Source organism: Novosphingobium sp. 9 (assembly GCF_025340265.1).
GTDB lineage: Bacteria > Pseudomonadota > Alphaproteobacteria > Sphingomonadales > Sphingomonadaceae > Novosphingobium.
Genome location: NZ_CP022708.1, coordinates 1,140,172 through 1,370,857, shown reverse-complemented (window position 1 = coordinate 1,370,857; position 230,686 = coordinate 1,140,172). Strand labels below are relative to the sequence as shown.

At 64.3% G+C, this 230,686-nt stretch carries 189 protein-coding genes and 16 pseudogenes (2 of these 205 running past the window's edge); 102 read left to right on the top strand and 103 right to left on the bottom strand.

Annotated elements, in window-relative coordinates; all coding sequences use genetic code 11:
* The 3 genes in view from CI805_RS20785 to CI805_RS20775 are tightly spaced (at most 46 nt apart) and all read left to right on the top strand, a layout consistent with a single transcriptional unit that may run on beyond the window.
* Positions 1-114 carry the 3' end of a response regulator gene (locus tag CI805_RS20785; protein WP_260928775.1) on the top strand. It extends 675 nt beyond the left edge of the window, so the window shows 114 of its 789 coding nt (coding positions 676-789); its start codon lies off the left edge, out of view; its stop codon occupies positions 112-114.
* Positions 115-160: 46 nt separating this feature from the next.
* Positions 161-595 (top strand): hypothetical protein, encoded by a 435-nt coding sequence (locus CI805_RS20780; protein ID WP_260928773.1) that lies wholly within the window; start codon positions 161-163, stop codon positions 593-595.
* Positions 526-1,470 (top strand): ATP-binding protein, encoded by a 945-nt coding sequence (locus CI805_RS20775; protein ID WP_260928770.1) that lies wholly within the window; start codon positions 526-528, stop codon positions 1,468-1,470. The genes CI805_RS20780 and CI805_RS20775 overlap by 70 nt, the downstream gene beginning before the upstream one ends.
* A gap of 8 nt (positions 1,471-1,478) precedes the next feature.
* Here the strand turns inward: CI805_RS20775 and CI805_RS20770 are convergent, their stop codons facing one another.
* Positions 1,479-2,387 (bottom strand): DMT family transporter, encoded by a 909-nt coding sequence (locus CI805_RS20770; RefSeq protein WP_409934986.1) that lies wholly within the window; start codon positions 2,385-2,387, stop codon positions 1,479-1,481.
* Between the two features lie 185 nt (positions 2,388-2,572).
* Here CI805_RS20770 and CI805_RS20765 point away from each other — a divergent pair, with 185 nt between their 5' ends.
* Positions 2,573-3,079 (top strand): Lrp/AsnC family transcriptional regulator, encoded by a 507-nt coding sequence (locus CI805_RS20765; RefSeq protein WP_260928768.1) that lies wholly within the window; start codon positions 2,573-2,575, stop codon positions 3,077-3,079.
* A 204-nt stretch (positions 3,080-3,283) separates the two neighbouring features.
* Here CI805_RS20765 and CI805_RS20760 read toward each other — a convergent pair whose 3' ends face one another.
* Both CI805_RS20760 and manD read right to left on the bottom strand, forming a co-directional pair.
* The gene (locus CI805_RS20760) at positions 3,284-4,048 is read right to left on the bottom strand and encodes a FadR/GntR family transcriptional regulator (RefSeq protein ID WP_260928766.1); all 765 of its coding nucleotides are present in this window, start codon (positions 4,046-4,048) and stop codon (positions 3,284-3,286) included.
* A gap of 85 nt (positions 4,049-4,133) precedes the next feature.
* Positions 4,134-5,342: a D-mannonate dehydratase ManD gene (gene manD / locus CI805_RS20755; RefSeq protein WP_260928764.1), complete on the bottom strand. Its 1,209-nt coding sequence runs from the start codon at positions 5,340-5,342 to the stop codon at positions 4,134-4,136.
* 461 nt (positions 5,343-5,803) lie between these two features.
* Here manD and CI805_RS20750 point away from each other — a divergent pair.
* Positions 5,804-7,026 (top strand): annotated as a pseudogene (locus CI805_RS20750) (MFS transporter).
* A 2-nt stretch (positions 7,027-7,028) separates the two neighbouring features.
* On the opposite strand, the gene CI805_RS20745 reads toward CI805_RS20750, so the two are convergent.
* Positions 7,029-8,081, bottom strand: coding sequence for a DMT family transporter (locus CI805_RS20745; protein WP_260928763.1), 1,053 nt, complete (start codon positions 8,079-8,081; stop codon positions 7,029-7,031).
* On the opposite strand from CI805_RS20745, the gene CI805_RS20740 reads away from it, so the two are divergent.
* The gene (locus CI805_RS20740) at positions 8,074-9,465 is read left to right on the top strand and encodes a PLP-dependent aminotransferase family protein (protein WP_260928762.1); all 1,392 of its coding nucleotides are present in this window, start codon (positions 8,074-8,076) and stop codon (positions 9,463-9,465) included. The two genes, CI805_RS20745 and CI805_RS20740, sit on opposite strands and share 8 nt — an antisense overlap.
* A gap of 554 nt (positions 9,466-10,019) precedes the next feature.
* Here CI805_RS20740 and CI805_RS20735 read toward each other — a convergent pair.
* A pseudogene (locus tag CI805_RS20735) lies at positions 10,020-10,657 on the bottom strand (glutathione S-transferase).
* A 2-nt stretch (positions 10,658-10,659) separates the two neighbouring features.
* Positions 10,660-11,253 carry a hypothetical protein gene (locus CI805_RS20730; RefSeq protein WP_260928761.1) on the bottom strand — a complete coding sequence of 198 codons (594 nt, stop codon included), beginning with the start codon at positions 11,251-11,253 and terminating at the stop codon, positions 10,660-10,662.
* 340 nt (positions 11,254-11,593) lie between these two features.
* Here CI805_RS20730 and CI805_RS20725 point away from each other — a divergent pair, with 340 nt between their 5' ends.
* From CI805_RS20725 to CI805_RS20715, 3 genes are all read left to right on the top strand, one after another.
* Positions 11,594-12,271 carry a hypothetical protein gene (locus CI805_RS20725; RefSeq protein ID WP_260928759.1) on the top strand — a complete coding sequence of 226 codons (678 nt, stop codon included), beginning with the start codon at positions 11,594-11,596 and terminating at the stop codon, positions 12,269-12,271.
* 2 nt (positions 12,272-12,273) lie between these two features.
* Entirely contained in the window at positions 12,274-12,642 is a 369-nt protein-coding gene (locus CI805_RS20720) for a hypothetical protein (protein WP_260928758.1), read from the top strand.
* A gap of 119 nt (positions 12,643-12,761) precedes the next feature.
* Positions 12,762-14,444 (top strand): ShlB/FhaC/HecB family hemolysin secretion/activation protein, encoded by a 1,683-nt coding sequence (locus tag CI805_RS20715; protein WP_260928756.1) that lies wholly within the window; start codon positions 12,762-12,764, stop codon positions 14,442-14,444.
* Here CI805_RS20715 and CI805_RS20710 read toward each other — a convergent pair.
* From CI805_RS20710 to CI805_RS20675, 8 genes are all read right to left on the bottom strand, one after another.
* Positions 14,416-15,069: a hypothetical protein gene (locus tag CI805_RS20710; protein ID WP_260928754.1), complete on the bottom strand. Its 654-nt coding sequence runs from the start codon at positions 15,067-15,069 to the stop codon at positions 14,416-14,418. The genes CI805_RS20715 and CI805_RS20710 overlap by 29 nt on opposite strands.
* 9 nt (positions 15,070-15,078) lie before the next feature.
* Positions 15,079-15,462 (bottom strand): reverse transcriptase-like protein, encoded by a 384-nt coding sequence (locus tag CI805_RS20705; RefSeq protein ID WP_260928753.1) that lies wholly within the window; start codon positions 15,460-15,462, stop codon positions 15,079-15,081.
* 84 nt (positions 15,463-15,546) lie between these two features.
* Positions 15,547-16,617, bottom strand: coding sequence for a TonB-dependent receptor domain-containing protein (locus tag CI805_RS20700; RefSeq protein WP_260928752.1), 1,071 nt, complete (start codon positions 16,615-16,617; stop codon positions 15,547-15,549).
* Positions 16,593-18,089: a TonB-dependent receptor plug domain-containing protein gene (locus tag CI805_RS20695; RefSeq protein WP_260928750.1), complete on the bottom strand. Its 1,497-nt coding sequence runs from the start codon at positions 18,087-18,089 to the stop codon at positions 16,593-16,595. The genes CI805_RS20700 and CI805_RS20695 overlap by 25 nt, the downstream gene beginning before the upstream one ends.
* 118 nt (positions 18,090-18,207) lie before the next feature.
* A complete protein-coding gene (locus CI805_RS20690) occupies positions 18,208-19,812 on the bottom strand; it encodes a tetratricopeptide repeat-containing sulfotransferase family protein (RefSeq protein WP_260928747.1) in 1,605 nt (534 codons plus the stop codon).
* 22 nt (positions 19,813-19,834) lie between these two features.
* Positions 19,835-21,241 carry a M20/M25/M40 family metallo-hydrolase gene (locus CI805_RS20685; RefSeq protein WP_260928745.1) on the bottom strand — a complete coding sequence of 469 codons (1,407 nt, stop codon included), beginning with the start codon at positions 21,239-21,241 and terminating at the stop codon, positions 19,835-19,837.
* A gap of 140 nt (positions 21,242-21,381) precedes the next feature.
* Positions 21,382-22,179 carry a DeoR/GlpR family DNA-binding transcription regulator gene (locus CI805_RS20680; RefSeq protein ID WP_260928742.1) on the bottom strand — a complete coding sequence of 266 codons (798 nt, stop codon included), beginning with the start codon at positions 22,177-22,179 and terminating at the stop codon, positions 21,382-21,384.
* A gap of 70 nt (positions 22,180-22,249) precedes the next feature.
* The gene (locus tag CI805_RS20675; RefSeq protein WP_260928740.1) at positions 22,250-23,803 is read right to left on the bottom strand and encodes a glycerol-3-phosphate dehydrogenase; all 1,554 of its coding nucleotides are present in this window, start codon (positions 23,801-23,803) and stop codon (positions 22,250-22,252) included.
* 210 nt (positions 23,804-24,013) lie between these two features.
* Between CI805_RS20675 and CI805_RS20670 the strand changes: the two genes are divergently transcribed.
* The gene (locus CI805_RS20670) at positions 24,014-24,841 is read left to right on the top strand and encodes an MIP/aquaporin family protein (RefSeq protein WP_260928738.1); all 828 of its coding nucleotides are present in this window, start codon (positions 24,014-24,016) and stop codon (positions 24,839-24,841) included.
* Between the two features lie 49 nt (positions 24,842-24,890).
* Positions 24,891-26,387, top strand: coding sequence for a glycerol kinase GlpK (gene glpK, locus CI805_RS20665; RefSeq protein ID WP_260928736.1), 1,497 nt, complete (start codon positions 24,891-24,893; stop codon positions 26,385-26,387).
* A 30-nt stretch (positions 26,388-26,417) separates the two neighbouring features.
* Here glpK and CI805_RS20660 read toward each other — a convergent pair whose 3' ends face one another.
* From CI805_RS20660 to CI805_RS20650, 3 genes are all read right to left on the bottom strand, one after another.
* Entirely contained in the window at positions 26,418-27,581 is a 1,164-nt protein-coding gene (locus CI805_RS20660; RefSeq protein WP_260928733.1) for a sensor domain-containing diguanylate cyclase, read from the bottom strand.
* 275 nt (positions 27,582-27,856) lie between these two features.
* Complete coding sequence (gene greB / locus CI805_RS20655; RefSeq protein WP_260928732.1) at positions 27,857-28,360, bottom strand: transcription elongation factor GreB; 504 nt, start codon at positions 28,358-28,360, stop codon at positions 27,857-27,859.
* Between the two features lie 86 nt (positions 28,361-28,446).
* Positions 28,447-30,702, bottom strand: a complete 2,256-nt coding sequence (locus CI805_RS20650) for a lytic transglycosylase domain-containing protein (RefSeq protein WP_313958577.1) — start codon at positions 30,700-30,702, stop codon at positions 28,447-28,449.
* Positions 30,703-30,857: 155 nt separating this feature from the next.
* On the opposite strand from CI805_RS20650, the gene dapA reads away from it, so the two are divergent.
* Positions 30,858-31,739 (top strand): 4-hydroxy-tetrahydrodipicolinate synthase, encoded by an 882-nt coding sequence (dapA, locus tag CI805_RS20645; RefSeq protein ID WP_260928730.1) that lies wholly within the window; start codon positions 30,858-30,860, stop codon positions 31,737-31,739.
* 59 nt (positions 31,740-31,798) lie between these two features.
* Here dapA and CI805_RS20640 read toward each other — a convergent pair whose 3' ends face one another.
* On the bottom strand, positions 31,799-33,745 hold the full coding sequence (locus CI805_RS20640) for an alpha/beta hydrolase family protein (RefSeq protein WP_260928729.1): 1,947 nt from the start codon (positions 33,743-33,745) through the stop codon (positions 31,799-31,801).
* Between the two features lie 199 nt (positions 33,746-33,944).
* Here CI805_RS20640 and smpB point away from each other — a divergent pair, with 199 nt between their 5' ends.
* The 4 genes and pseudogenes from smpB (at position 33,945) to recA (ending at position 38,672) form a co-directional block, all read left to right on the top strand.
* Positions 33,945-34,427 (top strand): SsrA-binding protein SmpB, encoded by a 483-nt coding sequence (smpB, locus tag CI805_RS20635; protein WP_260928728.1) that lies wholly within the window; start codon positions 33,945-33,947, stop codon positions 34,425-34,427.
* Positions 34,424-34,990: a DUF2062 domain-containing protein gene (locus CI805_RS20630; protein WP_260928724.1), complete on the top strand. Its 567-nt coding sequence runs from the start codon at positions 34,424-34,426 to the stop codon at positions 34,988-34,990. Before smpB ends, CI805_RS20630 begins: the two co-directional genes overlap by 4 nt.
* Positions 34,991-35,004: 14 nt before the next feature.
* Positions 35,005-37,491 (top strand): response regulator, encoded by a 2,487-nt coding sequence (locus CI805_RS20625; RefSeq protein WP_409934969.1) that lies wholly within the window; start codon positions 35,005-35,007, stop codon positions 37,489-37,491.
* Positions 37,492-37,602: 111 nt separating this feature from the next.
* Positions 37,603-38,672: pseudogene (recA, locus tag CI805_RS20620) on the top strand (recombinase RecA).
* A 235-nt stretch (positions 38,673-38,907) separates the two neighbouring features.
* Here recA and CI805_RS20615 read toward each other — a convergent pair.
* From CI805_RS20615 to CI805_RS20600, 4 genes are all read right to left on the bottom strand, one after another.
* Positions 38,908-40,215 carry a family 43 glycosylhydrolase gene (locus CI805_RS20615; RefSeq protein ID WP_260928723.1) on the bottom strand — a complete coding sequence of 436 codons (1,308 nt, stop codon included), beginning with the start codon at positions 40,213-40,215 and terminating at the stop codon, positions 38,908-38,910.
* Positions 40,170-41,216 (bottom strand): hypothetical protein, encoded by a 1,047-nt coding sequence (locus tag CI805_RS20610; RefSeq protein ID WP_260928722.1) that lies wholly within the window; start codon positions 41,214-41,216, stop codon positions 40,170-40,172. The genes CI805_RS20615 and CI805_RS20610 overlap by 46 nt, the downstream gene beginning before the upstream one ends.
* 86 nt (positions 41,217-41,302) lie before the next feature.
* On the bottom strand, positions 41,303-43,021 hold the full coding sequence (locus CI805_RS20605; RefSeq protein WP_260928721.1) for a glycoside hydrolase family 43 protein: 1,719 nt from the start codon (positions 43,019-43,021) through the stop codon (positions 41,303-41,305).
* Positions 43,022-43,051: 30 nt separating this feature from the next.
* Positions 43,052-43,264 carry a hypothetical protein gene (locus CI805_RS20600; protein WP_260928719.1) on the bottom strand — a complete coding sequence of 71 codons (213 nt, stop codon included), beginning with the start codon at positions 43,262-43,264 and terminating at the stop codon, positions 43,052-43,054.
* A 330-nt stretch (positions 43,265-43,594) separates the two neighbouring features.
* On the opposite strand from CI805_RS20600, the gene CI805_RS20595 reads away from it, so the two are divergent.
* Entirely contained in the window at positions 43,595-44,266 is a 672-nt protein-coding gene (locus tag CI805_RS20595; RefSeq protein WP_260928717.1) for a hypothetical protein, read from the top strand.
* 461 nt (positions 44,267-44,727) lie between these two features.
* On the opposite strand, the gene CI805_RS20590 is transcribed toward CI805_RS20595, so the two are convergent.
* The 5 genes and pseudogenes from CI805_RS20590 to CI805_RS20570 all read right to left on the bottom strand — a co-directional run bounded on the left by CI805_RS20590 (position 44,728) and on the right by CI805_RS20570 (position 55,166).
* Positions 44,728-44,895 (bottom strand): hypothetical protein, encoded by a 168-nt coding sequence (locus CI805_RS20590; protein WP_260928716.1) that lies wholly within the window; start codon positions 44,893-44,895, stop codon positions 44,728-44,730.
* 151 nt (positions 44,896-45,046) lie between these two features.
* Positions 45,047-46,479, bottom strand: a pseudogene (locus CI805_RS20585) (glutamate synthase subunit beta).
* A 19-nt stretch (positions 46,480-46,498) separates the two neighbouring features.
* Positions 46,499-51,136 (bottom strand): glutamate synthase large subunit, encoded by a 4,638-nt coding sequence (gene gltB, locus CI805_RS20580; protein ID WP_260928713.1) that lies wholly within the window; start codon positions 51,134-51,136, stop codon positions 46,499-46,501.
* A 259-nt stretch (positions 51,137-51,395) separates the two neighbouring features.
* Complete coding sequence (locus tag CI805_RS20575) at positions 51,396-53,855, bottom strand: hypothetical protein (RefSeq protein WP_260928711.1); 2,460 nt, start codon at positions 53,853-53,855, stop codon at positions 51,396-51,398.
* A gap of 42 nt (positions 53,856-53,897) precedes the next feature.
* The gene (locus tag CI805_RS20570; protein ID WP_260928709.1) at positions 53,898-55,166 is read right to left on the bottom strand and encodes a TIGR04063 family PEP-CTERM/XrtA system glycosyltransferase; all 1,269 of its coding nucleotides are present in this window, start codon (positions 55,164-55,166) and stop codon (positions 53,898-53,900) included.
* A 64-nt stretch (positions 55,167-55,230) separates the two neighbouring features.
* Between CI805_RS20570 and CI805_RS20565 the strand changes: the two genes are divergently transcribed.
* The 4 genes from CI805_RS20565 to CI805_RS20550 all read left to right on the top strand — a co-directional run bounded on the left by CI805_RS20565 (position 55,231) and on the right by CI805_RS20550 (position 58,513).
* Positions 55,231-55,449 (top strand): hypothetical protein, encoded by a 219-nt coding sequence (locus tag CI805_RS20565; protein WP_260928707.1) that lies wholly within the window; start codon positions 55,231-55,233, stop codon positions 55,447-55,449.
* Positions 55,442-56,842 (top strand): putative O-glycosylation ligase, exosortase A system-associated, encoded by a 1,401-nt coding sequence (locus CI805_RS20560; protein ID WP_260928704.1) that lies wholly within the window; start codon positions 55,442-55,444, stop codon positions 56,840-56,842. Before CI805_RS20565 ends, CI805_RS20560 begins: the two co-directional genes overlap by 8 nt.
* Before the next feature lie 145 nt (positions 56,843-56,987).
* Positions 56,988-57,683, top strand: a complete 696-nt coding sequence (gene ctrA / locus CI805_RS20555; protein WP_260928702.1) for a response regulator transcription factor CtrA — start codon at positions 56,988-56,990, stop codon at positions 57,681-57,683.
* A 107-nt stretch (positions 57,684-57,790) separates the two neighbouring features.
* Positions 57,791-58,513: a tRNA (guanine(46)-N(7))-methyltransferase TrmB gene (locus tag CI805_RS20550; RefSeq protein ID WP_260928701.1), complete on the top strand. Its 723-nt coding sequence runs from the start codon at positions 57,791-57,793 to the stop codon at positions 58,511-58,513.
* A gap of 3 nt (positions 58,514-58,516) precedes the next feature.
* On the opposite strand, the gene CI805_RS20545 is transcribed toward CI805_RS20550, so the two are convergent.
* From CI805_RS20545 to CI805_RS20530, 4 genes are all read right to left on the bottom strand, one after another.
* The gene (locus CI805_RS20545; RefSeq protein WP_260928700.1) at positions 58,517-59,410 is read right to left on the bottom strand and encodes a hypothetical protein; all 894 of its coding nucleotides are present in this window, start codon (positions 59,408-59,410) and stop codon (positions 58,517-58,519) included.
* Positions 59,411-59,469: 59 nt separating this feature from the next.
* Complete coding sequence (locus CI805_RS20540) at positions 59,470-59,811, bottom strand: hypothetical protein (RefSeq protein WP_260928699.1); 342 nt, start codon at positions 59,809-59,811, stop codon at positions 59,470-59,472.
* 179 nt (positions 59,812-59,990) lie between these two features.
* Positions 59,991-60,155 (bottom strand): hypothetical protein, encoded by a 165-nt coding sequence (locus CI805_RS20535; RefSeq protein WP_260928698.1) that lies wholly within the window; start codon positions 60,153-60,155, stop codon positions 59,991-59,993.
* Between the two features lie 183 nt (positions 60,156-60,338).
* Positions 60,339-62,654 carry an NADP-dependent malic enzyme gene (locus CI805_RS20530; RefSeq protein WP_409934985.1) on the bottom strand — a complete coding sequence of 772 codons (2,316 nt, stop codon included), beginning with the start codon at positions 62,652-62,654 and terminating at the stop codon, positions 60,339-60,341.
* Positions 62,655-62,760: 106 nt separating this feature from the next.
* Here CI805_RS20530 and mutS point away from each other — a divergent pair, with 106 nt between their 5' ends.
* Together mutS and CI805_RS20520 are read left to right on the top strand one after the other, a co-directional pair.
* Positions 62,761-65,355: a DNA mismatch repair protein MutS gene (mutS, locus tag CI805_RS20525; protein WP_260929752.1), complete on the top strand. Its 2,595-nt coding sequence runs from the start codon at positions 62,761-62,763 to the stop codon at positions 65,353-65,355.
* 23 nt (positions 65,356-65,378) lie between these two features.
* Positions 65,379-65,663, top strand: coding sequence for a hypothetical protein (locus tag CI805_RS20520; protein WP_260928696.1), 285 nt, complete (start codon positions 65,379-65,381; stop codon positions 65,661-65,663).
* Between the two features lie 72 nt (positions 65,664-65,735).
* On the opposite strand, the gene CI805_RS20515 is transcribed toward CI805_RS20520, so the two are convergent.
* The 6 genes from CI805_RS20515 to CI805_RS20490 form a co-directional block, all read right to left on the bottom strand.
* A complete protein-coding gene (locus CI805_RS20515) occupies positions 65,736-66,065 on the bottom strand; it encodes a hypothetical protein (RefSeq protein ID WP_260928695.1) in 330 nt (109 codons plus the stop codon).
* A 55-nt stretch (positions 66,066-66,120) separates the two neighbouring features.
* Positions 66,121-66,990, bottom strand: a complete 870-nt coding sequence (locus tag CI805_RS20510) for a 3-hydroxyacyl-CoA dehydrogenase family protein (protein WP_260928690.1) — start codon at positions 66,988-66,990, stop codon at positions 66,121-66,123.
* Between the two features lie 546 nt (positions 66,991-67,536).
* Positions 67,537-68,124, bottom strand: a complete 588-nt coding sequence (locus CI805_RS20505) for a cob(I)yrinic acid a,c-diamide adenosyltransferase (RefSeq protein WP_260928688.1) — start codon at positions 68,122-68,124, stop codon at positions 67,537-67,539.
* Between the two features lie 34 nt (positions 68,125-68,158).
* Positions 68,159-68,392 carry a twin transmembrane helix small protein gene (locus CI805_RS20500; RefSeq protein ID WP_260928687.1) on the bottom strand — a complete coding sequence of 78 codons (234 nt, stop codon included), beginning with the start codon at positions 68,390-68,392 and terminating at the stop codon, positions 68,159-68,161.
* Positions 68,393-68,489: 97 nt separating this feature from the next.
* Positions 68,490-68,798 (bottom strand): hypothetical protein, encoded by a 309-nt coding sequence (locus CI805_RS20495; protein WP_260928685.1) that lies wholly within the window; start codon positions 68,796-68,798, stop codon positions 68,490-68,492.
* Between the two features lie 76 nt (positions 68,799-68,874).
* Positions 68,875-70,413, bottom strand: a complete 1,539-nt coding sequence (locus CI805_RS20490) for an MFS transporter (protein ID WP_260928683.1) — start codon at positions 70,411-70,413, stop codon at positions 68,875-68,877.
* Between the two features lie 324 nt (positions 70,414-70,737).
* On the opposite strand from CI805_RS20490, the gene alaS reads away from it, so the two are divergent.
* The 4 genes from alaS (at position 70,738) to CI805_RS20470 (ending at position 75,277) form a co-directional block, all read left to right on the top strand.
* Entirely contained in the window at positions 70,738-73,386 is a 2,649-nt protein-coding gene (gene alaS, locus CI805_RS20485; protein WP_260928678.1) for an alanine--tRNA ligase, read from the top strand.
* Positions 73,387-73,548: 162 nt separating this feature from the next.
* Complete coding sequence (locus CI805_RS20480) at positions 73,549-74,031, top strand: hypothetical protein (protein WP_260928677.1); 483 nt, start codon at positions 73,549-73,551, stop codon at positions 74,029-74,031.
* Positions 74,032-74,038: 7 nt separating this feature from the next.
* Positions 74,039-74,980, top strand: coding sequence for a glutaminase (locus CI805_RS20475; RefSeq protein ID WP_260928676.1), 942 nt, complete (start codon positions 74,039-74,041; stop codon positions 74,978-74,980).
* A gap of 81 nt (positions 74,981-75,061) precedes the next feature.
* Complete coding sequence (locus CI805_RS20470) at positions 75,062-75,277, top strand: hypothetical protein (RefSeq protein WP_260928675.1); 216 nt, start codon at positions 75,062-75,064, stop codon at positions 75,275-75,277.
* On the opposite strand, the gene CI805_RS20465 is transcribed toward CI805_RS20470, so the two are convergent.
* A complete protein-coding gene (locus CI805_RS20465; RefSeq protein WP_260928674.1) occupies positions 75,268-77,052 on the bottom strand; it encodes a cation:proton antiporter in 1,785 nt (594 codons plus the stop codon). The genes CI805_RS20470 and CI805_RS20465 overlap by 10 nt on opposite strands.
* Positions 77,053-77,229: 177 nt before the next feature.
* Between CI805_RS20465 and CI805_RS20460 the strand changes: the two genes are divergently transcribed.
* From CI805_RS20460 to recN, 3 genes and pseudogenes are all read left to right on the top strand, one after another.
* The gene (locus CI805_RS20460; RefSeq protein WP_260928664.1) at positions 77,230-78,030 is read left to right on the top strand and encodes an outer membrane protein assembly factor BamD; all 801 of its coding nucleotides are present in this window, start codon (positions 77,230-77,232) and stop codon (positions 78,028-78,030) included.
* Positions 78,031-78,127: 97 nt separating this feature from the next.
* Positions 78,128-78,597 (top strand): annotated as a pseudogene (locus tag CI805_RS20455) (RrF2 family transcriptional regulator).
* Positions 78,598-78,658: 61 nt separating this feature from the next.
* A complete protein-coding gene (gene recN / locus CI805_RS20450) occupies positions 78,659-80,323 on the top strand; it encodes a DNA repair protein RecN (protein WP_260928662.1) in 1,665 nt (554 codons plus the stop codon).
* Positions 80,324-80,525: 202 nt separating this feature from the next.
* Here the strand turns inward: recN and CI805_RS20445 are convergent, their stop codons facing one another.
* The gene (locus CI805_RS20445) at positions 80,526-83,387 is read right to left on the bottom strand and encodes a valine--tRNA ligase (protein WP_260928660.1); all 2,862 of its coding nucleotides are present in this window, start codon (positions 83,385-83,387) and stop codon (positions 80,526-80,528) included.
* 150 nt (positions 83,388-83,537) lie between these two features.
* On the opposite strand from CI805_RS20445, the gene CI805_RS20440 reads away from it, so the two are divergent.
* From CI805_RS20440 to CI805_RS20420, 5 genes are all read left to right on the top strand, one after another.
* Complete coding sequence (locus tag CI805_RS20440; protein ID WP_260928656.1) at positions 83,538-84,656, top strand: ABC transporter permease; 1,119 nt, start codon at positions 83,538-83,540, stop codon at positions 84,654-84,656.
* Positions 84,653-85,552 carry an ABC transporter ATP-binding protein gene (locus CI805_RS20435; RefSeq protein ID WP_260928654.1) on the top strand — a complete coding sequence of 300 codons (900 nt, stop codon included), beginning with the start codon at positions 84,653-84,655 and terminating at the stop codon, positions 85,550-85,552. The genes CI805_RS20440 and CI805_RS20435 overlap by 4 nt, the downstream gene beginning before the upstream one ends.
* A gap of 9 nt (positions 85,553-85,561) precedes the next feature.
* On the top strand, positions 85,562-86,500 hold the full coding sequence (locus CI805_RS20430; protein ID WP_260928652.1) for an MlaD family protein: 939 nt from the start codon (positions 85,562-85,564) through the stop codon (positions 86,498-86,500).
* A gap of 11 nt (positions 86,501-86,511) precedes the next feature.
* The gene (locus CI805_RS20425; protein ID WP_260928650.1) at positions 86,512-87,135 is read left to right on the top strand and encodes an ABC-type transport auxiliary lipoprotein family protein; all 624 of its coding nucleotides are present in this window, start codon (positions 86,512-86,514) and stop codon (positions 87,133-87,135) included.
* 160 nt (positions 87,136-87,295) lie between these two features.
* Positions 87,296-87,844: an outer membrane protein gene (locus CI805_RS20420; RefSeq protein WP_260928647.1), complete on the top strand. Its 549-nt coding sequence runs from the start codon at positions 87,296-87,298 to the stop codon at positions 87,842-87,844.
* Positions 87,845-87,888: 44 nt separating this feature from the next.
* Here the strand turns inward: CI805_RS20420 and CI805_RS20415 are convergent, their stop codons facing one another.
* From CI805_RS20415 to CI805_RS20395, 5 genes are read right to left on the bottom strand one after another with little or no spacing between them, the layout of a single operon-like run.
* Positions 87,889-88,584 (bottom strand): ATP12 family chaperone protein, encoded by a 696-nt coding sequence (locus CI805_RS20415; RefSeq protein WP_260928646.1) that lies wholly within the window; start codon positions 88,582-88,584, stop codon positions 87,889-87,891.
* Complete coding sequence (locus tag CI805_RS20410; protein WP_260928645.1) at positions 88,581-88,805, bottom strand: hypothetical protein; 225 nt, start codon at positions 88,803-88,805, stop codon at positions 88,581-88,583. Before CI805_RS20410 ends, CI805_RS20415 begins: the two co-directional genes overlap by 4 nt.
* Positions 88,802-89,452 carry an HAD-IA family hydrolase gene (locus tag CI805_RS20405; protein ID WP_260928644.1) on the bottom strand — a complete coding sequence of 217 codons (651 nt, stop codon included), beginning with the start codon at positions 89,450-89,452 and terminating at the stop codon, positions 88,802-88,804. The genes CI805_RS20410 and CI805_RS20405 overlap by 4 nt, the downstream gene beginning before the upstream one ends.
* Before the next feature lies 1 nt (position 89,453).
* Positions 89,454-90,788 carry an RluA family pseudouridine synthase gene (locus CI805_RS20400; RefSeq protein WP_260928643.1) on the bottom strand — a complete coding sequence of 445 codons (1,335 nt, stop codon included), beginning with the start codon at positions 90,786-90,788 and terminating at the stop codon, positions 89,454-89,456.
* Positions 90,788-91,192: a fluoride efflux transporter FluC gene (locus CI805_RS20395; protein WP_260928642.1), complete on the bottom strand. Its 405-nt coding sequence runs from the start codon at positions 91,190-91,192 to the stop codon at positions 90,788-90,790. Before CI805_RS20395 ends, CI805_RS20400 begins: the two co-directional genes overlap by 1 nt.
* A 305-nt stretch (positions 91,193-91,497) precedes the next feature.
* On the opposite strand from CI805_RS20395, the gene rpsU reads away from it, so the two are divergent.
* The 6 genes from rpsU (at position 91,498) to gatB (ending at position 96,689) form a co-directional block, all read left to right on the top strand.
* The gene (gene rpsU / locus CI805_RS20390; protein WP_054440590.1) at positions 91,498-91,704 is read left to right on the top strand and encodes a 30S ribosomal protein S21; all 207 of its coding nucleotides are present in this window, start codon (positions 91,498-91,500) and stop codon (positions 91,702-91,704) included.
* A gap of 226 nt (positions 91,705-91,930) precedes the next feature.
* Positions 91,931-92,488, top strand: a complete 558-nt coding sequence (locus CI805_RS20385; protein WP_260928637.1) for an FKBP-type peptidyl-prolyl cis-trans isomerase — start codon at positions 91,931-91,933, stop codon at positions 92,486-92,488.
* Between the two features lie 17 nt (positions 92,489-92,505).
* Positions 92,506-93,126: an FKBP-type peptidyl-prolyl cis-trans isomerase gene (locus CI805_RS20380; RefSeq protein ID WP_260928636.1), complete on the top strand. Its 621-nt coding sequence runs from the start codon at positions 92,506-92,508 to the stop codon at positions 93,124-93,126.
* Between the two features lie 150 nt (positions 93,127-93,276).
* Complete coding sequence (gene gatC, locus CI805_RS20375; RefSeq protein WP_260928633.1) at positions 93,277-93,579, top strand: Asp-tRNA(Asn)/Glu-tRNA(Gln) amidotransferase subunit GatC; 303 nt, start codon at positions 93,277-93,279, stop codon at positions 93,577-93,579.
* A 124-nt stretch (positions 93,580-93,703) separates the two neighbouring features.
* Positions 93,704-95,191 carry an Asp-tRNA(Asn)/Glu-tRNA(Gln) amidotransferase subunit GatA gene (gene gatA / locus CI805_RS20370; RefSeq protein WP_260928632.1) on the top strand — a complete coding sequence of 496 codons (1,488 nt, stop codon included), beginning with the start codon at positions 93,704-93,706 and terminating at the stop codon, positions 95,189-95,191.
* A 1-nt stretch (position 95,192) separates the two neighbouring features.
* Entirely contained in the window at positions 95,193-96,689 is a 1,497-nt protein-coding gene (gene gatB / locus CI805_RS20365; protein WP_260928631.1) for an Asp-tRNA(Asn)/Glu-tRNA(Gln) amidotransferase subunit GatB, read from the top strand.
* Between the two features lie 90 nt (positions 96,690-96,779).
* Here gatB and CI805_RS20360 read toward each other — a convergent pair whose 3' ends face one another.
* Both CI805_RS20360 and CI805_RS20355 read right to left on the bottom strand, forming a co-directional pair.
* On the bottom strand, positions 96,780-97,082 hold the full coding sequence (locus CI805_RS20360; RefSeq protein WP_260928630.1) for a hypothetical protein: 303 nt from the start codon (positions 97,080-97,082) through the stop codon (positions 96,780-96,782).
* Positions 97,082-100,024 (bottom strand): M16 family metallopeptidase, encoded by a 2,943-nt coding sequence (locus tag CI805_RS20355; protein ID WP_260928628.1) that lies wholly within the window; start codon positions 100,022-100,024, stop codon positions 97,082-97,084. Before CI805_RS20355 ends, CI805_RS20360 begins: the two co-directional genes overlap by 1 nt.
* Positions 100,025-100,217: 193 nt before the next feature.
* Here CI805_RS20355 and clpB point away from each other — a divergent pair, with 193 nt between their 5' ends.
* The gene (gene clpB, locus CI805_RS20350; protein WP_260928627.1) at positions 100,218-102,797 is read left to right on the top strand and encodes an ATP-dependent chaperone ClpB; all 2,580 of its coding nucleotides are present in this window, start codon (positions 100,218-100,220) and stop codon (positions 102,795-102,797) included.
* 125 nt (positions 102,798-102,922) lie between these two features.
* On the opposite strand, the gene CI805_RS20345 is transcribed toward clpB, so the two are convergent.
* From CI805_RS20345 to CI805_RS20335, 3 genes are all read right to left on the bottom strand, one after another.
* Entirely contained in the window at positions 102,923-105,997 is a 3,075-nt protein-coding gene (locus tag CI805_RS20345; protein ID WP_260928626.1) for a TonB-dependent receptor domain-containing protein, read from the bottom strand.
* A gap of 486 nt (positions 105,998-106,483) precedes the next feature.
* Positions 106,484-109,546, bottom strand: coding sequence for a TonB-dependent receptor domain-containing protein (locus CI805_RS20340; protein ID WP_260928625.1), 3,063 nt, complete (start codon positions 109,544-109,546; stop codon positions 106,484-106,486).
* A 337-nt stretch (positions 109,547-109,883) separates the two neighbouring features.
* Complete coding sequence (locus tag CI805_RS20335; protein WP_260928624.1) at positions 109,884-112,919, bottom strand: TonB-dependent receptor plug domain-containing protein; 3,036 nt, start codon at positions 112,917-112,919, stop codon at positions 109,884-109,886.
* Positions 112,920-113,342: 423 nt separating this feature from the next.
* On the opposite strand from CI805_RS20335, the pseudogene CI805_RS20330 reads away from it, so the two are divergent.
* The 5 genes and pseudogenes from CI805_RS20330 to CI805_RS20310 all read left to right on the top strand — a co-directional run bounded on the left by CI805_RS20330 (position 113,343) and on the right by CI805_RS20310 (position 116,923).
* A pseudogene (locus CI805_RS20330) lies at positions 113,343-114,127 on the top strand (SDR family oxidoreductase).
* A 7-nt stretch (positions 114,128-114,134) separates the two neighbouring features.
* Entirely contained in the window at positions 114,135-114,761 is a 627-nt protein-coding gene (locus CI805_RS20325) for a TetR family transcriptional regulator (protein WP_260928622.1), read from the top strand.
* Between the two features lie 25 nt (positions 114,762-114,786).
* Entirely contained in the window at positions 114,787-115,641 is an 855-nt protein-coding gene (locus tag CI805_RS20320; RefSeq protein ID WP_260928621.1) for an S-methyl-5'-thioadenosine phosphorylase, read from the top strand.
* A gap of 27 nt (positions 115,642-115,668) precedes the next feature.
* Positions 115,669-115,938 (top strand): hypothetical protein, encoded by a 270-nt coding sequence (locus CI805_RS20315; protein WP_260928620.1) that lies wholly within the window; start codon positions 115,669-115,671, stop codon positions 115,936-115,938.
* A 31-nt stretch (positions 115,939-115,969) separates the two neighbouring features.
* Entirely contained in the window at positions 115,970-116,923 is a 954-nt protein-coding gene (locus tag CI805_RS20310) for an AraC family transcriptional regulator (protein ID WP_260928619.1), read from the top strand.
* Positions 116,924-116,934: 11 nt separating this feature from the next.
* Here the strand turns inward: CI805_RS20310 and CI805_RS20305 are convergent, their stop codons facing one another.
* The 7 genes from CI805_RS20305 to CI805_RS20275 form a co-directional block, all read right to left on the bottom strand.
* Positions 116,935-117,945 carry a type II secretion system F family protein gene (locus CI805_RS20305; protein ID WP_260928618.1) on the bottom strand — a complete coding sequence of 337 codons (1,011 nt, stop codon included), beginning with the start codon at positions 117,943-117,945 and terminating at the stop codon, positions 116,935-116,937.
* A gap of 28 nt (positions 117,946-117,973) precedes the next feature.
* Complete coding sequence (locus CI805_RS20300; protein WP_260928617.1) at positions 117,974-118,948, bottom strand: type II secretion system F family protein; 975 nt, start codon at positions 118,946-118,948, stop codon at positions 117,974-117,976.
* A 94-nt stretch (positions 118,949-119,042) separates the two neighbouring features.
* Positions 119,043-120,323: a CpaE family protein gene (locus CI805_RS20295; protein WP_260928616.1), complete on the bottom strand. Its 1,281-nt coding sequence runs from the start codon at positions 120,321-120,323 to the stop codon at positions 119,043-119,045.
* A 1-nt stretch (position 120,324) separates the two neighbouring features.
* Positions 120,325-121,026 (bottom strand): CpaD family pilus assembly protein, encoded by a 702-nt coding sequence (locus tag CI805_RS20290; protein WP_260928615.1) that lies wholly within the window; start codon positions 121,024-121,026, stop codon positions 120,325-120,327.
* Positions 121,027-121,040: 14 nt separating this feature from the next.
* The gene (locus CI805_RS20285; RefSeq protein WP_260929751.1) at positions 121,041-122,591 is read right to left on the bottom strand and encodes a type II and III secretion system protein family protein; all 1,551 of its coding nucleotides are present in this window, start codon (positions 122,589-122,591) and stop codon (positions 121,041-121,043) included.
* A gap of 91 nt (positions 122,592-122,682) precedes the next feature.
* A complete protein-coding gene (cpaB, locus tag CI805_RS20280) occupies positions 122,683-123,696 on the bottom strand; it encodes a Flp pilus assembly protein CpaB (RefSeq protein ID WP_260928613.1) in 1,014 nt (337 codons plus the stop codon).
* Positions 123,697-123,766: 70 nt separating this feature from the next.
* Positions 123,767-124,489, bottom strand: a complete 723-nt coding sequence (locus tag CI805_RS20275) for a prepilin peptidase (RefSeq protein WP_260928612.1) — start codon at positions 124,487-124,489, stop codon at positions 123,767-123,769.
* A 38-nt stretch (positions 124,490-124,527) separates the two neighbouring features.
* Here CI805_RS20275 and CI805_RS21025 point away from each other — a divergent pair, with 38 nt between their 5' ends.
* Genes CI805_RS21025 through CI805_RS20265 form a run of 3 tightly spaced genes read left to right on the top strand, consistent with a single transcriptional unit; the run spans position 124,528 to position 126,676 of the window.
* A complete protein-coding gene (locus CI805_RS21025; protein WP_313958575.1) occupies positions 124,528-124,896 on the top strand; it encodes a hypothetical protein in 369 nt (122 codons plus the stop codon).
* A complete protein-coding gene (locus CI805_RS20270) occupies positions 124,830-125,579 on the top strand; it encodes an alpha/beta hydrolase (protein ID WP_313958574.1) in 750 nt (249 codons plus the stop codon). Before CI805_RS21025 ends, CI805_RS20270 begins: the two co-directional genes overlap by 67 nt.
* A gap of 11 nt (positions 125,580-125,590) precedes the next feature.
* A complete protein-coding gene (locus tag CI805_RS20265) occupies positions 125,591-126,676 on the top strand; it encodes an NAD(P)/FAD-dependent oxidoreductase (protein WP_260928611.1) in 1,086 nt (361 codons plus the stop codon).
* Positions 126,677-127,008: 332 nt separating this feature from the next.
* Here the strand turns inward: CI805_RS20265 and CI805_RS20255 are convergent.
* From CI805_RS20255 to CI805_RS20230, 5 genes and pseudogenes are all read right to left on the bottom strand, one after another.
* Positions 127,009-127,509: pseudogene (locus CI805_RS20255) on the bottom strand (S41 family peptidase); the annotation flags it as partial.
* 35 nt (positions 127,510-127,544) lie between these two features.
* Positions 127,545-127,766: a hypothetical protein gene (locus CI805_RS20250; RefSeq protein ID WP_260929768.1), complete on the bottom strand. Its 222-nt coding sequence runs from the start codon at positions 127,764-127,766 to the stop codon at positions 127,545-127,547.
* Positions 127,767-127,803: 37 nt separating this feature from the next.
* Positions 127,804-127,881 (bottom strand): annotated as a pseudogene (locus CI805_RS20245) (hypothetical protein); the annotation flags it as partial.
* Positions 127,882-127,889: 8 nt separating this feature from the next.
* Positions 127,890-128,966: a trifunctional transcriptional activator/DNA repair protein Ada/methylated-DNA--[protein]-cysteine S-methyltransferase gene (locus tag CI805_RS21020; RefSeq protein WP_313958573.1), complete on the bottom strand. Its 1,077-nt coding sequence runs from the start codon at positions 128,964-128,966 to the stop codon at positions 127,890-127,892.
* Positions 128,967-129,363: 397 nt separating this feature from the next.
* Positions 129,364-130,272 (bottom strand): LysR family transcriptional regulator, encoded by a 909-nt coding sequence (locus tag CI805_RS20230; RefSeq protein ID WP_260928610.1) that lies wholly within the window; start codon positions 130,270-130,272, stop codon positions 129,364-129,366.
* A 92-nt stretch (positions 130,273-130,364) separates the two neighbouring features.
* On the opposite strand from CI805_RS20230, the gene CI805_RS20225 reads away from it, so the two are divergent.
* Together CI805_RS20225 and CI805_RS20220 are read left to right on the top strand one after the other, a co-directional pair.
* Positions 130,365-131,789 (top strand): aldehyde dehydrogenase family protein, encoded by a 1,425-nt coding sequence (locus CI805_RS20225; protein WP_260928609.1) that lies wholly within the window; start codon positions 130,365-130,367, stop codon positions 131,787-131,789.
* A gap of 29 nt (positions 131,790-131,818) precedes the next feature.
* Positions 131,819-132,715, top strand: a complete 897-nt coding sequence (locus CI805_RS20220; protein ID WP_260928608.1) for an SDR family NAD(P)-dependent oxidoreductase — start codon at positions 131,819-131,821, stop codon at positions 132,713-132,715.
* Here the strand turns inward: CI805_RS20220 and CI805_RS20215 are convergent.
* Genes CI805_RS20215 through CI805_RS20205 form a run of 3 tightly spaced genes read right to left on the bottom strand, consistent with a single transcriptional unit; the run spans position 132,681 to position 135,483 of the window.
* Entirely contained in the window at positions 132,681-134,846 is a 2,166-nt protein-coding gene (locus CI805_RS20215; protein WP_260928607.1) for an ATP-binding protein, read from the bottom strand. The two genes, CI805_RS20220 and CI805_RS20215, sit on opposite strands and share 35 nt — an antisense overlap.
* Positions 134,843-135,001, bottom strand: a complete 159-nt coding sequence (locus tag CI805_RS20210) for a hypothetical protein (RefSeq protein ID WP_260928606.1) — start codon at positions 134,999-135,001, stop codon at positions 134,843-134,845. Before CI805_RS20210 ends, CI805_RS20215 begins: the two co-directional genes overlap by 4 nt.
* Positions 134,938-135,483 carry a transcriptional regulator gene (locus CI805_RS20205; RefSeq protein ID WP_260928604.1) on the bottom strand — a complete coding sequence of 182 codons (546 nt, stop codon included), beginning with the start codon at positions 135,481-135,483 and terminating at the stop codon, positions 134,938-134,940. Before CI805_RS20205 ends, CI805_RS20210 begins: the two co-directional genes overlap by 64 nt.
* Positions 135,484-135,682: 199 nt before the next feature.
* On the opposite strand from CI805_RS20205, the gene CI805_RS20200 reads away from it, so the two are divergent.
* The 4 genes from CI805_RS20200 to CI805_RS20185 are packed head-to-tail and all read left to right on the top strand — an operon-like array spanning position 135,683 to position 138,145.
* Positions 135,683-136,954, top strand: a complete 1,272-nt coding sequence (locus tag CI805_RS20200) for an epoxide hydrolase family protein (RefSeq protein WP_260928601.1) — start codon at positions 135,683-135,685, stop codon at positions 136,952-136,954.
* Positions 136,955-136,979: 25 nt separating this feature from the next.
* Positions 136,980-137,393 carry an organic hydroperoxide resistance protein gene (locus CI805_RS20195; protein WP_260928600.1) on the top strand — a complete coding sequence of 138 codons (414 nt, stop codon included), beginning with the start codon at positions 136,980-136,982 and terminating at the stop codon, positions 137,391-137,393.
* Between the two features lie 21 nt (positions 137,394-137,414).
* Positions 137,415-137,972: an alpha/beta fold hydrolase gene (locus CI805_RS20190; RefSeq protein WP_260928589.1), complete on the top strand. Its 558-nt coding sequence runs from the start codon at positions 137,415-137,417 to the stop codon at positions 137,970-137,972.
* Positions 137,972-138,145 (top strand): hypothetical protein, encoded by a 174-nt coding sequence (locus CI805_RS20185; protein WP_260928588.1) that lies wholly within the window; start codon positions 137,972-137,974, stop codon positions 138,143-138,145. The genes CI805_RS20190 and CI805_RS20185 overlap by 1 nt, the downstream gene beginning before the upstream one ends.
* A gap of 184 nt (positions 138,146-138,329) precedes the next feature.
* Here CI805_RS20185 and CI805_RS20180 read toward each other — a convergent pair whose 3' ends face one another.
* The 4 genes from CI805_RS20180 to CI805_RS20165 form a co-directional block, all read right to left on the bottom strand.
* Positions 138,330-138,854: a cytochrome P460 family protein gene (locus tag CI805_RS20180; protein WP_260928586.1), complete on the bottom strand. Its 525-nt coding sequence runs from the start codon at positions 138,852-138,854 to the stop codon at positions 138,330-138,332.
* Positions 138,851-139,900, bottom strand: coding sequence for an alpha/beta fold hydrolase (locus tag CI805_RS20175; protein WP_260928584.1), 1,050 nt, complete (start codon positions 139,898-139,900; stop codon positions 138,851-138,853). Before CI805_RS20175 ends, CI805_RS20180 begins: the two co-directional genes overlap by 4 nt.
* A gap of 75 nt (positions 139,901-139,975) precedes the next feature.
* Positions 139,976-140,884 carry an alpha/beta hydrolase gene (locus CI805_RS20170; RefSeq protein ID WP_260928583.1) on the bottom strand — a complete coding sequence of 303 codons (909 nt, stop codon included), beginning with the start codon at positions 140,882-140,884 and terminating at the stop codon, positions 139,976-139,978.
* A gap of 89 nt (positions 140,885-140,973) precedes the next feature.
* On the bottom strand, positions 140,974-142,455 hold the full coding sequence (locus CI805_RS20165) for an ABC-F family ATP-binding cassette domain-containing protein (RefSeq protein WP_313958571.1): 1,482 nt from the start codon (positions 142,453-142,455) through the stop codon (positions 140,974-140,976).
* Positions 142,456-142,646: 191 nt separating this feature from the next.
* Here CI805_RS20165 and CI805_RS20160 point away from each other — a divergent pair, with 191 nt between their 5' ends.
* A complete protein-coding gene (locus tag CI805_RS20160) occupies positions 142,647-143,315 on the top strand; it encodes a TetR/AcrR family transcriptional regulator (protein WP_260928574.1) in 669 nt (222 codons plus the stop codon).
* 425 nt (positions 143,316-143,740) lie between these two features.
* Here the strand turns inward: CI805_RS20160 and CI805_RS20155 are convergent, their stop codons facing one another.
* The 3 genes from CI805_RS20155 to CI805_RS20145 all read right to left on the bottom strand — a co-directional run bounded on the left by CI805_RS20155 (position 143,741) and on the right by CI805_RS20145 (position 149,407).
* Positions 143,741-145,363, bottom strand: coding sequence for an amidohydrolase (locus tag CI805_RS20155; RefSeq protein WP_409934984.1), 1,623 nt, complete (start codon positions 145,361-145,363; stop codon positions 143,741-143,743).
* Positions 145,364-145,538: 175 nt separating this feature from the next.
* Positions 145,539-148,475, bottom strand: coding sequence for a TonB-dependent receptor plug domain-containing protein (locus CI805_RS20150; protein ID WP_260928572.1), 2,937 nt, complete (start codon positions 148,473-148,475; stop codon positions 145,539-145,541).
* Positions 148,476-148,885: 410 nt separating this feature from the next.
* Positions 148,886-149,407: an Lrp/AsnC family transcriptional regulator gene (locus CI805_RS20145; RefSeq protein ID WP_260928571.1), complete on the bottom strand. Its 522-nt coding sequence runs from the start codon at positions 149,405-149,407 to the stop codon at positions 148,886-148,888.
* A 177-nt stretch (positions 149,408-149,584) separates the two neighbouring features.
* Between CI805_RS20145 and CI805_RS20140 the strand changes: the two are divergent.
* Positions 149,585-152,001, top strand: a pseudogene (locus tag CI805_RS20140) (zinc-dependent metalloprotease).
* Between the two features lie 300 nt (positions 152,002-152,301).
* Here CI805_RS20140 and CI805_RS20130 read toward each other — a convergent pair.
* Positions 152,302-153,639 carry an MFS transporter gene (locus CI805_RS20130; protein WP_260928570.1) on the bottom strand — a complete coding sequence of 446 codons (1,338 nt, stop codon included), beginning with the start codon at positions 153,637-153,639 and terminating at the stop codon, positions 152,302-152,304.
* A 218-nt stretch (positions 153,640-153,857) separates the two neighbouring features.
* Positions 153,858-155,081: a cobalamin-independent methionine synthase II family protein gene (locus CI805_RS20125; protein WP_260928569.1), complete on the bottom strand. Its 1,224-nt coding sequence runs from the start codon at positions 155,079-155,081 to the stop codon at positions 153,858-153,860.
* Positions 155,082-155,385: 304 nt separating this feature from the next.
* Here CI805_RS20125 and CI805_RS20120 point away from each other — a divergent pair, with 304 nt between their 5' ends.
* From CI805_RS20120 to CI805_RS20110, 3 genes are read left to right on the top strand one after another with little or no spacing between them, the layout of a single operon-like run.
* A complete protein-coding gene (locus tag CI805_RS20120; protein WP_260928568.1) occupies positions 155,386-156,849 on the top strand; it encodes a hypothetical protein in 1,464 nt (487 codons plus the stop codon).
* The gene (locus CI805_RS20115; RefSeq protein ID WP_260928566.1) at positions 156,846-157,496 is read left to right on the top strand and encodes a hypothetical protein; all 651 of its coding nucleotides are present in this window, start codon (positions 156,846-156,848) and stop codon (positions 157,494-157,496) included. Before CI805_RS20120 ends, CI805_RS20115 begins: the two co-directional genes overlap by 4 nt.
* Before the next feature lie 32 nt (positions 157,497-157,528).
* Complete coding sequence (locus CI805_RS20110) at positions 157,529-157,798, top strand: hypothetical protein (protein WP_260928564.1); 270 nt, start codon at positions 157,529-157,531, stop codon at positions 157,796-157,798.
* A gap of 30 nt (positions 157,799-157,828) precedes the next feature.
* Here CI805_RS20110 and CI805_RS20105 read toward each other — a convergent pair whose 3' ends face one another.
* Both CI805_RS20105 and CI805_RS20095 read right to left on the bottom strand, forming a co-directional pair.
* Positions 157,829-159,367, bottom strand: a complete 1,539-nt coding sequence (locus tag CI805_RS20105; RefSeq protein ID WP_260928562.1) for a hypothetical protein — start codon at positions 159,365-159,367, stop codon at positions 157,829-157,831.
* 56 nt (positions 159,368-159,423) lie between these two features.
* A pseudogene (locus tag CI805_RS20095) lies at positions 159,424-160,433 on the bottom strand (isopenicillin N synthase family dioxygenase).
* Positions 160,434-160,783: 350 nt separating this feature from the next.
* Between CI805_RS20095 and CI805_RS20090 the strand changes: the two are divergent.
* Genes CI805_RS20090 through maiA form a run of 4 tightly spaced genes read left to right on the top strand, consistent with a single transcriptional unit; the run spans position 160,784 to position 163,162 of the window.
* Positions 160,784-161,884, top strand: coding sequence for a cupin domain-containing protein (locus CI805_RS20090; RefSeq protein ID WP_260928556.1), 1,101 nt, complete (start codon positions 160,784-160,786; stop codon positions 161,882-161,884).
* A 7-nt stretch (positions 161,885-161,891) separates the two neighbouring features.
* A complete protein-coding gene (locus tag CI805_RS21015; RefSeq protein ID WP_313958569.1) occupies positions 161,892-162,245 on the top strand; it encodes a fumarylacetoacetate hydrolase family protein in 354 nt (117 codons plus the stop codon).
* A gap of 40 nt (positions 162,246-162,285) precedes the next feature.
* Positions 162,286-162,519 (top strand): fumarylacetoacetate hydrolase family protein, encoded by a 234-nt coding sequence (locus CI805_RS21010; RefSeq protein ID WP_313958608.1) that lies wholly within the window; start codon positions 162,286-162,288, stop codon positions 162,517-162,519.
* Positions 162,520-162,526: 7 nt separating this feature from the next.
* Positions 162,527-163,162: a maleylacetoacetate isomerase gene (gene maiA / locus CI805_RS20080; protein ID WP_260928554.1), complete on the top strand. Its 636-nt coding sequence runs from the start codon at positions 162,527-162,529 to the stop codon at positions 163,160-163,162.
* A gap of 419 nt (positions 163,163-163,581) precedes the next feature.
* Here maiA and CI805_RS20075 read toward each other — a convergent pair whose 3' ends face one another.
* Positions 163,582-164,886 carry an MFS transporter gene (locus tag CI805_RS20075; protein WP_260928550.1) on the bottom strand — a complete coding sequence of 435 codons (1,305 nt, stop codon included), beginning with the start codon at positions 164,884-164,886 and terminating at the stop codon, positions 163,582-163,584.
* A gap of 244 nt (positions 164,887-165,130) precedes the next feature.
* Here CI805_RS20075 and CI805_RS20070 point away from each other — a divergent pair, with 244 nt between their 5' ends.
* Positions 165,131-165,925, top strand: coding sequence for an IclR family transcriptional regulator (locus tag CI805_RS20070; protein WP_260928547.1), 795 nt, complete (start codon positions 165,131-165,133; stop codon positions 165,923-165,925).
* A gap of 422 nt (positions 165,926-166,347) precedes the next feature.
* On the opposite strand, the gene CI805_RS20065 is transcribed toward CI805_RS20070, so the two are convergent.
* The 8 genes and pseudogenes from CI805_RS20065 to CI805_RS20030 form a co-directional block, all read right to left on the bottom strand.
* On the bottom strand, positions 166,348-166,659 hold the full coding sequence (locus tag CI805_RS20065; protein ID WP_260928545.1) for a hypothetical protein: 312 nt from the start codon (positions 166,657-166,659) through the stop codon (positions 166,348-166,350).
* A 1-nt stretch (position 166,660) separates the two neighbouring features.
* A pseudogene (locus CI805_RS20060) lies at positions 166,661-167,490 on the bottom strand (23S rRNA (adenine(2030)-N(6))-methyltransferase RlmJ).
* A 729-nt stretch (positions 167,491-168,219) separates the two neighbouring features.
* A complete protein-coding gene (locus CI805_RS20055; protein WP_260928544.1) occupies positions 168,220-169,572 on the bottom strand; it encodes an MFS transporter in 1,353 nt (450 codons plus the stop codon).
* A 30-nt stretch (positions 169,573-169,602) separates the two neighbouring features.
* Positions 169,603-170,640 (bottom strand): Gfo/Idh/MocA family protein, encoded by a 1,038-nt coding sequence (locus CI805_RS20050; protein WP_260928542.1) that lies wholly within the window; start codon positions 170,638-170,640, stop codon positions 169,603-169,605.
* A 25-nt stretch (positions 170,641-170,665) separates the two neighbouring features.
* Positions 170,666-171,436, bottom strand: coding sequence for an SDR family NAD(P)-dependent oxidoreductase (locus CI805_RS20045; protein ID WP_260928540.1), 771 nt, complete (start codon positions 171,434-171,436; stop codon positions 170,666-170,668).
* Positions 171,437-171,446: 10 nt separating this feature from the next.
* Entirely contained in the window at positions 171,447-171,617 is a 171-nt protein-coding gene (locus tag CI805_RS20040) for a hypothetical protein (protein WP_260928534.1), read from the bottom strand.
* Positions 171,618-171,766: 149 nt separating this feature from the next.
* Entirely contained in the window at positions 171,767-172,255 is a 489-nt protein-coding gene (locus tag CI805_RS20035; protein WP_260928532.1) for an alpha/beta hydrolase, read from the bottom strand.
* A gap of 72 nt (positions 172,256-172,327) precedes the next feature.
* On the bottom strand, positions 172,328-174,514 hold the full coding sequence (locus tag CI805_RS20030) for a TonB-dependent receptor (RefSeq protein WP_260928530.1): 2,187 nt from the start codon (positions 174,512-174,514) through the stop codon (positions 172,328-172,330).
* Positions 174,515-174,878: 364 nt separating this feature from the next.
* On the opposite strand from CI805_RS20030, the gene CI805_RS20025 reads away from it, so the two are divergent.
* The 5 genes and pseudogenes from CI805_RS20025 (at position 174,879) to CI805_RS20000 (ending at position 178,419) form a co-directional block, all read left to right on the top strand.
* Positions 174,879-175,196: a hypothetical protein gene (locus CI805_RS20025; protein ID WP_260928528.1), complete on the top strand. Its 318-nt coding sequence runs from the start codon at positions 174,879-174,881 to the stop codon at positions 175,194-175,196.
* Between the two features lie 2 nt (positions 175,197-175,198).
* Positions 175,199-176,350 (top strand): class I SAM-dependent methyltransferase, encoded by a 1,152-nt coding sequence (locus CI805_RS20020; protein WP_260928527.1) that lies wholly within the window; start codon positions 175,199-175,201, stop codon positions 176,348-176,350.
* A 213-nt stretch (positions 176,351-176,563) separates the two neighbouring features.
* Positions 176,564-177,519: pseudogene (locus CI805_RS21250) on the top strand (hydroxymethylglutaryl-CoA lyase).
* Between the two features lie 100 nt (positions 177,520-177,619).
* Positions 177,620-178,219 (top strand): IclR family transcriptional regulator, encoded by a 600-nt coding sequence (locus tag CI805_RS20005; RefSeq protein WP_260928521.1) that lies wholly within the window; start codon positions 177,620-177,622, stop codon positions 178,217-178,219.
* Positions 178,201-178,419, top strand: coding sequence for a hypothetical protein (locus CI805_RS20000; protein WP_260928519.1), 219 nt, complete (start codon positions 178,201-178,203; stop codon positions 178,417-178,419). Before CI805_RS20005 ends, CI805_RS20000 begins: the two co-directional genes overlap by 19 nt.
* Before the next feature lie 84 nt (positions 178,420-178,503).
* On the opposite strand, the gene CI805_RS19995 is transcribed toward CI805_RS20000, so the two are convergent.
* From CI805_RS19995 to CI805_RS19985, 3 genes are read right to left on the bottom strand one after another with little or no spacing between them, the layout of a single operon-like run.
* A complete protein-coding gene (locus CI805_RS19995; RefSeq protein ID WP_260928517.1) occupies positions 178,504-179,427 on the bottom strand; it encodes a polysaccharide deacetylase family protein in 924 nt (307 codons plus the stop codon).
* Positions 179,424-180,335, bottom strand: a complete 912-nt coding sequence (locus CI805_RS19990; protein ID WP_260928515.1) for a polysaccharide deacetylase family protein — start codon at positions 180,333-180,335, stop codon at positions 179,424-179,426. Before CI805_RS19990 ends, CI805_RS19995 begins: the two co-directional genes overlap by 4 nt.
* Entirely contained in the window at positions 180,335-180,997 is a 663-nt protein-coding gene (locus CI805_RS19985) for an isochorismatase family protein (RefSeq protein ID WP_260929745.1), read from the bottom strand. Before CI805_RS19985 ends, CI805_RS19990 begins: the two co-directional genes overlap by 1 nt.
* A gap of 214 nt (positions 180,998-181,211) precedes the next feature.
* Between CI805_RS19985 and CI805_RS19980 the strand changes: the two are divergent.
* From CI805_RS19980 to CI805_RS19960, 5 genes and pseudogenes are all read left to right on the top strand, one after another.
* A pseudogene (locus CI805_RS19980) lies at positions 181,212-182,425 on the top strand (CaiB/BaiF CoA transferase family protein).
* Positions 182,422-183,839 (top strand): annotated as a pseudogene (locus CI805_RS19975) (3-isopropylmalate dehydratase large subunit). Before CI805_RS19980 ends, CI805_RS19975 begins: the two co-directional pseudogenes overlap by 4 nt.
* Positions 183,836-184,444 carry a 3-isopropylmalate dehydratase small subunit gene (gene leuD, locus CI805_RS19970; RefSeq protein ID WP_260928513.1) on the top strand — a complete coding sequence of 203 codons (609 nt, stop codon included), beginning with the start codon at positions 183,836-183,838 and terminating at the stop codon, positions 184,442-184,444. Before CI805_RS19975 ends, leuD begins: the two are co-directional and overlap by 4 nt.
* Positions 184,445-184,518: 74 nt before the next feature.
* On the top strand, positions 184,519-185,370 hold the full coding sequence (locus CI805_RS19965) for a GntR family transcriptional regulator (RefSeq protein ID WP_260928511.1): 852 nt from the start codon (positions 184,519-184,521) through the stop codon (positions 185,368-185,370).
* Between the two features lie 233 nt (positions 185,371-185,603).
* Positions 185,604-186,431, top strand: a complete 828-nt coding sequence (locus CI805_RS19960; RefSeq protein ID WP_260928510.1) for an alpha/beta fold hydrolase — start codon at positions 185,604-185,606, stop codon at positions 186,429-186,431.
* Positions 186,432-186,492: 61 nt separating this feature from the next.
* Here the strand turns inward: CI805_RS19960 and CI805_RS19955 are convergent, their stop codons facing one another.
* Complete coding sequence (locus CI805_RS19955) at positions 186,493-187,845, bottom strand: LLM class flavin-dependent oxidoreductase (RefSeq protein WP_260928502.1); 1,353 nt, start codon at positions 187,843-187,845, stop codon at positions 186,493-186,495.
* A gap of 229 nt (positions 187,846-188,074) precedes the next feature.
* Between CI805_RS19955 and CI805_RS19950 the strand changes: the two genes are divergently transcribed.
* The 7 genes from CI805_RS19950 to CI805_RS19920 all read left to right on the top strand — a co-directional run bounded on the left by CI805_RS19950 (position 188,075) and on the right by CI805_RS19920 (position 196,864).
* Positions 188,075-188,581 (top strand): MFS transporter, encoded by a 507-nt coding sequence (locus CI805_RS19950; protein WP_260928500.1) that lies wholly within the window; start codon positions 188,075-188,077, stop codon positions 188,579-188,581.
* A gap of 5 nt (positions 188,582-188,586) precedes the next feature.
* The gene (locus CI805_RS19945; RefSeq protein ID WP_260929743.1) at positions 188,587-189,360 is read left to right on the top strand and encodes an MFS transporter; all 774 of its coding nucleotides are present in this window, start codon (positions 188,587-188,589) and stop codon (positions 189,358-189,360) included.
* A 184-nt stretch (positions 189,361-189,544) separates the two neighbouring features.
* Positions 189,545-190,234, top strand: a complete 690-nt coding sequence (locus CI805_RS19940; protein ID WP_260928498.1) for an alpha/beta fold hydrolase — start codon at positions 189,545-189,547, stop codon at positions 190,232-190,234.
* A 368-nt stretch (positions 190,235-190,602) separates the two neighbouring features.
* A complete protein-coding gene (locus CI805_RS19935; RefSeq protein ID WP_260928496.1) occupies positions 190,603-192,930 on the top strand; it encodes a TonB-dependent receptor in 2,328 nt (775 codons plus the stop codon).
* 136 nt (positions 192,931-193,066) lie between these two features.
* The gene (locus CI805_RS19930; protein ID WP_260928494.1) at positions 193,067-194,437 is read left to right on the top strand and encodes an LLM class flavin-dependent oxidoreductase; all 1,371 of its coding nucleotides are present in this window, start codon (positions 193,067-193,069) and stop codon (positions 194,435-194,437) included.
* A gap of 24 nt (positions 194,438-194,461) precedes the next feature.
* Positions 194,462-195,556 carry a DUF3089 domain-containing protein gene (locus CI805_RS19925; protein ID WP_260928493.1) on the top strand — a complete coding sequence of 365 codons (1,095 nt, stop codon included), beginning with the start codon at positions 194,462-194,464 and terminating at the stop codon, positions 195,554-195,556.
* A 75-nt stretch (positions 195,557-195,631) separates the two neighbouring features.
* Entirely contained in the window at positions 195,632-196,864 is a 1,233-nt protein-coding gene (locus CI805_RS19920; RefSeq protein ID WP_260928492.1) for a M24 family metallopeptidase, read from the top strand.
* A 33-nt stretch (positions 196,865-196,897) separates the two neighbouring features.
* Here CI805_RS19920 and CI805_RS19915 read toward each other — a convergent pair whose 3' ends face one another.
* Together CI805_RS19915 and leuC are read right to left on the bottom strand one after the other, a co-directional pair.
* Complete coding sequence (locus CI805_RS19915) at positions 196,898-197,482, bottom strand: 3-isopropylmalate dehydratase small subunit (RefSeq protein WP_260928490.1); 585 nt, start codon at positions 197,480-197,482, stop codon at positions 196,898-196,900.
* Positions 197,479-198,873, bottom strand: coding sequence for a 3-isopropylmalate dehydratase large subunit (leuC, locus tag CI805_RS19910; protein ID WP_260928488.1), 1,395 nt, complete (start codon positions 198,871-198,873; stop codon positions 197,479-197,481). The genes CI805_RS19915 and leuC overlap by 4 nt, the downstream gene beginning before the upstream one ends.
* A gap of 269 nt (positions 198,874-199,142) precedes the next feature.
* Here leuC and CI805_RS19905 point away from each other — a divergent pair, with 269 nt between their 5' ends.
* Positions 199,143-200,711: an FAD-binding oxidoreductase gene (locus CI805_RS19905; protein WP_260928486.1), complete on the top strand. Its 1,569-nt coding sequence runs from the start codon at positions 199,143-199,145 to the stop codon at positions 200,709-200,711.
* Between the two features lie 78 nt (positions 200,712-200,789).
* Here the strand turns inward: CI805_RS19905 and CI805_RS19900 are convergent, their stop codons facing one another.
* Genes CI805_RS19900 through CI805_RS19885 form a run of 4 tightly spaced genes read right to left on the bottom strand, consistent with a single transcriptional unit; the run spans position 200,790 to position 202,935 of the window.
* Entirely contained in the window at positions 200,790-201,299 is a 510-nt protein-coding gene (locus CI805_RS19900) for a VOC family protein (RefSeq protein ID WP_260928484.1), read from the bottom strand.
* Between the two features lie 33 nt (positions 201,300-201,332).
* A complete protein-coding gene (locus tag CI805_RS19895; RefSeq protein ID WP_260928482.1) occupies positions 201,333-202,100 on the bottom strand; it encodes an SDR family NAD(P)-dependent oxidoreductase in 768 nt (255 codons plus the stop codon).
* On the bottom strand, positions 202,097-202,570 hold the full coding sequence (locus CI805_RS19890) for an alpha/beta fold hydrolase (protein ID WP_260928480.1): 474 nt from the start codon (positions 202,568-202,570) through the stop codon (positions 202,097-202,099). Before CI805_RS19890 ends, CI805_RS19895 begins: the two co-directional genes overlap by 4 nt.
* Positions 202,555-202,935, bottom strand: coding sequence for an alpha/beta fold hydrolase (locus tag CI805_RS19885; RefSeq protein ID WP_260928478.1), 381 nt, complete (start codon positions 202,933-202,935; stop codon positions 202,555-202,557). Before CI805_RS19885 ends, CI805_RS19890 begins: the two co-directional genes overlap by 16 nt.
* Positions 202,936-203,106: 171 nt before the next feature.
* On the opposite strand from CI805_RS19885, the gene CI805_RS19880 reads away from it, so the two are divergent.
* From CI805_RS19880 to CI805_RS19870, 3 genes are all read left to right on the top strand, one after another.
* The gene (locus CI805_RS19880) at positions 203,107-203,841 is read left to right on the top strand and encodes an SDR family NAD(P)-dependent oxidoreductase (protein WP_260928475.1); all 735 of its coding nucleotides are present in this window, start codon (positions 203,107-203,109) and stop codon (positions 203,839-203,841) included.
* The gene (locus tag CI805_RS19875) at positions 203,838-204,584 is read left to right on the top strand and encodes a hypothetical protein (protein WP_260928473.1); all 747 of its coding nucleotides are present in this window, start codon (positions 203,838-203,840) and stop codon (positions 204,582-204,584) included. The genes CI805_RS19880 and CI805_RS19875 overlap by 4 nt, the downstream gene beginning before the upstream one ends.
* 144 nt (positions 204,585-204,728) lie before the next feature.
* Positions 204,729-206,120 carry an MFS transporter gene (locus CI805_RS19870; RefSeq protein WP_260928471.1) on the top strand — a complete coding sequence of 464 codons (1,392 nt, stop codon included), beginning with the start codon at positions 204,729-204,731 and terminating at the stop codon, positions 206,118-206,120.
* A gap of 91 nt (positions 206,121-206,211) precedes the next feature.
* On the opposite strand, the gene CI805_RS19865 is transcribed toward CI805_RS19870, so the two are convergent.
* From CI805_RS19865 to CI805_RS20995, 4 genes and pseudogenes are all read right to left on the bottom strand, one after another.
* Complete coding sequence (locus CI805_RS19865; protein ID WP_260928470.1) at positions 206,212-206,568, bottom strand: hypothetical protein; 357 nt, start codon at positions 206,566-206,568, stop codon at positions 206,212-206,214.
* Between the two features lie 49 nt (positions 206,569-206,617).
* Entirely contained in the window at positions 206,618-207,850 is a 1,233-nt protein-coding gene (locus tag CI805_RS19860; RefSeq protein ID WP_260928469.1) for a class I SAM-dependent methyltransferase, read from the bottom strand.
* A 148-nt stretch (positions 207,851-207,998) separates the two neighbouring features.
* A pseudogene (locus CI805_RS21000) lies at positions 207,999-208,319 on the bottom strand (isochorismatase family protein); the annotation flags it as partial.
* Positions 208,265-208,654 (bottom strand): hypothetical protein, encoded by a 390-nt coding sequence (locus CI805_RS20995; RefSeq protein WP_313958565.1) that lies wholly within the window; start codon positions 208,652-208,654, stop codon positions 208,265-208,267. The pseudogene CI805_RS21000 and the gene CI805_RS20995, both read right to left, overlap by 55 nt.
* 109 nt (positions 208,655-208,763) lie before the next feature.
* Between CI805_RS20995 and CI805_RS19850 the strand changes: the two genes are divergently transcribed.
* Genes CI805_RS19850 through CI805_RS19840 form a run of 3 tightly spaced genes read left to right on the top strand, consistent with a single transcriptional unit; the run spans position 208,764 to position 212,451 of the window.
* Positions 208,764-209,783, top strand: a complete 1,020-nt coding sequence (locus tag CI805_RS19850) for a polysaccharide deacetylase family protein (RefSeq protein ID WP_260928468.1) — start codon at positions 208,764-208,766, stop codon at positions 209,781-209,783.
* Between the two features lie 2 nt (positions 209,784-209,785).
* Positions 209,786-210,952 carry an FAD-dependent oxidoreductase gene (locus CI805_RS19845; protein ID WP_260928467.1) on the top strand — a complete coding sequence of 389 codons (1,167 nt, stop codon included), beginning with the start codon at positions 209,786-209,788 and terminating at the stop codon, positions 210,950-210,952.
* On the top strand, positions 210,949-212,451 hold the full coding sequence (locus CI805_RS19840) for an aldehyde dehydrogenase family protein (RefSeq protein ID WP_260928466.1): 1,503 nt from the start codon (positions 210,949-210,951) through the stop codon (positions 212,449-212,451). Before CI805_RS19845 ends, CI805_RS19840 begins: the two co-directional genes overlap by 4 nt.
* A gap of 66 nt (positions 212,452-212,517) precedes the next feature.
* On the opposite strand, the gene CI805_RS19835 is transcribed toward CI805_RS19840, so the two are convergent.
* The 4 genes and pseudogenes from CI805_RS19835 to CI805_RS19820 form a co-directional block, all read right to left on the bottom strand.
* Positions 212,518-213,309 (bottom strand): helix-turn-helix domain-containing protein, encoded by a 792-nt coding sequence (locus CI805_RS19835; RefSeq protein WP_260928465.1) that lies wholly within the window; start codon positions 213,307-213,309, stop codon positions 212,518-212,520.
* A 101-nt stretch (positions 213,310-213,410) separates the two neighbouring features.
* The gene (locus tag CI805_RS19830) at positions 213,411-214,130 is read right to left on the bottom strand and encodes a zinc-binding dehydrogenase (RefSeq protein ID WP_260929741.1); all 720 of its coding nucleotides are present in this window, start codon (positions 214,128-214,130) and stop codon (positions 213,411-213,413) included.
* 74 nt (positions 214,131-214,204) lie between these two features.
* A pseudogene (locus CI805_RS19825) lies at positions 214,205-214,555 on the bottom strand (alcohol dehydrogenase catalytic domain-containing protein); the annotation flags it as partial.
* Between the two features lie 14 nt (positions 214,556-214,569).
* Positions 214,570-215,442 (bottom strand): oxaloacetate decarboxylase, encoded by an 873-nt coding sequence (locus tag CI805_RS19820; protein ID WP_260928464.1) that lies wholly within the window; start codon positions 215,440-215,442, stop codon positions 214,570-214,572.
* A gap of 276 nt (positions 215,443-215,718) precedes the next feature.
* Here CI805_RS19820 and CI805_RS19815 point away from each other — a divergent pair, with 276 nt between their 5' ends.
* The 4 genes from CI805_RS19815 (at position 215,719) to rutA (ending at position 220,582) form a co-directional block, all read left to right on the top strand.
* On the top strand, positions 215,719-217,242 hold the full coding sequence (locus tag CI805_RS19815; RefSeq protein ID WP_260928463.1) for an aldehyde dehydrogenase family protein: 1,524 nt from the start codon (positions 215,719-215,721) through the stop codon (positions 217,240-217,242).
* A 200-nt stretch (positions 217,243-217,442) separates the two neighbouring features.
* The gene (locus CI805_RS19810) at positions 217,443-218,651 is read left to right on the top strand and encodes an FAD-dependent oxidoreductase (protein WP_260928462.1); all 1,209 of its coding nucleotides are present in this window, start codon (positions 217,443-217,445) and stop codon (positions 218,649-218,651) included.
* A gap of 79 nt (positions 218,652-218,730) precedes the next feature.
* On the top strand, positions 218,731-219,474 hold the full coding sequence (locus CI805_RS19805) for an arylmalonate decarboxylase (RefSeq protein ID WP_260928461.1): 744 nt from the start codon (positions 218,731-218,733) through the stop codon (positions 219,472-219,474).
* Between the two features lie 25 nt (positions 219,475-219,499).
* Positions 219,500-220,582, top strand: coding sequence for a pyrimidine utilization protein A (rutA, locus tag CI805_RS19800; protein ID WP_260928459.1), 1,083 nt, complete (start codon positions 219,500-219,502; stop codon positions 220,580-220,582).
* A 1,657-nt stretch (positions 220,583-222,239) separates the two neighbouring features.
* On the opposite strand, the gene CI805_RS19795 is transcribed toward rutA, so the two are convergent.
* Positions 222,240-223,568, bottom strand: coding sequence for a carbohydrate porin (locus tag CI805_RS19795; RefSeq protein ID WP_260928458.1), 1,329 nt, complete (start codon positions 223,566-223,568; stop codon positions 222,240-222,242).
* A 165-nt stretch (positions 223,569-223,733) separates the two neighbouring features.
* Here CI805_RS19795 and CI805_RS19790 point away from each other — a divergent pair, with 165 nt between their 5' ends.
* The 8 genes from CI805_RS19790 to CI805_RS19755 form a co-directional block, all read left to right on the top strand.
* Positions 223,734-224,654: a LysR family transcriptional regulator gene (locus tag CI805_RS19790; RefSeq protein ID WP_260928456.1), complete on the top strand. Its 921-nt coding sequence runs from the start codon at positions 223,734-223,736 to the stop codon at positions 224,652-224,654.
* 192 nt (positions 224,655-224,846) lie between these two features.
* Entirely contained in the window at positions 224,847-225,431 is a 585-nt protein-coding gene (locus CI805_RS19785; RefSeq protein WP_260929740.1) for a sorbitol dehydrogenase family protein, read from the top strand.
* Between the two features lie 2 nt (positions 225,432-225,433).
* A complete protein-coding gene (locus CI805_RS19780) occupies positions 225,434-227,023 on the top strand; it encodes a GMC family oxidoreductase (protein ID WP_260928454.1) in 1,590 nt (529 codons plus the stop codon).
* Positions 227,024-227,027: 4 nt separating this feature from the next.
* Positions 227,028-228,458, top strand: a complete 1,431-nt coding sequence (locus CI805_RS19775; RefSeq protein WP_260928452.1) for a cytochrome c — start codon at positions 227,028-227,030, stop codon at positions 228,456-228,458.
* A 235-nt stretch (positions 228,459-228,693) separates the two neighbouring features.
* Complete coding sequence (ccmC, locus tag CI805_RS19770) at positions 228,694-229,431, top strand: heme ABC transporter permease CcmC (RefSeq protein WP_260928363.1); 738 nt, start codon at positions 228,694-228,696, stop codon at positions 229,429-229,431.
* On the top strand, positions 229,431-229,574 hold the full coding sequence (gene ccmD / locus CI805_RS19765; RefSeq protein WP_260928362.1) for a heme exporter protein CcmD: 144 nt from the start codon (positions 229,431-229,433) through the stop codon (positions 229,572-229,574). The genes ccmC and ccmD overlap by 1 nt, the downstream gene beginning before the upstream one ends.
* Positions 229,574-230,038 carry a cytochrome c maturation protein CcmE gene (gene ccmE, locus CI805_RS19760; RefSeq protein ID WP_260928451.1) on the top strand — a complete coding sequence of 155 codons (465 nt, stop codon included), beginning with the start codon at positions 229,574-229,576 and terminating at the stop codon, positions 230,036-230,038. Before ccmD ends, ccmE begins: the two co-directional genes overlap by 1 nt.
* A protein-coding gene (locus CI805_RS19755) for a heme lyase CcmF/NrfE family subunit (protein WP_260928450.1) crosses the window boundary here: on the top strand, positions 230,035-230,686 show its 5' end (the start). Its footprint extends 1,307 nt past the window's final position; the window shows 652 of its 1,959 coding nt (coding positions 1-652); it begins with the start codon at positions 230,035-230,037; its stop codon lies off the right edge, out of view. The genes ccmE and CI805_RS19755 overlap by 4 nt, the downstream gene beginning before the upstream one ends.

Genomic DNA, 230,686 nt, shown 5'->3' with positions numbered 1-230,686 from the left:
GTGCAGATCGGCCGCCTGCGCCGCAAGCTGGGCGAAGACCCGCGCGAGCCGCTAATGATCCGCACCGTGCGCGGCGACGGTTATCTCTTCGCGCCGCAGGTCCGCCGGTGCTGAAAAGCAGCCTGTTTGGGGGCTGCGGCTGCGCATCGGCGCGATCGTCGTGCTTCATGCGCTGCTGCTCGGCGCGCTGACGGTGGCGGTGGTCGAGACCGGCCAGCGGCAGGACGATGCGCTCTATCTGGTGCCCACCGTCGAGCGGGTGAGCGCCATCGTCCATGCGCTGGAGACCGTGCCGCCGCCTGCGCGGGGCGAAGTGGTGGCCGCGCTCAACAACGACCGGCAGGACGTTCGCCTGATCGCCGCGCTGCCGCCGCCCGCTGCCAGTCTCCAGCCGAGCCCCCGCAAGTGCGCGGTTATGCGCAAGCGCTGGCGGGGCGCGCGTTCCGCTTTCGCGCGCAGGGGCGGATCGCCTATGGCTGGCTGGACACGCAGAACGGCTTTTCGACCGCGCCGATCCATGTCGCCGTGGCACTGCATGGCGGCGGTGCGGTGGAGATCCAGCGTACCACAGTCAAGCGGATGGCGGCGTTCGTGAACCATTTCCCGATGCTGGTGCTGGGGTTGCTGGTGCTCGACGTGCTGGTGATTTTCGCACTGGCCGCGCAGACGACAGTGCCGGTCGAGCGGCTGGTGCGCGCGGTCCGTGCCGACGATGCGCAAGGCCTGCTGGTGCGCGGTGCCGACGAGTTGCGCGAACTGGGCCGCGCCTTCCACGAGATGCGCGCGCGGCTGCACCGGCTGCTGGAGGAGCGCACACGGATGATCGCGGCGGTCGCCCACGATTACCGCACCTACCTGACCCGGCTGGAACTGCGCAGCGACTTCATCGAGGACGAATACCAGCGCGAGGCCACCCGTGCCGACCTCGCCGAAATGCGCCTGCTGCTCGACGATACGCTGACCTTCGCGCAGCAGGGGGCGGGCGAGGGCGGCGCGGTGCCTGACGATGGCGCCGCGCGTGTCGATCTGGTGCGCGAGTTGGAAACCGTCGTTCGCCTGCGCCGCGAGAGCGGCGAGGCGGTGACGCTCGCCCGACTGCCGCGCCGCGCGCAGGCCCGCGCGACGCCGGTGGCCCTGCACCGCATGCTCGCCAATGTGCTCGACAACGCCATGCGCTATGGCGGCGGCCAGGCGCATGTCGCGCTCATGCAGGCGGCGGGTGAGGACGGGCAGGAGGGCTGGGCCGTGATGGTCGACGATCGCGGCCCCGGCGTACCCGAGGCGCAGCTTGGCAGCCTTACCGAGCCGTATCTGCGCCTCGAAACCTCGCGGGCACGCTCGACCGGCGGGGTCGGGCTCGGCCTTTCGATCGTCGAGGCACTGGCGCATCGTTTCGGCGGCATCCTCACGCTGGTCAATCGCCCCGAAGGCGGCTTGCGGGCCACGCTCTGGCTGCGCCGGGCGGGCTAGGCGGGCACTTACTCCACGGCCGCGAGCACTTTTGCGGCGCGCTGATGAGTGGAGATGCAGCTCGTCACGCTCAGCACCACCAGCGCGAAGGCGCCTGCTTCCAGCAGCGTGGGCAGGCGGTGCTCCCACGCGAAGCCATAAAGCAGCGCGAACAGCGTCTCGAACAGGATCATCTGGCCGACCATGGTCAGCGGCAGCAGGCGGCTCATCCGGTTCCACAGCCCGTTGCCGACGATCGAGGCGAATATCGCCACCGCCAGCGAGACGCCGGTAAACTGAAGCCATGCCGTACCGGAGTGGCGCAGTGGCTCGAACAGCACGGTGACGGGGATCAGCAGCAGCGCCTGCGCGCCGGTCATGATCCCGGTCAGCAGGCTCCAGTCGTGGGCGGAGACATGCTCCAGCCGGGCAAGGCAGCGGCTGTTGCAGACCGCATAAGTCGTCCACGAGACCAGCGCGCCGATGGCGCAGGCGAGGCCGGTGATCTGTGTCGCGGTCGAACCGGAGGCGGGGGCGGATAGCGCCTGCCAGCCGATGCATAGCGCGCCGCCCATGCACAGCACCAGCGAGGGCGCGAGCTTGCGCAGCGGCACCGCGCCCTGATCGCGACTGCCGATGATGGTGACGGCGACGGGCAGGAAGCCGATCACCAGCGAGGTCATGGCAATGCCGCCCAGCTGGATCGCGCTGGAGAGCAGGACATAGTAGATCGTGTTGCCGGTCAGCGCGAGCCAGACCAGCGCCCGCCATTCCGACCGGTCGAGCACGCGCAGCAGCCGTCCCCAGCGCGGGGAGAGCAAGGCAGCGGCAAGGAGGCCGTACGCAAGATAGCGCCCGATCGCCAGTTGCAGCGGGGTGAACGCGCGCACCAGCTCCGGCGCCAGAAAGACGAGGCCCCACAGCGCCCCGGCGCCCATACCGCAGGCGATGCCCAAGCCGGTCCTGCTTGTCGTCTGGCTTGTAGAGGCGCCGCCCGAGCGGGCGCTTTTGGCAAAGGTCTGCGTCACATCGGGCTCCATGGCGGCGTCTGGTGAAGAACTACCCTGCCTCGGACGGGTTTTGCGCTCTTGATTATGCCCTTCGATGCAACAAAAACCCGTTCATGACCGCCAGGACGACGAAAAGCCCCGAATCTGCCCGATCGCGCCGCGAACTCGATTCGTTCGACCGCGCGATCCTGCGCATCGTCCAGCGCGACAGCCATATGCCCCAGCGCCGGATCGCCGAGGCGGTGAACCTCTCGACGGCGGCGGTGCAGCGGCGGATCGCGGCGATGGAAGCGGCAGGGATCATCGAGCGCAATGTCGCCATCCTCGATACCCGCGCGCTGGGGATGACGATAACCTCGATCGTCGAGGTCGATCTGGTGGACGAGCGCCCGCGCACGGTCGATGGCGCCAAGGCGCTGTTCCTCGCCGCGCCCGAAGTGCAGCAGTGCTATTACGTGACCGGCGGCATCAGTTTCATGCTGGTGATCGTGACGCAGGACATGGTCGCCTACGAAGCGATCACCCGGCGCCTGTTTGCCGATAACGAGGCAGTCGCCGCCTTCCGCAGCTTCATCGCGCTCGATCGGGTGAAGGCGGGCGCGGAGATCGTGGTGCCGTAAAAGTTCGTTTGAAAATTCGCGCAATGCGAATTTTGCGGCACCGGCCCGCGCCCCCACCCTACCACCCGCAGGATACTATCGTTGGGTGGCAGGCCCCCTCAGCGAATATGTCCCCCGGACATATTCGTGGTCATCGGGACGGGCGCGGGCCGGTGCCGCATCAAAATGCCCCGCAGGCATTTTGAAATCAGTCTCCAAGACGCCTTAGCGCGCCATGGCCTCGCGTGCGGGGGAGCCGCCGAGGCGGCGGCGCTTCTCGGTGATTTCCTGCTTCGCCTTCTCGATCAGTTCGAGTTCGGTGACGACCAGCAGGTCTTCGGAAACGCGCGTGAGGTGGGCGCGCATCGCGCTGCGTGCGGCGTCGGCATCGCGGGCCAGCAGGGCGTCGTAGATCTGGCGATGCTCGTCCGGGCGGGGATTGACGCCCTCGCGCCGTGCCTGTGCGAACATGTGGCTGCACAGCGGCGACTGTTCGCGCAAGTCCCACAAGTGCTCGATCGACTGCGCGACCAGCGAATTGCGCGTGCCCTCGGCAATCGCGAGGTGAAAGGCGCGATCGGCAGCGAGTTCCTCGGCGGAGGCCGGGTCGAAACGATCCATCTCCCCCAGAATCCGGCCAAGCTGGGCCAGTTCCTCCTCGGTCATCACCGAAGCGGCGAGCGCGGCGGCCTCGCCTTCGTACATGATCCGCGCCTCGATCAGCTCGAACGCGCCGACGTTGAGTTCGGTCGGCTGCGGGCTGGCGGGCAGCACTTCGCTGACATAGACGCCCGAGCCGTGGCGCACTTCGACCAGCTCGCGGATTTCCAGCGCGATCACCGCCTCGCGCACGGTGGGACGGCTGACCTCGAACTGCTCTGCAAGGTCGCGCTCGGCCGGAAGGCGCATGCCCGGCTGATAGCGGCCATCGCGGATGAACTGCTCAAGCTGCTGGGCGACGCGCTGGTAAAGTTTGATACGTTCCGACATGAGGGTCACGATCCCACAAAGCGGGCGGTAAGACAATCCTGCTGACCAATTTGACCTGCCGATCAGTCGATCCCGGCGCGCGGGCTTACCAGTTCCACATCGTGCCGTCCTCCAGCCGGGCGACGGGGAGGTAGGCGGGCTTGTAAGGGTACTTCGCGGCAAGCTTCTCGTCGATGTCGACGCCGTGGCCGGGAGTCTCGCCGCAGATCAGGTGGCCGTCCTCGAAGCGATAGTCGTGCGGGAAGACGGCGTCGGTTTCCTCGGAGTGGCGCATGTATTCCTGAATGCCGAAATTGGGCACCCAGGTGTCGAAGTGCAGCGCGCAGCCCATCGTCACGGGCGAAAGGTCGGTCGCGCCGTGACAGCCGGTGCGCACCTGATAGAGCGCGGCAAGGTCGGCGATGCGGCGCAGGTGCGTCAGGCCGCCGGCACCGACCACGGTGGTGCGGATATAGTCGATCAACTGGTTCTGGATCAGGTCCTTGGCATCCCAGATCGTGCTGAAGATCTCGCCTACCGCCAGCGGCGTGACGGTGTGCTGGCGCACGAGCCGGAAGGCCTCCTGATTTTCGGCCGGGGTGCAGTCTTCCAGCCAGAACAACTGGTAGGGCTCCAGCATCTTGCCCAGATTTGCGGCCTCCTGCGGAGTGTAGCGATGGTGGCCGTCGTGCAGCAGATGGTGATCGAAGCCATAGGTGTTGCGCAGCGTCTCAAACAGCTTGGGCACATAGTTCAGCGCCTTGCGCGTATCCCATCCGGTGACGGAGGGCAGTGCGGCGTCGGCCGGTTCGTAATAGAGCTTGCCGCGTCCCACGCCATAGGCGTCCTTGATGCCCGGCACCCCGGTCTGCGCGCGGATCGCCTTGTAACCCATGTCGATGTAGTGGCCCACGGCATCGACCGTTTCGGCGATGTCGGCACCGTTGGCGTGGCCGTAGACCATCACCCGCTCGCGGCTCTTGCCGCCGAGCAGATCGTAGAGCGGCATGCCCGCCATCTTGGCCTTGATGTCCCACAGCGCCATGTCGACGGCGGCGATCGCCCGCATCGTTACCGGGCCGCGCCGCCAGTAGGCGCCGCGATAGAGATATTGCCAGATATCCTCGATCCGGCGCGGGTCCATGCCCAGGATACAGGGGGTCACGTGATCTTCGAGATAGGCGACGGCGGCCTTCTCACGCCCATTGATCGTGGCATCGCCGATCCCGTGCACGCCCTGATCGGTCTCGATCCGCAGCGTCACGAAATTGCGGCCCGGACAAGTGACGATGACGCGGGCGCCGGTGATTTTCACGAAGTGTCTCCTCAGGGGGCGGCGCATGTCGAGCCGTCATGGTGTTTTGGCTGGTATATTGGTCAGGCCAGATATTTGCAATATGCCAGATGAATTACCTGAACGCGTCTTGGGCCTCGGAGCTGGCACGATCGGCAGTCTGCGGCATTGCGCGTGGCTCATCCACCGGATCTGCAAGCGTTTTTCGATGGCTTTGCAATGCATTGCAGCGATGCGCTGCGGTTCTGTCGCGAAGATGTCTCCATCTTGCGCATTGACAGATTGATTTTGGTAAGGCCATTTTTAGCACGCCGAACAAGATGGTCGCCCGCGCAAGGTGGCCCCGAAACGGGAGTTGGCCTGTGCAACCTGAATCCGTCGCCGGAGATGCGGCTTCCTCCTGCCCTGCGACTGCGACTGAGGTTGCGATTGCGGCGGCGCCTTCGCGTCCGACGGCAGGCCGTCGCCGCCCGATCCGGCACTTGCGCTGGTGGATCATCGGGCTGGTCACGCTGGGCACGGTGCTCAACTATCTGGCGCGCTCGACGCTGTCGGTGGCGGCGCCCACGCTGCGGGCCGAACTGCACATGTCGACGGCGCAGTACAGCTATGTCGTGATGGTGTTCCAGCTTGCCTATACGGTGATGCAGACGGTGGCGGGCAGCGTGCTCGATCTGCTGGGACGCGGCTGGGGTTCTTCCTGTTCGCGGTCGGCTGGGCGCTGGCCAACATGGGCCATGGCCTGGCCGTGAACTGGCAGGGCCTTGCGCTGTTTCGCGGACTGCTCGGCGCGAGCGAGGCGGCGGCGATCCCGGCGGGGGCCAAGACCGTCTCCGAGTGGTTCCCCGCCGCCGAGCGCCCGCTGGCGACCAGCGCTTTCCAGATGGGCACCAGCCTTGGCGCGGTTGCCGCGCCGCCGCTGGCGATCTTCTGCATCCTGACCTGGGGCTGGCAGTCGGCGTTTCTCGTCACCGGCGCGCTCAGCCTGCTGTGGGCGGGGCTGTGGTGGTGGGGTTACGAGACGCCCGCACGCCACGCGCGGCTGGGCGAGCAGGAGCGCGCTGCCATCGCGGCAGGGCGGGGTGAGGATGCGCCGGGCGAGCGTCCGGCCACGCGGATGGCGGTGCTGCGCAGCCGGGCATTCTGGGCCATCGCGATCCCCCGCTTCTTTGCCGAGCCTGCATGGCAGACCTTCAACTTCTTCATCCCGCTCTATCTCGTGGCGGTGTGGCACCTCGATTTGCAGAGCATCGCGCTGTGGGCGTGGATGCCGTTCCTGGCCGCCGATCTCGGTTCGCTGGCGGCGGGGCTGCTGCCGCTGGTGCTGATGCGCCGCGGCGCTGACGTGCTGACCTCGCGCAAGCTCACGATGTCGATCGGGGCGCTGTGCATGATCGGCCCTGCGTGCCTTGGTCTTGCCACGTCGCCGGGGATGGCGGTGGCGTTGTTCTGCGTCGGCGGCTTTGCGCACCAGATGCTGAACGGCGCGCTGCTGACCCTGTGCGCCGATGCCTTCGAGAGCCGGACGGTCGGCACCGCCAGCGGCATGGCGGGCACCTGCGCATGGATCGGCGGCATGCTGTTCACGCTGCTGATCGGCCAGAGCGCGGACCTGTTCGGCTATTCCCCGCTGTTCGCGGCGCTGGGTGCGCTCGATCTGGCGGGGATGGCGGTGCTCTGGTCGCTGCTGAGGAAGCGGAGTTGAGGTCAGGCGAAGCGCTTGGCGCCCGCCACGCTGCCGACGACCAGTGCCATCACCCCCAGCATCGCCGGGCCGACCTGCTCGTGCAGCAACAGCGCGGCAAGACCCAGGCCCATGAACGGCTGGAGCAGCTGCAACTGGCTGACGCTGGCAATGCCGCCAAGGCTCAGTCCGCGATACCAGAAGATGAAGCCGATCAGCATCGAGAATACCGAGACATAACCAAGGCCGATCCAGCTTTGCAGCGGTACGGGGCCAAGTCCCTGCGCGGGCCAGAACGCGATCACGCCTGCCAGCGCCAGTGGAATGCACATCACCAGCGCCCAGCTGATGACCTGCCAGCCGCCGAGCGACCGGGTGACGATCGCGCCTTCGGCATAGCCGAGGCCGCACACGATAATGGACAGGATCATCAGCGCATCGCCGAGCAGCGAGGATTCGGCGTTCTTCGTCAGCGCGAAACCGGCCACTGCCGCCGCGCCCGTCAGCGCGAACAGCCAGAACGCGGGGGAGGGGCGCTCGCCCGCGCGGATCACCCCGAAGGTCGCGGTGCTGAGCGGCAGAAGGCCCATGAACACGAGCGATCGCGCGGCGGACATGTGCTGGAGCGCAAGTGCCGAGATCAGTGGAAAGCCGATCACGCAGCACAGCGCCACCACCGCCAGCTGGCGCCACTGGCGCGCGTCGGGCGCGGGCTGGCGAAACCGCGCGAGCATCAGCGCGGCGAGCGCTCCCGCGATCAGCGCGCGAAGGCTTGTCAGCAGCAAGGGCGTGAAGCCCAGCACCGCCACGCGCGTTCCCGGCATCGAGCCGCTGAAGATCACCACCGCCAGCAGCCCGTTGAGCAGGCCCTGACGGGATGATGTCCGGGGGATGTCGCCAGCGGGGCTGTTGCCCGATGGCCTGTTGCCCGATGAACTGGTGTCTGTGCGGTATTCTGCATGGCTCGCGTCCTCTTCAACGGGGCGCTTTTCCTGCTTTGCAGCTTTGCAGGCCAGACACAGTGCGATACAGATATCATGTTCTGTACTGGTGCAGGAAGGGATACAGATGGCCATGCAAGACCGCACGCAGACGGGCCGGGTGATGGCGGGCATCCGCTCGCGGATCGCCACGCGGCTGCTGTGCGCGGGCGATCGCCTGCCTTCGGTCCGGCGCAGCGCGGAGAGCTTCGGCGTCTCTCCGGCGACGGTGGTGGAGGCCTACGACCGGCTTGTTGCCGAAGGGCTGATCGAGGCGGTGCCGCGTTCGGGCTTTTTCGTCAGCCACCTTGCCACCGCGCCGCAGAGCCCGTCCGCCCAGACGGCGGGGCGCGACCATGCCATCGATCCGTTCTGGGTTTCGCGCCAGTCGCTCGACAGTCCGGCCGCCAGCGACCGTCCCGGTTGTGGCTGGCTGCCGGCAGACTGGCTGCCGCACGGGGCGCTCCAGAAGGCTTTGCGCGAAGTGAGCCGACAGCCCGGTGCGCTGGCCGCCTATGGCACCACGGCGGGCGATCCGGTGCTGCGTCGCCAGATCGCGCTGCGGTTCGCAGGCGAGGGGCTGGTCTGCGATCCGGGGCAGATCCTGCTGACCGGATCAGGCAGCCACGCCATCGACCTGATATGCCGCCTGCTGCTGCGCCCCGGCGATGCGGTGCTGCTCGACGATCCGTGCTACTTCAATTTTCAGGCGCTTCTCGCGGTCCACAAGGTTCGCACGGTCAGCGTACCGTTCGGCGCGACCGGCCCCGATCCAGAGGTGTTCGAGGAGATCGTCGCGCGCGAGCGGCCGCGCCTCTACATCACCAATTCCAGCCTGCACAATCCGACCGGCGGCACGCTCAGTCTTGTCACCGCGCACCGTCTTCCGGCGATTGCGGCGGCGCACGGCATGGTTATCGTCGAGGACGACATCTACGCCGATTTCGCCCCCGGCGCGCCGACGATGGCCGCGCTTGACGGGCTTTCGGGCGTGATCCGCATCGGCAGTTTTTCCAAGACGCTCTCGGCGGCGCTGCGCTGCGGCTATATCGCCGCGCGGCCCGAATGGATCGCGGCGCTGACCGACCTCCAGCTGGCGACCAGCTTCGGCGGGCCGGATGCGCTGGCATCGGGCGTCGTCAGCCATGTGCTGGCCAGCGGCAGCTATCGGCGGCACATGGAGGACCTGCGCCGCAGGCTTGGCCCCGCGCGACGGCAGATGGCGGCGAGGCTGGCGCAGATCGGCATTGCGTCGCAGGGCGATCCGGGTGGCGGCTATGCCCTGTGGTGTCGTCTGCCGACCGGCACCGACGGTGCCGCGCTCGCCCGCGCCTGCCTCGCGCACGATGTGATCCTGGCACCGGGCAACGTGTTCAGCCCCAGCCAGAGCGCCGGCGGCTTTGCGCGCTTCAATGTCGCCCAGACCAGCGATCACGCGCTGGGTGTGATCGCGACGGCTTTGTCCGAGGTGTGCGGCTAGGGGTGAGCTAAGGCAGTGTAGATGTGCAAACGCCCCCTATCGGACATCTTTCCAGATTGCAGGGTCTCTCCACAGCTGTCATTCCAACGATACAGTATGTGACTCAAGAGGCTGCAGTGCATTCCAGTTGGATGAACAGACTTAAGTTGGGAGGGCTAGCCTGCGTTTATGCAGGAGGGGTCTTTCTTCTAGACGAACTAGGTGTCCATGACCTTGCAAGCCCATGGCTCTGCTTTGCTCTCGTCCCTCTCATTGCGATCTACATCGGCGAACGTGCCGGTTGGATTTCCGTGTTTAGAGGAATGTCATTCCCCTCTTTGTTGCTTTGGTCCTCGGCGAACCTTGTAGTCTGGCTTTTGAACACTCGATCAAACGTGCCTTCATGGATCGGGTATCTTATAATGGGCTTGTTCCTCGTCGCCCTAGCTTTTGCTCTACTACGAACATGGACCTATCGGGATGGTCCGCGCCACGTCAGTTAACGTCCATCCGGCCTCTGAAAGTGGTCGTTCCGGAATCCACCCATCTCGCTCACCCAGCGGACGCCACCTTGTCTACGCCGCCTGAGGGCCCGCAAAGATCACAGCTTCGTCGCCCGGCGCCCATGCCGGTACGCGCAGCATGACGGTGGCGAACAGAGGCGCGGCGAGGGCGTCGTTCAGCCAGCGCTGGACTTGCGTAAGGGCTTGCGCGGCAAACCATGCGGTGTCGACGGCGGCGAACTGGCGCACGAAGGGCATCAGCGCGGCATCGGTGAACCCGCGCGTTCCGCCGTCGAGGAAGGGTGCGGTGCCGAGCCGGGCTTCCAGATCGGACAGGAAGGCCAGCCCCCAGCGCGATGCGTCGCGGCATCGGCATCGTGCCGCTCGGGGTACTTGTAGCGGTCGAGGTCGTGCTTGAAGGCGCCGTCGTTGCGGGCGATCAGCGCCTCGTCCCGGCGTTCCAGCCAGCGCTCGGGATCGTGGGCTTCGAGCGCGTGATGCATGATGTCGAGGCTCTGTTCGAGCACCGCGCCACCGGGCAAGATCATGACCGGCACAGTGCCCTTGGGAGAGGCCGCCAGCATCGCCTCGGGCTTGGCCGATAGCTTGATCTCGCGCAGTTCGCAGGCGAAGCCGGAAACCGCCAGCGCCAGCCGCGCCCGCATTGCGTAAGGGCACCGGCGGAAGCTGTAGAGCACCGGCAGCGTCATGCTCAGCCTTCCTTCGCCGCCGTCATCAGGCGGAAGGCGGTGCCCATCAGCCCGGTGACTTCCGCCTCGCTCAGCACGTATTGCGGCTCCCACGAGAGGCCGGAGCGCTTCGCGCCGCGCCAGCGGTCGGCATAGAGGCCCTTGCCCTGACCGAACGCCAGATGGACATGGCGGGCAAGCTCGGGCGGACATTCGGGCGAGGCGGCCAGACGGAACAGGGCGATGTCGATGACATGGCCGCCCGCCATGACCCACAGATGCCCTGCAAAGTCGGGTTCGTCCTGCGAAAAGACAGCGGGGCCGTCGAACGTCTGGCGATCGCCGATCACCGGCACGCCATCGAGGCTGAGCGTGCCTGCGACCAGTTGCACCGGCGCGCCCAGCTGGCGTTCCAGCTGCACGGCGAGCGCGGCGCTCAGCGCGGCTTCGTGACCATGGCTGCCGGGAAAGACCTTGAGCAGCGCGGTCGCAGTACTGGCGATCGTGGCCTGATCGGCCTCGCTCCAGCGCCAGCCCTTGAACGCTTTCGCCGCTGCCCAGCCATGGCTTGCCGCGACGCGCTGGCTGAGCTGGAGGAGGTCTTTGGCTGGCTGCATGGAAGGCTCGATCTTGGAAACGGGTTGCGCGCCTCTAGCCGACGCAGCGCGTCGCGCCAAGCGAAGGCGGGGCACGATGAGTCGGGCGCGCCGATCCCGGCCCGGCACCGCGGCAATCTGCGTAAAATCGGGAACACTCCGAAATGGAGCGTTCAAAAGTGCATGTTGCGGCCTGTCGCAGAGGATTGCAGCGCGATGCCCAGAGCGCTGGAGCCACGCAAAACCCTCATTTGCGCCCCTTTGCAGGCTTAATCGCGCTCCAATGCTGTTTCCCTAGTGTGTGCTGTGGACATTCCGTCACGGGGGTGGGGCCAGTGGTTCAGTTGAGAGGACAAAAGCGATGATGACGCCAAGAATTGCACCCCGTGCCGTCCTGCTTCTCGGCGCGGCCTGCCTTATGCTGTCGGCCTGCGAATCCTCGGGAAGTTACCGTGTCGCAAGCGTCGGTTCTACCGGCGCGACCGGCTCGAACGGCTCAGATGGGTCTAACGGTTCCAACGGATCGGATGGATCTAACGGCTCGAATGGGTCCGACGGCTCGAACGGCTCCAACGGATCTAACGGCTCCAATGGATCGAACGGGACTGGCCTTGCCTTGACCAACGTGATCGCGACCGGCGGTCTGGTCGGCTCTGGCGGTGTCGCCGGTACGGGGCTGCTCGCGAACACCGGCGATCCCAGCAACATCAATCCGGTGATTTCCACGGTCGAGGTGAAAACCGGCCAACTGGTCAACGTGGTTGCCGATCAGGGCCTGAAGCTGGCCGAAGTCGTCGATGCCGCAGATCCCACCGGCAGCAATCTGGTCGGCACGGTGATCGGGGTGGTCAAGCAGACCGGCGTGGCGCTGGTGCAGACCGGGCAAGGCCAGCAATATCTGGTCGACGGGCTGACCGCCGCACCGGGGCAGCTTGTCAACGTGACGATCGGCCAGACTGCGGCGATCGGCTCCGCCAACGTTACCCCGCGATCCAGGCCAGCCTGCTTTCGCCCACGCAGGCGAACGGTTCGCTGCTGACGGTGGGCGTTGCCAGCAACGGCAGCCTGCTCACCATCGCGCCGGGCACCAACCTGCAATCGGGCACGCTGCTGGGCAGTGCGTCGGGCACGACCAACCCGGTCGGCGGTGTGCTGACGGCGGTGACGGGCGTAACCTCCACGCTCACCTCCGGCCTGTCGGGAACCAGCGCGACAGCGGGCGGCAGCGCCTCTGCGGGCGGCACTTCGGCCACCGGATCGCTGACGGGTACGCTCAGTGGCGTGACCGGCGGCCTGACCGCAACCAGCGGCACCACGACAGGGACCGGAACCGGCCTCGTCGGCACGACACTCAATACCGTCGGCACGGCTGTCGGCAACACCTTGGGGGCGCTCAGCGGCAGCCATTGAGGCCTGCTGCCTGACGTTTCCTGCTGCGACCGGTCCTTTCACGGGCCCTTCACCCCCCATCCCGCCCGCGCCAGGGCCGGTCGCACATTCTCTTTCCCGAACAACGGGATACCCCTGATATGCTCTATCCTTACCGGCACCGCGCCGCGCTCTGCGTGGCAGGCGGCCTGCTCCTGACCGCGCCGCATTCCGCCACCGCTGCGGCAGCCCTCCAGCCCGGCGGGGCGATGACCCAGCCCGGACCGCTCGCCCCGACCGGTCGCGATCGTATCGACGTTCCGCAGACGCCGCTGCCCGATGCGACGCCGAAGCCGACCGAGCATGTGGAATCCGGTGGCCGCCCGGACGTGACGATCCGCGAGATCCGCTTCATCGGCCCCGGCGTGCCGCGCAGCGTGGCGAACACGGCGCAGGGCTTCGTTGGCCGCCCGGCCTCTACCGCGACGCTCAAGGACCTCGCGGCGGCGATGAGCAAGGCCTATGCGAAATCGAGCGTTGCGCTGTTCACGCTGGCCATTCCGCAGCAGGACTTTGCAGGCGGCGTGGTGAAGATCGCCATCGCCGAGGGGCATATTTCCGGGGTCACGATCCGGGGCAAGATGCGCGGTGGGAAGGTCGGCGGTCGGCCTACTGACCTCGTCAAGCGCATCGTCGAGCCCTTGCCGCACGCCCGTCCGCTGACGCGCGCGCGCTTCGAGCGGTCGATGGGGCTGGTGCAGGACATTCCGGGCCTGAAGGCCAACTCGTCGCTGACGCGCGCGAGCGATCCGGGCGGGGTGATGCTGGATCTCGATCTGATCCCGGCCCGCCCCACGCTCGGCTTCGGGTTTTCCAGCCGCACCGCGACATATGTGAAGGACGGCGTGTTCACCGGCACCGGGCGGGCCTACAGCGTGCTGACGCCGGGCGATGCGCTGACGGTGAATGCCACGGCCTCGGCCGATTTCAGGCAGTTGCGCTATGGCACGGCGGCCTACTCCGCACCGATCGGGGCCGACGGGCTGACCGCCAGCGTGACCTATGCCCATCTCGACACCAAACCCAAGGGCACCGACATCACCGGCAACGCCGATGCGGCGGGCGTGCAACTGAGCTATCCCCTGATCCGCTCCGCGCGGCGCAACCTGACACTGGCGGGCGGTGTCGACTTCCTCGATTCCAACAATGCCAGCTTCGGCTCGACCATCGCGGCGGAACGCACGTTCGCGGCCAAGGCCTCGGCGCTGTGGCGGATGAACGAGACGCACTCGGTGCTCGCGATACAGGCCGCGATCACGCAAGGGTTCGATCCCGGCTCTGCCCATGTCGACCCGCTCGTCGGCACCGATCATTTCCGGTACTACGACGTGGCCGGAGAGGCTGTGCGCGTGGTCGGCAAGGCAGTGGTCGTGCGGGTTTCGGGCAAGGCGCGCTGGACCGGCGATCCGCTGCCCGCCGCGCAGCGCTTCACGCTGGGCGGAGACACGTTCGGGCGCGCTTTCGACGATGGCCTGCTGAACGGCGATCGCGGTTATGCAGGGTCCGGCGAACTGGCGTGGCTGCCCTTGCAGAAAAGCTCCAAGGCCTTCGGCGCGAGCGAGCTTTATGCCTTCATCGACTATGGCAGCACCACGTATCTGGAGCGCTACCCCTACCTCAGGACGCGGCTGACGCTGGGCAGCTGGGGCGGCGGCGTGCGCGTGGACTGGAACCGCCGCGCGAAGCTGGGCCTCGAACTCGCCAAGCCGTGGAACCTGCCGGTGGCAGGCTTCGACAACGACTGGCGCGTGCTGGTCAGCTGGAACCTGTCGATGAAGCAGTGAGGAGACCTGCGCGCGTGGCGAAAGGGCGCGCTTCCAGCAGGCGGATCAGGTGAAAGCCGGGATAGTCGGCCCAAAGGCAGTGTTTGCGCCCCTGATTCCCGGCAGCATGGCGGTAGTATACGTTCCAGTAGCTGGCGATCCTCCGTTTGATCGTGGCCCAGAACGTTTCGTTCTCGGCGATGCAGGCACGCAACATCTGTTCGAGTTCCGGCGACATGGCGTTCAATATGTCTTCCAGTATCTCGACGATATATTCCCCCATCAGCAGGAGGAGGAACGGCGCTGCCCAGGGTTGAGGAGCCGCGAGAAGATCGCGTGTCGCGCGCTGGCGCTCGAACCCATCGTTGCTGCGCGTTTGCAAGGCGCGCAGAAGAAGCCAAGCCTCGTCGTTTGTGGAGCCGTTTGTGGATAGCGGACCGTCGTCAGCCCTGATGAAATGCAGGCGTGCTGGAATCGCGATCGTTTCCGTCCCGCAACGAAGCGAAATGAACTCCGTCCATTGGCGAGGTGCGAAGAGCTCTGCCGCTACGGCACCGGCTTCCTGAGCCGGAATTTCATAGGTGGCCGGGAATGCTGCGACAAGCATCGCGGCATTAACAGTCGTTCGCATTTCCTGCTCATGCATTCTGATTTCCTAACGCGGATGCCGTTTGGCCAGCGCGATGCCGGCGAGATTCTGCTCGCGCTTGATCCAGCCGATGCGGGCTGGTGGGCTCTCGGCGGCGAGCGCCAGCAGCCGGGCGGCATGCGGGTTCGTCGCGATGCCGGTGGTGAGTGCAAGGTTCGCCTTGTCGATGATCTCGCGGGCGTCACCGATGAGTTCCACGTCGGTCAGGCCAAGTTTCTGCGAGAGTTCGAGCGCATGGAGGAGCGCGCGCCACTCGGCATCGCTGTTGTCGACACGCGTGGGGTCATCGAACAGATGGACCTCGCCGCGCACCACCACGGCGGCTTCGCTCGGTCCGGGGTTGGGGCGCGCGCCGCCGTCGAAGAACACCTTTACCCTGCGCCGCGTCATCGTTCACGCCCCTGCCGTCTCGCATCAATCCCTAGAAGATGCGCGAGACGGAAGGAAGCCGGGGTCAGCGATCAGATACGGCGATCAGAACTTCGCGCCAGCCCGGATGCCGATCATGCGCGGCGTGGTGGGCACGATATAGGTGCGCTGGGTGCAGACGCCGCAGGCGATGTACTTCGACAGGTCGCCGCGCACGTCGAACAGGTTGGAGACGAAGAATTCCAGCGAATAGCTCGACCACTCCGATCCCACCGCCAGATTGACGAGGCCATAGGCCTTGAGCTTGCCCTCTGCCTCGGCATAGGCGACGCGCAGGTCCGGCGTGGCCGAGGTCTGGAACATGCCGTTGAGCTGGCCGTAGACCTTCGCCGCGCCCATCGGCACGGTATAGCGCGCGGTTGCGCTGGTCTTGAACTTCGGGGTGATCGGCAGGCGCGTGCCCGCAGGCGCGTCGATCGAGTTGCCATCGCCTGCGCAGGTGAAGGTGGCGTCGAAGGTCGAGCACAGGTTCTGGCGCGTCTTGGCATCGGTATAGGCGGCCGACCAGTTGACCGTCAGCGGCCCGTTGCCCGCCGCCACGTCCAGTTCGGCGCCCCGGATGCGCGCGTTGGGGCCGTTGGTGATGATCGTGAAGCTGTTGGGGCCAAGGTAGCTGAACTGGAAATGCTCCCAGTTCTGCTGATAGATCGCGCCATTCAGGCGAACGAGGCCGTTCAGCAGCGTGGTCTTGAAGCCCAGTTCGTAGTTCACGAGATAATCGGGCTTGTACGATCCGAAGTCTCCGCGCCGGTTGATGCCGCCGGGCCGGTAGCCTTTCGACCATGTGGCGTAGAGCATCACGTCGCGGCTGGGTTTCCATTGCGCGTTGAAGCGGTAGGTCACGCCGTTGCCCTTGGCGGTGACGGGCTTCACCGTGCCATTGTCGTAGACGCCGAGGTTGGTGCAGGGGCTGCCCGAGACGACGCCCGGCAGCAGCGTGGTCGATCCGCTGCCGGCGGCGAGGTTGTCGTAGAGGCGACCGCCATCGTCGGTAAAGCACTGTACCGCGCCGGTTTTCGAGGAGCCCGCGCCGTTGTAGGGCGAGGCGGTATAGTCGTCGCCCGGATTGCGGCCGAAGCCGTAGAAGCCGATCAGCGAGTTGTCATAGCGGAACACGCGTCCCCCGCCGTCAGCGTGACCGTGGGCGTCACGTCGTAGCTGACTTCACCGAACGCGGCATAGTCACGGTCGACGCGCTTCTGCTGGGTCAGCCACAAGGTGCCCGGCCAGCCGTTGACCGAAAGATCGGGCGCGAGGCCTTCGATCTGGTAGTCCTGATGGATGAAGTTCGACTGGCGCTGGTAGAACAGCCCGCCGACGAAGCGCAGCGGTGCGTCCGCGGGCGAGGCGATGCGCAGTTCCTGGCTCAGCTTGCGGAAGTGGTCGGTGCCGACCACCTTCTGGCGCGGGTCGATCGTGTTCCCGGCGGCATCCTGATAATAGAAGTAGTTCGCGAGCCCGCCGACCGACTGGTACAGCGAATCGTAGGCCTCGGCATAATCGGTATAGTCGCTGACCTGCAGGTCGCGGCGGTCGAGATAGGCGCCCGAATAGGTCAGATCCCACGAGCCGATCTTGCCTTCCACGGTCAGCGCGGCCTGCGTGAAGTGATCGTTGCGATATTCGTCGAAGAAGCGCTGCGTCTCCAGCGGGCCGACCGAAGGATCGTAACCGTAGGAGCCGTGGCTCTTGGTCATCTGGTACATCACCGTGGGCGTCACGGTCCAGTTCTCGTCCAGATCGATCTTCAGCGCAGCGCGGCCGCCGTAGATCTCTGTATCGTTGTAGTTCTTCTTGATGAACTGGTCGTTGTTGACGCTGATCCCGTCCTTCAGGCAGCCATCGACATTGCCGTCGGCATCGGTGGTGGCGGTGCCACAGAAGGTGCGCGTGCCCGCCACGTTGTTGATGTATCCGGCGTCGCGCTGATACCAGCCGACCACGCGGAGCGCCACGTTGGAGGTGAGCGGGGCATTGATCATGCCCTCCAGCTTGCCGCCCACGCCGCCATGATCGACAGAGTTCACCTCGCCATCGACGCGGCCATAGAAGCCCTTGAAATCGGGCTTGTTGGTGATGATGCGGATGGTGCCCGCTTCCGACGAGGCGCCGTAGAGCGTGCCTTGCGGGCCGGACAGGCTCTCGATCCGGGCGACGTCGTAGATGTGGACGTCCAGATTGCCGCCGATAGTCGTGACCGGTTGCTCGTCGAGATAGACGCCCACCGATGGCAGCGAGCCCGAGTGGTTGCCGTCCCCGCCCGAGGCAACGCCGCGCATGTAGACGACATTGGTGCCCGGCGTCCCGCCCAGCGACTGGAACGTCACCGAGGGCAATTGTTGGACGTAGCTGTTGAAATTCGAGACGTTGAGCTCGTCCAGCTTCTGCGTGGAGAGTGCCTGGATCGAGATCGGCACGTTCTGCAGGTTTTCGCTGCGCTTCTGCGCGGTGACGATGATGACGGTATTGCTGGCGTCGGAATTGGTGGGGGAGTTGGCGGCCGCGCTTGCCGGCGCCTGCTGGGCGAACGCGGCGGGCGCGGTCAGCGCCGAGCTGGCAAGGATGACGAACTTGACTGCACGCGACACCGAAACCCGCATCAAAGCCCCCTGAAATGCTGTGGGGCGAAGGTCTCTCGCACCGCAACAATCGTCAATCGGGGCTGCTAATTATGCGTTATAATCGGCAATCAAAGTGACATAATTATCACGTTTGTGGTGCATCTGGGTAATATTCCAAAACATCACCAAGGGCGCTCCGCAAGGGTTCTAGGTGCTGTGCGAAGGTCTGCCAACCTTGTGTTCCCTCACGATAAATCGGGCGGCGAACCTGCTCGGAACTGGCGGTTCTGACGGCTCTTTGCGTCTCGTGGAAGGCGAGGCACGCGGGCTCGAACGGCAGGCCGCAGAAGGCGAGCAGGGCGCGCACTTCGGCTTCGGTATCGTCCACCATGCGCTCGTAGATGACGCGGTGCACCATCTGGGGCGCCACGCGATCGAGATGGGCCATCAGCCGCACATAGTCGGCGTAGTATTTTCCCATGTCGGCAAGGTCATAGCTGAAGCCCTGACCGCGCGCGAAATGCTGCTTGAAGTTGGAGAAGCCGCAGCTCATCGGGTGGCGGCGTGCGTCGATGATCTTCGCGTTCGGCAGGATCAGCCGGATGAACGGCGCGTGGACCCAGTTATTGGGCATCTTGTCGACGAACAGCGGCCGGTCGGTGTGGCGCTGCACCCCGGCACGGGCGAGATAGTCCGCACCTAGAGCGCGTCGTGTCTCGGGCGAAAGATCGGCGAGACCTGCGGGATAGTCGGGCACCTGTCGGGCCAGCATGGCGATGTCCGCCAGTTCGCTAGTGCCCTCCACCTGCGAATGGCTGGCGAGGATCTGCTCCACCAGCGTCGATCCTGCACGCGGCATGCCCAGCACGAAGATCGGATCGGGCGCCGGGCATCCGGCCTCGCTGGCCTGCGCCAGCAGCTCCGGCGTGGCCAGCGGGATGGTGCGGTCGACCTGTGCCGTCGTCTCCTCGGCCTTGTAGGGAATACGCTTTCTTCGCAGCGCATTGGCCGCAGCATAATGCGCGAAAGCCGCGTCCGCTTGCCCGCGTTCCTCCAGCGCCTTGCCGAGCGCGAAATCGAGGTGCCAGCGGTCCTCCGCCGTCAGGTCGTGCTGCGCAAGGGCGCTACGCAGCGCGGCCAGATCGTCCTCGTCGAAGCGCACGGTCTTCAGGTTGGCAAGGCTCCACCACGCCTCGCCCAATGCCGGGTGCAGCGCGATGGCGCGGCGGTAGGCGGCAACGCCTTCGTCCTGCCGCCCGACCGTCTTGAGCATATGGCCGTAGCTCATCCACACGCGCGGCTGATCGGGAATTTCGCGCAGCACCCGCTCGTAAAGCGCGAGCGCGTCCTCGAAGGCCCCAAGGCGCCCGAACGCGGCGGCTTGCAGGTTGGCGTGGCCGACTTCGCCGGGCTCTTCCAGATTGACGCGCGCCAGTTCCTCCAACGCCTCGCTCGCGCGGTTGGTGCGATAGAGCACCAGCGCCAGATTGGCGCGCGCAGGCGTGAAGCCGGGCGCGATCTCCAACGCGCGGCGCAGCAGGTTCTCCGCATCGGTATAGCGCCCGATGCGGCCCGCGAGTTCGGCCATCAGCCGGATCGCGCGTACGTCGAAGGGATCGTCCTTCAGCAGTGCGCGCAGCAGCGGCTCGGCGCGGGGCAGGTCGTTCGCATGCATGGCCGCCCCCGCCGCAAGCAGGCGCGGATCGTAGCGATGGGGCGCGAGTGCCGGTGCGGGCGAGGATACGGTCATGCGATGCGAACGATGTTACGGCTTACTTCGACAGCTCGGGGATCAGCGTCAGGAAATAGGTGACGCCCGGCGTGATATCGACCAGCGGCAGGCGCTCGTTCAGCCCGTGCGAGAAATCGTCCGAGGCCTTGATGAAGAACGGACTGGCGCCGTAGCTGTCTACGCCAAGCGCGCGGAACCACATCGAATCCGAGGCGCCCGAGGCCTGCACCGGGAAGATCGCCACGTTCGGCCAGGCCTTGGCCATCGCCTTGTCGACTGCCGCGGTGAAGTCCTTGCGCATCGGCGAGGCGGGCGAGGCGACCGAGAAATCGCCGGTCGCGTCCGTCACCTTGATCGCCGGATCGGCGACGACCTTCTGCAACTCGGCCATGATCTCCTCGCGCGTATGGCCGGGGAAGATGCGGCAGTTGATATTGGCAGTGACGCTCTGCGGCAGGGCGTTCAGCGCGTGCCCGCCGTTGACCATGGTGGCAACGCAGGTGGTCGAGACCTTGCCGACGTTTTCCGGCTCGGCGCGCAGCACGGCGAGCGCGGCCTCGTCGTTCGGATTGGCGGCGATCGCCTTCATTGCGGCGGCGGTCTTCGCATCGGGCTCAAACTTGGCGGCATTCTCGAAATAGGCCTTGGTGATCGCGTTCTGCTCGGGCGCGAAGCGATAGGCGCCGATCCGTTCGAGCGCCTGTGCCATTTCGACGATGGCATTCACCGGGCGCGGCATCGAGCTGTGGCCGCCGGGGTTGGTGACGGTCAGCGTGTAGTCGTTATAGGTCTTCTCGGCGCCGTCCCAGTTCCAGAACAGCGGCTTTCCGGTCTTCTCGTCGAGCATGCCGCCGCCGCCGTCGATATTGATGACGAGGTTCGCGTTCGACAGCTTCTTGGCAATGATTGCGCTGGTCTTCATGCTGGTTTCCTCGTCGCCCGAGAATTCCAGAATGATCGTGCGCCTGGGCTTGTAGCCCGACTTGCGCAGGTCGATGAGTGCTGCGGCGGTGACGGCGGCGCTGGTCTTCATGTCGCTCGCGCCGCGCCCGAACAGGTAGCCGTTCTCGACGACCGGGGTGAACGGATCGCGCTCCCAGTCCTTGGGGTTCGCGGCCACCACATCGAGGTGCCCTGAGATGACCAGCGGCTTGAGCGACGGGTCCGAGCCCTTCCACGTCGCAATCATGTAGGCGGTATCGTCCACCGGCACGACCTCGATGTCGGAGGCGGCCCAGCCGCCCGCGATCAGCGCGTCGCGAAACAGGTTGTCGGCATCGATGGTCTTGTTGTCGGGGCCTTCGACCGAGCGGATGGCGATGGCCTTCTTCGCCAGATCGAGCGCCTGCGCATCGGCTGCCGCATGCGAAGAGGCCGCCTGCGCGCCGCCGGCAAGCGTGGTCGAGGCGATGAGCGTGGCAGCGAGCAAGGACAGGCGGGAAAGCATCGGCGAGTGTCTCCGGAAGAAGGAACGGCTGCGAGGCTACCGCGTTCGCGCGCGTTGGCAATCGGAAAGCATTGCATCTGCGTTACCGCAATGCAGCACCGCGCCTTTGCGGCAACAGATGCGCGCCCGATTGCCGGACCTCAGCCCTGCTCGGTCTCGATCAGGTTGACGCCGTGGCGTTCGCAGGCGGCGCGCAAGGTCGGATCTTCGATATGGTCGGTCACGAAGAAGTCGATCGCTTCCATGCCGCATACGCGCACGGGGGCGGAGCGGCCGACCTTGGTGCTGTCCGCCACCAGGATCACCTTGCGGGCATTGCGGATGATGGTCTGCGAGACTTCCACCTCGTCGATCGCGAAGTCCAGCAGGCTGCCGTCGGTGTCGAGCGCGGAAATGCCGATCAGGGCATAGTCCACGCGGAAGTTCTCGATAAAGCGCATCGCCAGCGCGCCCACCACCGCGCGGTCGCCGGTGCGCACCTTGCCGCCGACGCTGACCAGTTCCATCGCCTTGTGCCCCGAAAGCGTGTCCACCACGTTCAGGTTGTTGGAGATCACCATCAGGTTGCGGTGATGCGCGAAGTTCGCGGCGACCGCCTCGGTGGTGGTGCCGATGTTGACGAACAGCGAAGCGCCATCGGGGATCAGCGCGGCGGCGGCGGCGCCGATCCGCGCCTTGGCGTCCGACGCCACGGCCTGTCGCGCGCCATAGGCAAGGTTGTCGACGCCCGAGGTCACCAGCGCGCCGCCATGCACGCGCGAGAGCAGCGCCTGCTTGGCGAGGACGTTCAGATCCTTGCGGATGGTCTGCGGGGTGACGGCGAGGCGCTCGGCCAGATCCTCGACCATGACGCTGCCTGCACTGCGCGCGATCTCCAGGATGCGCGCGCGCCGGGCCGCGACGATATCGCCGTCCGGCTGTTCGGTTGCTGTCGTCATTCCCGCTCCCCTGATCCCGCGCATCGTCCTGCTCCTAGAACCAGTGTGCGCGGGGGGAAGGGGGATCGGGTCAGTTGCTGCGGCCCGCAAGGTAGGCGTCGATGGCGTCCTGCGTACCTGCGGGAACGTGCAGGCCCAGCTTCGAGCGGCGATAGAGAATGTCCTCACCGCTGCGCGCCCATTCGGCACGGACCAGATAATCGACCTCTGTGGCATGAAGCCCGCCGCCGAAGTGGTGGCCGAGATCCTCGGGCGTTTTGGCATCGCCAAGGATCTCCATCGCGCAGGTGCCATAGGCGCGGGCGAGGCGGCGCAGCAGCTTTTCCGGAAAGCCCGGATAGCGCACGGAAAGGTCAGCGACGAAGCGCTTGAAGTCCTTGCCCGGCAGATCACCGCCGGGCAGCACTGCGCCTGCGGTCCAGGCCGTATCGGCCTTGGGGAAGACTTCCGCGACATGCTGCATCGCGTGCTCGGCCAGCTTGCGATAGGTGGTGATCTTGCCGCCGAAGATGCTGAGCAGCGGGGCCTTTCCGTCCTCCGCCTTCTCGAAATCGAGCACGTAGTCGCGCGTCACGGCAGAGGCATTGGCGGCGTGATCGTCATAGAGCGGGCGGATACCGGCATAGCTCCACACGATATCGGCTGGCGTCACCTGCTTATCGAAATAGCGGTTCGCGGTTTCGCACAAGTAATCGATCTCGTGCTGGCTGATCTCGGCCTTGCCGGGCTCCTCGGTCCACGGCTCATCGGTGGTGCCGACCAGCGTGAACTCGCCTTCGTAGGGGATCGCGAAGACGATGCGGCGGTCCGGGTTCTGCAGCATGAAGGCGTGATCGCCTTCGTAGAGTTTGGGCAGGATCATGTGGCTGCCCTTGACCAGCCGCACGCCGCGATCGTTCTTGGCGCGCCCGATCCGGCCGAGCACCTTGTCGACCCACGGCCCTGCCGCGTTGATCATCATCTTTGCGCGGACCTTGCGGGTCTCGCCCGCTTTCGTTTCCAGTGTCGCCAGCCATTCGCCGTTCTCGCTGACGGCATCGGTCATGCGCGTGCGCGTCTCGATCCGGGCACCGCGCGCGGCGGCGTCCATGGCGTTGAGCGCAACGAGGCGGCTGTCTTCCACCCAGCCGTCCGAATAGACGAAGGCTTTACCCTTGTGTGCGCCCTTGCGCGCGCCCTTCTGGGGCTTGAGGCCTGCACCGCGCGGGCTGCGGTCGAGATCGATCGTCTCGGTGCCGGGCAGTTCCTTGCGACCGCCGAGGTGATCATAAAGGAACAGGCCAAGCCGCACGATCCATGCCGGGCGCGGCGAAAGCGACTGCGGCAACACGAAGCGCAGCGGCCACATGATGTGCGGCGCCATGCCCAGCAGCCGTTCGCGCTCGATCAGCGCCTCGCGCACCAGCCGGAACTCGTAGTATTCCAGATAGCGCAGGCCGCCGTGGATCAGCTTGGTCGAGGACGACGAGGTGTAGCTGGCCAGATCGTCCTGCTCCACCAGCAGCACCGAAAGGCCGCGCCCGGTGGCGTCGCGCGCAATCCCTGCACCATTCACGCCGCCACCGACGATCAGCAGGTCGTAGGTCTGTTCGGCCTGTGAAGAGCTGGGAACTGGCGGCTGCATTCGATCTTCTCCCATGGTGCGACCGTCCGGGCGCGTCATCGCTGTCAGGTTTCGACTCTGATGGAACTCGAAGGCTCCACTTTCGTTTCAGAAAATATGCTCGCCAAAACGAAAATGCAAACGAAAGAGTTGACGCAAATTCGAAAGCGTGTGCAGATGGCATCCGCGTGAAACGAAAAACGACGTCGAATCGTTGAGAGAGGACCGAAAGTGAACAAGCACCGCGCGCTGATCGGCGAGCTGATATCCGAAGCTCTGGCCGTCGCGATCATCATCCTGATCGGCGACAGCGCCGCTGCCATGATCACGCTCTACGATCCCAGCCCTTACGCGCAGGCCTATTGGGGCGTGTGCATCGCCTGGGGCCTTGGCGTGACCATGGCGATCTACGTCACGGGTTCGGTTTCGGGCACGCATGCCAACCCCGCCGTTACGCTGGCGTTGGCGCTCTATCGCGGGTTTCCCAAGAGCAAGGTGCTGCCCTACTGGATCGCGCAGGTCGTGGGCGGCTTTATCGGCGCCGCGCTGGTGCTCCAGCTCTATCATCCGGTAATCGACGCCTACAACGCGCTGCACCACGTCACCCGCGAAGCAGGCGGCGCAGCGGGCGTGTTCTTCACGCATCCGGGCGAACATGTCTCGGTCATGCACGCGTTCTGGGACGAGGTGATCCTCACCGGCATGCTGTTGCTCGGCATTTTCGCGATCACCGATGAATTCAACGAAGTCGCCCCGAAGGCCAATTCCAGCGCGCTGATGGTCGGCCTGCTTGTGGCCGCGATCGGAGCCTCGGCAGGCTATCTCGAAGCCTGGGCACTGAACCCCGCGCGCGACTTCGGCCCGCGCCTGCTGGCGTTCGTGGCCGGGTGGGACCAGTCCGCGTTCCCCAGCCCCGGCGCTTACTGGTGGGTGCCGATTGCCGCGCCGCTGCTCGGCGGCGTGCTCGGCGCGGGGCTGTACCAGATTGCCGTAAAGCCCTACCTGCCCTCGGGTCGCAACCGCAAGGCAGCGGATCAGGACGCCGAAATCGGCGCCTGATCCGAAAATACTCGAACGAACGAAACGAAATCCCCTCGGAGAGTCTCTCATGTCCCAGCCCCAGCATATCCTCGCCATCGATCAGGGCACGACCTCGACGCGGGCCATCGTGTTCGACAGCGCCGCGCACCCGGTCGCGACGGCGCAGTGCGAGTTCGAGCAGCACTATCCCGACCTCGGCTGGGTGGAGCATGAGCCCGAGGATATCTGGCGCGATACCGTGAAGGTGGCGAAGGACGCCATCGAGCAGAGCGGCGTCGGCGTTGCGGGCATTGCCGGGATCGGCATCACCAACCAGCGCGAAACGGTGGTCGTCTGGGATCGTCAGACCGGCAAGGCGATCCACCGCGCCATCGTCTGGCAGGACCGTCGCACCGCCAAGGTCTGCGCGGAGTTGAAGGCGCAGGATGGCGTCGAGAGCGAAGTGCGCCAGCGCACCGGCCTGCTGGTCGATCCCTATTTCTCGGGCACCAAGCTCGCCTGGATTCTCGATAACGTGGACGGCGCACGGGCACGGGCGGAGAAGGGCGAGCTGGCCTTTGGCACCATCGACAGCTTCCTGATCTGGCGCCTGACGGGCGGCAAGGTCCACGCGACGGACGTCACCAACGCCGGGCGCACGATGCTCTACAACATCCGCGAGCAGCGCTGGGACGAGGAAATGTGCCGTCTGCTGCGTGTGCCGATGCAGATGCTGCCCGAAGTGCATGACAACTCGCATCGCTTCGGCGTGACCGACAAGGCACTGTTGGGCGCCGAAATTCCCATCGCGGGCGTCGCGGGCGATCAGCAGGCCGCACTGTTCGGGCAGGCCTGTTTCGAGTCGGGCATGGCCAAGTCCACCTACGGCACCGGCTGCTTCATGCTGCTCAACACCGGCTCCGAAGCGCTGGATTCGCACAATCGCCTGCTGACGACGCCCGCCTATCGCCTGAATGGCGAGATGACCTATGCGCTCGAAGGCTCGATCTTCGTGGCGGGCGCGGCGGTGAAGTGGCTGCGCGACGGCATCGGGGTGATCACCCATGCCCGCGAAACCAACGACATGGCAACGCAAGTCCCCTCCAGCCACGGCGTCTACATGGTCCCGGCCTTCGTCGGCCTCGGCGCGCCGCACTGGGACCCGGACGCGCGCGGCGCGATCTTCGGGCTGACGCTGGGCGCAGGCGCGGCGCACCTGGCCCGTGCGGCGCTGGAAGCGGTTGCCTACCAGACGATGGACCTTGCCAAGGCGATGGTCTCGGACGGCGGCGAGGCACCGGCCAAGCTGCGCGTCGATGGCGGCATGGCGGCGAACGACTGGCTCTGCCAGTTCCTGGCGGACATGCTGGAGGCTCCCGTCGAGCGCCCTGTCCATCTCGAAACGACGGCGCTGGGCGCGGCCTTCCACGCAGGCCTTGCCACGGGCGTGTGGCCCGATCTCAAGGCACTGTCGGAAACCTGGACGCAGGGCCAGTTGTTCGAACCGAAAATGGGCAAGTCCGAACGCGACACGCTGATCGCCGGCTGGCACGACGCGGTGCGTCGTACGCTCAGCCATCCCTGACGACCACGTCTGACGACGGCGGCTGCGGCGTCAGGCTGCGCCGCTGCCGTCTGCTGTGTACAGGGCCGCACTGTGGGGTATCGGCGCCTCTCCTGCCAGACACACCCGGTTGCGACCGAAGCGCTTGGCCCGATAGAGGGCCGAGTCTGCCTGACGCCAGGCGATGTCGAGCGGTTCGGCTCCCGCGTAGGCGGCAAGCCCGAAGCTGGCGGTGACGCGTTGATCGCCGGGCAGTTCGGAATGGTTGCTCTGCGCAAAGTCCATGCGCAGGCGGTCGCAGATCGCCCTGGCTTCGGCGAGCGGGACGCCCGGAAGCAGTAGGGCAAACTCTTCGCCGCCGATGCGCGCTGCGGGCATCGTGCCGGCTGCCAGCAAGGTGGCAAAGCTGCGGATCACGCCATCACCGGCAAGATGGCCGAAGCGGTCGTTCACCGCCTTGAAGCGGTCGATGTCGCAGATCACGATGCAGCCTGCGGTGCCGCGCCTTGCGGCGGCGAGGCGCTCGAAGGTCTCGCGGTTGTAGAGCCCGGTCAGGCCGTCGCGCTCGGCCCGGCGGCGATATTCGCTCAACTGGCCGCCGATGATGCGGGCGAGCAGCAGGAACACGCAGGGTGGGGTGAGCGTGCCGACGAGCAGCATCAGCATCCGTTCGACTTTCGCGCTCTTGACCGCGAAATAGTCTGCTCCGTGCGGAAAGATGAAGGGAAACAGCACGATGCGCGTTATGAAGATCGCCGCCAGCGAGGCGACGATGACGGACAGGATCGCGTCGCTCAGGTGCCTGTCGGGCCGTCGCCAGAGCCGCGCTCCGGCATCGAACAGCGCCAGCGCGCAGCCGACCTGAAACGGGATCGCCTGCACCACGAAGGGGACAGCGCTGCCCTGAAGCGCCAGCGTCATGGCGGTGAGCCCGGCCACCACCCCTGCCAGCTTCCGGTCCCAGTCCGCGCCGCCGGTCGCGAGGCGTACGGCCTGCGCGAAACACAGGTAGGCGGCGGGAAGGGCGCAGATCCCGCCGATCTGTTCGAACCCGGTGCCATGGGAAAATACCAGAGTGCAGGTCTCCAGCGCGGCGCAGAGCAGGGCGCCTGCCAGCCATGCGATTGCGCGCTGGCCCCGGATCGAGAGGAACACGCACAGGCAAAGCAACGAAAGCGACGCGAACAGTCCTGCATAAAGCAGTCCCAGATTCACCGTTGTCGCCATGCTGCCTGCGTCACCCCACTGTGTCCCTGGGGTTGACCGACATTCAGCCCTGACGGCCTGCAAATGGCGATTTTCCAAGCTTCCGGTGCTCACGTACAGGAAGTACGCTGCGCTCCGGGTCTCGGAAAATCACCCTTTTCGGCTCGTCATCTTCTGAATGTCGATCAACCCCTTAACGCAATGCCTCTAAGGGATTATGGTTAACAAGTCTCTAGGCAAGGGGCTGATTTTTGCGATTTTTTACTTAACGACTGGATGGGGAATTAGGCCGGGAGGGGCGGGTAAGCGATTGTGATCACTTCCCATTCCTTCTCGCCGGAAGGCAGTCGCACGATCCGCAGGTCGCCCACGGACGCGCCGCGCAGGGCGCGGGTGATCGGTGCGCTCCAGCCGATCCGCCCGGCAGAGGCGTCCTGCTCGTCATCGCCGACGATGGTCAGGGTCATGCGCTCGTCGTCCTCGTCGGCCAATTCCACGGTGGCGCCGAAGAATACCTTGCCGCGCTCGGTCTGGTGCGACGGATCGACCACGCGCAGCGCCTTCATGCGGCGCGCGAGGTGGGCAAGCTCGCGGTCGATCTCGCGCATGCGCTTGCGGCCATAGAGGTAGTCGCCGTTTTCCGACCGGTCGCCGTTGCCCGCCGCCCACGAGACGATCTCGACGATGGCGGGGCGCTCGGTGCCCAGCAGGTGGTCGTAGCGCGCGCGCAGCGCGGCCATGCCGGCAGGGGTGATCGGCGGTCCGGCGGGTTTGGAAGGCAGGCTCATGCGGCGGCGCTCATGGCAGGAAAGCGGTGGCAGGGGAAGCCGATGGGCGTGCTTCCCCTGTCCGTATCCCGCTTGTCCGGGCCTTCTTACCCCGGCGAGCGCTTGCCGATGGCGTGGCTGAGCGGGTTGCTGCCGCGATACTCGGCGCGATCGGGGTAGATGTTGTCGTAGTCGATCGCGTTTTCCATCACCCGCTGGACGTAGTTGCGGGTTTCCGAGATCGGAATCTTCTCGATCCAGTCGATCCAGTCGACCGACCCGGTGCGCGGATCGCCGTTCGCGCGCAGCCACTTGTTCACATTGCCAGCGCCCGCATTGTAGGCGGCGACGGCAAGCGGAGTGGAGCCGCCGAAATAGTCCATCAGGCGCCCGAAATAGGCATCGCCCAGTTGGATGTTGTACTGCGCATCGGAGACCAGACGGCCCTGATCGTAGCTGAGGCCGAGCTTGCCCGCCTGCTCGCGCGCAGTGGTGGGCATCAGCTGCATCAGCCCGCGCGCGCCCGCATGGCTGAGCGCGTTCTGCGCGAACTGGCTCTCCTGCCGGATCAGCGCATGGTCCATCGTCCAGTTGGCGCCCTGCGGCACCGGGATCTGCGGATAGGCGATCCGCCCGAAGCTGCCGAGCCCTTCGGTATGCGCCGACTGGCCCATGATTACCGCAAGGTCGCGCCGTCCGGTCTGGCGGGCAAGGTCGGCAACCAGCGAGTAGTCATCCTCGTCCTGCGCCTGGTTCGAGATCTCGCGGAAGAACCGCACCGTCGTCTGCCAGTCGCCATCGCGGGCGACGTCGCGCACGGCGGCGGTGATCGGCTTGGCATAGAACGCGCGGCGCTCGGCATCGCTGGGGCTGGCGTGCGAGACGGTGGCGAGATTGGGCATCGAGCGCCCCATCCGTTCGAGCGAAAGCTGGCCGTAGAAGTATTCGGGATAGCGCGCGGCCATCTCGAAATAGCGCATTGCGCCGGAGCTGTCGCCACCCTGCGCGGCGGCGCGTCCGGCCCAGTAGAACCCCTTGGAGCGCGTGCCCGGTGTTTGTGCCGCGGCGCCATAGCGATAGAACAGCGGCGCGGCCCGGCGCGGATCATTGAGGTTCCACAGCGCCTTGGTGCCGCCCAGCCACATCAGCGAGGTGTAGTCGTCACGCACCTTGAACGATTGCCGGGAAACATCGGTGCCGGGCGCGAAGCCGTCGTCGATCGAGGCGGCGATGCGCACCGCGCTCGAATCGTCGGCGCCCTTGGCGGCGATCAGCAGCTCGTGGACCCACTGGTCCGGCTCGGCGACCGGCGCGGAGAGCTGCGGGCGGTTGGCGAGCAGCGAAATCTCGCCCGCGATATTGCCCTGCTTGCGCGCCTGCACGGCGCGGGCATAGACATAGCCGCCGTCGCGCATCGGATCGCCGCCCAGTTGCAGGCCCAGCGTGCCGGGCGAGGAGCCCTGCACGATCGACAGCCGCTCCATGAACAGGTTGCGCTTGGCGGGCGAGGTATAGGCGATCTCGCGCGAGGCCTGATCGGTCTGCCCCTGCCACAGCAGCTGGTTCATACGCTCGTCATGATCGGCCTGCGTCAGCGCCGATCCCCAGCGCTGGAGGATCATCGCCTCGTCGGCAGGCAGCAGCGAGCCCTGCCGCCATGCATCGACGGCCTTCTGGCGCGCGTCCGAGCGGTTCATCAGCGTCAGCGCCACGGCATAGCGCCCGGCGGCCTTGCTGGTGAGCGGCGGGAAACGGTCGAACAGGCTGACCAGCGACTGCGCGCTGGGCTGTTCGGTGTTCAGCGCGTTCTCGGCATAGGTCCGCAGCCGTTCCTCGAAGGGATAGCCGGGATAGCTGATGAGGAACCCGGCATAGGCGGCAAAGCCCATGTTCGGGCTGGAGGTCAGCTGGCGCCAGCGGTCGACCGACTGGTGCGCGGACAGATCATGGTCCTGCGCCGCCTGCGCACGCGCCGCATCCCAGTCCGAGGCCGCCATCACCGGTGCGCCGCCGCTGGTCGGGGCAGGATAGCTGCTGGCGGGGTAGGCGCTGGGCGCGGGCTGGTAGGTTTGTGCCGGATAGGTGGAGGAGGGATAGGTCGTCGGCGCCGGATAGGTCGATGCCGGATAGGTCGCGGTTTGCCCTTCGACCACCGGCTGCGAGACGATCGGCGTGCCGTTCGCGGTGCGCTGTGTCGTCTGGCTGGGATAGGCGCCCGGCAGCAGGCTGGTCGGCTGCCCGGTCGCACTGCCCGACGGGTAGGCACTCTGGGCCTGCGCCGAAGTCGCGACCAGCGCAGCGCACGATCCTGCCGCCATCAGCGCGGAAAACATTGCGATTCTTGCCGAAGAAATGCCCGTCATCTGCTTCCTCGTCCCTTTTGTGATGCGCAGCACGCTGGACATTTTGGGAAAAGGCTCCTTATCAGGCGCTGAACCGTGGTCCGGCGCGGGGGCTCCTTGCCCCTTGTTGGTGTCACGTCGAATTGAACATCTGAACGTCAGCAGAGGTAAAGTCCATGTTCTCGGGCTCCATTCCCGCACTTGTCACGCCGTTTCGCGACGGAGCGTTCGATGAGCAGGCCTTCCGGCGGCTGGTCGACTGGCAGATCGAATCGGGATCGTCGGCGTTGGTGCCCTGCGGCACGACCGGCGAAAGCTCCACCCTGTCGAACGCCGAACACCACCGCGTGATCGAGGTCTGCATCGAGCAGGCTGCGGGCCGTGTGCCGGTGATCGCGGGCTGCGGCAGCAACGACACGATGAATGCCGTGCTGCACATGACGTTCTCGAAGAAATGCGGCGCGGCCGCCGCGCTGGTCGTCGCGCCCTATTACAACAAGCCGAGCCAGGAAGGCCTGCTGGCGCACTTCTCCTATCTTGCCGAAGCGGTCGATCTGCCGCTGATCCTCTACAACGTGCCGGGACGCACGGTGTCCGATCTCAAGCCCGAGACGGTGTGCGAGCTGGCACGCCGCTTCCCCGACAAGATCCTTGCGATCAAGGACGCCAGCGGCGACCTGTCGCGCGTGACCGACCATCGCATGGGCATTTCCAAGCAGTTCACCCAGCTGTGCGGCGACGACGAGCTGGCGCTGCCGTTCAACGCGGCGGGGGGCGTTGGCTGCATCTCGGTGACGGCGAACGTGGCGCCTGCGCTGTGCGCGCAGTTCCAGGCGGCCTGCGCGGCGAACGATCTGGAAGAGGCGCGTCGCCTCAACGACCTGCTCTATCCGCTGCACTACGCGATGTTCGAGGACAGCTCGCCGGGGCCGTGCAAGTATGCACTCTCGAAGGTGTTCGAGGGTATCCAGAACGAGCTGCGCCTGCCGCTGGTGCCCTGCAACCAGACCGCCCGCGATGCCGTGGACAAGGCGTTGGTCCACGCCGGGTTGCTGTAAGTCCAGCCGATCCCTGCCCCTGGCCAGGCATCGTGCTGTAGCCAGGGGGATTCTCGCGTTCAATTCGCGGGGTTGTACTTTTCGACGAAAGCGGTCGCCGCCGTCAGCATCTGCAACCGCGTGTCGCTGTTGGAAAGCCAGTGGTCTTCGTGGTTGAGAACCACCATTTCATAGGGCTTGCCCGCATGGCTCAATGCGTTGGCCATCACTTCCGATTGCTGGAAAGGGACAACCGTATCGTCCTTGCCATGAACGAGCAGGATCGGCGCATCGGCCTTTGCGACCTGCTGACGCGGCGAATTGGCGTCATACGTCGAAGGATCGCCCAGGAACTTGCGCATCGAGCGCCATGACATCGGCGCATCGGCACTGGCGTAGACTTCCGAGCGATACATCATCGACAGATCGGAGACGGGAGCGACGGCTACTGCACATCTGTATAGGCCCTGTTGCAGCGTGACGCCGGCCAGCGCGGCATAACCGCCGTAGCTGCCGCCCATGATACATGCGCGCTTGGGATCGACGATACCGCGCCTGGCTAGCTCTGCCAGACCGTCCGAGATGTCGGTCTGCATCTTGCGTCCCCATTCGTTGTAGGCGGCATTGCGGAAGGCATCGCCGCGTCCGGTCGACCCGCGGAAATTGGGCTGGAAGACGGCATAGCCTCGCGATGCGAAAGCCTGGGCCCACCAGTCGAACTGAGCCTCGTCGGCGGCATGTGGCCCGCCGTGCGGGAACAGGATGACCGGCAGGTTCTTCGCTTCACGGCCCGGCGGCAGGGTCAGAATGCCATCCATCGCCAGACCGTCTGCGGCCTTGTATTCAACGACGGAAACAGCACCCACCTGTTCGGGAGCGATGGCCGGGCGTTCACTGCTGATCGGGCTGGCCTTTAGGTTGTGCACATCGACGAGATAGTAGGTTCCCGCATCGCCGGTTCCGCTGGTTTCGACAATCGCGTGCTGGAAGTCGGGGGTATAATCAATCAGCTCCAGATGGGACTTGTTGAAAGCCTGGTAGATCTTGCTCATGGCTGCCTGCTGGGCAGGATCGAAAAACACAGGCTGCGGTTTGTCGCCTTGTCTGAGATAGCCGAGCAGGCGCGAACTGGCGCTGTCGATATACACCTGGCCGATGGCTTCATCGGGAAGCAGCTCTTTCGGAGCGGCGCCACCGGTCAAGGACGTTTCCATCAAGTGCGTTTCGCCGTCCTCGTCCCGGATCCAGTAGATCAGCGTCGTGCCGTCCCGGCCAAGGCTCAGCAGCGATACATCGCCGGTGCTGGAAGTGCCTTGCGCCAGCAATTGCCCTTTCGGATTGGCGATTTTCCACGAACCGCTGTTCTGGTAGAGGGTCAGTTCGGCGGTCACTTTGCCCGCGCTGTCCAGCACCCAGTCATGAGAGGTATTGCCTACCGCAGCAGAGGCGATGAGCCGCGCCTTGTTGGTGGCAAGGTCGAGCTCGGCCAGTGCCGGGCTGGTGTTCAGATCCCCCTGGTTGCCGCGATCGTGGGTCGACATGGCGCCGAGATAGGCCTTCCAGCGTCCATCGATCTGGCGCAGGCCGTAAGTGCCCATCGTCAGTTTCTGGAAATCGCGGCTGCCGTTGAAAGTGACATCCGGCTTGCCACCGTTCAGCGGTACGATAAGCGCAGCACCGATTTCCGCCTTGGGTGTCGTGAAACCTTCGAGCCGGGCCGTCGTGCTGTAGTGTACCAGCACGATCTCGTCCCCTGCAAACTCCAGCCCGCGCACTTTCAGATCGCCCAGGTTCTGCGAGAGGATCGGCTTGAGCTGCATGTCCAGCACCATCAGCACGCTGACATTGCCCTGACGGATGATCCCGGCCATGGCCTTCGCAGAATGAGAGATCGCGACCTCGTAAAGAGCCGGAAGATTCCCGTAGGCGGCCAGTGGTGGCGGTGCTGGCGGCGCTGCGTGACCGATCGTTGCCATGGCAAGCCCGGTCATCGCCGCCAAAAGCGAGACCTTTCGCGTGAATGTCAATGTCGTATTCCCCGTACTTTCAATCGACTGCCCCCAGTCGAGCGGGACATTGAAACACTGTGGGAGCTGGGTTGCAACTTACAGATTGGCAACAATACAAGCTGCAGTCCGTAACGACGCCTTATCGCAGATGGAGCAGCGAAACTCGCGATTCACGCCATTTCCTTTTTGGCGGTCAACGCCTACATGGGCCATAATCATGGCAAGACCGCAGCACTCCACGTTCGACAAGAAGAAAACCGTCGCCGAAAACCGCAGGGCGCGTTTCGAGTATCACATCGAGGATGTGTTCGAGGCGGGCATCGCGCTGACCGGAACGGAAGTGAAGTCGCTGCGCTTCGGCGAAGGCTCGATTGCCGAGGCCTATGCCGAGATTCGCGGCGGCGAGGCGTGGCTGGTCAATGCCAACGTGCCCGAATTCAGCCACGGCAACCGCTTCAACCATGTTCCCAAGCGCCCGCGCAAGCTGCTGCTGCACGAGCGCGAGATCGACAAGCTGCACGGCGCGGTCGAGCGCAAGGGCATGACGCTGGTGCCGCTTTCGGTCTATTTCAACTCGCGCGGGCGGGCCAAGGTCGAACTGGCGCTGGCCAAGGGCAAGAACGCTGCCGACAAGCGCAATACCATCAAGGAACGTGACTGGAAGCGCGAGCAGGGCCGCCTGATGCGCGACCACGGATGAGCACGCTGTCGCAGCGCCTGATGGCATGGGCGCACCGCCAGATGCCGACGCACGAGCAGCTTGCCGCCAATCGCTTCACGGCGCCGCTGGCCCGTCGCCCGGCGCTGTTCCGCTTCACCCGCCGCTCGGTCCCGCGCGGTGTGGCGGTGGGCATGTTCGTGGGCATCTTCGCGCTGATCCCCGGCGTGCAGATCGTCGGTTCGGCGCTGATGTGCGTGCCGTTCCGCGCCAATATCCCGATCGCGGCAGCGGTGACGTTCATCTCCAATCCGCTGACGACGCTGCTGATCATCCTCCCGGTTGCCGTTGCCATCGGCAACGCCTTCGGCTTCCATGCCGATGTCGATACCGTGCGGATGATGGTGAAAGAGGGCGCGGGCGTGGACGTGTGGTGGCGCTGGCTGTGGTCCGACACCGCGCCGGCCATCGTGCTGGGGCTGCTGATCGAATCGCTGGTGGCGACCTTCGTGAGCTACTTTGCCGCCGCTGTCGGCTGGCGCCTGTGGATCGCCCACAAGCTCCGCCACCGCGCCGCGCTCCACGCGCAGCGGGACGCCGCTTGATACCGGGCCTGAATTTGGGCCAGACTTCCGGCGAGCCCGACGACCGCATCGGATCGCCCGTGCTCACCTTCTCCGACTTGCGGGTGGTCGCCCCGGCGCTGCTGCTGGGCGTGGTGCTCGTCTGGCTGATCAGCCGCGACATGCTGCTTTCGGGTGTGTTCCTTGCCGCCGTGCTGGTTCTGGGCGGCGCAGCCTTCGCGCTCGCCCGCAGGCGTCCTGCCGAAGTGGCCAGCGAATTTGCCGAGCCCGACTGGTCGGTGACGGTCGCTGCGGTCGAGCGGCCTGACGAAGGCGTCGCCATCACTGACCGCGCCGGGCGGCTGACTTGCGCCAACGCCACGTTCGGGGCGTGGTTCGGCACATACGCCGCGCCGCCACGCCTGCCGGTGGACGGCGCCTCTGCCGAGCGTCTTGCCGAAGCGGCGCGCGCCGCCTGGCGCGATGGCAGCGGGCTGGCCGATGTTGAAAGCCACGATGCCGCCTCGGGCCTCGTCCGGCGCTGGCGCATGGAAGCCACGCGCTGTGGCCGGGGTGAGGATTTCCTCGTCTGGCGCGCGACCCGGCAGGGGATCGACGATCCGGTCGGCGCGCTTGTCCGCGCGCTCGACGGCAAGCTGGGCCGCGCGCTTGCCCGCGCCGGGATCGCCGCAGCGCTGGTCGATCCCGACGGCTCGCTGCGCGCCGCCAGCGCCGGTTTCGCGCAGTGCGCGGTGGGCGATGGCGCGGCAGACCTCACCGGCACCGATTTCGTCGGCTATCTCCGGCAGGACGAGGGCGATCGCGTCTACTGGGCGCAAGTGCCCGAAGGCAACGCGCCGACCCGCCCCGGCGCGCTGACGATCTATCACGTTCCCGTCGCCGATCCCGATCTGCCGGTCGAGCCCGACCCGGACACCACGCCCTCGCTGATGCTGGTCGTCGAGGCGGGCAGCGGCATCGGCGCGGGCGAGGGCAGCACTACCGCCGCGCCGCATCTCGAAGCGATGCTCGGCCAGCTTCCGCTCGGTCTCGCCATGGCCGACCGCGACGGGCGCGTGCTGTTCGCCAACCCCGCCTTCATGCGCGCGGCGGGGCGCGAGGGGCTGGAGCCGCCGACCTATCCCACCGATCTGGTGGTGCGCGACGACAAGCGCGCGCTGTCCGAGGCGATCCGCCGCTTCGCGCAAGGCCCTGCCGCTGCCGGAGACCTGGCCGTGCGCCTGCTCGCCCAGCCCGAGGACCCGGTTTCGCTCAGCCTTGCCGGGGTGCGCGGGCTTGGCGAGGCGGCGGTGCTGCTCGGCCTTACCGATTCCACCGAAGAGGCCCGCCTCAAGCGGCAGGTCGCGCAGGCCACCAAGATGCAGGCGGTCGGCCAGCTGGCAGGCGGCGTCGCGCACGATTTCAACAATGTGCTCACCGCGATTCTGGGCACCTGCGACCTCATGCTGATGCGCCATACGCCCGGCGATTCGGACTATGACGACATCCAGCAGATCCGCGCGAACTCGAACCGCGCGGCCTCGCTGACCCGCCAGCTGCTCGCCTTCTCGCGCCAGCAGACGTTGCGCCCCGAAGTGCTGCAGGTGCCTGATGTGGTGGCCGACGTCTCGCAGATGCTGCGCCGCCTGATCGGCGAGAAGATCCAGCTGGTCGTCACGCACGATCGCGATCTGGGGCCGGTCCGCGCCGATCCGACGCAGCTGGAGCAGGTCATCGTCAACCTCGCCGTCAACGCGCGCGACGCGATGCTCAGTTCAGGCCGCAAGGGCGAGGCGGGTGGTACGCTGACGCTCGCGACCAAGCGCATCAGCACCACCGACGTGCGCGCGATGCGCAGCGAGATCATTCCGGCGGGTGATTATACCGCGCTGATCGTGTCGGACACCGGAACCGGAATCGCGCCCGAGCATCTCGCCAAGATCTTCGAGCCGTTCTTCACCACCAAGGAGCAGGGCAAGGGCACCGGCCTTGGCCTTTCGACGGTCTACGGCATCGTCAAGCAGTCGGGCGGGTTCATTTTCGCCGATTCGGTGGTGGGGAAAGGGACGAGTTTCAGCGTCTATCTTCCCGTCCACCACGCCGCGCCGGGCGAGGCCGTCACTGCCGTTCCCACCCGCGCCGAGCCCGCGCCCGTGCAGTGGGCAGGCGGCGGCTCGATCCTGCTGGTCGAGGACGAGGACCCGGTGCGCATCGTCGCCGAACGCGCGCTGACCCGGCAGGGCTACACCGTCAAGAGCGCGCGCGACGGCGAGGAAGGGCTGGAGATCGTGCGGGCGGGCGAGAGGTTCGATATCGTCGTTACCGATGTCGTCATGCCGACGATGGATGGTCCGGCGATGGCGCGCGAGATCCGCAAGATCGCCCCCCGGCTGCCGGTCCTGTTCATGTCGGGCTATGCCGAGGAGCAGCTGCGGCGCGAGATCAGCATCGCCGATGCCTGGTTCATGCCCAAGCCGTTCTCGGTGCAGCAGCTCTCCGAAAAAGTGGGGGAAGTTCTGAGTACCACGGCGAAGCGGCGTTAAAAAACGGAAATTCGCCGCTGTTCACCCCTTGTTCCGTTAGAACAAACGCGATACATGAGCTTTCGCGACATTGACCTTTCCGGTCAGGCCGGTAGCAAAGGGGTAAGTGACATGGCTGCTCAGCTCAAGCTGATCCAGGAAGGCAAGGAAAAGGACAACATGGACCGTCAGAAGGCCCTAGAGGCCGCGCTGGCCCAGATCGACAAGGCGTTCGGCAAGGGTTCCGCGATGAAGCTCGGCTCGAAGGAGACGATGCAGGTGGAGGCGATCTCCACCGGCTCGCTCGGGCTCGACATCGCGCTGGGCATCGGTGGTCTGCCGCGTGGCCGCGTGATCGAGGTCTATGGCCCCGAAAGCTCGGGCAAGACCACGCTGGCGCTGCACGTCATCGCCGAAGCGCAGAAGATGGGCGGCACCGCGGCCTTCGTCGACGCCGAACACGCGCTTGATCCGGTCTACGCCAAGAAGCTGGGTGTTGATATCGACGAACTGATCGTCTCGCAGCCAGATACCGGCGAACAGGCGCTGGAAATCACCGATACGCTGGTCCGCTCGAACGCGATCGACGTGCTGGTGGTGGACTCGGTTGCCGCGCTCGTCCCCGCGCCGAAATCGAGGGCGAGATGGGTGACAGCCACGTTGGCCTGCAGGCCCGTCTGATGAGCCAGTCGTTGCGCAAGCTGACCGGTTCGATCAGCCGTTCGCGCTGCATGGTGATCTTCATCAACCAGCTGCGCATGAAGATCGGCGTGATGTACGGCAACCCGGAGACGACGACGGGCGGCAACGCGCTCAAGTTCTACGCCTCGGTCCGCCTCGACATCCGCCGCACCGGCCAGATCAAGGACCGGGACGATATCGTTGGCAACGCCACCCGCGTGAAAGTGGTCAAGAACAAGGTCGCCCCGCCGTTCAAGCAGGTCGAGTTCGACATCATGTATGGTGAGGGTATCTCGAAGATCGGCGAGATCCTCGACCTTGGCGTGAAGGCCGGCATCGTCGAAAAGTCGGGTTCGTGGTTCAGCTACGATTCGATCCGCATCGGTCAGGGCCGCGAGAACGCGAAGACCTACCTGAAGGAAAATTCCGAGATTTGCGATCGCATCGAAAAGGCGATCCGCACGAAGACCGAAGGTCTTGCCGAAGAGATGATGGTCGGCCCCTCGGCGGAAGACGAATAAGGCCTCTCAACCGGCAGGTCGCAGGATAAACAACAAAGGCCGGCGGATCCGTTCCGTCGGCCTTTGTCTTGCAGGTAGTGCACCTGATCGGTCTTGCATGACCGCTGTTTATGACGCGCCTGCCCTGTGCACTTTTGCCGGCAGGCACGGCTTGTGCATCAAGACCGCGGCTTGATCGTAACGCGCATCGTTACGGTGCGATTGGCGGGTGCGACCTCCTCATCGGAACTCATGTCTAGGATCGGGCGCTGATCGGCAACCCAATGGACGCGTCGAACTCGGGCATCGCGTCCGTCCCCCCCACGCCATTGCCCCAGGTATGGTAGATGTAGAGCGTGTTGCCGTCTTCGTCGGTGGTGAAGGCGCCGTGGCCGGGCCCCTGCTGATAATGCTGATAGTCCGTGATACCTGCCGGCATCGGCGCGCTCTTCTGAAGCGGGGCACCCCACTTGTGCCAGTTGTCGATATTCGTCAGGTCGGCATCCGCGTTGGCCCATTGCCCGCTGACGACATATGTCGGACTCACGCTCGAACTTGAATAGATGATCGTTACACGGCCATCATGAACCAGCGCAAACCCGCCTTCTGCGAGGTTTTCCTCGACCGAGAGATCGGGGGCGATGATCGGGGCGGGAGGCGATGTCAGCCGGGTCGGCTGGGCCGGATCCACTTTGGCGATCCATGTCAGGGGATCGCCCATCGGTGTGGCGCCCGGAAGATAGCGTTGCGACCAGATATAGTATCCCTGCCCGCGCACTTCGAAATAGGACATGTCGAGGCTGATGTTGTGCGCGAAGCCCTCGCGCCCCAGCGGGTTGCCGTCGGCCTTGAGCACGGCCGCCGGTTTCGACCAGTCCGCCGGGTTTGCCGGATCGCCGCCTTCGCGCAGTTGCATGATGTGCGATTCGACGGTGGACCAGAGTCCACCTTCGTTCTTCTGGTTGTCGTCAGGATTGAAGCAGGGCGCGAAAAGAAGGGAGAGCCGACCGCCGATTTCGTGCAGTTCGGGAGCCCAGTAACACCCCGCGATCACTTTGCCTTCAACGGTTCGATCATGGCGCGTGCGGCGATTGAGCAAGTCGACCTCGCGGGCAAGGCCGCCATTGGCGTCGGCGAGTTCGCTGATGCTGTCGGCGACGCGGATCGCCAGATGGGGCGAGGCCACGTTATGATTGCCTGTGTCATCGGTGGCGACGAACAGGTATTTGGTGGTGCCGGCATGATCGTAGCGGTAGATCACCGGATCGGCGCGGTTGTAGGCGAAAATCTCCGGATAGGCGCGTTGCCGAACCTGTCCCCTGATCGTGAAAGTCCCGGTCCGCGCTGCCGCGAGGCGGCGGAGATCGGCCTTGTTCCAGTCGATGGCGCGCGTTGCAGTGGAGCCATCCGAATAGAGCAGATGGACGCGGGCGGTGCCCAAGGCGGCGACGTCTCCTGCCACGATGGTTCGCGGATCGACCCAGGATTTCGTGTTCACGATGCGGCCGAAGCGGTTGGTCAGCGCCTTGGCGACGCTACCGCTGATCGCCAGGCTGCTGGCCACCCCGGCATCGGCAATGCCCCCAGACCCGTATCGCCTGACCTTGTGTCGACACTTGCGAGCGGTCCCTCATGAGTTGCGCTGAGATTTCCCCGCACGGCAATCTGCGAACGCATCCCGTGGGCGAAAGGGAAGTACGGCGTTGGGACCATCTCCGTTCGGGCCAGATCCTCCACTGTCGCCCAGTGTGGGGCGCCGGACTGGTCCTTCCAGGATACCACGTAGTGCCCGGCGGATGAATCCCATACGGCTTGCGGATACCGAACCTCGCCAGCGGCATCCAGATGGAGCAGACCCAGTTCGGTGAAGTTCGCATGGTGGTGCGGATCCGCCTTGTAGATCAGGGCGCTGGACGATTGCGATGGCACGGGCGTACCTGCCATGGTCACGCGGGTGGCGATGATGCCCAGACTGCCGTCGGCAAAATAGAACAGCGCTGGGTTGGCGATACCGCGCTGGTCGACGCGGTCGATGCCGACATAGTCACCGCTGGCGAACAGTACGCCGTAGTTGCCATTGAGCGGTTGTGGTTTCTTTCCCGGAATGCCGAGTGCCAGATGCACGCTGCGTGCGATCAGCGGCTGGTTGGCCTGTTGCGCCCCCGTCGGGATACGGGCGTAGGCGATCAGCCGATGCGCGTCGTTGCCAAGCAGCAGCACCTTGAAGCGCTTGGTGATCGCTTCGCCGGTTGGCAAGGTCATGGTGCCGGTGAGTTGTACGGCCTTTGCCTTGCTGCTGGCGTTCTGCAGCACGGAGGTTCGCAGGCGCTGGCCGTCCAGCATCCAGGAAACGGAATAACCCGGCGGTGTGGGGAGACGCGTACCCGGCATGACGACCGGCGGCACGATCCATGTCTCGCTGGCCAGCCGGGCGGGGGCAAGACGGAGTGTGGTCGCGGTTGGGGTCGTGGAAGGCGCATGCTCGGCATGAGCGGGCGTTGCCGGCAGCGACGATCCCAGACAGGCCAGTGCAAGGGCGGCTATGGTACTGCGGGTATCGGACATTTTTCGGAACTTTCGATCGTGGCGGCGACACGTGGGCCAGGCAGCCGGAAGGGGGGCTTGCCGATCTGGAAGCGTCCCAAGAAACATCATTGCGGCGCCCGAATGGCGATCGTCGCCGTGGCCGGTGTCGCAGCCGAGTTCGCAAGCTGCCCCTCGATCCGGATCGGGCTACGGGCACGGGCAAGCTGCGACGCATTGGGCAGATGCCAGCGGACGGCGACCTGTTCGCTGTGTCCGTCCTTGAACTGTGCGGTGACGGTTTGCAGCAACGGGGGAATATGCGAGGCAGACGGGGCCGACAGGGCGACCGGCGTGACCGAAGTGACGAGGAGCGCCGGATTCCACTGTGCAGCAAGGCGGTCGCGTTCGGCGGCGGTGATCGACATCACGGTGCCGTGGCGCGGCGAAGGCGGCAGGTGGAACGTCTGCGGGTAGGTCCAGTGCACGTCTCCTGCCAGCGAGCTTGTCGCCAGCGGGATGTATCCGATGCCGCCATAGTTATCGACCCACAGGAAGTATCTGAAACCACTGGTGTCGCCAGGATTGGCGGGAAAGGCACTTGGGCCTTCCACTTCCGGTGTTCCGGCATGGCGACCGATACACCGGCTCACCATCGACCAGGCGCCCGATGCCATCGAGGCGCGAAGCGAAGTGGAGCGCTGGCCGATGATGTCCGCCGATGGACACCCCTGAGCCTGCGTCGCTTTCGTGAAGCGGTAGAAGGCGTTGTCGACCCGCATGACCGTGGTGTCGATCATGCCGCGATCCTTGACCAGTTCCGGCAGGTCTGCCGCCTTGAACCAGGGCCGGGGCGGCGTGAAGCTGCGAAAATCGCGCGTGATCGAGGTCAGGATCTGCGGGCCGTTTCCGTCCGGGCGGGTGTGGGCGGCATCGGCGAACAGCGTGGATGTCCAGTACACGACATAGGCCCCGATTGTCGGGTCGTAAGAGGCTTCCGGAGCCCAGGTCATGCCGGCAGTGGGCTGCGAAACCTTTACGTGGCGCTGTTTGCCCCAGTGGACCAGATCGGTCGATTCCCAGATTTCCAGATAGTGACTTCCCTGATCGGTTGCGTGTGTCCACCCGGTGCGGGCCGCCGACAGATCGGTGGCCAGCAGGAAGAAGCGGTCTCCTTCGACCGAACGCATGATGAAGGGGTCGCGCAGGCCTCGCGTGCCCTTGGACGATGTAAGGACCGGCTGCCCATCGTTGAGAAGCTTCCATTCGAGGGCGTTGTTGCCATCGGATGTGGCGAAGCGCAGCTTCTCGCCGTCCTCGCTGTTGCCGGTGAAATAGACGAACATGTAGGCGTTCATCGCGGACAGCGTGGCGCGGTGAAGCACGCTCAGTTTCAGGGGAACGCGGATCGGCTTGCTGCCCGGCACCGTTATCGTCGCGGTGAGGGTGACGGCGCGATCGCGCGAACCCCGCGTGACGACGCCTTTCCGGACGACGTCGGCGCCGTTCCTGCGGTCGGTATCGCTGAGGATCGCCGGGGCGGAGGATCGCCATGTGATCCGTGCCGCTCCGGCGCCTTCAACGTCTGCGAGCGAGGGGATTGCGGCCCCCGTATCGTAGAGCGTGATACTGCCGCGGATCGGCGCCGACAGCGCAGGATCGTTGCGGATCGCATCGGCAACCCGGAGGGCGAGAGCCGCTGTCGCTGTCGGTTGTCTCTCGGCTGGCGAAGATGGGGCAGAAGCGGCCTTGGCATGGATCGGTGCCATGAGAGTACCGAACATGGTCAGTGCCAGAAGGCCTGCACGCGGATGGACAGAGGCATGGCTCTTTTCGGGGATGCTCATCGGGATGGGGCAAGGCTTCATGGATTATTGTCAGGCAAAAGGAATGGGGACGGCGCTCGCTTGCAGCCCTGAAAAATCGCTGTGAAAGGAGGTGAAAAGCGATGTGTGGCCCAGCGTGATTGTCTGGTGTTCAAGGTATACTCTCCCGGCGGCAGCACCATATTCTGTTGCGCCTTTCTTGTCGGAGTACATCGTGAGCAGAAAAATCGCAATGTCGCGTATTTTATGGCAATAAAATTTCAACGTAAGGGGCGATGTGCTGCCGCCGCTGTGCGCAATCGCATGCGATGGAGCGTGCTACCCGACCGTTTGTTCAGGTCTCGCAGGAGATGGTCTCCCGATCTGCTGGTCGAGATAAAATGTCAGACTTATCGTGATGTCGCAAAGGTGTCCTGAACGTGCAGGACTTGCCGCCTCCATCAGGATTAACGTGTGCTTAGGCTTGATGGTATAAGGCCGCTTGTGGGTGCTTCTTCATGGAGCAAGGCGGGAATGGCGACACAGGCGACAACGGCTGGGCGATGGAACTGGCGTGCGCTTTTGCGTGGGCGCTGGATTCGTTTTCATACGGCCATGGCGATTATCATCGCCGGTGGCATGGTGCTCGGCTTCGGGTATGAATTTCCGGCCTATGTGATCCACCCCAAGGTGCATCGCCCGGTACTGCTGGCAGTGCACTCGGCGGTGTTTGTCAGCTGGTTCGTGGTCTATTGCGCGCAGGTGCTGCTGATTCAGGTCCGCAAGCGACGTCTGCATATGACGCTGGGCTGGCTGGGCGCGGCACTGGCCTTGGTGATGCCGCCGCTGGGCGTGGCGACCGCGCTGGTCATGCGCCGGTTCGACATTCTGGCGTTTCATTCGACACAGGTGGCCAACGACCTGGCCTTTGTGGCGACGCCGCTGGCAGACATGGTGATCTTCACGCCTTGCGCCTGGCTTGGCATCGCGCTGCGCAAGCGGCCCGACTATCACCGCCGCCTGATGTATCTCGCCACCGCCGCCATCGCCGAGGCAGGCTTCGGCCGCATTCCGATCCCCGGCGCGGGAACCTACTTCTACCTCTCCAACCTGCCGCTCTATGCCGCCGGGATGATCCACGACAAGGTGACGACGGGTCGCGTACATGCAGTCTACCGCTGGGGCGTACCGCTGATCGTCGGCGTGGAGTTCACCTCGATGGTGCTGTGGTTCGCCAAACCTGTGTGGTGGGTCGACCTCGCACGGCACATGACGGGCCTGAGTTGAAGCTCTGCGTCGAGATTTAAGGTCTGTTATGGGTGGTGAGCGGACGATCCGCTTTCTGGTCAGGCTGGATAAAAATGCTGCGGTAGCGAACGGGAAAATCACCCATTATCTGATCCGCCATGGCAAGCGAATATGTTTTCGATGGCGCACGCACGCCCTCGCTAGAAAGCTTCTTCAAGCAATTTAGCGATGTAGGGTTCTTGGAGGCGTGATGGAGCCAGAATCTTGACGCATTCAACGCGTTCTTAGGGGGCTTCGGAACGCCGTCGAAGGGTTCGTTTTTCGATGGCATAATTCAGAACTCGCGAGTGCATCGCTGGGATATCCTGAAACTGTCAGGCAGTTAGAATTGCGGCTTGAGCGGTGCTCATCCTTCCAATCGTGATGCCGTGCAACGTGATTTGTCCGATGCTCGCCGAGGCGCTGGTCTGACCGTGTTTGACTGGCTAGTCGAGATCATCTCAATTCACGGCACCAGTGGAGAAGAGGCAGAAGATCGCGTGATCTTTGTTGTCGATTAATTCGACCGATGCGCCAATTTTATAGCAGCTTTCGGGCTGCGCTCTCCATTGATCGAAAGTCCGCATTTGTTCATGCGGGCTAATCGGATCAGGCGTGGTCTCATCCATTCATCCGTTCGTGTCGAGCGCAGTTGAGGCACGGTAGCGCGGGATGTCTCGACTTTGCTCGACATGAGCGGATCGGGAAATCGGTAGACTACGACGAAAAAAGGGCGCCGCGATGACGGCGCCCTTTTCGTGTCGGCTAAGCTGACAGGGATCAGCGCGGCAGTTCGCTCGCGCCGACCAGCGCCTCGTCGACCGCGCGGGCGCACTGGCGGCCTTCGCGGATCGCCCAGACCACCAGCGACTGGCCGCGGCGCATGTCGCCGCAGGACCAGATCTTGTCGTCGCTGGTGCGATAGTCGTTGGTGTCGGCCTTGACGTTGCCGCGCGCATCGAGCGCGACGCCCGACTGGTCGATCATGCCGGCCTTGCGCGGGCCGACGAAGCCCATGGCGAGGAAGATGAGGTCGGCCTTGAGCGTGAACTCGCTGCCCTCGACCTCGACCATCTTGCCGTCCTTCCACTCGACGCGAACGCATTCGAGGCCGGTGACGTCGTTGTCGCCCAGAACGCGCTTGGTCAGCACGGCCCAGTCGCGCTCGGCACCTTCCTCGTGGCTGGACGAGGTGCGCAGCTTGAGCGGCCAGAACGGCCAGCTCATCGCCTTGTTCTCGTGCAGCGGCGGCTTGGGCATGATTTCCAGCTGCGTCACCGAAGCGGCGCCCTGACGGTTCGAGGTGCCCACGCAGTCCGAACCGGTGTCACCGCCGCCGATGACGATGACGTGCTTGCCGGTGGCGGTCAGCGACCCGCGCGGTGCGGCGCGCACTTCGTCGTCGCCCGCGTTGCGCTTGTTCTGCTGGGTCAGGAACTCCATCGCGAAGCGCACGCCGGGCAGCTCGAAGCCGGGGATGTTGAGCGGGCGCGGGTCTTCCGCACCGCCCGAGAACACCACCGCGTCGAAGTTCTCCTTCAGCGAGGCCACAGACACCGAGACGCCGACTTCGACCGAGGTGCGGAACTCCACGCCTTCGGCCATCATCTGCACCATGCGGCGGTTGATGAGGTGCTTCTCCATCTTGAAGTCGGGGATGCCGTAGCGCATCAGCCCGCCGACGCGATCGTTCTTCTCGAACACCGTCACCGAGTGACCGGCGCGCGCCAGTTGCTGCGCGCAGGCGAGGCCTGCCGGGCCGGAGCCGACTACGGCCACCGACTTGCCGGTCTTCTTGGTGGCGGGACGCGGGTGATCCAGCCTTCCTGCCAGCCCTTGTCGACGATGGCGCATTCCACCGACTTGATGGTCACGGGCTGGTCGATGATGTTCAGCGTGCAGGCTGCCTCGCACGGGGCGGGGCAGATGCGGCCGGTGAACTCGGGGAAGTTGTTGGTCGAGTGGAGGACTTCCAGCGCGCTGCGGAAGTCGTCCTCGTAGACCAGGTGGTTCCAGTCTGGGATGATGTTGTTCACGGGGCAGCCCGTGTGGCAGTGCGGCACGCCGCAGTTCATGCAGCGCGAGGCCTGCGCCTTGAGCGTCTCCGCGGGAAGCGGAACGACGAACTCCTTGTAGTTCTTGAGACGACCCTCGACCGGACCGTACGTGCGGTCCTGGCGGTCGAGTTCGAGGAAGCCGGTTTCCTTGCCCATAGTCTTGTCTTCCTAAATCTTATTCTGCTGCGACCGAGGCGGCTTCGAGGCGTTCGGCCTCCTGCTGGCGCAGGGCCTTCGCATAGTCACGCGGCATGACCTTGATGAACTTGCCCAGAGCATTGCCCCAGTCGTCGAGGAGCGCGCGGGCGCGCTTCGAGCCGGAATGCAGGTGGTGGCGTTCGAGCAGGATCTTGAGGCGTTCGGCGTCGTGGCGCAGCATGTCGCCCATGCCGAGGTCGGTGACGCCGTTGGTGCGCTGCTGCGGACGACCGGCACCCTCGTCCTCGTCGGCTTCTGCCGAAATCGGCAGCAGATCGACCATCGAGGTGTTGCACAGCTTCGCGAACAGGCCGTCCTCGTCATAGACGTAGGCGACGCCGCCCGACATGCCGGCCGCGAAGTTGCGCCCGGTGCGGCCAAGCACCACCACGGTGCCGCCGGTCATGTATTCGCAGCCGTGATCGCCGCAGCCTTCGACCACCGCGATGGCGCCCGAGTTACGGACCGCGAAACGCTCGCCGCCCACGCCGTTGAAGAACGCCTCGCCGCTGACCGCGCCGTAGAGCACGGTGTTGCCGACGATGATGTTCTCGGTCGGCTCACGATCGACGTGGCCGGGCTGGCGCACGATCACGCGGCCGCCCGACAGGCCCTTGCCGACATAGTCGTTGGCATCGCCGGTCAGGTCGAGGGTGACGCCGTGGGCCAGCCAGGCGCCGAAGCTCTGGCCGGCAACGCCCGTCAGCTTCACGCTGATGGTGTTGTCAGGCAGACCCGCGTGGCCATAGCGCTTGGCGACTTCGCCCGAGAGCATCGCGCCGACCGTGCGGTTGACGTTGATGATCGGACGCTCGATGCGCACCGCCTCGCGGCTTTCCAGCGCGGCGGCAGAGGCCGCGATCAGGTCGTTGTCGAGCGCGAGTTCGAGGCCGTGGTCCTGCGTCTCGCTCCAGTTGAGCGAGGGGCCGTCACCCAGCGGGGCCTGATAGAGCACCTTGGAGAGATCGACGCCCTTGGCCTTCCAGTGCGAGATCGCCTTCTTCATGTTCAGACGATCGACGCGGCCGACCATCTCGGCGACGGTGCGGAAGCCCAGCTCGGCCATGATCGCGCGCAGTTCTTCGGCGACGAAGAAGAAGTAGTTCACCACATGCTCGGGCTGGCCGGTGAAGCGCGAACGCAGCACCGGGTCCTGCGTGGCTACGCCGACCGGGCAGGTGTTGAGGTGGCACTTGCGCATCATGATGCAGCCCGCCGCGATCAGCGGGGCAGTGGCGAAACCGAACTCGTCGGCGCCGAGCAGCGCGGCGATCGCCACGTCACGTCCGGTACGCAGGCCGCCGTCGGCCTGCACCGCCACGCGGCTGCGCAGGTTGTTGAGCAGCAGCGTCTGCTGGGTTTCGGCGAGGCCGATCTCCCAAGGGCTGCCTGCGTGCGTCAGCGAGGTCAGCGGCGAAGCGCCGGTGCCGCCCTCGTAGCCCGAGACGGTGATGTGGTCGGCGCGCGCCTTCGAGACACCCGCCGCGACCGTGCCGACGCCTACTTCGGACACCAGCTTGACCGAGACGCGCGACGTCGGGTTCACGTTCTTGAGATCGTGAATGAGCTGCGCGAGATCCTCGATCGAGTAGATGTCGTGGTGCGGCGGCGGCGAGATCAGGCCGACGCCCGGCGTCGAGTGACGGGTCTTGCCGATGGTCTTGTCGACCTTGTCACCCGGCAGCTGGCCGCCTTCGCCGGGCTTTGCGCCCTGCGCCATCTTGATCTGGATGTCGTCGGCATTGACGAGGTACTCGGTGGTCACGCCGAAGCGGCCCGAGGCGACCTGCTTGATCGACGAGCGCATCGAATCGCCGTTTTCCAGCGGCAGGAAGCGAACCGGGTCCTCACCGCCTTCACCGGTGTTCGACTTGCCGCCGATGCGGTTCATCGCCAGTGCCAGCGTGGTGTGCGCCTCCCACGAGATCGAGCCGTAGCTCATCGCGCCGGTGGCGAAGCGCTTGACGATATCGGCTGCCGTCTCGACCTCGTCGAGCGGCACCGACTGGCCCGGCACGAAGTCCATCAGACCACGGATCGTGAGCATCCGCTCCGACTGGTCGTTGATGGTCTGCGCGAACTCGCGGTACTTTTCGGGCACGTTGCCGCGCACGGCGTGCTGGAGCAGGCCGATGTTGGTGCTGGTCCAGGCGTGTTCCTCGCCACGCACGCGCGCGCCGTAGATGCCGCCGACGTCGAGCATGTTGGCGTAGATCGGGTTGTCGCTGTACGCCGCCGTGTGGCGGCGCACGGTCTCTTCCGCGATCTCGGCCAGACCCGCACCCTCGATCGAGGTGGCGGTGCCGCTGAAGTAGGCGTTCACGAAGGCCGTCGACAGGCCCACAGCGTCGAAGATCTGCGCGCCGCAGTACGACTGGTAGGTCGAGATGCCCATCTTGGACATGACCTTACGGATGCCCTTGCCGATGGCGTAGATGTAGTTCTTCGCCGCCTGCTCCGCCGAGACAGGCAGGTTCTTGCGCACCCGGATCGCCTCGATCGTCTCGAAGGCGAGGTAGGGGTTGATCGCCTCGGCGCCGAAGCCCGCCAGCGCGCAGAAGTGGTGCACTTCGCGGGCCTCGCCGGTCTCGACCACAAGGCCGGTCTGCATGCGCAGGCCCTGACGGACGAGGTGCTGGTGGACGGCAGCGGTCGCCAGCAGCGCGGGCATGGCGATGCGGTCGGGGCCGACGGCGCGGTCGGACAGGATCAGGATGTTCTTGTCCGCCAGCACCGCTTCGGTCGCGGCCCAGCACATTTCCTTGATCGCCATTTCGAGGCCCTCGGCCCCGGTCGCGGCGTCCCAGGTCATGTCGATCGTGCCGGTGCGGAAGGCACCGTCGAGCGCGGCCTCGACCGAACGGATCTTGGCAAGGCCGGTGTCCGTCAGGATCGGCTGCGCCACTTCGAGGCGCTTGTGCGTGCCTGCGTCATGGCCGAGCAGGTTCGGGCGCGGGCCGATCATCGAGACCAGGCTCATCACCAGTTCCTCGCGGATCGGGTCGATCGGCGGGTTCGTGACCTGCGCGAAGTTCTGCTTGAAGTAGTCATAGAGCAGGCGCGACTTGTTCGACAGCACCGGGATCGGCGTGTCGGTGCCCATCGAGCCGAGCGGATCGTCGGCATTGACGGCCATCGGCTCCAGGAAGCGCTGGGTGTCTTCCTGCGTATATCCGAACGCCTGCTGGCGATCGAGCAGTGTGCCGGTGGGGTTGGGCAGTTCGGCCAGTTCCGGCTCGATCACGTCGAGGTCGGCCAGCTTGTACTGCGCTTGCTGCAGCCACTTCTCGTACGGCTCTTCCTTGGCCAGCTTGGCCTTGATCTCGCCGTCCTCGATGATGCGACCTTCCTCGAAGTCGATCAGCAGCATCTTGCCGGGCTGGAGGCGCCACTTGCGCACGATGTTGTCTTCCTTGATCGGCAGAACGCCGCTTTCGGAAGCCATCACGCAGATGTCGTCGTCGGTCACCAGGAAGCGCGCGGGGCGCAGGCCGTTGCGGTCCAGCGTGGCGCCGATCTGGCGGCCATCGGTGAAGGCGACGGCGGCGGGGCCGTCCCACGGCTCCATCAGCGCGGCATGATATTCATAGAACGCGCGGCGCTCGGCATCCATCAGCGGATCGCCGGCCCAGGCCTCGGGGATCAGCATCATCATCGCGTGGACGAGGCTGTAGCCACCGGCCAGCAGCAGTTCGAGCGCGTTGTCGAGGCAGGCGGTGTCCGACTGGCCGTGCGGGATGATCGGCCACATCTTGTCGAGATCGGCGCCGAGCAGCTCGCTTTCCATGGTGCGGCGGCGCGCGTTCATCCAGTTCACGTTGCCGCGAACCGTGTTGATCTCGCCGTTGTGCGCCATGAAGCGGTACGGGTGCGCCAGCTTCCAGCTGGGGAAGGTATTGGTCGAGAAGCGCTGGTGCACGAGGCCGAGCGCAGAGACGCACGCGGGATCGCGCAGATCGTCGTAGAACGAGCCGACCTGCGTCGCCAGCAGCAGGCCTTTGTAGACCACGGTGCGGCTGGAGAAGCTGGGCATGTACAGCTCGGTCAGGCCGGGCAAGTCATGCTTGACCGAAAGCGCTTCGAGCGGGTTCTGGGTCTGCTTGCGGATCGCCAGGATCTTGCGCTCGAACGCGTCCTGATCGGCGCAGTTGTCGCCGCGACCGACGAAGCACTGGCGGATGACCGGCATCGATTCGAGCACGGTCTTGCCAAGGCCGTCCAGCGTCAGCGGCACGTCGCGCCAGCCGAGCAGGATCTGCCCTTCCTTCTTCACGAACTTCTCGAAGGCCGAGACCACGAAATCGCGCGCGGCCTCGTCCTGCGGCAGGAAGCACATGGCAACGCCATAGTGGCCCGGCTGCGGCAGTTCGATGCCCGCGCCCTGCGCCCAGGTGCGATAGAGCTGGTCGGGAATCTGGATCAGGATGCCTGCGCCGTCACCCAGCAGCGGGTCGGCGCCCACCGCACCGCGGTGGTCGATGTTTTTCAGAATCTCCAGGGCCTGACTAATGATCGCGTGGCTTTTCTGGCCCTTGATATGGGCGACGAAGCCCACACCGCAGGCATCGTGTTCATTGCGCGCATCGTAAAGGCCTTGGGGTTCAGGAAATCCCATCGATAGTATCCGTCCTGTCAAGTTTTGTCGGGGGACCACCGCTCATCGCATCGATATGCACGAATCGTGCATCTGCGATCTGCGAAGAGGTGGGTCCTGCGGCCCCCATGACGACAGACGGGCGAATTTGCAACTAGGAAGGCAAATGTCGCGTCAGAAAATTTGCTATTCGGACTTCAAGAAGTCATTTTGTTGCGAGTGATGCGCGTTTAAGGGCCGCCGTCATTGTCTGTCGGTGACAGGCGGCCAAGCGGGGGCATCAGGCCGTGCCGCTCATCCGCTGGAGCGTGGCGAGCGCGGCGCGCAGGGCGCGTTCGGTCTCTTCCGGGTCGGCATGGCCACCGGCGCCGAGCGTGCGCGGGGCATCGAACGGGCGGGAGGCCGATGGCGAAGGTTCCACGGGAGCCTCGGTCGGTTCCATGGCCTGTGGCGTGCCATACGGCGCCTCGAAGGGAGCCTGAACGGCCTGCGCTTCGTGGCCGGGGAAGACGACGGCAGGCAGCGGCTCGGCGAGATCCGCCGGAGCATCGGCCTCGCTGTCCTCGATCCGCACGAAGGCGCGAGGGGCACGGGCAGGGCGCGAGAGGTTGAGCAGCGAGGAATAGCCGTCTTCGAGAGCACGGTCCTCGGCGTCCTCTGCCTCCGGTTCGGCGGCATGAAGCGAATGCGGAGCACCGAACGGTGCGGGAATGGCATTTTCGTCGATGCTTGCGCCGACGGTATCGCCAACAATGGAGGTGGCCTCGCCCCAGTTCGACGGCACCGCATGGAGCGGCGGGAAGCTGGCGAGCGACGCGGTTTCGTCGTCTTGCCCCGTCTCCTCGATAGGCGCGAGCGTGACCGGTCGCAGCGCGGTGGGGATGCGAGTGATCGGCATCGGTGCGTCACCGGCAAAGATCGGTGCCTGTGCGTCGCTGTCCTGAAAATCCGTGGGAGGCGTGTCCGTTTCCGTGACTTCGGCGGCGTGCCAGGCGGGCGCGATCGCTTCGGCGGGCGCCTCTTCCTCGACATGCCATGCCGACGTGCTCGACGGATAGCTGACGAAGCCGGGACGCGTGAAGTCGCTGGCGGGGGCCGGTTCCGTGCGCTGCACGCTGACATGGAACTCGGTCTCGGGCGGCGTCGGCTCACCCTGCGGAAGGGGGGCTGCGACGGGCGGCGGGGAAAACGCGGTCACGATCTGCATCACCGGCTGCGGTGCGGGCTGCGCCGCTGCAAGCCGGGCGGCAGCGGCGGCATCCGCCGCGCGGGTCTGCGCTTCGGCCTGCGCCTTGCGCTGCTCATCCATCGCCATGGCGAGGCGTTCGAGCAGTTCCACCGGCGAAAGGTCATCGAGATCGCTGGCGGCGATGCGCGCGGCTGCGCTGCCTGCTGCAGTGGGGCTCGCAAAAGCAGGGGCAGGCACGATATCGGCGGCAAACGGATCGACAGGCGCGCCATCATGGCGCTCCGACAGGTTGGCCTCTGCGTGCGCACTCTCCTCCACGCGGCTTTCGTCTGCTGGTTCCTCGGTTGCCAGTTCTTCGGTCGGCAGCGTGAACGGGGGAACGACGAAGCGGTCGGCATCCTCGTCTGCGCCGGGCAGCAGCGAGAAGCCGGTTTCCGGTTCGGACGGCAGGGCAACGCTTTCCATCGCGGGGGGAGCCCCGGCGGTGACGAAGCTGGCGAACAGGCGGTTGGTCTCGCGATGTTCGGTCATCTCGGGTGCTGTCGGCGCGTGGTTGACCGTCGCCTGTTCCGGTGTGGGTTCTGCTTCGACTTCGGGTTCGGCGTGCGAGAAATCGGCATGCAGGGGTGCGCCGGGGGCCTCGAACGCTTCGATCGGCGTTGCCGTGGCGCTGGCGGTGAAGATCTGGAACGGATTGGCGCCGGAAGTATCGACGCGATGTTCGCCCAGCATGTCATCGTCGAAAGCCGCATCCTCGCGGCCGATGGTGATCGGCGTGGGCAGGTCTTCGGGATGGTGGGCATCGAAAGCGGTCAGCGCATGGGCCTCGCTCTGGAAGTCGTCGTTGACGATGATGTGATCGTCATGGACCGAGACGAAGTGGGATTCGGCTTCGATCTCTTCCATATGCGGCGCAGTTTCTTCAAGCGCTTCGAACGGCGCGGATTCAACCGCGCTGTCGGTTTCATGCTGGAAGAAAGGCGTGGCAGGTACGTCCTCGTCCTGCATCGACTCTGACACAGGTTCGATATCGCTCAGCGCAAGGGCGCGGCGGCGGCGCTGGACCGGCATGTCTAGCGGCGGCGCGAAGGCGGGGCGGCTGATCTCATCGGCAGCGGCTTCCGAGAAATCCCCCTCGATCGCGGGCTCGTCGAAGAACGATTCGGGCAGAACCTCGTTGGCGGCGGCAGTCGCCTGCCCGCGACGGGACAAGGGACGGCGGCCCGGCGTGGCAACGACCGGTGGCACGATCCGACGTGCCAGCACGAACCCGATCAGGCCGCCGAGGCAGGTCAGCCCCAAGGCCACCAGAATGCGGGCAGTGGCGCCGAGCGGCGGTGCAGCCTTCGGGATCACCGTGTCGAGATGGGTCGCCGAGACTGCATGCTCCACCATCGTGACCGGCAGCACCAGACTGCCCATCCCGAAGGCGGCTGCACACCACAGGGCGACGATCGCCGGAAACAGCGGGTGCCGGGTGATGGGCTGGCCGTTGGGCTGGCTCGTGCCCGAGGAATTGCGCCCCGAGGAATTGCCTGTGGAATCCGCCACGATGATGTTTCCCGTCCAGTGGTCGCGAATCGGATGCACCCGTCAGACGGTCACATTCGGCTCTGCATGAGCATCGCTTGTAAGAATGTTTTGGTAAACTGTTTGATAACGCCGAACGTTGCGCGCCCAGTCGTGCGCTTCGGCAACATGCCGGTGCCCGGCGGCGCGCAAGGCGGGCCAGCGGTCGCGCTGTTCGAGCAGGTCAGCTAACGTGGCTGCCGTGGCCGCAGGATCGTCGGCGGCGAACAGCGCGCCGGTCACGCCGTCGGTCACGAGTTCGCGATGGCCGCCGACATTGCTGGCCGCGACGATCTTGTCCTGCGCCATGGCTTCCAGTGGCTTGAGCGGGGTGACGAGATCGGTCAGGCGGCTGCGTTTGCGCGGATAGGCCATCACGTCGCACAGCGCATAATAGCGCTCCACCTCGTGATGCGGCACCCGGCCGATGAAGCGGATCGCATGGGCCGCGCTGGAGGCTTCGGCCTGCGCGCGCAAGGCTTCGGCACGCGGGCCGCCGCCGACCATCAGCAGCCGCGCATCGGGCTGGCGGGCGAGCAATGCGGGCATCGCCGCGATCAGGTCGTCGAGGCCCTCGTAATCGTAGAAGCTGCCGATAAAGCCGATCACCGGACAAGGCGTGCCGTCCGCCTTCACGAAGCCGAGGTCACGCGCCAACACCTCGTCGCGAGGTGCCGGTTCGCCGAACAGCGAGAGGTCGACGCCGTTGGGCGAGATGCTGATTCGCGCCGGATCGTTGCCACGCGCGATCAGATCGTCGCGCAGCCCCGCGCAGATGGTGACGACGGCATCGGCCTGCCGCACGACGCGATCCTCCAGCCAGCGGGTGAGGCGGTACTTGAGCGAGCCTTCGCGGCCCGTGCCGTTGCCGACGGCGGCATCTTCCCAGAAGGCGCGGATCTCGTAGACCAGCGGGATGCTGTGGCGGCGGGCCACCTTCAGGGCGGCGTGGCCGCACAGCGCAGGCGAGTGGGCGTGAAGGATATCGGGCTTCCACTGGGCCACTGCCGCCTCGATGCCTTGCGCGAACAGGGCGATCTCGCGCCATTCGCGAAGGCCGGGCGGTCCGGACACGGTGCCGGGCGTGCGATGGAAGATCAGCCCTTCCTGAAGCTCGCCATCGGCTTCGTTGTTCACCTTGAAGTCCGCGCCCGAGGCGCTCTGGCGCGGCCCGGTGACGCCGCGCACCTCGTAGCCCAGGCCCTGCTGCGCTTTCAGGATCGAGCGGGTGCGAAAGGTGTAGCCGCTGTGGATCGGCAGCGAGTGGTCGAGGACGTGCAGGATGCGGGTCATGAGGACACACCTATCGCAGAACGCTTAACGCCCGATCAACCCATGGCTATTAGGAGAAACAGCCATGGTCGATCTCCTCGCACTTTCCCTCAGCCACGCGCTGCTGGCCTTTGCCGTGTGGCAACTGCTGCGCCGGGGCGATCTCGATGTGGAATCGACCGATCGCACGGAGCGCGATGATGTGGAGGCCGGAACGCCGGTTTCAGGCCGTCAGCCCGTGCGTCGCGGCGTGGTCTGGCCCGGTGCTCAGGGCGAGAGCGGAGCTGCCGAACAGGATGCTTAACCTCGCGCTCACCGGGTTTCTCGCCTGCTTCCTGATCGTCGGCTTCCAGCGCCCGTTCCTGTGGGTGCTGTGCTATCTCTATGTCGATATCGTCCAGCCGCAACTGCTGACCTGGGGATTCCTCAGCCATATCCCGATCTCGCTGCTGACGTTCGTCGCGGCGTTCGGCGGCTGGCTGGCGTTCGACGACAAGCGCGATTCGCGCTTTACCTTCCGGCAGGGGCTAATGGTGCTGCTGCTGGCCTATTGCGCGGTCAGCACGCTGCGGGCGGACTATCCGGCAGAAGCGCTGGAGAAGTGGGCCTGGGTGTGGAAGGCGCTGGTCTTCGCGATCTTCCTGCCGCTGACGCTGCGCACGCGGCTGCGAATCGAGGCTGCGGCCCTGACGATGGTGCTGGCGGCCAGCGCGCTGATCGTCGACGGCGGCCTCAAGACCGTGGGCGGCGGCGGCGGCTATGGCGAACTGCATATCTTCATCGAGAGCAACACCGGCCTGTTCGAGGGCTCGATCCTCTCGTGCGTGGCGGTGGCGATCATTCCGCTGGTGATCTGGCTGGCGAAGCACGGCACGATCATGCCGAAGACCCCGCTGGTCTGGGTCTATGTGGCGGGGCTGATCTTTGCCTGTGCGCTGATCCCGGTGGGCACGCAGGCGCGCACCGGCCTTGTCTGTCTGGGCATCCTGTGCGTCTTCTATCTGCGCACGGCCAAGCATCGCGTGGTGATCGGCGCCGGCATGGCGCTGGCCTGCATGATCGCGGTGCCGTTCCTGCCGCAATCCTATCTCGCCCGCATGAACACGATCGAGGACCATCAGGCTGACCAGTCCGCCAGTACGCGCCTTGGTGTGTGGAAGTGGACCTGGGGCTATGTGAAGCAGCACCCGATGGGCGGCGGTTTCGAGGTCTACCTGTCCAGCAAGGTATCCTACGACACCGTCGTTGCCGATACGTCTGCGGGCATGACCACGATGGTCTATACCCCGGTGGTCGAGCAGGGCCGCGCGTTCCATTCCAGCTACTTCGAGATGCTGGGCGAACAGGGCTTCCCCGGTTTCGCGCTGTGGATACTCCTTCAGCTGTCGGGCATCGTTCAGATGGAGATGATTCGCCGCCGCTGGACGAAGCATGGCGGCCCGGACGACTCGTGGGTGGCGCCGCTGGCGGTGTCGCTCCAGCTGGCGCATGTGGTCTATATGATCGGTTCGCTCTTCGTGGGAATCGCGTTCCAGCCCTTTATCCTGATGCTGATCGGCATCCAGTGCGGTTTGTGGAGCTATCTCAAGCGGATCGGCCTTCCCGCCCGGCAAATCCACGCGAATCGCGGGAATCCGGGGCTTGCAAGCCGCCCGGCGGCTCTCGCATCGATGAAAGTCGCACGGGAAACCCCCTAAAGGTTAACGCCGGGAGGCGTTCGGCTCCTCGCGTTTACGGCAAATTAACCTTTATCGTTCATTCCTCCTATGGTTAATACTTGGCACGAAGCGATGTGCGCCATCGGCGCCGTGCGGCCAAAGGGCGAAGAAGGGGACGACCCAAATGCGAGTGCTGTTGATCGAGGACGAACCGACCACCGCACGGGCGATCGAGCTCATGCTGACGGCGGAAGGATTCAATGTCTATTCGACGGATCTGGGCGAGGAAGGCCTCGATCTGGGTAAGCTGTATGATTACGACATCATTCTGCTCGACCTGAACCTGCCCGACATGCATGGTTACGACGTGCTCAAGAAATTGCGCGTCGCCAAGGTGCAGACCCCGGTGCTGATCCTTAGCGGCATTTCGGAAATGGACAGCAAGGTGCGCTCGTTCGGCTTCGGTGCCGACGATTACGTGACCAAGCCGTTCCACCGCGAGGAACTGATCGCCCGCATCCACGCCGTCGTGCGCCGCTCGAAGGGGCATTCGCAGTCGGTCATCCGTACCGGCAAGCTGATCGTCAACCTCGACGCCAAGACGGTCGAGGTCGATACCGCCCGCGTGCACCTGACCGGCAAGGAATACGCGATGCTGGAGCTGCTCTCGCTGCGCAAGGGCACCACGCTGACCAAGGAAATGTTCCTCAACCACCTCTATGGCGGCATGGACGAGCCTGAACTCAAGATCATCGACGTGTTCATCTGCAAGCTGCGCAAAAAGCTGGCGCATGCCTGTGGCGGATCGAACTATATCGAGACCGTATGGGGCCGCGGTTATGTGCTGCGTGACCCTGAGGAAGTGGTCGAAGCAGCCTGATCTGCGCGCTCTCTGTCCGAAAACGAAACGCGGCTCGCCTTGCAGGCGGGCCGTTTTCGTATCTGGAAGATTGACCGCGCGGCGGCTTGCTGTCAGGGGCGCGCGCCATGACGGCACATAAATCCGGCGATCCCACGACTCTCAACCGCCTCTACGGCCGCTCCAAGGGCAAGCCCTTGCGCGCGGGCCAGCAGGGGCTGGTCGACAATCTCCTGCCGCAGATCGCGGTTCCGCTCGAAGGCGAGGTGACGTCGGCGGGGTTGTTCGGCGACGATCGCCCGCTCCATTTCGAGATCGGCTTCGGCGGCGGCGAGCACATGGCCTACCGCGCCGACATGCTGCCCGATCACGGCTTCATCGGTGCCGAGCCCTTCGTCAACGGCGTGGCGCAGGCGCTGCTGCATGTCTCCGGAGATAACGGCGAGCACGCGCCGATTCCCAACGTGCGCATCCATCACGGCGATGCGCTGGAAGTGCTGGCGCGCATTCCCGACGGCTCGCTCTCGTTCGTGTACCTGCTGCACCCCGACCCCTGGCCCAAGGCCCGCCACGCCAAGCGCCGGATGATGAACGACGGCCCGGTCGACATGATCGCGGCCAAGCTCAAGCCCGGCGGCGAATTCCGCTTCGGCACCGATCACGCGATCTACGTGCGCCACGCGCTGATGGTGATGCAGCGCCACACCCACCAGTTCGACTGGCTCTGCGAGAAGCCCGGCGATTTCCAGGTCCGTCCCGGCGGCTGGCCGGAAACGCGCTACGAGCACAAGGCCCGCACCGTCTACGGGCACGAGGTCTGGTACTTCCGCTATCGCCGCAAGGCGGACTGAGGCTCAGTCGGTCTTGGCGCGGTCGCTCTTGCGGGCGTCGCGCTCTATCGAGGTGGCGATCTGGTTGGTCTTGCTGGCGGCCTTGAGGTCGGCAGCGCCGCTGTAGAAGGCTTTCAGATAGCTGCGGTCGAACGCGGTCATCGCGCCGGGCGGCGTTGCGCCCGGCTGGAACAGCGTCAGGATCGTGCCGTCCTGCGCGGATATCGGCGGTCTGGCCCCGCCCAGCACGCGCATCGCGGCATAGTCGGCGATCTGGTCGGTGCCCAGCCCCACCAGCGCCTCGCGGTCGATCAGGATCACGGCGTACTGCACCTCGCGCTTGGTTTCGGCCCGCAGGCGCGAATTGGTCTGGATCGAGAGCATCGCCGGACCGGTGGCGGAGCCGGGCTGAAGCGGCTTGCCATCGCTGCTGCGCACCTGCGTGATCCACCAGGTATGAACCGGGCCGGGCTCGCGGATGATCGCGCGGATGTCTTCAGGCTTGAGATTGCCGAACAGGCGATTGTCATGAAGGCGCAGGCCCTGCAGATCAATCGCCCCGTGATCGACGAACAGCACGGCAACGTTCGGCTGGCAGTCCTTCCCCGCCAGCGCGATCCCGGCGTCCCCGGCATCGTCGACCATGCGGTTGGCGATGGTGACGAGCATGTCCTGCGGGAGCCCTGCCGAGAGGAAGCACACCGGATCGGCAAAGCGCGCCAGCGGGTCGCGGTAGTCTGCCTTGGCCGTCACCGCATGCGACAGGCTGACGATCCGGTCACGATCGGGATAGGCGCCGCCGGTCACGACGATATCGCTGTCAGATATGGCCGGGGGCGCTGCGGCGTGGGCCATTGCCGAACAAAAGCCGGTGGCGAGCAGGACCATGCGCGAAAGCCGAAATCTGATGCTGGACATGTCGGTTCCCCTTTCGGCGACACGCGATGACGGGCGTGTCAGGCAGGTGTTTGACGCTATCAAGGCGCGCCGTTGGTGGAGGTGGCCGGGCAACTGCCATCGCGTACGGCAGTGATCGTCCAGTCGGTCAGATCGGGGCGGGCGGGAGGGGTCTGCTTTCCGAATTCCTCCAGCAGAAGCGGCGGGGGAACCTTCTCCAGCTTGCTTTCGAAACGCAGCGCCAGCCGCTCCGTCGTATATTCGCCAGTTACCGTCAGCGTGATCTTGGAGGGCACCATCCGGGGTTTGTCCGGAATGCTGGCGTTCTTCGTCCCGAGTTCGAGCGGGGCAACCGGATCTTCCGGTACGCTGCCGCCTTCGCAGATCTGCGTGCCCCGCAGCTTTTCGTCTGCCAGCTCCATTTTCATCCTGCCGCACGATGTCGTGCCGGCGACTTTCGTCTGGCCCTGGCCGACGAGAACCCGGACGAGCGCTGCGACATCGGTGTCGTGCAGGCAGAAGCGATAGATGCGATCCTTTCCGGAAGTACCCGAGGCGCTCCCGGTGATATCGTCGCCAAAATGATGCGCGCGCGACAGCGTCAGGGTCCATTCGCCCCTTCCAGCGGTGCCGTGGGGCGTGCTCCCTGGACGACGATATCAGGCCCCTGATGTGAATCCGTAGTGGCCGAGGGGCGCGTATCCTGCGCGAGGACAGGGCTGGCGGCGAGCAGGGCGAGCAGCGAAACAGGATGGTACAGACGCATGAAGACTGTCCCCGATAAAATCCCGCCCGCCCGGATATTGCTGCATGCGCACGCGATTGTCGAGTGCGCTGAGCGTGAACAGATTGTCACCGTCGGCGAGCCAGTTTCTTGCCCGCAAACGAAAAAAGGCCCGCGCGTCGCACGGGCCTTTCGTCTTGTATCAAGCAAGCTGAGTTCCGACGATCAGCCCAGCACGCCTGCCGCAGCCAGCACCGCGCTGGTCAGCACGTCGGGCACGGCGGCGGTCATCGGCAGCACCTGTACCGGCTTTTCCATGCCGATCAGCATCGGGCCGATGGTGGTGGTCCCGCCGATCTCGCGCAGCAGCTTGGCCGAGATGTTGGCCGATTGCAGCCCCGGCATGATCAGCACGTTGGCCGGGCCGCTCAGGCGGCAGAACGGGTACTGCGCCATGACCTTGGGGTTGAGCGCGGCATCGGGGGCCATCTCGCCTTCGTACTCGAAGCCGACATCGCCCATCCCGTCGAGCAGGTGGACGGCATCGCGCGTGGCATCGAGCCACTTGCCCGAAGGGTTGCCGAAGGTCGCATAGCTCAGGAACGCGACGCGCGGCTCATGGCCCAGACGGCGGGCGACAGCGGCGGTCTCCTGTGCGATGACCACCAGTTCCTCGGCGCTCGGGCGCTCGTTGATGGTGGTGTCGGCCATGAAGACCGTGTGGTTCTTGCCCACCATCATGTGGATGCCGAACGGCAGCTTGCCGCTCGCCGGATCGAGCACGCGGCGGATTTCCTTCATCGACTGCGCGAAGGGCCGGGTCACGCCCGTCACCATCGCATCGCCGACGCCGAGCTTGAGCAGGCCCGAGGCAAAGACGTTGCGATCGGTGTTGACCATGCGCACCACGTCGCGCTGCAGGAAGCCCCGGCGCTCCAGACGCTTGTAGAGCATTTCCACCATCGGGCCGACATGCGGCGAGACGGCGGAATTCTCGATCTGGTAGCTTTCCGGGTCGTGGACGCCCAGGTTCGCCATCGTCTCGTGGATCGCCTGGGTACGGCCGACGAGAACCGGCTCGCCATAGCCGAACTCGCGATACTGGATCGCGGCGCGCAGCACGACCTCGTCCTCCGCCTCGGCGAAGATCATCCGCTGCGGGTTGGCCTTCACTTCGGCATAGACCTTGGTCAGCGCCGAGGTGGTCGGGTTGAGGCGGGCCTTCAACTGGTGGCGATAGGCGTCGAAATCCTCGATCGGGCGCTGGGCGACGCCCGAATCCATCGCCGCCTTGGCAACGGCGGAAGAGACGACTTCCATCAGACGCGGATCGAACGGCGCGGGGATGATGTACTCACGTCCGAAGGTCTGCGTGGCGCCATAGGCCGCCGCGACTTCCTCGGGCACCTGCTCGCGCGCCAGTTCGGCGATGGCCTGTGCGGCGGCGATCTTCATCTCTTCGGTGATCGCGGTGGCCGATACGTCGAGCGCGCCGCGGAAGATGAAGGGGAAGCCGAGCACGTTGTTGACCTGGTTCGGATAGTCCGAGCGGCCGGTAGCGATGATCGCGTCCGGGCGCACGGCCTTGGCCTCGTCCGGGGTGATTTCCGGATCGGGGTTGGCCATCGCGAAGATGATCGGTTCGGGCGCCATGGCCTTGACCATCTCGGGCGTCAGCGCGCCCTTGGCTGAGAGGCCGAGGAACACGTCTGCGCCCACCAGCGCTTCGGTGAGCGTGCGCTTGTCGGTGGTGACAGCATGGGCCGACTTGAACTGGTCCACGCGCTCGCGACCGGGATAGATCACGCCGCGCGTATCGCACACCAGCACGTTTTCGTGGCGCACGCCCAGCGACTTGATCAGCGCTGTGCAGGCCAGTGCCGAGGCACCGGCGCCGTTCACCACCACCTTGATCTCGTCCAGCTTGCGCCCGGTCAGGTGGCAGGCGTTGATGAGGCCGGCGGCGGCGATGATCGCGGTGCCGTGCTGGTCGTCATGCATCACCGGGATGTTCATGCGCTCGCGCAGGGCCTGCTCGATGATGAAGCACTCGGGCGCCTTGATATCCTCAAGGTTGATGCCGCCGAAGCTCGGCTCCATCATCGCGATCGCCTCGATCAGCGCGTCGGTATCTTCGCTGGCCAGTTCGATATCGATCGAGTCCACGTCGGCGAAGCGCTTGAACAGCACGGACTTGCCTTCCATCACCGGCTTGGAGGCCAGCGCACCCAGGTTCCCCATGCCCAGGATCGCGGTGCCGTTCGAGATCACCGCGACGAGGTTGCCCTTGGCGGTATAGTCGTAGGCGGCCTGCGGATCGTCGGCGATGGCCTGCACCGGCACCGCGACGCCAGGCGAGTAGGCGAGGCTGAGATCGCGCTGCGTCGCCATCGGCTTGGAGGCGATGATCTCGATCTTACCGGGGCGGCCCGTGTTGTGATAGAAAAGCGCCTCGCGCTCGGTGAACTGGATCTTGGGTTTATCGGACAAGCGTAATCTCCCGGCTGTCGCGGCTCGGCCTAACCAATATGGCCGTCGCATGGTAGGGGAAAGCGTGCGGCCTTGCGCTTTTCCTGTGGCCGGTACGCCGCTATCGCCTTGCCCCATGGCTTCCGCGACTGCTTCCGGTTCTTCCGCGCCCACGCCGATGATGGCGCAGTACCTCACTTTGCGCGAGGAGGCGGGCGACTGCCTGCTGTTCTATCGCATGGGCGATTTCTTCGAGCTGTTCTTCGAGGACGCGAAGACCGCGAGCAGCATTCTCGATATCGCGCTGACCACGCGCGGCGAGCATCTGGGCCAGCCGATCCCGATGTGCGGCGTGCCGGTGCATTCGTCCGAGGCGTATCTCGCACGGCTGATCAAGGCAGGCTGTCGCGTTGCCATCGCCGAGCAGACCGAGACGCCTGCCGAGGCCAAGGAGCGCGCGCGCCGGGAAGGCCGGGCCTCCAAATCCCTTGTCGCGCGTGGCATCGTGCGCTTCGTGACGGCAGGCACGCTGACCGAGGAAGCGCTGCTGGAGCCGCGCCGCGCCAACGTGCTCGCCGCCGCCTGCGACCTTCGCGGCACGATCGGGCTGGCCGCCTGCGACATTTCCACCGGGCGCATGGTGCTGGAGGAATGCCCGGCGGACGGCCTTCCCGCCGCGCTCGCCCGGCTTGGCGCCAGCGAGCTGGTGGTGCCCGATGGCTGGGAATTGGCGCCTGAAGGCGCGATCGGGCGTTCGGGGCACGAGTTCTCGTCCGAAGGCGGCGAGGCACGGCTGAAGGGTATCCATGCCGTTTCCACGCTCGACGGCTTTGGCGCGTTCACCCTCGCGATGCTGGCGGCGGCCTCGGGCCTGATCGCCTATCTCGACCATGTGGGCCGGGGCGCGCTGCCGCTGCTGCTTCCGCCCGAGGCGCGCGCGGGCAATGCCGCGCTGGCGATGGACGAGGCGACGCGGGCCAGTCTCGAAATCCTCGAATCCAGTCAGGGCACCCGCAAGGGCAGCCTGATCGACGCGGTGGATCGCTGCGTGACCGGGGCCGGGGCGCGCCAGCTGGCCGAAGACCTCTCCGCCCCGCTGACCGACCGTATGGCGATTGCCGAGCGGCTCGAACTGGTCGGCTGGCTTCACGAGGATGCGCTGCTGCGCGAGGATCTGCGCGCGGCGCTGCGCCAGTTGCCGGACATCGGCCGCGCGCTGGGGCGCGTCGTCGCCGGACGCGGCAGTCCGCGCGACCTCGGCCAGATCCGCGACGGTCTGGCAGGGGCGCGTACCCTGTCCGAGCGGTTCACCGCGCGCGAGGTGCCGGGTCTGCTGGCGGGCCTGCTGCCGCTGCTCTCGGGTCATGCGGCGCTGGTCGACCATTTCGCGCAGGCGCTGGTCGCCACGCCGCCGACCGAGCGCGGGCAGGGCGGCTACATTGCGTCGGGCTACGATGCCGCGCTCGACGAACTGCGCGTGACCTCGGGCAATGCCCGCCGCGCGATTGCTGCGCTGGAGGCGAAGTACCGCGAGGAAACCGGTGTTTCCGCGCTCAAGATCAAGCACAACAACGTGCTCGGCTATTTCATCGAGGTGCCCCAGCGCCATGCCGACCGGCTGCTGGAGCCCGAGAGCGGCTTCACCCATCGCCAGACGATGGCAGGCGCGATGCGCTTCAATGCGCTGGCGCTGCACGAGGAGGCGAGCCGGATCACCGAGGCGGGCGCCCACGCCCTCGCTGCCGAGGAGGCGCATTTCGAGGGGCTGGTGGCCGAGGCTGTCGCTGCCCGTCGCAAGATCGCTGCGACCGCTGCGGCGCTGGCCCGGATCGACGTTTCCGCCGGACAGGCCGAGCGTGCGGCGGAAGGCGGCTGGAGCCGTCCCGAAGTGGTCGAGGGCCTCTCACTCGATATCGAGCAGGGTCGCCACCCGGTGGTCGAGGCAGCGCTGGCGACGCGCGGCGAGCGCTTTGTCGCCAACGATTGCCAGCTGGCCAGCCATGACCGGCTGTGGCTGATCGGCGGCCCGAACATGGGCGGTAAGTCCACGTTCCTGCGGCAGAATGCGCTGATCGTGCTGCTCGCCCAAGCGGGTGGTTTCGTGCCCGCCAAGGCGGCGCGGATCGGCATGGTCGATCGCCTGTTCAGCCGCGTCGGCGCGTCTGACAACCTTGCGCGCGGACGTTCGACCTTCATGGTCGAGATGGTGGAAACCGCTGCAATTCTCAGTCAGGCGACCGAGCGCAGCTTCGTGATTCTCGACGAAGTGGGGCGCGGCACCTCGACCTACGACGGCCTTGCACTCGCCTGGGCGGTGGCCGAGGCGGTGCATGAAACCAACCGCTGCCGCTGCCTGTTCGCCACGCACTACCACGAGCTTTCGCGCTTGGCCGAGACCTGCGAGGCGCTGTCGCTCCATCACGTTCGCGCGCGCGAGTGGAAGGGCGATCTGGTGCTGCTGCACGAACTGGCGACCGGGCCTGCCGATCGCAGCTATGGTCTGGCCGTGGCGCGGCTGGCGGGGGTTTCGCCCAAGGTCATCAGCCGCGCGAAGTCGGTGCTCGACAAGCTGGAGAAGGGCCGCGCGGAGACCGGAGGGTTGGCCGCAGGCCTCGGAGAACTGCCGCTTTTCGCTGCCGTCGAGGCGGATGCGGAAGCGCCGAAGGACACCCTTCGCGACACCTTGCGCACGATGGATATCGACGCGATGAGCCCGCGCGATGCGCTGGAAGTGCTCTACGATCTCCAGCGTGAGGCGGGTACGGATAATTAAGGATTGAGGCGTAGCAGGAGGCCATGTTCGGCCCGAAGATCAGAACCGTCTTTCGCAGCCGCTGGAACGCGCTGTTCTGGTCGGCCAGCGTGCTGCTGACCGCTTATTGTTCGATTCCCTCGCCTGACCAGACTTCTGATTCGTCGGCGAAATCCACTGCGGCGGACGCCCGGAAGGTCGCCGCAGCAGTGCAGGGCACGACCTTCGATGCCGGGCCGGATTCGGATGCGAAATCAGGTTCCGACAACACCAATCCCTGGGCCATCAGCACCGACAAGCCCCCACCGGTAAAGGTTCAGGGCGAGTAAGGCTGAAACAGGCTCAACGGGGGCTAGAGACGGGCTAGACACAGGCTAACCCGATCTCGCGGCATTACGCGCCTAGCTGTCGTCGTCCGAGAAATCCTCGTCCGCCACTTGCGCGCGGCCATAGCGGTTTTCGAGATCGTCCATCGTCTCCTCGCCGCGATAGGCGCTCATATCGACGGTGCCGCTGCGGTCCATCTGGATCATGTGGTCGACCAGATCCTCCTCGTCCTCGTCAACCACCGCGCCGCGATTGGAGGGGCCTTTCTCGCTGTCCTCGTCGAGCGCGGCGTTGGTCGGTTCGCGACCGCGCGCCTCTTCGGACATGGCTTGCGCCTGCGTGTCCTGCTCGTCCTGTTCGGTATGGGTGTTCTCGTGCGCGAGATCGTCGTTCAGGTTGGCCATCGAATATCTCCTTCAGAAGAGACAACGGCTGGTCCCGCCGGGGAGTTCCGATCCTTTACCGCGTGGGAACCGGCACCTCGCCCGCATAGTCGTAGAACCCGCGTCCGCTCTTGCGGCCCAGCCATCCGGCTTCGACATATTTGCGCAGCAGCGGGGCGGGGCGGTACTTGGGATCGCCGGTGCTTTCGACCAGCACGTTCATGATCTCCAGCAACGTGTCGAGGCCGATGAAGTCCGCCAGCGTCAGCGGCCCCATCGGGTGGTTGGCGCCCAGCTTCATCGCCGCGTCGATATCCGCGATAGAGGCGGTGCCCGCGCCCAGCACGCCGATCGCCTCGTTCAGCATCGGGCACAGCACGCGGTTGACCACGAAGCCTGCCTCGTCGCCGCACAGCACCACCGTCTTGCCCAGCGCTTCGCCGAAGGCCTTCATCCGCGCGACGGTCTCTTCGCTGGTGGCAAGGCCGGGGATCACTTCGACCAGCCCCATCAGCGGCACCGGGTTGAAGAAGTGCAGCCCGCAGAAGCGCGCCGGATCGGGCGAGACGGCGGCCATGCGGGTGATCGGGATCGAGGAGGTGTTCGAGGCGAGGATCGCGTCTGCCGCCAGCACCTTGCCCACGCTTTCGAAAATGCGCGCCTTGATGTCCTCGCGCTCGGTCGCGGCTTCGATCACGAGATCGCAATCGGCCATCGCGGCGGTATCGCCCACGGGGGAAATCTTCGCGAGCAGGGCATCGGCGTCGGCCTGCGCGATCTTCTCCTTCGCCACCAGCTTGCCGAGCGCTTTGGCGATCCCCGCCTTGCCCGCTTGCGCGCGCTCTGCCGAAACGTCGGCGAGCACCACCTCGATCCCCTTGCCCGCCACCGTCTGGGCAATGCCCGAGCCCATGATCCCGGCACCGATGATTCCGACCTTGCGCATGTAAGTACCCTCTTGCTGGCGCTCCGGCTTGCTGACGATCCCGTCGCACGCCGGAGCGCGCCGATGTCAAACCGTACAAGGTCTTGAGAGCATGAACGATAGACAATGACCAGACCGCGCGGAGAAATTCGGATGGTCCGAAATCACCCCTTTGCGGACGCTTCCTCTCTCCTCTTCAGGGGAGAGATACGAAGGCTTGGCAGCTTGCTGCCTAGCCGTAGTTGAGAGGGGTTAGGTCGCGCGCTCCCCTCTCCCAACCCTCTCCCCTGAAGGGGAGAGGGCTATGACCGCTAACCACCCCTCTTCGTCATTCCCGCGAAGGCGGGAATCCAGTCAGCGCAACGTGTCGGACCCAAGATCACAGGCGAGATCGCGCCGATGTGAGGATGGAGGCGGCGGGCGCGAAGGTGTACTTCATCGCAAGGCCGCTACTGGATTCCCGCCTTCGCGGGAATGACGAAGAATTGGGTATATGATGGTGTGGAATCTAACCACCCAAAGTAGCCACACAGCGGACGTCAAATTTGTCCGTGCCGCGCGTGGCTTCTATCTGTTCGCGCCGGGCACCCAGAGCACGTCGGCGCGACCCTGATCGTTGGCGACGCGGGCGAGCACGAAGAGCAGGTCCGACAGGCGGTTGAGATAGGCGATCGCGGCGGGATTGACCGCCAGTTCCTCGGCCAGCGCGGTGGCGCTGCGTTCGGCGGCGCGCACGCTGGCGCGGGCGACGTGGACGCGCGCGGCAGCCTCGCTCCCGCCCGGCAGCACGAAGCTGCGCAGCGGTTCGAGCGCCTCGTTCAGCGCGTCGATCTGCGCCTCCAGCCATGCGACTTGCGTCATGGTCACGCGCAGAACCATTTCGGAGGGGGCGAAATCGTCGCCGGGAGAAGCAGGCGTGGCAAGGTCGGCGCCAAGATCGAACATGTCGTTCTGGACGCGGGTGAGGAGTTCGGCCCCACCTGCAACATCCTCGGCGTCGAGTTCGCGCACCGCCATGCCGATCGCGCAGTTCGCCTCGTCCACCCGGCCGATGACGTCCATGCGCGGGTGATGCTTGGGCAGGCGCGATCCGTCGACAAGGCCGGTGGTGCCGGTATCGCCGGTGCGGGTGTAGATGCGGTTCAGTCGGACCAAGAGAAATCCCGATACCTGGGGAGGAAAGGAGCGGTCAGCGCGCCATCGCCAGCAGCAGCGCAACGACGACAACCGCCGCCGCCTGATACTTGATCCGCGCGAACATCATGCGGTTCTGATGCAACTGGTTGGGAGAAGGCTGCCCGGCAGGTGTGGGATGCTCCAGCTCCTCGCGCGAGGCGCGCAGGAACGCCACGATACCGCGCACCAGACTGACCACCGTCAGCACGACCAGAACGATCAGCACGGGCACGAGCAGCATACGCATGGCCGGAGTGTACGCCTGTGGGCAGGGGATGGCTAGGCAGTGCGGACAAAATTGACGACCATTGGGTAGCGGAGATGGTTGGGTGGCGGACGTTGAACTATGGGTAAAGCCAGCCCAAACTGGCGATAAAGCCAATTTGTGAAAACACTATAGTCAGCGCAATAGGTATGCTCTTCCAAGAGAATCTCCGGTTTAGAAAATGAAGAATGGGAAGAGCTATTGCGGCGATGATTATCATCTTTCTGAATGCGGAGAATTTCCCGAAAATTATGTCCGGGTTGAAGCCTGCAAGAATGCACGTTGATACAATGACGCTGAGAATAATTAAAAAGCCATAGATGAAAAGGGCAGAAACGTGCCAGAAATCGCGAATCACATTTCGTTCAGGCATCATCGCTTCAGCCATTCCATCAACATCGTGCGTGCCGATCGCATCAAATTAAGGCGTCCGCAATGAGGCGCTTGCTGCGGTCGCTCTAGTCTCAGCCCTTTGCTGCTTCCGCTTCCCCGGCATCTTCATGCGACGCGCTGTGGCCGCTGATCTCGGCTCCGGCGTCATGGGCGAAGCGCATGTTCCAGATCGTGGCGGCCAGCGAGATCGCCGTCACCACCCAGAACGCGGCGGAGAAGTCTCCCAATGTCGCATGCCCGCTGCCGTGAATCAGCATGGCCAGGTGCAGCGCCACCGCAGCGACGCAGATGCCGAGCGAGAGCATCAGTTGCTGGAAGGTCGAGTAGAACGCCGTCGCGCTGCTCATCTGGCGCTGCTCGATCCCGTCGTAGGCGATGGTGTTGTAGGCCGTGAATTGCAACGACATGAAAAAGCCCGAGAAGGCGAGGATGCCGAACATCGCCCAAGTCGGCCAGCTCGGACTGAACAGGCCGCAGGTGGCATAGCCCGCCGTCGCGATCACGCCGTTCCAGATCAGCGTGCGGCGGAACCCGAAGCGGCGCAGCACGCGCGGGGCAGCGGCCTTCATCGCCAGCGAGCCGACGGCAGTGGCGACGGTGATCGTGCCGCTGCGCGCGGCGGTGAAACCGAAGCCCACCTGCATCATCAGCGGCAGCAGGAACGGCTGCGCGCCTTGCGTGATGCGCGTCACTGACCCGGCGATCACCGAGAGGCGGAAGGTCTTGTCCTTGAGCAGCGTCAGGTCGAGGATCGCGCCCTCGCGGCCTTTCGCATGGCGGATATAGAGCACGCCTGCGATAGTGCCGATGATGATCAGGGCCAGCGCGAGCAGGCCTTCACCTGCGCGGCTTGCCATCTCGAAGCCGAACAGCAGGCAGCCGAGCGACACGCCGCTCAGCATGAAGCCGGAGAGGTCGAACGGGGCGACCTCTTCCTCCTTGAAATTGGCGATATAGCGCGTGACCAGCCACAGGCCGACAAGGCCGATCGGCAGGTTGATGTAGAAGATCCAGCGCCAGTCGAGGAAAGTCACGATGAAACCACCCAGTGGCGGGCCGACGATCGGGCCGATCAGCGCGGGCACCAGCAGCCACGACATCGCGTTCACCATATCGTGCTTGGCAACCGAGCGCAGCAGCACAAGGCGCCCGACCGGGATCATCATAGCGCCGCCCATCCCCTGCACGAAGCGGGCGAGCACGATCAGTTCGAGGGTCGGAGCCTGTCCGCAGGCGAGACTTCCGATCATGAACAGGGCGATCGCGGTGCGAAACACCGTGCGTGAGCCGAAACGGTCGGCCAGCAGGCCCGAGGCCGGAATGAAGATCGCCAGCGCCAGTAGGTAGGACGTCAGGGCGATGCTCATGTCCTGCGCGCGCACGCCGAAGTCGCGCGCCATCGTCGGCAGCGCGGTGGCGAGCACGGTCGCATCGACGAATTCCATGAACAGCGCCGAGGCCACGATCAGCGCGACGACGCGGTAGTTCGGGCCGGAGGTTTCCGGACCTCCGGGGTCGCGGGCCGGGGTCAGCGCGCCTGCGGCAGGAACGATACCGTCGCGGATCTCGGCATTGACCGAGGCGATGCCACGCCGTCTGGGCTTCAGCATGGAAGCACCGGGGGAAGGGCGGGCGGGGTCATGATCGGTCTGCTTTCCGGGGACGAGAGTGGGGGGCGGCGCCCTCAATCCGGTTCGGGACCGGGTTTTCTCTCATGCGCCGGAGTCGTCACTCTTCATATAGACGGAGTTGCGTGTTTGGAAACAGCACCCTGCGGGCGCACACTTGCATTGATCGCACGACAGGTGGCACCGGTCGCCAAGATGAGAGGTGTCGCTTTCGCGCATCGCCGTCGCAATCATCGCGAAATCCGAACAGTCTGACCGCAACCAAGCGCTTGCCGACCTCGCGCGCGTGGCTTATCGGCGCAAATCATGCACACGACCAACGAAATCCGCCGGTCCTTCCTCGACTATTTCGCCAGCCAGGGGCACGAGGCTGTCCCTTCCGCGCCGCTCGTTCCCTATAACGATCCGACGCTGATGTTCGTGAACGCCGGGATGGTCCCGTTCAAGAACGTGTTCACCGGGCTGGAGACGCGCGCCACGCCGCGCGCGACTTCGTCGCAGAAGTGCGTGCGCGCGGGCGGCAAGCACAACGATCTCGACAACGTGGGCTACACCGCCCGTCACCACACCTTCTTCGAGATGCTGGGGAATTTCTCCTTCGGCGACTACTTCAAGGAGCAGGCGATCACCCATGCGTGGACGCTGCTGACCAAGGAGTGGGGCCTGCCGGTCGAGAAGCTGCTGGTCACTGTCTATCATACGGACGACGAGGCGTTCGACCTGTGGAAGAAGGTCGCCGGGCTTCCCGATCACAAGATCATCCGCATCCCCACGAAGGACAACTTCTGGGCGATGGGCGACGAAGGCCCGTGCGGCCCGTGCTCGGAAATTTTCTTCGACCATGGCGATCACATCTGGGGCGGCCCTCCGGGATCGCCCGATGAGGACGGTGACCGGTTCATCGAGATCTGGAACCTCGTGTTCATGCAGTTCGAGCAGTCGGCTGGCGAGATCGTCGGCAACCTGCCCAAGCCCTCGATCGACACCGGCATGGGGCTGGAGCGTATCTCCGCCGTGATGCAGGGCGTGCATGACAACTACGATATCGACACCTTCAAGGCGCTGATCGCCGCGTCGGAAAGCCTGACCGGCGTTGCCGCAGAGGGTGACAGCCGCGCCAGCCACCGCGTGATCGCCGATCACTTGCGCTCGACCAGCTTCCTGCTGGCTGACGGCGTGCTGCCCTCGAACGAGGGCCGTGGTTACGTCCTGCGTCGCATTATGCGCCGCGCGATGCGCCACGCGCACCTGCTGGGCGCCAGGGACCCCTTGATGCACCGTCTGGTGCCTGCGCTGATCGCCGAGATGGGCCAGGCCTATCCCGAGCTGGGCCGCGCACAGCCGTTGATCGAAGAGACGCTGGAGCGCGAGGAAGTGCAGTTCCGCCGTACCCTGTCGAACGGCATCAAGCTGCTCGACGAGGCGACTGCCGGGATGGGCGAGGGCGGCGAGCTTCCGGGCGAGACCGCGTTCAAGCTCTACGATACCTATGGCTTCCCCTACGATCTGACCGAGGACGCGCTGCGTTCGCGCGGCATCGCGGTCGACAAGGCGGGTTTCGATGCCGCCATGGCGCAGCAGAAGGCCGCCGCGCGCGCCGCTTGGAAGGGTTCAGGTCAGGCCGCCGACAGCGAAGTGTGGTTCGACATCGCCGAGCGCGAAGGCGCCAGCGAGTTCACCGGCTACACCTCGACCACCGGCGAAGGTCAGGTCGTCGCACTGGTTAAGGACGGCAAGGAAGTCGCGTCCGCGAACGCGGGTGACGAGGTTGTCGTGCTGACCAACCAGACGCCGTTCTACGGCGAATCGGGCGGTCAGGAAGGCGATCGCGGCACCATCACGGGCGCGAACGGTCTGAAGATCACGATCACCGACACGGCCAAGCCGCTCGGCCGCCTGCATGCGATGAGCGGTACGGTCGAGGCCGGTGCGATCAAGGTGGGCGATGCGGTGAACCTCGTCGTCGATGTCGAGCGTCGTGATGCGGTGCGCGCCAACCACTCGGCGACGCACCTGCTGCACGCCGCGCTGCGCAATCGTCTGGGCGATCACGTCACCCAGAAGGGCTCGCTGGTCGCTGCCGAGCGTCTGCGCTTCGACTTCTCGCACCCGACCGCGCTGACGGCGGACGACATTGCTGCCATCGAGGCCGAAGTGAACGCCGAGGTCCGCGCGAACGAGGCGGTGCTGACCCGCCTGATGACGCCGGACGATGCCATCGAGGCCGGCGCCATGGCGCTGTTTGGCGAGAAGTACGGCGACGAAGTGCGCGTGCTGTCGATGGGCCGTCACGCCGGGGATCGCACGTATTCGGTCGAGCTGTGCGGCGGGACTCACGTGCGCGCCACCGGTGACATCGGCGTGTTCCGCATCGTCTCGGAAAGCGCGGTCTCTTCCGGCGTTCGCCGTGTCGAGGCGATGACCGGCGAAGGCGCGCGCCAGTGGCTGGTCGGTCGCGAGGAAGCGCTCAAGAGCGCGGCCAGCGTGTTGCGCACCACGCCCGAGGAGGTCGAGGCCCGCGTGACCGCGCTGGTCGAGGAGCGTCGCAAGCTGGAGCGTGAACTCGCCGAGGCGAAGAAGGCTCTCGCGCTGTCGGGCGGTGCGGCCAAGGCCGAAGCGGCTGACGAAGAGATCAACGGCGTGAAGTTCGCAGGTCAGGTGCTCGAAGGCCTCGACCCCAAGGACCTGCGCGGGTTGCTGGATCAGGCCAAGCAGCGTCTGGGTTCGGGCGTCGCCGCCATCGTCGCGGTGAACGAGGGCAAGGCGAGCATCGCCGCTGCCGTCACCGAGGACCTGACCGGCAAGATCAGTGCGGTCGATCTGGTGCGTGCAGGCGTTGCCGCGCTGGGCGGCAAGGGCGGCGGCGGCCGCGCCGACATGGCGCAGGGCGGCGGCCCTGATGGCGACAAGGCCGCCGATGCCATTGCGGCGGTCAAGGCCGTGCTGGCGGGCTGATCGACTTTCGCCGGATCAGGGTCAGAAAAGGGGAGGGGCTTTGGCTTCCTCCCCTTTTTCGTGGCTGGGCTCGGCTCCCGGCGCGGCTCGACACGCGCGGAAGTTGCGGGCAAGACACTGCGCAGCGACGGCCAGCGCCTTGCGCAAGTTGGAGAATCCGGGATGTCTCGCTGGACAACGGTCTGTGTTCTGATGGCGTGTTTCCTGAGCGCTGCAGCGCTTCCCGCCAGTGCCGGGACAGGCTGGAACAGCTATGCCAATGCGCGTTTCGGTTATTCGATCTGCTATCCGGCAGGCCTGCTCGAACCCGCGCCGGAATCCGATAATGGCGACGGGCGCACTTTCACGGGGGCGCAGGGGGCGAAGCTGGCGGTTTGGGGGAACTGGAACGTGCTGTCCTCGTCCGCCAAAGAGGCAAGAGCGGTCGATCTCGCGCGGTTGCGGCAATCGGGATACGAGGTGACCTATAATGTCATGAAGCCGGGCTGGTACGTTCTTTCGGGCACCGGGACACATGGGATCGTCTATCTCAAGTCTCTGATCGGCAAGGAGAAGCAGGTGACGTTCGAGCTGCGCTATCCCGCCGCCGAGGCCGCGCACTGGAATCCGGTCTCGGCGCATCTCTCGCAATGTCTGGCGGGCTGAAACGGTGATGCGCGCGATATCCGGTGCCGCGTTGCAGGCGACGCTTGACGAGATCACGGCAGAGATGCGCGCTGCGACCGAGCGGGGGCGGGTGGCCAACTACATTCCCCCGCTCGCTGCCGTGCCCGACAGCAGGTTCGGCATCGCGGTGGTGCTCGGCACTGGCGAGGTACACGTCGCAGGCGATGCGGACGAGGCGTTCTCGATCCAGTCGATCTCGAAGGTCTTCGCGCTGACGCTGGCGCTGGGGGCGGTGGGCGATCAGTTGTGGAACCGGGTAGGGCGCGAACCTTCGGGCAGCGCCTTCAATTCGATCGTCCAGCTGGAGACCGAGCACGGCATCCCGCGCAATCCCTTCATCAACGCAGGCGCCATTGTGGTGTGCGATGTGCTGCTGGGGCGTCTCCAGCCGCGCGAGGCGATCGGGCAACTGCTGCGCTTCGTGCGCGAACTGGCGGGTGACGACACCATCGCCATCGATGAGAGCGTGGCGCGGGCCGAGCAGGACACCGGCTTTACCAACCGCGCGCTGGCCAACTACATGCGCGCCTTCGGCAATATCCATGGTGAGGTGGAACTGGTGCTGGGCACCTACTTCCACTTCTGCGCCTTGGCGATGAGCTGCCGTCAGCTGGCCATGGCCGGGCGCTATCTGATGGCGGGCGGCATCTCGGACGGGCACCGCGTCATCACCGACAAGCGCGCGCGGCGTATCAACGCGGTGATGATGTCCTGCGGGCAGTACGACAATTCAGGCGACTTCGCCTATCGCATCGGTCTGCCCGGCAAGTCGGGCGTGGGCGGTGGTATTCTTGCGGTGGCACCGGGGATCGCCAGCATCGCGGTATGGTCTCCCGGCCTCAATCCCAGCGGCAACTCGCAACTTGGCCAGATGGCGCTTGAGCGCCTTGTCCAGCGCACTGGATGGTCGGTGTTCGAGCCGCGCTGAGCAGGCACTGTCGCTGGAACGGATCGGGTGGCGGCGGCGTTGCGGGAGAAATCCCATGCCATCGCGCAGGAGAACCCGACCATGTTCAGGGACTTTCGCGAAGATTTTCTCATAGGGGCGGATAGTCCTCCGCCGCCCGAGACGCCGCAAGAGCCCGGCGATGAACCGCAGCGCCCCCCGCTCGGCCCGCGCCGGGAGAAGATCGTGCTGGCGATCCTCGGCTTCAATATGCTGATGCTGTTCCTCGCCCCGCTCGCGGGCGTGACGCTGTTCGACTGGGTGGCGTGTTACGATTGAGCTGGTTTCTCACGCAGCGACCCTGACCGCAGCGCGGGTTTGGCGCTGAGGCCGCCCTCGTTCATGATCTGCTCGCGGTATTCGTCGCGCTTTTCGTGGATCGAGGCGATGATCGGCCCCATTGCGACGCCGGTCTCGACCAGTGCGGCTTCGGAGAGTTGCAGCGAACTTTCCAGCGTCTCTGGCACCGCATGGGTGGCCCCGGCGCGATAGAGCGCAGCGGCGTGGTCCACGTCGCGGGCGCGGGCGATGATCGGCAGGTCGGGGAATTCGCCGCGCAGCTTGCGCACGAGGCGCTGCGCCGTGACCGGCTCGTCCATCGTCAGGATCACCGCCTTGGCATGGGCGACACCGAGCCTGCGCATCGCATCGCCGCGCCCGGCATTGCCGAACGTCACCGCATAGCCCTGCCGCTTGCCCTGCGAGACCAGATCGGCGTCCGAATCGACCGCGTAGTACGGGCGTTTGTGGGTGGTCAGCAGGTCTGCCACCAGCATGCCGACGCGCCCGAAGCCGATGATCAGCGTGGGCGGCGTCCGGTCGTCCATTATCGGGTGGTGCGTGTCCTCCACGCCGTCCACCCGCTTGGCCATCAGCCGCCCGAACAGCGAGAGCAGCGGCGTGACGGTGAGGCCGAGCGCGGTGACGATCTGCCAGAACTGTGCGGTGCCGCTCTGGATCAGCCCGGCGGACGTCGCCGCCGACAGCACGATCAGCGTGGTTTCGGAGGGGCTGGACATCAGGATCCCGGTCTCGGTCGCGGTGCCGCGCCGCGCGCCCATCAGCCGCAGCAGCAGCCCGGTGACGATGGACTTGACCACCATCACCCCCAGCGTCGCCAGCAGGATCGGCACGAGGTTCTTCCAGACCACCGAGAGGTCAATGCTCATGCCGATGGTGATGAGGAACACGCCGAGCGCGAGGCCCTTGAACGGCTCGGTGATCTCCTCGACCTCGGCGTGGTACTCGGTCTCGGCGATCAGCAGTCCGGCCACGAGCGCGCCGACGATGGGCGAAAGACCAGTCGCCGCCGTCGCCAGTGAGGCGAGGATGACGACGAGCAGGCTGGCGGCCAGGAACAGCTCCGGGCTCTTGGTCCGCGCGGCCTGTGCGAACAGCGGCGGCAGCAGGAAGCGCCCGAAGATCAGCAGGCCCGCAACGACCGCGCCGCCCCACATCAGCGTGGAAAGGAGCCCCTTCATCCCGTCCGCATCGGCATGCGGGGCCAGCGCGCCCAGCAGGAAGATGATCGGGACGAGGGCGATATCCTCGAACAGCAGCATCGCCAGCGCGGCGCGGCCTACCGGGGTAGAGGTGCTGGTGATCTTGAGCACCAGCGCGGTCGAGGACAGCGCGAGCGCGAGGCCGAGGGCCAGCGATCCCGCCGTTGACTGCCCCATCGTCGAGAGGATGAAGGTGAAGGCCGCGCCCGTCACCAGCAGTTCCATCGCGCCAAGCCCGAAGACCATGCGGCGCATCTGCCACAGGCGCCCGAACGACAGCTCCAGCCCGATCGAGAACAGCAGCAGGATGATGCCGAACTCGGCGAAGACCTCCAGCCCGTCGGGATCGGTGATCGTGACGTAGCCCAGCCATGGGTGGTCGAACACGTGGCGGCCCAGGCCGAACGGTCCGACCAGCACGCCGATCAGGATGAACCCGATGACCGGGGTGATGCGAAAGCGGGAGAACACGGGAATCACCGCGCCTGCCGCGCCCAGGATCACCAGCGCATCGGAAAGGAAGGGGGAGTAGAGATGGGTTTCTGCCGCCATGGCATTGTTATGCGCAACGGCCCGCCGCTTGTCATGTGCGAAGACTTCTCATGTCTCTGGTGAAGGCCTGCAAAAGTATGGAAATATGAGGCGAGACTTGCACAGTTTGCCGATTTCCCGAGTCCCCCACGCAACTTCACTTTGCGTTCGGCGATGTGCTGGCTATAGACCCACACCATGTTCGAACGCTCGCGATTGAAGACCGCCCTGCTTGCCGTAGCCGCTGGGGCCACTGTTCTCACTGCCGGTTGCGCCGGTCGCGGGGGCAAGACCAAGGACACGGCCTATGTCGCGCGCGACGTCGACACGCTTTACACGGCTGCACAGCAGCGCCTCAACGACGGGCGCACCCTGCAGGCGGCAGCGCTGTTCGACGAAGTTGAGCGCCAGCACCCTTATTCGCCCTGGGCCCGACGCGCCGAACTGATGAGCGCATTCAGCTATTATGTGGCGCGTGATTACAACAAGGCCGTGCAGTCCGCGCAGCGCTTCCTGTCGATCCATCCGGGCAACAAGGACGCGCCTTATGCCTATTATCTGATCGCGGTGTGCTATTACGAGCAGATCAGCGATGTGACGCGCGATCAGAAGACCACGCAGCAGGCCAAGGATGCGCTGACCGACATCATCCGTCGTTACCCGACGACGACCTATGCCACCGATGCCAAGCTCAAGCTCGATCTGGTGAACGATCACCTTGCGGGCAAGGACATGACGATCGGTCGTTTCTACGAGAAGAGCGGTCGCTGGCTGGCTGCAACCCTGCGTTTCCGCAACGTCGTCGACAATTACGCCACTACCAGCCACGCGCCCGAGGCGCTGTATCGTCTGGTCGAGGGCTATCTCTCGCTCGGCACTCCGGACGAGGCGCGCAAGGCGGCCGCCGTGCTGCAGCGCAACTATCCCGACAGCGTGTGGTACGCGCGTGCCTACAAGCTGATCGCCAAGTACCAGCCGAAAGAACTTCAGAAGAGCTGAGCTGGACCTTCGGTCGGACTATTTCCGGGCCGGAGCACAGCTTAGTCCACCCTGCCGGTTGACTTTTCCGGCAGGGTAGCGTTGTCATGACCGCGCCATGCTCTCGCAGAAAACCCGATATACCATCCGTGCGCTTCAACATCTGGCGGACGAATACCAGCAGGGGCCGGTGCGTCTGGAGGCGATTGCCTCTGCGCAGAACATTCCGCGCAAGTTCCTGACGGTCATTCTCTCCGAACTTTCGCGCGATGGTATCGTGCGCTCGCATCGCGGGCGTGCCGGGGATACGAACTGGCGCTGCCGCCTATCGACGTGCGCTATGGCGACATCATCCGCATTACGCGCGGCAGTCTGGCGTTGGTGCCTTGCGCCAGTCGCAACGCGCACGAGACCTGCGCGAACTGCCTGCCCGAATCCGAATGCCGCCTGCGCGCGCTGATGCTCATGCTGCGTGACGAGACGGCGGCGGTGCTCGACCGGCTGACGCTGGCCGATCCGATCGCGCTGGAAGATGCGTTTCCGGTCGATGAGGCTCGGGAAGACGTCGCGCGACCGAACGCGGCCTGACGTTTCGGCGCGCATTTCCGGGTGACGCGCGTTCCGATTGTCGATAGAACGCTTCGCGAACATGTTGACCCGGCTTTCCATTCGCAACATCGTCCTGATCGAGGCGCTCGATCTCGATTTCGCCGGCGGCCTCGGTGTGCTCACCGGTGAGACCGGCGCGGGCAAGTCGATCCTGCTCGATGCCCTCGGCCTCGTTATCGGCAACCGCGCCGACAGCGGGCTGGTGCGGGCCGGAGAGGATCGCGCCAGCGTTATCGCCAGCTTCGATTTCGCGCAGTTGCCGCCCGTCGTCACGACGGGGATCGAGGACGCCGGGATCGAGATCGAACCCGGAGAACCGCTGATCCTACGCCGCCAGCTGAAGGCGGATGGTGGCAGCAAGGCCTGGCTCAACGACCAGCCTGTCGGCGTGGCGCTGCTGCGCGACATCGCGCCTGCGCTGGTGGAGATTCACGGCCAGCACGATGATCGCGGCCTCGTCAATGCGCGTGGCCATCGCGTGCTGCTCGATCGCTTCGCAGGCGGGGACGTCTCCGAGGTCGGTGCCGCGTGGCGGGCGTGGCGCGCCGCGCAAGGGCTGCTCGACGAGGCGCGCGAGCGGGTTTCGCGCGCCGCCGAAGAGCAGGACCTGATCGCCTCCTACCTTGCCGAACTGGAAGTGCTGGCGCCCGACGAGGGCGAGGAAGAGCAACTCGCCCATGCCCGCGCCGACATGCAGAAGGGCGAACGTCTGGCCGACGACCTCGCGGCGCTGGCGCACGTCTGGACCGGCTCCGATTCGGCGGTGGCGAACCTGCGCGGTGCGTCGCGGCGGCTGGACCGCATTGCCGGAGAGCATCCGCTGCTGGAGGAAGCGCTCGCCGCGCTCGACCGCGCGCTGATCGAGGCGGGCGAGGCCGAGGAGAAGATCGACGCGGCGGTCGAGGCATTGGCCTTCGATCCTGCCGAACTGGACCGGGTGGAAACCCGTCTGTTCGATTTGCGCGCGGCTGCCCGCAAGCACGGCTGTCAGGTCGACGATCTGCCCGCCAAGCTCGCCGAATTTCGCGAGGCACTGGCGGTGATCGAGGGCGGCGAGGAGCATCTCGCGGCGCTGGAGAAAGTGGCGCAGAAGGCGGCGCTCGACTATCGCGAGAAGGCAGGCGCGCTGCATGACCTGCGTCGCGCGGCCGCAAAACGCCTCGATGTGGCGGTGGCGAGCGAACTGGCGCCGCTCAAGCTCGATGCCGCGCGGTTCCAGACCTCGGTCGTCCGCCTGCCCGAAGAGCGCTGGAGCGCGAGCGGCATGGACGCGGTGGAATTCCTGATTTCGACCAACCCCGGCACCGATTTCGCCCCGCTTGCGAAGATCGCCTCGGGCGGCGAACTGTCGCGCTTCATCCTCGCGCTGAAAGTCGCTCTGGCCGAAGAGGGCGGCGCGGCGACGGTGATCTTCGACGAAATCGATCGCGGCGTCGGCGGTGCCGTGGCGGATGCCATCGGCGAGCGGCTTTCGCGCCTCGCCTCGACCGGACAGTTGCTGGCGGTGACGCACAGCCCGCAGGTCGCCGCGCGCGGCGATCGCCACTACATGATCGCCAAGTCCTCGCAGGGGACGGTCACGCGCACCTCTGTCACGCCGCTCAGCGATGCCGAGCGCAAGGAAGAGATCGCGCGCATGCTGTCGGGCGCCGAAGTGACCGACGAGGCCCGCGCGCAGGCGGATCGGCTTCTGGAGAAGCTTTGAGGGTTCGTTTGTAAAATGCCCTGAAGGGCATTTTACATGCGGCACCGGCCCACGCCCCCACCCACCACCCGTTGAGCATACTTCCGTCGGGTGGTGGGTGGGGGCGTGGGCCGATGCCGCGCTCGAACGAGCCTTTGCTCGTTCGCACACAAAAAAGGCCCCGCTCTCGGTGGAGAGCGGGGCCTTTTTGTAAGGTCTATCCTCAGCCCAGGCGGGCGAGGGCGGCGACGAGGCGTTCGGCCTCGGCGGCATGGTGCGCGTGGTCGGCGCGAGCCTTTTCGATGGCTTCCGGCTTGGCCTTCTCGACGAACTTGGGGTTCGACAGGCGGCCTTCGAGCGACTTGGCTTCCTTCTGCGAGGCGGCGAGCGCCTTCTCCAGACGGGCCTTCTCCGCCGCGATGTCGATCACGCCTTCGAGCGGGAGAACGAGCGTCGCATCGCCTGCGCCGATCTGCATGGCAGGACCGGCAGGCGCAGCCTCGAAGCGGATCGCTTCGAGACGGGCAAGGCGGTCGATGGCGCTACCGTTGCGCTCGATGATCGCGCGGGTCGCCTCCGAGGGATTGCCGAGATAGGCGGTAAGACGCGCGCCCGGTGCAATGCCGAGTTCTGCTTTCGCACCGCGCAGGTTGCCGACGAGCGCGATCAGCCATTCGACTTCGGCCTTGGCGGCAGCATCGACTTCGGCTTCCGGCGCGGGCCACTTCGCGACGATCAGTTCGCTCTCGCGCGTGCCCATCTTGCTCCACAGCTCTTCGGTGACGAAGGGCATGAACGGGTGCAGCATGACGAGGATCTGGTCGAGCACCCAACCGGCGACGGCCTTGGTCTCGTCGTCGAACGATCCCTTGATAAGCTCGATGTACCAGTCGCAGAACTGGTTCCATACGAAGTGGTAGATCGCGTTGGCGGCGGCATCGAAGCGCAGGTCGGCCATGGCCTTGTCGAGCGCGGCGACGGTTTCGACCACTTCGCCGATGATCCAGCGGTTGACCGCTGTGGTCGCGGCCGGGGCCTTGACCGAGGTGCTCGCGGTGATGCCGTTGGACTGGCAGAAGCGCGCGGCGTTCCACAGCTTGGTGGCGAAGTTGCGGTATCCCTCGACCCGTTTCTCGTCCATCTTCACGTCGCGGCCCTGGCTCTCCATGGCGGCCATGAAGAAGCGCAGCGCGTCGGCGCCGTACTGGTCGATGAGGCCGAGCGGATCGACGACGTTGCCCTTCGACTTCGACATCTTGGCGCCGTCCGCCGCGCGCACCAGCCCATGGAGATAGAGCCGCTTCCACGGCACTTCCTTCATGAAGTGGATGCCCTGCATGGCCATGCGCGCATCCCAGAAGAACAGGATGTCGAAGCCCGAGATGAGCAGATCGTTGGGGTAGTGCTTGGCGAGCAGGCTCTGACGGCCGTTCGTGTCGAGCGCAGTCGAGACACCATCGCGCGGCATCTCGACTTCGCTCGATGCGAACGGGGAGGGGGTTGCATCGACTTCCGGCCAGCCGAGCGTGGCGAAAGGCCATAGCGCCGAGGAGAACCAGGTGTCGAGCACGTCGTTGTCGCGCCAAATCGGTAAAGTAAGATCATCCCTCTCATCGAGGGGGCCATCGGCAATGTATGCTTGATATTCAGGACCGTAAAATTCGTTAGCTAGGCGCAGCGCCTCTTCTTCAGTCTCTGCTACAAATATTTCGACGCCAGAGAACTCAATCTGCCCATCCGGTTTTTCGTGTGTTGAGTAGCTGAGCGCAGAGTCTGAAACCTTTTTCGGCCCATACCACGCCGGGATGCGGTGGCCCCACCACAGCTGGCGCGAGACGCACCAGGGCTGGATGTTCTCCATCCAGTTGAAGAAGGTCTTCTCCCACGACTTGGGGACGATCTCGATCGCGCCCGAGCGCACCGCTTCCATCGGCGGCCCGGCGAGCGTGGCCGCATCGACGTACCACTGGTCGGTCAGCCACGGCTCGATGACCACGCCGCCGCGATCGCCGTAAGGCGTCTGGATCACGCGGTCCTCGACCTTTTCGAGCAGGCCATCGGCGTCGAGCATCTCGACCACCAGCTTGCGCGCGTCGAAGCGGTCCATGCCGATGAATTCGGACGGTACGAGGCCGTCGGCGGTCTGGCAGACCTTCGCCTCGGCATCGAGCATGTTGAGCATGTCGCGCGCCTCGATTCCGGCGCGGCGGCCGACTTCGAAGTCGTTGAAGTCATGCCCCGGCGTGATCTTCACCGCGCCCGAGCCCAGTTCCGGGTCGGCGTGCTCGTCGGCGACGATGGGAATCTCGCGCCCAGTGATCGGCAGCGTCACGGTGGCACCGCGCGCGACGAGATCCTTGTAGCGCGCGTCCTCGGGGTTCACGGCCACGGCCATGTCGGCCAGCATCGTCTCGGGACGGGTGGTGGCGACGTGGATATAGCCCGAACCGTCCGAGAGCGGGTATTTCAGGTGCCAGAACGAGCCGTTGATCTCGCGCGTCTCGACCTCAAGGTCGGAAATCGCGGTCTTCAGCTTCGGGTCCCAGTTCACCAGACGCTTGTCGCGATAGATGAGGCCCTGCTTGTGCAGGTCGACGAAGACCTTGACCACGGCCCTGGTGAAGTGCGGGTCCATGGTGAACTGCTCGCGCGACCAGTCCATCGAGCAGCCGAGGCGACGCAGCTGGCCGGTGATGGTGCCGCCGCTCTCGCGCTTCCAGTCCCACACCTTGTCGATGAAGCCTTCGCGCGTGTAGTTCGTGCGCTTGTCGCCTGCGGCTTCCATCTGGCGCTCGACCACCATCTGCGTGGCGATGCCCGCATGGTCGGTGCCGACCACCCACAGCGCGTCCTTGCCCTTGAGACGCTCGTGACGGATCACGATGTCCTGCAAGGTGTTGTCGAGCGCGTGGCCGATGTGGAGCGAGCCGGTGACGTTCGGCGGCGGGTTCACGATGGTGAAGGGCGCGGCATCGGGGCGTTCGGGCCGGAACAGGCCGTTCGCTTCCCAATGGGCATACCAGCGGGTCTCGATCCCCGCCGGATCGAAGGTCTTGTCGAGCATTTCACCAGAGTTTTCGGTCATGGCGCGGGGCTTTGCCAGCGCGGGCGCATGCGTGCAAGCGCGAAGCAACGCTGAGGCCGGCGGCAACGGGCTTGTGTAATTCGCCCGGCATTTCGTCGACGCTCGGGAACCTCTTGCCGGTGCACGCATTTTCGCCCAATACGAGCGCACATGCGGGACTGGGCTGACTTCTCTCTGTCGGAAAACGACGATGGCGCCACCACGCTGGCGCTAAAGGGATCGCTGCGCGTCCACGCGCTTGGCGATCTCGATCGCCGGATTTCCCAACGGCGCGGGCAGTTTACCCGAATCGACATGTCGGGCGTCACTGACATCGACACCAGCGGTGCCTGGATCGTGATGAGCCATGCGCGCGAGCACGGGCTGGAGATCGTCGGCGAAAGCGACATGGCCAAGCGCCTGTTCACGGCGATCGGCCGGATCGAGGATCACACCGAAAAGGCCGAGCCGCTCCCGCGCTCGAACATCATCATCCGCAGCATTGCCGAACTGGGCGAAGTGGTCATCAACTGGGGCCATGGTTTCCTGCGCTCGGTAGCGTTCTTCGGTGCGCTGGTCAGCGCATTCGGTCGCACGATCCGCCGCCCTTCGCGCCTTCGCGGGACGGCGCTGGTTCACCACATGCAGCATGTGGGGGTGAACTCGCTGTGGATCGTGGGGCTGATGAGCTTCCTGATCGGCATCGTCATCGCCCAGCAGGGCGCGGTGCAGTTGCAGCAGTTCGGTGCCGAGATCTACACGATCAACCTGACGGGGCGCCTCTCGCTGCGCGAACTGGGTGTGCTGATGACCGCGATCATGGTCGCGGGCCGCTCGGGCTCGGCCTTCGCGGCGCAGATCGGCACGATGAAGCTGACCGAGGAGGTCGACGCAATGCGCACCATCGGCGTCGATCCGATGGAATCGCTGGTCGTGCCACGCGTGTTGGCGGCGATGATCATGATGCCGCTGCTGGGCTTCTATTCCTCAGTACTGGCGATCATCGGCGGCGCCTTCATCTCGAACTTCGCACTCGACATTCCCTTCCTGACCTTCCTCCAGCGCACGCAGGAAGTGGTGCCGATCAGCGACGTATGGATCAGTCTGATCAAGGCGCCGTTCTTCGCGCTGATCATCGCGCTGGCGGGCTGCTATCAGGGCATGCAGGTGGACACCAACGCCGAGGAAGTCGGCGCGCGCACCACGCAGGCGGTCGTCACCGCGATCTTCACGGTGATCGTGCTCGACGCGTTCTTCGCGGTGTTCTTCACCAAGATCGGCTGGAAATGAGCACGCTCCCTGAAACCGAGGCGGCAGACGTGCCGGTGTCCGAGGACTATGGCGAATATCCCATCGTCGTCGAAGGGCTGACCAACGCCTTCGGCAGCCACCTCGTGCATGACGAGCTTTCGTTCAAGGTGCGCAAGGGCGAGATTCTCGGCGTCGTCGGCGGATCGGGCACCGGCAAGTCGGTGCTGATGCGCTCGATCATCGGGCTCCAGCATCCCAGTCACGGCGAGATCACTGTGCTGGGTCATTCGATGACCGGGGCGAACGAGGAGGAAGACCTCGACATCCGCTCGCGCTGGGGCGTGCTGTTCCAGGGCGGTGCGCTGTTCTCGACGCTGACCGTGGGTGAGAACGTGCAGGTGCCGCTCAAGCAGTTCTACCCCGAGCTTTCGGACCAACTGCTGGAGGAAGTCGCCCGCTTCAAGGTGCGCCTTTCCGGCCTGCCGGACGAAGCCTCTTTCAAGTACCCGAGCGAGCTTTCGGGCGGCATGAAGAAGCGCGCTGGCCTCGCCCGCGCGCTGGCGCTCGATCCCGAACTGCTGTTCCTCGACGAGCCCACGGCGGGTCTCGACCCGATCGGCGCGGCGGCGTTCGACAGCCTCATCAAGGAGCTGAAGGAGACGCTGGGCCTCACTGTCTTCCTCATCACCCACGATCTCGATACGCTCTATGCGATCTGCGACCGGGTGGCGGTGCTGGCGGAGAAGAAGGTGATCGCGGTCGGCACGATCCCGGAACTGCTGGCGCTCGACCATCCGTGGATCGAGGAATACTTCAAGGGGCCGCGTGGGCGGGCGGCACAGGCGACCGAACTCCGCAACGAGGCCGAAGGCACGGACGAGCCGGATACCTCGCTTTCGTTCGACGACACCACACCTACAGCGCAGGAAACCTAGGAACACGGCATGGAAACTCGGTCCAACAATCTGTGGGTCGGCGCGGTCACGCTGGTGCTGGTGGCGGCGCTGGCGGTCTTCGTCCTGTGGATCGCGCGGCTTAACCAGCACGAGCAGAAGCAGTACGACATTTTCTTCAAGCAGTCGGTCGATGGCCTCGCGAAAGGATCGGAGGTTGCCTATTCGGGCGTGCCGGTCGGGCAGGTGAAGCAGATCGAGCTGTGGCCCAAGGACCCCAGCTTCATCCGCGTGCGCATCAAGGTGGAAGAGAACGTGCCGATCACCATCGGCACCACTGCGACGATCCAGTCGAGCTTCACCGGCGTATCCGACATCCAGCTGGAAGGTGCGGTGAAGGGCGCGGCCCCGATCACCGAGCCGGGGCCGGACGGCGTGCCGGTGATCCCGACGACGCCGGGCGCTTTCAGCGAAGTGCTGGCCAATGCGCCGCTGCTGATGGAGCGCCTCGCCACGCTGACCGAGAACCTCAACCAGCTGCTCTCTGCCGATAACCGCAAGGCGATCGGCGGCATCCTGCAGAACACCAATGTCATGACCAAGCAGCTGGCCGATGCCTCGCCGCAGGTCCAGAAGACGCTGGTGGAACTGCAGGGCACGCTCAATCAGGCGACGCAGACGCTGGCCGCGTTCCAGGGCGTGGCGGGCAAGGCCGACGATCTGCTGGGCAGCAAGGGCAACTCGCTGGCCGATCAGCTGCGCAAGACGCTGGCTTCGGCGCAGGCCTCGATGGACCAGCTGAACGTCACGCTGCAAACCGCGCAGCCCGCGTTCAAGGAAGTCTCTGACCAGACGCTTCCGGCCGCCAACGCCGCGATCCGCGACCTGCGCGCGACCAGCAAGGCGCTGCGTTCCGTCACCGAAAAGATCGACGAGCAGGGCGCGGGCGCGCTGTTCAAGGGGCAGAAGCTGCCCGACTACAAGCCATGAGGACCAGAGCGATGAACGCCATTTCCCTTAGCCGCATGGCTCGCCTGACGCAGGGACTGTTGCTGTCGGGCGCGGCCTGCGCCGCGCTGTCGGGCTGCATCTCGCTGGCGCCCAAGGTGCCCAACCAGCTGCTCTCGCTGACGCCTGCGCACAGTGCGCCCAGCGGCGATCTGGCCTCGGCCTCGCTCAAGGACGCGCTGGTCATCACCGAACCCGATGCCGACCGCAGCCTCGATGTGATGCGCGTGCCCGTGCGTGTCGACAATTCCAGCATCGCCTACCTCAAGGATGCGAGCTGGATGGAGAAGCCGACGCGCGAGTTCCGCGATCTGCTGGCCGAAACCATCCGGGCCAATTCCGGCAAGCTGGTGGTGGTCGATAGCGATTTCGAGGAGCCGGGCCAGACCGTGCTCAGCGGTCGCCTGCTCGACATGGGCTATGTCGCCGCGACGCACACCGTGGTGGTGCGGTTCGATGCGATCCTCAACCAGCCCGGCGCCAAGGTCGTGACCCGCCGTTTCGAGGCGAGCGTCCCCAATGTCGAGGCCAAGGCCGCTGCCGTCGGCCCGGCGTTGAACACCGCCGCCAATCAGGTCGCCCAGCAGGTGGCCGACTGGATGAAGACGCAGGGGTGATCGGCTCTGTTGACGGCCTTTTGATGGAAACACCATCGAACGCTGCGTGTAATAGTACCGTTAAAAATCTGTCATCTTATTGACTATGCTTGTTTTTCTGTCGAAGGGCGCGGCCCCGACCGGGTCATGATCCGGGCGATGGAAAACAGGGAGTCATGAAATGAAGTCGATTTTGACCGCTGGTGCCGCTCTGGTTCTGGCTGCCGTTCCTCATGTCGCGAACGCACAGGCATGGGTTCAGGCGGAAACCGGCGTGGACGTGGTTCATGCCGAGGGCGAGACCCGCGCGAATATCGCTTATGGCGTATCGGGTGGGTACGACTACCAGATGCAGGGTGGGATCTTCGTGGGCGCGATGGGTTCGTTCGGAGACAGCGAGACCCGCGCTTGCGTGTCGGACGATGGCGACCGCGCCTGTATCAAGACCGGCCGCGATCTTGCGGCACTGGTGCGTCTGGGAACCACCGTGGGCGAGCGCTCGAAGGTTTACCTGCTTGGCGGCTACACCAATGCCCGCGCTATCGCCAGCGCCTCGGTGGACGGCACCCATGTCGAAGCGCACAAGGATCTTGATGGCTTCCGTCTTGGCGCGGGTGGACAGGTCGATCTGACCTCGAAGCTGTTCCTGAAGGCCGAGTATCGCTATTCGAACTACCAGTACGGTGTTTCGCGCCACCAGGGTGTGGTCGCGCTCGGCGTCAACTTCTGATCGCTGCGGCGGGGGCGTTACGGCGCCTCCCGCTCCGTCAGGGTTCAGCTTCGCGAGAGGCGGGCGAAGTCCATTGCCAGCTTGAACGCCTCGAAGCGGATCGCGCGGCGCTGTGTCGCCTCGTGATCCTCACCCCATAGTTCGACTTGCCAGTCCTCTTCCAGATTGGCTGCGTTCCACAGGCTTTCAGCCTCGGCATCCGGTGCGATCGCAGCCAGGGCAATCGACAGCGAGGCGGCAAGGCTGGCCAGCATGTTCAGCGCGGCGAGCGTGAAGGCATCTTCGCTCTCGATTTTCGCGCGCAGGGTCGCGAGGGTTTCCTCGGGCTGAGGGCGGTGGATAATCCCCGAAATGCGCGTGTAGCGAACGCCGAGATCGGCCTCGATCCGGGCGAGCAGTGGCTCCCACACCGCCTGCTGGCGCGCGTAGAGGGCATCCTCGGGATCGGCGCGATAGCACAGCGTGTCGGTCTCGGCGTAAGGCAGCAGACCTTGGGCGAGCGCGGCGCGGTCGTCGGTGACGACATCAAGCGCGAAGTCGGCGAGATCGCGCAGCCGGAACGAGGCCGGATGGATCGTCTCACCCTGCGCGTTCCATTCGGCGGCCAGCGCTTGTGCCAGCGCCGCGCTCGGCACCACCTGCGCGCGACCACCAGCCGTGCGGATCGGTCGCCCGTCGAGCACGACGCGCCAGCCTTCGGAAATCTGGTCGATGGCGGCGGCGGTATAGAAGCGCTTCATTCGGGGGACTTCCAGCGACGGATCAGCAGGGCAGGCAGGAGGAAAATCGCCACCAGCCCGAGAAGGAGCAGCGCATAGCCGCCGTATCGTGCGCCGTCACCCGTTACCATGCCGAGACGGCCCTCGGCCAGCAGCAGGCCGATGATCACCAGCGCCACGCCGCCCAGGCGCAAGGCCTGAAGGGCGAAAAATCGCCCCTTTGCCGGGTCGGTCGCTCTCATCCCAGCAGATGCGCGCGCAGCGCCTCGGGGCTGTGGGCAACCCATTCGGCGCCTGCCTCCGTCAGTTCCTGCGGCTGATGATAGCCCCAGTCGACACCGACTGCTCGTGTGCCCGCGTTCACCGCCATATGCATGTCATAGACGGTATCGCCCAGCATCACCGCCTCTTGGGGCTGTGCTCCGGCTTCGAACAGCGCGGCTTCCAGCATGGCGGGGTGCGGCTTGGACGGATGCCGGTCGGCAGTCTGAAGCGTGTGGAACAGCCCTGCGACGCCGTTCTCGACCAGACAGTGCGTCAGGCCACGGTCGGACATGCCGGTCGCGACGCCGAGCGTCCATCCGGCATCGACCAGCGCGTGCAGCAGGTCGGCAATGCCCGGAAACAGCGGCTGCGAGACGCGCCCTTCGGTGCGCGCCTGCCGGAACAACTGCTTGTAGGCATCGGCGAGGCCGTGGTGGATCTCGGCGGTTTCGTCCGGCAGCAGTTGTCGCATCGCCTGCGGCAGCGAGAGGCCGACCGCGCGGCGGATGCGATTACGGTCGGGCGCGGGCAGGCCGAACTGCGCGAAGGTACCTTCCATCGCCTCGCAGATCGGTGCCTGCCCGTCGACCAGCGTGCCGTCGCAGTCGAAGACCGCCAGCTTCATCTCAACGCTTTCCGCGCGGTGCCGAGGGACGGCCCGAGGGCTTGCCGCCTGCCGGGCGACCGCTACCCGAGGGGCGTCCGCCGCTCGCCGGACGGCTCGCGCCTGAACGGGCGCCCGGCTTGCCACCAGGCTTGCCCGTACCGCGCGGACCGGCCTTGGCACCGGGCTTCCCGCCCGGTTTCCCGGCAGGCTTGCTGCCGGGGCGCGAGGGGCGGGTCTGGCCGGACTGGCCATCGGTGCGCTTGCGACGCTCGCCGCGGCGTTCCTTGCGGTATTCCTTGGCGTGCTGCTTGGCGGCGCGCTTCTGGTCTTCCTTGGTGAACTCGGCCGGACCTTCGGGCAGATCGGGCGCCTCGCTTTCCTCGAAGCCGAGCGCAGCCAGCGAGGAGGCGAAATGCTCGGGCAGCTCGGCGGTGACGTCCAGTGGGGTGCCGTCCGGGTGATCGATGATCAGGCGACGGGCATGAAGGTGCATCTTGCGGCTGATGGTGCCCGACAGGAACGCGTCCTGTCCGCCGTACTTGCCGTCACCCACGATCGGGTGGCCGATTGCGGCCATGTGGACGCGCAACTGGTGGGTGCGTCCGGTCAGCGGGTGCAGCTCGACCCAGGCGGCACGGTTGCCCGCGCGGTCGATCACGCGATAGCGGGTGCGCGCCGACTGGCCGCCTTCCTCGTCGACATGCATCTTCTCGCCGCCGGTGCCCGGCTGTTTGGCGAGCGGCAGTTCGATCATCCCGTCCGAGATCGACGGCACGCCGATCACCAGCGCCCAGTAGATCTTCTTGGCGGTGCGCCCCGAAAAGCGCTTCGAGAAGAACGAGGCGCTGCCCGGCGTGCGGGCGATCAGCAGGACGCCCGAGGTGTCTTTGTCGAGACGATGGACCAGACGCGGGCGCGGTCCACGGTCGGCATAGGCATCGAGCAGGCCATCGACATGCTGGTGCGTGCCGCTGCCGCCCTGCGTGGCAAGGCCCGGCGGCTTGTTGAGCACGATCGCCGCGCGGTCCTGCGTGATGACCATCGAATCGGCGAGTTCCAGCTCGGCCTCGGTCAGTTCGCGGCGCACGCGCTCGCCGTTGGCATTGGTGCGCGGATCGCCGCCCGGCGGCACGCGCAGCACTTGCCCCGGCGCAAGGCGGGTGTCGACATCGGCGCGCTTGCCGTCGACGCGAATCTGTCCGGTGCGCGCCCAGCGCGAGACGGTCGCGAAACCGACTTGTGGCAGGTGGCGCTTGAACCAGCGGTCGAGCCGGACGCCATCGTCGTCATGGCCGACGGTGAACTGGCGAACGCTGTCGCTGTCGGAGGAAGGGGTATGGGGATCGTACGTCATCAGATCGCTCTCGCAACAGAAAGTCCCGCTACCAGCGCGACGATCCCGGTCAGCACCGAAAGCCCGGCATAGAACATGCCAAGCCCCGGCTGGCCGCGCTGGGCCAGCGAGATCACGTCGAGAGAGAACGAGGAGAAAGTGGTGAAACCGCCCATCACGCCGACCATCAGGAACAGGCGAGCCGATTCGCCATGGCTGCCGTGACGCGCGAACAGGCCCGCAATCACGCCCATGGCGAGCGAGCCGAGCACGTTGACCGTCAGGGTCGAAATCGGGAATGCCCCGGCGCGGGCAGGGCCAAGCAGGGCGCTCCAGCCAAGGCCGACGACAAAGCGCAGCCACGAGCCGAGCGCGCCACCGGCTGCCACTAGCAGCGATGCGCCGAGGAAATTGGGAATGGGCATTGCAGGCCCTTAGCCGGGAATCGGCGGATTTCCAATCGTGTGCAGGCGATCTATATGGCGCGAGCGTCGATTCGGACTCGCTGCGGGGTAATTTCCGTGGTGCGCGAGGGTTGAAGCAGGGCCTTGCCGGGCGTATTTAAGCGGTTCTCCCGGCAAGATTGCTTGCCTTTCGTGCCGCACGGTGCTAGCGGCGCCCAACTTCGTGCCGTCTCGTAAGGGAATCGGGCACGGTATCGGTTTTCATTTTCAGGGTCCGCCGCGTCGGCATGCGGAGTTTGGGCCCTACCAGTGAGGTGTGTCAGTTTATGCAGATTCTCGTTCGCGACAACAACGTTGACCAGGCCCTTCGTGCGCTCAAGAAGAAGCTGCAGCGCGAAGGCGTCTATCGCGAAATGAAGCTGCGCCGTCACTTCGAGAAGCCCTCGGAAAAGCGTGCTCGCGAAAAGGCTGCTGCTGTTCGCCGCGCCCGCAAGCTGGAGCGCAAGCGCATGGAGCGCGACGGCGTCAAGTAAGTCGTTGTTCCCCGCTGCATCTGCGGATGCATTTTTAGAACGGGGAAACGACAGGCCATACGGCGTTCACGCTTGAACGCCGGACCTGCTTGAGCCATGAGGGCGCGGACGAACCATCCGCGCCTTCTTGCATTTGTGCGCTCCGGTCCTCGGGGCACGCAGCTGGTCGGCGCAGACATAACAACCGCGACATTATCAACGCGATATCCCAACGAGGCCCCTGACCATGACCGAGATCACCCGCGTTCCGCTCCAGCCTGTCGCCAAGGGCTCGCTGGGCAAGATCTGGGGCGGCGTTGTCGTCCTCGCGATTGCCGCGGCGGGAATCGCCTACGCCACCGTTCCGGCTTCGGTGAAGGTGGTCACGCTTTCCAAGGGCCAGGGCGATTCGCCGACGGTCGATGATGTCGTGCTGATCAACTACAAGGGCATGCTGCCCGACGGTCAGGTGTTCGATCAGGCCAATCAGGTGCCGATGGAACTGAACGGCGTGATCCCCGGCTTCGCCAAGGCGCTGGTGCAGATGCAGCGCGGCGGCAAGTACGAAGTGAAGATCCCCTCGTCGCTGGCCTATGGCGACAAGGCCGTCGGCAAGATCCCGGCGAACACCGACCTCACCTTCGACATCGACCTGATCGACTACAAGACCCGCGCTGAAATCCAGCAGATCCAGCAGATGCAGCAAATGCAGATGCAGATGCAGGGTGGCGCAGCAGGCGGTGCTGCCGGTGCTCCGGCCGGTGCTCCCGACGCGGCAGGCGCCGCGCCGGCGACCCAGCCCTGATCGCGGCGGGCCTTTCGTTGACGACGATCGTGCGCGGCCTCGGCGCGGCTCTTCTTGCCGGTGCTGCCTTCGTGGCGGCGCCGGTTCTGGCTGTGCCTGCGGCGAAGACAGCGCCTGTGGCGAAAACCGTACCTGCGGCAGCAGCGGCTCCCGCAGCGGCCCCGGCTCCGGCAAAGCCCGCGCGTGCCGTGACGGTCACGGTGCTGGCGCCGGGTGAAGGCGCCAAGCCTGCTGTCGATGACTACGTGCTGGTGAACTACAAGGGCATGCTGCCCGACGGCACCGTGTTCGACCAGAACGAGAACGCGGTGATGCCGCTGGCAGAGGTCGTTCCCGGCTTCGCGCAGGGGCTGGTGCAGATGCAGCGCGGCGGCACCTATCGCATGGTGATCCCGTCCGAGCTGGGCTACGGCGCCGAGGGCGGTGGGCCGATCCCGCCGAACACGGATCTGACTTTTGAAGTCACGCTGCTGGACTTCAAGACGCAGGCCGAGCTTCAGGCGATGATGTCGCAGATGCAGGCTGCTCAGGCGGATCGGGAGAAGGAAGCGGCGCAAGCTGCCGGGCAGCAGGCCGCCCCTTCCGATACGTCGTCTGACGCTGCGACGCCAGCAGCAGGGCAACCCCAACAACCCTGATCGCGCGCATCCAGCGGGGGCTCCCGCTTGATGCCGCACCCGGTGCCTGCTAGCGCGGGCATGAGGCTTGGTGGCCGCGACGTGTCGCGCGCTTGCCGGGCCATTCGATTTATCCGACGCAAGAACCATCCGAAGGAAGCAAGCAAAGCCATGTCGGTCGATACCGCAACGGTGGCGAAGATCGCCAGTCTGGCCCGCATCAAGCTGGGTGAGGACGAACTGGGCGCGATGGTGCCCGAACTCAACGGCATTCTGGCCTGGGTGGAGCAACTGGGCGAGGTGGATACCAGCGCGGTCGAGCCGATGACCGCTGTCATCCCCAACACGCTGCGCCTGCGCGACGACGTGATCGATGCCGATCCGCTGACCGCCGGTGGCCGCCGCGACGCGGTGCTCGCCAATGCGCCCGCGCCCGAGCATGGCTTCTTCGGCGTGCCCAAGGTGATCGAGTAAGCGCGCGAGCCTCGCGCCTTACTCCTTTGTTTCGTCACCCCTGCAAATGCAGGGGTCCCGCTTCCTCTTCTGCCCCGATGCGAACCCGCGATGGTTTTGCGCAAGGGGTGATGGGTGAGAAAGAATGACTGACCTTACCGAACTCGGCGTAGCCGACATCCGCGACGGCGTTGCCAAGGGCGATTTCACCGCCGTCGAAGTGGCAGAGGCGTTCAACGCCAATGTCGCCGCAGCGCAGGATGCGCTGAACGCCTTCATCGTCGCCACGCCCGAAGCTGCCATAGCGTCCGCGCAGGCGATCGACGCCAAGCGGGCCAAGGGCGAGGCTCTGGGCAAGATGGGCGGCGTGCCCATCGGCATGAAGGATCTGTTCGCGACCTTCGACGTCCAGACCACCGCTGCCAGCCACATGCTGGAAGGCTTCAAGCCGCAGTACGAATCGACCGTCTCGCAGAAGCTGTGGGATGCAGGCTGCGGCATGCTGGGCAAGCTGAACCTCGACCAGTTCGCGATGGGCTCGTCGAACGAGACCAGCTATTTCGGCAACGTGATCTCGCCGTGGAAGCGCAACGATGGCGGGAATGCCCCGCTGGCACCGGGCGGTTCCTCGGGCGGTTCGTCCGCCGCGCTCGCCGCACGCCTGTGCCCGGCTGCGACCGGCACCGACACCGGCGGCTCGATCCGCCAGCCCGCCGCCTTCACCGGCACCACCGGCATCAAGCCGACTTATGGCCGCTGTTCGCGCTGGGGCGTTGTCGCGTTCGCCTCCTCGCTCGATCAGGCGGGGCCGATGGCGCGCTCGGTGCAGGACTGCGCGATCATGCTCGAAGCGATGGCCGGTTTCGATCCCAAGGATGCGACCAGCCTCGACATGCCGGTGCCCGACTGGGAAGCCGCGCTGTCGGGCGACCTCAAGGGCAAGAAGGTCGGCATTCCCAAGGAATACCGCGTCGAGGGTCTGGACGAGGACGTGGCCAAGTCGTGGGACGACGGCATCGCCTGGCTCAAGGATGCAGGGGCCGAGATCGTCGAGATCTCGCTGCCGCATACCAAGTACGCGCTGCCGACCTATTACATCATCGCGCCTGCCGAGGCCTCGTCGAACCTCGCGCGCTATGACGGCGTGCGCTACGGCCTGCGCGACCTGCCCGAAGGGGCTAACCTTCAGGACATGTACGCTGCCACCCGCGCCGCCGGGTTCGGTCCCGAGGTGAAGCGCCGCATCCTGATCGGCACTTATGTGCTCTCGGCGGGCTTCTACGATGCGTACTACACGCAGGCGCAGAAGGTCCGCACGCTGATCGCGCAGGACTTCGCCAAGGCTTTCGAGCACTGCGACGTGATCCTCGCGCCGACCGCGCCCAGCGCCGCCTTCGGCCTTGGCGAGAATGTCGATGATCCGCTCAAGATGTACCTCAACGACGTGTTCGCGGTCCCCGCCTCGCTGGCGGGCCTGCCTGCCATGTCGGTGCCTGCGGGTCTCAACCGCGAGGGTCTGCCGCTCGGCCTGCAGGTGATCGGCAAGGCCTTCGACGAACAGGGTGTCCTCAACGCCGGCCTCGCCATCGAGGCGCGCGCGCAGTTCGCGGCCAAGCCGGAGAAGTGGTGGTAATATGAGCAATTATCGTATCCAGGGCGCCACGGGTGAGTGGGAGGTGGTCATCGGCCTCGAAGTCCACGCGCAGGTCGCCTCGAACTCCAAGCTGTTCTCCAGCGCGGCGACCGCGTTCGGGGCCGAGCCGAACACGCAGGTCTCGCTGATCGACGCGGCGATGCCGGGCATGCTGCCGGTGCCGAACCGCGAGTGCATCCGTCAGGCCGTGCGCACCGGCATGGCGATCGAGGCGCAGATCAACAAGTGGTCGCGCTTTGACCGCAAGAACTACTTCTACGCCGATCTGCCGCAGGGCTACCAGATCAGCCAGCTCTACCACCCGCTGGTGGGCGAAGGCTCGCTGACCATCGAGGCGGACGAGAAGGCCGGTATCCCCGAAGACAAGGTCATCGGCATCGAGCGCATCCACGTCGAGCAGGATGCGGGCAAGCTGATGCACGATCAGCACCCGACGATGTCCTACGTCGATCTCAACCGCGTGGGCGTGGCGCTGATGGAAATCGTCAGCCGCCCGGACATGACCTCGCCTGCCGAGGCCGGGGCATACGTTGCCAAGCTGCGCCAGATCCTGCGCTATGTCGGATCGTGCGATGGCAACATGGATCAGGGCTCGATGCGCTGCGACGTCAACGTCTCGGTGCGCAAGGCGGGCGAACCGTTCGGCACGCGTACCGAAACCAAGAACGTCAACTCCGTGCGCTTCGTCATGCAGACGATCGAGCACGAGGCCTCGCGTCAGGTCGACGTGCTGGAGAGCGGCGGCAAGATCGTGCAGGAAACCCGTCTGTTCGATCCCACCACCGGCACCACGCGCTCGATGCGTTCGAAGGAAGATGCGCACGACTATCGCTACTTCCCCGATCCCGACCTACTGCCGCTGGAACTGGACGACGCGTTCCTGGAAGACTGCCGCAACTCGCTGCCCGAACTGCCCGACGCCAAGCGCGCTCGCTACACCGGCGAGCTGGGCCTTTCGGCCTACAACGCGCAGGTGCTGACGGCGGACGTCGATACCGCGCGCTGGTTCGAGGTGCTGCTGGCGGAGACGGCGGCGGCATCGGACAAGAGCCCGGCGGACGTTGCCAAGCAGGCGGCGAACTGGCTGATCTCGGAACTGTTCGGCGCGCTCAACAAGTCGGGCACCTCGCTGACCGAGTCCTCGATCACGCCGGTGAAGGGCGCCGAACTGCTGGCGCTGGTCAGCAAGGGCACGATCTCGGGTTCGATCGCCAAGCAGGTGCTGGAGATCATGATCGAAACCGGCGACGGCGCTGCCGCTATCGTTGAGCGCGAGGGCCTCAAGCAGGAGAGCGATACCGGCGCCATCGAGGCGAAGGTGGACGAGATTCTGGCCGCCAATGGCGAGAAGGTTGCCCAGTACAAGGAGGGCAAGGTCGCGCTGTTCGGCTTCTTCGTCGGCCAGACGATGAAGGCGATGCAGGGCAAGGCCAACCCGCAGGTGGTCAACGAGATCCTGAAGACCAAGCTCGGCTGATCGAGGTTCGTTACGGACACAAAAAGGCCCGCGTTCCGGTGAGGAGCGCGGGCCTTTTTCGTGATCGGAGTCTGGGTCAGGCTGCCAGAATCACCCGGTGCGCGTGCCCGTCATCGGATAGCTGCCCATGAACCCGGCTTTGGCGGTGCCCGAAAGGGTGTCGCCGGAAATTGTCGCGGAGCATTCGATCTCCAGCGGGATCGGCACCGGCGTCTTCATCGTCCATTCGAGCGTATCGCCCGAAACGGTCCCGGTGATCGAGAGCGCGCCGAGCGCGCCCGCGACCTTGCCGGTGAACGAGGCGCCGGTGGCGTCCGGAACCACGCTCAGCGTGCCTTTCTGTTCACCCATCGGGGTGGCGACTGCAAAGTCGTAGGTTCCGGCAATTCCCATCAGTTCTCTCCTGTATCGTCCCCATCGGCGTTCGCGCCGCCGACCTTGGGAGCCTCGCGCACTTCGACCGGCAGACCAAGACCCTTGAGTTGGGGTTCGACCACCGATTTGTCACCCACGATAACGAAGGTCATGCCGCCGGGCTGCAACCATTGTGCGGCAGCCTGTCCGATCGCCTTGCCGTCGATGGCGCGCAAGGTGGCGGGCAGCCTGGCGTAATAGTCATCCGGGCGGCCCAGCAGCTCGTCCTTGCGGATGGCCGAGAGGACATCGCTGTTGGTCTCGAACTCGTTCGGCAGGCCCCGGATGGTGCCGTCGGTCACGCGCTGGAGCTCGACCGGGGTGACGGGCTGGGTCGCCGGGAATGCCTTCATGTCGGCGATCATTGCGGCGATCGAGGCGCCGGTCTTGTCCGACTGCACCGGCGCGCGCAGGGTCAGCGCACGTGGCCCCATCGGCTGGGTGACGCCCGAGGCGACGCCGTAGCTCCACCCCTTCTCCTCGCGAATGTCGCTGTTCAGGCGCGAAAGGAAGTCGCCCCCGAGCACATCGTTCGCCAGCATCAGCGGCTCCATGCCCTGCGTGCGGCCGGTGAGGGCCTCCACGCGCCCGGCCATGATGACCGACTGCGGCGAGTGCGGACGATCGATCAGCACGATCCGCGCGGTGGGCGCGGGTGTGGCGGCGGTGATCGGCTTGACCGGCTTGGCGCCTGCCGGTGCCTTCCAGCCACCGAACGCCTGTTCGAGCAGGGGCTTCAACTGCGCCATGGTGATATCGCCGACTACGGTGATCTTCGCGAGATCGGGGCGCAGCCACTTGTCGTGTGCGGCCTTGAGGTCAGCGGGCGTCAGAGCGGCGAGCGAGGCCGCATTGCCGAGGCCGTCCGAAGGCTGGGCGTAGGGATGCTTGCCGTAGAGTTCGGCGGCCAGCGTGCGGTTGGCAAGGTAGTTGGGGGAGGACAGCACTTGCGCCAGTTTGGCCTCGGTCTGCCCCTTCACGCGCGCCACGTCCTCTGCCTTGAAGGCCGGGTGCAGCAGCACGTCGGCGGCCAGTGCCAGCGACGGGGCCAGGTTGGCGGTCAGCGCGCTGAGGCCGATGGTGCTCTGGTCGAGCGAGGCTCCGGTCTGGATCTGCGCGCCCAGACGCTCCTGTTCCTCGGCGATCTGGGTGGCGCTGCGGGTAGTCGTGCCCTCGTCGAGCATGCCGAGCATCAGTCCCTGCGTGCCCGGTGTGTCGAGCGCGTCGGCGGCGTAACCGGCGTCGAAGTCGATGGCGATCTCCACCTTGGGGATCGCGGTGCGGCGGGCCAGCACCACCGGAATGCCGTTGGACAGCGTTGCACGTTCCAGCGTGGGGAACTTGAGCGCTTCGACAGGCTGTACCGCAGGCGCAGTGCGCTTGGGGCCTTCGGGCAGCGCCGGTGCCTTGACGTGCGGGTCCTTCGGCGGGGCCGGGTGGTCCTTTTCGTCACCCCAGCCGCCAAGCTGATCGCCGCTCATCGTGCGCTCACCCGGCACGATCGCCAGCTTGAACACCGGGCGGCCCATCCACTTGGCGACCGCTGCACGCACCGCCTCGGGCGTCAGCGCGGCCATCGCTTCGAGGTCCTTCTTGTACTTGGCCGGATCGCCCGAATAGACCTCACCCTCGGCCAGTGTGGCACCCTTGCCGGAGAAGCCGCCGACCATTTCCAGCCCGTCGATCTGGCTCGACATGATGCTGGCGACGGCGCGCTGCACCTCGTCTGCGGTCGGCCCCTTGGCGATGAAGTCGGCGATCACCTTGTCGAAGGCCGCTTCCGCCGCGGCACGATCGACGCCGGGCTTCACGTCCATTTGCGCCTGCAGATAGCTCAGTTCCTGCTGCACCTGATCGGAGGCGGAAACGCTGACGGCCTGCTGCGAGCCGCGCACCAGCGCATTGTCGAGGCGCGAACTGCCAAGGCCGCCGAGAATGTAGAGGCCCACCTGTAGCGCCGGCGTCTCGGGATCGTTGACGCCCGGCCCGGTCCATTCGCGCATCAGGCGCAGCACGGGCACCTGATCGGTGATGTCGAGCGACTTGGGCGCGGCCAGTGTCACCGGGCCGGCGTTCACCGGTTGCACGGCGGGACCGCGCGGAATCCAGCCGAACCACTTCTCGACCTTGGGCCTGGCCGTCGCCGCGTCGATATCGCCCGAGAGCACGAGCACCACGTTGTTGGGGCCATAATGGTCGGTGAACCACTTGCGCACGTCGGTCAGCGTCGCGGCGTCGAGGTCGGCCATCGAGCCGATGGTGGTGTGGCGATAGGGGTGGCCGATCGGCAGCAGCCCTTCGGCTTCGGCGTACTGGACGAGGCCATAGGGCTGGTTGTCGCCCTGACGTTTTTCGTTCTGGACAACGCCGCGCTGCTTGTCGAGCTTGTCCTGCGTCACCGCCGGGAGCAGGTCGCCCATGCGGTCGCTTTCCATGAACAGGGCAAGATCAAGCGCGCCGGTCGGCACGGTCTCGACGTAGTTGGTACGATCGTACCAGGTCGAGCCATTGGTGGCGGTGGAGCCTGCCGCCTCCAGCGGAATATCGAAGTTGGGCACATTGGCCGAGCCGCCGAAGAACAGGTGCTCGTAGAGGTGCGCAAAGCCGGTGTGGCCGCGCGGCTCGTTCTTGGAGCCGACGCGGTAGTAGACCGTCACGCCGACGATCGGTGCCTTGCGGTCGGTATGGACGATGGTGGTGAGGCCATTGGGCAGGGTGAAGGTCTGGTAGGGAATGTCGATTTGGGCGGCGAGTTGGGCCGGGCTGGCCGCCGGTGCGGTGTCCTTTGCGCTGGGCGCCGCTGCACTTGGAGCGGGCGGCTTGGCCTTCGCGAGCGCCGGGGCGCCGAATGACAGCGCGGCGAGCGGCAGGGCAAGGGCGGCGGTTAGCGCGAGCGTGCGCGAAAGGGGGGTGTGTCGCATAGGCAATGTGTAACACGGCCTTGGGATTGGGGAAGGGCCATCCGAGCCATTTTCGCGGTGAGGCGATTGAAATCGCTTGTCTTGCGCCCACATGATCGGCGGGCCGGGCGTGCTTGCGAATTTGAGGCGACCCGGCCTCTTGTGTGGCAATAATGCAACACTATATCTGAGGGATCAGGAGGCAACTCGTTCCATGAATCTCGAAAAGTTTACCGACCGCGCCAAGGGCTTTCTTCAGGCGGCGCAGACCGTCGCGATCCGGCTGAGCCATCAGCGCATTGCGCCCGAACATATCCTCAAGGCCCTGCTCGATGATCCCGAAGGCATGGCCGCCGGGCTGATCCAGCGCGCGGGCGGCAATGCCGCGTTCGCCGTGCAGGAACTGGATGCGGCGCTGGCCAAGCTGCCGTCGGTCTCGGGCAGCGGCGCACAAGGCGCGCCGGGGCTCGATAACGACGCGGTGCGCGTGCTCGATCAGGCCGAGCAGCTGTCCGCCAAGTCGGGCGACAGCTTCGTCACCGTCGAGCGGCTGCTGCTGGCACTGGCGCTCGCCAAGACCACGGCGGCGGGCAAGGCGCTGGAGACGGGCAATCTCACCCCGCAGGCGCTGGAAGCCGCGATCACCCAGCTGCGCGGCGGTCGCACCGCCGACAGCGCGGGTGCAGAAAACGCCTACGACGCAATGAAGAAGTATGCGCGCGATCTGACGCAGGCGGCAAAGGACGGCAAGCTCGACCCGGTGATCGGCCGCGACGAGGAAATCCGTCGCACCGTGCAGATTCTCGCGCGTCGCACCAAGAACAACCCCGTGCTCATCGGCGATCCCGGCGTCGGCAAGACGGCCATCGCCGAGGGGCTCGCGCTGCGCATCGCCAATGGCGACGTGCCCGATTCGCTCAAGGATCGCCAGCTGATGGCGCTCGACATGGGGTCGCTGATCGCGGGCGCGAAGTATCGCGGCGAGTTCGAGGAGCGGTTGAAGGCCGTGCTCGACGAGGTGAAGGGCGCCGAAGGCCAGATCATCCTCTTCATCGACGAGATGCACACGCTGATCGGCGCGGGCGCTTCCGAAGGCTCGATGGATGCGGGCAACCTGCTCAAGCCAGCGCTGGCGCGCGGAGAGCTGCACTGCATCGGTGCGACCACGCTCGACGAGTATCAGAAGTACGTCGAGAAGGACGCGGCCCTGCAGCGCCGTTTCCAGCCGGTCTTTGTGGGCGAGCCCACGGTCGAGGACACTATCTCGATCCTGCGCGGGCTCAAGGAGAAGTACGAACTGCACCACGGCGTGCGGATCACCGATGGCGCGCTGGTGGCGGCGGCGACGCTGTCGAACCGCTACATCACCAACCGCTTCCTGCCTGACAAGGCGATCGACCTGATGGACGAGGCCGCCAGCCGCATCCGCATGGAAGTGGAAAGCAAGCCCGAGGAGATCGAGAAGCTCGACCGCCGCATCATCCAGCTCAAGATCGAGGAAATGGCGCTTTCGAAGGAGAACGACACAGCCTCGAAGGACCGGCTGGTGGCGCTGCGCGAGGAACTGGCGAACCTTGAACAGCAGTCGAGCGAGTTGACCACCCGCTGGCAGAACGAGCGCGACAAGATCGCTGCCGAGGGCCGCGTGAAGGAGCAGCTCGATGCCGCGCGGATCGAACTGGAGCAGGCACAGCGTCAGGGCGACTATGCCAGGGCGGGCGAGCTTTCGTACTCGAAGATCCCCGCGCTGGAAAAGCAGCTCTCGGAAGCGCAGGCCCAATCGAGCAATGCCCTGCTGCGCGAGGAAGTGACCGAGGACGATATCGCAGGCGTCGTCAGCCGCTGGACTGGCGTTCCGGTCGATCGCATGCTGCAGGGCGAGCGCGAGAAGCTGCTCAACATGGAGCAGGTGCTCGGCGCGCGTGTCATCGGGCAGGAGCAGGCGGTTGCCGCCGTGTCCAAGGCGGTGCGCCGTGCGCGTGCCGGGCTTCAGGACCCGAACCGACCGCTCGGCTCGTTCCTGTTCCTCGGGCCCACGGGCGTCGGCAAGACCGAACTGACCAAGGCGCTCGCCGAATTCCTGTTCGATGATGACACCGCGATGGTGCGCATCGACATGTCGGAGTTCATGGAGAAGCACGCGGTTTCCCGCCTGATCGGCGCGCCTCCGGGCTATGTCGGGTACGACGAGGGCGGTGTGCTCACCGAGGCAGTACGGCGCAGGCCCTATCAGGTCGTGCTGTTCGATGAGGTGGAGAAGGCGCACCCCGATGTCTTCAACGTCCTTCTTCAGGTGCTCGACGACGGGCGGCTGACCGACGGACAGGGGCGTCAGGTGGACTTCACCAACACGATCATCATCCTGACCAGCAACTTGGGCAGCCAGTACCTCGCCAGCCTGGATGACGATCAGGATGTCGAGGCGGTCGAGCCGCAGGTGATGGAGGTGGTCCGCGGGCATTTCCGGCCCGAGTTCCTCAACCGTCTGGACGAGATCGTGCTGTTCCATAGGCTGGGGCAAAGCCACATGGGGCCGATTGTCGATATCCAGGTCAACCGGGTGCAGAAGCTGCTGAAGGATCGCAAGATCGTGCTCGATCTGACCGAGGCGGCCAAGCGCTGGCTGGGTCGGGTCGGTTACGATCCGATCTATGGCGCACGGCCGCTCAAGCGTGCGGTGCAGCGTTACCTGCAGGACCCGCTGGCTGAAAGGCTGCTGGCAGGCGACGTGCCTGATGGCTCGCACGTTCATATCGAGGATGGCGATGGCGCGCTGGTGATGACGGTGGAATAAGTCTCGCCGAATACAAAGAAAAAGGGTGGGAGCAGAGATGCTTCCGCCTTTTTCTTTGAGGCAGCCCAACGAAAAGAGGCGGACCGCAAGGCCCGCCTCTCTCATTTCGCAATGGTCCGAAAGGATTAGAACGTGATGTCAGCACCCACGCGGATGTAACGCGGAGCCTGATACCCGGTCGCCTGACCATAGTTCGGGTCAGCCACGCCATAGCCGATTTCGCCGATTTCGTAGCGCTTCTCGATCGCCTGCGAGTTGAGCAGGTTGAACACGTCAGCACGCAGCGTGACGGTCTGACCGCTCGGGATCGTGACGTTGTAGCGCGCCGAGATGTCGAAGGTCGACGTCCAGTCGCTCTTCTGGGCCGTGCCACGCGGGCTGGGTTCGCCGCCGCAATAGTGCGAGGCAGCGCCGTAGCCGTTCTCGAACGAGTCTTCGACCGGATAGTAGCCGATGCAGCTCAGGTGACGCGGCGACTGGATCTGCGCACGCAGGCCCAGCGTGAACTGCTTGCTGAGTTCGACGGCACCGAAGATGTTGATACGGTGACGACGATCGTTCGGCAGGTAGCCATAGGCGTATTCGGTGAAGCCCGGCTGGTCGAAGTCCTGCGTGATGCCGGTATCGTCCTGACCGAAGTCCGACTGCACACCACCTTCGATGTTACCCTTGCTCTTCGACCACATGTAGTTGCCCTGGATGGTCCAGCCGTCCTTCATCGGACGCTTGAACTCGAAGGTCACAGCGTCGAAAGAGCGCTTCGCCTTCGGGTAACCCAGTTCTGCGGCGGTGAAGGTGACCTGGCGCCCGTCGAGGCCGTTCAGGTTGACCGTCAGGTCCGAACCGGGATTGGTGATGACATACTGGGTGTAACCCGACCAGGTGTCACCGCAATCCAGACCGTTCTGCTCGCAGTACGCATTGACGGCGGCGTCGATCGCCATGTCTTCTGCCGTACGGTTCAGCTTGCGGTGTGTGTAGGTCAGGCCGAAGGTCCAGTCACCCACGCGCTGCTCGTAACCGAGGATGATTTCGGTTTCCTTGGTCGCCTTCAGGTTCTTGGCGATTGCAGCGTTGGTATCCGGCACGGTGCCATTACCCGTGACGGTGCAGTTCGATCCGCTCGATCCCGGCGTGATGCCGAAGGGGCAGGTTGCCGTGAACGCGGGGATGTTGGTGAGCTGGTTGGTCAGGATCGGGATGCCGTTCGAGTCAATTCCCGAATAGGCCCAGGCTTCGCGGAAGTAGTATTCCGAAGATGCCTGGCGATAAGCCGTGTTGCTGGCGACGGGCGAGTAATAGGTGCCGTAGAAGGCCTTGATCGTGCCGGATTCATCGTTCCACAGCTTGTAAGTGGCCGACAGGCGCGGTGCGTAGTTCTTCTTCAGGTCGACCATGGTCGAACCGTCAGCCTTGTTCACAGCAAAGTCGTCGCGGCGCAGACCAAGGTTCAGGGTCAGGCGCGGCGTTACCTTCCATTCGTCTTGGATGTAGTACGCCGAGTTGCGAGCCTTGAAGCTACCGCCAGCCTGATAATAGGTGAGGCGTGCGTAATCGACGGTGCCGCTGCCATCAGTCGTGGCAGAGCTCAGCAGCGAGATGTAAGCACCACCACCCTGGGCACACAGCTCTGTCGACAGGTAGCCGCTGTCGCACAGCGCCGTACCGGTGTCGTTCGTGTAATGATTCAGCGTGTTCTTTTCGGTATCGTAACCGCCACGGATGTGGTGATCACCCAGCAGGCTGAAATACAGGTCAGCATCTGCGCGGAAGAACTTTCGCTCAGTGTTGTAAGGCTCGCCCACGGTAGCGCTACGCTGATCGGTCAGGTAGCTGGCGTTGCCGTACTGGCCAACGGCGTGACCAGAGTTATTATAGACGTAAGGTGTTGCCGAATCTTCGATAGGTGTGTCGAAGCGATCCTTTACGCGACCATAAGCGGCCGAAACCGTCAACCAGTCGGTCATCGTGCCGGTGTACTTACCGACGAAGTTTACGCCGCCGTACTTGTAGTCCAGCTTGCTGCCTGCACCGTAGGAGATGTCGCCGTTATCCGCTACCGTGATCGGCATCGCGGTGCGGTGGTTGGTGTGGCGCGTGTCGAAGATGGTGAATTCGAGGTGCTGGCTGTCGATCGGATAGGCATCGACCTTCGCGCCCCAGAACGGATCGTTATCCTCGTAACGATAGGCGGTGCCCGACGACAGCGAGTGAGTCAGCTGGGTGACGTGGCGGGTCTGCAGAAGGCCGTAGACGAACAGGCGATCCTTGATGATCGGGCCGCCCGCTTCCAGCGTGGTGGAGAAGTTGTTGGCGCGGTCGGCTTCGCGGTCGGTGCTGCGTACGCAACCGTCCTCATCGCAGTTCAAAAGGTCCTTCGAGCTGCTGCGCAGGTAGTTCGGCGACCAGTTGATGTGTGCGGCGGCGTAAAAATCGTTGGTGCCCGACTTCGAAACCGCGTTGATGATACCGCCGGTGGCGCGGCCGTATTCGGCCGAGTAGCCGCCCGACTTCACTTCGACCGACTTGTAGAAGTCGAACGGAATTTCGGCGCTACCGAGGTAGTTGTCGAAGTTCGTGATGTTCATGCCGTTGAAGTAGTAGGCATTTTCGGCGACCGAAGAACCGCCGATCGAGACGTAGTTGCCGAAGGCCGAGTCGCCCGAAGTGGTGCCGGGTGCCAGCAGGATGATGCTGCTGAGATCGCGCCCGATCGCGGTGGTCTTGACCAGGTCCTGCACATCCACGTTGATGCCGGTGGTAGTGCCGGCAAAGGCCTGCTGCACGCGCGCGCCGGTGACAACGATTGCCTGGCCGGTCGAAAGCGTGACGCCGATCTGTGCGGTCGACGAGTTCTGTACGACCACGCCTTCGGCACGGAACGAGCCTCCGCCCGGCCCCGTGACCTCGACGTTGTAGTTGCCGGCAGGTAGGCCTACGGTGCGGAACGAGCCGGACTCAGTGGTCGTGACGGTGCGGTTGATACCCAGCGATTCGGAGCTGATCACCACGGTTGCACCGGGAACGGTCTTGCCGCTGTCATCGGTGACGGTGCCGGTCATGGCGCCCGAGGTGTAGTCCTGCGCGGCTGCGACATCCGGCAACATGGCGCTGATGGCGAGCCCACCGCCCAGCGCCGCAATCGCGTTAAGCGCAGAGCTCGCGACAAGCGCGCGCTTGCGAAGATTTCGGATCTTCATTTGTTAATGTGTCCCTTGTTGCAATCGATCCCCGCGCCGGGAGCGTGACCAGACCCGATGCGAGTTCGTTTTTTGCGGCTGGGAGAGCGAGCGTGACCATAAGCCCCCCGGCCATGCGCCAATTGATGACACAGGGATGAACGGGTTCAATATCTTTTCCGGTTCGGACACAAAGTGTCGCGTCGGTTGTTGTTCATTTGCAACACTCATGCCTTATGAGTGAAATTTGCGTAATAGTATGTCACGAACGGGATGCAGAGTGGCAAAAAACATGCAGGCGCATTTTTTTGGAAGGCGATGAAACTTCCGAATGGCAGCAATATGGTGATGCCCGAAAACCGTGCCCCTGACGTGTGAGCAGGGTTTGGAGAGCGGAAGTCTGAGGGGCTTGAAGCGCGGTCTGGCGCTCCGTTCCCCGCGATCCAACAAAAAAGGCCCCGGTTTCCCGAGGCCTTTTGGTAATGTGATGCTGCGGTTCTGGTCGGATCAGAAGTCCACGCTGGCATTGAGGCGGAAATAACGCCCCATGATTGCATCGAAATACTTGTTCGCGCTCGTCGTCGTGTAGGGGCTGGGTACGCCGAGATTGAACACGTTGTCGACGATCATGCGAATCTTGAAGTTGTCGGTCACCTTCACGCCGACCGAGGTGTTGATCATCCAGTACGGGCTCATACGGGGGTATTCGTAAGTGCCCTCGCCAGCATTCGGATCGATCTTGCTCGGTCCATAGTAGGTGACCTGCCAGAGCCAGTCGAAGCGCTTGGTGCCCCAGTCGATGTTACCCTGCACCGAATCGACCGGATCGGTGTAACCGCCCTTAACCTGCGTGTTATCGTCCAGACCTACCTTGTAGTAATGCTTGGTGGTGTGCAGCCAGGTGACACCAAGCTTGAGCGCGCCGGCCTTGTCGGGCAGGCCGATGTCACTGAGCGGCAAGGTGTAGTTCGCGGCGGCCTGCACGGCACGGAACTTCTCGATAGCGATGTTGAGATAGTTGTCCTGGAAATCGACGACCTGTCCGTCGGAGTCACGGGTGAAGGTGCTGCACGCGGACGAGTTCGGATAATCTGTCGAATCGTAGCAGGCGTTCATCAGCGAGGTCATGCCCGGCTGCGAGATCTCGTTCGAGATGTTGATGCTGACATAGTCTGCGGTGATCGAGAGCCCCGGAACGTACGACGGCGCAAAGGCGACACCTGCCGTCCAGCTCTTGGCCAGTTCGTTGCGCAGGCCGGTGTTGCCGCTTGAGGTGCCCTTGGCGGTGTAGTCGACGATATTGGACTGGAAGTCCGGCGACAGGCCTGCAGCTGCGCAGTTGGCCGCGCGCACGGACGGGTTGGGGCCGCTGTCGATATAGCGGAAGTCGCACGGATCGTTCGCGGTTTCGTAGACCGAACCGGTCGGGGCGAACAGTTCGGTGACCGAGGGCGAACGGAACGACTGCGTGTAGTTGCCGCGCAGCGTCAGCCCCGCAACCGTCTCCAGCGTGCCGCCTGCGGTGTACGACCACGAGCCGCCGGTCAGGTTGTTGTCGGTATAACGTGCGGCGCCATGGAAGTCGGCCGCACGGATCAGTGGCGCGTTCATGTCGTGCGAGATCAGCGGAATGGTGATTTCGCCGAAACCTTCGTCGGTGTGATACGCACCCGAGACGGCCGTCATCGGGACCGAATTGCCATACTGCAGATAGGTGCCGTCAGACTGCAGCTCGCCGCGATAGAAATCGCCGGGATTGAAGTCCTGGCTTTCGCGGCGGTGTTCGTAGCCGAGGACGAACTGCACCTTGCCGGCGGGCAGGGTGAGAATATCGCCCTTCACGTCAGCCACGATATCGAGCTGGGTGTTGACCTGATGCGTCTTGGCCAGCGCGGTGATGTAGTCTAGCGCGGCCTGGCTGGCGTTGCCGTTGCCGAATATGTCGAGCGGCGCGCAAGTGCTGTTCAGCGTCGGGATCGACGCACTGGTGTAGCCCGGATTGCACACGATGTTGCCGCTGCTGTCGAGCACCGCGTCGAGCGCGTTGTTGTAGTTCTGGGTGACGATCTCGCGCGTCTTGGTGTTGGAGCTGATCCGGCCGTAGTTCAGCGTCGCTTCCCAGGTGAAGTTGTGGCTGCCCACGTGGAAATCACCGTCGAAGCCGCCGACCCCGCGCACCAGCGTGGTAGTGGTGGTGAAGGCGCCGGTCGACAGGTCGGTGTTGGCGCGGGCGAGGTAGAACTGATCGGTCGGCAGCCCCGCTGCAGCGAGGTTCGCCTTGATCGTCGCCTGATCCGCGGCGCTGAGATAGGGGTTGCTGGTCGAGAGGATCAGGTTCCCGTTGGTGTCACCGGCATCGGCGAACAGGTAGGTATTGTAGAAGGGCTGGTCGGCGACATTCGAGGCCTTGCTGTGACCGAGCCAGAACTCGCCATGGAAGCGCAGTGCATCCGAGAACTCGTAGTTCGCCAGCAGCGTGCCCTGGAAGCGCTGGTTGTTGGCGAGCAGGTTGCCGTAATCGTCGATCGCGAAGCCGTCACCGCCGGCCTGCGAGATGCCGTCGGCGAGCGCAGTACCGTTATTGAATACGGTAAGTTGACCGGCCTTGTTGAAGTAGAGTGCCTGGCCGGAGGCATTCGTGATCGAACCATAGGGCTCGCCGTTGATGATTGGGTAGGTGTCGGCAAGGATCGGCATGCCGGTGTTGGTGAAGACTGAATAATGCTTCCCGCCCGTATAGCGGGCGTAGGAATAAGTCCCTGTAGGGTCGGCGCCAAAGAACGTGCTGGTGCCGTCGGTGGCGCTGCGGGCCGAGGTGGGCAGGCCCTTCTGGTGATCGTAATAGAGGTTCAGCGTGACGTTGCCGCGACCCTCGTCGAAATTCTTCCCCATCAGGACGGACAGGTTGTAGTCCGGCGCATCGCCCTTGGCGGCAAGGCCGTAGGAACCGGTTGCCGAGAAGCCCTGATAGTCCTTCTTGAGTACGACATTGACTGTACCGGCAATCGCATCCGAGCCGTAGATCGGCGCGCCGCCGACCGAGACGGTGTCGATGTGATCGACAAGGCCGGGCGCGATCTGGCCGAGGTCGACCGGCGAGCCCTGCACGGCACCGAAGATCGACGAACTGCCTGCGCTGACGAAACGGTTGCCGTTGACGAGGGTCAGCGTGCGCTGGGCGCCGAGATCGTACATGTTGACGAAGGTCTGACCGGCGCCGAACGAGCCTTGCGATCCGGCGTTGCTGTTGCCCGGCACACCGAACAGCGGGCTTTCGGTCAGTGCCTGGCCGATGTTGGTGTAGCCAAGATCAGCCAGGGTGGAGCCCTGCAGGGTGATCGTGGGTTGCGCGGCGACGGCAGTCTTGCCGAGGCGCGAACCGGTGACGATGATCGCGTTCTCGGCGGTGGCGTCGTCGACGGTTTCGGGCGTGGAGGTAAAGGAGGTCTGGCCGGATGCTTGCCCGGATGCTTGCGTCGCATCCTGCGCGAGGGCAGGGGAGCTCAGCAGCGCGGCAGCGGTCAGGTAGGTGGCTCCGCACAAGGCGGCCTTGCGAACGATCTTTTGCATCTCGGTAGCGTCCCCTGTTCAACGCATGACGGCGAGGGGCTTCGATTTGCGGCTTGCGCCGGTGATGCTCCCTTACCAATGCCTGCAAGATTGTTTCAGGTTCATGTTCTTTGCAACCGACGGATTGCTTTGACTGCAATTTGTTTGAAGAGCGTAATCGCAAGGCAACACATTTGTAACTTGACGAAAAGTTCCCTGGAAATCTCTTCGTTGCCAGCGGTTTCAGAGGCGCTGATCGACAAAGCCGAGCGACGAATTGTGAGCCATCGGAAACAAGAAAAGGGCGACCTCGCGAGAGGCCGCCCCTTCTTCATTTTGCAGATGTTGCAACCGGCGATCAGATGTCGATCTTGACGCCAACGCGCATCCAGCGACCCATGAACAGCTTCTCCTGCCATGCCGGGTTGTACTGGTAGAGGCCGTAGGCCGCGTTCGGCTCGTAGTCCGGCTTGGTGTCGAGAAGGTTCTCGATGTCGGTGTAGAGCGTGAACTTGTCGGCAACCTTGACTTCGGCGTGGGCGTCGAGGTCGAAGGTGGCCTTCGCACGGCACTGGACCGGGCTGCCATCGGAGAACGACAGGACCTGGCCGTTGTCGGCGCTGGCCTGGCAATTGCCATAGACGCCGCCCGAGTCGGTCGCCACTTCCGAGTAGCCGCTGGTGTAGTAGCCGGTCAGCGAGATGCTGCCCTTGCCGTTGAAGTCCAGCGTGTTGGTCCAGTTCAGGCGCCACTTCGGTGCACCCGAGCACGAGGTCACGTTGCACGGACCCAGCGTGCCGTCATAGCGCTGCACGGTGCCGTCGGCGAGAGTCTGCTGCAGCTTCATCAGGTACGAGCCCTGGAAGTTGGTTTCCCAGGTCAGGTTCTTGGTGAGCGGTACGGTGGCTTCCGCACCTACGTCGATGCCCTCGGCGAGGTACGAGTCGGCGTTGGTGTAGCTGCCCGAAATCGTGCCCAGCAGCGGGAGTGCCGACGGGTTGTTCGGATCGGCGACGCCCGGAGTTACGGTCACGCCGGGAACGTTCACGACACCGTTGTTCTGGTAGTACTCGTTGATCATGTCGGTCGTGACGGAGACCGGAATGATCACGTTCTTGATCTTGGTGTGCCAGTAGTCGACCGTCAGCGTGACGTTGTGGATCGGCTGGATCACCGTGCCGAACGTGTACGACGTCGAGGTTTCCGGCTTCAGGTCCGGGTTGCCCTGCGAGGTCACGCCGTACGAGTAGCTGTTGCCATAGTACGAGGCGTTGTGATCGGCGCAGAACTGCGTGTAGACGGCGCTGTTGCAGTTGATCGAGGTCGACACATAGCCGGTGGTCGGCTCTGCATAGGCTTCCATGAAGCTGGGAACGCGGAAGCCCTTCGAGAAGGTGCCGCGCAGCGTCACCTGGCGGATCGGCTTGAACTTGGCTTCGAACTTCGGCGAGAAGTGCTGCATGCCCGTCGAGTAGTGGTCATAAGAACCCGACGCGGTGACCGTCAGCATATCGACGATCGGCGCCGTAACCTGATACCCGGCCGACCAGACGTGGCGGCTGGCATCCACGCCCACGGCGTTGATCGAGTAGTAACGATCGTAGGGATCGTCCTCGTTCGGGGCGTTGGCGCTGGGGTTGTTCACGCCTTCGTAGCGCCACTGGCCCGTGACCGCCACGTTCAGCATGCCGCCGGGCAGCTGGAAGAAGTCGTGGTCGAGGCTGGCCTGCAGCTGCGAGGACTTCGACACCGAGCGGGTGTAGTTGTCCGGCGCGATCAGCTGGCGCTGGGCTTCGGTGTTGGCCGAAGGGTCCGCGAAGTTGTAGGTGCCCTGCGCGACGGCATTCATCAGACCTTCGAGGTTGATGTAGTTCTTGTTGGTGATGCCCAGCGTCACCCACGAAGTCTGGCCCTGCACGTTGTAGTGCCAGTCGTTGTTCGCGCCGAAGGTGCCGTCGATGCCGCCCTGGATGCGATAGGTCTTGGCGTCCGTGAGGGTTTCACGCGGACGGTCGTAGAGCGACGAGAGCTGTGCCTGTTCGCCCTGCGCGGCGTAAGGGTTGCTGGGATTGAGTGTGCCGTTGCTGGCGTTGCAGCCGCTGGCCGTCAGGTTGCCGTTGGCATCGATCGAGCCGACGCCCTGCGAGCAGACGTAGACCGGCAAGAAGATCGAGCTTGCCGTCTCGGTGGTGCCGCCGGCAGCCGTCTGGCCGGTGAGGCTGAGCGGGCTGATCTGGTTCGCGGTCTTCACGTTGTAGTAGTTGAACAGCAGGAAGGCTTCGGCGTTCGAGCCGACCTTCGCGGTGCCCTTGACCGTGAAGCCCTTGCGCACGATCTGCGAGTCCATCATGCCGTACTGGTTGACCAGATCCTGCTGGCAGACCGTCGAAGGCGCGGTGGTGCCGGCCTGTTGGGCGCTGGTCAGCGTCGCGGCGGTCAGGCTGCCGCAGCCTGCGGACGGATTCGCCAGCGCATACGTGCCGGTGCCGGTGGGATTCAGGTCGCCATCAACCGGACGTACGAAAGGAACGCTGGTGGACTGGAAACCGTCGTAGCTTCCGTCGGCCTGGACGCCGTTGCGGATGCCGTTGGTCAGGCAGTTGCCCTGGCTGTCGCAGACGCTGCTCTGGTCGGCGGTGCCCGAAAGACCCTTGCGCGCGGAAAGCGGCAGCGCGTCGTTCTTCTGGTACATCACGTTGGCGAAGATGTTGAAGCCCTGGCGGTCGAGATCGCCATAGCCGTAGGTCGCCGAGATGCGCTTCTCGCCACCGTCACCGCGCTGCGAGATACCGGCCGATGCATCCATGTGCAGGCCCTGGATCTGGCGCTTGACGATCACGTTGACCACGCCGGCGATGGCGTCCGAACCGTAGGTTGCTGAGGCGCCGTCCTGTAGGACGTCGACGCGGTCGAGGATGTCCGAAGGCATCGAGTTGATGTCGACGAAGTTGCGCTCGCCGTCATCCGCCAGCGGGTAGTACGCACTGCGCATGCCGTTGAACAGCGTCAGCGTATAGCCATCGTTCAGGCCGCGCAGCGAGGGCGCGCTGGCGCCGGTCGCGAAGCCGTGCGACGACCAGCTCGAATTGAGCGTGCCCGCGTTGTTGGCGGCCAGGTTCTGCACCAGATCCGCAACCGTCTTCATGCCCTTCTTCTGCATGTCCTCGGACGTGATCACCGTGACCGGCGAGGCCGTCTGAGCTGCCGGGTTGCGCGAGATCGAGCCGGTGACGATGATGGTGTTCGCCGAAGTGTCGGCGGCATCGGCGGCGGGCGCTGCGGTGGTCGTCGTGGCCGCGTCCTGTGCGAAGGCGCCGGTGGCCCCCATGCTCAGCGCAAACACCGAAAGGCAGGTCGCGCCCCTCAGCGCAGCCTTGGCGGTTGATGTCTTCAAGATGGCGTTCCCTTGTGTGTTGTTCCGCTGCCTTTGAAAGATTGCTGCGCCATTGCGGCAACTTCCGAAAGCTGGGCGGGCGGCTCGATACCGCGATGGGTCAGCTTGTTGCGCCGACGTGTCTACGCTTGCAATGGCATTCAATCGCGCTGTCAAAAAACGTGCATACAGTGTGTTTTTAGCGCCACAGCGATTCCACAATGAAGAGGCATCTCAGCGAGATAGCCATATTGACGGATAATGTGTCGTCAATGTTGCAATGTGCAGATGCAAATTTCATCTTTGTAATGTCGTATGTCAGTTGTTTTGCCGTTGTTCCGCGGGGGCGTTGGGCGCCATCTCGCCATTGACCTTGCCTTGAACGCCAATTAATCGACTGGTTAAACGGCGGGCGAGGGCGCGCCGATGCGGGTGTGAGGCGCAATGAAGCTGGATTCGACGATAGCGGCAGTGGTGACAGGCGGGGCATCGGGACTCGGCGCTGCTACTGTTCGCGCGCTGCGGGCGCGTGATGTCGCTGTGACCGTGTTCGACCGCGATGTGACCTCTGGCGAGGCGTTGGCGGCGGAGACCGGCGCGTTGTTCTGTCTTGTTGACGTGACCAGTGACGAGAGTGTCGATGCCGGTTTCGCCGCTGCCCGTGCGGTGCATGGGCAAGAGCGGATTCTCGTGACTTGCGCCGGAATTGCGCCTGCTGCCCGCACCGTGCGTCGCGATCGTGAAACGGGGGGCGTTTGCCGCACGACATGGCACTGTTCGCGCAGGTCCTTGCCGTAAATCTGTCTGGCACGTTTCGCTGCATAGCGCGCGGGGCAGCAGGTATGGGGGCACTTGATCCGCTGGACAGTGAGGGCGGGCGAGGTGCCATTGTCGCGACGGCCTCGATCGCGGCACAGGACGGGCAGGTCGGGCAGGTCGCTTACGCTGCGTCCAAAGGGGGAGTTGCGGCGATGACGCTGCCGCTGGCGCGCGATCTGATGGCTGACGGTATCCGCGTGAACACGATCCTGCCGGGCATCTTCCAGACCCCGATGGTCGCCGCGATGCCGCAGGCGGTCCAGGATTCACTGGGCGCGATGGTGCCCTTTCCGGCGCGTCTCGGGCGCCCCGACGAATACGCCCGGACCGCGCTGTTCCTGCTGGAGAGCGACTATATGAATGGTGAGTGCCTGCGCCTTGATGGCGCGGTGCGCATGGCGGCGAAGTAGGCCTTTCATGACCGCCTCCAGCCTCACGCCGCCGCCGGGTGCCCGCGAGCACCTGCTTGATACTGCGCATGCGATCATGCGCGAAGGCGATGTGATCGACATTTCGCTGTCGGATCTTGCCCAGCGCTCGGGCCTGAACTCGGCGCTGGTGAAATACTACTTCGGCAACAAGGCCGGGCTGCTCGCTGCGCTGCTCGACCGCGACTGGCAGGCGATCGTCGCCAGCGTCGATGCGCTGGTCGCCAAGGATGACTGGTCGAGCGAGGCCAAGCTGCGGCGGCATCTCTCGAAGGTGGTCGATACCTTCTACGAGGTGCCCTACCTGATGCGCCTGACCATGCGTCTCATTCGGGAGAGCTCGCCCGCCGAGGCGCAACGCATCGCCGACAGCTACCTGACGCCGATATACCGTGCCTATGAGGCGCTGATCGGCGAGGGCGTACGTTCCGGCGCCTTCCGATCCGTCGATCCGCAGTTGTTCTTCTTCACCGTGACCGGGGCGGTGGACCGCTTCTTTTCCGCGCGGCTCGTGCTACGCCATTGCTTCGGCGAGGATTCCTTGACCGAGTCGCTCCGCGATCGTTATCGCGAACATAGCATCGACCTAATTATGGCAGGTATCCTTGCAGGCTGACAAAAGCACCCAATGGCATATCGGCGTGATCGGAGGTTCGGGCCTCTCCGCCGGGATCGAACTGGAAAACGCCCAGGCGATCCAGGTCAACAGTCCCTTCGGCCTGCCCTCGGGCATGGTGACGACAGGCACGCTGCACGGGGTGCGCTTCAGTTTTCTCGCAAGGCACGGGGCCGGGCACCGCATTCCGCCCTCGGACCTCAACTATCGCGCGAACATCGATGTCCTCAAACGCTGCGGCGTGACCGACGTGCTCTCGCTCTCGGCGATCGGTTCGCTGCGCGAGGAGATGGCGCCGGGGCATTTCACCATGGTCGACCAGTTCATCGATCGTACCCATGGGCGGGAAAACAGCTTCTTCGGCACGGGCCTCGTCGCGCATGTCAGCCTGGCCGATCCGGTCTGCCCGCGCCTGTCGCAACTGGCGATGGAGGCTGCGCGCGCAACCGGAGCGACCGTCCATCCGGCGGCGACCTATGTGGCTATCGAAGGCCCGCAGTTCTCGACCCGTGCCGAAAGCCGGATGTACCGGGGCTGGGGTGCGGACGTGATCGGCATGACGGCGATGCCTGAAGCGCGGCTCGCTCGTGAGGCGGAGCTGCCCTATGCCGTGCTCGGCATGGTGACGGACTACGATTCCTGGCGCGATTTCGGCGCTGCCGTGGAGGTCAGCCATGTGCTGGAAGTGATGGAGCACAATGCGCAACTGGCGCGGGCTGCCGTGGAGGAGTTCGCCCGGCGTCTGCCTGCAGAGCGCGAGGCGAGTCCGATTGACACCACGCTCGATAACGCGCTGGTGACACCCCAGAACTTGCGCGATCCTGCTCTGGTCATGAAGCTTGATGCCATCGCTCGCCGCCTGTTCGGCGAGCGGTACTGACGCGCTGACGACCAGAGGGGCAGGGATATGGCGCGCCGCCGCAAGCGCTGGCTGACGGCGACGATGCCCGATGGCTATGTGAAAACCATCGGGCCGACCGCCGACCCGTTCACCCATTACTGGCGGATCGTTGCCGAACTCGAAAATGGCAAGACGGAGGTGTTCTGGGGGCATGCGCGCTCTCTGGCCGAGGCGAAGGGCAAGCGTGCCGCCACGGCGGAAGCGGCAAAGATGCGCGGCTGGACCGATTGGCGCTTCGAGATAGCCGAACTCGTAGAAAGCGACGAGGCGCCCTGACCGCTCGGAAAAACTTGCCCGATCCTGCTTTATGGCGCAGTTTGCCGGCATGCAGGACCTGATCGCCGCCATCGAGCGCTTCGTTGACCGCCAGTCCGGTGTCAGCCCCTATGCCACGCCGGTTGAAGGCATGATCGTCATGCGCTCGGACCACCCCAAGCCACCGGGCCATCTTTTGTTCCGTCCTTCCCTTTGCGTGGTGGCCCAAGGGGCGAAGTGGGCGACGTTCGGAGGCGAGCGGCTGGAATACCGCGCCGGACAGGCGCTGGTCATCGGCGTGGAGACCCCGTCGATCGGGCGCGTGGTCGAGGCCAGTCCTGCTGAACCCTGCCTGGTTCTGGCTCTCGAACTGGACCCGGCGATCATGCGCAGTGTCGCGCAGGATCTGCCTGACCTGCCGGGATTCGCGGGAGAGCCGACGCGGGGCGTTCACGTCACCGATTTCGATGGCCCTCTCGCGGCCTGCGCGCTGCGGCTGGTCGAGCTATGCGATACGCCAGAGGCAGTGCCGGTTCTGCGACCTCTGATCCTGCGCGAGATTGCCTATCGCCTCCTGACCGGGCCTCGTGGCGGCGAAATCGCACGGCTGACTCTGGCCGGAAGTCCATCCCGACCGGTAATCGAGGCGCTGCACTGGCTACGCGAACGATTTCGCGAGACGGTTCGCGTGGAGGACATGGCGGCGGTTGCCCGCATGAGCGCATCGGCGTTCCATCGCCATTTCAAGGCGCTCACGGCGATGAGCCCGTTACAATACCAGAAGCGCCTGCGGTTGCTTGAAGCGAGGCGGTTGATGGTGGCGCGCGCCTTCAATGTCGAGACGGCCTGCTTCGAGGTCGGCTACGAAAGCCCCTCGCAGTTCAGTCGCGATTACAGCCGCTTGTTCGGCGCAGCGCCCAAGCGGGACGTCGCCGAACTTCGCGTGGCGCTGGCCGGAGCGCGAGAGAATGTCGTCGCAAGCGCCTTCTGGGACGGACCAGCCTGATTGCCGGTCTCTTAGGCGTGGCCGGGGCCCCCATTCGAGAAAGCATCGGCGATCGAGCAGGCTGCCGGGCCGAGGATGACGACGAACAGGGTGGGAAGGATGAACAGGATCAGCGGCACGGTCATGATTGCGGGCAGTCGCGCGGCCTTTTCTTCGGCCCGCATCATGCGTTCGTTGCGGAATTCGGCGGAAAGAACGCGCAGGGCCGAGGCCAGCGGGGTGCCGTAGCGTTCGGTCTGGATCATTGTGGTAACGACGCCGCGTACCGAATCGAGATTGACGCGCCAGGACAGGTTCTCGAAGGCCATACGGCGTTCGGTCAGGAACGACAGTTCGATCGAGGTGAGCGAGAATTCTTCACCCAGTTCGGGGTAGGCGCGACCGAGTTCACGCGCGACGCGCTCGAATGCGGCATCGACGGTGAGACCGGCCTCGGCACAGATCACCAGCAGATCGAGCGCGTCGGGCAGGCCCTTGCGGATCGCGGCGGTGCGCTTGGTCGCCAGATTCTGGATGAAAAGGTCCGGTCCCTTGTAGCCGGCGAGCACAAGGATCGCGAAGGCGCCGAACTTCTTCATCGGCCCCCAGGCCGGGAAATAGTCTGCCCAGTAGATTACGGCGGCTGCGAACAGGCCCAGGGCGATCGGCAGCACCAGTCGGCCGAAGATGACGGCGACCGCCCATTCCTTCTCGCGGATTCCGGCAAAGGCAAGCTTCTGCTGGATTTCCTTGATCTGGCTGTCCTGCAGGACTTTCAGCTTGGCGAGAAAGGCGCCCATGCGATCGGTCGTGTCGTTGCGACGGATGACGGACTGTCGCTTGCGCGCGCCGGTGGTGATCCCGGCCTTGAGTTCCTCGCGGCGCGCGGTCAGCGTTTTCACGCGCTTGCTCATCGGATCGCGTACGGTCACGGCGGCATAGATCGCCAGCATCACCGCGGCAGCAGCAACAGCCGCCAGAATCGAGGCGACGAAGATCACGTTGATACCGAGAAGGGTAGGGCCGGCGGGCTGGCTCAGCATGGCGTATCTCTTTCTTCCGGTCCGCGCATCAGATCTCGAAGTTGCACATCTTGGCCATTGCGAAGGCGCCGATGGACATCCAGATGAAACCGCCGATCCCGGCGACCATCAGGCGCGGATCGACGAAGAAATTGCCGATGTACTTGGGGTTCACCATGTAGATCAGCCCGAAGACGATGAACGGCAACGAGCCGACGATGTAGGCCGATGCCTTGGATTCCGAACTCATGGCGCGGATCTTGAGTTTCATCTGCGCGCGCTTGCGCAGTACATCGGCAAGGTTGGCCAGTGTCTCTGCCAGGTTGCCACCCGTTTCCCGCTGAATGGCGAGGGTGATGCAGAAGAAGTTGAACTCCGGCATCTGCAGGCGATCGGCGGTATCCTGAAGCGCATCCTCCATGGCCCGGCCGATCTTCATGCGCTCTGTCACGAGCTTGAATTCCTGCCCCACCGGTCCGGGGACTTCTGCGGATACGATGCCCAGCGTTTCGGTAACGGGAAGGCCCGAGCGAAGGCCGCGCACAAGCAATTCGATGGCATCCGGGAATTTCGAGGTGAACTGATTGCCGCGCCGCTTGATCGCCATGCCCAGCACCATGTGGGGCAGACCGGCTCCGGCGAACAGGCCCAGCATCAGCGCCAGGATCGGGGCATGGGTCTTGACCAGCATGAACAGGAAGACCAGCGCACCGACGCCGGCAGAGGCGTAGAGGTATTGCTGGATCGTCCACTTCTTGCCCGAGCGTTCCAGCCGCAGGGCCAGCGCATCGATGCGCGAGGTGGATCCGGCGGGACCGCGCCGGGCAGGGCGACGGCGGGCGGCGACAGCCTTGCGCAACTGGGCTTCGGCACGGTCCATGGCCGAGCCGGAATGCCTAAAGCGCACGGCTTTCAGGCGGCGCGTCGATTCCTTGCTTGTCGAAGGGCCGGAAAACGCCATGAAGACCAACACGATCAACGTGGTGATACCGGCGGCGACGATCAGGAGCGGAAGCGTGTTCATCGCGCTGTCCAGACGGGGAATGGCCGCCCGCATGCGTCACCGGCCCGTTCGCAAATGGGCGGACGTTTCTGGAGCATGACGGTGGCGGGGTGGATCATCGGGCCGGAACCCCGGCCTTCTTGGCGGCGGCTTTGGGCATCAGCGACTTGAGGTCGAACTTGCCCAGCAACGAGGTCTTGGGCGCCGCTTCGGTCTTCCCGGAAAGCTCTGCGCTGGTGGCCACCACGGCGCGTTCGAGATCGTGGATGACAGCGCTCGCCTTGCTTGTCTTCGCCGCATCTACCAGCGTCTGTCCAAGTTTCGCCGCAGTCGAGGTTGCCTTGAGGTCATAGGGGATCAGGTGGTCGATCCGGGTCTCGATCGAAGCCTCGAAATCGCTCTTGCTGATCTCGGCCATCGCGGGCTGGACCTTGTTCGCCACGATCAGGATCTGTGTGTGGCTGGCGTTGCTGCGCAGCCAGGAGAGGATACGGATCGTGTCGCGCGCCGATGCCAGCGTCATTTCGACCACCAGCACGATCACGTTCACTTCGGCCAGCAGTTGCGGGAAGTTGATGAGGATGTTGCGCGGCAGGTCGATTACCGACATGTCGAACGCCTGCTTGAACTCTTCGAGCAGTTGCAGGAATGCACTGCCATCCGTGAGCAACGGCGCGGTAATCGGTGCTTCTGCGGAAAGGATCGCGAGGTTGTCGTTCGCGCGGATCATCGCACGCTCGATGAACAGGCCGTCGATGCGGCTCGGCGTCTCGATTGCATCGGCAAGCCCGCGCCCCGGTTCGAGGTCGAGGCACAGTGCGCCGGTGCCGAAGTGAATGTCGAGATCGAGCAGCGCCGTCGGGAACTTGTCCTCGGTGCTCATCAGCCAGGCGAGCGAAGTGGCGATCGTCGAAGCGCCTATGCCGCCTCGGGTGCCGATGACGGCGGTCGAGAGGTGGCGGCGTGCATCGCCGTCGCCATGCCGTGGGGCCGCGAAGACCGCCTGCGCCTGACCGATGGCATCGCGCACCTGCCCCTGCGACAGCGGCTTGAGCAGATAGTCGTGGATGCCGCTGGCCAGCAGGTCACGGTATAGGCGCACGTCGTTGACCTGACCCACCGCGATCACGATGGTCCCCGGTTCGCACACTTCGGCGAGCGCATTGATGTCGCTCAGCGGATCGCCGCTTTCGGACAGATCGATCATCAGGATGTTCGGGCTTGCCGAGACGGACAGAGACTGTACGGCGCTGCGCAGGCCACCGCGATGGCACTTCTCGGGCGGCCAGCCCATCTCGATGGTGATCTGGCGAACCACGTCGAGCGAGGTTTCGTCGCACATGTAGGCGCAGAACTGGTCGCGGGCCTGCCCCGAGCCTTTCCAGGGTGCGTTCATGTCAGTTGCTCCCTCCGCTTGAACCGCTGCTGCTGCTGGTTGCCGAACTGCTGGACAGGCCCTTGGAGCCGGTCGTGTCGGCCTTGCGGTAGGCGTCGATGGCCTTGGAGGCGGTCATCGCCTGCGTGCTGCCGGTGTCGGTTTGACCCTGCACCAGATCCTGCGGATTGGCGACCATCGCGGCGAGGTTGGAATTGACCGCGCAGCCGAAGTTCGCGCTGGTGGCGTTGTTCGGGTTGAAGTCCGACTTGCCCTTCCAGTCCGGACAGCCGGGAACCGAAGCCTTGTAGCGCGTGATGATGACACGGGCGGTGCCTGCCGTGACGTAGCCGGTCGTCACTGGTGCGGCACCGTCAAGCGTAATCCCCGCGCGCTGGCCGATCGCCGCGACGGCATCGCGCACTGCCGGAATGGCTGCGGGGTCGTCGAGATAGAGATGATCGCCGTACTTGACGCCCATCGCCCCCAGCCAATCGTTGAGACGGCGGCCCTCGCCCGGCGCCAGACCGTCGGGCGTCGTGGCGATGTCGAGCGTGTAGTCGTTGCGCGAGACTTCGGGCTGGTGGATCGAATCGAGCGAGCGGTTGGTCGGAACCCCGCCGCAGGCGCCGAGCGCAAGCGCCAGCGACAGAGCGAGCGTTCCGGCTGCGATCCGCAACGACCGGCGGGAGCCGGAAGAGCGCAAAGGGGAAGCGGTTGTCATGTCCGGGGTCTTTCTCAGTTCGAGCCGAAGCCGGGGCGTGCGGCGGCGGCATCGTCTGCCGAAGTGCTGCGCTTCTTGGCGGCGGTGGCGGCAGGCATTGCAGTGTCAGCCTGACCGACGCCGGGGCTGGCAGAGGCGTTGTCCGGCGCCATCGTCGCGCCGGTGCGGGGCGCGCTGCTCTGTCCGTCATGCGCGGCATTGCCGAGGATCTGCTGGAGTTCGTTGGCGCTCTGGAAACCGTCGGTCGGAAGCGCGATCTGGGCACCGGTGACGGGATTGACCAGATAGGGCGTGACGACGATCACCAGTTCGGTTTCGCCGCGCTGGTAGCTGGTCGAACGGAACAGCGATCCCAGCACCGGAATATCGCCGGCGCCCGGCATCTTCTGGATCGAGTTCTGCTCGCTGGTGCTGAGCAGCCCGGCGATCATGAAGCTCTGGCCCGAGCCGAGTTCGACGGTGGTTTCGGTGCGTCGCACGGTAAGGGCAGGCACCGAATAGCCGTTCAGCGTCACTTCGCCGTCGCTCGACAGTTCGGAAACCTCGGGGCGCACGCGCAGTGAAATGCGACCGTTGGCCAGTACGGTAGGTGTATAAGCCAGGCTGACGCCATAATTCTTGTACTGGATGGTGACGCTGGTGCCGCCGCTGGAGCCTTGCGAAACCGGGATCGGGTATTCACCGCCGGCGAGGAAGTCCGCCGTCTCGCCTGACAGCGCTGTGAGGTTGGGCTGCGCCAGCGTATGGACGAGGCCGACCGTTTCACCGGCATCGAGTGCGGCGAGGATGTTCAGGCCCAGCAGCTTGCCTGCTCCGGCGATCGTTGTCCCGGCTGTTGTGGCTGTGACCGAGGAGCCGGAACTGGCAGTGGTGCTGCCAACAGTCAGGGTCGAGCCTGGCGTGAAGCTGGTGACACTGCCCTGACCGACCCCGAACTGAAAACCGTTGCCGCCCTTCGAGACGGTCGACAGATTGACGCCCAGCGAACGCACAAGCGAGCGCGTCACTTCGGCGATGCGGACCTGGAGGTTGACCTGCAGGGGCGTCGCCACGCGAAGACGGCTGATGACGTTGCTGTCCTTGCCCATATAGGCGGTGACGAGGCGCTCGGCTTCGGCCGCGTCCTCGGGCTGTCGCACGGTGCCGGTCAGCAGCACGGTGCTGGAACCGATGGTCGAGACCGCGATCTGCGCCTCGGGCATGGCAAGGCGCAGCATCTGGTCCACGCTGTCGATGTTGGAGCCGACACGCACGGTTGCCGACCACACCACTGCGCCTGCCGCGTTGCTGGCATAGACCGTAGTAGTGCCGCCTGCCTTGCCGAAGACGTAGAGCTGGCTCTTCGACTTGACCTGCACGTCGGCGACGGCGTCGTTGGCGACGAAGACATCGTTCATCGTGCCGGGGACGGTGATCAGTTCGCCATTGCCGATCGACAGGGCGATGTCGTGCGCGGGCTTGGTGACGGCCTGGGCATTGGCGGGGGCGGCGCTTGCCATACCCAGACCAAGCGGTGCGAGCACGCAGGCGGAGATCAGCAGGGACTTGATAAGGTGCGATTTCATGACCTTGCCCTTGGAGGAAGAGCCCTTGACGAGCGGGTTCTTCGTGGAGCGGAGCGCGTTGCGCAGGTGTGTGTGGCGCGACATGGCGATCTTACTTGCTCACCGGTTCGTCGGTCGTGGTCTTGCCGCGAGTGACGTGGACCACGGGGCCTGCGGGACGTGTCGGAGCGACCGGGCCAGCGACTGCCGGACCTGCCACCGCCATCTGTTGGCGCGGTGCCATTTGCGGCATCGACGAGCGCTGGAACCGCGAGACATCGCCGCCGGTGACGTAAGACGACTTGCTGTCCATCGGCTGGCTCATCGCGTTGCGCATCAGCGCGTCTTCCTGCTTGGGCGAGGCGCCGTCGGGCACCTTGACGTCACCGTCGGCCAGCATTTTCTCGAACTCGCCGCTGCTGTCCTGGATCGAGCGCAGCGAAAGGCTGAGCTGGCCCAGTTCCTGCGCCACGGCGACCTTTTCGGCGATGCGGGGCGTAACTTCGAGCGTGACGGTCTGGAAGGCATGGACCACGGTCTTGCCATCTTCGGTTTCGTTTTCGGTCGACTGGTCGGTGGCGAGAACGCGCACGTTGCGCAGGATCGTTTCCGCAGCGGCCAGATCCTGGCCCTGACCGTCACCCTTGACCTCCTGCGTCAGCACCAGATCGACGCGGTCGCCGGGGAACACGAAGCCGCCCACGGCGGTCTTGGCGTTGACCGGGATCGTGACCGCGCGCATGCCCGGCCCGAGTGCTGCGGCGAGGAACCCGCGGTCGCCCGGCTTCACCAGCGCGCCTTGCGTCAGCGGCTGACCAGCCGTGATCGGAAAGCGCACGACAGTGCCGATCAGCTTGTTCATGTCGGTCTGGCCGTCGAGGAAATAGGCGTCCTTCACCAGTTCCTTTGGCCAGTCCTGGAACGACAGGGCATCGGCGGTGATGATCGTGCCGACGGGCAACTGTCGCTGGGCGACCAGTACCTTGGGGCCCTTGGGCTGCATGGTCTCGACCACGGCTCCAGCGCGCGGTGCGGCACTGCCCGCAAAGAGCGAGCGTGCCGCCATCGCGGTTCCTGCCGCGACGACCAGCGCCAGCACCAGAAGCAGCAGCTTATTTCTGTCCATGGCTATGCAAGCCCCCTAGAATCCCTGTCATCGTCCGTACGAATCTGGAGTAAAATGGTTAAAATCGGGTTCACCCCAAGCTGCCCGCGTTTCCCGTGAGTTGCCCGGCGGTGCGCAACGCATGCTCGCCCAGAATCCACAGTCCGGCCGCAGAAATGGCCACGCCATAGGGGATCGGCAGGCGGGATTTCTGCCGCCGCATGATGTGCATCAGACCCACGCCGATTACGGCAAATGCCATCAGCAGCAGGGCAAGCAGTACCCAGATCGAGGGAATCGCAGTGAGAATCGCTTCGATTCGCGCAGCCGGCACCAGTGGGCGATGCATTACGAGCGCGAACACCACCGAAGCGATGGCGCCCACCCAGACCAGCGCGGCGAGCACGGCCAGCCCGTCCCGCAGAGTTTCGCCCGGAACGCGGCGCATGTTGAAAGCAGCCATCGCCACCGAGGCGCCGCCGCCAAGGATTGCCATCAGCACCACCAACTGGAGGAAGCTTTCCGGCGCGAACCACAGCGCCAGCGCGGTCAGCAGCTTGACGTCGCCGCCACCCATCTGGCGCAGCGCGAACAGCAGGCACCCCAGCGCGAACGTCACCGCCGCAAGCCCGATCTGGATCGCCACTGCGCTCCAGCCGTAGCCGCTCACCAGCCACCAGAGCGGCGCGGCGATGGCGATGGCGAGGTTCAGGCCGTTGTCGATCTCGCGACGGCGAATGTCGGTAAAGGCCGCTACGACAAGTGCGGTTGCCAGCGCTCCCGGCAATGCGTACGAAATTAGTCCGAGCGGCATGACATACATTCCCAATTCGAGACTGCCCGAATTCGAGATTGCATGTACGCGCGCACCGCTTAGCAAATAGTAACCAAACCCGAGAGGCTCCCATTCCCGACCTGTCCACCGAGCGCCTTGGCGAAACCGTCGTCACGGACCGCGCGCGTACCCGCACGATTCCGGCCCGTGCCCGCGAATGGCGCTGGGCGGTTGCTGACGGGCAGGAGTTGCGCCGGATCGAATGGGCGCCCGTGCTGGCCGAAGGCGAGGCCGCGCGCGGATCGCTGATGTTCGTGCCCGGACGTGGGGACGCTTACGAGAAGTGGCTCGAATCGCTTAACGACTGGTCGGACGCCGGGTGGCACGTTGCCTCGTTCGACTGGCGGGGCAGGCGCTCAGCGGGCGGCTCGGCAAGGATGCGCTGACCGGGCATATCTCTGACTTCGCGATCTGGATCGACGATTTCGCGGCGATCTGGGCAGACTGGGCCGCGCGCACGCCGGGCCCGCATGTCCTGATCGGGCATTCGATGGGCGGGCACCTCAGTTTGCGCGCGGTTGCCGAAAAGCGCGTGCTGCCCGATGCGCTGGTACTCTCGGCGCCGATGCTGGGCATCCATCCCGCCGCCGTGCCGAGCAGCGTGCTGCTGCCGGTCGCCAAGGTGATCGCCGCGCTGGGCGACCGTCGTCGCCCCGGCTGGAAGCACAGCGAGAAGCCGAAGTTCCCGCCCGTCAATCGCGCGAAACTGCTGACCCATGACGAAGCGCGCTATGCCGACGAGGCGTGGTGGCGCGAGCAGCGTCCTGGCCTTGCCATGGGGGCGGCAAGCTGGGGCTGGATCGAGCGCGCGCTCTCCTCGATCCACGGTCTTGAAAAGCGCGGCGTGCCCGAAAGCGTGCGCGTGCCGGTACTGCTGTTCGGCACGTCTGCCGATGGGCTGGTGTCCTGGCCTGCCATCGAACGCGCGGCGAAGCGCCTGCCCAACGCGCGGCTGTTGGCGTTCGGGGACGAGGCCCGGCACGAAATCCTGCGCGAGGTCGATCCGGTGCGCGACCGGGCGATGCAGGCGATCACCGCCTTTCTGGACGAGGTGGCTCCTGCCCGTTAGGGGCTGCGGGCATGGAAGGCCGTTACGATATCGCGATCATCGGCGCAGGAATGGCAGGCGCCTCGCTGGCCGCTGCGCTCGATGGCAAGGCGCGGGTGCTGCTGGCTGAGGCGGAGGACGTGCCCGGCTATCACACGACGGGGCGCTCGGCCGCGTTCTGGATGGAAAGCTATGGCGGCGCGGGAATGCAGCCGCTGACGCTTGCCTCGCGGGGACCGCTGGAGGCACTCGGCGCGTTGACGCCGCGTACCGCCCTGACGCTGGCGAAAGCGGGTCAGGAAGCGGCGCTTCAGGCCTTTGCCGCACCGTTCCGGGCGCTGGGTGTCGAGATGCCCGATCTCGACCGGGCGGAGATCGCCGCGCGCGTGCCGGGCCTGCATTTGGACTGGACCTGCGGCGTACTCGAACCCAGTTGCTGCGATATCGACGTGGCGCGGGTGCACCAGCACTACCTTGCGCAGGCACGACGCGATGACGTGGACTTGTGGACGCGCGCCCGTCTCGCATCTGCCGAGCGTTCGAGGGATGGCTGGGCGCTGACGTTCGAGGATGGCCGCAAGGCGCGGGCCGCAGTGCTGGTCAATGCCGCAGGCGCCTGGGCGGACCCGGTGGCGCGGCTGGCAGGCGTGCGTCCGCTCGGGATTACGCCGTTGCGCCGGACGATGGCGCAAGTCGCTGTTGCGCCCGCCACCACGGCTGCGCTGCCGCTGGTGCTCGACCTCGACGGCAGCTTCTATTTCAAGCCCGAGAGTGGCGGCATCTGGCTGAGCCCGCACGACGAGACGCCAAGTGCGCCTTGCGATGCCGCGCCTGACAAGGCTGACGTCTCGCTGGCGCTCGACCGTCTCTCTTGCGTGGTGGACTGGCGGGTGGAGCGGGTCGAGCGGCGCTGGGCGGGCCTGCGCTCCTTCGCCCCGGACCGGATGGCGGTCTACGGCTTCGACCCGCGTGACCCAGCGTTCTTCTGGTTCGCGGGGCAGGGGGGCTTCGGCATCCAGACCGCGCCTGCCGCTGCGCAGCTCGGCGCTGGTCTGCTGCTGGGCGAAGATTCATGCAATCTCGATCCGATGCCCTATTCGCCTGCGCGCTTCGCTTAAGGGCATCTCGCTCAGAGCGGGTTTCGACCGACGTGAGCCGATAGAGATCCCCTACGATGTCGCTCTGTAATTCATAATCCCGGCCGTTAGATGAGACTGGTATGGGGGCGCCTGCTTTTGATGGATTTGCGCTTGCGGTTTTTGGCATGGCTCGGGAAAATCGGCGAACGAACGGTTAGCGGCCTGTAAATCTTATCGGGAAGCTCGTCGAAATCTGCCGGCCCGCTGAATGTGGCAATTACATAAGCTCTTGCAGATATGATCCAGACTGGTTGGAATTCACTCCAGACGGATGGCGGTGCATATCTGTACCCGTATGATATGAGGTTCCCTTATTGCGGCAGAACCTGGTGTTTGTCGGGCGCTGGCGGGGCGAGGAAGGTCTGCGGCGGGTTCTTTGCCAGCTGTGCGAGCCCTTCCTGCACCGCGCGCTCCAACTGCGGATCATGGCCCCGACGGATCAGTTCGGGGTCCTCGATCACTTCGACGTCGGGCGCGATGCCGATGCTTTCGACTTCCCATTCCCCGTGCGTGCCATAGATCGCCCAGCGCGGCGCGGTCACCGTGCCGCCGTCGATCAGCGAGGGATAGTTGCCGTTTCCCACCAGCCCGCCCCAGGTCCGCGTGCCGACCAGTGTGCCGACATGGCTCTTCTTGAACAACCAGGGCAGGGCGTCTCCGTCTGAACCGGACATCTCGTTGATGATCATCACCTTCGGCCCGAAGATCGACTGCGCGGGTTCGACGATGGGTTCACCCTCGTGTGTTGAGTTGACCATCTGCGGCGTGTGTTGCAACTGCTGAATGATGTAGTCGGCAATGTCGCCGCCGTGATTGAAGCGCTCGTCGACGATCGCGCCCTGCTTGCCTACCTGCGAATAGTAATACCGGTTGAAGTTCGCAAAGCCCCGTTGGCGGTGTCGGGCAGGTAGACATAGGCGAGCTTGCCTCCGGAAAGGCGATCCACCGTACGGCGGTTGCGCTCCATCCAATCGCGCAAACGCAGCTGCGTCTCGCTGGCGACAGGCACCACAGTCACCTCGCGCGAGCCCGTGCCGTCGGCATGTGGGCTGGCAACTGTCGGTTGCAATAGCTTTGGCTCCTGCTCGTGCTATGGCCGAAGCACTGCCAGCGTCCCAGATGTTGTAGAGGACGAGCGGATCATTCGGCACGTGAAGACTACGGAACAGTCCGCTCTTGTGCATCTGCGAATTTATACTGCTCCTGTTTCTTTCCTGGTTGTCCTGAGTTGCCGTTCGATCTCGATCAGCCGCTGCTTGCGCCAAAGCCCACCGCCATAGCCAGTCAAAGAACCGTCCGCGCCGATGACCCGATGGCACGGGATCATCAGCGCGATCTGATTGGCGCCATTGGCCCGGGCGACAGCCCTCACGGCTGTAGGACGGCCGATCTGTCGGGCAATGTCTGAATAGCTGCGGGTCTCGCCTGCCGGGATATCACGCAAGGCCTCCCACACCTGCCGTGTGAACGCGCTTCCACTCAGCGCGAGCGGCGTCTGGAAGCGGTCGGAACGTGCGGCAAAATAATCGGCAAGCTCTGCCTCCGCCTGTTCCGCAGGTGGCAGAGAGCCGATCCCGATCCCTTCCTTCGATCCAGCTTGCAGCCTTGCCAGTTCCGCCGGAAGCCCCTTGCGATCCACGAATTCCAGCAAGTGCAGGTGATGGCGGCTGCTGACCGCGATCATGTCGCCTAAGGGAGTCGGTATCCATGTCGCCTGCAGCAGTCGATCCGTTCGCAAGTCTGCCGGTGCACAGCCGAGCAGGCGGGCAAAGGCCGCCCGAAACGCACTGGGGGACTCGAAGCTGGCTTCATGCTGGGCGGTGATCACCTTCCCACCGGCAGCCAATGTCTCGAACCCCTCTCTTAAACGACGCTGGCGTGCCATTTCCAGAAACGTCATGCCGAACTGTCGCTTGAAGCTGCGCCGCACTGTCGAAGGGTCAAAGCCTAGTCGCTGCACGTGACTTTCGGACCAGCGAAGCCCCGGACGCTCGTCGAGAGCCCTAAGAAGCGCGCCGATCGCCGGATCGGCCAGCGCAGCGGCCTGCAGCGGGTGACACCGCCTGCACGCGCGGTATCCCGCATCGATGCACTCTGCGATTGTAGGAAAGAAAGTGCAGTTTTCCGGCTTCGGCTTACGCGCCGGGCAGGTCAGCCGGCAGAAAACCCCCGTGGAAGACACGCAGACGAAGGCTTGCCCGTCAAAGCGGGCATCGCGCGACAGCAGCGCCGCATAGAGAGCTTGGTGGTCAGGCAGATCGAACAACATGCGACGGATCTACTCTCACGGAGCGTGCTTCGTCGCCGTTTTTCGGGCGTCTATTTTTGGCTCTCGCGATATATTGAGGTGCAAAGCGTTACGAGAGCCCCTTCCAGCACCGCCATGGTAAGTTTGGCGATACCTACGACCTGTCAATCAAAGCCCGATTGTACGTTCGTACGACGCCTTGATGGAAAGTTGTGCAAGGCCGGAATGTCGGCTCTCGCCGAAAAGTGTCAATCGATTGGCGCATCGGCGAGATGCCTTATTCCATAATCTTCCTGCTGCAATCGCTGGATTGCAGCCGTTCACGGTTCACTTTGTCCGCCCAGAAAGCACTAATGCCTGACCGACTGGGCCCTGCAGCCATTTCTGCAACGATGACGTGTCATTCATATCGAGAGTCTCAGGCCATCGATGGTGTCCGAGAGTGAAACCGAACCAGGTCGATGAACGCACGCAATTTGGTGGGAACGTGGCGGCGGCCGGAATAGTAGAGGCAGAGCGGTGGCTCCTGCGGCATCCAGTCTGCCAGCACCCGGATCAGCTGTCCGTCCTCGATAAGCGATGCCACCGTCTGCTCGGCCAGATAGCCCAGCCCCATCCCCGCCAGCACGGCATCGAGCATCAGCCCGCTGTTGTCGAGAATCAGGCGACCGGGCACATCCAGTTCGAGACGCTCGCCATCGCGCGCGAACTCCCAGTGGTAGATGCGCCCATTGCCCGTCCGGTAGCGGATACACGCGTGCGCCAGCAGGTCGCGCGGAACCACCGGCATGGGGCGGTCGCGCAAATAGGCCGGTGAGCCGACCACCGCGAGGCGCATCTGCGGCATGATAGGAACCGCGATCATGTCGGGCGGCACCGCTTCGAGCAACCGTACCCCGGCATCGAACCCTTTGCCGATAACGTCGACCAGCGCCGCTTCGCTGACGATCTCCACCTGCATCCGGGGAAAGCGGCTCAGATAATCGCGGATCAGCGGGGCCATGACGAACCGGGCCGCCCCTGCCGCCATGTTGAGGCGCAGCAGGCCTGAGGGTTCCCCCAGATGCTCGCCCGCATTTTCGATCGCGCCGTCGATGGCGGCGAGCGCGGGAGCTATCTCTTCCAGAAACTGCGCACCGGCCGCCGTCAGCACGACGCTGCGCGTGGTACGGTTGAACAGGCGCAGGTTCAGCCGTTCTTCCAGCGCCGCGATTGCATGGCTGAGGCCGGATGAGGAGACCCCGAGTTCACGCGCGGCGGCCCGAAAACCGCCGCAGCGCGCGACGGTCGCGAAGGCTTCCAGCTCCGCCAGACTGGCCTTGGTCATTGCGCAATATTTCTCATCAGATCGTCTCTTGTTGTCCTTCTAATCGAAGCAGCGGTTCCGTTCCATATCGTCCGTGATGATAGGAGACCACCATGCGGACGATTGACAGGATCTATATCGACGGGGCTTTCGTGACCCCACACGGCAGCGAGGAATTCGCGCTTTTCAACCCGGCGACCGAGGAGCGGATCGGCACCGTCCGGTTGGGCGACGCAAAGGATGTCGCCCTCGCCGTGGCGGCCGCAAAGCGCGTCTTCCCGGCAATGGCACGCACGACGAAGGCGGAACGGATCGCCATGCTGCTGCGCCTGCGCGACGCGGTGCAGGCCCGCACGGATGACCTTGCCGCTGCCATGCGCGAGGAATACGGCGCGCCTGCCTATTTCACCGGCTTCTCGGTGCGCAACACCGCCTCGATCTTCGAGGTCATGGCCGCCTCGGTGGAGAACTACGCCTTCGAGCGCATGGCCGGTTCCAGCGCGGTGACGATGCTGCCGCTGGGCGTGGTCGGCGCGATCACACCGTGGAACAGCAATTTCGGCTTCATCGCGACCAAGCTGGCCCATGCCATCGGCTCGGGATCGACCATCGTCATCAAGCCCGCCGAACAGAGCGCGATCCAGACGCAGGTGCTGCTGGAGTGTCTGCACGCGGCAGGACTGCCGAAAGGTGTGCTTAATGTCGTCAACGGCACCGGCCCCGAGGTCGGCGCGGCACTGACCACCCATCCCGACGTCGCGCTGGTCAGCTTTACCGGTTCCACCCCGGCGGCGCGGATCATCCAGCGCGCGGCGATCGACACGATGAAGCGCACGGTGCTGGAACTGGGCGGCAAGAGCCCGACGATCATCCTCGATGATGCCGATCTCGACACTGCGATCCCGGTCGCGCTGATGAGCGGCTTTGCCAACAGCGGACAGGCCTGCGTTGCCGGGTCGCGCATTCTGGTGCCGCGCGCGCGCCGCGAAGACATCCTCGCGCGTCTGAAACAGGAGGCAGAAAACCTCAAGGTCGGCCCGGCGGGCGATCCCGACGTGCGGATCGGCCCGCTTGCCAATGCCGCGCACTGGGAGCGCGTGCAGTCCTGGATACGGATCGGGCTGGAGGAAGGCGCCACGCTGCTGACCGGCGGGGAAGGGCGGCCCGAAGGTCTCGACAAGGGATGGTTCGCGCGCCCGACGATCTTCGCGGACGTGACCAATACGATGCGGATCGCCCGTGAGGAAATCTTCGGCCCGGTGCTCAGCGTCATCCCATACGATGACGACGAGGATGCTGTCGCGATCGCGAACGATTCCGACTTCGGGCTGCAGGCCTATGTGCTGTCTGCCGACGGGGAGCGCGCCCTGCGCGTGGCCCGTCAACTGGTGGCGGGGCGTGTCGTCATCAACGGAGCGCCCCACGATCCCCATGCACCGTTCGGCGGCTTTCGCCAGTCGGGCCTCGGGCGCGAGATCGGGGCCTATGGCCTCGACGCCTACCTCGAACCGCGCGCGATCCTGAAGCCCGCCGCCTGATCTTCCCCCTCCCATCGAAAGCAAGACATATGGACAAGACTTCCTTCAAGAGCTGGATCATCACCGGCAGCGGGCGCGGCCTGGGCCGTGCCATCCTGACCGCCGCGCTGGAACGCGGCGACGCCGTGCTCGCCACCGCGCGCGACGTGGCGCAACTGGCCGATCTCAAGACGCTTCATGGCGAGCGCCTCCAGCCCTTTGCACTGGACGTGACCGACGAGGCCGGAACCGTCGAGGCCGCCGCTGCGGCAATAGCGGCCTTCGGGCGGATCGACGTGCTGGTGAACAACGCGGGCTATGGCCATTTCGAGGCCTTCGAGCAGAAGTCTCCCGCCGATTTTCGCGCCGAGATCGAAACCAATCTGTTCGGCGTGGTCAACATGACGCGCGCGGTCCTGCCCTTCATGCGGGAGCGACGCGCGGGGCATATTCTCAACATCTCTTCGGTCGGCGGGCGTGTGGGGACGCCCGGAGTCTCGGCCTATCAGGCGGCGAAATGGGCGGTCGGCGGCTTTACCGAAGTGCTGCGCAACGAGGTGGCGCATCTGGGGATACGGATCACCGCGCTGGAGCCGGGCGGGATGCGCACCGATTGGGCGGAAACAGCGGGGCATGGTGCCGCCGGTGCGGTGCTGCCGGACTATGCGGAAACCGTGGGGGCGACGATTTCGCGCATCAGGGCCTATGCGGGCAACGAGGTGGGTGACCCGGTGCGCATCGCCCGGATCGTGCTCGACCTGACGCAGCGCGAGGATGTGCCCGCGCATCTCGTGCTCGGCACCGATGCCCTTGCCTCGTTCGACGAAGCTGAAGCCCAGCGCCGCGATGCCCATGCGCGCTGGCTTGAGGTCAGTCGCGCCACCGTGTTCGGCGGACCGGAAGGCGAGGCGCTCAGCGCGTTATTGCCGCACCCTGTGCGGGATTGACGCCATCGGCAGGCAGGCGTGCGAGGTCGGCGGCGATGCGCCGTTCCCACCCGTATGCCCCCTGCTGCCGGGCGATTTCAGTCGCTTCGTCCAGCAAACGGCGTGCCTCGTCGGGTGCGGCGCCAAGGGTCGCCAATCCGGCCCTGACCCGCAGCAGTTCGGCGAGCGCCACGCGTTCACCGATACTGTCGCACCGTGTCATTGTGTCCTCGATCACGCGGTGTGCCGCGTCCTGCCTCCCGCTTTCGGCAAGGCCACGCGCCAGTGCGATGGAGAACCGCGTCGTCAGCAGTTCGTACCGCGTCTCGCGCAATAGGGGCAGGTTGTGTTCCAGCGCGGAGACGGCGCCGTCATGGTGGCCGCGTTCGAGCGCCAGTTCGCCGTCGAAACATCGCGCCACAAGGATATAGGGCGCCAGAGCGTTGGTCTGTGCGCAGTCGTGCAGGATCGCCAGCGTCGCTTCGGCCCGCGCCAGTTCGCCCATCCACAGCTGGATGGACAGCGAACAGATCAGCGCGATGCAATGCGTGACCGGAAGGCTGAGCGCGGCAGCCTCGGCCAGGGTTCGTTCGGCAAGGCGCAGCGCGGCGTCCGGCTCGCCCGACAGCCACAGCACGCGGGCCAGCGCAATGCTCGCGCGGTTGCGGTGGTCGAACCCCGATGCGGACGTGCCGCGCCGCTGTGAAGGCGCACTCTGTTCCAGCGCCCGTTCCAGATCGCGGCGGGCCTGAACCTGATCGCCGGCGAGGTAACGCGATATGCCGGACAGCGAGCAGGCGATGGCCATGGCATCGGGAGCACCGATCTGTCCGGCGATCGCAACGGCCTGATCGGCGTGGGCTTCGGCGCTTGTGCAGTCGCCGACATGTTCGCGGAATATATGGAGCCGTGCCAGCGTGATCAGCTGGCTCCAGCGGTCCTCAAGCATGGCCGCGACGTCCAGCGCGCGGGTCAGCGCTTCGCCCGCCTCGGCGCTGTTGGCATGGGCGAACATCAGCGTGATGCCGAGTGCGGCCTGCAGTTCCAGCTCCAGCGCGGTGCCGCATTGCTCCGGGGACAGGACGGAAAGGGCGCGTGCCGCCCAGTTGCGACATTCGACAAGGTGCGAGAGGCCGAGGAACACCCGCATGCTCGCGCCCGCGAGCCGCACGGCAAGGCCGATGTCGCCGTCAGGGCCGAAGCTCCAGTCGAGCGCGCTACGGATGTTCCCGAGTTGCGGTCGGATCGCCTGCATGTCCCGCAGGCCCCCATCGTCCTGCGCTGCCGCCCCCTCCAGTTCGGACAGGAAGAACCGGGCGTGATGCAGCGCTGCGATGCGCTGTTCGCCGTTGCCGCGCATCGCCAGCCTGTCGCGCGCATAGGCGCGGGTCATTTCCAGTAGCCGATATGTCCCGGCTCCCCGCGTGCGGCTGGGGGCGACGAGCGATTTGGCGACCAGTTCGTCAAGCGCCATCGCTGCCTCGTCCGACCCGAGCGCGGCATCCGTGACCACCTCCAGCGCGGCGTCGGTCGAGAACGGGCCGACGAAAACCGTCAGCCGGTCCAGCACCGCGCGCTCGGATGGCGAAAGCAGGTCGTAGCTCCAATCGAGCGCGCCGCGCAGGGTCTGCTGGCGCGGCTGCGCGGTGCGGTGGCCCGACCAAGCGAGACTGAAACGCTCGCCGATCTGGCGCGCGGTGGCGGCGATCCCGTGCGTTGCGACGCGCACGGCGGCCAGTTCTATCGGCAGGGCCATGCCGTCAAGACGCTGGCACATGTCGGCGATCAGCCGAGCGTCGCCCTCGTCGATCTCCAGCGTGCTGTCGGCAGCGCGCGCGCGTTCGCAGAACAGCTGCACGGCCGGGTAGGCGAGGATTTCGGCGTGGGGCACTCCATCGACCTGCGGCGGACAGGCCAGCGCATCGAGCCGATGGACATGCTCGCCTCGGACCCGCAGCGGCTCGCGCGAGGTGGTGACGATGCGCACCTGCGGCGCGGCCTGCGTGATGCGCTCGACGATCCCGGCGGCCTCGTCGATCACATGCTCGCAATTGTCGAGCAGGAGCAGGAACGGCGCGGTGCGCAGCTGGCCCAGAATGACGGCGGCAGGGTCGCCGCCCGGCACCGACAGGCCCATGGCGCCCGCGATCATCGGCGGGACCAGTGCGGGTTCTCCAGCATCGCGAAATCGACGAAGGCCACCCGTCCGCCGAACTGGGCCGTCAGGCGATGGCCGATCTCGATCAGCAGCGAGGTCTTGCCGACGCCCGCAGGCCCGGCGATCGTGAACAGCGGGGTGTCGACCACGCGGGCCAGCAGCAGCTCGACGTCTTGCTCGCGCCCGACCAGATGCGGCAGCGCGGGGGAATGTTGGTGGCGAAGCCGGTTGGCATTTCCGGGGCAGGCGTCGCGGCTTCGGCGGCTGGCGCGCCGGTCCTGAGCACCGGGGCGACGAAGGCATAGCCGACGCCGACCTGCGTGGCGATGAAGCGGGGACCGTCCGCGTCCTTGTCGCTCCCTGCGCCTTCGCCCAGCAGCTTGCGCAGGCCCGCCATGTGAAAGCGCAGGCTGCCGTCCTCGACGACGACATCGGGCCACACGCGCTTCAGAAGCTCGCGCTTGGAGAGCACCCGCCCCGGCTGTTCGGCGAGCGCCATCAGCAGGTCGAAGGAACGCCCGCCGATTTCCACCGGCGCCCCGTCGCGCGTGAGCAGACGCTTGGCGGGATGGAGGCAGAAGCGGCCGAAAGCCATGCTTTCGCCCTGCGCCTGACTGTCGCTGTCCGCCATGTCGTTGTCTTGCCCCGATTGTTGTGGTCGCCACGCCGCAGAACGACACGCGCCCAGATGCTTACACGATGGTCGGGCATCGCGGGAGTGCCCCTGTGAAACAGGCGCTAACATCGCATGACACCAGCTAACGGGCGTTCCACGCGCGGCTCTTCTACCGTCCCGCCATCGGATCGGATGATCGCTGGAGGGACGACAGATGTTTGCAGGAAATTCCACATCGCGGCGCGGCTTTGTTGCCGGTGCGACACTTGCCGGAGCGATGGCGACGATGCCCGGCCTTGCCCGTGCGGCAAGCGTATCGGGCGCCGTCCGGCCGTTCCGCATTGCCATCCCTGCCGCCGAGATCGCGGCGATGAAGCGCCGGATCGCAGAGACGCGCTGGGCGGACCCGCAGCCGGTCGGCGACGATACGCAGGGTGTTCGTCGCCAGACCTTGCAGCCGCTGATGGCCTATTGGGCAGGGGCCTACGACTGGCGCCGGATCGAGGCGCGGCTCAACGCCTTGCCGATGTTCATGACCGAGATCGACGGGCTGGACATTCATTTCATCCATGTCCGCTCTCGCCACGCAAACGCCATGCCGATGATCCTGACGCACGGTTGGCCGGGCTCGGTGCTCGAATTTCTGGACGTGATCGGCCCGCTTACCGATTCTGTGGCCCATGGGGGGCGTGCCGAGGATGCATTCCATCTCGTCATCCCCTCGATACCGGGCTTTGGCTTCTCGGCGAAGCCCACGGTTCCGGGCTGGGGGTCGGATCGCATCGGGCGGGCCTGGTCGGCGCTGATGCTGCGGCTCGGCTACGACCGTTACGTCAGCCAGGGCGGGGACTGCGGCTCGGTGATCTCGCAGCGCATGGCCCTGCAGAAAGTGCCGGGGCTACTGGGCATCCATCTCAACATGCCTGCCGTCGTCCCTGCCGAAATTGCCCGCACTCTGGCCGCAGGTGATCCGGCCCCGTCTGGCCTGTCCGCGAAGGAGCGCGGCGCTTTCGATCAGCTGGAGGCGTTCTACCGCGACAATTCCGCCTACGCGGCGATGATGAACACGCGGCCCCAGACCATCGGTTATTCGCTGGTGGATTCGCCCGTCGGCATGGCGGCGTGGATGTATGAGAAGATCGCGCAGTGGACGTACAGCGGCGGTCAGCCCGAGCGGGTGCTGGGGCGCGATGCGATCCTTGACGACATGTCGCTCTACTGGCTGACCGCGACCGGTGCCTCCGCCGCGCGGATCTACTGGGAAGATCATTCCAACAACTTCAACGCGCGCGGGGTGATCGACCTGCCGGTCGCGATCAGCGTGTTCCCCGGCGAGATATTCCGCGCGCCCAGAAGCTGGGCCGAACGCTGCTACACCAACCTCATCTATTTCAACGAGGTGCGCGACGGCGGCCATTTCGCCGCCTGGGAACAGCCTGCGCTGTTCGCGGAGGAAGTGCGCGCCGCCTTCCGCTCCTTGCGCTGATTTCCGAAGAAGAAGGAGACTGCCCATGTCCGCAAGCAAGACGCTGTATACCGCAAAAGTCCATGTCACCGGAGGCCGCGAAGGTGTGGCCCGCAGTTCCGACGGTCGGCTGGATATCCGGCTGTCCACGCCGGGTACGCCGGGGCCCGGCACGAACCCCGAGCAGTTGTTCGCCGCCGGATGGTCCGCCTGCTTCGAAGGTGCCATGGTGATCGCCGCGAAGGCGAAGGGTGTGACCTTGCCCGAGGGCACGGCCATCGACGCGCAAGTGGAACTGCGGCTTGGCGGCGATGGCTATGCGCTGGCCGCGCGGCTCGACGTTCACGTACCCGGCCTCGACCCCGAAGTCGCGCGGCAGATCATCGAGGCTGCCCACCGCACCTGCCCTTATTCGAAGGCGGTGAAAGGTAATATCGAAACCCTCGTCGCCCTGGCCTGACGCAAACACAGGATACCAAGCATGAAGAAGACCCTTATCGTCGGCGGGCTGACGCTTGCCGCAGGATTGATCGCGCCCTGCGCACAGGCGAAGCCGACCGTGCAGGCGGCAAAACCAAGCGTGCAGGCGGCAAAGCCAACCATCGTCCTTGTGCACGGCGCCTTTGCGGATTCGTCGAGCTGGAACGGCGTGATGGCCGCACTCCAGCATGACGGCTACACCGTCGTAGCGGCGCCCGATAGCTTGCGCGGCGTGCGTGCCGATGCCGATGTCGTGGCCGGGGTGGTGAAATCCATCGCCGGGCCAGTCGTGCTGGTGGGCCATTCCTATGGCGGATCGGTGATCAGCGAGGCGGCGGAAGGCGCACCCAATGTCACCGGGCTGGTCTATGTCTCCGCTTTCGCGCCCGATGCGGGAGAGACGGCGCTTGGCCTGACGGGAAAGTTCCCCGGCAGCACGCTGGCGCCGACGCTGGCCAAGCCGGTGCCGCTGGCGGGGGAGGCAACGACCTGTACATCCGGCAGGTGCTCTTCCCCGCCCAGTTCGCAGCTGATGTCCCTCTCGCACAGGCCCGGCTGATGGCGGCGGGACAGCGCCCGGTGACGGATACCGCGCTGTCCGAGGCCTCGACCGCGCCTGCGTGGAAGCACGTGCCTTCGTGGTTCGTCTATGGCGATGCCGACCGCAACATTCCCCGGCGGCCATGCGCTTCATGGCGCAGCGGGCAGGCGCGCGGGAGACGCTGGTGGTGAAAGGCGCCTCGCACGTCGTCATGGTATCGCACCCGGCTGAGGTGGCGGGGCTGATCGAGCGCGCCGCCGCTGCGCCGTAACGGTTGCGCGTCGATCCAGCCCCATACTCCCCGACCGGCGCGCGATCGCCCACGGCCAGCCATCGCAATGCGAGGCTGGCCGTGGGTTCTTCTTTGCTCCGGGCTTACCGCGAATAGGCGGTGAAGACCTGATCGTCGCCCGCATCGAGCCTGGCGTGGCAGGCGGCGCAGGAGCGCGTGATGGCTTCGTCCGGGTTCGGGCGGCCGTTATCGAACTGGCCGTATCCCCAGCCGCCACTCGCTGGATAGCGGCGCGCATCCTTGACGCTGACCTGCACGTTGGTCGGCTCCCCCGCCACGAAGGACTGCGGCGCGGGAAACACGGCGTCGTTGCGCGGCGAGGATTCATATCGCCACGCCAGCCGGACGATCACCGCGCCGTCGGGGAACGGACGGATACCCTTGCGATAGGCGCGCACGGCGATGTCGTTGCCGAGGATGGCCCGGATATCGTTGTTCTTGCCCGCCTCATGCGCGACGCTGATGACTTTCCAGTCGCGATATCCGGCGGGAAGGCGCACGCCGTAGACCGGCGCGGCATCGGCTTCCCGCCGCACCGCACCGGCCACGCCGGACCCTGCCAGCAGCATGAGGGAGGCCCCCAGCGCGCAGGTCGAAAGACGGATCATGCACCCATCCTGCCCACATCGAGCACGGCCCTGGCAAAGGCGAGTGGCGCTTCCTGCGGCAGGTTGTGGCCGATCCCACCGGCAATTAGGCGGTGTTCGTAGGGGCCTGCGAATTTCGCGCGATAGGCGGCGGGATCGGGATGAGGCGCGCCGTTGGCATCGCCCTCCATGGTGATGGCGGGGATTGTCACCGGCGGTCCTGCGGCGAGGCGCGCTTCGGCGGCATCATACTGGTGCTCGCCCTCGGCAAGACCCAGCCGCCAGCGATAGTTGTGGATCACGATGGCGACATGGTCCGGGTTGACGAAGGACGCTGCCGAAGCATCGTAGGTCGCATCGTCGAAGGCCCAGTGCGGAGAGGCCTGCTCCCAGATCAGGCGATTGAACGCCTTCGTGTTTGCCGCATAGCCGTCGCGGCCGCGCTCGGTGGCGAAATAGAACTGATACCACCACTGGAGTTCGGCCTTGGGCGGCAGCGGCTTGGCATTGCCCGCCTGACTGCCGATCAGGTAGCCGCTGACGGATACCAGCGCCTTGCAGCGCTCGGGCCAGAGCACGGCCATGATGTCTGCCGTGCGGGCGCCCCAGTCGAACCCGGCGACCACCGCCTGTCGGATGCCCAGCGCATCCATCAGCGCGATCCCGTCTGCCGCCAGCGCCGCCTGCTGGCCATTGCGCGGCGTTTCGGCAGAGCGAAACGTGGTCGTGCCGAAACCGCGAAGGTGCGGCACGATCACGCGGTAGCCCTGTGCCGCCAGCAGCGGGGCGACTTCGGCAAAGGCACGAATGTCATAAGGCCAGCCGTGGAACAGCAGGACTGCCGGACCCGATGACGGTCCTGTCTCGACATAGCCGATATCGAGCGGCCCGGCGGCGATCCGGCGCACTGGCCCGAACGGGCGAACATTCGATGTGCCTGGCGATATGCCGGGCGTTGCCGCCCTTGCCGGGGTCAGGCCCGCCATCATGGCAGAGGCGAGCGTGGCCGCTCCGGCGATGAACTCGCGGCGGCGCGGCCGGGGAATTTCGGGTGATTGATCGAACATGACGGGTCTCCTTGCTACGGGAAGCAGGATAACCGGCCCTGTCCGGGCACGCCCGTTAGTTGCTGTGATCCGGTGTTAGGCCGATCCCAAAGCCTGCGCGAAGAAGCCGGCCAACTGCTCGACGGCCGCGTTCACGGCATCCTCGCGATCGTAGAGGTCGACATGCGTGGCCCCCGCGATCGTATGCAGGCGCCTGGGGCTGCCTGCGCGTTCCAGCGCCTCGTGCGTCATCCAGGCCGTCACGGCCTTTTCCGCCGTGATCATCAGCAGCGGGCGCGGCGCGATAAGGTCGATGAAGCGGAAGGCGTCGAATGTCGCCATGCGGTCGATGCTGTCCCAGGTCAGCGCCTTGGCCGCGCGCGGATGATCGCCGCGCGGGGTGCAGTAGTACTCCCACCCTTCGAAGACGTGCGCGCCTCCGGCCCGCGCGCTGGCCTCGTCGATCGGGAAGATCGGGAAGCTCTCGATGTTTCCCGACAGCGCTGCGCGGCTGCGGGCCTGTGCGGCGCCGTCCAGCAGCGCCTTGAGCAATTCCGGTGGCTGTTGCCCGTCGGCGCCGAGCCGGACCTGCCGCCCGACGTCCACTGCCGCTACCGTCGCGACCGCGCCGATCCGGGGATCTTCTGCAGCCGCTTGCACGATATACCCGCCCGATGCGCAGATACCCAGACCGCCGATCCGCCCAGCATCGCCCCCCGACTGTTTGCCCAGCCACGACACTGCGGCCTTGAAATCCTCGACACGCTGGGCGGGATCTTCCAGCCCGCGCGGCAGCCCCTCGCTGGCCCCTTGACGGGCCGCGTCGAAGGTCAGGACACGAAAGCCGCGTTCTCGCAGCTTCTCGGCGTAGAGCGCGGGCGACTGCTCCTTCACCGAACTGCCGGGATGGCCGATGACGAGCGTTACCCCGTTCGGCTGGTCGGGACCATAAAGGCACGCGGCGATGGTCAGGCCAGCGCTCGAAAAATTCACATCGTGTTTCATCACAGGCTCCGTTGATGACTGCCGACCGGGATTGTGGCTTTGGTCACAGCGGAATGCCCGTTATCGTCCGTTAGCGTGTGCGAGTTTGGTCAGGATGACAGCACGATCCGACGTTGGATGTCGATCTCGTCGAGGAACGCCTCATCGTGGCTGACCACCAGCAGCGCGCCATCGAATGCCGCCAGTGCCGCCTCGATTGCCTGAATGGAATCGAGATCGAGGTGGTTGGTCGGTTCGTCGAGAATCAGGATTTCCGGCGGCGCATCTCCTCCGAGACAACAGGCCAGGGCCGCGCGCAGCATCTGCCCGCCGCTCAGGGTGCCGACCATCTGCAGGGCGCTGTCGGCCCGAAACAGGAATCCCGCCAGCATCGCCCGACAGGCGTTCTCGTCCTTGCCCGGATTGAGCCGCCGGAAGTTGTCGAGGATGGTCGCTTCGCGATCGAGCAGCGCCGCGTTCTGGTCGAGGAATGCGACCGTCCCGCCGAGCGCCATGGTCCCGCCGAGTAGCGGCAGATCGCCCGTGATGGTCCGCAGCAGGGTGCTCTTTCCGCAGCCGTTCGGTCCGGTCACCGCGATCCGTTCCGGGCCGACGATCGTGAGGTCGATGCCCTGTCGCATCGGATGGGCGGGATCATGGCCGATCGCCGCCCCGCGCATCTCCAGCAGAGTTCGGCCTGAGGGAACTTTGGTTGTCGGCAGCACGATCGACAGCGATTGCAGCACTTCGATTTTCGCTTGCGCCGTCGCCACGTCTCGCGCCGCATCGTCGCCCAGCCGCGCCTTCAGCCGTTGATCGCCGCCGCTGCTGGCCTCGGCGGCATTGCGCCGTGCTCCTGCGAGAATTTTCGGCATGTCGCCGCGCGCCGCCTTGCGTGCTCCGGCAGCGTCACGGCGCTGCCTGCGCTCGTCGGCGATGCGGCCGCGCCGCGCGATCTCGGCCTGCCGCTTGCGGGCATCGAGCAAGTCCTGTTCGGCGGCCTGCAGTTCCAGCGCCTTGCTCTGGCGGTAGGCGCTCCAGTTGCCGCCATATTGGGTCGCTCCGAGCGTGGTCAGTTCGACGATGGCGTCCATGTGCTCCAGCAGTTCGCGATCGTGGCTGACCACCACCAATCCGTCGGACCACCCATCGACAAGCCGCAGCACCGCGTCTCGTCCTGCGCGGTCGAGGTTGTTGGTGGGCTCATCGAGCAGCAGGAAGTCCGGCGCCGCAAAGATCGCCGCCGCCAGTGCCGCGCGCGTGCGCTGCCCGCCGGAAAGCCCGGCCAGCGGTGTCGCCGCGGAAGCCTCCAGTCCGACGCGGGCGAGAGCGGCGTCGATGCGTTCCTCGATCGTCCAGTCGGCCTTTTCGAGATCGTCCAGCGTTGCCTTTCCATCCGCCGCGCGGGCCAGCACGTCGAGGGCAGGGCGCACGCCGAAGAGGTCAGCGATGCTGTCCGATACCGTCGGCTGCACGATCTGCTGCATCAGGTGAACGGTTCCGGCCGTGGCGCATGAACCGGACGAGGGTGTGAGGTCGCCCGCCATGATCCGCAGCAGCGTGCTTTTCCCCACGCCGTTGCGTCCGACCAACCCTGTGCGTCGAAGGCCGAAATTCAGGTCAATCTCGCGAAAGACCGGGTGCCCCGAAGGCGTGACCCAACTGACGCGAGACAAGGAAATGGGAGACAAGTGCGACTCGCATTGCTATGAACGACACTGTATCGTGTCGTTTAATCGATGTCAGGTCAACGACCGGGATGGGAAGGAAAGTCAGGCGAGTCATGGGTCGGCCAACAAAGGCGCAAGCGCAGGCATGGACGCAGGAACTGCTCGATACGGCGCGTGCCCTGTTCTGCGAGCGAGGCTATGCAGGTGCTTCGCTCGACGAACTGGCCGCGCGCCTGCGCTGCTCCAAGCATTCGATCTACCGCCGCTTCGCTGACAAGGAGGCGCTTTTTGTAGCGGTAGTCGATCGCGACGTCGCCCGCTTCATTGCTGAACTCAAGGCTTCTCCAGCATCGTGTTCGTCCCCGCATGAAGTCCTACGCGCGATGGCCCGAACCTACTTTGGCTTCGGAAGTTCGCGTGATCACGTCGCATTGTATGCAGCAATGAATCTGGAGGCGATTACGTCGCCCCGCTTGCGGATCCTGGCTAACCGATGGAGCGCACAGGCGCTTGCTCCCTTGAGAGATGCCGTGGCGAGTGCCATTCCTTCGGCTGATTCTTGCGAGTTGTGCGACATTCTGATTGACCTGCTTGATGGTGAGGCGAACCGGCTTAGATTGCGCGAAGACATCGCTGCGAAAATAGAAACCGCCTTCGCGATCAGATGGGATTTCTTCGTCAACGTGCAGTCACAGTATCATGCCGGGAGCACGGATGGACATGCGCCCTTAGCTCGCTGCAAAAAACTCAACGGCGGTGGTGCAGATGACCACTTTTCCTGAGAGATTTTCTCAAGGTCATCATGTTGTTGGTGGCTCAGTTTATGCCATTTTGCGATGCTGATCAGGCAAACGTCGAATCTCTGCTCTGCGCATCAAATCTGACGTTTGTCAGCCTGTTTTTGAACGGTGGAAAAGTGTCAGGCATTTTAGCGAGGCAGGAGAAATCGGCACCCCTTTCTACGTCCAAAGGGCTGGTGGGATCTCTGCAGTCCCTTTTTCAAGAAAGCATGACTGCTTCTCAGTCACGACCGTACCGCATCCCATATAGCATGACCCTGCAATGATCGAAGTTGCTGCCGCAATGTCACAGCATAGCCGTGAACAGATATTGGGGTGCCTTTCGAAGCGTTTCCTCCGGTCGCGGCACCGACGCTGAGGGGAGCGCCGGTGCCGGTCCGGCCAATCCGGTCAGTACAAGCGGGCCATCAACCGCCGACGCTGACCGGGGCGGACTGCGCATCAGGATGGGTTGCCGCGTTTGTAACGTCGGTGGGCGCTTCGGACGTCTTGGGAGCGGAGCCGAGCTGCGGATACTTGATGCCCAGCTGGTCGAGGTAAGTGGGGTACTTGTCCTGCTGGTAGTAGTACTTCTCCATTTCCGGGCGCATGCGCTTCATCACTTCGGCATTGAGCCAGATGGCCGGCTTGTCGGCGGCGGTGATCAGCGGATCGTAGTGTTGGTCCTTGTTCTGGACATCCTTGAAGTAGGCCTTGGCCTGCGCCAGCAATTGCGGCTTGGTCATCAGATCGATGACCGTCATCGCCACGACCTTGGCGCCTGCAACCGCGCCCTTGTGTGCGATCGGCGTCGCCATCGCGACGGCAGAAGTCAGGTTATGGCCAATCATGTTGGGAATGTTGGAGGGGTAGCGCACGGTGATCGTCGGCACCGTCCACATGATGTCGCCGATGTCGTCCGAGCCGCCACCCATCGAGCGCGGGCGGCTTTCGGGCGCCACGAGGGGCTCGACGGTATCGTGCAGCGGCTCCACCTTGCGATCGAAGTTGACCTGTGCGGCCTTGGCGAAGGCCTGATCGTCGGCGGACCACTTGGGCATGCCCACCGCCTCGATATTGGCCTGCGCCGCCTCGGCCATCGGCTTGTTGCCGAAGTTGGGTGCGGCATAGCCCAGGATCTGGTGCGAGACGCTGGTGCCTGTCGCCATCGCGGCGGCATCGGCGATGGTGTTGCCGGTCTCATACATCGTGCGCACGGCATCGAATGTGCGGTCGCGGAAGAAGTACCAGACCTTGGCTTCGCCCGGCACGACGTTGGGCTGACCGCCGCCTTCGGTGATGACGTAGTGTGAACGCTGGGTGACGGGCAGGTGTTCGCGCCGGAAATTCCACGCGGTGTCCATGATCTCGACACCGTCGAGCGCGCTGCGTCCGTCCCACGGGTCGCCCGCCGAGTGCGCGGTCTTGCCCTTGAAGGTATATTCCACCGAGACCATGCCGTTCAGGCCCATCTCGCCATAGGCGGTGCCGAACGAAGAGGCGACGTGAGCGAAGATATTGGCGTCCACGTCCTTGAACAGGCCTGCCCGCACGAAATAGGCCTTGGAGGCCAGGTTCTCCTCGGCGATGCCGGGCCAGACCATCAGCTTGCCTGAGATGTGATGCTTGATCATCACGTCCTTGGCGGCGATCGCGGCGGCGATCATCATCGGCATCCCTGAGTTGTGCCCCTCGCCGTGACCCGGCGCACCTGCGACCATGGGCTTGGCATAGGGCAGGCCGGGGTACTGCGAGACGCCGAGCAGATCGTCGATATCGCTGCCCAGCGAGATGGTCGGGCCGCCGCTGCCGTTGGACCAGGTGGCGCTGAAGGCGGTCGGAATCCCGGCAACCCCGCGCGTCACCTTGAAGCCGTTCTTCTCCAGCAGATCGGCGAGATAGGCTGAGCTCTTGAACTCCTGAAAGCCGGGCTCGGCAAAGCTGAACAGCGAATCCACGCCCTGCTGGATCATCTTTGCGTGGGCCTCGACGTCGGCTACGGCTTCCTGCTTCAGTGTTGCGTCATCGGTGGCGCCTGCGGTCTGGGCCATTGCGGTATCGGGCAGGATACTGGAGGCCAGAGCAGCGGCAAGCGTGGCTGCGGACAGGGTGCGGGCGGTCAGGTGACGGGTCTTGCGCGTGAACGTGGTCATGTCGGTTACCCTCGAAGGAATGGATGGCGAGTGGAAATGGGCGGCGGGGGATCGTTTCCCCCGCCATGAGGCGTCACAGCGTGAAGGACAGCGAAAGCCGGTAGGTGCGGCCATAGACATCGTAGAGCGAGCGGTTGGTCTGGGCGTAGGCGGGCACATTGTTGCCGCTGGGGCCGTTGCCGATCAGTTCGGGGTCGCGGTTGAGCAGGTTGTTCACCACAAAGGCGAGCGTTGCCTCGTGGCCGCCCTCGCGCAGCTTTACGCTGGCCGACGCATCGAAATAGATCGCGCCGTTGATGTGGTTGTCGTTGATCGTGCGATATTGCGTCGTCGAGGTCGGGCAGTTCGAGGTGCACTCGATATAGTCGTTGCCGTAGACGCCATCGCTGAAGCCACGTCCGACGAAATTCAGCGTCACCGGATCGATGTCGTAGAAGGCGCTGACGCGGTAGACCCAGCTGGGCGAGCTGTAGCTGCCCGAAAGGCTGCCACCGTTGACCCCGGCATAGTCGATCGGGAAGACGCCGTTGTCGACCACGTTCGAGATATAGTGCGTCACGTTGGCGCTGATGCTGAAATTGCCGGGGATCTTCTCCCAGATCGCCGACATCGCAGTGCGATAACTGGCAGCGATGTCGAAGCCTTTTTCTCGCTGGCTGGCGAAGTTGAAGGGCTGGATGGTGATCGTGTCGAGCGCGCCGCCGGAATAGACGATGTTGGCGCAGTATTCCGACAGGCCCAGATTATAGCAGTTGTCGACGGTGTTCTGCGATGTGACCGAGCCGATCGCGTCGGTGATCTTGATGTCGTAATAGTCGAACGAGGCGGTAAAGCCGGGCAGGAAGCGCGGCGAGATCACGATGCCTGCGGTCCAGGTATTGGCTTTTTCTGGCTTCAGGTTCGGGTTGCCGACGGTGTTCTCGATGAACTGTTGCGAGCCCTGCAGCGGCGCGTTGCTGGGCAGGATCACCGTGTTGGTGCGGGCGGTGCCGGCGGCGAACAGCTCCTGCAGGTTGGGCGCGCGAATGTCGTGGCTGTAGGTGCCGCGCAGCTTGATGTCGGGGATCGGCTGCCAGGTGGCGCCGATCTTGTAGGTCGTCACGCCGCCGGAGGTCGAATAGTCGGTATAGCGACCCGCCGCGTCCAGATCGAAGCCGGTGAAGACCGGCACCGAGAGTTCGACGAAGCCTTCCTTGACGTTGTACGATCCCTTGTTGACCAGATAGTTGCCGTAGAGCCAGCCGGAATTGAACTGCGAGTCCACGCTTCCGCTGATCGCCTCGCGGCGCCACTCGCCACCGAATGCGACGGCTACCGGTCCTGCGGGCAGATTGAACAGCTCCGTATTGAAGCTGAGTGCCCCCACGTCCTGCTTGATCGTCTGGTCGCGCTGGGGTTGCTCATCGCCGTAGATATAGGCGAGCGCCTCGGATGAGGGGCCATCGGTGCCCAGCCGGTCGATCGGTACGCAGCCGTTGGTCGGATCGGTGATGGTCGAGCGGCAGACGATCTGCCCGTTGTAGAGCACGGCATCCTGGGCCAGCGCCATGCGGGTGTTGTTCCAGGTGTTTATCAGCTCCTCGTGCGACTTGGTGACGCCGTGCTGGAAATAGGCGTTGAAGCTCCAGTCGCGACCAAGGGCATTGAACTTGCCGTCCGCGCCGCCGACGAAGCGGTAGACCTGACGGGTGTTGTCGCTGCCGGGCACCGGGAAACCGGCGTTGCTGGTGCCGATGGTGATCGCTGACAGGTTGTTTGCGGCCATCGCGGCGGCCACATCGGGATACTGGGTCAGCAGATAGGCATTGTCCGACTTGATCGAGACGCCGGTGCTGGGGGTCTGCTGATAGTAGCTGATCCCGTGATAGCGGTTGTACGAGAACTGGCCGAAGATCTCGATCGAGTTCGTCACGTCGAAAGACGTCCGGTTGAACACCGAGATGCGGCTTTCATCGGGCAGCAGCGAGTTGGTGCCAACGTGTCCGGCCAGCGTCACGTCGGTGTCGCCGCCGATCATGTAGGGGCTGGAGGCCGTGCTGTACTGGCCGTAGTTCAACTGGCCGGTCTGCCCCGCGCCCAGGAAGTAAGTGCCCATCAACGCGCCGGAAGTGACGAGGCCGCCGGCGGTGTAAGTGTAGGGTCCGTAACCCGAACCGACGAGGCGTTCGGGCTGGCCGTTGGTCGCGGTATAATTCGGGTTGGTGATCTGGAAATAGCCGCTGTCGTTCCAGCTGCGGTCGATCGTGGCGACAGGGTTCTGCTTGAAATAGCTTCCGTTGAGCAGGACGTGGAGACGATCGTCCAGCAGCGAGAAGCCGGCGGTTGCACCCAGGCGGTAGTTGAAACCATCACCATAGGTCGAAAGGCCTTCGTCGGCAGTGGCCTTGAAGCCCTTGAACTTCTTGTTGAGGATGAAGTTGATGACGCCGCCGACTGCGTCAGAGCCGTACTGCGCGGAAGCGCCGCCTGTGACGACTTCGACGCGCTCCACCAGATCCTGCGGGATCGTGTTGACGTCCACGGTGCCGTTCACGCTGGAGGCGACCGAGCGCTGTCCGTCGAGCAGTACCAGCGTGCGTCCCGCACCCAGGCCGCGAAGGTTCACCGAGGCAATACCGGCATTGCCGTTGGAAAGACTGCCCGAACTGTTGGCCGACGTGCTGCCTGCGGTGATGGCCGGAAGCTGGTTCACGAAATCCGAGATATTGGCGGGTTTCTGCGCATTGATTTCCTGCGATCCGAGCACGGTCACCGGGGTCGGAGCGCTATAGCCATCGCGCACGATACGGCTGCCGGTCACGACGATGTCGGAGGCCGGGGCTGCAGTTTCATCCGCGACGGCGACCGGCGCGGCCTGTGCGCTGGCTTCTGCCGTCTGGGCATGAGCCGTGCCGGTGCCAAAAGCCATGGCGGCGGAGCCTGCCAGCAAGGCCAGCCGGGCCTGCGGCAACATACTGGAACGTTGTCCGGTACGGATCGCGAAATCGTCGGTAGTGCAGGAAAACATCATGAGCCCCCTCATTGGCCGTCTTCGAGACGCCTTCGGGCACACCTTCTCCCCGTCGCGGAACCCCGCCGTCAGGCAAGGCTCCGCCACGGGCGCCTCACCGGTTCGGGCGAGGCGCCATCATCGCTTTTTCTTTATCGGTTCATGCGACCCGAAGACGCTCAGGAGCGCTCTCGGGGCAGTTCAGTTTTACGCCCTGTTCAGCCTGGGTACAGCAGGCTGAAATTATAAAATCATTCAAAATGTCGCCATGAAGAACGAACATTTCGTTCTGTCGTCAAAATGTATAACAGAACTGCTCCGCCGCATCCTTGCTAATTTGCTGCTATATTCCGCCTGTCGCGCAGCTTTCCCTCACAATCCCTGCTGTATGCGCAGGAATCAAAATGTGTTGCTGGATATTTACGCAGCTTTCAAACCGTTTCGGTAGCGCGGTGCCACATGGGATTCGCTCCGGCTCGCGGCCCCTCGAAAAGGACCGGCGGCAAGGTTCTGTCCAGCACCTTGCGCATCACGAAGCTGCTGCGGATCTTGGCGACATGGGGCAGCGTGGAAAGCTCGCGGCGGTAGACCTTGTCGTAGTCCTCGAACGAGCGGACATGGACGAACATTAGAAAGTCCGTCTCTCCTGAAATGAAGCTGCAGTAGGTCATGGACGGGCAGGCGACGACGGCCTGTTCGAACTCGTTGAGCACATGCTCTGCCTGCGAGGTTAGCTCGATCATGATGACGACCATCATGTTCAGATCGAGCGTCCCCATATCCAGTTGTGCGTTGTACCCTCGGATGACCCCGCGCTCTTCCAGCAGCTTACGGCGGCGGGCTACGGCCGTGCTGGAAAGATGGACCCGCTCTCCCAGCGCGACGTCCGACATGCGTCCGTCACGGGACAGCTCATGCAATATTCGATAGTCGGTCCTCTCGATCTCGATCATTTCGCTTTCCCCCTACTTTTGATGGATTCGGACATGAATCCATCAAGAATCGTCTAAAAATTGCTGGTCTTTGATGAGTAACGCAATCCTTGGTGTGTTAGCTTGATCGCAGCGGCACTGCAGATTGTCGCAAACGGGGCGGATGACGGAAGGCGGGGATTCTCAGGGAGATAGTTCATGCCTCGTCGCCTCTCTCGCGCTGTATCGTTCGCCGCGCCGCTCTCGCTGGCCCTTGTCCTGGGCCTGTCCGTTCCTGCGCGTGCCGCACCGGTAACGATCGCCTCGCCCGACGGCGCGCTGCTGCCGGTCAGCGTTGACAAGGATTCCGGAAGAATTCTCATCAAGCTGCCCCCACCCGACAAGAACGGAGTGAGCGGGCGTTTCCTCTATGCCACTGCGCTGAAGGTCGGCCTGGGGTCGGCCCCTGTGCGTCTGGACCACGGGATGCTGGGCGAGACGCAGTTGCTGGCGTTTCGCCGCTTCGGCAAGAAGATGGCGATCACCTATGAAAATCCGCGCTTCCGCGCCAGCGGGCCGCCTGAAATCGAACAGGGCGCCAAGGATAGTTTCCCGTTCAGCACGGTGGGCATGGTCGATGTGGTTTCCGCCGATGCCGACGGTTCGGTGACGATCGATATCGCGCCGTTCCTGACGCATGACACGATGAACATCACCAAGGCGCTGGGACAGGACGCCAAGGGCTGGAAGCTCGACGAAAGCCTGAGCGCAGCCGATCCTTCCGCCGTGAAGGTCTTTCCGGACAATATCGAGCTGGAAGCCGTCCAGACCTATACCAACGACAGCCCCGGCAAGGAGGTGGACAATATCGCGCCCGACGGTCGCAAGGTCAGCTTCGTGGTGCACCACTCGCTGGTGAAGCTGCCCGATGCGGGCTTTGCGGTGCGCCGCTTCGACATCCGTTCGGGCTCGCACGGATCGCAGGTCTACGATTTCGGCACGCCGCTGGGCGAAGATGTGCAGTACCAGCTCGCCAACCACTTCCGGCTCGACAAGCTCGATCCGTCCGCGCCGCGCTCGAAGGTGAAGAAGCCGATCGTCTTCTATATTGACCGCGCCGCGCCCGAACCGATCCGTACAGCGCTGGCGCAGGGCGTCGCCTGGTGGAATCAGGCGTTCGACGCAGCCGGCTATATTGACGCGTTCCAGGTGAAGATTCTGCCGCCTGACGCCGATCCGCAGGACGTGCGCTATAATGTCGTGAACTGGGGTGATCGCCTGACCCGCAGTTGGTCCTACGGCGGGGGAGTGATCGATCCGCGTACGGGCGAAATCGTCAAGGGTAACGTCGTGTTGGGTGCGCTGCGGGTGCGGCAGGATATGATCCTGTACGAGAGCCTTGTCGGTACCGCACAGGAGAACACCGGCGGTCCGAACGATCCGGTCCGCATCTCGCTGGCGCGGATCAGCCAGCTGGGCGCACACGAGGTCGGCCACGCCATCGGCTTCGTTCACAACTTCGAGGGCTCGACGCAGGACCGAACCTCGGTGATGGATTATCCCATCGCGCGGATGAAGATCACCGATGGCAAGATCGATCTGTCGGACGCCTACGCATCTGGCATCGGCACATGGGACAAGTTCACTGTCGACTGGCTCTATGGCCAGCCGCTGCCGGGGCAGGATCATGACAAGGCCGCGGCTGCCAAGGCATTAGCGATCCAGCAGGCAGGCATGCGCTATATGACCGACATCGACGGGCGCAGTGCTGACCTTGGCGTACCGGGCGACAGCATGTGGACCGATGGCGCAGACGAGGCGCCCGATCTCCAGCACATCATGGCGGTGCGCCGGATCGCGATGGGCAACTTCGGCCCCGGCGTTCTGCGCCCCGGTGAGGCCTTGTCCGATCTGCGGCGCAAATTCGTGCCGATGTGGCTGCTCCACCGGTATGAGATCGATGCCGTGGGCAAGCTGGTGGGCGGCGTGAACTATACCTATTCGGTAGTGGGAGACGGCAGCGCCCTGCCGACCCGGCTTCTGGGGCCAAGCAGGAAGCGGCGCTTTCTGCGATGCTGGAGACGCTGTCCGAAAAGGAGCTGACGGTGCCTGCAAAGCTGTTGCCGCTGCTGTCCTATGGTGTCAACGGCCGCGCCGATGCGCAGTTCGATACCGAAGTGCTTGATACCGCCGGGGCATCCGCCTTCGATCCGCTGGTGGCAGCGGATGTGGCCGCGCAGGTCACGCTGGACTCGCTGCTGGCTCCTGCGCGCCTGACGCGCGTCTATCTCCAGCATCAGGCCGATGCCGCGCTGCCGGGCCTCGACGAGGTGATCGACAAGCTTATCGTCGCTACCGTCGATGCGCGCACTTCGGCAGTGGGCCGCAGAGTGGCCTATCGTACGCTGGTGTCCATCGCCAAGGCCGCGCATGACAAAGACACCCCCGGCGATGTCGCCGCAATCCTGACCGACAAGCTGCACGAGGAGGCAGCGGCGCTGGCTAAGGTTAGCGGCGCTGGCGAGGATGCCCGCTGGGCACGCGGCACCGCGGAAATGCTGGAAGACAAGGATGCTCTGGCTAAAGTAATCGCGCCGGGAGCGGCCCCTGTGATCCCGCTCGGTATGCCGATCTAATGGGAATTGGTCACAGAGAGCTTTTTCCGGGATAAGGTGCGGACTGACGGGAAACATATATTCTGCGTCAGTCCGTCTTGTTCGGCAACAGCGGTTCGATGATCAGCCATTCACCGTCTGTGAGTTCGTATCGCTGCCGCGTCAGCCAGCCTCCATCTTAGCGGGGAGACTGAATCAGCCTTTCAGCGGAACCGGAAGCGAGATTGGCAGGCGGTACTCGTAAAACACGCCAGTTCCGACTATCCTCGCTTTCGCCCTCTTCATGTCACGATCGGCTTGGCTGCCCTGCGTCCATGATCGCTAACATTCCTGGGCAGAGGCTTCCTTGTCGGTAGTTCCGCTGATCTGAGGGGCCCATTCGCGGCGCATCAGCACAACAGTGGCGCCGGCACCGATCAGGCAGAACAGTACGATCACGAGGATCGGCATGTCGTAGCCTCCGCTGATGTGAAGCAGCCAGCCCGAGACGCTTGCTGATACGCCTCCCGACAGGCTCAGCGCGACTTGCTGTACGCCGGTCGTAAGGCCGACGGCCTGTCTGGGGATCAGTGTCAGACGGCACAGGGCCAGGTTGTTTGCCGTCGCCAACCCCAGCCAGGACAGCGAGAACACATTCCAGAACAGGGCGACATGCAGCGAGGTTGCATATGCGCCGAAAATCACAGTGCAGCCGCCGATGAATCCTGCGACGACGAAGGCCTTGCGAACAAATACCGCATCGCCTCCGCGCGCGATAATGCGGTCTGCCATCCAACCGGCAAGCACTGCCACCACGGCGATCCCCGCAAAGCTGAAGAACGTGTAAAGTCCCGATGCCTGAAGCGACAGGCCGCGCTCTTCTACCAGATATGACGGCATCCACGACATGCAGTAAAAAGTGAAATAGCCATAGCAGAAGCTTGAGATCATCGTTCCCCAAACGACTGGGCTGGCGATGATGGCGCGAAGAGAGACGGCAGAAGCCCGGCGATGTCTTTCCTGGCGCTCGGCTGCAGATGGGAGGTCATTGCGTACCAGACCGATCCACGGCACCAGCCATGCCAGTCCCAGCAGGCCGGTGGCAAAGAACATCATGCGCCAGTCGTAATGAACGATCAGCCAGGCGGCGACCGGTGCGCCAAGTGCTGGTCCCAGCTTGTTGCCCGCAGCAAAAATCCCGACTGCAGACCCAGCCCTGCGTTCGTCGAAATTGTCGCGAATCCAGCGATAGCTGGCTGGAATAACGGCAGATTCCGCGACCCCGACGATCAGGCGCAGCAGGAGCAATGCGTAAAGTGTTGCGACCGCGCCGGTAACGGCTGTGGCAAGGCACCAGATGCCAAAGCACAAGGTATAGGGCAACTTTACGCCATAGCGATCGACGATCCAGCCCATCGGCACTTGTACGACTGCATAAGACCAGAAAAAGGCGGCATTAACCCAACCGCGTTGCACATCGGTAAGTGCAAAATAGGAGATGAAGGGGCGGTCGGCCAGCACGGAAGCTATGCTGGTGCGGTCGATATAGGCGATGAGCACGCCGACGGACAGCAAGATCAGGATGCCCCACGCCGATGTCGGCCTGCCTGAACCTGTCGAAGAACTCTTACAGGGTATGCTCGATTGCTGTGCTGCCGGGCTATAAGCCACGTCTGCCATGACATTCTCTCCGTAGTCTTATATTTTTATTTCCGTAATAGTATATTGCTATTAGGCCTTTGGATCGTCTTTCCAGCGATCTCTCAGGTCATGGGTGCCATGCGGACACGGCACCGGGAAGTCCGCGCAAGGCCGCTCTTTATCGAGTTACCGAGCGGGGCCGGGCTTGCGGTGCCCGGCCCCGCCTGGTTTCTGGGCCTAATTTCTGTGCTTGGTTTCTAGCGCCAGAGTACCCCGCTGGCATGGCGCGCGCCCTGAACGAGCGCATCTAGCTTGGCCCACTGCACCTGTGGATGAACGCGCAGGTGATCCCAGTTCTGGGAGAAGCCGCAATCGGTGCTTGCGATCACATTCTCGCGACCCACCATGCGGGCAAATGTCTGGATGCGCTGCGAAACCAGTTCCGGGTGTTCGACCACGTTGGTGGAGTGCGATACCACGCCGGGCAGCAGGATCTTACCCTCGGGGATCTTCACTTCGCCCCAGACTTCGGCTTCATGAGCATGGCGCGGTCCCGCCGCCTCGAAAGTATAGGCCTGCGCCTTTACCTTCAGGATCAGGTCCAGCAGCGTGCGCAGCGGCACATCGGACGTGTGTGGACCGTTCCAGCTGCCCCAGCAGACGTGATAGCGCACCCGGTCTTCGGGGATGCCTTCCAGCGCATAATTGATCATCTCCACATAGGCACTGAAGGCCCGGTGCACTTCGGCAGGATCCTGATGCACCAGCCGGCGATCGTATTCGCAAGGAAGGTAGGCGTCATCGAGCTGGATCAGCAGACCGGCATCCAGGATGGCGCGGTATTCCGCACGGAGCACATCGGCCAGCGCGCCCAGAAACGCATCGTCGCTGGCATAGAAGCGATTGAGGCGTACCCCGCGCGCGCTTTCCGGCGCTGCCACCGGCAGGAAGGCATCGGCAAATTCGTGCTCGGCCAGTGCAGCCTTGAAATTGACGATATCCCGCTTCACGTCGGTATCGTCATAGGCCAGCGGCCCCACGCATTCGACCATCGAGGACATGCGGTTGTGATCGAGCGATTCCGCCTGGCGGAAGAAATCCGGGCCGGACCAGTCGTATTGCTGGATGGGATTGTAAGCTTCGTAGAACTCGGTGAACTGGGTCTGGCCGCGCCCCGCCGTTCGCGGGTCGACCGGATCGGGATCGCCGGCCTGACGTTGGCGTGGCTGAAGTCCCGAAAGGCGCTTCATCAGATAGGCCGTCCACCCGGTCTTGCCATATTCGCCGTCGGACGGAACGTCGATCCCCACGGCTGCCTGTTGCGAAACCACTTCGGCAACGCCCTTGGCGAGTTCGGCATCGAAGTCCGCCTGTGTCACGGTCTCGCCACCCTTGCTGCGCTGATAGAGCGCGCGCAGGCCTTCCGTTCGGATCAGGCTGCCAACGTGGGTTGTGAGAATACGGTCGGTGCTGCGACGCATGGGTACTGTCCTCTCGATTGATGTGTCTTGTGTTTTTCAGAGCGTGCTGTCCGTGCCGTTCGGCTGGACAGTAGACGATCACGCTTTCCACACAGGGCCGAAGGGCCGCTGCCGAGGGGAAAGTGGAATGCGGGAGCGATCTTGGTAAACCACATTTGCTCCCAATTTGCGGGTGGTATTCGTGGGCGTCTGCCCATCCCCTGCAGAGCCTTGGGCTTTGCGCTGCCAGTGGGCGATTGCGGAAGTGTTGTACCGAGCGACCTTCGAGTAAGAATCGTTCGGGTGGGCCTGCTGTTGATGAAAAGTGATGGGCTTGTGCCCACTTCGAGGCGGCCGGGCGCGCGCTGCCTGTGCCATATTGTCGGTAAGGGGCTGGATCGGCGCATCTTGCGGGATGATGGGAGCAGGCCCACGAGAGCTTGGGCGCAAATGTGGTTTACCCTCTCTGTCCAGCTGCAGAAACTCGGCAGGCGACAAGCGGCTGGCAAGCCGCGCTGACAGAGACTGCGTTATGTTGAAAGAGAGGATCGCCGCACAGGGCGTCTCGCCTGACGGCCTTGCACAACTGCCGGAGACACGACCAGCGCCCCGTGGCGACTTCCGGTTTTATGACAATCGCCAGAAGTATTTGATGTTCGTCAATACGTGCTCGGAAAAGTGGATGATCGCGCAGCGGATCGCTGCGGAGATCGATAACCTCGAACCACGCCCGCCGGCGCTTCGTGTCTTCGATGCGGGAATTGGCGATGGCACTGTGCTGTCACGGGCGATGCGCGCCATGCATGCCCGTTTCGCGCATGTCCCTTTCTACATCGCCGGCAAGGAAATAAGCCTGGAGGACGTGCGGCTGGCGCTAGACAAGATGCCCGACAGGCTCTTTGAGCATCCTGCCACTGTCCTGGCGATTACCAACATCTCCTATGCCGATGCACCGCGCCTGACGCTTGGCCCTTCCTCCGCGCACCCTGGCATGGTCTGGAAGAGCATCGCATTGACGGGTTCGACTACTGCGGAGTTCGAGCGCCAGATCCTCGAACTACAGCCATTTCTGGCCGCGCACTGGCGCACACGGACCTCGCCACGGACGGGAAGTCTCGTCCCCGAGACGCCGACGGTCCTGGTCCTTTATCGCGCCGATCACGCCTTCGCACTTGACGCGGCCATTCCGCAGCCGAGCACGTGCCTGGCGGATTACGACCTTGTGATCGCGAGCCAGCCTTATCGTCTGCGCGCACCGATCGCCTTCAAGGCCCGCCGGGTTCTGGCACCGCTCGCCCGCGCGCTGGGCCCCGGCGGGCGATTGCTGGGCATTCACTCGGCGGGACAAGATCCTGCGCAGGATATCGTGACGGCAATCTGGCCGGACGAACAGCCCTTCGTGCATTCGCGCAGAGAATTGATGGCGGCAACCCGGCAGGCGCTGGGCATCGATGCCGCCGATTTCAGCTTCGATCCTGCTACGGGCCATCCCGCGCAATTCCGCTATGCCATGCATACGTTGCCGGACGAGATCGAAACCGATGCGCAGACTGTCGGCACATCGACGCTTCTGGCTGCCTGGAATGCGGCAACCTATGTTGCGCAAATCGATGAGGAGCGTCTTGCGCAAGCGATGACCGGCTCTGCCTATCTCGATGCCACACGGGCGGTGCTGCGCACCAGCGCATCGCTGTGGTTCAACAACGAAAGCTACCTGATCGTCCGCAAGCACCCGTCAGACAACGGCGCGTCATCGCACGATCGCACTCCCCTGGAGATCGCGGCATGACCCTTGCGCCCCAACCGTCCTACCAGCAGGCCTGCGGTTTCCAGGGGGATGCCATCCCGCCGTCGCCGCTGGTCGCGAAGATCGCCCGGCTGGCATCGCACATGTCATTCGAGATTTCGCCTCATGATATCGCCGAACTGGAAATGGCGCGCGATGCCATCCCACCGGAGTCTTCGATCGCCATCACTTGGTGCCCCGAGGACAGCGACGACCAGCGCGTGGATGTTGTGAACCGCATACGTCGGGCCGGGTTCGTGCCGCTGCCGCACGTCGCTGCACGAGCGCTGCAGGATGAGCGTGCCCTGTCCATGCTGCTGGATCGCTGCCATGCGGCCGATGTGCGCGAGATCCTCCTGCGCGATGGAAAGTTCGAACCGGAAGGCGAATTTGAAACGGTGCTCGAACTGTTGGTTCGTCTACGTAGCGACCGGTTCGGCCTGACCGGGATCGGTCTTTGGGCCTACGCAGGAGGGCGGGAGTCGATGGCGACCGAGTTGCTCGACGCACGGCTCGATGCAAAGCTGGCGGTTGCGCAAGAGGCTGGGCTTTCACCTTACGTAGTGACCCAGTGCGAGTTCGACGCCGCGCCGGTGCTCGCTTGGATCGAACGGTTCCGCGCTAGGGGAACACGGTTCCCGTCCGCATAGGTCTTGCCGGGCTTGCGCCCGTTCGCACATTGATGCGCGCCGCACAGGCGGCCGGCACCGGGCACTCCATCCGCAGCCTTGTCAGCGGCGGTGCGTCCATCGCGCGCATGCTGGAGGAAACCTGCCCCGATACGATGCTCCAGCGTCTGGCCCAGGCCGACGTCAGCGAAAGGTTCGGTCCGGTGTCCATACAGCTTTGCATGTTCGGAGGACTGGCGAGAAGCGCAAGCTGGATCGATAGTGTCGCCCACGGGAAGTTGCGCCTCCACCATAACCAGTCCGGCTTCAAGGTCGTGGTCTGAAGGTTGCACAGACAGCGCGAGTGCGCGCTGTCACCAGGTGGCGCGACGGGAAATGACGAACGTCTCGTTACGAAACGCAAGGCCCTGATGCTTGAGCAGGATTTCGCGCGTGGACTGGCGATAGCCATCGGTTGTCATCGCCTGTGCCAGCCGGTCGTCCTCGATCTGGGCCATATATGTGGCGGCATTCCACGCGGCGAGGATCGTGGAGCCTCCCATCGGCACGTGCGGGTCGAGTTCGGTGAGCATGGCGCGCAGGGAATATGTGAAGACGGCCTCTTCGTCTGGCTGGTGGTGGAATTCAAAATCCTGCGCCGAGGCGCCAAGGTTCTGTTCGACTCTGGCAAGAATATCCTCGCGGCCCGCCATGAAAGGGTTCTCGCCGGGCCATATCCGCTGCACGAGTTCCATCGCATCGTCCCGGCCGTAAGCCTGAACGCCCAGCAAGCGCCCGTTGGCGCGTAGCCCGCGTACAAGGGAAGTCATGACGTCGCCCGCCTTAAAGTCCAGCGACGCACGCGCGCGATAAGGGTGCGATGCGAGGATAAAATCGAAATCCGCACGCGCAACGCCGCGCCTTGGCAGCAGCGGTTCCAGTGCGAAACGGTGATCGCGCCGGTAAAGCACCAGCACCATCGGCGTGCGGTATACCGGATTGCCACTGCCAGTGCTGATCCTGGCCGACCAGTATTGCGCAAGCCATGGGTCGAGCTCGGCAATCTGTTCTTCGAAATCGCCTGCCGAATTGCCGTCGAGCGCCTGCTCATGCCAGATCATGCTGCTCGCCGCAGAGGGCGGATGCGGTTTCATGCGCAAGGCTTCGGAGAATTTGAGGTTGGTGATGACCAGTACGGTTGCAGGATGCTCCTGCAAACGATCGGCCATCTTTTCCAGGATCAGCCGGACGTTCTCCATGCTGATCTCTTTGGCCACGACATAGAAGGGCGCATGAGGATGCCGCCGGTGCATGCCGCGCATGATACGGGCAAGCGCGGTTCCGTCTCCCGCGCCGGCATCCATCACCCGAAGGGCAGGGGACTGGGGCTGCGTTTCCTCCATGACCCGGAGCGCGCGATCGGCAATCAACCGCTTTTCCGAGGTCGTGTTGACGAACATCAGATACTTCTGTCGGTTGTCGAAAAACCGGAAATCCGGCGCTGCCGCTGCCACGTTGAGACCGCGTATGGCCGAGCGCAACGTATCCATCGGAGAGCCGCCCTGCGCCTCGATGAAGCGGTGAACCCGTTCCACCGTCGTCAGGGTCACGCGTCCTCCTTGCTGGAGCCGGGTGACGAGCTTTCCGTCATTGACCGCGAGGCGCCCGAAGGTGGACTGCGCCATCTTCAGATGCCGACAGGCCTGTTCGATCTGCTCCAGCAAAACTGCCGCGTCCTGGCTGGGCTCGGGCCGGGCAGGGTCAGGACTGTCGTGCACTTCTTGCGGGTCCAGAACATCCATGTCGGAAAACGGCTCCCTTATGATTGGCGAACTTGGGCAGCATACTTGTGCCGCGCGGCGCTCTCTGACGCTATGCGATAATCTGTTCACGCCGATAACAGTCGTTCGCATGAAACGGCGTGGAGGCCGTGCGCCGCTTCATGCGAAGAACCGGACTGAGAGCAATTTCAGACCAGATCGGGATAATGTGCCTTGGCAACATCCGGATGCGACCGGATCCGCGCTTTCAGATGATTGACGCCAACGTCCCGAAACAGCGGATTTGACGGGTCCGCACTGACACCGCGCTGCACCTTGCGAAGATTTGGCGGGAGGTCGATCAGGGGCACCGTACTTTCCAGATTGGCGCCCAGAAAGAACGCGATCGAGGATCGTGCCGTACCGGCAGGCGGGGTCATCGCCGCATGGATATCGGCGCGGACAAAGCCGTCTGTCGCCAGTTCCAGCAGTTCGCCGGTATTGACGATGAACGTACCGGGCACGGGGGAACCTCCACCCAACTGCCCTCATGCGTCTGGACCCGTAGCCCCGCGCGCTCCCGCTGGAGCAGGATGGTGATCAGCCCGCCGTCCTTGTGCGCGCCGACGCCCTGATCCGACCCGGCAAGATCGCGACCGGGATACCGTATGATCTTGAGGTGTTGCCGCGGCCCCTGAGCATAGAGGTCCTCGAAGAAATCCTCCGCTTGTCCAAGGGCCAGCGCAATCGCCTTGAGCACGTCGATGGCCACGCGGGTCACTTCATTCTGGTAGCGCAAGATCGTCGCGCGCAGCGCCGGCATCGCAGCAGGCCACTGGTTGGGGCCGAGCGTGCGCTTCCACCGGGGCGTGTCCGCCTCGATTGTCTGAAGCGGTTCTTCGCGATCGAAATCGACCTGCTCCCGCCAATCCTGTGTGCCGCCGGTAATTTCCCCACCTGCTCTCGTATAACCCCGAAAATGCGGGGACCGGACGATATCGATTTCCAGCTTGGCCTCCAGCGGCAAGGAGAAGAAGGTTTTTGCTGCATAAACCGTCTCGCGAATGAGATCGGGGGCAACGCCATGCCCGGATAGATAGAAGAATCCATGATGATGAAGGACGTTTCGGAGATGCTTTATGAACATTTCCCGTTCAGATCCAATTTTATGCATCATCGACAGGTCGATGATCGGTAGGGGGAGATCATCCTTGTCCATCGATCCGGTAGCCGTCTGAATCTCTTCAGCGGCGATATTCTTCTCAATCACGCCCACAGCACTATCCTCTTCCAGAGCCATGCCATTGCTTCATGCAATGTTGAAGTTTGTGTGCCGAATGGTGAAGGCGGACACTTCCGGATGAAACCACATTCGGTCCCATTCCTGGCGTGGGCGCGACCCCACAGGTTAAGCCGAAACCACGCCGTACCCGATAGTTCGTCCTTCGCATTGCGCTGCTGGACCCGGCGATTGCCCTTCGAGCCCGACGGCTCAGAAAATTATCCATTGCGAAATGAATTTCACTATACTAAATTTCAGCCAACGCAGCGTTTGGGAAAGGACACGCCATGACACTGGTCAACGACCAGCGCGCGCAGCTGGAAGAGCTCTATGAGGAGATGGCGCCCAGCCACCTAACGCCGTTGTGGGAACTGCTCTCGCAATTGGTGCTGCCTCAGCCGCGCTCTCCGGCTGTCAGCCATCGCTGGAATTATGATGATGCGCGCAGCTACCTGCTGCGAGCCGGAGACATCATCAGCGCGGAACAGGCCGAACGACGTGTGCTGATCCTGGAAAATCCGGGGCTTGAAGGGTTGTCTGCGATCACGCCGAGCCTTTACGCCGGGTTGCAGCTGATCCTGCCGGGAGAGATCGCCCCTTCGCATCGCCACACGCAATGTGCATTGCGTTTTGTCATCGAAGGCTCGGGCGCTTTCACCTCGGTGGGGGGCGAAAAGGCCGTGATGAACCCGTTCGATCTGGTGCTGACGCCGGGGTGGGAATGGCACGATCACGGCAATCCCACCGATACGCCGATGATCTGGCTCGATGGCCTCGATATTCCGACGGTGCGCCATTTCGATGCCAGTTTTGCCGAGCACCTGGGCGAAAAGGTCCACCCGGAAACTGCGCCGCCGGGGGCGAGCATCGCCACCTATGGCCACAACATGCGCCCGATGCGTGGGCATGTGGCGGACTATCGCCCTGCGCACCAGCCGCTGTTCCACTACCCGTATGCACAGTGGCGCCCGGCGCTGGATGCCATGGCGGCGAGTGCGACGATCGACCCGCATCTCGGGCATGCATTGGAATTTCTCAACCCTGCCGATGGCGGGGCGATCATGGATACGATTTCCGCCCATGTTCGCCTGTTGCCCGCCGGGTTCACTTCATCCCGCGCCGCGCGACCGACGGCACGGTTTTCGTCGTGGTTGCGGGGGAAGGTACCGCACGGGTGGGCGAGCGTGAGATCGCGCTTGGCCATCGCGACATCTTCGTTGTCCCGTCGTGGGAGGAATTGCGACTGGAGGCGCGGCAGGATCTCGTCCTGTTCGGCTTCTCCGACAAGGTCGCCCAGCAGAAACTCGGACTCTATAAGGAGAAATGTGCGTGACCGCGATTTTCGAACCCCAACCGCCAGTGCTTGCCAAGACCACGGACGGACGTGACTTTCCCGTGCGCCGCCTGTTCTGCATCGGTCGTAACTATGCCGCGCATGCCCGTGAGATGGGCAAGGACCCCGAGCGTGAGGCACCGTTCTTCTTCACCAAGTGGGCCGAAACCGTCGTGCCTGCCGGCAGCACGATTGCCTATCCCACCGAGACCGCCAATTTCCATTACGAAGCCGAACTGGTCGTGGCGATCGGTGCGGGCGGTGCGGCGATTGCGCAGGACGATGCGCTGAGCCATGTGTTCGGCTATGCCACGGGTCTCGACATGACGCGTCGTGATCTGCAGTTCGAGGCGCGCGATAAGGGGCGCCCTGGGACACCGGCAAGAATGTCGAGCAGTCCTCGCCGCTGGGGTTGATCGCCCCCGCTGAAACGCTGGGCCACCCGCGACGGGGCGGATCGCGCTGACGGTCAATGGCGAGGTCAAGCAGGACGCGGATCTTGCCGATCTGATCTGGAGCGTGCCGGAGGTGATTGCCTATGTCTCGCGCTTCTATCGCCTTGAGGCGGGGGATCTGATCTACACCGGCACGCCCGCAGGCGTTGGCGCGGTCGTGACTGGCGATGTCGTTACCGTGTCGATCGACAGTCTGGAGGACTGCGCCGTCACGGTCGGGCCGAAGGCGTTCTGAGGACGCCATGAAGCTTCACGGCTTTCATCGCTCGACGGCATCGTACCGGGTGCGGATCGCGCTGGCGCTGAAAGGCGTTGCGCATGACGAGGCCTGGTACGTGCTGCGCAACGGCGAGCAGCGCGCGCCGGACTATCTGGCGCTCAATCCGCAAGGCCTCGTTCCTGCACTGGAGCTGGGTGAGGGCCATCTCCTCACCCAGTCGCTGGCGATTTGCGAATATCTTGACGAACTATGGCCGGAGCCGCCGCTTCTGCCTGGCGATGCCTTTGCGAAGGCTCGCATCCGCGCGCTGGCACAGGTTATCGCCTGCGACATCCATCCGGTGCAGAACCTGAAGATCCTGGCAAGACTGAAGGGCTTCGGCGTGGACGATGCGGGAGTGGAGCGCTGGGCGCAGATCACCATCGAGGAAGGTCTCGCGGCCTACGACACGCTGATCGCCTCATGCGCGGGGCGATTCAGTGCAGGCGATACGGTCACATTGGCCGACCTGTGTCTGGTGCCGCAGTTGGCAAACGCCCGGCGCTTTGGCGTCGATTACGCAACGCGCTTGCCACGCCTCGCCGCCATCGAGGCAGCCTGCTTCGAGATCGAGGCATTCGCGTCTTCACGGCCGGAGGTCCAACCCGACGCGGGGTGATGCAGGGCCTTCGAGATGGACGCCGACGCATCCGGATCGGTCCACGCCCAAGTGCCGCACGGGCTTTGGCATGGACTGGCCGAACAAAGGCAGATGAAAAGAAAAGGGCGGGGCCTCGCAGCCTCGCCCGTTTTTGCATGGAGGCCCTGATACCAGGGCCCGATCGGGCAGGGGAGCAACGGCTCCCCTGCCCAAAATCAGAACTGGAAGCGGTCAAGATCGTTGGAGACCAGTACTTCGCCCCTGCAATACTGGCGGAGGGCATCGGCATATCCGGGACGATGACGATGGCCTTCGGCGGGCTTGATGCAGTCGTTATTGTTCCGTGCAGGTTTGTCGTCCTGTGCCTGTACTTGGGTAGCTGCCAGTACGGCTTTTGACAGTGCCGTGCCGGTTGCGCCCCGTATTGGGAACCAAGGTCAGATGCGTCGTAGCGAGAACACCGCTGCTGCGGAAACGAGAGCAGGTGCCACGGCGAACAGGATGATCATCTGCGCGGACCAGCCTGCTCCCAGAAGCATGCCGCCCAGCAGCGGGCCAAGGATCGATCCCACCCGGCCGACGCCAAGGGCCCAGCCGATCCCGGTGGAACGGATAGCGGTGGGGTAGCTTTCCGCTGTCACCGCATTGAGGCCGATCTGCGCACCTGAAACGCCGAAGCCGCAGGCTGCCGAGGCGGCAAAGACCAGCGCCGCGCTTGTTCCGGCATAAGCGATTCCTGCGACGCACAGTGCGGAGAACAGGTACGTCGAACCCAGGACGATATACGGGTTCATGCGGTCGATCAGGCGGCCCAGAATGACACCGCCCACTGCACCGCCGAGGTTGAGGAGGGCGGTCGAGAGGATGGCCGTGCGCAGCGGCAGCCCTTCGGCTTTCAGCAGCGAAGGCAACCAGTTGACGAGGAAGTACATGACCAGCAGATTCATGAAGAATGCCGTCCAAACCAGAGCGGTGCGGCGTGCGCGACCATGGCGGAACAGTTCGAGCACTGGAAAACCCGTCGTCGTGTTGCGTGCTTCGGATCGTGCATTGGCGATGAACGCAGCGGCGGAAGCCTCGGGGTCGATCTTCGACAGAATGCGGGCGATCTGCGCCTCCTTGTTGGAGCGTGTCGCAAGAAAGCGGATCGATTCCGGAATTCCGAAGGCCAGCACTGGCAAAACCAGCAAGGGAAGGATGCCGCCCAGCACAAAGACCGAGTGCCAGCCATAGGCCCCGATCATCGGTGCCGCAATCAGGCCGCCCAGCGTCGAGCCCAGGGGAAAGCCGCAGAACATCACCGTCACCATCGTCGCCTTCGAGCGAGCCGGGGCGTACTCGTTGGTAAGCGCGATGATATTGGGCATGGCACCGCCAAGGCCGATGCCGGTCAGCAGGCGCAGGACGAGAAGATGCGTCATGGAATCCGCTGCCGCCGTCGCCAGCGCGAATAGGCCAAACATCAGCACCGATCCCAGCAGCACGATCTTGCGGCCGAAGCGATCCGCAAGTGGGCTCATGACGAAGGCGCCGATGGTCAGTCCTAGCAGGCCGATCCCGAAGATCGGCCCGAAGGCCGACATGCCAAGGCCCCAGTCCTCGGCGATGCGCGGGGCGACATAGGCGATCGACTGGGTATCGAACCCGTCGAGCATCGCCACGAGGGTACACAGCGCGGCGATACGGATCTGGAAGGAGCCGATGTGCCAGCCCTCGATAGCGGTCTCGGTGCGGGGAATCATGCCTGTCATCGTCCTCTACCCGGTGAAATGGGCACCATTCGGCGCGCCGTGTTAGACGAGCGAGGATTGAGGCATTTGTTGACCTATGTCAAATATATTTGCAGATGGATAATTTAGGGTGTTCCACTGAGTGGCGCCGAAACGGGACTGTGGAGCGGCCCGTAGGCCGCGATGTCCATAACTTGACGAACATGGGACGGCAGTCGTTATGATGGCCTGCAAACAGGCATGAGGATGCAGGGATTTGTCGACGGATAATGACACCAAGGGAGGGCAGGAGGCTGCCGAGCCGCGTCGCCGGGGCATCCAGTCGGTCGAGATCGGCTTGCGGATTCTCAAGGTTCTGGCCGGTCTTGGAAGCGCGACGCCGCTGGGGGTTCTGGCACAGGCTTGCGATATGCCGGCGCCCCAGGTCCATCGTTACCTCCAGAGCCTGATAGCCGAAGGGATGGTGCAGCAGTTGCCCGATTCCGGGCGCTATGATCTGGGTCCGGCCGGGTTGTCGCTGGGGCTGACCACTTTGGCCCGGCTGGATGCCTACCGTCTTGCCGATGCCGCTATCGGCGAATTCTCGCAGCGCACGGGCATGACCGTGCAGATGGCCGCCCTGGGGCCGCTGGGCCCTACCATCGTGCGCTGGATCATGGGGCGCCCGCCGGTCATGACCTCGTTCCATGTCGGTACGGTCCTGCCTCTCTTGGGGTCGGCGACCGGCCATGTGTTCCTGGCCTATATGCCTGAAGCAGAAACAGCAGCAATGCTGGCGCTGGAACTCGAAAAACTGGAAGGCGACAGACCGGATGTGGCCGCGCTGTGCGACAAGGTGCGCGAGCGTGGTTTCGGTTATGTGGATGGCAATATGGTTCCGGGCCTTCGGGCAACGGCATACCCGATCTTCGATCTTCAGGGGCGTATTCCGCTGACGGCCACCGTGCTCCAGCCTGATCGTGGCGGTCATCGCAAGGCAAGCATGGGGATCGCCGAATTGGGTGATCTATGCCGCGATCTCAGCCGCCAATTGGGGTGGCAGGGCGGGTAGGACTATCATTCCGTCGTGGCGGGGAGTATCGTCGCAAGCAGGGCTCCACCGCGAAAATCAGCGAATTACCCCCAAGCCGAGGCTCAGTCCCGGTCGTGAGCGTTCACATTGCCATAATGCCAGGCGGCGTGGACGAATTTATGGTGGCATAGGTTGGCAACATGCCTCCAAGGCTGTTAGCCTTGATGCCTGACACTGGAAGAAGAGAGCCAATGGGCAACAGCGATGCTGTTGGGTAAAAGGCTCAGCGTGTCATGCGCTTTCGAGACAGCGAAGTCATGATCGAATTCGAAGATGGCAGTAGGATTTTTGCTGACAGCGTTGCGCCGGTTGAAGTTCCCATCACCGTGGCAGACTGATGATGGTTCGTTTCCAGCTATCGCCTTGATCTATCGGCATATCGAGAAGATATTGATTTAAGGTTATATTTTTGGATAGCTCTGAGATTGTGGCGATCTTACCGGGGTGGAATTGAGCGTCCTGAAAGGGCTGCTGCCGATAGGGCCGCCAACCGTGGGGCGCAGACCAGAGCACAACCGCTCTATCATCAGAGCAATTGCATCGAGTGCACATTTGGCAGGCTGAAAATCAACCGAGCTCTTGTCATTCATGCTCGTCGCCTGATACGCGTCCATCTCCTTGAGGCATGCGGCGAACGCAGCCTGATTGCCGGTGCAGACGAGTCCTTCAACGCCCGGCAATTGCCCTTTTGGAAAAGGGGGAATAAGGCGCATGTCAGTCGCCCAACCAATCGCATATAATCTCGCCGTTATGCCCTTCGGGGGCTAACGCCGCGCGCAAAGCCTCCAGCAGTGGCGGCAGTGTCTGCGTGAAAGCATAGGGCGGATTGACAATGAAGAGGCCCGCGCCGTTATAGATGCCGGGCTGCTCGCTGTCGTACAGCCAATGTTCCACCACCAGAAATTTCGGGATGCCGAGCTTGCGTAACTGCGCCTTCCACCGCTGGTGCGTAGTGCTGTCTTTCAGCGGATACCAGATCACTGTCACGCCATGCGCCCATTTGCGGTAGGCGGCAGCAAGGGTAGCGGTGATGCGCGCACGTTCGTCCGTCTGCTCATAAGGCGGGTCGACCACAACCATGCCGCGAGGTGTCCGGGGCGGCACCATGGCCAGCCATAGTTCATAGGCGTCGCGTTCATGTATGGCCGCGCCGGTGCCGCGCATCACGCCCCGCAAGGTATAGGCATCGTCGGGGTGCTTTTCGTTGAGGACTAGTGCGTCCTGCGGACGCAGGAGCTGCGTCAGAAATTGCGGCGAGCCGGGGTACAGGCGGGGTTCGTCCCCCTATTCACCGCCTGCACGGCGGTGCGGTAGTCGTCCAGCAACCGGCTCGGGTCGACAAAGGCCCGCAGAACGCCCTGCGTGGCCTCGCCGGTGCGTTGAGCTTCGTCACCGCCGAGGTCGTAAAGCCCGCAGCCGGCGTGGGTATCGATTAAAGTCAGTGCGCCCGGCTTTTGCTGCAAGGCCCGTACCAAGGCGATGAGGAGGCTGTGTTTGACGACATCGGCGCTATTGCCGGCGTGGAAGGAATGGCGATAATTCATTGCGGTTCAAAAATCCTGACGATCAGCCCTTAAACGATCTGCTGAACCTTCTGCAAAGCGAAGTTATGATCGTGCCTTCCTTTTCAGGAGTGGAAGCGGAGCGTGATGCGATGGTAATAGCCAATCCGGTTTCCAGGAGGCGTTCTACATCGCATTTAGGCACAGGGCTTCAAGTCTGCGTAAGCGGTCGTCATTGGAAGTGGAGACGCCCCCTTCTTGCCGTTCAATCGCCGATTTTCGATCCTTGGTTGTGGACGGTCCGCATATTGCGTTCGGCTTTGCAGAGATACATGATGTGCGAGTTCGGCCCGGAGAAATTTCGCGTTTCTTGGGAAGCACCAGCCGACATGCATGCTCCTCTCCATCAGAATCGGCCTACCGTGCCTGTAGGATGATCTTGTCGAAGCTGGCACCTGTTTCCATCCGGCGATGGGCTTGCGGCGCATCGGCCAAGCCGCTGAACTGGATGGTTTGCACTCTTCACCTCCGGTCTGTGGCAAGTGTGGCGGCGGGGAACCCGGCGTAGAATGCGAGGTGCGTGACAAGGACGCCAGGCTCTGCCTCGGTCACGCGCTTCTAGCGTGCTCGCTTGAGATTCGCGAACAGTTCGTGCTTGGCATGAAGGGGGACGAGCGCGGCGACGGTGATGAGGCTGCGGGCGTGCTTCCAACGCTTGAGTGGTTGAAAACTTCCAGTCGATGATGTTAGCCAGTATCGCGCAAACCTTTGTTAGGTCTCCTGCCGCCGCGCTGTGCGTGCGCCGCTGTAGAAGAAGATCGCAGTGGGCAGCAGCAAAAGACCTGCACAGACGGCCATGGACCAACCAATGGCTGCGGTATTCGCGAAGATGTTCTGCGTGAACATAGCGATCAGCCAGGGACCGCCACCGCCGCCCACAAGCGTGGAGAGCAGCATCGTGATGGCGACCGTCTGGGCCCGCATGGTGCTGGGTACCGTGTCAGGGATCGCCGCCATCGCCGGGCCGAAGCAGATGATCGAGGCGAACGAGACGAAGCCGAGCAGCACGGCAGCGGTGGTGCCCGAGTGCGCCAGCGAGAACGTTACGGTCAGCGGCAGCAGGGCGATGACGCCCCCCAGCGGAACGAGATAATTGGCATCGGCTCGTCCCCGCGCACGCAGCCAGTCGCAGATCCGTCCACCCAGAGCACTGGCGGTGGGGCCCAGGATCATCAGATAGAGGCCATAGATGAAGCCGATGCGGGTGGCGCTCCATCCATGGACGCGGATGAACATGGTAACGGCCCAGGCGGAGAAGCCGTACTGGTAGGTTCCTAACAGGATCAGGCCGGTCAGCAGGCTGCCCAGCGAGCGCCGCTGCCGGATCAGAAAGGCGATGACGTCGCGAAAGCTTGCGGAATGGTTGGCCGTGCCCGCAACGGCTGAACGATCGCGGCGCACGGGCTCCCGGATCGCCAGGAGGGCCAGCGTGAAGGCGATTCCGATCAGGCACATGATGCCAAAAGCAAGCTGCCAGCCGTGGATAGAGCCGAACAGAGGCAACGCCACATCCCGATCGACCGGCAGGATGGCCAGCAACAGTCCCCCGAAAGTCAAAGCCATGCCACTGCCCAGAAACGTCGCGCCGGTCAGGATGCCGACAGGGCCCGCGAGGCGCGCACGGGGGAAGTAATCGCCCAGCAGCGACATCGAGGCCGGCACCAGCGAGGCGTCGGCCAGCCCGATCAGCAGGCGGGCCACGAACAGCATCTCGAACGAGCGCGCGATCATGCAGCCCAGTGTACACAGCGCCCACAGCGCCATCCCGGCGATGATGATCCGGTCGCGGCGCCAGCGGTCGGCCAGCCAGCCGATCGGAACGGCCACAACGGCATAGAACAGCGCAAAGGCGATACCTTGCAACACGCTGACCTGCACGTCCTGAATATGGAAATCGCGACGCAGCGGCTCCACCACCAGATTGATGATCTGGCGCTCCATGTTGCTGACGATCTGCAAGCCGCTGAGCAGAAGGCAGACCAGCCAGGCGTAGCCTTTCGATCCGAAGGCATAGTGGTCTTCGTCAAAGGTATGGGTGGCAGGCATACTGGTACTGGCAGTCATGGCGGGGGCGCTTTCAAGATGAGGTCTGTGTCAGCCGCGCGCGGCCAGATCGACGATGAGGCGGTTGAGACGGGTGAGGCGCAGCGCCATGGGGTGCAGAACGGAGCGGTTGGGCGCTCCGCGAACCGCCAGCGCGAACTCGCGTAGCTGCGTTGCGAAGTAGTGCGTAATGCCGTCGCCCAGCAGCGCCTCGTCGGTTTTCGGCATCCGCTGCGGCACCACCTCCGGCTGTCCGTCGATCCACAGCTCATCACCGTTATCGAGGCAGACGGTGGCATTCTCGAAATGGACGGTCTTGCGGTTGATCGTGTGGCGCTGGTTGTACGAGACATGGATCGAGGCGAGGATATCGCCGGGATAGCGCAACAGGATCATCGCCTCATCCTCGCCCTGCCAGCCCGACTGATGACGGACGGCCTCGACGTGGACGCTCACCGGATCAACCTCGCCGACGACGAGGTGCAGGAAATCCAGCGCATGCGGTGCGAACAGCGACAGGATCAGGCCGTCTCGGGCCGTGCGTGTCGCCCACCAGGGCGCCTGTGGCCCGTCCCAGAACACGCACATCGAAATGCTCACTGCGCGCAAGCGACCGAACTCAGGCATCCGGTCCTGCAACGTGCGAACTGCCTCGACATGGCGAAAGGTGTGTCCTGCGGCCAGGACAAGGCCGGTCTCGTCAGCAAGCGTTGCGTTGCGCTCGGCTTCCGCCACGGTCTCGGCGAAAGGCTTTTCGACCAGCACATGGCGACCTGCCGAAAGCGCGGCGTACACTTGTTCCGCGTGCAGTTCGTTGGGCGTGCACAGCACCACGGCCTCGACGTCGTCCAGTGCCAGCGCTTCTTCGAGCGTCGCCAGTCGATGCGGCGCACCGAACGCCTCGCCGACGCTTTGTGCGCGGGCAAGATCGCTGTCGACGACGGCAATGAGCCGTCCAAAGCCGGGCTGGTTGACGATGGCCTTGAGGTGCGGCGTGGAAATGCGACCGCATCCGATCAGCGCGATGCCGACAGGACGGATACCGGCAGGGTATTCGTGATCGGACAAAGTGGCGGCTGTGGCGTTCATGGCGTGTCCTTTGAAGGTTAGGGCTTTAGCGGCCGCCGGTCACGTCGAGTACGGTCCCGGTAACGTAGGCGGCATCGTCTCCCGCAAGGTACAGGGCGGCGTCGGCGACCTCGCGCGGGGTGCCGAGGCGGCCGAGCGGCGTCATCCGGCAGGGCGAGAGCGGCATGTCTGGGGTCTCCATCGCGCGCAGGTACGGGCCGGCCAGTTCGGTATCGATGGGGCCGGGGGCAATCGCGTTGACGGTAATCGCATGGTCCGCCAGTTCGATGGCAAGATCGCGTACGAACCCGGTGACGCCCGCCTTTGCCGTGGAGTAGGCGCAGGCGCCGCGATAATAGGCATTCCAGACGGTGCCGTTGCGGGCACCGGACGAAAGACAGATGATGCGCCCGGATTTTTGCGCGATCATCTGCGGGACGAGAGTTCGGGTAAACAGGAACATCGAGCGCAGATTGAGCGCCATGATCCGGTCCCAGTCCTCGACGGATAGCTCCCAGATACGCCCCGCCTTACCGCCGCCGACGTTGTTCACCAGCACCTGAACGTTGCCGAGGCGGGAGAGAGCGAGGTCTACGCCCTGTTCCACCGATGCCGGATCGGTCGCATCGGCGAGGATCGGCCATGCCTCGCCGCCGAGTGTCGCAATTTCCTCGCAGGTCTGCGCGAGGGCCTTGTCATCGATGTCGACAAGGGCGACGCGCGCGCCGGCTTGGGCGAAACGCAGCGCGATCGCCTTGCCGATGCCGAGCGCTGCGCCGGTGACGAGCGCCGTCTTGCCTGCAAGCCTGTCTGTCATCGTGGGTCTTTCATTTCGTTTCGATCCTGTGAGCGGGGCTGACTGTCAGGTGCTCGCCACTCAGAAACAGCGCGGTGGTTTGCAGCGCGATGGCCAATTCCGCCGATTGCCATCCGTTTTCCGGTCCGGGCTCGCAGATCGCGCCGCCAAAGGTGTGATCGACGCCGTCGAGCACCAGCAAGTGCGTGTCGCCCTTCGCAGGTGACGCATCCCAGGCCTGTCGATGGAGTTCCCACCCGGCATGGGGATCGTGCCATCCGGGCATGTCGTCGCGGGTGCCAGTCTGGATGAGAGCGGGGCGGGCAAGCCTGGAATAACCCGCCTCGCTGATCAGCCCCGGAATGGCCGGGGAGGCGAGAACGCCAGCACGCACTGGGTGTGTCGCGAGGGTGTGGCATCACCGCAGGAGCGCGCGATATCGGCGGGCTCCTCCCCGCGAGCCCCGCCCAGCGTCAGGGCGACGAGAGCGCCGTAACTGTGTCCGGCGGCGATATGTGGCTGATCGGTCAGCTGCGCCAGACTGCGCATATCTTCGAGCCTTGCCCGCCATGAGGCGAGACCGGGATAGGCAAGGGTATCGGGGTGATCGGTGGAATCGACGTGCAGCGGGGCCAGCACGCGATAACCGCGCGCGCGCCAGTCATCGATCATCGGCGCGTACTTCCAAGGCGCCGAAGCGGCACCGTGAGAGAACAGGATGCAGCCCGCTGAGGCGCCTTCCCGGTTCCAGTCGAGGCCGACCAGATCGCGGCCGATCCCGGCATCGATGCGGAACAGCGAAGCTCCCGCATGCTGTGCGGCGGCGGTCAGGTCGGTCATAAGCTGTGCGACACCTGTTTGAACAAGCGCGGGGTCGGGGGTGCGGTGCGCGCCCCCGGCCCCGCGCGATCATCAGAACTTGAAGCGGAAGCCGGCCATGAACGTGCGCGGCTCCATCGCGAGCTTGTAGGCGAAGACACCCGGAATGAAGTTGTTCTGCGCGTAATAGTCCTTCGAATTGAAGACGTTCTTGGACTGCAGATAGACTTCGAAGTGGTCCTTGTCGGACTTCCAGGTGATCGAGGCATTGCCGCGACCGACCGGTGTCACCTTGCTGTACGGGTCCAGCGTGACGAGCATGTAGTAGGACGAGCGATAGCTGTAATCGCCCGCGAAGGTCAGCGAACCGGCATCCTTGGGCAGTGCGGCTTCGTAGCTGCCGCCGACCTGGTACTGCCAACGCGAGATCATTGGCAGCTTGTCGGCGCCGTACTGTGCCGCTTCCGAACTGGGATCCAGCTTGCCGTACTTGTCGTCCGTCCAGGCGCCGCTGGCATAGAGGTTGAGGCCGGTGACAGGCTGGTAGGCCAGCTCTGCCTCTACGCCCCAGACTTTCGCGTTGGCCGCGTTCTGGTAGATGAACGAGCCCGACCCGCCGGCATCGGCCAGCGTCTGCAGATCACTGAGCTGCTCGTAATAGCCTGCAAGGTTCAGGTGGCCGCGGTGATCGGGCGTCTGGATCTTGGCGCCTGCCTCATAGGACCACACGCTTTCGGGCTTGTAGGGCGTCCCGAACAGCGAAGGGTTGGCGATGACCAGCGAGTTGAAACCACCGGCGCGATAGCCCTTGGCGATAGTGGCATAGAGCATGACATCCCGGTTGAGATCGTACTGGACGTTGAAGCGCGGCGTCCAGACGCTGGCCGTGGTCTTGTCGGTTCCGGCCACGAGCGGCGCATCGTCGCCTGCGCCGTCGGGTGACAGCGAATAGAAGTGCTTCACGTCGTGCGAGTGGCGGATGCCCACGGACACCGTCAGCTTGTCGGTCAGCGCGTAGTCGGCCTGACCGTAGACCGCGAGGCTCTTGCTGTCGGTGGAATAGCTCGTGGGCAGGTAGGTCAGGCCGAATGCGCCGAGGTCGTCCTCGGGCAATACCTGGCTGGCATGTTCGTCGAAGTAGAATGCGCCGACGATCCAGTTCAGCTTGCCGTCGAAGGCCTTGCCCAGTGCCTGCAGTTCTTCGGTGAACTGGTGCTGCTTGCCGAAGCTGGAGCGATAGAAGCCGGTGGTGAGATCGTCCGGCGCCAGATAATAGCCGCCCGAGAAGTCGATGGCCCAGTTGTCCTTCAGGTGCTCGTAGGCGGTGATGGACTTGATGGTTACGTTGCCAAGGTCGTAGCCGAGCTTGAGCGAGAGGCTCTTCTGCCAGGTGTCGCCATTGGATTTACGCGGCGAATTGGTATCGTAGAAGTTGCCGAGGCTGGATTTGTTCGTCGCGTAATCCACCGGGATGAAATACATGCCGTCGGTCAGGCTGACGCCATAGCGGCCGGTCAGTACGGCAGTTAGGCCCGGTACGTTGGTGATGCCGAGAGCGACCTGCCCGCCGTACTTGCGGAACTTGCCCACTTTCTGGTCCAGCGCCTCGTCGTACTGCCACCCGTCATTGCGGTCATCGTAGAAGCCGGAGGCTGCAAGGGCGAGGTTCTCGGTGATCGGCGTGCCCACGCTTGCCTTGATCTTGGCCTCCTGATAGCTGCCCGCCGAAACGTCGACGTTCGCCCAGCTTGTGCCGTCCGGCTGGCGAGTGACCAGCTTGATCGCGCCGGTCATCGAATTGCGACCGTAAAGCGTGCCCTGCGGTCCGCGCAGCACTTCGACGCGGGTGATGTCGGCGAGGTCATAGTTCGCGGCGGACAGGCGCGACTGGTAAACGTCGTCGATATAGATCGCGACAGGCGATTCCGAGGTGATCGAGCCGCCGTTCAGCTCCTGTGCGCCGCGCAGCGCAACAAGGATCGCGTTGGGCGAGGCGGTGACGTTGGTGATCTGAAGACCGGGCGTTTGCGCGGCGATATTCTGCACTTGGGTGAGCCCACGCTGTTCCAGCATGGCGCTGGTCAGTGCTGTGATCGCGATCGGCGTCTTTTCCAGGTTCTGCTCGCGGCGCTGCGCCGTCACGACAATGTCGCCGCTCCCCGTGGCGGACGGTTTCGCCTTCTCGGACGACGATGCCGAGTCCTGAGCCTGTGCAGACCCGGCGGCAAGGGTGGCGGCAACCGTCATGGCGCTCGCCAGCAGCAACGAAGCTTTCCTCATGATACTTCTCCTGAACGCCAATGTGCGCTTGGCTGATGCGGAGAGTGATGCTGATCGTATGCCTTTGGGGCATCGCTGCGTTCACTATCCGAAGAGCGAGGAATGCCGGTTTGCAAGGCAGTGCTGCTGAAAAATTGGGCAATCTTTATGCGGCTGGTCGGCATGCTCGATCTGTACTTTCGGCAAGGCGCAACGCCTTGCAAAGGTTAGGCATGCTGCGGTTTGCGCGATAAGGGGCGGCAGGTCTTGACCGTGGCGGCCTGATAGCTTGCCGATGTCGGGATGGAACTGGCCTGCCTATCCATTGTGCGATCATCGGCTTCGGCGATGCGTGACAAATCCGCTGGCGCGCTAGTCTGGCGGCATGAGCAGACTTCCCCGCACACCCCATCGACTCGATGATATTGTCGGCAGCCGCGCGCTGGATGAACAGCATCTGGCCATGATCCTGGCCCTGACCTCGGAAATCACCGTGCTGCGTGCCCGGCTGGATGCCTGCGAGCGACTGTTGGTGGCGAACGGCACGCTCGCGCCCGGTTCGGTGGATGCCTTCGATCCGGACCCGGCGGCGCAGGCCGAGCGAGACGAGCAGCGTGGCCGTATCCTCGACAAGGTGCTGCGCCCCATGCGCGAGGCGGCGCAGGCGGAACTGGTCAAGGCACAGCAGCAGGAAGGACAGTGACGATGGAAGGGATTTCCGAAAGCCGCAAGGCGCTCGATCACCCGATGATCGCGCTGCCCAGCCACGACGAACTGGTTGAGCAATTGTTCGTGCGCGATCTCAAGCTCTATGTGATGCAGCAGCTGGAGCCGGTGCAGGCGGGACTTGCGCAAGTGGAGCAGGCGGGCCTTGCAGGCACGGCCACCAACAATCGCGTGGCGGACCTGCGAGAGCGCATGGAGAGCCGCGAAAGCTTCCGCAGCTGGATGGCGCTGAAGCGCGAATCCCAGCGACAGTTGTGGAGCGCGGTTGCCGGAAGCGTCGAGCGACAGGCAGAAGAACTCGAAGCGCTGGCGAAAATTGTCGAGCCGAAAGGCTCCGTTCGCGTCGATGCCGCGTTCGTGGCGCCGGACTATGTGACGCAGGGTGACATCCATCTGATGCCCGGCGGCAATCAGCTCGATGATGGCTCGCTGTTGCAGGGGGCTGTGATGGACCGCGGCGGCGCGGTCTACATGCTGGGGCGCAACGGGGGCATGCTCAACGACCTGAGGGGGCAGACTGCCATTGCCCACGTCCTGACGCGATGCCCGCAGATTGCGCCCGAGCGTGTACTCGACATGGGATGCGGGATCGGGACCAGCACGGTGCCTGCCGCGCGGGCTTTCCCGAAGGCGGAAATCCATGCGATCGACGTCGGTGCCTCGATCCTGCGCTACGCCCATGCCCGCGCCGAACATCTTGGAGCCGCCATCCATTTCTCCCAGCAGAACGCGGAACGGACGGACTTCGCCGACGCCAGCTTCGATGTGGTCTACAGCTGCATCCTGTTCCACGAATCCTCGCCAGAGGCGGTGCAGGCCATCCTCGCCGAGAGCCGTCGTCTGCTGACGCCGGGCGGTCTGGCGGTCCATCTCGAAGTGCCGCTGCTGCACGATAACTCCGATCCGTGGGTGGAACTGTCCGGCGAACTGGAAGCCCAGTACAACAATGAACCCAACTGGCGCGGTGCGCTGACGGCGGATTATCCGGCGCTGTTCGCTGCGGCAGGCTTCCACGATATCGAGGCCGGGTATCAGGCGACCAGTCTGGATGCACGCAGCGGCCCTTTCCGGTTCGGCGCGAAAAGCGAGGGCGTGTTCCGATCGTGGTTCGTGGCATCCGGCGTCGCCTGAGATTCGCCTTTCGGGTTATTGCTGATTCGTTCGGGGAACAGCCCCGAGCTATCTTTCCGTACTGGAAAATCGATGCGCGCCGGTCCTGGGGGAGCGGCGCGCATCGCGCATTTCTGCGGGGTGCGCTGTTACGTTCCTGCCCTTCTCCGTGAAACAATCATGCGTGTCCGAGGCCTATGGACAGCCTTTTTATTTGGTGTATCAATATGACAAATGAATGAAGTGAAGGGCTCTGGCGTGTCGGTTTTGATCAGCGAAGTTGGACCTCGTGACGGCTTGCAGAACGTGTCGCGCACGATGCCGACCGAAGCGAAGAAGGCATGGATCGCAGCGGAGGCCGCTGCGGGAGTCCGCGAAATCGAGGTCGGCAGCTTTGTACCGGCAAAACTGCTGCCGCAACTTGCCGATACCGCCGAAATTGTTGCTTATGCCCGCACGATACCCGATCTGACCGTGGCGGTTCTGGTGCCGAACGCTCGCGGCGCGGCGGATGCCATTGCTGCCGGTGCCCACAAGATCACCCTGCCGCTTTCGGTCTCGGAAACGCATTCGCTGCGCAACCTGCGCCGGACCCACGATCAGGTGATCGAGGAGGCGAGCCGCATTGCCGAAATGATCCTTGCGCTGCCGGCAGACGGGCGGCCGCACTTCGAGGGCAGTCTTTCCACAGCGTTCGGTTGCACGCTGGAGGGGGCCATTCCCGATGCGCAGATCGCGCGCCTTGCCGAACGGCTGATGGCTGCGGGCTGCAACGAGGTGGGGCTGTCGGACACTACCGGTTATGCCGATCCGTCGCCGTTCGTCGTCTTGTCGCGCTGGTGCGCGGTGCGGTGGGCGAGGCGGCGCTGACCGGTATCCACCTCCACAACACGCGTGGACTGGGCCTTGCCAACGTACTGGCGGCGCTGGAGTCCGGGCTGGACACCATCGATGCCTCGCTGGGCGGCCTGGGCGGCTGTCCCTTCGCGCCCGGCGCCAGCGGCAATATCGTGACGGAAGACCTGGCCTTCATGCTGGAGGCGATGGGGATCGCCACCGGTATCGATCTCGACCGGCTGTTCGCGGTTCGCGCGATCGTTGCCGAGGCATTGCCGGGCGAACCGCTCTACGGCTTCGTCACGGACGCAGGCCTGCCGCTGGGCTTCTCGAAGACGCTGAAGGCGGCCTGAATCAAGAGTTGCGGGCCGCAGGTGATCGCGGTCCGGATGGGGCGAACGGGGGTTCGCAAAAAGCACGTTCAGGACTGCATCTACAGGGAGGTCGCGCACCATGGAAAAGGGTATTCCGATCCGGTCTGTCAGCCGGGCCATTTCGATCCTTCAGGAAATCAACCAGATGGGATCGCTGTCGATGATGCAGATCGCCCGTCGCGGCGGTCTGCCTTATCCCACGACCTGCCGTATCGTGCAGACCCTCATCCACGAAGGGCTGGTCGAGCAGGAGCCCGCGCGCAAGTACTATCGCCCGACCGCGCTGGTCCAGTCGCTCTCGCAAGGGTTCCGCTCGGACAGCATGGTCGTGGAACATGGGCGCGAGCATATCCGTGATCTGACCCAGCGAATCGGCTGGCCGGTCTCGCTGACGGTGCGGATCGGCACGCATATGGTGGTGCGCGATTCGACGCATTCCGAGACATCGCTGACCTTCGAGGTCTATTATCCCGGCTTCAGACTGCCGCTGGTCGACAGCGCCGCCGGACGCGTCTGCCTTGCCAACATGGATGCGATGGAGCTGGAGCAGGTCGTCGAGTGGCTCAATGTCGCGGACGACAGCGGACAGCGTGGCCTGCCCACCGAGATCGCCCTCAGCAACCGTGAGCGTATCCGGGAAGACGGGTACGATGCCATCTCGTGGGGCAACACAATCTGACGCCGGGCAAGACGTCTTCGCTGGCCGTGCCGATCATGTGTCGCGGCCGGTTCGTCGCGGCGCTCACCATGATCTATTTCTCTTCGGCCATGAAGCAGCCCGAAGCGGTGGCCCGTCACCTCGAAGACCTCAAGGCGACGGCCGCTGCCATCTCGCGCGATCTGGAAATCGCCGCAGGGGATAACGCTGCGCTGAACTGAACTGAACTGAACTGATAGCAAATTTGTATGAATGCCAAGGGGGCAGGCGGATATCGCCTGCCCCCTTGGCTGTCTGCATCCTGCTCAGCGATTGCGCCAGCCATCGAGCAGGTTCGCGCCGGTCGCGAACCAGACGTCTTCCCGTGCTGCCAGTTTGGCGAGCAGGTCTTCCAGTGCCCCGATGCGATAAGGTAGCCCCATGATGTACGGTGTCAGTTGCAGCGGCAGCATCCGCGCGCCGTTCTCGCGAGCGGCTTCGTCCGCAAGCCATTGCGCGGCGTCGCCGATCTGCTCGGCATAACTTTCTGCCGAGTGCTGTTGTACCGTCACGATCTGACGGTCGGACAATTCATGGTTGAGCGGAATATTGACGATCTGGCCGGCAGAAGTCTGCATGGCATAGGGCAGTTCGTCGTTCACCCAGTCGCACTGGTATTCCACGCCCGCTTCGGCGAGCAGCCGTGGTGTCGCGAAGCTTTGCGAGCGAGCGATGGAGGCCCAGCCGCGCGGACGCACGCCGCAGGCATCCTCGATCCGGTCGAGCGTTTCGCGGATCAGCGCGCGTTCCTGCTCTTCGGGCAGGGTCGAGGCGATCGTACCGTTCATGTCGGTGGAATGGGCAACGATCTCGTGACCTGCCGCGATGACGCTTGCAACCAGTTCGGGATAGCGCTCGGCGATCGCGGCGTTGAGCAGAAACGAGGCCCTGGCGCCGACTTTGGCAAAGGCGTCGAGCATCCGGAAGACGCCCACGCGCGATCCATATTCCCGCGAGGTATAGTGCCGGTAATCGGGATAGGCGGTTTGCATATGCCCCGGCGCGCGGAAGGGCTTGTCCTCGGGCACGATGGGAAACCATTCGAGGCTGACGGCCAGCCACACCGCCAGCGGCTTGCCGCCGGGCCAGGCAAAGGCCGGGCGTTCGCGCAGGGCCGACCAGTCATAAAAGTCGTGATCGTAGCCCTGTCGGCGGTGCGAATATTCGAGATAGGCGGGGTCGAGGCTCATCGCACGATCTCCTCGCAAGATGTGGGGGCGCCGGTCTGCGCCATGTAATGGTCCGCGATGTCGCCCGAACGGGTAATCCAGGCGCGGCCGTCTGCTGCAATGTGGCGCAGCACTTCCTCGAAGGCACCGATGCGATGCGGCTGGCCGATCAGGTAGGAATGCAGCGGAATGCACATCACCGTACCGCCGTTCTCGCCCTCTGCAGCAAGCCGCTCGAACTGGCGGATCAAGACGTCTGCGTATTCGCGCGGGCTCATGTTGTAGACGAAGAACCCGTAATGATCGTTGACCTCAAGGCTGTAGGGCATCGAGATCAGACGGCCCGATTGCACATGAACTTCGCCGGGCTGGTCGTCGTGGTAGAGATCGCAGGTATAGTTCAGGCCATATTCGGCGATCAGGTCCAGCGTGCGCGGCGTGTGGGTAAGGGCAGGGGCTAGCCAGCCCTTGATGGTCTGCCCGGTCGCCTCGCGCACGGTATGGATAGAATCCTCGATGATGGCGCGCTCCTGCGCCTCGTCCATGCCGTAGGAATAGCGGGTGTTGTAGATGCCGTGGCTGAAGAACTCCCAGCCCCGCGCGTTCGCATCGGCGACGACTTCGGGCATGTGCTGGCACAGCGCCACCGACAGACTGACCGAACCGGGAAAGCCGTGCTTGCTCATCACATCGGCCATGCGCCAGTGGCCCACGCGGTTGGCGTGGTCGCGGTGCGAATAGCCTACCACGTCGGGATGAGGCTTCGCCCAGGATTTGCGGTGAGGATTGGCCGGTGGGTCGAGTTCGTAGAACTCGAGATTGGGAGAGACCCAGACCGCGCAGGTCTTGCCTTCCGGCCATTGCAGCGGGGCACGTTCGGGCCAGGCACGATAGTCGTAGAGGCCGGGGTCCTTTTCGCCTTCGCGCATCAGCGGGCCTCCAGCCAGTCGATCACGGTCTGCACCGGTTCGACATCGGCGTACTTGAGTTGAAGGTCGGTAAGATTGGCGAAGTGATAGGACTCGTGCTTGTCGGCACAGGTCTCGATCGGCACGATCGTGCGATATCCGCGAGAAAGGGAATCGACCGCAGCGGCGCGCACGCAGCCCGAGGTCGAGCCGCCGGTGATGACGACGGTGTCCACCTTGTGCCACACCAGCAAGCTCTGCAACGGCGTCTCGAAGAACGGCGAGGGCATGCGCTTGGTGTAGATCGTGTCCTTCGCCTCGTCGATTTCGCAACGCTCGTCGAAGGCATGTCGGCGGCTGCCGTACTTGATGTTCTGGAGGCTGTCGGGGGTATTGGTGCGCGTGCCCCAGACTCCCGCATCGCTGGCATCTTCGGCATAGGCGACGCGCGTCCAGACCACCGGCATGCCCTTCGCGCGGGCGAGGCGGGAGATCGTGTTGACGTGTTCGATCTGGCGCGGGTCGGTCTCGTAGGCGGTCTTGAACTCGTCGATGCGGGTATACGCATTCTGGAAGTCGATGTTGACGATGGCAAGGCGTTCGCCAAAGCCGAACTTGGCGCGGGCGGGGTTCGCCATGACCTGCTCGAATAGCTGCCGCGCGGTCTTGTCCTCACAGACCATGCGGGTTCCGACGATATCGCTCACCGTGCCTTCTCCTTGATGCAACCTGCAACCATGATGCCTCGCGTTTGTGCATCAGGGGGAGCCGAAAGGTCTCCTGTGCCCGCAGAGCGAACAGGCCGCCTGCATGCCTTGCGATTGTTCAATTGTCCTTTGAGTATGTCAATTGTCCGGATCGATTTCACGGTGCGGCAAGGGTTACGACTAGAAGGACATGAATATGCGGGGACCGGGGGCAACGCTGCCACTTCAGAACATCCGGGTGGTGGAGTTCTCGCACATGGTGATGGGGCCGTCCGCCGGGCTGGTGCTGGCCGACCTTGGTGCGGAAGTGATCAAGGTCGAGCCGATCGGCGGCGACCGCACGCGCCGGTTGCTGGGTTCGGGCTCGGGCTATTTCCCGATGTACAACCGCAACAAGCGCTCGATCGCGATCGACCTCAAATCGGCAGAGGGGCTGGAGACGGCGCGCAAGCTGGTCGAGGGGCGGACGTGCTGATCGAGAACTTCCGGCCCGGCGCGCTGGACAAGCTGGGCCTGGGGCCGGATGCGTTCCGCCAGAGCAATCCGGGCCTGATCTATTATTCGGCAAAAGGGTTTCTGGCCGGGCCTTACGAGCATCGCGCCGCGCTGGACGAAGTTGCGCAGATGATGGGTGGTCTTGCCTATATGACCGGGCCCAGCGGGCGACCGTTACGCGCAGGCGCCTCGGTGATCGATGTGGCAGGCGGCATGTTCGGGGCCATCGGCATTCTGGCCGCGCTCACGCGTCGCGCGGAAACGGGGTTGGGGGCCACGGTACGCTCTTCGCTGTTCGAGACGACCGCCTTCCTCGTCGGCCAGCACATCGCGCAGATGGCCGTGACCGGAACACCCGCCCGCCCGATGCCCGAAAGGGTGTCCGCCTGGGCAATCTACGACGTTTTCGAGACCGCCAATCCGGGCGAGCAGGTGTTTATCGGCGTGGTCAGCGATGCGCAGTGGGCGCGCTTTACGGCCGGTTTCGGTCTGGAGGATCTGGCCGCTGACGCATCGCTTGCCGAGAACAACCAGCGCGTGCTCGCGCGCGATGTGCTCTTGCCGCGTATACGCGAACTGGTGTCCGGCTTTGAGCGCGAGGCGCTGCTGGCCCGTCTGGAAGAGACAGGCGTCGCGTTTGCACCGATTGCCCGGCCCGAGGATCTGCTCGACGACGTTCATCTCAACGCCAACGGTGCGCTGGTCGACCTGACGCTGACGGACGGAACCGCCGTGCGCCTTCCGGCCTTGCCGGTGGAACTGAACGGCGAACTGCCGGGTGTCCGTCACGATCTGGCGCGCGTGGGTGAGGATACCGCGCAGATCCTGCGTGACTGGGGTTTCGGGGAAGAGCAGATTGCCCAGCTTGCAGCCTCGGGGGCCGTTGAACTCGCCGGGGTTGCCGCATGAGCCGGACGCTGGCGGAGAAGATCTGGTCTGCGCATCGTGTCCTGACGCTTGAGAGTGGTGCTGAAATTGTCGCGATCGACCGCCTGCTGTTGCATGAGCGGACGGGCGGCGTAGCGCTCAAGTCGCTGGAGGCGGCCGGGCGTCACGTCAGCCGTCCCCGGCAGGTTTTCGCCACGATGGACCATATCGTCGATACCTTGCCGGGCCGTACCGATCGCACGACGATGCCCACCGGCACCGATTTCATTCTTGCCACTCGCGAAAGCGCGCATCGCCATGGTATAACCCTGTTCGATGTCAGCGACCCGCGGCAGGGGATCGTTCATGTGATCTCGCCGGAGCAGGGTATCGTTCTGCCCGGTGCCACGCTGGTTTGCCCGGACAGTCACACCTGCACGCAGGGCGCGTTCGGTGCGCTGGCTTGGGGATCGGTTCGACCGAAGCAGAGCATGTTCTGGCGACGATGACGCTGCGGCTTTCGCGCCCCAAGGACATGCGTATTCGCATTGAGGGTGAACTGGCGGCAGGTGTCACGGCCAAGGATGTAGCGCTTCATATCATTGCCGCGCTCGGATCCAACGGGGCGAAGGGCCATATTGTCGAGTTTGCAGGCAGCACCGTTTACGCGTTCGATATGGAAGCGCGCATGACGCTGTGCAACATGGCGACCGAACTTGCCGCATTCGGAGCGGTCATCGCGCCCGACGAGAAGACTTTTGCCTGGTTGAAGGGCAGGCCTTTCGCGCCGGGCGGCGATACCTGGCCCACGGCATTATCGCAGTGGCGGGCGTTGTTCAGCGACGTGGGCGCCGGGTTTGCGTCCGAACATGTCTTCGATGCGGCAAGGATGCGCCCCATGGTGACATGGGGCACCAGTCCGCAACAGGCCGTGCCGCTTGGCATGCCGGTTCCCGAAGTTGCCGATAGCGCGCGTGCGCTGGACTACATGGACCTGCAACCGGGCACCGCGCTGGAGGGGCTTGCTATCGAAGGTGCGTTCATCGGGTCCTGTACGAACAGCCGGATATCGGATCTGCGCCGTGCCGCAGCCGTTATTGAAGGACACAAGGTCGCACCGGGTGTGCGGGCGATCTGCGTGCCGGGGTCCAGCAGCGTGAAGGCACAGGCCGAAGCCGAAGGTCTCGATCGGATATTCACGGCCGCCGGGTTTGAATGGCGCGAATCGGGGTGTTCGATGTGCTTCTTTGCCGGCGGCGAGAGTTTCGGAGCCGATCAGCGGGTCATCAGTTCGACCAATCGCAATTTCGAGAGCCGTCAGGGACCGCGCACCCGGACGCACCTTGCATCGCCCGAGACGGTGGCGGCGTCGGCGCTGGCAGGGGCGATCGTCGCACCGCCGCTTCCGGGCGTGCCCGATCAGAAGATCGCAAACCTTGGAAAGGCGCCGGTATGACCCCTGTCATTCTCGTCGAAAGCATTGCCGTGCCGTTGGTGCATGACAACATCGACACGGACATCATTATCCCCTCGCGCGAGATGAAGACCGTCACCAAGGACGGTCTGGCCGAAGGGCTGTTCGCAGGCTGGCGTTATCGTGAAGTGGGCTCGCGCGAAGTGCGGTCGGATTTCGTGCTCAACCTTCCCGCGTTTGCCGGAGCCGCCATCCTGCTGGGAGGCAGCAACTTCGGATGCGGGTCCAGCCGCGAACATGCCGTCTGGGCACTGGCCGAATACGGGTTTCGCGTGGTGATCGCCAGTTCGTTCAGCCCGATCTTTGAGGCGAACTGTATTCGTAACGGGCTGGCGCCTGTGGTGCTGCCAAAGGAAGCCATTCAGGAACTGGCCCGTCGCGCCGGAGACGGAAAGGCGACCTCGGTCGATATTGCGGCAGGACAGGTTCGCTGCGGTAGCCTGCAATTCCCGTTCCGCCTTGATGCCGAAGCGCGCATGATGCTGCTGGAGGGCGCGGATGCGATTGCCCTGACGCAGCGCCATCAGGCGGAGATAGACGCCTTCCTGTCTCGCGATGGTCTTGTCAGGCCCTGGATCTACCTGTGATGGTGCCATTTGATAATACAATTCGCGAATGCCATTGACCGACTGGTGGGCAATGCAATGATCGCCATGGTCAATTGGCTGTTGGGACGCTAAGGAATCTGGCTAAGTATTTTTTGGGTGGTGGAGCTTCGCACTTGTTGGATCGCAATGCGGCTGTTCCGCTCTACTATCAGATATATCAGCAGCTTCGCGATGAAATCCTGAATGGACAGCGGCCTTTCGGAAGCTCGCTTCCGACCGAACTTGAGCTGGCTGCGAACTTTCAGGTATCCCGGATCACGGCCCGGCGCGTGCTCAATGAGCTGGCCGATCAACGCTATGTCGAGCGGCGGCGGCGTTTGGGCACACGTGTTTCTTTCAGGACACCCGGAAAGCCGATCGAGGCCGATATCCATCAGGCGATGGACTCGCTCATGGCTCTGGGCAGCGGCACGACGGTCAATGTGATCGAAGTGAATACCGAACAGGCTGACGCCTCGGTGATGAACGCGCTCAAGCTGGAGCCCGGCAGCGAGGTTATTCGGGCCATTCGCCTCCGTTTCCTGGATGGGATTCCGATCGGATATGTCGTCAGCTTCGTTCCGGCAGATCTGGCGCCCCTGATGACGGCAGGGAACCTTGCACGAGGGCCGATCCTTCAACTGCTGCAGGATGCCGGTTACAAGGTGGCCCATGCCGAGCAGACGATCCGGGCAATCCAGGCCGATACCCGGATAGCGCAGGCGCTGGAAATCGATCCGCTTTCCGCGCTGCTCAAGATCAGCCGTGTCAGCTCCGATGCCAGTGGTCAGCCGTTTCTGCTGACGTATGCCCATTATCGTTCCGATCGGTTCCAGATCCGGCTCGATCTGAACGGGCGCCCGATCAGCTATGATACCGGCGGTGATGGAGGCGCAGAGAGCGGCATGCGGGCCACGGTTCTTTAAGGCGCTATCCACGCCGCGATCATGCTGGCCGGGCGGTCTTGATGGACGAGGCAAGGGCGGCTTGCATGCCTTCGGAACGGAATCAGCCGAAATAAACGAGGTGACATGTTGGATCGACGCAAGTTGATGGCGGGCGCTGGCGCCGCAATGGCCTTCGCCGGGCTGGTCGGCACCGGGCGTGCGGAAACGGCACGCGCAAGTGCGCGAGCAACCGTGACTCCACCAAAGGGCCCGTGGGATGGATTCGGGTCCGTTCGCCGCGCGGGCGGCATTCTGCATTATGCGACGCTGGGTTCGGGCAATTCCGGCCTGCCCCGGTCGTTCTGTTGCACAAGCTTGGCGGGTGGCTTTCCGACTGGCGCTTCGTGGCGCCCGCGCTGGCCGAGGGGCGCAAGGTCTATGCCTTCGATCTGCCCGGCCATGGTGGCTCGGCCTGGGACGGGCCGCCGCCCTATATCCAGACCCTTGGTGAGACGGCCGCGCTGCTCGTAGGCGCACTGGATGAACTGGGGATCGATCGCATTGCGCTGATCGGCACGTCGCTCGGCGGATGTCTCTCGGTTCCGCTCGCCGCGTTCTGGCCCGAGCGGGTCGAGCGCCTGGCCCTGGTTTCCAGTGCTCTGTCTCCGCGCCGTACCCTGGCTGAAATCCACACCGCGATCGACGAAAAGCAGACCGCACTTTACGACAAGAACGGTCTGCCGGTGCCCACGCCGGAAAAGCTGCTCAGCGATATCTTCGGTATCGTCAATACGCACCAGATTCAGATCGATGGTCTGGCCAGCCGCAAGGCCGCCGGACGCTGGATCCAGCCGTCCGAGCGCGGGGTCGCCGATTTTGACATCATCGGCACCATGCCGCGCATCGCGTGCCCGACGATGCTGGTCTATGGCGAGTACGACAAGGCCTACGTCAAATTCCGCAGTGCGGCCGAGGCAGCCTTGAAGCGGTCGGTGACACGTGTGGTGCCGGGCGCCGGGGCGTTCGTGATGCAGGATCAGCCTGCCGCCACGGCCACTGTGCTGAAGGGGTTCCTTGCCCCGGATTTCCCGAAGGCCTGACCGGCGCAAGCCGCATAGGCGGCAAAAAGGGCGCGGCCGATGATGGCCGCGCCCTTTTTCGTTACCAGAATTCGGGCTTGCGGTAGAGGTCCGGCAGCATGTCGAAGATCCGTTCGGGGCGCGGCAGGCCGAGGTTGTCGCGCAGCGTCTTGCCCTCGTAAGAGCGACGGAATAGGCCACGCTGCTGGAGCAGCGGCACGACGCCATCGACGAAGCGCTCCAGCCCGACGGGCAGAACCGGCGCGGCAATGACAAATCCGTCTGCCGCGCCGCTTTCATACCAGTGCGCCAGCGAATCGGCGATATCCTGGGGCGTTCCCACCAGCGACTGGCTCGTGCGTCCGGCTGCCATCTGCATCGCGAGATCGCGAACCGAGGGGCGTTGCTTTTCGGCCACTTCCAGAACCCGGTCGCGAGTGGAATTCTGGCCTTCCAGATAGGCTTGCGGCAAGGCAGGCAAAGGCCTGTCGAGATCGGCAGAGGACAGGTCGAACCCGCCCAGAAGTTGTTCCAGCTTGTTGACCGCGATCGGCAGCGGGATCAGCGCGTCGAGTTCGGCCTTGAGCGCCTGTGCCTCCTCGCGCGTGTCGGCTATCACGGGCGTGATCGCGGGAAGCACCTTGAGCGCATCCTTCGCGCGGCCCTGTGCTGCAAGCAGGTCATGCATTTCCTGCCGGAAGGCGAGTGCGGTCTCGATCGTAGGGTGCGAGGTGAAGATTACGTCGGCGTAGCGGGCCGCAAAAGCCTTGCCGTCCGGCGAGGCGCCAGCCTGGACCAGTACCGGATGGCCCTGCGGTGAGCGTGGGACATTGAGCGGCCCGGCGACGGAGAAGAATTCGCCAGCGTGATCGATGGCGGAAATGCCGGCGGGATCGACATATTTCCCGCTGGTCTTGTCGGACAGCACCGCGCCATCGCTCCAGCTGTCCCACAGGTTGCGGGAAACATCGACGAATTCGGCAGCGCGGCGGTAACGGTCGGCATGGGCAGGTAACTGCGCCAGCGAATGATTGTGCGCCTCGTTCGGCATCGTCGAGGTGACGATGTTCCATCCGGCACGGCCACCGCTCAGGTGATCGAGCGTGGCATAGCGCCGGGCCGTGGGATAGGGTTCGTTGAACGTCGTCGATGCCGTGCCGATCAGGCCGACGTTGCGGGTGGCGACGCTGAGGGCGGACAGCAGCATCAACGGGTCGAGTTTCGGGGCCTCCTGCCCGGCAAACGCATCTGCCGATCGCGATCCCGGATAGCCGACCGAATCTGCGAAAAACACGGCATCGAACAGGCCGCGCTCTGCCGTTTGTGCGGCAGAAACGAAATAATCGAGATCGCACAGCGCGTTCTCGGCTGCTTGCGGGTGCCGCCATCCGGCGATGTGGCCGCCGGTCTGCATCAGGAACGCCAACAGTTTCATCGAGAGATCTCCGCAGATAGCAACGAGCCTTGCCCATGCCACCGGGGAACGGGCGGCGGGAACGTCAGAGGCAGATGTTTCCGTAGAGTGGATATAGAGTCAGAGGGGCTATGCAATTGGCTTGCTTTCAAGACATTAAAGTCGGTGAAGGAGTCCCCATGACCGCCATCCTACCCAAAGTTACGGATAACCAAGGCTTGACGTTACCACGCAGCCTGCCGCCACCAGCATGTTGGGGGCGTGGTGCATTGTCGTGCTGCTCTGCCTGGCGCAGATCATTTCCACCATGGATCGCGGAATGCTGTCCCTGGTGGTGGACCCGGTGCGTCACGACCTGTCGATTACCGATATGCAGATCGCGCTTCTGCAAGGTGTCGCATTCTCGGTGTTCTATGTGCTGGCGGGTGTGGCTCTGGGGCTTGTGACCGATGTGGTGAGCCGCAAATGGCTGCTGATCGCGGGAATTTCGGTATGGAGCGCTGCCACCCTGGCGACGGGGCTTGCTGAAAACTTCACCCAGATGTTCGTCGCTCGTCTGCTCATCGGTACGGGCGAGGCGGTGATGGCACCCTGTGCGATCACGCTGATCGCCGACCTGTTTCCGGCCAAACGTCGGGGCAAGGCCATGGCGCTTTACATGTTCGGATCCATGATCGCCTTCGGTCTGGGGACGCTTCTAACCGGCTACGTGCTGGAGGCCGCCCCCGAGGTGCGTTCGATGCGCTGGGTCGCTTGAGCGAGATGGCGCCGTGGCGCGTGGCCTTCATTCTTGCAGGCCTTGTCGGGTTGGTGCTGGCGGCGATTTTCCTGCCCATGCGTGAGCCGCGCAAGAAGGCGGGCGCGGTTTCCAGCGAGGCACCACGCGAAAGCCGCCGTGCGAACATCGCGCAGGGCGTTGGGGAGATGCTGCGCGAATGGCGCCTCTTCCTGCCGCTTTACGGTGGGCTTGCCTTCTATGGCATGGGCGTATCCATTGCGGTCTACTGGAGCCCGATGGTCATGACGCGGGTGTTCGGATATTCGATCGAGCAGACGAGCAAGGCGTTGGGCACGGGCAATATCGTCTGGGCGGCCCTGGGGTCGCTGAGCGCAGGCTTCGTGCTTGACCGCGTGGTGCGTCGCTGGGGATCGAAGGGGTTGTTGCGTTTCGCAGGCATCCTGGCGATTGTTGCGTTGCCGTCAGTGCTGGCGGTATTCGCCGGACGCGGTGAACTGGCGCTTGTGTTGCTGACGTCGATCGCTTTTGCATCGTGCCTGTTCGGCTCTTCGATGCTGTCGGTGATCGCCGATGTCTCGCCGCCGCAGGTGCGCGGGCTGGCGATTTCCTTCTATGCGTTCTTCATGACGCTGGTTGGAGCATCGCTGGGGCCGGTGCTGGTGGCTTTCCTGACCGAACATGTCTTCCATTCGGACGGCGCCGTCGGCCTGTCGCTGGCAGTGATCGGCACGGTCGCCTTCGCAGGCTGTGCGGTGCTGATGACATTGGCCTCGGTCGCGATCGGCAGGCGCGCCTGACACTTCACGAGGCGCCCGCAGAGGCGCCCGCTTCCAGACAGGATCACACCATGACCGCGATACGCAAGGCGTATGCTCCGGGCCGCTTCGGGCAGGTGCATTACTATATCTCCACGCCCGACGGGCCGGTTACGCAGCCCCCGCTGCTGTGCCTGCACCAGACCCCAGCAGTGGACGGGAATGGATGCCGGTCCTGCCCGAACTGGCGCAGGACCGGGTGGTCATCGCAGCGGATACGCCTGGCTATGGCATGAGTGACGCGCCGCCGGCGCCTGTCGCGATTGAGGATTTCGCGGAAGAAATGGCAGCGTTGATGACGTACCTGGCCGGGATCGGCGAGATCGCAGGCGGCGCGTTCGATGTCATGGGCTATCACACCGGCTCGGTCACGACGACCGAACTGGCGCGGCGTTTCCCGGATCGGGTGCGCAAGGCGGTAGTCTTCGGGCTTGCAGCTTATCCGGCCGACCTACGTGCGCAGAAGCTGGCGCGGCTTGGCGAGGTGTTCCCCGTGCCCGACGCCACGCTCCATCATGTCGAGAAGCTCTGGGCCATCATGCGCACCCTGATCGACGAAAGGATGAGCGCGGAAGATCTCCATGTGGCCATGGCCCAGTGCCTCAGCCTTGGCCATCGCATGACCTGGGGATATGAATCGGTCTACAAGTATGACTTTTTGAGGGCGATGGCCGAGGTCCGGCAGCCGGTGCTGGTAATGAATCCGCAGGACGACCTCTGGGATGTGACGCATGCGACCTCGCACCTTTTTCCGCACGGTCAACGGCATGACATGCCGGGCGTATCGCACGGTATCCTGAAGCTGGAGACCTTGCGCGTGGTGCGTGTGGTCGACGCGTTCCTGCGAGATTCGTAAGGCGGCGCACCCGTGCGGGTGAAAATTATCCGACTAACGAAGATTCCGGCGCAGCATCTCGATTTGGATTAATAATAGATCATTATTTTTGTCACGGACGAAGAGCCGGGTACGGACGCGCAGACGCGAAAAAATAATACTGCGCGGAGGAGGAATGTGTCGATCAACACATAGAAGATCCGTCCAGTACGGGCTTCGTAAAACCATGAGGTTAATATGCAGCGGAAAAGTTATCTTTACGCCGTTGTCTCGGTACTGGCCCTTGTTACTGCCGCCGAGCCTGCGATCGCCCAGACGTCCACGCCGGCTGCGGGTGGCGCTGCTGCTGCGCCTGCGGCGCAAGTGCCGTCCTCGGGGGTGATATTGTCGTGACGGCGCGCAAGCGCAGCGAAGACATTCTCAAGACGCCGGTTGCGATCACCGCGATGACCGGCGAAATGCTGGAAAGCCGCGGCATCGCCTCGCTCGATGATCTGGCGAACTATACGCCCAGCATGAGCATCAACAGCAACAGTTCGGGCCGCAGCGACCGTTCGTTCCAGTCGATCATCATCCGTGGCTTCACGCCGGCGATCTCGACCTCGCAGACCGCAAGCCTGTTTATCGACGGCGTGCCGGTCTCGTCCTCCACGGCGGTGCAGAACCTTGGCGATCCGGCGCGTGTGGAAGTGCTCAAGGGCCCTCAGAGCGCCTATTTCGGTCGTCAGACTTTCGCGGGCGCCGTCAATGTCGTCACCCAAAGTCCGCCGGATGAGTTCGGCGGCTGGGTCAAGGCGCAGCTTGGCACCAACAACAACCGGGAAGTCGCGGCACAGATCGGCGGCCCGCTGATCGACGATGTGCTGTCGTTCTCGCTCGGCGGTCGCTATTGGGGCAAGGATGGGTCCTATGGAAACAAGGGCATCGCCGGGCAGACGCTGGGCGACCAGACCACCCGTTCCGCCAACCTTGCGCTGAAATTCACGCCGTCCAGCAATTTCACGGCCAAGGTGCTGGGCCTTTGGTCGGAGAATATCGACGGTCCCAGCGCCACCGCACTGATCCCCGCCTATTCGGTAACGGCGGCCAACGGGACATCGATCGTCACCTCGCAGTCGAACTGCAACGTCAACGGCAATGCCTGGTTCTGCGGGACCGCGCCCAAGCTCCAGGGGAATCAGCCTTCGGCGAACACGGCGAACACGCAGTTCATCAAGAACTTCCTCTCGCAGCCCAACGGTCGCCTGCTCAATCCCGAAGACGGCACGAAGGGGTATGGTCTGCGCAGCCGGTTCTATCACCTGCACCTGGCGATGGACTGGGATATCGGATCGGGCCTGACTCTCAGCTCGCTGACCGGCTACAACGACGAAATCCGCAGCACGTTGTCCGACCTCACGCTTTACAGCAATCAGGGCGCGCTTCTCAATTCCACGACGACGGCAGGTTCGCCGACCTACTTCGCGTATCCTTATCTGGTCGAATACCATCAGAAGGACGTGTCGCAGGAATTTCGCATGAGCCTGGAGAACGGCGGACCGCTGCATCTCGTGGTCGGGGCGAGCTACCTCTATTCGTTCTTCCAGTCGGGCGGCGGCGGTTCGCCCGGAGCGCTGGGTACGACCACGTTCTCAGCCGTCAGCGGCAGCACGGACTCCAATACCTATGGCGCGTTCTTCGGTCTGACCTATGATCTGACCAGCCGCCTGAGCCTGAGCGTCGATGGTCGATACCAGATCGACGAACTGGCCGCCTTCGCAAAGCCGACCGGTCAGACGTTGCTGTCGGATGCCTTCGCGCCGGCCGGAACCTATGCCGGTGGCCAGAAGCTGCTGAGCAGCACCTATCACAACTTCATGCCCCGCGCGATTTTGAACTTCAACGTATCGCCAAATCTGATGCTCTATACCTCCTATGCAAAGGGCATCAATCCGGGCGCGTTCAACGTGGTGTTCCTGACCCAGCCTGCGACGACGCAGCAGGCAGCAGCCGATGCGGGTCTTCAGGTCGGCGTGCGCCCGGAAACGCTTTCCGACTATGAACTGGGCGCCAAGGGCAAGCTGTTCGGCGGGGCGGTGACGTATTCGGTCGACGGGTATTACGGGATCTGGAACCATCAGCTGAACTCGCAGCAGATCACCGTGACGGATGCCAATGGCGTGCCGCAGCTCATCAGCGCAACGGTCAACTCGGGCAAGGTACGCGTGTGGGGCCTCGAGGCCGAGCTTAATGCGGCGCTGAGCGATCGGGTACATCTGAATGCCTCGGGATCGCTGAACGATACCTATATCCTGCAATACGCCAGCTCGCCGGTGACGGCGCTGACCGGCATGACCAGCTTCCGCGGCAAGCAGTTGCCCAACGCGCCGAAGTACTCTGGTTCTATCGGGGCGCAGTACGATTATCCGCTCGATACGATCAAGGCGGACCTCTACATGCGCGGCGATTTCGTCTATCGCTCCGGCCTCTATTCGGATGTGTCGAACCTGGTCAAGACGCAGGCCTATACGCAGTTCGACATGCGCGCCGGGATCAAGACCGGCAAGGTCAAGATCGAAGCCTACGTAACCAACGTGTTCAACAACAAGGCCTATTCGTCGATCGGTGATTACTACACCATCGATCCGACGTTTGCGCACTTCAGCAAGTATTCCGGGCTTGCCGTGGGCCTGCGCGATCTGCGCACCTTCGGTCTCAGCGCGCGGTACGATTTCTGAGTAACCGCCGGGGCGGGAAGGGTATGACGGTCATTCCCGCCCCGGCAGCCTTGCGATCCTGCGCGGCAGGATCGTCGGGCAACGATGGAGGGGCGAAGCGCGCTCCGGTTCCAAACAGGCAAGAAAGCGACGTGTGATGAGTGCAGACAATCGGCGGATGATCCTCGCGACGTTCATTCACAACAGCGGTTCTCACCCCGGCGGCTGGCGCTATCCGGCAGAGGGGCCGGTCGATCAGCACGACTTTTCGCACTATGCCCGACTTGCCCAAAAGGCCGAAAAGGGTAAGCTGCACGTCTATTTCTCGGGAGATTCCCAGGGATTTCCGCATATCCGCGGCAAGGACGCCTTTGCCGCGACCGATTATGCCGGTAAGCTGGAGCCGACCACTCTGCTCGCGGCGCTCTCGGTGGTGACGCAGAACATCGGGCTTGTCGCCACCGTCTCGACCACCTTCAACGAGCCTTATTCGATCGCGCGACGTTTCGCCTCGCTGGATCATATCTCGGGCGGGCGTATCGGCTGGAATGTCGTGACCTCGACCGGCGATATCGAGGCGCGCAACTTCGGGTTCGATGCGATCATGGGGCATGACCGGCGCTATGAACGCGCGGAGGAATTCGTGAATGTCGTGCGCAACTTGTGGGACAGTTGGGAAGACGATGCGATCGTTCGCGATGCTTCGGCAGGGCGCTACTTCGATCCCGCAAAGGTTCACCAGCTTGATCATGACGGCGAGTTCTTCCGGGTCGCCGGGCCGCTGAACGTCGGTCGACCGCCGCAGGGTCATCCGATCATCGTGCAGGCAGGCGGTTCGCCTTCCGGTCGGGCTCTGGCGGCGCGTACCGCCGACATGATCTTTACGGCGCAGAACAGCATTTCCGGCGCCCAGGATTTCTACGCCGATATGAAGGCGCGGGCTGCCTTGTTCGGGCGCGATCCCGGTACGCTGCTGGTGATCCCTTCCGTACAGTTCATCCTTGCAGGCACCGAGGAAGCGGCAGCGCGCAAGAAGGAAGAACTGCTCGAACTCATTCCCGATGCGCTGGCGTTCCAGACGCTGCAGTTGCAGCTCGGTGCGGACCTCAGCCACTGTTCGCTGGACGACAAGCTTCCAGAAGTCGCGCAGACCGAGGGCGGCCAGTGGGTGCAGGAGCAGATCGTGCGCATGGCTCGTGAGGAAGACCTGACGATCCGTGAACTGGCCAAGCGGGTCGTGGTTGCCCGCGCCAGTCTGGCGATGGCGGGAACGCCCGAACAGGTGGCTGACTTCTGCCAGGACTGGTTCCTGCAGAAGGGCGCGGACGGCTTTTCGATCACGCCCAATTACCTTCCGGCCAACCTTGACGATTTCGTCGACGAGGTGGTGCCGATCCTCCAGCGCCGCGGCCTGTTCCGTACCGATTACGAAGGCGAGACCCTGAGGGACAATCTGGGCCTCTCGCGCCCCGAGAATGGCTTTGTGGCCGATCCCGAACTGGGTAACGAACCGGCGATCTGGGCCTGATGGCGCAAGAGTGAGTGATACGATATGAAGGCGATCACACTGGCCGTACTGGCGCTGTTGTCCGGGGCATCCGCCATGGCGCAGGCTCCTGCGGCAGCACCTGTTCCGGCGCATCCCATGCCGGACAGCATGGCGCCGAGCGCGCCGGATTATACCAGCGCCGCATCGTGGTTTGCGCTGCCCGGCCACCCCGGCGATACGATCGCCACGCCTGAAGGGGCACGCCCGGCAGCGTCGAAGGCAAAGCAGGTCGCGGTGTTCTACATCCATCCGACGACCTACAAATCGACAGACCGCTACAATCTGGATATCGCGGACGAGACCACCAACCACTGGACGGCAGAGAGCGTGATCGCGCGGCAGGCGGGCGTGTTCAACGGCTGTTGTACGATCTATGCACCGAAGTATCGGCAGGCGAGCACCGGTGCCTTTATCGATACCCCTACGCGCAAGGCCGCCTTCGCCATCGCCTATAGCGATGTCCTGCGCGCTTTTGACGTGTTCCTCCAGCGGATCGGGCCGAACACGCCGTTCATTATCGCCAGCCACAGCCAGGGGGCATTCCATGCCGCAGAGCTGTTGCAGGACCGTATCGACGGCACCCCGCTCGCCCGCCGGATGGTCGTCGCTTACGTTATCGGCCTGAACATCTCCAAGGGCGAGTTCGGCCGCCGGTATCATCAGCTTCAGTTCTGCGATCGCCCGGATCAGACCGGCTGCGTGCTCAGCTGGAATGCCATGCTGCCCGATGGGAAACGACAGGCGTTCATCGACAGCTCGGAAAAGTTCTATACCGACCAATATGGCGACAATCCCGGCAAGGCGCTGGAATGCGTCAATCCGTTGACGTTCGATACCGGCAAGCCGGATGCATCCGCGCGCCGCTCGAAGGGCGCCGTGGCGGGCGATCCGGGTTTCCTGCCCATGCACCCGGTTCTGCGCGGGGCTGTCTCGGCGCGCTGTGAGGATGGTGTGCTGGTGGTTCAGCCGGACGCGCGTCTGGCGATGACGCCGCTGCCGAACGGATCGCTGCACTATGACGAGTACGGCCTGTTCTACAACGATATTCGAGCCAACGTGCTGGTGCGCATCAAGGCCTGGGAGCGGCGTAACCGGTAAGCGGGCGCGAGCGCCCTGTGATTTTTCCTTCTTTTCTTATGTGAGATCGACACGATGAGCCTTCCTCTTCCTCTCATGAACCGTGCGCGGGCATCGCAGGTCATGGCCGCCTCGCAGGTTGAGGCTCTCGTGCTTTCGGACCCGCTGAATATCTATCACGCGACGGGTTTCTGGCCGCAGACGGTGGCAATGGGGCAGAACGGGGTCGCCTATGCCGTCGTCCCGGCCGATGCCGCCAAGCCGGTCCGGCTCATTTCCAGCCAGTTTTTGCATTACCTGTGGGATCTGGACGATACGCCCGACGGCGGCGAACTGGACATCTACCTTTATACCGCGCCCTTCGGAATGGATGGTGCCGCTGCGGCGCCGCTGTTCCTCTCGCCTCTGCCGGACGGGCGGGCGGATGTGCTGGACGAGATCACGCGCGATTCCACGATGCGCCTGCTCGAACGTCGCCCGGCATTTCCCAGTGCCCGCGCTGCCGTGTTCGGTGCGTTGGAGGGGTTGCTCGGTGCGCGCCCGCGCGTGGGCGTCGATACCCTGGTGGTGACATCGGTACTGGGAGACGGCTTCGATTTCCAGATGGCGGACCCCATCCTTCGCGCGACGCGGATGGTGAAATCCCAGCGCGAAGTCGCGCTGATGCGCCACGCTGCGCAGAACAACGCGACGGCGGCCCGCACGGCGATCGAATCGATGGTCCCCGAGGTCAGCACCTACGACGATCTGCGCAAGGCCTTCTTCGCAGAGACCGGCGCTCGGGGCGGGGTCCCGCTGTTCCTGTCGTCCGATACGATGACCATGCGCCGTCGCTCCAGCGTCATCAAGACGGGGCGTTCATTCCAGATCGATGCGGTCAGCCATTATGCGGGCTATCACGGCGATTATGGGCGAACGGTATTCGTGGGAGAGCCGGATGCGATCATTCGCCGTATGGTCGATGCCGCCTTGTGCGCCAACGATGCCATCGCCGCGCAATTGCAGCCCGGCATGCGCTATTCGGAAGTCCAGCGGATGGGGCAGGATGCCATCCGCAAGGCCGGTTTCGACAATATCGGCATTCCCTGCACCGCCCACAGTGTTGGTCTGTTCCATACCGACGAGGCTTTCCGCGACGGTTCGCTGGCCTTTCTCAAGGACGATCACGTGATCGAGGCGAACATGACGCTCAGCATCGACTGCCCGCTGCTGCATCTCGACGAGAGCGGCAATGTGCATCTGGAAGATCTCTGGCTGGTCACGCAGGATGGTTGCGAGCCGCTGAACGAGCGCGATGCGCCTTATATCCAGATCCCTGCTGCCGGTTGACGGCAGCAGGTCTGGAATATCCGGGCTTTTACCTCACCCCTTCGTCCACAACCAGGGCGCCGCGTGACGCTGGCGCCCTTCGAAGGCCGTGATGTCCTCGCGGTGCAGCGCCAGAATGCGGGTTGTGGCATTCCAGCCTTCCAGCAGCATACGGCGATCCACGTCGCTGATCGAGAAGCGGATCGCTGTTCCGCCGAAATGGACAGTTGTATTGGCAAGGTCGACCTCCAGCACGGTGCCCGCCTGCGCGGCTGTCATCAGCGCGAGGTGATCGGCCTCGCCGACCAGACCTGCCAATACGCCGTTATTGGTGCAATTGCTGCGGAAGATTTCGCCGAAGGACGGCGCGAAGATCGCCCGAAAGCCCGCGTCCGCCAGAGTCCACACGGCATGTTCGCGGCTTGAGCCGCAGCCGAAGTTGGCACCTGCCACCAGAATGGGATTTTCGTCCGGAGCATCAATGCGGGCGCGCAGGTCTGCGCGGTCGGCAAAGGCGAGGTTGCCCAGGCCCAGCTTCTCGGTGCGCAGCAGGAAGCGTGCGGGATAGATCACGTCGGTATCGATATCATCTTCGGGCAAGGCGAAGGCGCTGCCCGAAACGGTGGTGAAAGGGGTCATGCTGCAAGTTCCTCGCGAATATCGACGATCCGGCCTGCGATCGCTGCGGCGGCCACCATCTGCGGGCTGGCGAGATGGGTGCGGGCTCCGGGGCCCTGCCGACCCTCGAAGTTGCGGTTGGATGTCGAGATCGCGCGCTGGCCGGTCGGCACACTGTCACCGTTCATGGCGACACACAGCGAGCATCCGGCGGCATGCCACTCGAACCCCGCTGCCCTGAACACGCTGTCCAGTCCTTCCGCTTCGGCCTGTCGTTTCACCAGCCCGGAGCCGGGGACCACCATTGCCGTCACGTTCGGGGCGACATGGCGCCCCCGGATCACGGCGGCAGCGGCGCGAAGGTCTTCGATCCGGCCGTTGGTACACGATCCGATGAACGCGAAGTCGATCGGCAGGCCCTTGACCGGCTTGCCCGCGTCCAGCCCCATGTAGGCGAGCGCACGGGCCGGGCCATCGGGCACCGGCGCATCGACGGCGATGACCTGATCGGGGGAGATACCGTATGTGACCTGCGGGGCCATGCTCGCCGCATCGAGGACGACCTCCTGCGAGAACACGGCGTCATCGTGAGAACGCAGCGTGCGCCAGTATGCGACGGCGGCCTCCCACAAGGGGCCTGTCGGCGCGCGTTCGCGCCCTTCGATCCAGGCAAAGGTGGTATCGTCGGGCGCGATGAGGGCGACGCGCGCACCCGCTTCGATCCCCATGTTGCACAAGGTCATGCGCGCTTCCATCGAGGCAGAGGTGACGGCGCTTCCGCATAGTTCGATTGCATGGCCAACCCCGCCGCCCGATCCGATCCGGCCGATCAGCGAAAGTACCATGTCCTTGGCGGAAACGCCCGGCGGAAGCTGGCCGTCGATGCGGACGCGCAGGGTCTTCGCGCGCGTTTGCCAGAGGCACTGCGTCGCCATGACCGTGCCGCATTCGCTGGCGCCGATCCCGAAGGCAAGCGCCCCGAAGGCGCCGTGCGTCGCCGTATGGCTGTCACCGCAAACGAGCGTGATGCCGGGAAGCGTGAAGGCCTGTTCGGGCGAGATCACATGGACGATGCCCTGCCGAGGGTCGTTCAGATCGATCAGTTCGATGCCGAATTCGCGGCAGTTGCGTTCCAGCAGGGCCACCTGACGACGCGCCATTTCCTCGCGGATCGCGCCGCCTTCGCGATCGCGCGTCGGGACGGCGTGGTCGGGAACCGCCAGTTGCGTGGCCGGGCGGCGGACAGCCAGGCCGTTTTCGCGCAGCAACTCGAAGGATTGCGGGGTAGAGACCTCATGCAACAGGTGCCTGTCGAGATAGAGCAGGTCCTGTCCATCGGGTGCACTGGCGACGACATGCGCGTCCCAGAGGCGGTCGTACAGTGTGCGCGGCGCATCGGCGGTGTTGTTCATGGGGCCTTTTGCTGCCGCGTTCGCTACCGGGTCGAGCAGAAGGCAGGGGGTGTCCGTCCTTCGGATAGCGGGACACGAGCAGGCGCGTCATTGGCGCTGTGCGATTAGGGTGCCAATAGACGGTGCCAATAGACGGTGCCAATAGACGGTGCCAATAGACGGTGCCAATAGACGATGACTTGGTGCCCGAACACTGTCCCCGGCGTATTCGTTCGGGAATGTGAGCCGGCAATGGTCCATCACGCCCCAAGTATGAGGAACGAAATTCGATGACTGTCCAGGCCGATTTCCTTGCGCGCCTCGCTGCCGAGCTGGATGCCGAGGGGCTGGTGACGGACCCGGCTCGCGTGGCCTTCCTTGCGACCGACGTCTATCGTGCCCAGGCGATGCCGGTCGCCGTTGCGCGCCCGAACAGCGTCGAGGCATTGCAGGGGGTTGTCCGCACTTTATCGGATGCCGATGTGAAGTGGACCGTGCGCGGCGGCGGCGCATCGTACACCGATGGTTACAACGCGACATCACCCGATCTCGTGCTGATCGATCTCAGCCGACTGGATCGGATCGTTACGCTGGATGAATTCAACGGCTTCGTGACGGTCGAGGCAGGCGTAACCTGGGCGAAGCTGTCCGACGTGCTGGCCGAGCGTGGCTGGCGCACACCCTTCCGGGGGCCATTTTCGGGTCTCGTTGCGACGGTCGGCGGCTCGATGTCGCAGAACGCGGTCAGCCATGGCTCGGGCGCATGGGGCATTTCCGCCGAATCCGCCCAAAGCTTCGACGTCGTGATGGCCGATGGTTCGCTGCTTCGAACCGGTTCCGGTGCTGCCGGCCTGAAGCCTTTCGCCCGGCATTTCGGCCCCGACCTGACCGGCCTGTTTACCGGCGATTGCGGCGCTCTGGGGATCAAGGCAAGGATCACCCTGCCGATCATCCGCAGCCGTCCGGCGCATCGTGTGGTGTCGTTTGCCTTTGCCGAGTTCGCGCAGATGCATGAATCCATGCGCCGGATCGCGCAGGAGCGTATCGAGGATTCGCACTTCGCTCTCGATGCCGCCCTGTCCCAGGGCCAGATCGCGCGGCAGGAGCGGGCAGGGGGAAGCCTGAAGATGGCGCTCTCGATCGTGCGTTCTTCGCCTTCGGTGCTTTCGGGCGTGAAACAGGTCGCCGCGGCGGGCGTCATGGCACGTCGCCAGATCGCGGCCTCGCGGTACATGACGCACTACATCGTCGAGGGGTTCGACGATGGCGAGGCGCGCGCGCGCCTGCATCGCCTGCGCGAGATCAACCGCGAGCTTGGCCGCGAGATCGCGGCGACCGTTCCCGCTGTCGTGCGCGGTATGCCCTTTGCGCCGTTCTATAATGTTCTGGGCCCCGGAGGCGAGCGCTGGGTGCCGTTGCACGGGGTGATGGCACACGATGCGGTGCGCGGGTTTGATGCCGCGCTGCAGAATTTCTATGCGCTGCGCAAAGCGGACATGGAGCGCCTTGGCGTGTGGGGCGGAGGCATGTACTCGACCATCGGCACGTCGGGTTTTCTGTACGAGATCGCGCTCTACTGGCCGGATGAGATCACGGCCTACCACCGCGAAATGGTGCCCGCAGATTACCTGGCGCAACTACCCAGTTTTGCGCCAAATCCCGAAGCGCGCGAGTATGTGGCCAGGATGAAGGCAGACCTGATCGCGCTGTACGATGCCCATGGCGCTGTCCATTTCCAGCTTGGCCGCGCCTATCCTTTCAGGGAGCGTCTGGGCGGGACAGAGCAGCAGATCGCCGATGCTCTGAAGGACGCGTTCGACCCTGCCCGACGACTGGGGCCGGGCGTTCTGGGGTTCTGAGCGGTGGCCTCAAGCGACACGCAAAGGGCAGTGTAGTCGGAGCGCAGAACCGTCCGGGCTGTTGCCCCGTCGCCGATATCACGAATAGTCGAGTTCGGGCCGGGTCCGCTCCTGCTGGGCGGGATCGGTTTCGACAAGGTTGATGAAGACCCCGTCCGGATCGCGCAGACACACTTCCAGTTGCTGGCGGTGCTCCATCGCGAAGACCTGCGGTTCAGGCGCCCAGCTTGCGCCCAGTTCGCGAAGCGTGGCCATCGTGGTTATGATATCGGTGACATAGAACACCAGGGTCACTTCGCCGATACGGGCCGGACCGCTGGCAGGCGCAATCTCTTCTGCGGTCGTACCTGCGGCCAGTTGGAACAGGCCGACCATGCCGAAGTTCGGTCCGGGTCGCTTGACGATGCAGATATCGAACGGGCGTGGATCGTCGAAGCCGAGGATTGCGGTGGCGGAGGGGTGCTGAAGGCGGCCCTCGAAGTAGATCTCGCCAAGGCCGATCGCGCGGTAGAAGCGCTTTGAACGTTCGATATCGCGCACGAAGATGGTGGCGCGTACCAGCGCCGAAGACGGGTGTTCGAGGCTCATCGTCATCGCATGTCTCGCAGGAATGAAAAGGGGTCAGGCACCCGGAATGTTGCCGCCGTCGACTGGCAGGTGAATACCGCTGATGGCTGCATTCGTAGGATCGGCGAGGAACAGCACAGCGCGGGCAATATCGTCGGGGGCCGCCAGCTTGCCGAGAGGGCTGTAGGCGCGCATGCGGTCGAGAAAAGCCGTGTCGCTTTCTCCCTCCATCACGTTGCCCATCAGCATATCGGTGGGGACAGCGCCGGGCAGAACCGCATTGACGCGAATGCCGTAGGCACCGGCGGCGCGTGCGGCGGTTCGCGTCGTCATGAGAACCGCTGCCTTTGATCCGCAATAGGCGGCTCCGGTGGGGCTGGCGGTGATCGAGAGGCCCGAGCCCATGTAGACTATCGCGCCTGACATTCTGGGCTTCATGGCCCTGATCGCCTCTCGGCAGCCCAGAAATGTGCCATCGGCATTGATCGCAAAATGCCGTCGCCACAGGTCGAGCGGCATATCCTCGAAAGCAACGTTGGGACGGTAGAACCCGGCGTTGTTCACCAGCACGTCGAGGCGACCGAACCGGCGTTCGACGAAGGCCATCAGGGCATGCCACGAGGCCTCGTCGCTGACGTCGAGATGGCGGCGGACGATGGGGGTGTCGGGGAGCGCGTCTTCATCCTCGCAGGCGATGTCTGCCGACACGACAGAGGCGCCCTCCCGTGCAAAGGCTTCGACGATAGCGGCGCCGAGACCGCTTGCGCCGCCGGTCACGATGACGGTGCTTCCGGCAAAGCGCCCCTGGATGTCGCCGCTCATAGGTCGTTTCCTGTTTCTGCAAGGAACCGGGCGACAGCCTCGGCCCAGCGATCGGGTTGTTCGTCGACGATGTCGATCCCGCCGCCGTCCAGCGAGATCAGCGAGAAGTCGGGGCGCAAGGCTTTCGTGCGCAGGGCATGGTCGTGGATCTGGTCGCCGGTATTGGTCAGGATCAGTGTCGGACAGGCGATCTGGGGAAGGCGTGCCGATAGATCGTAGGTGAAGGCTGCATGGTGCCCCCACCAGAAGGGTCCCCTGCCGCTGAGGGCCTGCACCACGTAATCGGAAAGACGCTCCGCAGAGATTTCTCCGTGGGCGAGCGTGTCGCGGATGTCGAACAGTTCGGCCATGTGTCCGGCATGCTCGCGGGCATGCCAGTTGCGTTCCCAGACGTGCAGGCCGCTTAGGAAGTCGGCCTTCAGCGCTTCATCAACCAGCAAGGGCCCATTGAGGATCAGGGCAGAGGCCATGTCCGGAAACCGTACGGCGGCTTCTGCGGCGACGAGCGCGCCGGTGTGATGCCCAGCAGCGCGGCCCGTTCGAGACCGAACGCGGTGAGCACGGCCGGTATGATCTGGGCATAATCGCCGATGGTGGGCACATCGGGTGTCGGGTCCGATCCCCCGAAGCCGGGCATGTCGATACCGACAGCCATGATCCCGTGCTTTGCCAGAGGGGCGTAGACATGATCGAACTGGGCCGAGGTCATCGGTGCCTGATGGAGCAGGAGAAGCGGGGTGCCTGCGCCATGGCAGCGAGCATGGATCTGACCGAATGGCCCGTCGATATAATGTCGCCGGACCAGCGGTGCTGACGTGGTGGGATGCTTGGTCATCTGCAAGAATGCGTCCTGTCAAGGTATGGCGATATCTTGATGCAAGGCGTCGCATCATCGCGCGATCTCGCCTGCGATAACCGCAGGGCGGTCAAACGCAGGCTCGCTCATCAGGGATCGTCGGGCCGGCAGCACCATGTCCGCGTAGCGATATCATGGGAAGGCGAGATGATGGATGCGTGGACAATCGTGACGGGGGCGGCATCCGGGATCGGGGCCGCGGTTGCAGACAGGCTGGAAGAGGCAGGTCGCAAGGTGTTGCGCGCCGATCTTGCCATGGGGTGCGATCAGGGTGCTCTTCTCGATGTCCGCGATGAGGGAGGCTGGGCGCGGCTCGTGGAAGGTCTCGTATCGAAAGGCGGTGTGGAAGGATTGGTAAATTGCGCTGGGATCGGTTCCATCGCCACGATCGAAGAGGAGGACATGGTCCGCTTCGATGCCGTGATGGCGGTCAACCTGAGGGGCACGGTGCTGGGATGCCGGGCAGTCCTTCCCCTGATGCGCCAGGCGGGGCGCGGCGCGATCGTGAATATCGGTTCGACCTTCGGGCTTCTCGCGCGGAACGGCTGTGCATCCTATGCTGTCAGCAAGGCAGCAGTGGCGCACCTGACGCGTTGTATGGCGCTTGACCTTGGCAATAGCGGCATCCGGGTCAATTGCGTCTGCCCTGGGCTGATCGAGACGCCGATGGTCCATCCGCTGACCAGTGCAGGGTATGAGGCCCACTTGCAGGGTGATCTCGACGCGCATCCGCTCGGGCGGATCGGGCAGGCGCGCGAAGTGGCGGAGGCTGTCGCGTTCCTGATGTCGGATGCCGCTTCCTTCATGACCGGTGCGATCATGCCGGTGGACGGTGGCTATACGGCAGGCAAGGCTGTGCCGCGCCCACGGGAACGTGCAGCATGAGCCCGTTGCCAGACCACGCGATGCGCACGGCCCCCGGCGCTTTGATCGAGCGGGGTGTGATCGCCTATCGTAACCGCGAACAGGCCGTGATCGGGCGCGAGTGGTTCGATCTGTGGATGGTGCCGGGAGGAAGGTTGCTGCGGGCGCTTTGTATCATGGCGGCCGACGAGAGAGGCGAGGGGGATCTGGTTCGGGACGTGTCGATGGCGCTCGACCGGGACTGGCGTCCTCGCGATGGCTGGAGCCGCGTCATGCGCCCGGCACAGGGCGATGATGCGCTCTGGTTCCGGGTCAGCGGGGAACGGCTGCTTGCCGACACCCGCCTCGCCGGAGAAGACCGCGCGCAGGCGGTTTCATCGCTTCCCTTCGGGCTGCCCTATCTCGGCCTGCATCCGTTGCAGGGAGATGCGCTGATCGCCATGGCCCGAGGGCGCGATGAGCCGGGCGTCTATCGCCTGATCGCCTCGGCAACCAATTCGGTATCGCCCAACGGGGATGCAGCGCCGGGCGCTCATCTTCTCGATATCGCCGTCGCCTGGGTGGGCGAGAGCGAGATTTCGGTGCCTGCGGGACGCTTTGCGGCCGATCATTTTCGGTTGCGCTGGCGTCAGGACTGGCCTGCGGCAGACCTGTGGGTGCGTCGCGGAGATTGCCTGTTCCTGCGGATGGCCTGGGAACTGGTGGAGGGGGACTTCGTGCTGGAAACGCTCGAAACGGCGCAGCGTTTATCCGATCTGCGGTGAGATTTGCCAAAGGTGCGCTTCGGCGCCCGATCTTTTGACGACACTCGTCGGCCATGGACTTGGAGATGGGTGCCACGGCAACATCGCCGAGCCCTTCGACGTTCCTGTCTAATTTTTGGCCTGCCGCCTTCAGGAGACCCTTGCATGACTGCTCTTGCCGCAAGACCTGCCTTTACGCCTCCGGTAGCGGAGGCTGCGGTCCCGACCTCGGTCGTGCTGCGCTACGGCGTGGGACAACTGGGCGCACAGGTCTTCCGCGATACCCCGGCTGTGCTCCTTCCGCTGTTCATGACCACGATGCTGGGTATTCCGGCATGGATGTCCGGTTTTGTGGTGCTGATCCCCAAGCTCTGGCTGATCGCCTGCGATCCGTTGACCGGTGCATGGTCGGATCGCATCAAGGACAGATATGGGCGCACGCCGTTCCTGCTCGTGGGCGCGGTTCTGACCAGCCTTGCCTTCGTGGCGCTGTTCAATCTGACGGCTACCGGCAGCCCGCTGCTGTCGGCGATGTTGACCTGTTTCATCTTCTTCGTGGGATCCACCGCGTTTTCGGCGTTTTCCGTTCCCTATCTCGCTGTCGCCTCGGGCCTGTCGCGCGATCCGCACCAGCGCACGCGGATCATGGTGTTCCGGATGGTCTTTGCCTCTTTCGGTGTGCTTGCCGGCGTGGGCAGTGCCCAGCCGCTGGTCTATGCCTTTGGCGGTGGAGCCCGCGGCTGGCTGCTCATGTCGCTGATCCTGGGCGCGCTGTGTCTGGTGACGATGCTGGCGACCGCCATCGGGATGATGCGGGTGCCGCTGATCCGCGACGAGGCGCAGCCGACAGGGCTCCTCAGGCAACTTGGCGCGATCGGCGGGAACCGGCCCTATCTGGTGTTGCTGTCGACTTGCCTGATCCAGAACGTGGCGCAGGCTTGCGGCTATACCGTGATCGGCTTCATCTTCCTCTATGCGCTCAAGGCGATCTGGCTGGTTCCCTTGTTCATCATCGCGATGACGGGTGTCGGCATCGTCACCCAGCCGGTCTGGCTGACGATCTCGCGCCGCCTTGGCAAAGAGCGCGCTTTTGTGCTGGCCTCGCTGGTATGGGGCGTGGTCACTGCATCCTGGTGGTTTATTCATCCTTCCACGGATGTTCTGATGACGCTGCCGGGCGGCTTGCGACTGGGCACGCAGGACGTGCTGGTGATGGTCCGGGGCATGTTGATCGGGCTCACCAACGGGGCGTTCATCATGCTCGGCTATTCGATGTTGACAGACACCATCGATCTGGAGCGCCGCCGCCATGGCATTGCCAACGAAGGTGTATTCTCGGGCCTGTTCTCTGCCTTCGAGAAACTGTCGTTTGCGGTCGGGCCGGTCATTGCCGGACTGGTGATGAGCGCTTTCGGGTTCGCCTCTTCCACGGGCGGTGCGGCGGCGCAAAGCGTCCGCGCGGTGACGGGCATCGTCATGCTGTACAGCTGGATTCCGGCAGGGCTGATGGCGGTGAGCTTGATCGTCTTCACGCGCTACCGATTGCCGCAAGACTGACAGTTGGACCGATTGATCGATACAAAGAAAGGCCCGGAACGGCGTATCCGTTCCGGGCCTTTTTGAATTGGGTATTGGCCTGTCCGTCCGATCAAGCTTGGGCGATCTCGGTGATCGTGGCGGAGTAGCCTTCGCGCGTTTCAGCGGCTGCGGCTTCGGCCGCGTCCTTCAGCTGGACGTAGTACAGGCGGCGAAGGAAGTCCTGACGGCGCGCCTCGCGTTCTTCCAGCGCGGCCTGATCGAGCTGGAGCGTCTCGATCCCGGCGGCCAGATCGAGGCCGTTGATCTTGGCGACGCGCTCGGCCGAGTCGAGACGGTCACGCATCACGGAAATCTCGTTGGCGAGTACCAGGATCATCGACATCGCCTCATCGAGGCCGGGGGTGTCGTAGAATTCGGGACGCTTGCCTCGGGCATGGCGAATGACGTGCGGACGGTCTTCGATCATCACAGTGGGTATCCGTTCGTTGAATTGCGGGTGCTGACAGACGCGCGGATCAGGCGGCCTTGGCCTGCGCGGCGGGCTTGCGGGCGATCAACACTTCCCAGCCGCCGCCGGGGGCGAACTCACCGGCGGTGAAATCACGCTCGGCCACCGCTTCGGAGGCATCCTGGCTGTAGCCTGCGCTTTCGGCAGCGGCGAATTCCATCACGGCCATCGGCGCATTGTCGAACCGCACGTCCTCGCGCGCGAAACCGGCCTTCTCGGCAAGGGCGATCTGATCGAGATCGCGCATCGCACCCCAGAACGGCTCGTTGTTGTACCAGGTCTCGTTGTCGAGAATGAACTGGGTGAACGGGTCCATCAGATCGAAGGGCGGAAGATCTGCGTGGATCATCAGGCCGCCCGGCGCGAGCACGCGATGGGCCTCGGCGAAGATCTTCGGCATCGCCTTGCCGCTGGTTTCATGCAGCAGGATGTGGCTGACGACGAGATCGAAGTGTCCGTCGGGGAAGGTGGTCTCCTCAGCGTTCATCACTGCATAGTTGATTTCCTGCCCCATGGCGGCGGCGCGGGCGTGGGCATAGCGGATCACCGGCTTGCCGACATCAATGCCCCACACTTCGGCTTCGGGGAACAGTTCCTTGTACGGGACGGTCGAGTGCCCCACGGTGCAGCCCATGTCGAGGATGCGGCGCGGCTTGAAGTCGGGCATGTTGCGCCTGAGGTAGTTCACGACCGACCGGCCCATGTCGTCGTTGTCCGGGCCGGTGTAGCCCATGGCATAGAGAAACACGCCGCGATCGTAGAGTGCGCCGACCGATATGTCGTCCTCGCACACTTGCGAGCAATAGCCGCCCGGCATGCAGTGGATGTCGAGCGCGGTGACGTAGCGGGGCGCCTCGAAGTCGTCGGGAATGACGAGCTGGGCTAGGGTCGAGGCGCTGAGCGCGGCGGCAGCGGCGTTCAGTTCGGGCAACTGGCGATCGATCGAGCCGCCGACAGATTCCCACAGGAGTTCCTGCGCGATGCGGTTCGCGGCGGCATAGTGCTGGAAGTAGATGTCATCGACCATGCCCTTGCGGATGTCGCGACGATCGACCGGCGCGCGGCCATGTTCCTTCTCGAACTTGTGCGACACGCGGGTGTTGAACACCGGGGTCAGTCCGGGCAGCAGCGTGCTCTGGATGAAGCCCTTGAAGCTTTTGGTGAACTCTTGACGCGATGCCTCGTCGGCCGAAGCCTTGGGGAGCGCCTTGTGATCGGCCTGTTGGAAGGTGTTGAGCATCGGGGAACTCCTGGATGGCGCAAGAGCGCCAGAACATCATCTTTCCGGGCAAGCACGCAGCGCCGGTGCCGCTTTTACCGACAGGCGGATAGTCGGGGTGCGCAGCCTGCCGGTGTCAGGTCCATGATCGTGCCGCAAAGGCTTCTGATCAAGGCGCTTTCTGTCCGGTCGCGGTCTTGAGTGAGCGCAGGAAATCGGCAGCTTCCGCCTCGCTCACAACGTCGGCGTATTTCGCGTTCATATCGAACAGGTTCGCCTCGTGCGGGGCGGCGTGACGGTCCCCGCAGGCGTCGGCGACAACGGCGGTGCGAAAGCCATGCGACATCGCATCGACGCAACTCGCCCGCACGCAGCCCGAGGTGGTGAGCCCGGTGAGGATCACCGAATCGATCCCGGCAGCGGTCAGCGTCGAGGCTAGCGAAGTCCCGAAGAAGGCGCTGGGGTATTGCTTCGAGACGACCAGTTCATCCTCGAAGGGACAAGGCCCGGACCGAACACGGCTGTCGGGCTGTCCTTCAGGAAATTGCGCAAGGGCAGGGCTTTTTCAAAGAAGCGCCCGCCGTCGAAACCGCGCGCCTGATAGACGACATTGGTAAGGATGACCGGCACGCCGGCCTCGCGGGCGAGGGCGCGAAGGCGCAGCGCCGAGGCCAGGGCATCGTCCACTTGCGCATAGAGCATGTTGTCCGGCTCGAAGTAGGCCTGGCAGAAATCGATCAATATCAGCGCCGGTTTGCTGCCGAAGCCGACACGGTTGTCGTAGGCTTTGCGGTAGTTGGCCAGAAGGTCATCGCTTTCGCTCATCGGTGAGCCCTCCTTGAATCGGATATGTCGTTGCAAAGTTTTGGCTATTCGGTTTCAAACTAGCGCCCGTCCCGAAGCCGACTGCGCCCTTGCCCCACTTATCCGACAGGTGGTCAGGGCAGGCGATCTGATCGACATCGAGGCACTCAAGGTGGGTACTTGGCCAAAGAGCCGCCCGGTCCTGTTTCCAGCAGAGAGTCGCATCATGGAATATGATTACGTCCCCCTTCCGCAGCGCAAGCCCCTCAAGTGGCCGAATGGCGCGCGCGTCGCGCTGATCCTGACCTTCAATCTCGAAACCTGGGATCTCACCAAGGACACCGACAAGCCGTACTATGCAGGCGGGCCTGCGATCCTGCCCGATATCCTGCCCGGCAACACGCCCGACTTCCCGAACTACACCTGGCGCGAATATGGCCAGCGCGTCGGCATCTGGCGCCTGTTCGACCTGTTCGACGAACTGGGTGTGAAGGCCAGCTGCACGACCAATGCCGTCACGTTCGAGCGTCGCAAGGCGATGACCGACGCCGTGCTGGAACGCGGATGGGAGCTTTTGCAGCACAACTGGGAGCAGGGTGAGTTGCTGACCACCTTCGCCCAGCAGCCCGAAAAGGAGCGCGAGATCGTTCTGCGCAGCCTCGATCAGTTCGAGAAATACGTCGGGCGCAAGTCCAAGGGCTGGCTCTCGTCCTCGCTGCGCGGCACGATGCAGACGGCCGACATCCTCGCCGAATATGGCTGCACGTTCTATTGCGACATCATGAACGACGATCAGCCGTTCCTGCTGCGTACCCCGAACGGTCCGATCGTCTCGGTGCCCTATTCCAACGAGATCAACGACTTCACGTTCATCACCCGCAAGAACTTCACGACCGACCAGTTCCGCGATGCGCTGATCGAGGAACTCGATGTGCTCTATGCGGAAGGGGAGACCACCGGGCGGATCATGAACGTGGGCCTGCACCCGCATGTCTCGGGCCGCGCCCATCGCGTGCGTGCGCTGCGCGAATTCATCGAGCATGCCAAGTCGCTGCCCGGTGTGTGGTGGGCCACCCGCGAGGAGATCGCCGAGTGGTATCTGGAGAACCACGAAAGCCACATTCCGGGCCAGCTGGAGGCGAAGGCCTGACCATGACCACGCCTCAGGCCATCGCGCCCAACGGCATCGTCGTGGTGGGCGGCGGCATTGCGGGTATGACCGCCGCCGCCGCCCTCGCGCAACAGGGCTTCAAGGTGACGCTGCTGGAAAGCGCACCGCAGTTCGGCGAGATCGGTGCAGGCGTTACGCTATCGCCTAATGCCATGCTGGGGCTGGACTTCATCGGCGTTTGCGAGACCGCCGCTGCCGCCGGTGTGGAGCCGGTGCGCCAGCGCATCCAGCATTATGAGGACGGGCGCACCCTCGTTGCCAAGGATCGCTCCAGCCAGCGGGAGAAGTACGGCGCGCCTTACGTGACGATCCATCGCGCCGATCTGCATGACGTGTTGCTCGGCGCGGCCCGCGCAGCCGGCGTCGATCTGCGCTGCGGTGCCGCCGTAGTGTCAAGCGATGGTGCAAGCGTCACGCTGGCAGACGGGTCGACCGTCAGCGGGGATCTTATCGTTGGCGCGGACGGTGTGAAGTCGGTGATCCGCCAGCGTTTCGACACCGCTCCGCCGCATTTCACCGGCCATGTCGCGTGGCGCTGCCTGGTGCCGGTGACGCCGCAGCTTCAGGAACTTTCGGATTTTCCGGGCATCATCATCGGTCCCGGCGCGATGATCACGCGGTACAACATCCGCAATTCCACCGCGATGAACCTGGTGTTCTTCTCAAGGCAGGACGGCTGGAACGAGGAAGGCTGGACGACCGCCGCAGACCCGGATGAGGTGCGCCGCGTCTATGCGGACTGGTGCCAGGATGCCCAGACCCTGATCGAGGCGGCATGTCAGCAACCGATGTTCAAGTGGGCGATCAATGCGCGCACGGCGCTGCCGAACTGGACGCTTGACGATAACGTCACGCTGATCGGCGATGCGGCCCATGCGATGACGCCGTTCCTTGGCCACGGTGCCGCCTGCGGGATCGAGGATGGCGTGGTGCTGGCGCGGGCGCTGGCAGCATCTTCGTCGATCGCCGAGGGGCTCCAGCGTTATGAAGCCGCGCGGCATGAGCGGTGCACGTTCATCCAGTCGGAAAGCAATGCCAATGCCGATCGCATGCAGGGGCAGAAGACCGATTTCTTCGGCTTGGAAGGCATGAAGGACGAGGAATCGCTCGGTCTGTTCACCTACGACTGCCGCACGGTGCCTGTATGACCGCCACTCCATTCGACGGACACGCCATTGCACCGGAAACGGCGGCGTTCCTTGCCGCGCCTCATCGCCTGCTGATCGGCGGCGAATGGGTCGAAGGCAGCGGCGAGATCGTCAGTCGCGATCCTGCGACAGGGCTGGAGCTGACCCGCGTCCAGACCGGCGGAGCGGCGGAGATCGACCGGGCGGTGAAGGCCGCAAGGGCCGCGGTCGATGGTCCCTGGGGGCGCATGACTGTGGCCGATCGCACGGCTTTGATGCATCGTCTTGCCCGGATCATGGAGCGCGATGCGACGTTGCTGACGCAACTCGACATCCTCGACAACGGCATGCCCGGCTTTATCGCCGGGCTGACCACCGCGAACTGCGTCGAGATGGTCGACTATTATGCCGGCGCCATCATGCGGATCGAGGGGACGACCACCGCGCCGCCACGCCATATCGCCGCCGAAACCGAAGCGCTGACTTACACACTCCGCGAACCGGTGGGCGTGGTCGGCCAGATCGTGCCGTGGAACGTGCCGCTCTCCACCGCGATCCTGAAGCTGGCACCGGCTCTGGCGGCGGGCTGCACGGTGATCGTCAAGCCGTCCGAGGAGACGCCGCTATCCGCTCTGGCGCTGGGCGCGATGGTGCTGGAGGCAGGCTTTCCGGCAGGTGTGGTGAACATCGTCAATGGTCTTGGCGCACAGGCGGGCGCCGCCATCGCTGCGCATCCCGGCATCGACAAGGTATCGTTCACGGGATCGACTGCGACGGGAAGGCGGATCGTCGAGGCGGCGCTCGGCAACCTCAAGAAGGTGAGCCTGGAACTGGGCGGCAAGAGCCCGGTCATGGTCATGCCCGATGCCGACCTTGCCCTCGCGGTGCCCGGCGTGGCCTTCGCAACGTTCTTCCTGCAGGGACAGAACTGCATGGCCGGGACGCGCATCTTCGCCCATGCCTCGATTCACGATGAATTGCTGGAGGGGTTGAAAGCCTTTGCCGAAGGCATGACGCTGGGCCACGGGCTCGATCCCGCCACCATGCAGGGGCCGATGATCTCGGACGCGCATACCGCCAAGGTCATGGGCTATATCGATGGCGCCGGGGCGGCAGGCGCGCGCCTTGTTACGGGCGGGCGCAAGCTGGATCGACCGGGGAACTTCATCACGCCCACCATCTATGCCGATTGTCGCCCCGACATGGCGCTGGTCCGCGAGGAAATCTTCGGGCCGGTCATGGCCGTGACGAAAGTCGAGACGACGGATCTCGACGAACTGGCTGCGCTGGCGAACGACACGCCCTATGGCCTGTCAGGCTCGGTGTGGACGCGCGATCTTTCGACCGCGCACCGTCTGGCGAAGCGCATCCGGGCGGGTCATGTCTCTATCAACTGCCATGGTGCGGTGGGCACGAACATTCCCTTCGGCGGCTATGGCCAGTCGGGATGGGGGCGCGAATTCGGGCAGGAGGGGCTCGACGCCTATCTGGAAACCAAGGCAGTCACCGCGCGGCTTTGAGGCGGGCTGCCCCAATATTCGAGAAGCGCGGCCATGGCGAGAAACCCATGGCCGCGCTTCTTGCGTTCAGGCATGCCCTTGCGGCTGATGGCTGAGATCGTGGCTGATGGCCGCAGCGGTGGCCTTCATCTCGTCCAGATAGAGATCGATGCCCGCCGAAAGCTTCATGGCGGCAACGAAGAATGCCAGCGTCATGGCGCCCTCATAGCGCCCATCGCGGAAGATCGGCACCGCGATCGAGGAGGTCTTGCCGGGCGTGAGGTTGTGATAGTTGCGCCCCTGCACGGCAAAACCGTCGGCCCGGATGCGTTCAACGTCGAGCCCCACTTCGGCAGTCGCCAGATAGTTGAGATCGATGTCCTGCGAGACGCGCATGAAGCGCAGGATCATCTCGCGTTCCTCGTCCGGTGCGAAGGCCATGGAGACCTTGCCCGAGGCACTGTCGAGGATCGGCAGCGTGAAGCCGGGGTAGTAATGCTCGAAGGTCAGCGACGAGTTCGAGTGCGTCGAATCGCGCAGCATCATTTCACGCCCGACACGCACTGCGATCGAAACCGGCCAGCCAAGGCGTCTGGTCAGGTCCACGATGTGCGGACGGGCGGCCTGCACCAGCGCATCGTCGCGCTGGTAGCCCGTGGCCAGCGTCTGGACGAGCATCGTTGCGCGGTAGCGCTTGCGCGATGGCTCCTGCTCGATCAGCCCTTCGTACAGCAGCGTCTGCACGATCCGGCAGGCGGTGGCATAGGGCACTTCGGAGGCCTTGGCGATTTCCATCATGTTGAGCGACCCGGCGCGATTGATCGCGCGCAGGGCGGCAATAGACCGGGTAATGGACCGAATCGGAACGCCTTTTTCCACGTCACTTGCTCCCCACAACTTTGACCCAGATCAAAGAGTGACGAGCAAATGACGTTTCACCGCGTTAATCAAGAAACTATCCGACTGTCGGATAGAAATGATCACCAGCCGGGGATAATGACCTGCCGGATGGCGGCCCCCGATGCGAGATCGTCCATCGCATCGTTGATTTCCTCCAGCGGGCGGCGCGAGGTGAGCAGCCGTTCGACCGGCAACCTTCCGGCGCGCCACAGGGCGATATAACGCGGGATGTCGCGCGACGGGACCGAAGATCCCATGTAGCTGCCGAGCAGGCTCTTGCCTTCGGCCACCAACGAGATGGCCTTGATCGACAGATCCTCCGCCGGGTTGGGCAGGCCCACAGTGACGATCCGCCCGCCACGGCGTGCCCCGGCATAGGCGCGTGCCAGAGCAGCGGCCTTGCCGACCGTCTCGATGACGACATCGCTGCCGTCTGCGCCGCCATCGTCATCGGGGCAAGCGCCACGGCGGCGCCTAGTTCCAGCGCCAGCGCCCGCTTTTCTGGTGAGGGATCGACCACGCGGACCGGCTGTGCTCCGGCGGCAAGCGCGCCCAGCAGGGCTGCCAGTCCTACGCCGCCAAGGCCGTAGATCGTCACGCTTTCGCCGGGGCGGACCATGGCGGTGTTGAAAACGGCACCGACACCCGTGAGTACCGCGCAGCCGAACAGTGCCGCGACTTCTGCGGGAATGTCGGCGTCGATGCGGACAAGCGATCGCCGGTCTACCACGGCCTGCGTAGCGAAGGCGGAGACGCCAAGGTGGTGATGCACCGCCTGCCCGCCATCTTCTGCCCGGCACGCCAGGCGCGATCCGCCGCGCATCAGTTCCCCGCGTCCGTTGGCGGCAGCGGCGGCATCGCACAGATAGCCTTGCCCGGAAAGGCACTGCTGGCACTGGCCGCAGGAAGGCAGGAATACCAGCACCACGCGGTCGCCCACGGCAAGGCCCGGCTCGTCCGGATCGCCCAGTGCAAGCACCGTTCCGGAGGCCTCGTGCCCCAGCGCCATCGGCATCGGGCGTGGGCGGTCTCCGTTGATGACGGAGAGATCGGAATGGCAGATGCCTGCCGCATCGATCCGCAGCAGGACTTCGCCGGGTTTGGGATCGGCGAGATCGAGCGGGGAAACCGTGAGCGGTTTGTTCTGCGCATAAGGGCGCGGGTTTTCGCCGCTGCGGTGAAGCACGGCGGCGGCGATGCGGCGCGCGGGGTGGGTGGAGGCCATGTCTGTTCTAACCGTCACTTCGACTGCGAGGGGGCAGGGGCCCAGGTCTTCTCGAACTCCCAAACCTCGTCGAAACCGATCAACGAGCAGAATTCCTTGAAGTTGAAGATGCCGTCCGGTTCGCCGATACCCTTGTCCTTGAGGTCACGCAGGGATTTCTCGATGGCGGTGGCGGCGACCAGACTGGTAAGCGAAGGGTAGATGGCATAGGCATAGCCGATTTCTTCCAGCACCGAAGCCAGCGGGATCGGCGTGGAGCCTCCGTTCGCCATGTTGGCCATCAGTGGCTTGTCGAAGGCGGCGCAGGCTTTGGCCATCTCCTCTTCGCTTTCGAGCGCTTCGGGGAACAGCACATGGGCACCGGCCTTGTCGTAAGCTTCAAGGCGACGCATGACCGCGTCCAGTCCCTCGCTCTGGCGTGCGTCGGTGCGGGCGATCACAAGGAAATCCTCGCTTTCCCGCGCGGCGACGGCGACCTTGATCTTTTCCACCATGTCTTCAAGCGGGATGACGCGGCGGAACGGCGTGTGGCCACACTTCTTCGGAAACTCCTGATCTTCGAGCTGGATCGCGGTGACGCCTGCGGCCTCGTAGCCCTTGACCGTGTGATGCACGTTCAGCAGCCCGCCATAGCCGGTGTCGCCATCGGCGATGACAGCGGCATTGCTGGTGCGCACCAGCGTTTCCATGCGGTTCTTCATTTCGGTGTAGGTGGCGATGCCCGCGTCCGGCAGCCCCCAGGCCGACGCCGTGAGCCAGTAACCGGTGCCGTAGACCAGATCGAAACCCACCTTGTTCGCGATCACGGCCGTAATCATGTCCTGAATACCGGGGACGACGAAGAACTTGCCCTCGGCAAGCTTGCGACGAAGAATGGGGTTGGCCATGTGCTCTCTCCTGGGTTGCCGTAAGGGGCCGGGCCGGTCATGGTGCCAACGTCTGGGCACTGCTGCGTATCCGGGGCCGGTATTCATCTATGCAGGTGCGACGCCGAAGGCTCGCTTCATAAGAGCGAGTCCGTGCCGGGGCGGCTTAGACGGCAAGCCGACATGCCGGGCGATCCGTGCGCCGATTATCCGACCTGCGAATTTTTATCCCGGCGCCTCGCCATCTTGTCAGGGCTGTGCCTAGACTGCGCTGCTGTTCAGGAGATCGCGCGTATCATGACCTTGCCTCTTTCCTCGACCTTTCCTCTCGAAAATCTCCGCCCAGAAACGCGTGCGTTCCTGGCTCGCCGGGCGCGGGGGCATGGGCTTCTGATCGACGGAGCATGGCAGGCTGCGGCGGGCGGCGCGACTTTTCCGACGCTCGATCCCGCCAGTGGCCTTGAAACCGGGCAGATCGCGCGTGCAGATGCCGCCGACGTAGATGCCGCGGTGGATGCGGCAACGCGGGCGCTGGCGGCGTGGAAGGCCGTGGTGCCGGTCGAACGTGCGCGCATCCTGTGGAAGGTCGCGGACCTGATCGAGGCGCACATCGACGAACTGGCGGAGATTGAGACGCTTGATCAGGGCAAACCGCTGTCGCTTGGCCGCTGGGCGGAGATTCCCGGTGCCATCGGGCAGTTCCGCTTCTTTGCGGGGCAGGCGATGGCGATCGAGGGCAGCACTCTGGAAAGCTCGATCAACTACCAGCCGCAGGGGCGGCAGATGCGGACCTGGACCGTGCGCGAGCCGGTGGGCGTGGTCGCGGCGATCGTGCCGTGGAATTCGCCTTTGGTGCTGACGGCGATGAAGCTGGCGCCCGCGCTTGCCGCCGGATGCACGCTGGTGCTCAAGCCTGCGGAAGACACATCGCTTTCAGCACTGCGTCTGGCCGAACTGATGGTGGAGGCCGGTGTCCCGGCGGGCGTGCTCAATGTCGTGACCGGCTATGGTCGCGAAACGGGCGCCGCGCTGGCGGGCCACCCCAAGGTGGACAAGATCGCCTTCACTGGTTCGACGGCGACGGGACGTGCGGTGCTGGATGCCGCAAAGAGCAATTTCAAGCGCGTGACGCTGGAACTGGGCGGCAAGTCGCCCGCAATCATCATGCCCGACGCTGACCTCTCGATCACCATTCCGGGGGCTGCCAATGCGATCTTCATGAACGCCGGGCAGGTCTGCATCGCGGGATCGCGGCTCTACGTCCATCGCTCGATCCATGACGAGGTGGTGGAAGGGATTGCGGCGTATGCGCGCGGGATCAGACTGGGCCATGGCCTTGCTGCCGAAACGCAGATGGGGCCGGTGGTCTCGCGCATCCATGCCGAGCGGGTCGAAGGCTTCCTTGAGCGTGCCCGGAGCGAAGGCGCGACCATGCTGACTGGGGGCGAACGCGGCGGCGAGGCGGGCACGTTCATCGCGCCGACCGTCGTCGTCGATGTCCGTCCCGACATGGAGATCGTGCGCGAGGAAGTGTTCGGTCCGGTGCTGGTCGCGCAGGCGTTCGACGAGCCCGAGGAAGTCATCGCCGCCGCCAACGACAGCGAATATGGCCTGGCGGCAAGCGTGTGGACCGAAAGCCTCAGCCATGCCCACCGCATGTCGTCTGACATCAAGGCGGGGACGGTTTGGATCAACTGTCATTCGATGTTCGATGCCAGCCTTGCGATCGGCGGCATCAAGCAGTCCGGCTGGGGACGCGACAGCGGCAGGCAGGCGCTCGACAATTACCTCGAATGGAAGACCGTGTGCGCGGTGGTCTGACCTGCGCATCTCGGGATTGACCGACAGGCGATCAGCGAAAGGCCGGAAGGGTGATCCTTCCGGCCTTTTTCGTTCGGGATTGCCTAGGGAATACGGGGTTCGCGATGCGCTACCCGGCAGGTGGATAGAGCGGGGTCGGGCGTGTCGCGCAGGTATGGCGAGGGTTCATAAGCGGCTGGCAATCAAACGGAGACCGCTGAATGACAGGGGATAATCGTTGCCAGGTGGCCATTGCCGGGGCGGGTCCGGTCGGCACAGTCATGGCGACACTGCTGGCGCAGGAAGGGATATCAGTGGTTCTGCTCGAAGCCGGGGGCGACTGCGCCCAGGACCTTCGCGCCTCGACATTCCATCCGCCGACGCTCGAAATGCTCGACCGCATCGGCATTACCAAGATGCTGCTGGAGACGGGCCTCAAGGCGCCGGTGTTCCACTGGCGCGACCGCAAGAGCGGTGAGGTGATCGACTTCGATCTCTCCGAGATTTCCGATGTCACCCGTTACCCCTTCCGCATCCAGTGCGAGCAGTATCATCTCTCGCGGGCACTCGCAGAGGGGCTCGAACGACTGCCGAACGCCGATGTGCGCTTCAACAGCCGACTTCTGACATTCCAGCAGGACCAGACCGGCGTCGACCTCTGGGTCGAGACGATGACCGGCATCGAAACCTTGCGGGCGGACTATCTGATCGGTGCCGATGGCGCGAACTCGATCGTCCGCAAGTGGCTGGGTATCGGCTTCGACGGGTTCACATATCCCGAGCGCTTCCTGACGCTGTCCACCGAAGTCGAACTGGCGGACCATCTGCCCAATCTGGCTTACGTCAATTACGTCAGCGATCCCGACGAGTGGCTGGTTCTGCTTCGTGTACCGTCGCTGTGGCGCGTTCTGGTGCCCGTTAACGGTGCTGTGGATGAAGAGACGCTGCGCTCGGACGCGAACAAGAACGCGATCTTCGACCGCATTATAGGCGATGGCGCTGCTGTTCAGACTCGCCATCGGACGCTTTACCGCGTGCATCAGCGCGTCGCGAAGTCGTTCCGCGAGGGGCGCGTGATGCTGATCGGCGACTCCGCGCATCTCAACAATCCGCTGGGCGGGTTCGGGATGAATTCGGGCATCCATGATGCCTTCAACCTGTTCGACAAGCTGGCGCCTGCGCTGATCGGCAACAGGGATGTGGATGGCGGGCTTGCCCTGTTCGAGCGTCAGCGTCGCGAAGTGACGCATACCTTCACCCAGACGCAGACCAAGCAGAACATGGAATTCATCAAGGGCAATCAGGACAATGCCCATGAGGCCCGCCGCCAGGCGATGCTGGCAATCAAGCAGGATGATGTCCAGCGGCGTCAGTACATGCTGCGCCAGGCGATGTTCGAGAGCCTCGAAACGGCGGCAGCCATCGCATGACGGGGCAGTCGTTGCTGTGGCCGAGGCTTTTGTCTGGGTCTGCAGCAGCGACTTGCGATAACCGGAGGAGATTTCAGCGATGACCGATGTGCTCGGCTGGCGCGCCCTGTTCGGGGTCGTGGCGCCTTCCACCAATACCGTGGTCCAGCCCGACATGGAACGGATGCGGCCCGAAGGCGTGACCAACCATTTCTCGCGCATCTATGTCGAGGACCCTTACGCGCTGAATAACGAGGATTTCATCGCCGGGACGACGGCGATCGCGCAGAACACGCTCGATGCCGTGCGCTCGGTCATGACCTGCAAGCCCGATTATCTGGTGCTCGGGATGTCGGCGATCACGTTCTATGGTGGGGTAGAGGGATCTCGTGCCTGGAAAAAGCAGGTGGAGGATCTTGCCGGGATCGGTGCCTCGACCGGAGCGGAATCCGTTGCCGCCGCGCTCAAGGCGTATGGCGCGAAATCGGTGAGCTTCGTGTCCCCGTATTATCCGGTGGCGAACGCGGAAGTCCGGCGGTTCCTTGAGGAATCGGGCTTTGCCGTGAAGCGCGACATCCCGCTCGAATGCAAGCGCTGGACTGATATCGCCAAAGTGACGCCGGGGCGGCTCGATGCCGTGATCGATGAACTCGATGGGGACGATGTCGATGCGATCGTGCAGGTCGGCACCAACCTGTCGATGGTCGATGTCGCCGCCCGGCACGAGGCGCGTCTGGGCAAGCCTGTGATCGCCATCAATACCGCCACGTACTGGCATGCGCTGCGCTCGGTCGGGTTTACCGACCGTATCGCCGGGATGGGCCGCCTGCTGGCCGAGTTCTGACCTTCTCTCCAGGAGTTAATCAACCATGGATATTGGACTTTTCATTCCGATCGGAAACAACGGCTGGCTGATCTCGGCGAATGCGCCGCAGTACAAGCCCAGCTTCGAGCTGAACAAGAAGCTGGTTCTGGCGGCGGAGGGCTATGGCTTCGACTTCGCGCTGTCGATGATCAAGCTGCGCGGGTTTGGCGGGCAGACCGAGTTCTGGGACTACAACCTGGAAAGCTTCACGCTGATGAGCGCGCTGGCGGCGGTAACCAGCAAGATCAAGCTGTTCGCCTCGACGGCGATCCTGACGCTGCCGCCCGCGATGGTGGCACGCATGGCGGTAACGATCGACAGCGTGGCGCCGGGGCGTTTCGGCGTCAACATCGTCACCGGCTGGGCGAAGGGCGAGTACACTCAGATGGGCGTGTGGCCGGGCGATGCGTACTTCGGCTATCGCTATGATTACGCCAGTGAATACGTGCAGGTCATGCAGGATCTGTGGAGCACCGGCACGTCCGATTTCAAAGGCGAGCACTTCCAGATGGATGATTGCAAGCTGTTGCCCAAGCCTTCGACCGGCAAGATCGAGATCGTCGGCGCTGGTCAGTCGGCGCGCGGCATGGAGTTCGTCTCCAACTATGGCGACTACAACTTCGTGACCGCAGGCGGGCTCAATAAACCGACCAAGCATGCCCCTACTGTCGAGGCGCTGGTCGAGGCGGCGAAGCAGACCGGGCGCGATGTCGGCGCCTATATCCTGTGCATGGTGATCGCCGACGAGACCGACGAGGCAGCGATGGCCAAGTGGCAGAGCTATCGCGAAGGCGCCGATGTCGATGCGCTGTCGTGGATGAGCGATCAGGGTGCGGCGGACAAGACCGCGGGTGAGGGCTCGACCGCGCGGCACATCAACCTGCCCGAAGGCGCGGTGAACCTGGGTATCGGTACGTTCGTGGGCTCTTACGCAACGGTGGCAGCGCTGCTCGACGAGGCCGCCGCGGTCGAAGGCACCAAGGGCATCATGCTGACCTTCGACGATTTCGAGAAGGGCATCACCGACTTCGGCGAGAAGATCCAGCCGCTGATGGCCTGCCGTCAGCACCGGCTGGTCGAGGCCTGAGGTGGTGCCAGGGCTCCAGCCCCTGGCAGGTTAGAGCCGGCGATCTTCTCCTGCCCTTCTTTCTCGAACGGGAGGGCGCAACACCGAACACCCTGACGTCCGACATTCCCTCAGGGCATGTCCCTACCGGACGCCAGTTCCTCATGCGGCCACGCCCTGCCCAAGCAAAGGGCGTGGCCGCTTTTTTGGTGTTCCTTGCGCCTCTCTGATCGAAGAGGGGCCATTCTTCTGTTTTCGGATTGTCGGTCATGATCGGCGCGCACTCCTACCGTTTGGTGATGCCTGCGATCGAGGAGCGGGAAGTACGGCTAGCATGTCGAGCGGACCGACCACGTTCCTCAAGGTGCGAATTGCCAGCTGAGTGTATTCCACCCGAAGCAGTATTCGTGACACTTCCTCACGATTGAGCACCGTTGGCAAGGACCGCCGGTGCTTCACCTGGCAAAGCTTACGGGGCAGTGCGGCCGATTAATCGCATGGGAATAGAAGAATCTTATTGCCCACACGATGCTGTTCAGCATCGGCTCTGCCTCGCGCTGGAATTGGCCCAGTTTTGCTCCTGTCGCTGTATCGGGAGATGGGTGGCAAACCGCGCTACATCCCGTAGATAGTTGTGCTGCATGGTGTGCGGCAGGAGGCGCAGATCCATGTCTTCGACCATGCACTGACGTGACGTCTGGATGGGCATCATAATGGGGTTGTGTGCATCGTTCGTCTCCTCATGTTGAAGGAGATGATAGGGGCGGCCTGCGCTGGCCGATGCTCAAACCATACGCACCGTCAGCACACCATCAAAGCAGTGCGAGCTTGAGCGCATCGTCGAGAGCATTTTCGAGGGGTTTTGCGAAGCGATCGGGAACGCAAAAGGAGCCTTGCCGTGAAGGGGAATGCGGCAAATCAGCCCTTGCGACCGTTGCAACCTGGCATTCCTTAGAAAAAGGAATCTCGCCGCATGTTGGAGCAGCGAGGTTCCTTCGGGTCAGTAGCAGCGCCTTACCGACCTGTAGTCGTGCCAGTAAGGATCCCAGCGTTCGACGACCCGGCAGCGCTGGACATATTCGTAAGAATACGATGGCGGCGGAGGAGGGGGGGTGGAGGCGGCGCATATTCCGGCGGCGGAGGAGGCGGTGCATAATATCCGTCATCGACATAGTAGTGACGGCGATGGTGATCCGACGCGACCGCAGCTCCAACGCCGAGGCCCAAAAGCCCCAGGCCGACCGCAGCCCCATCACTGACACGGGCCTCTGCTGGAACCGCAGTCACCATACCCGTTGTCGCTATTGCCAGCATAGCCGTGGCGAGCGTTATCTTGCTTCGTATCCTCATCGCGACCTCCAGAAACTCCATACGGCGCATGAGCTTCAGGTATGAATGATCGGCTGAACGATGCAAAAACACGCGGGGCAGCAACCGTTAAGGCAAACGGTCTTCCGCCATTTTCATTGATGAATTCGCGACAGACCGATTTGCGTTTGCGGTTAAGGTCCAAAGCTTGGCGGTTTGCGCTTTGTCGTCCGCGGCAATCATCGCCGCGCTGCTTCATCAGACGCTTCTCGCAAGCCGATCGTTGAAGCCATGGTGCCGCACTTTAAGGCCAAGGCATCATGGCTTCAGAATTTTGCCGACTTGAGAAATCCATCAAGAGGCCGTTTGATTACAGGGCAATCGCGGTCTTGAGGCCCAGAACGACAATGTTTGTGCGTTTCTTGTCGCCGTCTGGATTGGCGATGTACTGAACGTTGGGTTGGACATTCATCCAGGGCGTCAGTTGCAGGCCGTAGTCGGCCTCGATTTCATATTCGGCGCCTTGGCTGATATCGACGCCAGTTTGGAGTTCGTCCGCCAGTGCGGCACGGGCGTTCAGGTGCGTGCGTGCCACGCCAAGCTGGATGAAATCCTGAGGGCGGCTGTCGGCAAACCCGAGGTAGTGCAGCCCCGCAGTAATCTGGTTGTCGACGCGGGCCGTATTCCTGTCGGCCTGCGTGAACGTGGCGAACGTGCTCAGCCCTTGCGTCGCGTGCGTGGTGCCATCAGCCGATTGCGTGTAGCGACCGGTCAATTGCTGCTGGATGATCACGAAGCCGCCGTACCGCCCCGACCGTTGCAGCATGGGCTGGTCTGCCGCAACCGCAGGGAGGCGGTCGGTTCCGAGCAGGACATCGTCGGCATCGGCGGTGCTGTACCAGCCGCCGGCCTTGATGAGGCCCGGCAGATGGTCGTGCCCCAGACGCAGGCCATGACCCATTTCGAAGGGGATCAGCACCCCGGTCGCGCCCTTGAAGTGGCCGATCGTGAAGGTGTTCTCCAGATTGCGCGGATTGACTTCGTAGGCGCCGATCATGGCATAGGCCGAGCCGTGCTTGACGCGCAGTCGTGCAGCCCATTGGCTTACCGGCCAGTTGTACCAGAAATCGCCGCCGATGTTGCCGATGGGGGCGCCGCAGAAGCTGCCGTTCATGAAATCGCAGGAGAAACTGCTGAAATCGTTGCCGACCGGCAGACGTCCCAGCTTCACGTCGACACCGCCGCCAAGGTCCTGCGAATACGAGAACTCGGTCAGCCTGAAGGTTTGGCCGCGCCCGTATACTTCCTGGACCTGGAGAAGGGTATCCAGGCCCGCGTTCTGCGAGAGGTTTTCTCCGCGTCGGTAGGTTACGGTTGCCTGAAAGCTGCCGCCGCGAAGGCCCATCAGCTTGTCGGCATCGATGGCCGCGCCGACCGTGATCTGATCCGTATCGTTCACCGCCTTGCGGCTGCCGCCAGAGACGTTGGTGGCGAGTTCGCCCGTATAGCCGATGGAAAGGTCGATGCCCTTGTCGCGCAGGTCCGAACGCAGCCCGCCCCAGTCGCCGGTCAGCGTGGGGGTGGGCGTTGGCGTTTCCTGCTCGACCGGGGCAGGAGCGTCGGCGGCGTGCGCGCCGGAGGCGATGACGAGATCGGATAATGCCACGCCGAGCAAGAGCAGACAGGATCGGGATGGCATTGTGAAAGCTCCTTGAGCAAGGCAGGGGGGGCATCGGCCATGCAACGGCGCGATCGGTTGCGGCCCTTGGTCTTCTGGTTGCAATCAGGCAAGTCTCGGGCGAGATGCGCGCTGCATGCGCGAACGCCACCCGCAGGCGGGCGGCATTTCTAAAGGTTGACAACTATGCCGCATTTGGAGGATTTGGCCGTTTTCGTGCGCCTTGCCGATGCCAGCAGCCTGTCCGAGGTTGCGCGTCTGGAGGGGATGGCGCTGGCCGTCGTTTCCAAACGGCTGGCCCGACTGGAAGCGGATCTGCAGGTTCGGCTGGTAAACCGGTCTTCGCGTCGCATCAGCCTGACCGATGATGGGCTGGAATTCCTGCCGCGTGCGCGCGATATCCTGAACAAGATGGAAGAGGCGCAGGCCGCTTTGCATACGCGCAGCACCGCTGCTGCCGGAGTGCTGCGGGTCACGGCCACGATTGCCTTCAGCATCGGGCAGATCGCTCCGCGCCTCGGGCGCTTCCTGCAGGCCAATCCGGACTTGCGTATCCAGTTGCTCTCGACGGATCGCATGCTCGATATCGTTCAGGACAATGTCGATGTGGCGATCCGGCAGGCGAAACTGCCCGATTCCGACCTCGTATCCCGCACGATTGCGCCGGATCGCCGGGTCTTGGTCGCCTCGCCGGAGTATGTCGCACGGCGAGGCAATCCGCGTGTTCCGCAGGATTTGGCTGATCACGATTGCATTGTGCTGGGAGACCCGCCGGTAACGCTCTGGCGGTTCCAGCGCGGCAGTCGCAAGATCGGCGTCGAAGTGGGCTGGACGCTGCTGGCCAACGATGGGGCTGCGGCGCATGCCGCTTGTCTGGGTGGCGCGGGAATTGCGCTGAAGTCGATATGGGATTCGCGTGAGGATCTCGCGACGGGGCGCCTTGTCGAACTGCTTCCGGGCTGGGTGCCTCCGGCGATCCCGATCCAGGCCGTGTTCGCCTCACGCCATCACCAGCCCGCGCGTATCCGCGCCTTTGTCGATTTCCTTCAGGACGAGTTGCGGCGCGAAGTGATGCGCTATCCCGAAATAGAAAGCGCCTACACTTAATCTTCGCGATTTCGGGAGGCAGCCTTCGCGATGCGAACATTCGGGAGGGCTGGAAAATGCGCAGCAAGGGAGGCAGAGGCAGGGGCAAGGCCAAATCTGGCCACGAAAACGTGAGAAGCGCCCCATGACACAAGCCAAGGCGAGTCGTTCGACTTTCGCCGCCACCCCTTTGCCGCATTCCGGCGACGCGACCTGCTTGCCGGTATCGGCGGTGTTGCCTTTCTTGCAGGCAGCGGCTTTTCTGTCGATGCGCTGCTCGCGCAGGCCCAAGCGGCAAAGCCGAGCGGCGCATTCCTTCATGCAAGCCGTTTCGTCACCAGCGCGCCGCTGACCGATGACGTGGCCGTCATGCGGGCATGGACCCAGCTTTCGACGCTCGACCGCGAGTTTCCCCGCGCCGCAGAGCGGCTGAGCGCGGCGATCACGTCCTCGGGTGTGCAGGACATGGCTGCCTTCCTGGCGGCGTCGGTCAGCAAGGATGAGGCCTTGCTGGCAACCGCGCGCACCATCACTGCGGCGTTCTATCTCGGCTTCACGGGCAGGCCCCCTTCGGAAGGACACAAGGACACCACCGGCTTCGTGACGTTCACGGGCGCCTTGATGTGGCGCCCCACTATCGATGCGACGGTGATCCCCACCTACGCACGCGGCGGCACCAATTTCTGGGTCAACCCGCCTGCCGGAACGCCGGTGCCGCGCGGTCCCAGGAGCATCCCCGAATGGCAGGGCTCTGCCCATTCCTCCAATTCTGCCGCCGATCGAGCAGGGAAAGTATAATCATGGCCGAAACGTATGATGCGGACGTGATTGTCGTCGGCTCCGGCGCGCTGGGCTCCAACGCGGCGTATGAACTGGCGAAGGCCGGCAAGTCGGTGATCCTGCTGGAGGCGGGGCTGCGTATCCCGCGCTGGAAGATCGTCCAGAACTCGCGCAATTCCTCGCGCCGCTCGGACTACAATCGCCCTTATCCCGACGCCGAGTGGGCGATGACCACCGAGTCCGAGGAGTATCTTGAGAACACCGGCTCGTTCGCCTTGCGTCCGGGCATGCTCAAGCTGGTCGGCGGCACCACCTGGCACTGGGCTGCGGCGACCTGGCGTTATCTGCCCGCGGACATGAAGCTCAAGTCGACCTATGGCGTCGGCCGCGACTGGCCGATCAGCTATGACGATCTGGAGCCCTGGTATCAGCGCGCCGAGGAAGCGCTGGGCGTGGTTGGTTCCGACGAGCAGGACCAGAGCGGACAGGGCGGTCCGGCTTTCCCGCCGCGCTCCAAGCCTTATCCGCTGCCGCCCGAGGGCAAGACCTACATGTTCCAGCGCCTTGAGGCACGCCTCTCGCCGCTCGGCTTCAACTTCATTCACGAGCCCAACGCGCGCGTGACCAAGCCCTACGACGGGCGTCCGGCCTGCGCTGGCAACAACAACTGCATGCCGGTGTGCCCGATCGGTGCGATGTATTCGGGCGGCTTCCATGCCGACCATGCGGAAGCTGCAGGCGCCAAGCTGCTGACCGATGCGACGGCCTACAAGCTGGAAAAGGGCGCGAACGGCAAGATCGTTGCGGTTCATTACCGCACCTCGAAGGGCGAGGATGTACGCCTCACCGCACGGTACTTCGTGGTGGCCGCGCACGGCCTGGAAACGCCCAAGCTTCTGCTGATGTCGGACGTTGCCAACTCGTCCGATCAGGTTGGCCGCAACCTGATGGATCATACCGGTATCGGTATGCACTTCCTGGCCGACGAAGAGGTCTGGGGCGGTCGCGGCGCGGTTCAGCAGGGCGGCATCTTCAACCGCCGCGATGGTGAGCATCGCCGCGAATATGCTGCGATCAAGCACGCCATCGCCAACCCGGTTCCGAACCCGGAAGTCGCCAAGCGCCTGATCGATCAGGGTGTGCTCGGCCCCGAACTGGACCGTCGCATCCGTGACGAGGCCTCGCGCTGGGTCGAGTTCTCGACCGTGTTCGAGATGCTCCCGCATCCCACGAACCGCGTGCAGCCGCACCCGACCAAGCGCGATGCGCTCGGCATCCCGACGCTGACCGTCCACTACGATGTCGATGACTACGTGGCGGCGGCAAGGCCGCACGCAGAGGCGGACTTCCATACATTCGTGAAGGGCATGAACGGTCAACTGATCGACATCAGCGAAGGCTGGCAGAACCGTGATCACCTTATGGGCTCGGTCATCATGGGCGCTGATCCGAAGGACTCCGTGGTGGACGGCGACTGCCGCACGCATGACCATGACAATCTCTTCCTTGCGACCACCGGCGTGATTCCCGCCTCGGGCGTGATCAACCCCACGCTGACCGGCGTGGCGCTCTCGATCCGCATCGCCGACACGATCGCGAAGGAGGTCTGACGCGATGAAATCCCTTTTCGCCATGACGGCCGCCTGCCTCGCGCTGGCGACATCCGCTCCCGTTCTCGCACAGGACGCGGGCCCCGACTTTACCGATCCGGCGCTGGTCGCACGCGGTGCCGTGGTCGCCAACGCGGGTGACTGCGCGGCCTGTCACCGCGCGGTCGAAACGCACGGTGCGCCATATGTCGGCGGCTACAAGATCGCCTCGCCACTGGGCGATATCGTGGCCCCCAACATTACGCCTTCCAAGAGCGCGGGCATCGGCGGCTGGAGCTTTGCCGACTTCGACAATGCCATGCGCAAGGGCAAGCGTCCCGACGGCGCAAACCTCTATCCGGCGATGCCCTATACCGATTATCAGGGCATCAGCACGGCGGACATGCAGGCGCTCTACGCTTACTTCATGCACGGCGTGAAGCCGGTGGACACCAAGGCGGCGGAAACGCATCTGCCGTTCCCCTTCGGTATTCGCATGCTGATGGGGCCGTGGAACTGGCTGTTCACCTCGGATAAGCCTTTCAAGGCTACCGCGAACCTGTCTCCGGAAGCACAGCGCGGTCAGTATCTTGTCGAGACGCTGGGGCACTGTGGTTCGTGTCACACGCCGCGTAACATGCTGATGGCCGAAAAGCCCAGCGAAGCGCTTGGCGGTGCCGATCTCAGCGGCTGGCACGCTCCGAATATCACGTCGGACCCGATCAGCGGCATTGGCGGCTGGAGTCAGGCCGATCTCGTTGCCTATCTGCGTGACGGTCGTGCACCGGGCAAGGGCATCGCGGCTGGCGGCATGGCCGAAGCGGTCGAGCATTCGCTGCAGCATCTGCCCGAAGCCGATCTTGTCGCGATCGCGGCTTATCTCAAGGCCAGCCAGCCCATCCGTGACCCACGCGACACTCGTCCCGCTTTCGGCTGGACCGAGACGCGGCCGGTGAAGCTGGCAGCCTATGAGCCGGGCAACGGGGCGACCGAGGCTTCCTATTCGGACAGTTCGACCACCGATGGTGCGTTCCTGTATGATGGCGCCTGTGCCTCGTGCCACGGGATGGACGGCAAGGGCACGAAGGATCATTTCTATCCGCCGCTGGTGGGCAGCGTGACGACCGGTGCGGTTAATCCCGCCAACCTCGTCATGACGATCCTTGGCGGTGTCGACCGCGAGAGCGGCGTGGGCCATGCCTTCATGCCGGCATTCGCCAATCAGATGACCGACGAACAGATTGCTGCCGTTGCCAATCATGTGTTGCAGCGCTTCGGTCGCCCTGACACGCTTGTGACCAAGGACATGGTCGCTACTGCGCGTGCAGGCGGGGGTAAGCCCTTGCTGTTGAAGATCATGCCGTGGCTGATGGGCCTTGCGGCTGCCGTGTTCGCAGCGCTGTCCTTCTTCGCGATCCGCAGGGGGCAGCGCCGAGCAGCCAGGCGCACGGCATAAAGGTTGGCAGGATTGAGGCTGGAAATGCCTTTTTCAGCCTTGCTCTCCTGAACCTTAGGGAGCCTTCCGGACATTTCGGAGGGCTCCGTTTCGTCTGGAATGACCGCTGTGTCCATGAAGGCCCGCGCAGTTTTTCCGCGACACGCGCGAGGGAAGTGATAGGCGTGAATGACGTCTTCACGCCTGCAAGAATTAATCGAGATCGTTGATGAGTTCCGCCCCTAGAGCTTCCGGCATGCACGGTTTGGCGAATCCGGCTCGTTTTTTGCGTCTGGCGCGGGTTTTGCTGCCGGTGTGCCTGATCGGCGGTGTCGTGCTGGCGGGCGGGGCGTTGGTGTTCGGGCTGTTTTGTGTTCCGCCGGAGCGGCTTCAGGGGGACACGGTGCGGATCATTTTCCTGCATGTGCCTGCGGCGTGGCTGGGCATGGCGGGGTGGTCGGGGATTGCGGCGGGGAGTTTTTCGCAGGTCGTATGGCGCCATCCGCTGGCACCGGTGGCGGCGCGGGCCTGCGCGGTGCCGGGGGCGGTGTTTACCGCCGTGTGTCTGGCGACGGGCTCGTTGTGGGGGCGTCCGGCGTGGGGTGCCTGGTGGGTGTGGGACGGTCGGCTGACCAGTATGCTGGTGCTGCTGCTGCTTTACCTTGCGTGGATTGCGCTGGCGCGGGCGAGCGATGAGGCGTCGGTGGGCGGTGAGCCGCCGCTGGCGCCTGCCCTGTTCGGGCTGGTGGGCACGGTGAACCTGCCGATCATCCACTATTCGGTGATCTGGTGGAACAGCCAGCATCAGCCGCCCAGCATCACGCTGGGCAAGTCGGCCATCGCGCCGATCTTTCTCTATCCGCTGTTCGCAGCGACGCTGGGCTTCACACTGATCTTTGCAGCCTGCGTGCTGGCGCGGATGCGCGCGATCCTGGCGGACCGGCAGGCCGATGCGCGCCTGCGCCGCATGGCGCTGGGCGAGGAGGCGGCCTGATGCGCGCGGCCTTCGATGCTTGGCCCTATGTGATCGCCGCCTATGGCGTGGCGCTGGGCGCGACGATCGCGCTGGTCGCCTGGTCGCTGTGGACGATGAAGCGGGCCGAGGCGCGCCGCGACAAGATCAAGCGTCGTCGCTGATGCGGACGTCTGTTCTGAAGGCGCGCAACCAGCGCATGGTGCTGGTGTTGCTGGCGATTGCGGCGCTGCTGGGGGCAGGGCTGCTGGCCGCCTGGGCGCTGCGCAGCGAGGCGAGCTATTTCTATCTCCCGGCAGAGATCCTCGCCCATCCGCCCAAGCCCGATCAGGAGGTCCGCCTTGGCGGCATGGTGCGGCGCGGCTCGCTGCACACGCTGGCCGACGGCGTGACGGTGGCCTTCGAGGTGACCGACGGCAAGGTGAACGTACCCGTGCGCTTCACCGGCATCGTTCCTTCGCTGTTCGTCGAGGGATCGGGCGTGGTGGCACAGGGGCACATGGAGGCGGAGCACGACCTGTTCGTGGCGACGCAGCTTCTGGCCAAGCATGACGAGAAGTACGTGCCGCGCGAGATGGCGAGCATGAGCGCCCAAGAGGCACACGAACTCGTGGAACACACGCAATGATCGCGGAACTGGGCCTTGCTGCCCTGTGGATGGCCGCGGCGCTGGCGCTGCTGCAATTGCTGGCAGGGGTGCTGTCGACGCGGGGCGGTGACAATGAGGAGAGTGCAGCCTTCGGCGCGCTCGCCCGCCCGGCAGCGGTCGTGCAGGGCGTGCTGGTACTGGCGGCCTTCGCGTGCCTTGCCTGGTGCTTCGTCGCGACGGACCTGTCGGTGGCGCTGGTCGCCAGCGATTCGAGCGCGGACAAGCCGCTGATCTTCCGGCTTGCCTCGACCTGGGGCAACCACGAGGGCTCGATGCTGCTGTGGGTGGCAGTGATGGGCCTTGCCGGTGCGCTGGTCGCGCTGCTGGAGCATCGCCTGCCCGAACGCACGATGCGCATGACGCTGGCGGCGCAGGCCTTCGTCAGCCTTGGCTTCTATGCCTTCCTGCTGCTGGCCTCGAACCCGTTCGCCCGGCTCGATCCGGCGCCGCCTGCGGGCATGGGGCTCAACCCGCTGTTGCAGGACATGGGCCTCGCGTTCCATCCGCCCACGCTGTACCTGGGCTATGTCGGGCTCTCGATCGCCTTCAGCTTTGCGGTGGGCGCGCTGGCGAGCGGCGAGGCGGGGCGTGCCTTTGCCGTGGCGATGCGGCCCTGGGTGCTGGGCG

Bases quoted from the DNA above. Each gene is read 5' to 3' on its own strand.
- CI805_RS20770 (WP_409934986.1), bottom strand. From the start codon at position 2,387: ATGGGCGCCGGGGCGCTGTGGGGCCTCGTCTTTCTGGCGCCGGAGCTG.
- CI805_RS20765 (WP_260928768.1), top strand. From the start codon at position 2,573: ATGACCGCCAGGACGACGAAAAGCCCCGAATCTGCCCGATCGCGCCGC.
- CI805_RS20760 (WP_260928766.1), bottom strand. From the start codon at position 4,048: ATGTCGGAACGTATCAAACTTTACCAGCGCGTCGCCCAGCAGCTTGAG.
- CI805_RS20740 (WP_260928762.1), top strand. From the start codon at position 8,074: ATGGCCATGCAAGACCGCACGCAGACGGGCCGGGTGATGGCGGGCATC.
- CI805_RS20745 (WP_260928763.1), bottom strand. From the start codon at position 8,081: ATGGCCATCTGTATCCCTTCCTGCACCAGTACAGAACATGATATCTGT.
- CI805_RS20730 (WP_260928761.1), bottom strand. From the start codon at position 11,253: ATGCAGCCAGCCAAAGACCTCCTCCAGCTCAGCCAGCGCGTCGCGGCA.
- CI805_RS20725 (WP_260928759.1), top strand. From the start codon at position 11,594: ATGATGACGCCAAGAATTGCACCCCGTGCCGTCCTGCTTCTCGGCGCG.
- CI805_RS20715 (WP_260928756.1), top strand. From the start codon at position 12,762: ATGCTCTATCCTTACCGGCACCGCGCCGCGCTCTGCGTGGCAGGCGGC.
- CI805_RS20710 (WP_260928754.1), bottom strand. From the start codon at position 15,069: ATGCATGAGCAGGAAATGCGAACGACTGTTAATGCCGCGATGCTTGTC.
- CI805_RS20705 (WP_260928753.1), bottom strand. From the start codon at position 15,462: ATGACGCGGCGCAGGGTAAAGGTGTTCTTCGACGGCGGCGCGCGCCCC.
- CI805_RS20690 (WP_260928747.1), bottom strand. From the start codon at position 19,812: ATGACCGTATCCTCGCCCGCACCGGCACTCGCGCCCCATCGCTACGAT.
- CI805_RS20685 (WP_260928745.1), bottom strand. From the start codon at position 21,241: ATGCTTTCCCGCCTGTCCTTGCTCGCTGCCACGCTCATCGCCTCGACC.
- CI805_RS20680 (WP_260928742.1), bottom strand. From the start codon at position 22,179: ATGACGACAGCAACCGAACAGCCGGACGGCGATATCGTCGCGGCCCGG.
- CI805_RS20675 (WP_260928740.1), bottom strand. From the start codon at position 23,803: ATGCAGCCGCCAGTTCCCAGCTCTTCACAGGCCGAACAGACCTACGAC.
- glpK (WP_260928736.1), top strand. From the start codon at position 24,891: ATGTCCCAGCCCCAGCATATCCTCGCCATCGATCAGGGCACGACCTCG.
- greB (WP_260928732.1), bottom strand. From the start codon at position 28,360: ATGAGCCTGCCTTCCAAACCCGCCGGACCGCCGATCACCCCTGCCGGC.
- CI805_RS20650 (WP_313958577.1), bottom strand. From the start codon at position 30,702: ATGACGGGCATTTCTTCGGCAAGAATCGCAATGTTTTCCGCGCTGATG.
- dapA (WP_260928730.1), top strand. From the start codon at position 30,858: ATGTTCTCGGGCTCCATTCCCGCACTTGTCACGCCGTTTCGCGACGGA.
- smpB (WP_260928728.1), top strand. From the start codon at position 33,945: ATGGCAAGACCGCAGCACTCCACGTTCGACAAGAAGAAAACCGTCGCC.
- CI805_RS20630 (WP_260928724.1), top strand. From the start codon at position 34,424: ATGAGCACGCTGTCGCAGCGCCTGATGGCATGGGCGCACCGCCAGATG.
- CI805_RS20610 (WP_260928722.1), bottom strand. From the start codon at position 41,216: ATGTCCGATACCCGCAGTACCATAGCCGCCCTTGCACTGGCCTGTCTG.
- CI805_RS20605 (WP_260928721.1), bottom strand. From the start codon at position 43,021: ATGAGCATCCCCGAAAAGAGCCATGCCTCTGTCCATCCGCGTGCAGGC.
- CI805_RS20595 (WP_260928717.1), top strand. From the start codon at position 43,595: ATGGCGATTATCATCGCCGGTGGCATGGTGCTCGGCTTCGGGTATGAA.
- CI805_RS20590 (WP_260928716.1), bottom strand. From the start codon at position 44,895: ATGGATGAGACCACGCCTGATCCGATTAGCCCGCATGAACAAATGCGG.
- gltB (WP_260928713.1), bottom strand. From the start codon at position 51,136: ATGGGATTTCCTGAACCCCAAGGCCTTTACGATGCGCGCAATGAACAC.
- CI805_RS20570 (WP_260928709.1), bottom strand. From the start codon at position 55,166: ATGACCCGCATCCTGCACGTCCTCGACCACTCGCTGCCGATCCACAGC.
- CI805_RS20565 (WP_260928707.1), top strand. From the start codon at position 55,231: ATGGTCGATCTCCTCGCACTTTCCCTCAGCCACGCGCTGCTGGCCTTT.
- CI805_RS20560 (WP_260928704.1), top strand. From the start codon at position 55,442: ATGCTTAACCTCGCGCTCACCGGGTTTCTCGCCTGCTTCCTGATCGTC.
- ctrA (WP_260928702.1), top strand. From the start codon at position 56,988: ATGCGAGTGCTGTTGATCGAGGACGAACCGACCACCGCACGGGCGATC.
- CI805_RS20550 (WP_260928701.1), top strand. From the start codon at position 57,791: ATGACGGCACATAAATCCGGCGATCCCACGACTCTCAACCGCCTCTAC.
- CI805_RS20545 (WP_260928700.1), bottom strand. From the start codon at position 59,410: ATGTCCAGCATCAGATTTCGGCTTTCGCGCATGGTCCTGCTCGCCACC.
- CI805_RS20540 (WP_260928699.1), bottom strand. From the start codon at position 59,811: ATGGAGCTGGCAGACGAAAAGCTGCGGGGCACGCAGATCTGCGAAGGC.
- CI805_RS20535 (WP_260928698.1), bottom strand. From the start codon at position 60,155: ATGCGTCTGTACCATCCTGTTTCGCTGCTCGCCCTGCTCGCCGCCAGC.
- CI805_RS20530 (WP_409934985.1), bottom strand. From the start codon at position 62,654: ATGCGACGGCCATATTGGTTAGGCCGAGCCGCGACAGCCGGGAGATTA.
- mutS (WP_260929752.1), top strand. From the start codon at position 62,761: ATGATGGCGCAGTACCTCACTTTGCGCGAGGAGGCGGGCGACTGCCTG.
- CI805_RS20520 (WP_260928696.1), top strand. From the start codon at position 65,379: ATGTTCGGCCCGAAGATCAGAACCGTCTTTCGCAGCCGCTGGAACGCG.
- CI805_RS20515 (WP_260928695.1), bottom strand. From the start codon at position 66,065: ATGGCCAACCTGAACGACGATCTCGCGCACGAGAACACCCATACCGAA.
- CI805_RS20510 (WP_260928690.1), bottom strand. From the start codon at position 66,990: ATGCGCAAGGTCGGAATCATCGGTGCCGGGATCATGGGCTCGGGCATT.
- CI805_RS20500 (WP_260928687.1), bottom strand. From the start codon at position 68,392: ATGCGTATGCTGCTCGTGCCCGTGCTGATCGTTCTGGTCGTGCTGACG.
- CI805_RS20495 (WP_260928685.1), bottom strand. From the start codon at position 68,798: ATGGCTGAAGCGATGATGCCTGAACGAAATGTGATTCGCGATTTCTGG.
- CI805_RS20490 (WP_260928683.1), bottom strand. From the start codon at position 70,413: ATGCTGAAGCCCAGACGGCGTGGCATCGCCTCGGTCAATGCCGAGATC.
- alaS (WP_260928678.1), top strand. From the start codon at position 70,738: ATGCACACGACCAACGAAATCCGCCGGTCCTTCCTCGACTATTTCGCC.
- CI805_RS20480 (WP_260928677.1), top strand. From the start codon at position 73,549: ATGTCTCGCTGGACAACGGTCTGTGTTCTGATGGCGTGTTTCCTGAGC.
- CI805_RS20475 (WP_260928676.1), top strand. From the start codon at position 74,039: ATGCGCGCGATATCCGGTGCCGCGTTGCAGGCGACGCTTGACGAGATC.
- CI805_RS20470 (WP_260928675.1), top strand. From the start codon at position 75,062: ATGTTCAGGGACTTTCGCGAAGATTTTCTCATAGGGGCGGATAGTCCT.
- CI805_RS20465 (WP_260928674.1), bottom strand. From the start codon at position 77,052: ATGGCGGCAGAAACCCATCTCTACTCCCCCTTCCTTTCCGATGCGCTG.
- CI805_RS20460 (WP_260928664.1), top strand. From the start codon at position 77,230: ATGTTCGAACGCTCGCGATTGAAGACCGCCCTGCTTGCCGTAGCCGCT.
- recN (WP_260928662.1), top strand. From the start codon at position 78,659: ATGTTGACCCGGCTTTCCATTCGCAACATCGTCCTGATCGAGGCGCTC.
- CI805_RS20445 (WP_260928660.1), bottom strand. From the start codon at position 83,387: ATGACCGAAAACTCTGGTGAAATGCTCGACAAGACCTTCGATCCGGCG.
- CI805_RS20440 (WP_260928656.1), top strand. From the start codon at position 83,538: ATGCGGGACTGGGCTGACTTCTCTCTGTCGGAAAACGACGATGGCGCC.
- CI805_RS20435 (WP_260928654.1), top strand. From the start codon at position 84,653: ATGAGCACGCTCCCTGAAACCGAGGCGGCAGACGTGCCGGTGTCCGAG.
- CI805_RS20430 (WP_260928652.1), top strand. From the start codon at position 85,562: ATGGAAACTCGGTCCAACAATCTGTGGGTCGGCGCGGTCACGCTGGTG.
- CI805_RS20425 (WP_260928650.1), top strand. From the start codon at position 86,512: ATGAACGCCATTTCCCTTAGCCGCATGGCTCGCCTGACGCAGGGACTG.
- CI805_RS20420 (WP_260928647.1), top strand. From the start codon at position 87,296: ATGAAGTCGATTTTGACCGCTGGTGCCGCTCTGGTTCTGGCTGCCGTT.
- CI805_RS20415 (WP_260928646.1), bottom strand. From the start codon at position 88,584: ATGAAGCGCTTCTATACCGCCGCCGCCATCGACCAGATTTCCGAAGGC.
- CI805_RS20410 (WP_260928645.1), bottom strand. From the start codon at position 88,805: ATGAGAGCGACCGACCCGGCAAAGGGGCGATTTTTCGCCCTTCAGGCC.
- CI805_RS20405 (WP_260928644.1), bottom strand. From the start codon at position 89,452: ATGAAGCTGGCGGTCTTCGACTGCGACGGCACGCTGGTCGACGGGCAG.
- CI805_RS20400 (WP_260928643.1), bottom strand. From the start codon at position 90,788: ATGACGTACGATCCCCATACCCCTTCCTCCGACAGCGACAGCGTTCGC.
- CI805_RS20395 (WP_260928642.1), bottom strand. From the start codon at position 91,192: ATGCCCATTCCCAATTTCCTCGGCGCATCGCTGCTAGTGGCAGCCGGT.
- rpsU (WP_054440590.1), top strand. From the start codon at position 91,498: ATGCAGATTCTCGTTCGCGACAACAACGTTGACCAGGCCCTTCGTGCG.
- CI805_RS20385 (WP_260928637.1), top strand. From the start codon at position 91,931: ATGACCGAGATCACCCGCGTTCCGCTCCAGCCTGTCGCCAAGGGCTCG.
- gatC (WP_260928633.1), top strand. From the start codon at position 93,277: ATGTCGGTCGATACCGCAACGGTGGCGAAGATCGCCAGTCTGGCCCGC.
- gatA (WP_260928632.1), top strand. From the start codon at position 93,704: ATGACTGACCTTACCGAACTCGGCGTAGCCGACATCCGCGACGGCGTT.
- gatB (WP_260928631.1), top strand. From the start codon at position 95,193: ATGAGCAATTATCGTATCCAGGGCGCCACGGGTGAGTGGGAGGTGGTC.
- CI805_RS20360 (WP_260928630.1), bottom strand. From the start codon at position 97,082: ATGGGAATTGCCGGAACCTACGACTTTGCAGTCGCCACCCCGATGGGT.
- CI805_RS20355 (WP_260928628.1), bottom strand. From the start codon at position 100,024: ATGCGACACACCCCCCTTTCGCGCACGCTCGCGCTAACCGCCGCCCTT.
- clpB (WP_260928627.1), top strand. From the start codon at position 100,218: ATGAATCTCGAAAAGTTTACCGACCGCGCCAAGGGCTTTCTTCAGGCG.
- CI805_RS20345 (WP_260928626.1), bottom strand. From the start codon at position 105,997: ATGAAGATCCGAAATCTTCGCAAGCGCGCGCTTGTCGCGAGCTCTGCG.
- CI805_RS20340 (WP_260928625.1), bottom strand. From the start codon at position 109,546: ATGCAAAAGATCGTTCGCAAGGCCGCCTTGTGCGGAGCCACCTACCTG.
- CI805_RS20325 (WP_260928622.1), top strand. From the start codon at position 114,135: ATGACCGCCTCCAGCCTCACGCCGCCGCCGGGTGCCCGCGAGCACCTG.
- CI805_RS20315 (WP_260928620.1), top strand. From the start codon at position 115,669: ATGGCGCGCCGCCGCAAGCGCTGGCTGACGGCGACGATGCCCGATGGC.
- CI805_RS20310 (WP_260928619.1), top strand. From the start codon at position 115,970: ATGGCGCAGTTTGCCGGCATGCAGGACCTGATCGCCGCCATCGAGCGC.
- CI805_RS20305 (WP_260928618.1), bottom strand. From the start codon at position 117,945: ATGCTGAGCCAGCCCGCCGGCCCTACCCTTCTCGGTATCAACGTGATC.
- CI805_RS20300 (WP_260928617.1), bottom strand. From the start codon at position 118,948: ATGAACACGCTTCCGCTCCTGATCGTCGCCGCCGGTATCACCACGTTG.
- CI805_RS20295 (WP_260928616.1), bottom strand. From the start codon at position 120,323: ATGAACGCACCCTGGAAAGGCTCGGGGCAGGCCCGCGACCAGTTCTGC.
- CI805_RS20290 (WP_260928615.1), bottom strand. From the start codon at position 121,026: ATGACAACCGCTTCCCCTTTGCGCTCTTCCGGCTCCCGCCGGTCGTTG.
- CI805_RS20285 (WP_260929751.1), bottom strand. From the start codon at position 122,591: ATGAAATCGCACCTTATCAAGTCCCTGCTGATCTCCGCCTGCGTGCTC.
- cpaB (WP_260928613.1), bottom strand. From the start codon at position 123,696: ATGGACAGAAATAAGCTGCTGCTTCTGGTGCTGGCGCTGGTCGTCGCG.
- CI805_RS20275 (WP_260928612.1), bottom strand. From the start codon at position 124,489: ATGCCGCTCGGACTAATTTCGTACGCATTGCCGGGAGCGCTGGCAACC.
- CI805_RS20265 (WP_260928611.1), top strand. From the start codon at position 125,591: ATGGAAGGCCGTTACGATATCGCGATCATCGGCGCAGGAATGGCAGGC.
- CI805_RS21020 (WP_313958573.1), bottom strand. From the start codon at position 128,966: ATGTTGTTCGATCTGCCTGACCACCAAGCTCTCTATGCGGCGCTGCTG.
- CI805_RS20230 (WP_260928610.1), bottom strand. From the start codon at position 130,272: ATGACCAAGGCCAGTCTGGCGGAGCTGGAAGCCTTCGCGACCGTCGCG.
- CI805_RS20225 (WP_260928609.1), top strand. From the start codon at position 130,365: ATGCGGACGATTGACAGGATCTATATCGACGGGGCTTTCGTGACCCCA.
- CI805_RS20220 (WP_260928608.1), top strand. From the start codon at position 131,819: ATGGACAAGACTTCCTTCAAGAGCTGGATCATCACCGGCAGCGGGCGC.
- CI805_RS20215 (WP_260928607.1), bottom strand. From the start codon at position 134,846: ATGATCGCGGGCGCCATGGGCCTGTCGGTGCCGGGCGGCGACCCTGCC.
- CI805_RS20205 (WP_260928604.1), bottom strand. From the start codon at position 135,483: ATGGCGGACAGCGACAGTCAGGCGCAGGGCGAAAGCATGGCTTTCGGC.
- CI805_RS20200 (WP_260928601.1), top strand. From the start codon at position 135,683: ATGTTTGCAGGAAATTCCACATCGCGGCGCGGCTTTGTTGCCGGTGCG.
- CI805_RS20195 (WP_260928600.1), top strand. From the start codon at position 136,980: ATGTCCGCAAGCAAGACGCTGTATACCGCAAAAGTCCATGTCACCGGA.
- CI805_RS20190 (WP_260928589.1), top strand. From the start codon at position 137,415: ATGAAGAAGACCCTTATCGTCGGCGGGCTGACGCTTGCCGCAGGATTG.
- CI805_RS20185 (WP_260928588.1), top strand. From the start codon at position 137,972: ATGGCGGCGGGACAGCGCCCGGTGACGGATACCGCGCTGTCCGAGGCC.
- CI805_RS20180 (WP_260928586.1), bottom strand. From the start codon at position 138,854: ATGATCCGTCTTTCGACCTGCGCGCTGGGGGCCTCCCTCATGCTGCTG.
- CI805_RS20175 (WP_260928584.1), bottom strand. From the start codon at position 139,900: ATGTTCGATCAATCACCCGAAATTCCCCGGCCGCGCCGCCGCGAGTTC.
- CI805_RS20170 (WP_260928583.1), bottom strand. From the start codon at position 140,884: ATGAAACACGATGTGAATTTTTCGAGCGCTGGCCTGACCATCGCCGCG.
- CI805_RS20160 (WP_260928574.1), top strand. From the start codon at position 142,647: ATGGGTCGGCCAACAAAGGCGCAAGCGCAGGCATGGACGCAGGAACTG.
- CI805_RS20155 (WP_409934984.1), bottom strand. From the start codon at position 145,363: ATGGCCCAGACCGCAGGCGCCACCGATGACGCAACACTGAAGCAGGAA.
- CI805_RS20150 (WP_260928572.1), bottom strand. From the start codon at position 148,475: ATGATGTTTTCCTGCACTACCGACGATTTCGCGATCCGTACCGGACAA.
- CI805_RS20145 (WP_260928571.1), bottom strand. From the start codon at position 149,407: ATGATCGAGATCGAGAGGACCGACTATCGAATATTGCATGAGCTGTCC.
- CI805_RS20130 (WP_260928570.1), bottom strand. From the start codon at position 153,639: ATGGCAGACGTGGCTTATAGCCCGGCAGCACAGCAATCGAGCATACCC.
- CI805_RS20125 (WP_260928569.1), bottom strand. From the start codon at position 155,081: ATGCGTCGCAGCACCGACCGTATTCTCACAACCCACGTTGGCAGCCTG.
- CI805_RS20115 (WP_260928566.1), top strand. From the start codon at position 156,846: ATGACCCTTGCGCCCCAACCGTCCTACCAGCAGGCCTGCGGTTTCCAG.
- CI805_RS20110 (WP_260928564.1), top strand. From the start codon at position 157,529: ATGCGCGCCGCACAGGCGGCCGGCACCGGGCACTCCATCCGCAGCCTT.
- CI805_RS20105 (WP_260928562.1), bottom strand. From the start codon at position 159,367: ATGCGAACGACTGTTATCGGCGTGAACAGATTATCGCATAGCGTCAGA.
- CI805_RS20090 (WP_260928556.1), top strand. From the start codon at position 160,784: ATGACACTGGTCAACGACCAGCGCGCGCAGCTGGAAGAGCTCTATGAG.
- maiA (WP_260928554.1), top strand. From the start codon at position 162,527: ATGAAGCTTCACGGCTTTCATCGCTCGACGGCATCGTACCGGGTGCGG.
- CI805_RS20075 (WP_260928550.1), bottom strand. From the start codon at position 164,886: ATGATTCCCCGCACCGAGACCGCTATCGAGGGCTGGCACATCGGCTCC.
- CI805_RS20065 (WP_260928545.1), bottom strand. From the start codon at position 166,659: ATGCGCCTTATTCCCCCTTTTCCAAAAGGGCAATTGCCGGGCGTTGAA.
- CI805_RS20055 (WP_260928544.1), bottom strand. From the start codon at position 169,572: ATGACTGCCAGTACCAGTATGCCTGCCACCCATACCTTTGACGAAGAC.
- CI805_RS20050 (WP_260928542.1), bottom strand. From the start codon at position 170,640: ATGAACGCCACAGCCGCCACTTTGTCCGATCACGAATACCCTGCCGGT.
- CI805_RS20045 (WP_260928540.1), bottom strand. From the start codon at position 171,436: ATGACAGACAGGCTTGCAGGCAAGACGGCGCTCGTCACCGGCGCAGCG.
- CI805_RS20035 (WP_260928532.1), bottom strand. From the start codon at position 172,255: ATGACCGACCTGACCGCCGCCGCACAGCATGCGGGAGCTTCGCTGTTC.
- CI805_RS20030 (WP_260928530.1), bottom strand. From the start codon at position 174,514: ATGAGGAAAGCTTCGTTGCTGCTGGCGAGCGCCATGACGGTTGCCGCC.
- CI805_RS20025 (WP_260928528.1), top strand. From the start codon at position 174,879: ATGAGCAGACTTCCCCGCACACCCCATCGACTCGATGATATTGTCGGC.
- CI805_RS20020 (WP_260928527.1), top strand. From the start codon at position 175,199: ATGGAAGGGATTTCCGAAAGCCGCAAGGCGCTCGATCACCCGATGATC.
- CI805_RS20005 (WP_260928521.1), top strand. From the start codon at position 177,620: ATGGAAAAGGGTATTCCGATCCGGTCTGTCAGCCGGGCCATTTCGATC.
- CI805_RS19995 (WP_260928517.1), bottom strand. From the start codon at position 179,427: ATGAGCCTCGACCCCGCCTATCTCGAATATTCGCACCGCCGACAGGGC.
- CI805_RS19990 (WP_260928515.1), bottom strand. From the start codon at position 180,335: ATGCGCGAAGGCGAAAAGGACCCCGGCCTCTACGACTATCGTGCCTGG.
- CI805_RS19985 (WP_260929745.1), bottom strand. From the start codon at position 180,997: ATGGTCTGTGAGGACAAGACCGCGCGGCAGCTATTCGAGCAGGTCATG.
- leuD (WP_260928513.1), top strand. From the start codon at position 183,836: ATGACCCCTGTCATTCTCGTCGAAAGCATTGCCGTGCCGTTGGTGCAT.
- CI805_RS19955 (WP_260928502.1), bottom strand. From the start codon at position 187,845: ATGAAACTGTTGGCGTTCCTGATGCAGACCGGCGGCCACATCGCCGGA.
- CI805_RS19950 (WP_260928500.1), top strand. From the start codon at position 188,075: ATGTTGGGGGCGTGGTGCATTGTCGTGCTGCTCTGCCTGGCGCAGATC.
- CI805_RS19945 (WP_260929743.1), top strand. From the start codon at position 188,587: ATGGCGCCGTGGCGCGTGGCCTTCATTCTTGCAGGCCTTGTCGGGTTG.
- CI805_RS19940 (WP_260928498.1), top strand. From the start codon at position 189,545: ATGCCGGTCCTGCCCGAACTGGCGCAGGACCGGGTGGTCATCGCAGCG.
- CI805_RS19930 (WP_260928494.1), top strand. From the start codon at position 193,067: ATGAGTGCAGACAATCGGCGGATGATCCTCGCGACGTTCATTCACAAC.
- CI805_RS19925 (WP_260928493.1), top strand. From the start codon at position 194,462: ATGAAGGCGATCACACTGGCCGTACTGGCGCTGTTGTCCGGGGCATCC.
- CI805_RS19920 (WP_260928492.1), top strand. From the start codon at position 195,632: ATGAACCGTGCGCGGGCATCGCAGGTCATGGCCGCCTCGCAGGTTGAG.
- CI805_RS19915 (WP_260928490.1), bottom strand. From the start codon at position 197,482: ATGACCCCTTTCACCACCGTTTCGGGCAGCGCCTTCGCCTTGCCCGAA.
- leuC (WP_260928488.1), bottom strand. From the start codon at position 198,873: ATGAACAACACCGCCGATGCGCCGCGCACACTGTACGACCGCCTCTGG.
- CI805_RS19905 (WP_260928486.1), top strand. From the start codon at position 199,143: ATGACTGTCCAGGCCGATTTCCTTGCGCGCCTCGCTGCCGAGCTGGAT.
- CI805_RS19900 (WP_260928484.1), bottom strand. From the start codon at position 201,299: ATGAGCCTCGAACACCCGTCTTCGGCGCTGGTACGCGCCACCATCTTC.
- CI805_RS19895 (WP_260928482.1), bottom strand. From the start codon at position 202,100: ATGAGCGGCGACATCCAGGGGCGCTTTGCCGGAAGCACCGTCATCGTG.
- CI805_RS19890 (WP_260928480.1), bottom strand. From the start codon at position 202,570: ATGGCCTCTGCCCTGATCCTCAATGGGCCCTTGCTGGTTGATGAAGCG.
- CI805_RS19885 (WP_260928478.1), bottom strand. From the start codon at position 202,935: ATGACCAAGCATCCCACCACGTCAGCACCGCTGGTCCGGCGACATTAT.
- CI805_RS19880 (WP_260928475.1), top strand. From the start codon at position 203,107: ATGGATGCGTGGACAATCGTGACGGGGGCGGCATCCGGGATCGGGGCC.
- CI805_RS19875 (WP_260928473.1), top strand. From the start codon at position 203,838: ATGAGCCCGTTGCCAGACCACGCGATGCGCACGGCCCCCGGCGCTTTG.
- CI805_RS19870 (WP_260928471.1), top strand. From the start codon at position 204,729: ATGACTGCTCTTGCCGCAAGACCTGCCTTTACGCCTCCGGTAGCGGAG.
- CI805_RS19865 (WP_260928470.1), bottom strand. From the start codon at position 206,568: ATGATCGAAGACCGTCCGCACGTCATTCGCCATGCCCGAGGCAAGCGT.
- CI805_RS19860 (WP_260928469.1), bottom strand. From the start codon at position 207,850: ATGCTCAACACCTTCCAACAGGCCGATCACAAGGCGCTCCCCAAGGCT.
- CI805_RS20995 (WP_313958565.1), bottom strand. From the start codon at position 208,654: ATGAGCGAAAGCGATGACCTTCTGGCCAACTACCGCAAAGCCTACGAC.
- CI805_RS19845 (WP_260928467.1), top strand. From the start codon at position 209,786: ATGACCACGCCTCAGGCCATCGCGCCCAACGGCATCGTCGTGGTGGGC.
- CI805_RS19840 (WP_260928466.1), top strand. From the start codon at position 210,949: ATGACCGCCACTCCATTCGACGGACACGCCATTGCACCGGAAACGGCG.
- CI805_RS19820 (WP_260928464.1), bottom strand. From the start codon at position 215,442: ATGGCCAACCCCATTCTTCGTCGCAAGCTTGCCGAGGGCAAGTTCTTC.
- CI805_RS19815 (WP_260928463.1), top strand. From the start codon at position 215,719: ATGACCTTGCCTCTTTCCTCGACCTTTCCTCTCGAAAATCTCCGCCCA.
- CI805_RS19810 (WP_260928462.1), top strand. From the start codon at position 217,443: ATGACAGGGGATAATCGTTGCCAGGTGGCCATTGCCGGGGCGGGTCCG.
- CI805_RS19805 (WP_260928461.1), top strand. From the start codon at position 218,731: ATGACCGATGTGCTCGGCTGGCGCGCCCTGTTCGGGGTCGTGGCGCCT.
- rutA (WP_260928459.1), top strand. From the start codon at position 219,500: ATGGATATTGGACTTTTCATTCCGATCGGAAACAACGGCTGGCTGATC.
- CI805_RS19795 (WP_260928458.1), bottom strand. From the start codon at position 223,568: ATGCCATCCCGATCCTGTCTGCTCTTGCTCGGCGTGGCATTATCCGAT.
- CI805_RS19790 (WP_260928456.1), top strand. From the start codon at position 223,734: ATGCCGCATTTGGAGGATTTGGCCGTTTTCGTGCGCCTTGCCGATGCC.
- CI805_RS19780 (WP_260928454.1), top strand. From the start codon at position 225,434: ATGGCCGAAACGTATGATGCGGACGTGATTGTCGTCGGCTCCGGCGCG.
- CI805_RS19775 (WP_260928452.1), top strand. From the start codon at position 227,028: ATGAAATCCCTTTTCGCCATGACGGCCGCCTGCCTCGCGCTGGCGACA.
- ccmC (WP_260928363.1), top strand. From the start codon at position 228,694: ATGCACGGTTTGGCGAATCCGGCTCGTTTTTTGCGTCTGGCGCGGGTT.
- ccmD (WP_260928362.1), top strand. From the start codon at position 229,431: ATGCGCGCGGCCTTCGATGCTTGGCCCTATGTGATCGCCGCCTATGGC.
- ccmE (WP_260928451.1), top strand. From the start codon at position 229,574: ATGCGGACGTCTGTTCTGAAGGCGCGCAACCAGCGCATGGTGCTGGTG.